At 62.8% G+C, this 221,834-nt stretch carries 216 protein-coding genes, 1 tRNA gene and 3 pseudogenes (1 of these 220 running past the window's edge); 113 read left to right on the top strand and 107 right to left on the bottom strand.

The features are described 5' to 3' along the window. A partial coding sequence (locus tag ACQZ5H_RS17970) for a TolC family protein (RefSeq protein ID WP_449098589.1) occupies window positions 1-681 on the bottom strand: 681 nt, incomplete at its 3' end. A 126-nt stretch (window positions 682-807) separates the two neighbouring features. After that, window positions 808-1,140 (bottom strand): hypothetical protein, encoded by a 333-nt coding sequence (locus ACQZ5H_RS17975; protein WP_112719055.1) that lies wholly within the window; start codon window positions 1,138-1,140, stop codon window positions 808-810. A gap of 215 nt (window positions 1,141-1,355) precedes the next feature. Here ACQZ5H_RS17975 and ACQZ5H_RS17980 point away from each other — a divergent pair, with 215 nt between their 5' ends. Beyond that, on the top strand, window positions 1,356-1,748 hold the full coding sequence (locus ACQZ5H_RS17980) for a hypothetical protein (protein WP_130277671.1): 393 nt from the start codon (window positions 1,356-1,358) through the stop codon (window positions 1,746-1,748). 4 nt (window positions 1,749-1,752) lie between these two features. Here the strand turns inward: ACQZ5H_RS17980 and ACQZ5H_RS17985 are convergent, their stop codons facing one another. Further along, window positions 1,753-2,628 carry a LysR family transcriptional regulator gene (locus ACQZ5H_RS17985; protein ID WP_449098590.1) on the bottom strand — a complete coding sequence of 292 codons (876 nt, stop codon included), beginning with the start codon at window positions 2,626-2,628 and terminating at the stop codon, window positions 1,753-1,755. A gap of 93 nt (window positions 2,629-2,721) precedes the next feature. Here ACQZ5H_RS17985 and ACQZ5H_RS17990 point away from each other — a divergent pair, with 93 nt between their 5' ends. The 3 genes from ACQZ5H_RS17990 (at window position 2,722) to ACQZ5H_RS18000 (ending at window position 3,773) form a co-directional block, all read left to right on the top strand. Next, window positions 2,722-2,934 (top strand): DUF1127 domain-containing protein, encoded by a 213-nt coding sequence (locus tag ACQZ5H_RS17990; RefSeq protein ID WP_449098591.1) that lies wholly within the window; start codon window positions 2,722-2,724, stop codon window positions 2,932-2,934. A gap of 82 nt (window positions 2,935-3,016) precedes the next feature. Further along, window positions 3,017-3,352, top strand: a complete 336-nt coding sequence (locus ACQZ5H_RS17995) for an ArsR/SmtB family transcription factor (RefSeq protein ID WP_449098592.1) — start codon at window positions 3,017-3,019, stop codon at window positions 3,350-3,352. Further along, complete coding sequence (locus ACQZ5H_RS18000; protein WP_449098593.1) at window positions 3,345-3,773, top strand: SRPBCC family protein; 429 nt, start codon at window positions 3,345-3,347, stop codon at window positions 3,771-3,773. The genes ACQZ5H_RS17995 and ACQZ5H_RS18000 overlap by 8 nt, the downstream gene beginning before the upstream one ends. 45 nt (window positions 3,774-3,818) lie before the next feature. On the opposite strand, the gene ACQZ5H_RS18005 is transcribed toward ACQZ5H_RS18000, so the two are convergent. Then, the gene (locus ACQZ5H_RS18005) at window positions 3,819-4,649 is read right to left on the bottom strand and encodes an SDR family oxidoreductase (RefSeq protein ID WP_449098594.1); all 831 of its coding nucleotides are present in this window, start codon (window positions 4,647-4,649) and stop codon (window positions 3,819-3,821) included. An 89-nt stretch (window positions 4,650-4,738) separates the two neighbouring features. On the opposite strand from ACQZ5H_RS18005, the gene ACQZ5H_RS18010 reads away from it, so the two are divergent. Next, window positions 4,739-5,641 carry an AraC family transcriptional regulator gene (locus tag ACQZ5H_RS18010; RefSeq protein ID WP_449098595.1) on the top strand — a complete coding sequence of 301 codons (903 nt, stop codon included), beginning with the start codon at window positions 4,739-4,741 and terminating at the stop codon, window positions 5,639-5,641. 2 nt (window positions 5,642-5,643) lie between these two features. On the opposite strand, the gene ACQZ5H_RS18015 is transcribed toward ACQZ5H_RS18010, so the two are convergent. From ACQZ5H_RS18015 to ACQZ5H_RS18030, 4 genes are all read right to left on the bottom strand, one after another. Then, window positions 5,644-7,014: an MFS transporter gene (locus ACQZ5H_RS18015; RefSeq protein ID WP_449098796.1), complete on the bottom strand. Its 1,371-nt coding sequence runs from the start codon at window positions 7,012-7,014 to the stop codon at window positions 5,644-5,646. A gap of 92 nt (window positions 7,015-7,106) precedes the next feature. Beyond that, window positions 7,107-8,123, bottom strand: a complete 1,017-nt coding sequence (locus ACQZ5H_RS18020) for an amidohydrolase family protein (protein ID WP_130277678.1) — start codon at window positions 8,121-8,123, stop codon at window positions 7,107-7,109. Window positions 8,124-8,157: 34 nt separating this feature from the next. After that, the gene (locus tag ACQZ5H_RS18025; RefSeq protein ID WP_130277679.1) at window positions 8,158-8,850 is read right to left on the bottom strand and encodes a class II aldolase/adducin family protein; all 693 of its coding nucleotides are present in this window, start codon (window positions 8,848-8,850) and stop codon (window positions 8,158-8,160) included. A gap of 85 nt (window positions 8,851-8,935) precedes the next feature. Then, complete coding sequence (locus ACQZ5H_RS18030) at window positions 8,936-9,925, bottom strand: ABC transporter substrate-binding protein (protein WP_449098596.1); 990 nt, start codon at window positions 9,923-9,925, stop codon at window positions 8,936-8,938. Between the two features lie 205 nt (window positions 9,926-10,130). Here ACQZ5H_RS18030 and ACQZ5H_RS18035 point away from each other — a divergent pair, with 205 nt between their 5' ends. Continuing rightward, window positions 10,131-11,741, top strand: a complete 1,611-nt coding sequence (locus tag ACQZ5H_RS18035) for an FAD-dependent monooxygenase (RefSeq protein WP_449098597.1) — start codon at window positions 10,131-10,133, stop codon at window positions 11,739-11,741. A gap of 29 nt (window positions 11,742-11,770) precedes the next feature. On the opposite strand, the gene ACQZ5H_RS18040 is transcribed toward ACQZ5H_RS18035, so the two are convergent. The 3 genes from ACQZ5H_RS18040 to ACQZ5H_RS18050 all read right to left on the bottom strand — a co-directional run bounded on the left by ACQZ5H_RS18040 (window position 11,771) and on the right by ACQZ5H_RS18050 (window position 13,874). After that, window positions 11,771-12,520: an IclR family transcriptional regulator gene (locus tag ACQZ5H_RS18040; RefSeq protein ID WP_449098598.1), complete on the bottom strand. Its 750-nt coding sequence runs from the start codon at window positions 12,518-12,520 to the stop codon at window positions 11,771-11,773. A gap of 202 nt (window positions 12,521-12,722) precedes the next feature. Beyond that, on the bottom strand, window positions 12,723-13,487 hold the full coding sequence (locus ACQZ5H_RS18045) for a class II aldolase/adducin family protein (protein WP_449098599.1): 765 nt from the start codon (window positions 13,485-13,487) through the stop codon (window positions 12,723-12,725). A gap of 69 nt (window positions 13,488-13,556) precedes the next feature. Then, window positions 13,557-13,874: a non-heme iron oxygenase ferredoxin subunit gene (locus tag ACQZ5H_RS18050; RefSeq protein WP_148195416.1), complete on the bottom strand. Its 318-nt coding sequence runs from the start codon at window positions 13,872-13,874 to the stop codon at window positions 13,557-13,559. Window positions 13,875-14,082: 208 nt separating this feature from the next. Between ACQZ5H_RS18050 and ACQZ5H_RS18055 the strand changes: the two genes are divergently transcribed. The 7 genes from ACQZ5H_RS18055 (at window position 14,083) to ACQZ5H_RS18085 (ending at window position 20,321) form a co-directional block, all read left to right on the top strand. Beyond that, entirely contained in the window at window positions 14,083-15,369 is a 1,287-nt protein-coding gene (locus ACQZ5H_RS18055) for an aromatic ring-hydroxylating dioxygenase subunit alpha (RefSeq protein WP_449098600.1), read from the top strand. Between the two features lie 15 nt (window positions 15,370-15,384). Continuing rightward, the gene (locus tag ACQZ5H_RS18060) at window positions 15,385-15,909 is read left to right on the top strand and encodes a hypothetical protein (protein ID WP_449098601.1); all 525 of its coding nucleotides are present in this window, start codon (window positions 15,385-15,387) and stop codon (window positions 15,907-15,909) included. 88 nt (window positions 15,910-15,997) lie between these two features. After that, window positions 15,998-16,822, top strand: coding sequence for an IclR family transcriptional regulator (locus tag ACQZ5H_RS18065; protein WP_449098602.1), 825 nt, complete (start codon window positions 15,998-16,000; stop codon window positions 16,820-16,822). A 13-nt stretch (window positions 16,823-16,835) separates the two neighbouring features. After that, window positions 16,836-17,846, top strand: a complete 1,011-nt coding sequence (locus tag ACQZ5H_RS18070) for an FAD-binding oxidoreductase (protein WP_449098603.1) — start codon at window positions 16,836-16,838, stop codon at window positions 17,844-17,846. A gap of 1 nt (window position 17,847) precedes the next feature. After that, window positions 17,848-18,780: a LysR family transcriptional regulator gene (locus ACQZ5H_RS18075; protein ID WP_449098604.1), complete on the top strand. Its 933-nt coding sequence runs from the start codon at window positions 17,848-17,850 to the stop codon at window positions 18,778-18,780. Between the two features lie 280 nt (window positions 18,781-19,060). Further along, window positions 19,061-19,990 carry an ABC transporter substrate-binding protein gene (locus tag ACQZ5H_RS18080; RefSeq protein WP_449098605.1) on the top strand — a complete coding sequence of 310 codons (930 nt, stop codon included), beginning with the start codon at window positions 19,061-19,063 and terminating at the stop codon, window positions 19,988-19,990. A gap of 127 nt (window positions 19,991-20,117) precedes the next feature. After that, window positions 20,118-20,321, top strand: a complete 204-nt coding sequence (locus tag ACQZ5H_RS18085; RefSeq protein WP_148195411.1) for a hypothetical protein — start codon at window positions 20,118-20,120, stop codon at window positions 20,319-20,321. A 77-nt stretch (window positions 20,322-20,398) separates the two neighbouring features. On the opposite strand, the gene ACQZ5H_RS18090 is transcribed toward ACQZ5H_RS18085, so the two are convergent. Continuing rightward, on the bottom strand, window positions 20,399-20,998 hold the full coding sequence (locus ACQZ5H_RS18090; protein WP_449098606.1) for a HupE/UreJ family protein: 600 nt from the start codon (window positions 20,996-20,998) through the stop codon (window positions 20,399-20,401). A gap of 213 nt (window positions 20,999-21,211) precedes the next feature. Here ACQZ5H_RS18090 and ACQZ5H_RS18095 point away from each other — a divergent pair, with 213 nt between their 5' ends. Beyond that, complete coding sequence (locus ACQZ5H_RS18095) at window positions 21,212-22,132, top strand: LysR family transcriptional regulator (RefSeq protein ID WP_449098607.1); 921 nt, start codon at window positions 21,212-21,214, stop codon at window positions 22,130-22,132. 3 nt (window positions 22,133-22,135) lie between these two features. Here the strand turns inward: ACQZ5H_RS18095 and ACQZ5H_RS18100 are convergent, their stop codons facing one another. Genes ACQZ5H_RS18100 through ACQZ5H_RS18110 form a run of 3 tightly spaced genes read right to left on the bottom strand, consistent with a single transcriptional unit; the run spans window position 22,136 to window position 24,803 of the window. Continuing rightward, window positions 22,136-22,981: an alpha/beta fold hydrolase gene (locus tag ACQZ5H_RS18100; RefSeq protein WP_449098608.1), complete on the bottom strand. Its 846-nt coding sequence runs from the start codon at window positions 22,979-22,981 to the stop codon at window positions 22,136-22,138. Between the two features lie 24 nt (window positions 22,982-23,005). Next, window positions 23,006-23,683: an RraA family protein gene (locus ACQZ5H_RS18105; protein WP_449098609.1), complete on the bottom strand. Its 678-nt coding sequence runs from the start codon at window positions 23,681-23,683 to the stop codon at window positions 23,006-23,008. Between the two features lie 10 nt (window positions 23,684-23,693). Beyond that, window positions 23,694-24,803, bottom strand: coding sequence for a zinc-dependent alcohol dehydrogenase (locus ACQZ5H_RS18110; protein ID WP_112540626.1), 1,110 nt, complete (start codon window positions 24,801-24,803; stop codon window positions 23,694-23,696). Between the two features lie 155 nt (window positions 24,804-24,958). On the opposite strand from ACQZ5H_RS18110, the gene ACQZ5H_RS18115 reads away from it, so the two are divergent. Further along, complete coding sequence (locus ACQZ5H_RS18115) at window positions 24,959-25,255, top strand: hypothetical protein (protein WP_449098610.1); 297 nt, start codon at window positions 24,959-24,961, stop codon at window positions 25,253-25,255. Between the two features lie 11 nt (window positions 25,256-25,266). Here ACQZ5H_RS18115 and ACQZ5H_RS18120 read toward each other — a convergent pair whose 3' ends face one another. The 4 genes from ACQZ5H_RS18120 to ACQZ5H_RS18135 all read right to left on the bottom strand — a co-directional run bounded on the left by ACQZ5H_RS18120 (window position 25,267) and on the right by ACQZ5H_RS18135 (window position 28,454). Next, window positions 25,267-26,307: an amidohydrolase family protein gene (locus ACQZ5H_RS18120; protein ID WP_449098611.1), complete on the bottom strand. Its 1,041-nt coding sequence runs from the start codon at window positions 26,305-26,307 to the stop codon at window positions 25,267-25,269. Window positions 26,308-26,354: 47 nt separating this feature from the next. Continuing rightward, window positions 26,355-27,224 (bottom strand): phosphate ABC transporter substrate-binding protein, encoded by an 870-nt coding sequence (locus ACQZ5H_RS18125; protein WP_449098612.1) that lies wholly within the window; start codon window positions 27,222-27,224, stop codon window positions 26,355-26,357. Between the two features lie 116 nt (window positions 27,225-27,340). After that, on the bottom strand, window positions 27,341-27,880 hold the full coding sequence (locus ACQZ5H_RS18130; protein ID WP_449098613.1) for a chromate transporter: 540 nt from the start codon (window positions 27,878-27,880) through the stop codon (window positions 27,341-27,343). Next, entirely contained in the window at window positions 27,873-28,454 is a 582-nt protein-coding gene (locus ACQZ5H_RS18135) for a chromate transporter (RefSeq protein ID WP_449098614.1), read from the bottom strand. The genes ACQZ5H_RS18130 and ACQZ5H_RS18135 overlap by 8 nt, the downstream gene beginning before the upstream one ends. 544 nt (window positions 28,455-28,998) lie before the next feature. On the opposite strand from ACQZ5H_RS18135, the gene ACQZ5H_RS18140 reads away from it, so the two are divergent. The 10 genes from ACQZ5H_RS18140 (at window position 28,999) to ACQZ5H_RS18185 (ending at window position 41,686) form a co-directional block, all read left to right on the top strand. Further along, window positions 28,999-30,510 carry a tripartite tricarboxylate transporter permease gene (locus ACQZ5H_RS18140; RefSeq protein ID WP_449098615.1) on the top strand — a complete coding sequence of 504 codons (1,512 nt, stop codon included), beginning with the start codon at window positions 28,999-29,001 and terminating at the stop codon, window positions 30,508-30,510. Beyond that, window positions 30,507-31,061, top strand: a complete 555-nt coding sequence (locus ACQZ5H_RS18145; protein ID WP_449098616.1) for a tripartite tricarboxylate transporter TctB family protein — start codon at window positions 30,507-30,509, stop codon at window positions 31,059-31,061. Before ACQZ5H_RS18140 ends, ACQZ5H_RS18145 begins: the two co-directional genes overlap by 4 nt. A gap of 62 nt (window positions 31,062-31,123) precedes the next feature. Then, window positions 31,124-32,125 (top strand): Bug family tripartite tricarboxylate transporter substrate binding protein, encoded by a 1,002-nt coding sequence (locus ACQZ5H_RS18150; RefSeq protein WP_449098617.1) that lies wholly within the window; start codon window positions 31,124-31,126, stop codon window positions 32,123-32,125. Window positions 32,126-32,168: 43 nt separating this feature from the next. Then, a complete protein-coding gene (locus tag ACQZ5H_RS18155) occupies window positions 32,169-33,167 on the top strand; it encodes a Bug family tripartite tricarboxylate transporter substrate binding protein (protein ID WP_449098618.1) in 999 nt (332 codons plus the stop codon). Between the two features lie 74 nt (window positions 33,168-33,241). Further along, on the top strand, window positions 33,242-35,035 hold the full coding sequence (locus tag ACQZ5H_RS18160) for a thiamine pyrophosphate-binding protein (protein WP_449098619.1): 1,794 nt from the start codon (window positions 33,242-33,244) through the stop codon (window positions 35,033-35,035). Between the two features lie 34 nt (window positions 35,036-35,069). Then, the gene (locus tag ACQZ5H_RS18165; RefSeq protein ID WP_449098620.1) at window positions 35,070-35,927 is read left to right on the top strand and encodes an NAD(P)-dependent oxidoreductase; all 858 of its coding nucleotides are present in this window, start codon (window positions 35,070-35,072) and stop codon (window positions 35,925-35,927) included. 118 nt (window positions 35,928-36,045) lie between these two features. Then, a complete protein-coding gene (locus ACQZ5H_RS18170; protein WP_449098621.1) occupies window positions 36,046-37,266 on the top strand; it encodes a hypothetical protein in 1,221 nt (406 codons plus the stop codon). Window positions 37,267-37,332: 66 nt separating this feature from the next. Beyond that, the gene (locus tag ACQZ5H_RS18175) at window positions 37,333-38,838 is read left to right on the top strand and encodes an ethanolamine ammonia-lyase reactivating factor EutA (protein WP_449098622.1); all 1,506 of its coding nucleotides are present in this window, start codon (window positions 37,333-37,335) and stop codon (window positions 38,836-38,838) included. A gap of 104 nt (window positions 38,839-38,942) precedes the next feature. Further along, window positions 38,943-40,181 (top strand): cupin domain-containing protein, encoded by a 1,239-nt coding sequence (locus tag ACQZ5H_RS18180; protein ID WP_449098623.1) that lies wholly within the window; start codon window positions 38,943-38,945, stop codon window positions 40,179-40,181. Window positions 40,182-40,183: 2 nt separating this feature from the next. After that, a complete protein-coding gene (locus tag ACQZ5H_RS18185; protein WP_449098624.1) occupies window positions 40,184-41,686 on the top strand; it encodes an ethanolamine ammonia-lyase reactivating factor EutA in 1,503 nt (500 codons plus the stop codon). 11 nt (window positions 41,687-41,697) lie between these two features. Here ACQZ5H_RS18185 and ACQZ5H_RS18190 read toward each other — a convergent pair whose 3' ends face one another. Next, window positions 41,698-42,678 (bottom strand): flagellin N-terminal helical domain-containing protein, encoded by a 981-nt coding sequence (locus tag ACQZ5H_RS18190; RefSeq protein WP_413710025.1) that lies wholly within the window; start codon window positions 42,676-42,678, stop codon window positions 41,698-41,700. A gap of 110 nt (window positions 42,679-42,788) precedes the next feature. Next, on the bottom strand, window positions 42,789-43,673 hold the full coding sequence (locus tag ACQZ5H_RS18195; protein ID WP_449098625.1) for a LysR substrate-binding domain-containing protein: 885 nt from the start codon (window positions 43,671-43,673) through the stop codon (window positions 42,789-42,791). A 183-nt stretch (window positions 43,674-43,856) separates the two neighbouring features. Here ACQZ5H_RS18195 and ACQZ5H_RS18200 point away from each other — a divergent pair, with 183 nt between their 5' ends. Then, the gene (locus ACQZ5H_RS18200) at window positions 43,857-44,633 is read left to right on the top strand and encodes a class I SAM-dependent methyltransferase (RefSeq protein ID WP_449098626.1); all 777 of its coding nucleotides are present in this window, start codon (window positions 43,857-43,859) and stop codon (window positions 44,631-44,633) included. A 4-nt stretch (window positions 44,634-44,637) separates the two neighbouring features. Here the strand turns inward: ACQZ5H_RS18200 and ACQZ5H_RS18205 are convergent, their stop codons facing one another. Next, window positions 44,638-45,141: a TetR/AcrR family transcriptional regulator gene (locus tag ACQZ5H_RS18205; protein WP_112719068.1), complete on the bottom strand. Its 504-nt coding sequence runs from the start codon at window positions 45,139-45,141 to the stop codon at window positions 44,638-44,640. A gap of 102 nt (window positions 45,142-45,243) precedes the next feature. Here ACQZ5H_RS18205 and ACQZ5H_RS18210 point away from each other — a divergent pair, with 102 nt between their 5' ends. The 9 genes and pseudogenes from ACQZ5H_RS18210 to ACQZ5H_RS18250 all read left to right on the top strand — a co-directional run bounded on the left by ACQZ5H_RS18210 (window position 45,244) and on the right by ACQZ5H_RS18250 (window position 50,398). Further along, window positions 45,244-46,011: an SDR family NAD(P)-dependent oxidoreductase gene (locus ACQZ5H_RS18210; protein ID WP_112719069.1), complete on the top strand. Its 768-nt coding sequence runs from the start codon at window positions 45,244-45,246 to the stop codon at window positions 46,009-46,011. 11 nt (window positions 46,012-46,022) lie between these two features. Further along, window positions 46,023-46,364 carry a carboxymuconolactone decarboxylase family protein gene (locus ACQZ5H_RS18215; RefSeq protein WP_130277686.1) on the top strand — a complete coding sequence of 114 codons (342 nt, stop codon included), beginning with the start codon at window positions 46,023-46,025 and terminating at the stop codon, window positions 46,362-46,364. A 52-nt stretch (window positions 46,365-46,416) separates the two neighbouring features. Next, a complete protein-coding gene (locus tag ACQZ5H_RS18220) occupies window positions 46,417-47,529 on the top strand; it encodes a flavin monoamine oxidase family protein (protein WP_449098627.1) in 1,113 nt (370 codons plus the stop codon). Between the two features lie 2 nt (window positions 47,530-47,531). Next, window positions 47,532-48,275 (top strand): annotated as a pseudogene (locus ACQZ5H_RS18225) (glucose 1-dehydrogenase). Between the two features lie 2 nt (window positions 48,276-48,277). After that, a complete protein-coding gene (locus tag ACQZ5H_RS18230; protein WP_449098628.1) occupies window positions 48,278-48,952 on the top strand; it encodes a cupin domain-containing protein in 675 nt (224 codons plus the stop codon). 310 nt (window positions 48,953-49,262) lie between these two features. Next, the gene (locus ACQZ5H_RS18235; protein WP_112719073.1) at window positions 49,263-49,472 is read left to right on the top strand and encodes a cold-shock protein; all 210 of its coding nucleotides are present in this window, start codon (window positions 49,263-49,265) and stop codon (window positions 49,470-49,472) included. A 110-nt stretch (window positions 49,473-49,582) separates the two neighbouring features. Then, complete coding sequence (locus tag ACQZ5H_RS18240) at window positions 49,583-49,873, top strand: cold-shock protein (RefSeq protein WP_449098629.1); 291 nt, start codon at window positions 49,583-49,585, stop codon at window positions 49,871-49,873. Between the two features lie 28 nt (window positions 49,874-49,901). Then, window positions 49,902-50,144 carry a 30S ribosomal protein S21 gene (rpsU, locus tag ACQZ5H_RS18245; RefSeq protein ID WP_112719075.1) on the top strand — a complete coding sequence of 81 codons (243 nt, stop codon included), beginning with the start codon at window positions 49,902-49,904 and terminating at the stop codon, window positions 50,142-50,144. 47 nt (window positions 50,145-50,191) lie between these two features. Next, complete coding sequence (locus tag ACQZ5H_RS18250; RefSeq protein ID WP_413710019.1) at window positions 50,192-50,398, top strand: hypothetical protein; 207 nt, start codon at window positions 50,192-50,194, stop codon at window positions 50,396-50,398. A 35-nt stretch (window positions 50,399-50,433) separates the two neighbouring features. Here ACQZ5H_RS18250 and ACQZ5H_RS18255 read toward each other — a convergent pair whose 3' ends face one another. Next, window positions 50,434-50,868 (bottom strand): hypothetical protein, encoded by a 435-nt coding sequence (locus tag ACQZ5H_RS18255; protein WP_449098630.1) that lies wholly within the window; start codon window positions 50,866-50,868, stop codon window positions 50,434-50,436. Window positions 50,869-51,255: 387 nt separating this feature from the next. Between ACQZ5H_RS18255 and ACQZ5H_RS18260 the strand changes: the two genes are divergently transcribed. The 3 genes from ACQZ5H_RS18260 (at window position 51,256) to ACQZ5H_RS18270 (ending at window position 52,899) form a co-directional block, all read left to right on the top strand. Beyond that, window positions 51,256-51,648: a FliM/FliN family flagellar motor switch protein gene (locus tag ACQZ5H_RS18260; RefSeq protein WP_203428256.1), complete on the top strand. Its 393-nt coding sequence runs from the start codon at window positions 51,256-51,258 to the stop codon at window positions 51,646-51,648. Window positions 51,649-51,752: 104 nt separating this feature from the next. Beyond that, window positions 51,753-51,941 (top strand): hypothetical protein, encoded by a 189-nt coding sequence (locus ACQZ5H_RS18265; RefSeq protein ID WP_112719079.1) that lies wholly within the window; start codon window positions 51,753-51,755, stop codon window positions 51,939-51,941. 196 nt (window positions 51,942-52,137) lie between these two features. After that, entirely contained in the window at window positions 52,138-52,899 is a 762-nt protein-coding gene (locus ACQZ5H_RS18270) for a hypothetical protein (RefSeq protein ID WP_449098631.1), read from the top strand. A gap of 23 nt (window positions 52,900-52,922) precedes the next feature. On the opposite strand, the gene ACQZ5H_RS18275 is transcribed toward ACQZ5H_RS18270, so the two are convergent. Next, window positions 52,923-54,032, bottom strand: coding sequence for a helix-turn-helix transcriptional regulator (locus ACQZ5H_RS18275; protein WP_449098632.1), 1,110 nt, complete (start codon window positions 54,030-54,032; stop codon window positions 52,923-52,925). A 254-nt stretch (window positions 54,033-54,286) separates the two neighbouring features. Between ACQZ5H_RS18275 and ACQZ5H_RS18280 the strand changes: the two genes are divergently transcribed. After that, window positions 54,287-54,502, top strand: coding sequence for a DUF6719 family protein (locus ACQZ5H_RS18280; RefSeq protein ID WP_112719081.1), 216 nt, complete (start codon window positions 54,287-54,289; stop codon window positions 54,500-54,502). A gap of 59 nt (window positions 54,503-54,561) precedes the next feature. Here ACQZ5H_RS18280 and ACQZ5H_RS18285 read toward each other — a convergent pair whose 3' ends face one another. Next, window positions 54,562-55,032, bottom strand: a complete 471-nt coding sequence (locus tag ACQZ5H_RS18285; protein ID WP_449098633.1) for a nucleoside deaminase — start codon at window positions 55,030-55,032, stop codon at window positions 54,562-54,564. Between the two features lie 248 nt (window positions 55,033-55,280). Here ACQZ5H_RS18285 and ACQZ5H_RS18290 point away from each other — a divergent pair, with 248 nt between their 5' ends. Continuing rightward, a complete protein-coding gene (locus ACQZ5H_RS18290) occupies window positions 55,281-58,496 on the top strand; it encodes a methyltransferase (protein ID WP_449098634.1) in 3,216 nt (1,071 codons plus the stop codon). An 88-nt stretch (window positions 58,497-58,584) separates the two neighbouring features. Here the strand turns inward: ACQZ5H_RS18290 and ACQZ5H_RS18295 are convergent, their stop codons facing one another. The 8 genes from ACQZ5H_RS18295 to xylF all read right to left on the bottom strand — a co-directional run bounded on the left by ACQZ5H_RS18295 (window position 58,585) and on the right by xylF (window position 67,201). Further along, window positions 58,585-59,643, bottom strand: coding sequence for an HD domain-containing phosphohydrolase (locus ACQZ5H_RS18295; RefSeq protein WP_449098635.1), 1,059 nt, complete (start codon window positions 59,641-59,643; stop codon window positions 58,585-58,587). 9 nt (window positions 59,644-59,652) lie between these two features. Further along, entirely contained in the window at window positions 59,653-61,848 is a 2,196-nt protein-coding gene (locus tag ACQZ5H_RS18300; RefSeq protein WP_449098636.1) for an ATP-binding protein, read from the bottom strand. Continuing rightward, on the bottom strand, window positions 61,848-62,348 hold the full coding sequence (locus ACQZ5H_RS18305) for a putative pterin-binding protein (RefSeq protein WP_203428261.1): 501 nt from the start codon (window positions 62,346-62,348) through the stop codon (window positions 61,848-61,850). Before ACQZ5H_RS18305 ends, ACQZ5H_RS18300 begins: the two co-directional genes overlap by 1 nt. A 347-nt stretch (window positions 62,349-62,695) precedes the next feature. Continuing rightward, a complete protein-coding gene (locus tag ACQZ5H_RS18310) occupies window positions 62,696-63,430 on the bottom strand; it encodes an autoinducer binding domain-containing protein (RefSeq protein WP_449098637.1) in 735 nt (244 codons plus the stop codon). A 118-nt stretch (window positions 63,431-63,548) separates the two neighbouring features. After that, window positions 63,549-63,625 (bottom strand) — tRNA-Arg (locus ACQZ5H_RS18315). A 179-nt stretch (window positions 63,626-63,804) separates the two neighbouring features. Then, window positions 63,805-64,587: an ATP-binding cassette domain-containing protein gene (locus ACQZ5H_RS18320; protein WP_112719503.1), complete on the bottom strand. Its 783-nt coding sequence runs from the start codon at window positions 64,585-64,587 to the stop codon at window positions 63,805-63,807. 14 nt (window positions 64,588-64,601) lie between these two features. After that, window positions 64,602-65,912 carry a sugar ABC transporter permease gene (locus ACQZ5H_RS18325; protein WP_112719502.1) on the bottom strand — a complete coding sequence of 437 codons (1,311 nt, stop codon included), beginning with the start codon at window positions 65,910-65,912 and terminating at the stop codon, window positions 64,602-64,604. Between the two features lie 248 nt (window positions 65,913-66,160). Then, on the bottom strand, window positions 66,161-67,201 hold the full coding sequence (gene xylF / locus ACQZ5H_RS18330; RefSeq protein ID WP_112719501.1) for a D-xylose ABC transporter substrate-binding protein: 1,041 nt from the start codon (window positions 67,199-67,201) through the stop codon (window positions 66,161-66,163). Between the two features lie 224 nt (window positions 67,202-67,425). Here xylF and ACQZ5H_RS18335 point away from each other — a divergent pair, with 224 nt between their 5' ends. Then, window positions 67,426-68,661, top strand: a complete 1,236-nt coding sequence (locus tag ACQZ5H_RS18335) for an ROK family transcriptional regulator (RefSeq protein WP_449098638.1) — start codon at window positions 67,426-67,428, stop codon at window positions 68,659-68,661. Here ACQZ5H_RS18335 and ACQZ5H_RS18340 read toward each other — a convergent pair. After that, the gene (locus tag ACQZ5H_RS18340) at window positions 68,658-69,398 is read right to left on the bottom strand and encodes a phosphotransferase family protein (protein WP_449098639.1); all 741 of its coding nucleotides are present in this window, start codon (window positions 69,396-69,398) and stop codon (window positions 68,658-68,660) included. The genes ACQZ5H_RS18335 and ACQZ5H_RS18340 overlap by 4 nt on opposite strands. A gap of 286 nt (window positions 69,399-69,684) precedes the next feature. Here ACQZ5H_RS18340 and ACQZ5H_RS18345 point away from each other — a divergent pair, with 286 nt between their 5' ends. The 6 genes from ACQZ5H_RS18345 to ACQZ5H_RS18370 all read left to right on the top strand — a co-directional run bounded on the left by ACQZ5H_RS18345 (window position 69,685) and on the right by ACQZ5H_RS18370 (window position 78,043). Next, the gene (locus tag ACQZ5H_RS18345) at window positions 69,685-71,094 is read left to right on the top strand and encodes a circularly permuted type 2 ATP-grasp protein (protein ID WP_413710011.1); all 1,410 of its coding nucleotides are present in this window, start codon (window positions 69,685-69,687) and stop codon (window positions 71,092-71,094) included. Continuing rightward, complete coding sequence (locus ACQZ5H_RS18350; RefSeq protein WP_449098640.1) at window positions 71,094-72,038, top strand: alpha-E domain-containing protein; 945 nt, start codon at window positions 71,094-71,096, stop codon at window positions 72,036-72,038. The genes ACQZ5H_RS18345 and ACQZ5H_RS18350 overlap by 1 nt, the downstream gene beginning before the upstream one ends. A 15-nt stretch (window positions 72,039-72,053) precedes the next feature. Beyond that, window positions 72,054-72,878 (top strand): transglutaminase family protein, encoded by an 825-nt coding sequence (locus ACQZ5H_RS18355; RefSeq protein WP_112719497.1) that lies wholly within the window; start codon window positions 72,054-72,056, stop codon window positions 72,876-72,878. A 385-nt stretch (window positions 72,879-73,263) separates the two neighbouring features. Further along, window positions 73,264-74,463 (top strand): reprolysin-like metallopeptidase, encoded by a 1,200-nt coding sequence (locus ACQZ5H_RS18360; RefSeq protein WP_449098641.1) that lies wholly within the window; start codon window positions 73,264-73,266, stop codon window positions 74,461-74,463. Window positions 74,464-74,480: 17 nt separating this feature from the next. After that, window positions 74,481-77,243 (top strand): adenylate/guanylate cyclase domain-containing protein, encoded by a 2,763-nt coding sequence (locus tag ACQZ5H_RS18365; protein ID WP_449098642.1) that lies wholly within the window; start codon window positions 74,481-74,483, stop codon window positions 77,241-77,243. Window positions 77,244-77,308: 65 nt separating this feature from the next. Beyond that, on the top strand, window positions 77,309-78,043 hold the full coding sequence (locus ACQZ5H_RS18370) for a TIGR02594 family protein (protein WP_449098643.1): 735 nt from the start codon (window positions 77,309-77,311) through the stop codon (window positions 78,041-78,043). 66 nt (window positions 78,044-78,109) lie between these two features. Here ACQZ5H_RS18370 and araD read toward each other — a convergent pair whose 3' ends face one another. The 6 genes from araD to chvE all read right to left on the bottom strand — a co-directional run bounded on the left by araD (window position 78,110) and on the right by chvE (window position 86,434). Continuing rightward, window positions 78,110-79,849 carry an L-arabinonate dehydratase gene (araD, locus tag ACQZ5H_RS18375; protein ID WP_130277706.1) on the bottom strand — a complete coding sequence of 580 codons (1,740 nt, stop codon included), beginning with the start codon at window positions 79,847-79,849 and terminating at the stop codon, window positions 78,110-78,112. Between the two features lie 63 nt (window positions 79,850-79,912). Next, window positions 79,913-81,346: an aldehyde dehydrogenase family protein gene (locus ACQZ5H_RS18380; protein WP_449098644.1), complete on the bottom strand. Its 1,434-nt coding sequence runs from the start codon at window positions 81,344-81,346 to the stop codon at window positions 79,913-79,915. 70 nt (window positions 81,347-81,416) lie between these two features. Continuing rightward, entirely contained in the window at window positions 81,417-82,412 is a 996-nt protein-coding gene (gene araD1 / locus ACQZ5H_RS18385; RefSeq protein WP_449098645.1) for an AraD1 family protein, read from the bottom strand. A 119-nt stretch (window positions 82,413-82,531) separates the two neighbouring features. Continuing rightward, on the bottom strand, window positions 82,532-83,737 hold the full coding sequence (mmsB, locus tag ACQZ5H_RS18390; RefSeq protein WP_112719490.1) for a multiple monosaccharide ABC transporter permease: 1,206 nt from the start codon (window positions 83,735-83,737) through the stop codon (window positions 82,532-82,534). Then, window positions 83,734-85,272, bottom strand: coding sequence for a multiple monosaccharide ABC transporter ATP-binding protein (mmsA, locus tag ACQZ5H_RS18395; RefSeq protein ID WP_112719489.1), 1,539 nt, complete (start codon window positions 85,270-85,272; stop codon window positions 83,734-83,736). Before mmsA ends, mmsB begins: the two co-directional genes overlap by 4 nt. 97 nt (window positions 85,273-85,369) lie before the next feature. Next, on the bottom strand, window positions 85,370-86,434 hold the full coding sequence (chvE, locus tag ACQZ5H_RS18400; protein WP_449098646.1) for a multiple monosaccharide ABC transporter substrate-binding protein: 1,065 nt from the start codon (window positions 86,432-86,434) through the stop codon (window positions 85,370-85,372). A gap of 273 nt (window positions 86,435-86,707) precedes the next feature. Here chvE and ACQZ5H_RS18405 point away from each other — a divergent pair, with 273 nt between their 5' ends. Both ACQZ5H_RS18405 and ACQZ5H_RS18410 read left to right on the top strand, forming a co-directional pair. Further along, a complete protein-coding gene (locus ACQZ5H_RS18405) occupies window positions 86,708-87,712 on the top strand; it encodes a LysR family transcriptional regulator (RefSeq protein ID WP_449098647.1) in 1,005 nt (334 codons plus the stop codon). A gap of 60 nt (window positions 87,713-87,772) precedes the next feature. Further along, the gene (locus ACQZ5H_RS18410; protein ID WP_449098648.1) at window positions 87,773-88,273 is read left to right on the top strand and encodes a hypothetical protein; all 501 of its coding nucleotides are present in this window, start codon (window positions 87,773-87,775) and stop codon (window positions 88,271-88,273) included. On the opposite strand, the gene ACQZ5H_RS18415 is transcribed toward ACQZ5H_RS18410, so the two are convergent. Next, the gene (locus ACQZ5H_RS18415) at window positions 88,274-88,519 is read right to left on the bottom strand and encodes a hypothetical protein (protein ID WP_449098649.1); all 246 of its coding nucleotides are present in this window, start codon (window positions 88,517-88,519) and stop codon (window positions 88,274-88,276) included. A gap of 153 nt (window positions 88,520-88,672) precedes the next feature. Between ACQZ5H_RS18415 and iolG the strand changes: the two genes are divergently transcribed. Beyond that, window positions 88,673-89,665 (top strand): inositol 2-dehydrogenase, encoded by a 993-nt coding sequence (gene iolG / locus ACQZ5H_RS18420; RefSeq protein ID WP_112719485.1) that lies wholly within the window; start codon window positions 88,673-88,675, stop codon window positions 89,663-89,665. A 169-nt stretch (window positions 89,666-89,834) separates the two neighbouring features. Then, window positions 89,835-90,725 carry a DMT family transporter gene (locus ACQZ5H_RS18425; RefSeq protein WP_449098650.1) on the top strand — a complete coding sequence of 297 codons (891 nt, stop codon included), beginning with the start codon at window positions 89,835-89,837 and terminating at the stop codon, window positions 90,723-90,725. On the opposite strand, the gene ACQZ5H_RS18430 is transcribed toward ACQZ5H_RS18425, so the two are convergent. Together ACQZ5H_RS18430 and ACQZ5H_RS18435 are read right to left on the bottom strand one after the other, a co-directional pair. Continuing rightward, window positions 90,726-92,510 carry a B12-binding domain-containing radical SAM protein gene (locus tag ACQZ5H_RS18430; protein ID WP_449098651.1) on the bottom strand — a complete coding sequence of 595 codons (1,785 nt, stop codon included), beginning with the start codon at window positions 92,508-92,510 and terminating at the stop codon, window positions 90,726-90,728. It lies immediately after the preceding gene. Window positions 92,511-92,780: 270 nt separating this feature from the next. After that, a complete protein-coding gene (locus ACQZ5H_RS18435) occupies window positions 92,781-94,454 on the bottom strand; it encodes a DEAD/DEAH box helicase (RefSeq protein ID WP_449098652.1) in 1,674 nt (557 codons plus the stop codon). A gap of 690 nt (window positions 94,455-95,144) precedes the next feature. Here ACQZ5H_RS18435 and ACQZ5H_RS18440 point away from each other — a divergent pair. Then, complete coding sequence (locus ACQZ5H_RS18440) at window positions 95,145-97,799, top strand: autotransporter family protein (protein WP_449098653.1); 2,655 nt, start codon at window positions 95,145-95,147, stop codon at window positions 97,797-97,799. A 148-nt stretch (window positions 97,800-97,947) separates the two neighbouring features. Continuing rightward, a complete protein-coding gene (gene dapB / locus ACQZ5H_RS18445; protein WP_449098654.1) occupies window positions 97,948-98,736 on the top strand; it encodes a 4-hydroxy-tetrahydrodipicolinate reductase in 789 nt (262 codons plus the stop codon). Between the two features lie 40 nt (window positions 98,737-98,776). On the opposite strand, the gene ACQZ5H_RS18450 is transcribed toward dapB, so the two are convergent. Together ACQZ5H_RS18450 and ACQZ5H_RS18455 are read right to left on the bottom strand one after the other, a co-directional pair. Further along, the gene (locus ACQZ5H_RS18450; protein ID WP_449098655.1) at window positions 98,777-100,567 is read right to left on the bottom strand and encodes an ABC transporter ATP-binding protein; all 1,791 of its coding nucleotides are present in this window, start codon (window positions 100,565-100,567) and stop codon (window positions 98,777-98,779) included. Window positions 100,568-100,929: 362 nt separating this feature from the next. Further along, window positions 100,930-101,601: a VIT1/CCC1 transporter family protein gene (locus ACQZ5H_RS18455; protein ID WP_203428352.1), complete on the bottom strand. Its 672-nt coding sequence runs from the start codon at window positions 101,599-101,601 to the stop codon at window positions 100,930-100,932. A gap of 146 nt (window positions 101,602-101,747) precedes the next feature. Here ACQZ5H_RS18455 and ACQZ5H_RS18460 point away from each other — a divergent pair, with 146 nt between their 5' ends. Further along, entirely contained in the window at window positions 101,748-102,149 is a 402-nt protein-coding gene (locus ACQZ5H_RS18460) for a GFA family protein (protein WP_449098656.1), read from the top strand. Window positions 102,150-102,192: 43 nt separating this feature from the next. On the opposite strand, the gene ACQZ5H_RS18465 is transcribed toward ACQZ5H_RS18460, so the two are convergent. Then, on the bottom strand, window positions 102,193-102,507 hold the full coding sequence (locus tag ACQZ5H_RS18465; RefSeq protein ID WP_112719476.1) for a hypothetical protein: 315 nt from the start codon (window positions 102,505-102,507) through the stop codon (window positions 102,193-102,195). A 322-nt stretch (window positions 102,508-102,829) separates the two neighbouring features. On the opposite strand from ACQZ5H_RS18465, the gene ACQZ5H_RS18470 reads away from it, so the two are divergent. Beyond that, window positions 102,830-106,216, top strand: a complete 3,387-nt coding sequence (locus tag ACQZ5H_RS18470) for a response regulator (protein WP_449098657.1) — start codon at window positions 102,830-102,832, stop codon at window positions 106,214-106,216. Here ACQZ5H_RS18470 and mnmD read toward each other — a convergent pair. Beyond that, the gene (gene mnmD / locus ACQZ5H_RS18475; protein ID WP_449098658.1) at window positions 106,211-106,930 is read right to left on the bottom strand and encodes a tRNA (5-methylaminomethyl-2-thiouridine)(34)-methyltransferase MnmD; all 720 of its coding nucleotides are present in this window, start codon (window positions 106,928-106,930) and stop codon (window positions 106,211-106,213) included. The genes ACQZ5H_RS18470 and mnmD overlap by 6 nt on opposite strands. On the opposite strand from mnmD, the gene ACQZ5H_RS18480 reads away from it, so the two are divergent. From ACQZ5H_RS18480 to ACQZ5H_RS18535, 12 genes are all read left to right on the top strand, one after another. After that, entirely contained in the window at window positions 106,929-108,104 is a 1,176-nt protein-coding gene (locus ACQZ5H_RS18480) for an NAD(P)/FAD-dependent oxidoreductase (protein WP_449098659.1), read from the top strand. The two genes, mnmD and ACQZ5H_RS18480, sit on opposite strands and share 2 nt — an antisense overlap. 115 nt (window positions 108,105-108,219) lie before the next feature. After that, on the top strand, window positions 108,220-108,927 hold the full coding sequence (locus ACQZ5H_RS18485; RefSeq protein ID WP_112719472.1) for a DUF1045 domain-containing protein: 708 nt from the start codon (window positions 108,220-108,222) through the stop codon (window positions 108,925-108,927). 47 nt (window positions 108,928-108,974) lie between these two features. Next, window positions 108,975-109,832, top strand: a complete 858-nt coding sequence (locus tag ACQZ5H_RS18490; RefSeq protein WP_112719471.1) for an AraC family transcriptional regulator — start codon at window positions 108,975-108,977, stop codon at window positions 109,830-109,832. 106 nt (window positions 109,833-109,938) lie between these two features. Further along, window positions 109,939-110,604, top strand: coding sequence for an AzlC family ABC transporter permease (locus ACQZ5H_RS18495; protein WP_130278535.1), 666 nt, complete (start codon window positions 109,939-109,941; stop codon window positions 110,602-110,604). Continuing rightward, complete coding sequence (locus tag ACQZ5H_RS18500) at window positions 110,601-110,906, top strand: AzlD domain-containing protein (protein ID WP_112719469.1); 306 nt, start codon at window positions 110,601-110,603, stop codon at window positions 110,904-110,906. The genes ACQZ5H_RS18495 and ACQZ5H_RS18500 overlap by 4 nt, the downstream gene beginning before the upstream one ends. 111 nt (window positions 110,907-111,017) lie before the next feature. Beyond that, the gene (gene puuE, locus ACQZ5H_RS18505) at window positions 111,018-111,941 is read left to right on the top strand and encodes an allantoinase PuuE (RefSeq protein ID WP_449098660.1); all 924 of its coding nucleotides are present in this window, start codon (window positions 111,018-111,020) and stop codon (window positions 111,939-111,941) included. Beyond that, the gene (gene uraD / locus ACQZ5H_RS18510; protein WP_112719467.1) at window positions 111,941-112,438 is read left to right on the top strand and encodes a 2-oxo-4-hydroxy-4-carboxy-5-ureidoimidazoline decarboxylase; all 498 of its coding nucleotides are present in this window, start codon (window positions 111,941-111,943) and stop codon (window positions 112,436-112,438) included. The genes puuE and uraD overlap by 1 nt, the downstream gene beginning before the upstream one ends. Window positions 112,439-112,503: 65 nt before the next feature. After that, window positions 112,504-112,794: a nucleotidyltransferase family protein gene (locus ACQZ5H_RS18515; protein WP_112719466.1), complete on the top strand. Its 291-nt coding sequence runs from the start codon at window positions 112,504-112,506 to the stop codon at window positions 112,792-112,794. Between the two features lie 32 nt (window positions 112,795-112,826). After that, the gene (locus tag ACQZ5H_RS18520) at window positions 112,827-113,153 is read left to right on the top strand and encodes a HepT-like ribonuclease domain-containing protein (protein ID WP_449098661.1); all 327 of its coding nucleotides are present in this window, start codon (window positions 112,827-112,829) and stop codon (window positions 113,151-113,153) included. A gap of 3 nt (window positions 113,154-113,156) precedes the next feature. Continuing rightward, a complete protein-coding gene (locus tag ACQZ5H_RS18525; RefSeq protein ID WP_449098662.1) occupies window positions 113,157-113,657 on the top strand; it encodes an ureidoglycolate lyase in 501 nt (166 codons plus the stop codon). After that, window positions 113,654-114,010: a hydroxyisourate hydrolase gene (uraH, locus tag ACQZ5H_RS18530; protein ID WP_449098663.1), complete on the top strand. Its 357-nt coding sequence runs from the start codon at window positions 113,654-113,656 to the stop codon at window positions 114,008-114,010. Before ACQZ5H_RS18525 ends, uraH begins: the two co-directional genes overlap by 4 nt. Window position 114,011: 1 nt before the next feature. Next, entirely contained in the window at window positions 114,012-114,749 is a 738-nt protein-coding gene (locus ACQZ5H_RS18535; protein ID WP_449098664.1) for a metallophosphoesterase family protein, read from the top strand. 2 nt (window positions 114,750-114,751) lie between these two features. On the opposite strand, the gene ACQZ5H_RS18540 is transcribed toward ACQZ5H_RS18535, so the two are convergent. The 4 genes from ACQZ5H_RS18540 to puuD form a co-directional block, all read right to left on the bottom strand. Beyond that, entirely contained in the window at window positions 114,752-115,888 is a 1,137-nt protein-coding gene (locus ACQZ5H_RS18540) for an alpha-hydroxy acid oxidase (RefSeq protein WP_449098665.1), read from the bottom strand. Window positions 115,889-116,057: 169 nt separating this feature from the next. Then, window positions 116,058-116,981 carry an adenylate/guanylate cyclase domain-containing protein gene (locus tag ACQZ5H_RS18545; protein WP_449098666.1) on the bottom strand — a complete coding sequence of 308 codons (924 nt, stop codon included), beginning with the start codon at window positions 116,979-116,981 and terminating at the stop codon, window positions 116,058-116,060. Between the two features lie 27 nt (window positions 116,982-117,008). After that, window positions 117,009-118,316 carry a guanine deaminase gene (gene guaD / locus ACQZ5H_RS18550; protein WP_449098667.1) on the bottom strand — a complete coding sequence of 436 codons (1,308 nt, stop codon included), beginning with the start codon at window positions 118,314-118,316 and terminating at the stop codon, window positions 117,009-117,011. Then, window positions 118,313-119,557 carry a urate hydroxylase PuuD gene (puuD, locus tag ACQZ5H_RS18555; RefSeq protein WP_112719455.1) on the bottom strand — a complete coding sequence of 415 codons (1,245 nt, stop codon included), beginning with the start codon at window positions 119,555-119,557 and terminating at the stop codon, window positions 118,313-118,315. The genes guaD and puuD overlap by 4 nt, the downstream gene beginning before the upstream one ends. A gap of 125 nt (window positions 119,558-119,682) precedes the next feature. Between puuD and ACQZ5H_RS18560 the strand changes: the two genes are divergently transcribed. Together ACQZ5H_RS18560 and ACQZ5H_RS18565 are read left to right on the top strand one after the other, a co-directional pair. Next, window positions 119,683-120,381: a Type 1 glutamine amidotransferase-like domain-containing protein gene (locus tag ACQZ5H_RS18560; RefSeq protein ID WP_449098668.1), complete on the top strand. Its 699-nt coding sequence runs from the start codon at window positions 119,683-119,685 to the stop codon at window positions 120,379-120,381. An 86-nt stretch (window positions 120,382-120,467) separates the two neighbouring features. Continuing rightward, entirely contained in the window at window positions 120,468-120,800 is a 333-nt protein-coding gene (locus tag ACQZ5H_RS18565) for a hypothetical protein (RefSeq protein WP_112719453.1), read from the top strand. On the opposite strand, the gene ACQZ5H_RS18570 is transcribed toward ACQZ5H_RS18565, so the two are convergent. Further along, window positions 120,794-121,699 carry a LysR substrate-binding domain-containing protein gene (locus tag ACQZ5H_RS18570; protein ID WP_449098669.1) on the bottom strand — a complete coding sequence of 302 codons (906 nt, stop codon included), beginning with the start codon at window positions 121,697-121,699 and terminating at the stop codon, window positions 120,794-120,796. The genes ACQZ5H_RS18565 and ACQZ5H_RS18570 overlap by 7 nt on opposite strands. 103 nt (window positions 121,700-121,802) lie before the next feature. Here ACQZ5H_RS18570 and ACQZ5H_RS18575 point away from each other — a divergent pair, with 103 nt between their 5' ends. Further along, entirely contained in the window at window positions 121,803-122,006 is a 204-nt protein-coding gene (locus ACQZ5H_RS18575) for a hypothetical protein (RefSeq protein WP_246777461.1), read from the top strand. Here ACQZ5H_RS18575 and xdhC read toward each other — a convergent pair. Together xdhC and xdhB are read right to left on the bottom strand one after the other, a co-directional pair. Next, the gene (gene xdhC / locus ACQZ5H_RS18580) at window positions 121,985-122,791 is read right to left on the bottom strand and encodes a xanthine dehydrogenase accessory protein XdhC (protein ID WP_449098670.1); all 807 of its coding nucleotides are present in this window, start codon (window positions 122,789-122,791) and stop codon (window positions 121,985-121,987) included. The two genes, ACQZ5H_RS18575 and xdhC, sit on opposite strands and share 22 nt — an antisense overlap. 259 nt (window positions 122,792-123,050) lie before the next feature. Beyond that, window positions 123,051-125,390: a xanthine dehydrogenase molybdopterin binding subunit gene (gene xdhB, locus ACQZ5H_RS18585; protein ID WP_449098671.1), complete on the bottom strand. Its 2,340-nt coding sequence runs from the start codon at window positions 125,388-125,390 to the stop codon at window positions 123,051-123,053. A 1-nt stretch (window position 125,391) separates the two neighbouring features. Here xdhB and ACQZ5H_RS18590 point away from each other — a divergent pair. Next, window positions 125,392-125,580 (top strand): annotated as a pseudogene (locus ACQZ5H_RS18590) (hypothetical protein); the annotation flags it as partial. Here ACQZ5H_RS18590 and xdhA read toward each other — a convergent pair. From xdhA to ACQZ5H_RS18620, 6 genes are all read right to left on the bottom strand, one after another. Further along, entirely contained in the window at window positions 125,571-127,037 is a 1,467-nt protein-coding gene (xdhA, locus tag ACQZ5H_RS18595) for a xanthine dehydrogenase small subunit (protein WP_449098672.1), read from the bottom strand. The pseudogene ACQZ5H_RS18590 and the gene xdhA sit on opposite strands and share 10 nt — an antisense overlap. Before the next feature lie 30 nt (window positions 127,038-127,067). Further along, window positions 127,068-127,844 carry a 3-hydroxybutyrate dehydrogenase gene (locus ACQZ5H_RS18600; RefSeq protein WP_449098673.1) on the bottom strand — a complete coding sequence of 259 codons (777 nt, stop codon included), beginning with the start codon at window positions 127,842-127,844 and terminating at the stop codon, window positions 127,068-127,070. 76 nt (window positions 127,845-127,920) lie between these two features. Beyond that, the gene (locus ACQZ5H_RS18605; protein ID WP_449098797.1) at window positions 127,921-128,931 is read right to left on the bottom strand and encodes an ABC transporter substrate-binding protein; all 1,011 of its coding nucleotides are present in this window, start codon (window positions 128,929-128,931) and stop codon (window positions 127,921-127,923) included. A 2-nt stretch (window positions 128,932-128,933) separates the two neighbouring features. Next, window positions 128,934-129,698 (bottom strand): ABC transporter ATP-binding protein, encoded by a 765-nt coding sequence (locus tag ACQZ5H_RS18610; RefSeq protein WP_449098674.1) that lies wholly within the window; start codon window positions 129,696-129,698, stop codon window positions 128,934-128,936. Continuing rightward, entirely contained in the window at window positions 129,695-130,483 is a 789-nt protein-coding gene (locus tag ACQZ5H_RS18615) for an ABC transporter permease (RefSeq protein ID WP_449098675.1), read from the bottom strand. The genes ACQZ5H_RS18610 and ACQZ5H_RS18615 overlap by 4 nt, the downstream gene beginning before the upstream one ends. Window positions 130,484-130,510: 27 nt before the next feature. After that, window positions 130,511-131,119, bottom strand: a complete 609-nt coding sequence (locus ACQZ5H_RS18620) for a YkoF family thiamine/hydroxymethylpyrimidine-binding protein (protein WP_449098676.1) — start codon at window positions 131,117-131,119, stop codon at window positions 130,511-130,513. Between the two features lie 243 nt (window positions 131,120-131,362). On the opposite strand from ACQZ5H_RS18620, the gene glpK reads away from it, so the two are divergent. Next, window positions 131,363-132,856: a glycerol kinase GlpK gene (gene glpK / locus ACQZ5H_RS18625; protein ID WP_449098677.1), complete on the top strand. Its 1,494-nt coding sequence runs from the start codon at window positions 131,363-131,365 to the stop codon at window positions 132,854-132,856. Here glpK and ACQZ5H_RS18630 read toward each other — a convergent pair whose 3' ends face one another. Continuing rightward, on the bottom strand, window positions 132,857-133,882 hold the full coding sequence (locus ACQZ5H_RS18630; protein WP_449098678.1) for an acyltransferase family protein: 1,026 nt from the start codon (window positions 133,880-133,882) through the stop codon (window positions 132,857-132,859). Window positions 133,883-134,050: 168 nt separating this feature from the next. On the opposite strand from ACQZ5H_RS18630, the gene ACQZ5H_RS18635 reads away from it, so the two are divergent. Together ACQZ5H_RS18635 and ACQZ5H_RS18640 are read left to right on the top strand one after the other, a co-directional pair. Beyond that, window positions 134,051-134,512, top strand: coding sequence for a nuclear transport factor 2 family protein (locus ACQZ5H_RS18635; RefSeq protein WP_130277752.1), 462 nt, complete (start codon window positions 134,051-134,053; stop codon window positions 134,510-134,512). Window positions 134,513-134,524: 12 nt separating this feature from the next. Then, the gene (locus ACQZ5H_RS18640) at window positions 134,525-135,082 is read left to right on the top strand and encodes a TetR/AcrR family transcriptional regulator (RefSeq protein WP_449098798.1); all 558 of its coding nucleotides are present in this window, start codon (window positions 134,525-134,527) and stop codon (window positions 135,080-135,082) included. Here ACQZ5H_RS18640 and ACQZ5H_RS18645 read toward each other — a convergent pair. Next, window positions 135,072-136,025 (bottom strand): hypothetical protein, encoded by a 954-nt coding sequence (locus ACQZ5H_RS18645; protein WP_449098679.1) that lies wholly within the window; start codon window positions 136,023-136,025, stop codon window positions 135,072-135,074. The genes ACQZ5H_RS18640 and ACQZ5H_RS18645 overlap by 11 nt on opposite strands. Window positions 136,026-136,228: 203 nt before the next feature. Between ACQZ5H_RS18645 and ACQZ5H_RS18650 the strand changes: the two genes are divergently transcribed. The 7 genes from ACQZ5H_RS18650 (at window position 136,229) to ACQZ5H_RS18680 (ending at window position 142,200) form a co-directional block, all read left to right on the top strand. Beyond that, window positions 136,229-136,603, top strand: a complete 375-nt coding sequence (locus ACQZ5H_RS18650) for a YciI family protein (protein ID WP_413709970.1) — start codon at window positions 136,229-136,231, stop codon at window positions 136,601-136,603. Next, window positions 136,600-137,859 (top strand): RNA polymerase sigma factor, encoded by a 1,260-nt coding sequence (locus ACQZ5H_RS18655; RefSeq protein WP_449098680.1) that lies wholly within the window; start codon window positions 136,600-136,602, stop codon window positions 137,857-137,859. Before ACQZ5H_RS18650 ends, ACQZ5H_RS18655 begins: the two co-directional genes overlap by 4 nt. A 103-nt stretch (window positions 137,860-137,962) precedes the next feature. Next, window positions 137,963-138,430, top strand: coding sequence for an SRPBCC family protein (locus ACQZ5H_RS18660; RefSeq protein ID WP_449098681.1), 468 nt, complete (start codon window positions 137,963-137,965; stop codon window positions 138,428-138,430). Between the two features lie 127 nt (window positions 138,431-138,557). Further along, window positions 138,558-138,809, top strand: a complete 252-nt coding sequence (locus tag ACQZ5H_RS18665) for a type II toxin-antitoxin system Phd/YefM family antitoxin (protein WP_449098682.1) — start codon at window positions 138,558-138,560, stop codon at window positions 138,807-138,809. A gap of 120 nt (window positions 138,810-138,929) precedes the next feature. Next, on the top strand, window positions 138,930-139,991 hold the full coding sequence (locus ACQZ5H_RS18670; protein ID WP_449098683.1) for an LLM class flavin-dependent oxidoreductase: 1,062 nt from the start codon (window positions 138,930-138,932) through the stop codon (window positions 139,989-139,991). Window positions 139,992-140,032: 41 nt separating this feature from the next. After that, on the top strand, window positions 140,033-140,791 hold the full coding sequence (gene map, locus ACQZ5H_RS18675; RefSeq protein ID WP_449098684.1) for a type I methionyl aminopeptidase: 759 nt from the start codon (window positions 140,033-140,035) through the stop codon (window positions 140,789-140,791). A gap of 164 nt (window positions 140,792-140,955) precedes the next feature. Beyond that, on the top strand, window positions 140,956-142,200 hold the full coding sequence (locus tag ACQZ5H_RS18680; RefSeq protein ID WP_449098685.1) for an acyltransferase family protein: 1,245 nt from the start codon (window positions 140,956-140,958) through the stop codon (window positions 142,198-142,200). Window positions 142,201-142,213: 13 nt separating this feature from the next. On the opposite strand, the gene ACQZ5H_RS18685 is transcribed toward ACQZ5H_RS18680, so the two are convergent. Then, window positions 142,214-142,801 carry a PadR family transcriptional regulator gene (locus tag ACQZ5H_RS18685; protein ID WP_203428387.1) on the bottom strand — a complete coding sequence of 196 codons (588 nt, stop codon included), beginning with the start codon at window positions 142,799-142,801 and terminating at the stop codon, window positions 142,214-142,216. 159 nt (window positions 142,802-142,960) lie between these two features. Between ACQZ5H_RS18685 and ACQZ5H_RS18690 the strand changes: the two genes are divergently transcribed. Both ACQZ5H_RS18690 and bacA read left to right on the top strand, forming a co-directional pair. Continuing rightward, window positions 142,961-144,142 carry a YbfB/YjiJ family MFS transporter gene (locus ACQZ5H_RS18690; protein ID WP_449098686.1) on the top strand — a complete coding sequence of 394 codons (1,182 nt, stop codon included), beginning with the start codon at window positions 142,961-142,963 and terminating at the stop codon, window positions 144,140-144,142. A 122-nt stretch (window positions 144,143-144,264) separates the two neighbouring features. Then, window positions 144,265-145,533 (top strand): bacteroid development protein BacA, encoded by a 1,269-nt coding sequence (bacA, locus tag ACQZ5H_RS18695; protein WP_112719430.1) that lies wholly within the window; start codon window positions 144,265-144,267, stop codon window positions 145,531-145,533. Window positions 145,534-145,608: 75 nt separating this feature from the next. Here bacA and ACQZ5H_RS18700 read toward each other — a convergent pair whose 3' ends face one another. Next, complete coding sequence (locus ACQZ5H_RS18700) at window positions 145,609-146,604, bottom strand: polysaccharide deacetylase (RefSeq protein ID WP_449098687.1); 996 nt, start codon at window positions 146,602-146,604, stop codon at window positions 145,609-145,611. A gap of 124 nt (window positions 146,605-146,728) precedes the next feature. On the opposite strand from ACQZ5H_RS18700, the gene ACQZ5H_RS18705 reads away from it, so the two are divergent. The 3 genes from ACQZ5H_RS18705 to der all read left to right on the top strand — a co-directional run bounded on the left by ACQZ5H_RS18705 (window position 146,729) and on the right by der (window position 149,537). Beyond that, window positions 146,729-147,325 (top strand): NnrU family protein, encoded by a 597-nt coding sequence (locus ACQZ5H_RS18705; RefSeq protein ID WP_449098688.1) that lies wholly within the window; start codon window positions 146,729-146,731, stop codon window positions 147,323-147,325. 100 nt (window positions 147,326-147,425) lie between these two features. Further along, window positions 147,426-148,103 (top strand): tetratricopeptide repeat protein, encoded by a 678-nt coding sequence (locus ACQZ5H_RS18710; protein WP_449098689.1) that lies wholly within the window; start codon window positions 147,426-147,428, stop codon window positions 148,101-148,103. Between the two features lie 15 nt (window positions 148,104-148,118). After that, complete coding sequence (gene der / locus ACQZ5H_RS18715) at window positions 148,119-149,537, top strand: ribosome biogenesis GTPase Der (protein WP_130277765.1); 1,419 nt, start codon at window positions 148,119-148,121, stop codon at window positions 149,535-149,537. A 58-nt stretch (window positions 149,538-149,595) separates the two neighbouring features. Here the strand turns inward: der and ACQZ5H_RS18720 are convergent, their stop codons facing one another. After that, a complete protein-coding gene (locus ACQZ5H_RS18720; protein ID WP_112719425.1) occupies window positions 149,596-150,033 on the bottom strand; it encodes a MarR family winged helix-turn-helix transcriptional regulator in 438 nt (145 codons plus the stop codon). Window positions 150,034-150,194: 161 nt separating this feature from the next. On the opposite strand from ACQZ5H_RS18720, the gene ACQZ5H_RS18725 reads away from it, so the two are divergent. Continuing rightward, a complete protein-coding gene (locus ACQZ5H_RS18725; protein ID WP_449098690.1) occupies window positions 150,195-151,208 on the top strand; it encodes an alpha/beta hydrolase in 1,014 nt (337 codons plus the stop codon). A 6-nt stretch (window positions 151,209-151,214) separates the two neighbouring features. Here ACQZ5H_RS18725 and ACQZ5H_RS18730 read toward each other — a convergent pair whose 3' ends face one another. The 8 genes from ACQZ5H_RS18730 to ACQZ5H_RS18765 all read right to left on the bottom strand — a co-directional run bounded on the left by ACQZ5H_RS18730 (window position 151,215) and on the right by ACQZ5H_RS18765 (window position 159,519). Beyond that, on the bottom strand, window positions 151,215-152,390 hold the full coding sequence (locus ACQZ5H_RS18730) for a glycosyltransferase family 4 protein (protein ID WP_112719423.1): 1,176 nt from the start codon (window positions 152,388-152,390) through the stop codon (window positions 151,215-151,217). A 132-nt stretch (window positions 152,391-152,522) separates the two neighbouring features. After that, window positions 152,523-153,434 (bottom strand): sugar kinase, encoded by a 912-nt coding sequence (locus ACQZ5H_RS18735; RefSeq protein WP_130277768.1) that lies wholly within the window; start codon window positions 153,432-153,434, stop codon window positions 152,523-152,525. A 145-nt stretch (window positions 153,435-153,579) separates the two neighbouring features. Next, window positions 153,580-153,921, bottom strand: coding sequence for a hypothetical protein (locus ACQZ5H_RS18740; protein WP_112719421.1), 342 nt, complete (start codon window positions 153,919-153,921; stop codon window positions 153,580-153,582). 149 nt (window positions 153,922-154,070) lie between these two features. Beyond that, window positions 154,071-155,054: an ABC transporter ATP-binding protein gene (locus ACQZ5H_RS18745; protein ID WP_199627274.1), complete on the bottom strand. Its 984-nt coding sequence runs from the start codon at window positions 155,052-155,054 to the stop codon at window positions 154,071-154,073. Beyond that, window positions 155,047-156,051, bottom strand: coding sequence for an ABC transporter ATP-binding protein (locus tag ACQZ5H_RS18750; RefSeq protein ID WP_112719419.1), 1,005 nt, complete (start codon window positions 156,049-156,051; stop codon window positions 155,047-155,049). Before ACQZ5H_RS18750 ends, ACQZ5H_RS18745 begins: the two co-directional genes overlap by 8 nt. A gap of 1 nt (window position 156,052) precedes the next feature. Beyond that, window positions 156,053-156,970, bottom strand: a complete 918-nt coding sequence (locus ACQZ5H_RS18755; protein WP_130277771.1) for an ABC transporter permease — start codon at window positions 156,968-156,970, stop codon at window positions 156,053-156,055. Next, complete coding sequence (locus ACQZ5H_RS18760) at window positions 156,967-157,890, bottom strand: ABC transporter permease subunit (protein WP_112719417.1); 924 nt, start codon at window positions 157,888-157,890, stop codon at window positions 156,967-156,969. The genes ACQZ5H_RS18755 and ACQZ5H_RS18760 overlap by 4 nt, the downstream gene beginning before the upstream one ends. A 48-nt stretch (window positions 157,891-157,938) precedes the next feature. Further along, a complete protein-coding gene (locus ACQZ5H_RS18765; protein WP_449098691.1) occupies window positions 157,939-159,519 on the bottom strand; it encodes a peptide ABC transporter substrate-binding protein in 1,581 nt (526 codons plus the stop codon). 267 nt (window positions 159,520-159,786) lie between these two features. On the opposite strand from ACQZ5H_RS18765, the gene bglA reads away from it, so the two are divergent. Then, on the top strand, window positions 159,787-161,427 hold the full coding sequence (gene bglA, locus ACQZ5H_RS18770) for a beta-galactosidase BglA (RefSeq protein WP_449098692.1): 1,641 nt from the start codon (window positions 159,787-159,789) through the stop codon (window positions 161,425-161,427). Here bglA and ACQZ5H_RS18775 read toward each other — a convergent pair whose 3' ends face one another. The 4 genes from ACQZ5H_RS18775 to ACQZ5H_RS18790 form a co-directional block, all read right to left on the bottom strand. Beyond that, on the bottom strand, window positions 161,428-161,676 hold the full coding sequence (locus ACQZ5H_RS18775; RefSeq protein WP_449098693.1) for a DUF2442 domain-containing protein: 249 nt from the start codon (window positions 161,674-161,676) through the stop codon (window positions 161,428-161,430). A 12-nt stretch (window positions 161,677-161,688) separates the two neighbouring features. Then, window positions 161,689-161,889, bottom strand: a complete 201-nt coding sequence (locus ACQZ5H_RS18780) for a hypothetical protein (protein ID WP_449098694.1) — start codon at window positions 161,887-161,889, stop codon at window positions 161,689-161,691. Window positions 161,890-161,945: 56 nt separating this feature from the next. Then, entirely contained in the window at window positions 161,946-163,643 is a 1,698-nt protein-coding gene (ade, locus tag ACQZ5H_RS18785; RefSeq protein WP_449098695.1) for an adenine deaminase, read from the bottom strand. A gap of 66 nt (window positions 163,644-163,709) precedes the next feature. Then, window positions 163,710-164,669: a threonine ammonia-lyase gene (locus ACQZ5H_RS18790; RefSeq protein ID WP_449098696.1), complete on the bottom strand. Its 960-nt coding sequence runs from the start codon at window positions 164,667-164,669 to the stop codon at window positions 163,710-163,712. 98 nt (window positions 164,670-164,767) lie between these two features. Here ACQZ5H_RS18790 and ACQZ5H_RS18795 point away from each other — a divergent pair, with 98 nt between their 5' ends. Further along, window positions 164,768-165,229: an Lrp/AsnC family transcriptional regulator gene (locus tag ACQZ5H_RS18795; RefSeq protein ID WP_130277778.1), complete on the top strand. Its 462-nt coding sequence runs from the start codon at window positions 164,768-164,770 to the stop codon at window positions 165,227-165,229. 98 nt (window positions 165,230-165,327) lie between these two features. Here ACQZ5H_RS18795 and ACQZ5H_RS18800 read toward each other — a convergent pair whose 3' ends face one another. After that, complete coding sequence (locus ACQZ5H_RS18800) at window positions 165,328-166,431, bottom strand: branched-chain amino acid ABC transporter substrate-binding protein (protein ID WP_449098697.1); 1,104 nt, start codon at window positions 166,429-166,431, stop codon at window positions 165,328-165,330. A 520-nt stretch (window positions 166,432-166,951) separates the two neighbouring features. On the opposite strand from ACQZ5H_RS18800, the gene ACQZ5H_RS18805 reads away from it, so the two are divergent. Next, window positions 166,952-167,902: an HD-GYP domain-containing protein gene (locus ACQZ5H_RS18805; protein WP_199627239.1), complete on the top strand. Its 951-nt coding sequence runs from the start codon at window positions 166,952-166,954 to the stop codon at window positions 167,900-167,902. Window positions 167,903-167,969: 67 nt separating this feature from the next. On the opposite strand, the gene aptA is transcribed toward ACQZ5H_RS18805, so the two are convergent. The 6 genes from aptA to ACQZ5H_RS18835 all read right to left on the bottom strand — a co-directional run bounded on the left by aptA (window position 167,970) and on the right by ACQZ5H_RS18835 (window position 173,750). Next, a complete protein-coding gene (gene aptA / locus ACQZ5H_RS18810; RefSeq protein WP_112719407.1) occupies window positions 167,970-169,295 on the bottom strand; it encodes an omega-aminotransferase AptA in 1,326 nt (441 codons plus the stop codon). Window positions 169,296-169,611: 316 nt separating this feature from the next. Further along, a complete protein-coding gene (locus ACQZ5H_RS18815; protein WP_112719406.1) occupies window positions 169,612-169,929 on the bottom strand; it encodes an ArsR/SmtB family transcription factor in 318 nt (105 codons plus the stop codon). Between the two features lie 106 nt (window positions 169,930-170,035). Next, on the bottom strand, window positions 170,036-170,791 hold the full coding sequence (locus ACQZ5H_RS18820) for a HugZ family pyridoxamine 5'-phosphate oxidase (protein WP_449098698.1): 756 nt from the start codon (window positions 170,789-170,791) through the stop codon (window positions 170,036-170,038). 32 nt (window positions 170,792-170,823) lie between these two features. Beyond that, window positions 170,824-171,876 carry a choline ABC transporter ATP-binding protein gene (gene choV, locus ACQZ5H_RS18825; RefSeq protein ID WP_199627237.1) on the bottom strand — a complete coding sequence of 351 codons (1,053 nt, stop codon included), beginning with the start codon at window positions 171,874-171,876 and terminating at the stop codon, window positions 170,824-170,826. Then, window positions 171,873-172,718: a choline ABC transporter permease subunit gene (gene choW / locus ACQZ5H_RS18830; RefSeq protein WP_112719403.1), complete on the bottom strand. Its 846-nt coding sequence runs from the start codon at window positions 172,716-172,718 to the stop codon at window positions 171,873-171,875. The genes choV and choW overlap by 4 nt, the downstream gene beginning before the upstream one ends. A gap of 75 nt (window positions 172,719-172,793) precedes the next feature. Beyond that, a complete protein-coding gene (locus ACQZ5H_RS18835) occupies window positions 172,794-173,750 on the bottom strand; it encodes a choline ABC transporter substrate-binding protein (protein ID WP_112719402.1) in 957 nt (318 codons plus the stop codon). Window positions 173,751-173,987: 237 nt separating this feature from the next. Between ACQZ5H_RS18835 and ACQZ5H_RS18840 the strand changes: the two genes are divergently transcribed. Together ACQZ5H_RS18840 and ACQZ5H_RS18845 are read left to right on the top strand one after the other, a co-directional pair. Then, window positions 173,988-174,590 carry a thymidine kinase gene (locus tag ACQZ5H_RS18840; protein ID WP_130277781.1) on the top strand — a complete coding sequence of 201 codons (603 nt, stop codon included), beginning with the start codon at window positions 173,988-173,990 and terminating at the stop codon, window positions 174,588-174,590. A 65-nt stretch (window positions 174,591-174,655) separates the two neighbouring features. Then, complete coding sequence (locus ACQZ5H_RS18845; protein ID WP_203428402.1) at window positions 174,656-175,729, top strand: hypothetical protein; 1,074 nt, start codon at window positions 174,656-174,658, stop codon at window positions 175,727-175,729. Here ACQZ5H_RS18845 and ACQZ5H_RS18850 read toward each other — a convergent pair. Beyond that, a complete protein-coding gene (locus ACQZ5H_RS18850) occupies window positions 175,726-176,607 on the bottom strand; it encodes a LysR family transcriptional regulator (RefSeq protein WP_449098699.1) in 882 nt (293 codons plus the stop codon). The genes ACQZ5H_RS18845 and ACQZ5H_RS18850 overlap by 4 nt on opposite strands. 95 nt (window positions 176,608-176,702) lie before the next feature. Between ACQZ5H_RS18850 and ACQZ5H_RS18855 the strand changes: the two genes are divergently transcribed. Continuing rightward, window positions 176,703-177,650: an AEC family transporter gene (locus ACQZ5H_RS18855; protein WP_449098799.1), complete on the top strand. Its 948-nt coding sequence runs from the start codon at window positions 176,703-176,705 to the stop codon at window positions 177,648-177,650. 6 nt (window positions 177,651-177,656) lie between these two features. Here ACQZ5H_RS18855 and ACQZ5H_RS18860 read toward each other — a convergent pair whose 3' ends face one another. Further along, window positions 177,657-178,637, bottom strand: a complete 981-nt coding sequence (locus ACQZ5H_RS18860) for an SDR family oxidoreductase (protein WP_449098700.1) — start codon at window positions 178,635-178,637, stop codon at window positions 177,657-177,659. Window positions 178,638-178,790: 153 nt separating this feature from the next. On the opposite strand from ACQZ5H_RS18860, the gene ACQZ5H_RS18865 reads away from it, so the two are divergent. Beyond that, window positions 178,791-179,420, top strand: a complete 630-nt coding sequence (locus ACQZ5H_RS18865; protein ID WP_449098701.1) for a GNAT family N-acetyltransferase — start codon at window positions 178,791-178,793, stop codon at window positions 179,418-179,420. A 4-nt stretch (window positions 179,421-179,424) separates the two neighbouring features. Here the strand turns inward: ACQZ5H_RS18865 and ACQZ5H_RS18870 are convergent, their stop codons facing one another. Continuing rightward, the gene (locus ACQZ5H_RS18870) at window positions 179,425-180,831 is read right to left on the bottom strand and encodes a DUF5939 domain-containing protein (protein ID WP_449098702.1); all 1,407 of its coding nucleotides are present in this window, start codon (window positions 180,829-180,831) and stop codon (window positions 179,425-179,427) included. A 213-nt stretch (window positions 180,832-181,044) separates the two neighbouring features. On the opposite strand from ACQZ5H_RS18870, the gene ACQZ5H_RS18875 reads away from it, so the two are divergent. Next, entirely contained in the window at window positions 181,045-182,190 is a 1,146-nt protein-coding gene (locus ACQZ5H_RS18875) for a DUF2333 family protein (protein WP_413709944.1), read from the top strand. Between the two features lie 7 nt (window positions 182,191-182,197). Here the strand turns inward: ACQZ5H_RS18875 and ACQZ5H_RS18880 are convergent, their stop codons facing one another. Together ACQZ5H_RS18880 and ACQZ5H_RS18885 are read right to left on the bottom strand one after the other, a co-directional pair. Continuing rightward, a complete protein-coding gene (locus tag ACQZ5H_RS18880; RefSeq protein WP_112719518.1) occupies window positions 182,198-182,641 on the bottom strand; it encodes a PAS domain-containing protein in 444 nt (147 codons plus the stop codon). A gap of 44 nt (window positions 182,642-182,685) precedes the next feature. After that, window positions 182,686-183,411 carry a helix-turn-helix transcriptional regulator gene (locus tag ACQZ5H_RS18885; protein WP_130277789.1) on the bottom strand — a complete coding sequence of 242 codons (726 nt, stop codon included), beginning with the start codon at window positions 183,409-183,411 and terminating at the stop codon, window positions 182,686-182,688. Window positions 183,412-183,783: 372 nt separating this feature from the next. Between ACQZ5H_RS18885 and ACQZ5H_RS18890 the strand changes: the two are divergent. Further along, window positions 183,784-184,767, top strand: a pseudogene (locus ACQZ5H_RS18890) (COG3904 family protein); the annotation flags it as partial. Between the two features lie 14 nt (window positions 184,768-184,781). On the opposite strand, the gene ACQZ5H_RS18895 reads toward ACQZ5H_RS18890, so the two are convergent. Continuing rightward, window positions 184,782-185,315 (bottom strand): TIGR00645 family protein, encoded by a 534-nt coding sequence (locus ACQZ5H_RS18895; protein ID WP_449098703.1) that lies wholly within the window; start codon window positions 185,313-185,315, stop codon window positions 184,782-184,784. Window positions 185,316-185,517: 202 nt separating this feature from the next. Between ACQZ5H_RS18895 and ACQZ5H_RS18900 the strand changes: the two genes are divergently transcribed. Continuing rightward, entirely contained in the window at window positions 185,518-187,194 is a 1,677-nt protein-coding gene (locus ACQZ5H_RS18900) for a formate--tetrahydrofolate ligase (RefSeq protein ID WP_449098704.1), read from the top strand. An 80-nt stretch (window positions 187,195-187,274) separates the two neighbouring features. On the opposite strand, the gene ACQZ5H_RS18905 is transcribed toward ACQZ5H_RS18900, so the two are convergent. Beyond that, a complete protein-coding gene (locus ACQZ5H_RS18905) occupies window positions 187,275-188,150 on the bottom strand; it encodes an extensin family protein (RefSeq protein ID WP_449098800.1) in 876 nt (291 codons plus the stop codon). Window positions 188,151-188,457: 307 nt separating this feature from the next. Here ACQZ5H_RS18905 and ACQZ5H_RS18910 point away from each other — a divergent pair, with 307 nt between their 5' ends. The 7 genes from ACQZ5H_RS18910 to ACQZ5H_RS18940 all read left to right on the top strand — a co-directional run bounded on the left by ACQZ5H_RS18910 (window position 188,458) and on the right by ACQZ5H_RS18940 (window position 197,642). After that, window positions 188,458-190,569 (top strand): TonB-dependent receptor domain-containing protein, encoded by a 2,112-nt coding sequence (locus tag ACQZ5H_RS18910; protein WP_449098705.1) that lies wholly within the window; start codon window positions 188,458-188,460, stop codon window positions 190,567-190,569. Between the two features lie 253 nt (window positions 190,570-190,822). Next, window positions 190,823-193,012, top strand: a complete 2,190-nt coding sequence (locus ACQZ5H_RS18915) for an anthranilate synthase (protein ID WP_449098706.1) — start codon at window positions 190,823-190,825, stop codon at window positions 193,010-193,012. 264 nt (window positions 193,013-193,276) lie between these two features. Further along, window positions 193,277-193,516, top strand: a complete 240-nt coding sequence (locus ACQZ5H_RS18920) for a hypothetical protein (RefSeq protein ID WP_199627201.1) — start codon at window positions 193,277-193,279, stop codon at window positions 193,514-193,516. A gap of 3 nt (window positions 193,517-193,519) precedes the next feature. Next, window positions 193,520-194,215: a DUF2161 domain-containing phosphodiesterase gene (locus ACQZ5H_RS18925; protein WP_449098707.1), complete on the top strand. Its 696-nt coding sequence runs from the start codon at window positions 193,520-193,522 to the stop codon at window positions 194,213-194,215. A 140-nt stretch (window positions 194,216-194,355) separates the two neighbouring features. Further along, window positions 194,356-194,814 (top strand): (2Fe-2S)-binding protein, encoded by a 459-nt coding sequence (locus tag ACQZ5H_RS18930; RefSeq protein WP_112719387.1) that lies wholly within the window; start codon window positions 194,356-194,358, stop codon window positions 194,812-194,814. Between the two features lie 3 nt (window positions 194,815-194,817). Continuing rightward, a complete protein-coding gene (locus ACQZ5H_RS18935; protein WP_449098708.1) occupies window positions 194,818-196,977 on the top strand; it encodes a molybdopterin cofactor-binding domain-containing protein in 2,160 nt (719 codons plus the stop codon). Window positions 196,978-196,988: 11 nt separating this feature from the next. Continuing rightward, on the top strand, window positions 196,989-197,642 hold the full coding sequence (locus ACQZ5H_RS18940; RefSeq protein WP_112719385.1) for an Isoquinoline 1-oxidoreductase subunit: 654 nt from the start codon (window positions 196,989-196,991) through the stop codon (window positions 197,640-197,642). A 21-nt stretch (window positions 197,643-197,663) separates the two neighbouring features. Here the strand turns inward: ACQZ5H_RS18940 and ACQZ5H_RS18945 are convergent, their stop codons facing one another. Next, window positions 197,664-198,344, bottom strand: coding sequence for a GNAT family N-acetyltransferase (locus tag ACQZ5H_RS18945; protein ID WP_449098709.1), 681 nt, complete (start codon window positions 198,342-198,344; stop codon window positions 197,664-197,666). Further along, a complete protein-coding gene (locus ACQZ5H_RS18950; protein WP_449098710.1) occupies window positions 198,344-198,832 on the bottom strand; it encodes a MarR family winged helix-turn-helix transcriptional regulator in 489 nt (162 codons plus the stop codon). The genes ACQZ5H_RS18945 and ACQZ5H_RS18950 overlap by 1 nt, the downstream gene beginning before the upstream one ends. A gap of 202 nt (window positions 198,833-199,034) precedes the next feature. On the opposite strand from ACQZ5H_RS18950, the gene emfA reads away from it, so the two are divergent. Then, window positions 199,035-199,949: a CDF family cation efflux transporter EmfA gene (gene emfA, locus ACQZ5H_RS18955; protein ID WP_130277797.1), complete on the top strand. Its 915-nt coding sequence runs from the start codon at window positions 199,035-199,037 to the stop codon at window positions 199,947-199,949. Continuing rightward, on the top strand, window positions 199,949-200,413 hold the full coding sequence (gene queF, locus ACQZ5H_RS18960; protein WP_112719382.1) for a preQ(1) synthase: 465 nt from the start codon (window positions 199,949-199,951) through the stop codon (window positions 200,411-200,413). The genes emfA and queF overlap by 1 nt, the downstream gene beginning before the upstream one ends. A 48-nt stretch (window positions 200,414-200,461) precedes the next feature. Here queF and ACQZ5H_RS18965 read toward each other — a convergent pair whose 3' ends face one another. Then, window positions 200,462-201,250, bottom strand: a complete 789-nt coding sequence (locus ACQZ5H_RS18965; RefSeq protein ID WP_449098711.1) for a DUF2076 domain-containing protein — start codon at window positions 201,248-201,250, stop codon at window positions 200,462-200,464. A gap of 99 nt (window positions 201,251-201,349) precedes the next feature. Further along, complete coding sequence (locus ACQZ5H_RS18970; RefSeq protein WP_449098712.1) at window positions 201,350-202,069, bottom strand: hypothetical protein; 720 nt, start codon at window positions 202,067-202,069, stop codon at window positions 201,350-201,352. Window positions 202,070-202,229: 160 nt separating this feature from the next. Here ACQZ5H_RS18970 and ACQZ5H_RS18975 point away from each other — a divergent pair, with 160 nt between their 5' ends. After that, on the top strand, window positions 202,230-202,814 hold the full coding sequence (locus ACQZ5H_RS18975) for an ATP-dependent Clp protease proteolytic subunit (RefSeq protein WP_112719379.1): 585 nt from the start codon (window positions 202,230-202,232) through the stop codon (window positions 202,812-202,814). Window positions 202,815-202,859: 45 nt separating this feature from the next. Here ACQZ5H_RS18975 and ACQZ5H_RS18980 read toward each other — a convergent pair whose 3' ends face one another. Further along, on the bottom strand, window positions 202,860-203,093 hold the full coding sequence (locus tag ACQZ5H_RS18980; protein ID WP_112719378.1) for a hypothetical protein: 234 nt from the start codon (window positions 203,091-203,093) through the stop codon (window positions 202,860-202,862). Window positions 203,094-203,409: 316 nt separating this feature from the next. On the opposite strand from ACQZ5H_RS18980, the gene ACQZ5H_RS18985 reads away from it, so the two are divergent. The 3 genes from ACQZ5H_RS18985 (at window position 203,410) to leuA (ending at window position 207,817) form a co-directional block, all read left to right on the top strand. Next, window positions 203,410-204,483 carry a hypothetical protein gene (locus ACQZ5H_RS18985; RefSeq protein ID WP_449098713.1) on the top strand — a complete coding sequence of 358 codons (1,074 nt, stop codon included), beginning with the start codon at window positions 203,410-203,412 and terminating at the stop codon, window positions 204,481-204,483. A gap of 93 nt (window positions 204,484-204,576) precedes the next feature. Beyond that, window positions 204,577-205,761, top strand: coding sequence for a benzoate/H(+) symporter BenE family transporter (locus tag ACQZ5H_RS18990; RefSeq protein WP_199627169.1), 1,185 nt, complete (start codon window positions 204,577-204,579; stop codon window positions 205,759-205,761). 340 nt (window positions 205,762-206,101) lie between these two features. Continuing rightward, the gene (leuA, locus tag ACQZ5H_RS18995; RefSeq protein ID WP_130277802.1) at window positions 206,102-207,817 is read left to right on the top strand and encodes a 2-isopropylmalate synthase; all 1,716 of its coding nucleotides are present in this window, start codon (window positions 206,102-206,104) and stop codon (window positions 207,815-207,817) included. Between the two features lie 54 nt (window positions 207,818-207,871). Here leuA and ACQZ5H_RS19000 read toward each other — a convergent pair whose 3' ends face one another. From ACQZ5H_RS19000 to ACQZ5H_RS19020, 5 genes are all read right to left on the bottom strand, one after another. Further along, window positions 207,872-208,516: a DUF3885 domain-containing protein gene (locus ACQZ5H_RS19000; RefSeq protein ID WP_449098714.1), complete on the bottom strand. Its 645-nt coding sequence runs from the start codon at window positions 208,514-208,516 to the stop codon at window positions 207,872-207,874. Window positions 208,517-208,580: 64 nt separating this feature from the next. Next, window positions 208,581-209,426, bottom strand: coding sequence for an anti-sigma factor family protein (locus ACQZ5H_RS19005; protein WP_112719372.1), 846 nt, complete (start codon window positions 209,424-209,426; stop codon window positions 208,581-208,583). Window positions 209,427-209,428: 2 nt separating this feature from the next. Then, the gene (locus ACQZ5H_RS19010) at window positions 209,429-209,938 is read right to left on the bottom strand and encodes an RNA polymerase sigma factor (protein ID WP_112719371.1); all 510 of its coding nucleotides are present in this window, start codon (window positions 209,936-209,938) and stop codon (window positions 209,429-209,431) included. A gap of 166 nt (window positions 209,939-210,104) precedes the next feature. Further along, on the bottom strand, window positions 210,105-210,665 hold the full coding sequence (locus ACQZ5H_RS19015) for a tetratricopeptide repeat protein (RefSeq protein WP_130277803.1): 561 nt from the start codon (window positions 210,663-210,665) through the stop codon (window positions 210,105-210,107). 133 nt (window positions 210,666-210,798) lie between these two features. Further along, window positions 210,799-211,707, bottom strand: a complete 909-nt coding sequence (locus ACQZ5H_RS19020; RefSeq protein ID WP_449098715.1) for a metallophosphoesterase family protein — start codon at window positions 211,705-211,707, stop codon at window positions 210,799-210,801. 71 nt (window positions 211,708-211,778) lie between these two features. Here ACQZ5H_RS19020 and ACQZ5H_RS19025 point away from each other — a divergent pair, with 71 nt between their 5' ends. Next, window positions 211,779-212,258, top strand: a complete 480-nt coding sequence (locus ACQZ5H_RS19025) for an NUDIX domain-containing protein (protein WP_449098716.1) — start codon at window positions 211,779-211,781, stop codon at window positions 212,256-212,258. Between the two features lie 3 nt (window positions 212,259-212,261). Here the strand turns inward: ACQZ5H_RS19025 and ACQZ5H_RS19030 are convergent, their stop codons facing one another. After that, window positions 212,262-213,251 carry a glutathione S-transferase family protein gene (locus ACQZ5H_RS19030; protein ID WP_449098717.1) on the bottom strand — a complete coding sequence of 330 codons (990 nt, stop codon included), beginning with the start codon at window positions 213,249-213,251 and terminating at the stop codon, window positions 212,262-212,264. A 280-nt stretch (window positions 213,252-213,531) separates the two neighbouring features. On the opposite strand from ACQZ5H_RS19030, the gene ACQZ5H_RS19035 reads away from it, so the two are divergent. Both ACQZ5H_RS19035 and ACQZ5H_RS19040 read left to right on the top strand, forming a co-directional pair. Next, window positions 213,532-214,032, top strand: a complete 501-nt coding sequence (locus tag ACQZ5H_RS19035; protein WP_130277806.1) for a GNAT family N-acetyltransferase — start codon at window positions 213,532-213,534, stop codon at window positions 214,030-214,032. Between the two features lie 68 nt (window positions 214,033-214,100). Next, window positions 214,101-215,414, top strand: a complete 1,314-nt coding sequence (locus ACQZ5H_RS19040) for an MFS transporter (protein ID WP_449098718.1) — start codon at window positions 214,101-214,103, stop codon at window positions 215,412-215,414. Here the strand turns inward: ACQZ5H_RS19040 and ACQZ5H_RS19045 are convergent. The 5 genes from ACQZ5H_RS19045 to ACQZ5H_RS19065 form a co-directional block, all read right to left on the bottom strand. Continuing rightward, entirely contained in the window at window positions 215,396-215,833 is a 438-nt protein-coding gene (locus ACQZ5H_RS19045; RefSeq protein WP_449098719.1) for a GNAT family N-acetyltransferase, read from the bottom strand. The genes ACQZ5H_RS19040 and ACQZ5H_RS19045 overlap by 19 nt on opposite strands. A 67-nt stretch (window positions 215,834-215,900) precedes the next feature. Beyond that, window positions 215,901-217,970, bottom strand: coding sequence for a hypothetical protein (locus ACQZ5H_RS19050; protein WP_449098720.1), 2,070 nt, complete (start codon window positions 217,968-217,970; stop codon window positions 215,901-215,903). Window position 217,971: 1 nt separating this feature from the next. After that, on the bottom strand, window positions 217,972-220,785 hold the full coding sequence (locus tag ACQZ5H_RS19055; protein ID WP_449098721.1) for a DUF4159 domain-containing protein: 2,814 nt from the start codon (window positions 220,783-220,785) through the stop codon (window positions 217,972-217,974). Then, entirely contained in the window at window positions 220,782-221,702 is a 921-nt protein-coding gene (locus ACQZ5H_RS19060; protein WP_112719362.1) for a DUF58 domain-containing protein, read from the bottom strand. Before ACQZ5H_RS19060 ends, ACQZ5H_RS19055 begins: the two co-directional genes overlap by 4 nt. A 20-nt stretch (window positions 221,703-221,722) precedes the next feature. Beyond that, a protein-coding gene (locus tag ACQZ5H_RS19065) for an AAA family ATPase (RefSeq protein WP_199627134.1) crosses the window boundary here: on the bottom strand, window positions 221,723-221,834 show its 3' end. The gene runs 899 nt beyond the window's last position; the window shows 112 of its 1,011 coding nt (coding positions 900-1,011); its start codon lies off the right edge, out of view — the gene reads right to left on this strand; its stop codon occupies window positions 221,723-221,725.

A 221,834-nucleotide genomic window follows, 5' to 3' on the forward strand; every position in this document is an offset into this window, starting at 1 on the left:
AACGCGGAAGCTGGTTTCGAGACCGGGGATTTCGGCCTGGGTCGCCTGGACCAGACCTTCGGCCTGGACGACGTCGAGGCGCGAGGCGGCACCGGCTTCCAGCTGGAACTTGGTGAGATCGAAGGTCTCGCGGCGAGACTTCAGATCGCCCTTGGAGAGTTCGATGCGCTCCTGGTAGTAGCGGGCGTCGATGTAGCTGTTGACCAGATCCTGGAGGAAGGTGAGCTTTGCGACGTCGGCGGTGGCGTAAGCCGAATCCAGCGAGGCCAGCGCGCTTTCCTTCGAGCGGCGGTATTCGCCGAACAGATCGAGCAGCCAGGAGACATTGGCTTCACCGGCCGTGGTGTTGGTGGCGCCGCGCGTGTTGCGCAGGTTGCCCATCTGGCCGCTGACGGTCTGTGAGGCACCGACGACGAGGCTCGGCAGGGCGCCGGCACCGGCAACGGTGACCTGAGCTTCAGCCGAATTGATGCGCTCGAGGGCCTGCAGCACGTCGAGGTTCTGGCCGATACCCTGGGAGACCAGCGAGTTCAGCTGCTGATCGCGGTAGGCCGTCCACCACTGGGCGGTCGCAACATCACCATTGCTCTTGACCCCGCCTTCGCCAAACTTCGCAGGAAGCGGCATTTCCGGCGGTACATGATCCGGGCCGCTGACGCAGCCGGCAAGTGCAACTGACATGGCGAGGCATGCTGCAACTCGCGCGATTATCGTCTGACGTATCAACGGCCCTCTCCGTGGTTATATCGACGATGCCTAATTATGGTTAACAGAGGATTGACGGCGTGCCGAGGCCCTCCGGCGGCACTAGAGCGCATTCTCCTCATGTTGGGCCAGCGGCGGCTGCGGGCGCAGCGTCTGCAGCGGCGTTTCGGCATTGGCGCCGGCCGGTGCGAAGCGGGTGGCGAGCATATCGGCGAGGTTAGCGGAGGCGGCATTGGCATCGCATTCCGTCGGTGCCGTGCAGGGAGCGCGAAGGCGGGAGGTCTTCTGCGTGCTCTTCGGCTCCTCCAGCCGGGCAATGCGGATCGACGGCTTTTCGGCCGGTTCCGACGCCGGTTCGAAGATCGGATAGATGACGATCCCCGTTACAAGACTGACAGCCACACACGCGGCGATATAGACAAGAACAAACCTCATGTTCCTATAACGGCAGCGGGGGTTTGCCATAGCAACCTGCCAATTAGGATTAGAAACGGCGCGCAAGCTTCAGCAAAACGGCGGCCGCGGCCCCGCATGCGGGGTAATTCCGACGGAATTCACCGTCTTCGGGAGAAAGGGCGAAACTTTCGGCGCTGCCGCGAGTTTCGAGCTTGAGCGGCCGTGCGTGGCGGCCGGAAAGACAGGAGGCGCATATGGCAGACAGATCACGGCCGGGGGCTCAGGCGAGCGAGGAAGACCTGCAGGCGCATATGGCCGAGATGGAAGCCGAGGCGATGGCCGACGATTTCATTCGCGACAATCCCGACGAGGAGGCGCTGGAAGCCGACCTGCAGAACCTGCAATACGAGCTCGAAGTTCTGCGTGCCCGGCTGGCCGTCATCAAGGAGCAGGCGGGCACCGTGGTGCGTGCCAATCTGGAATGGGCCGATCGCAGCGCTCACGACCAGCTCGGCGATTATCCGTGGCTGAAGCTTGCCGGGGCGATGGCCGGAACCTTCGTGTTCGGCCGCATGCTGCGTAACGCACCGGTTGCAGCGATCCTAGCGGCCGTTGTGCCGCTGGTTCTCTCGAAAGCGGAGAAATAGGCCCTCAGGCCTTGAACTCGCGCAGGCATTTGACGACTTCGCGCAGGCCGCGGGTCAGATGCTTGTCGCGGCGCATGACGATGCCGAGCTGGCGCACGAGGCGTGGCTTGACCGGGGATGTCGCGAGATAGCCGGCGCGGTCGCGGCGCAGCGCCAGCGACGGCAGGATCGACCAGCCGAGCCCGGCTGCCACCAGTTCCTTGATCGCCTCGACGCTGCCGAATTCCATGACCGGCTCCGCCTTGAGGCCGGCATCGGCAAACCAGCCATCCGTCGTCTCGCGGGTGTTGCCGCCGTCATAAAGCATCATCACCTTCTGCTGCAGGAAAGCCGCATCCGGGCCGCCTTCGGGCATGTCACTGCCGCGCGGCGCGACCGCGAGAAGCTCGTCCTCGTAGAAGGGCTCGACTTCCAGCGATCGGCCGGAGGCGGGGAGGGTGACGACGGCGAGATCGAGCGCGTTGGCCTCGATATCGCGCAGGATCTCGTCGGTATTGCCGATCTTCACGGTGATCTCCAGGCCGGACATCCGCTTCTTGGCGGCGGCGATTGCGCGCGGCAACAGGTGGATCGAGGCGGTGCCGCCGCTGCCGATCCTGACGCGCCCGGCCGCCCCGTCCTTATAAGGCGCCATCGCCTCCAGCGTCGCGGCGCATTCGCCGATGATGCGGCGGGCATGCGGGAGGAGCTCGGCGCCGGCGGGCGAGGGCTGGGCGCGGCGTCCGGCGCGTTCGATCAGGCGCACGCCGAGCCGCTGTTCCAGAAGCTTGATCTGCAGGCTGACGGCCGGCTGCGTCACGCCGGCGCGGTCGGCCGCGGCGGTAAAGCTGCCGAGTTCGACGACGCTGACGAAGGCGGCGAGCTGTTCCAGATTCAGCATCAGAAGATTTCCTTATGGATTGCATCAGAAGCATAAGCTTCTTTTCGTTTCCCCGCCAGCGCATGTTGTTTCCACAGACAACAGGAGAGTGACATGGCCGCAGAGATCGAAGACATCGCCGGGAGTTGGGAGCAGAAGAAGCCGAGGCTGCGGCTTGCGGCCCTGATCACCGCCTGCCGTGGCTGGATGGAGCGCAGGCGGACGCGCAATTCACTGTCCGAACTCACACCCGATGAGCTGCGCGATATCGGCATGACCAGAGAGGCGGCGCGGGCGGAGGTCGCCAAGTCCTGGTTCTGGCGCTGAGCTCTTGCCTCCCGCGAAAACATTCATCCATATGGTTGACTATCGATTCGAATTTTGTATATTCAACCATACGGGTGAATAAATGGACGACGACGCACTGTCACGTATTCTGAAGGCCGTGGGCGATACCACGCGGCGGCAGATCCTTACGCTCCTTGTTCAGGAGGGAGCGCTGAGAGTGACTTCGCTTGCCGCTCATTTCGACATGTCCCTGAATGCCGTCTCCAAGCATATCAAGGTCTTGGAGGAGGCGGGACTTGTAACCCGCCGGACTCTGGGCCGCGAGCATCTGATTGCCGCGGAGCTTGAACCGCTGAGGCTGACTGAGAGCTGGTTCGGGCAACTGAAGTCCATCTGGGACCTGCGCCTTGCGGCGCTGGAGACAATTCTCGTTTCAAGGGATGACGGACATGAGTGAACTGGAACTGACCATCAACCGCAGGATCGCAGCACCGCGCCAGACGGTCTTCAATGCCTGGCTTTCGCCGGAAACGCTGGCGCGCTTCATGCGCACGCCGAGCGGCGCGACCGATATCTCGAAAGTGTCGACCGATGCCGTCAAGGGCGGGCGCTTCTCGATCGTGATGAAGACGGCCGAGCGCGAGATCCCGCATGGCGGCACCTATCTGGAGATCGATCCGCATGCGCGGCTCGCCTTCACCTGGGAGTCGCCTTACTCGCTCGACGACAGCGTCGTCACCATCGATCTCGCCGAGGTCGATGCCAACACGACGGATATCACGCTGAAGCAGGTGAAGTTCCGCAGCGAGGAAGCCCGCGACGGCCACCGCGGCGGCTGGAATGCCATCCTCGACAATCTCCAGGGCATCATCGCCTGATGCTCATGGCCGCCGCGCCGATGACGCGCGGCGGCCGTGCTTTCCTTACTCCCCGCCCTGCGGGCTGAAGGTCTTGCGCATCGTCTCCGTGTACTGAGCGTCAGATGTCGTCCAGCGCAGGGCGGCGACCATCTTTGTATCGGGACCGGCGGGATAGCGCAGCTGGCCGCCATCATCGGTCGCGGCGGCGAAGATCGCTTCGGCCACTTCCTTCTCGGTGCAATAGGGCGTCGGGTAATTCGCCATCTTCCCGAAATAGGCCTGCGCATAGGCGGCATAGTCTTCAGGGATCAGGCCGTTCATGCGGTCGCCGCTATTGGCGGTGAAGCTCGTGGTCGGGGCATAGCCGGGCTCGACGAGCCGCGCCTTGATGCCGAAGGGTTCGAGCTCGTAGGCGAGCGATTCCGTGAAGCCTTCGACCGCCCATTTGCTGGCGCAGTAGACGGCGACCATCGGCATGGCGCCGATCCCGGCGCTGGAGGTGACGTTGATGATGACGCCGCCACCCTGTCTGCGCATCACCGGGATGATCGCCTGGCAGGCGGCGAAGACGCCGAAGCTGTTGGTCTCGAAGATTTCGCGCGTCATGCTGTCGGGCGTCGCCTCGAAGGCCGAGGCGAGGCCGATCCCGGCATTGTTGACGAAAACGTCGATCGCGCCGAAGGCCTCGATGCCGGAGGCGATTGCGGCGCGGATGCTTGCGGCGTCGGTGATATCCAGCGGCAGAAGCTTCAGCCGCCCCGTCGTATCCTTGAATGTGGCGCTCTCCGGCCGCCGCATCGTGGCCAGCACATTCCATCCCTTGTCGAGGAAGAATTCCGCGGCGGCTTTTCCGTATCCGGTCGAAGATCCGGTGATCATGATTGTCTTGGGCATGTGTAGCTCCTTTCGCTGGTGGGGAGCATAGACAAGCTGCGCGGACGATCTATAATCGAAACTCCGTGAAACGTTATTGATCGTCCAGTATGGATCCCTTCAGCGACCTCATCGGCCTGCTTCGTCCGCATGCCGCCGTCTCCAAGCCGATCACCGGGCGTGGCGCCTGGGGCGCGCGATATGACGCCTATGACGCACCGGGATTTGCCATCGTGCTGGAAGGCGGCTGCTTTCTGCAGTTCGAGGATGGCGAGCCGGTCAGGCTTTCGGCGGGCGATTTCATTCTCATTCCATCGACGCCGGCCTTTGCGCTGTTCAGCGATCCCAAGGCCGAGCGCATTCCGCGCGAGCCTACGGATCGGCCGGTGCGGCATGGCGAGGCTGAGGGCGAACCGGATTTTCGCATGCTCGGCGGCGGCTTCCGGATCGAGCCGGTCAATGCGGCGCTGCTGCTCGCCCTGCTGCCGGGGATCATCCACATCCGCGCCAATGAGGGCGAGGCGGACCGGCTGAAGCGGATTGTCGCGCTGATCATCGAGGAGAGCGTCGAGGACCGGCCGGGGCGGGACCCGGTGGTCGAGCGGCTGCTGGAGGTGATGCTGGTGGAGGCGCTTCGCTGGGGCGGGATGAATGGCGAGACGATGCCGTCAGGCATGTTGCGCTCGATGCGTGATCCATCGCTTGCGCGCGCCTTGCGGGCGATGCATGCGGATGTGCGGGAGCGCTGGACTGTCGAGGGGCTGGCGAAGCTTGCGGGCATGTCGCGATCGGCCTTTGCCGCCCGCTTTGCCGAAGCTCTCGGTGCGACGCCGATCGATTATCTGGCGCAGTGGCGCATGGCGCTTGCCCGCGATGCGCTGAGCCGCGGCGATATCAGCCTCGACCGGCTGGCCGGTGATATCGGCTATGACTCGGCGAGCGCCTTCAGTACCGCGTTTCGGCGTCACAACGGCTGTTCGCCGCGCGAGTTCGGGCGCTCCGCGGGGCGCTGAGATCAATCGGCGTGCCGTGTGCGGCGGCTGACGAGATCGTCGCCGGCCTGCGGCGGCAGACGCCAGAAGGTGATGACACTGGAGGCGGAGACCAGGCCGACGACGGCAAAGGCGATGTGGAAATCCGACAGCAGCAACCCGCCGCCATGCATGCTGCTGGTGATATCGAGTGAGGCACCGGCGACGGCGACGCCCATCGCCATCGAGACGCGCTGGGCGACCGCATTGATCGCCGTCGCCTGGCCGGTATCGGCCTCGTCGACATCGCCGAAGGACATGGCGCTGATGCCGGAGAAGGCCATCGAGCGGAGAATGCCGCCGACGAGCAGGCAGGCCATGATCACCCACATCGGCGTTCCCGGGTGAAACAGCGCGTTGATCCCGAGCAGCACGGCGGAGATGAAGGTGGTGACGATCAGGATGCGGCGGAAGCCGAAGAGCGCGAAGGTGCGCGCCGCGCCGAACTTCGAGCTCAGTGATCCCACAGCGGTGATGAAGGTCACCATGCCCGACTGGAAGGGCGTCAGGCCGAAGCCGAGCTGCAGCATCAGCGGCATCAGGAAGGGAAGGGCGCCAAGCCCCATGCGGAAATTCGAGGCGCCGACGATCGAGGCGCGGAAGATCGGATAGCGGAACATGCGCGGGTCGAGCAGCGGATGTTCGGTGCGTTTCGCGTGCCAGAGATAGGCGATGCCCATCAGGATGCCGATGGCGATCGGCGTATAGCCGTAATACATCGGCAGCGCCGGCAGGCTGACGACCGAAATGCCGAAGACGAAGGCGCTGAAGCCGATGCCGGAGAGGAAGAAGCCGGTGAAATCGAGCGGCTTCGGCTCACGCGGCTCGACCGGCGGCAACAGCCGGGCGACGAGGATGATGCCGGCAATGCCGATCGGCACGTTGATCCAGAAGATCCAGTGCCAGCTGAGATAGGTGGTGAAGAAGCCGCCGACAGGCGGGCCGAGGATCGGGCCGACGAGCGCGGGGATGGTGAGCCAGGCCAGCGCATCGACCAGCTGATGTTTCGGCGTGCCGCGCACCAGCAGCAGGCGGCTGACCGGCGTCATCATCGAGCCGCCGGCGCCCTGCACCAGCCGCCAGAAGACGAAGGCGCCGATCGAATCGGAAAAGGCGCAGCCGATCGAGCCGATCATGAAGACGCCGATGGCGATGCGGAAGATGTTCAGCGCCCCGAAACGATCCGACATCCAGCCACTGATCGGAATGAAGACGGCAAGCGCCACGAGATAGCTGGTGACGGCCAGTTTCAGCGCGATCGGCGATGTGCCGATATCGGCGGCGATTGCCGGCAGGCTGGTGGCGATGATCGTCGAATCCATCCGCTCCATGAAGAGTGCGATAGCGAGGATGATCGGCGTAAGGCGGGGCAAGGGCATGTCCGGTAAATGATGCGCGGCCGTTATAGGACGCATTGCGGCCGCGCACCAGTTCAACTTCTCGCGGGTTATCTGCCCTTCAGCCCGAACAGGGCCTCGGCATTGCGGAAGCAGATCTTTTCCATGTCTTCCTTGGGAAGATCGAGCGAATTCAGGATCTTCAGCGTGTCGCGGATGTAGCCCGGACCCTTTTCCGGGTCGAAGGGCGAATCCGAGGCGAAGAGGATGCGGTCGCTACCGTAGAACTCCAGGCCGCAGATCGTGGCTGCTTTCGAGCCGAAGACGGCGGTGTCGGCGTAGAAATCCTTGAAATAGTCGAGCGGACGCTTCTTCAGGCGTTTCAGCACCAGCGTCAGGTCCTCGTCCGTCGTGCGCTTGCCGAGCTGGTCCCAGCCCGGGCCGACGCGTCCCTCGAAATAGGGAACCATAGCGCCCATGTGGTGTGCGAGAACCTTCAAGTCAGGCAGGCGGTCCATGAAGCCGGAGAACACCAGGCGGGCCATGGCGGCGCTGGTCTCGTAAGGCCAGCCGAAGGTCCACCAGATCTCGTATTTCGATTTGTCCTCGGTGGCGTAGTCGGTCATCGAGGCGTTGCGCGAGGGATGCAGCAGCACCGGCTTGTTGTGCTTGGCGGCGACCTCGAAGATCGGGAAGAAGCGCTCCTCGTCGAGCGGCGCGCCGTTGACGTTGGTGTGGATCTGCAAGCCGTTGGCGCCGAGTTCGGTAAAGGCGCGCTCGGCTTCGCGAACGGCGGCCTCAGGGGCATTCATCGGCAGGGCGGCGACGAAGCCGGCGAAGCGCTCCGGATATTTCTCGACGAGTTCGGCCTGGCCGTCATTGGCGATCCGGGCAAATTCGGTCGCGAGTTCCGGGCCGCCCATCGCTTCCAGCGGCGGCATGCCGAGCGAGATGATCTGCCGGTAGTCAGGAAACTCGTCCATGACGCGGAAGCGGGTTTCGAGATCGTAGATGCAGGGCACGCCCTGCATGCGGCGGCCGATATCCTTGCCGGCGCCGTCGAGCTTCTGGATACGGTCCCAGAGCGCCTTCGGGAAGAAATGGTTGAACGCATCGATATAATACATCGGACTCCTCCTAAGTCGTATGTGAATGGCCGCCTTAGCCGCGCTTCAGGCGGCGGACGAGATAGGCGAAGGTCGCCTTGAACATCTCGTCGCGGAACATGTGCTTGCGCTTGGCCTTGATATCCTCAGGCTTGCCGAGCGCCTTGGCGCCGCCGGCAGCCTCGACCCACAGCTGCATCATGCAGGCATTCTCCAGCGACAGCGCCAGATAGATCGCCTGCTCGATGGTGGGGGCGGCGGTGACGATGCCGTGGTTCTGCAACAGCATCGCGCCATGCTCGCCGAGACAGGCGGCAACGGCCTTGCCGCGCTCGGCGGTGGTGATCAGCTCCGTGGTTTCGGAAAAGACCGGCAGGCCCTCGGCGAAGATCGAGCCCGGATGGCCGACCGGCTGCAGCGGCTTGCCGAGCGCCGAGAAGGCAGTGGCATAGGGCGCGTGGGTATGGACGACGGCGTTCAGATCCGGCCGGGCGCGCAGCACCTCGGAATGGATATAGACCTCGTTGTGGCGGCCGAACTCGCCGTCCACCTTCTCGCCGTCGAGATCGACGGTGATGATGTTGTCGAGGGTGATCTCCTCAAGGCCGAATTTCGACGGCTTCATGTAGAAGCGGTCGGGTTGCTCGGGGACGCGGATCGAGACGTGACCGCGCGTCCAGTCGCCCTGGCCGGCAGCTTCCAGAATGCGGCCAGCCTCGATCATCCGCTGCTTCAGGTCTTCATGCATCGTCTTGTTCTCCGAGGAATTGTCACACCGGATGCCGGTGCCGGACCAGGCCGGTTCGAATGCGGCGCCGCTGCCGTCGCAGGCGCTACACACGGTGTTTGTCGCCGCGCTTGCGGCCCTGCGATATGTCGAGGAAGAGCTCGGACGGTGTGACCTTGCGGTCGATCAGGCCCTGTTGGTGGGCATAGCCGATCACCGTTTCCAGCGTTTTGGCGTTCTGCCCGTCGAGGCCGTAGGCCCAGGGATCGTCGCCCATGATCGCCTGCTGCTCTTCCCAGGCCTCGCGATACCAGGCGAGCGGCACGATGCGCGGGTTTTCCATGCGCTTCATGGCAATCTGCTTGGCTTCCTCGAAAGCGAGGTAGAGATTGATCGGCACCCAGGGATGACGCTCGACGATTTCAGGCCGGATGCCCATCACATGCATGATCGGGAAGATGCCGGTGCGCTCGTAATAGGCGATCTCTTCGGCCTTGTAGTCAGGAAACAGGCGGCCGACACGCGGGTCGCGCTTCTTGATCGGGGCGATCAGATCGGGATGCAGGAGCGCGTCGATCTCGCCGTCGACAAGCATCTGCTCGATCGATTTTTCCTCGCCGATCTTGTGCAGCTTCAGGCCCGAGGGAAGCTTGTAGTCGACGTCCTCGTCGAGCTCCGAATACCACTCGATCGACTGGTGCGGCACGCCATATTCGCTTTCCAGCAGGCCGCGCAGCCAGAGCGATGCAGTGACCAGATAGCTTTTGACGCCGACCTTGCGGCCGATCAGGTCCTTCGGCTCGCGGATGCCCGCCGCCGTATTGGTGAAGATGAAGCCGTGGCGGAAGCGGCGGTGCAGGAAGACCGGGATCGCCTCGAAGGGCAGGCCGCGGGTCTTTGCCGCCATGTAGGACGACAGCGAGACCTCGGCGACGTCGAATTCGCCATTGCGCAGGAAGCGCCAGTGGCGGGTGGTGGAATCCATCTCGGTCAGGATCGTCAGGTCGATCCCGTCGGGTTTCACCACTCCCTCTTTCAGGGCGCGGATGATCTCGTAGTCACCGCAAGCGAGCGTGAGCTCCACCTTCTTCGTCACTGAACTCCTCCCAGAGCCGCCCGGCCAAAACCTGCCGCGCCGTCATTTAAGGCTACCATGCACAGAACAGCAATCGCCTGTCTAGTCATTTTTCAAATTATCCTGCATTATGGGATTTTTTAAGTTTTGAATTGACGCCGGTTTGGAACTCGCGATAAATGGACCCGATGCTGCCGGGTTGGAGGGCGGCAAAGGGATGGAGCGCATGGAACAGACGGATGTCCTCATTGTCGGCGCGGGCCCGGTCGGGCTGACGCTTGCTATCGACCTCGGGCAGAAAGGCGTGCGCTGCACGCTGATCGAAAAGAAGGAGGCGCCGGAATTCCTGCCGAAGATGGAGCGCTGCAACGCGCGCACCATGGAAATCTTCCGCCGCATGGGCCTGTCGCAGAAGATCCGTAAGGCGGGTCTGGATGCCGCCGTGCCGATGGACGTCTATGTCGTTCTCGCGATGAACGAGCCGCCGCTGCTCAGGCTGCCTTACCCCTCCGTCAACGAGGCGCTGGAGGAGATCGGCAAGTCCGAGGATGCCAGCCAGCCGCTCGAGGCCTATCAGCTGATCTCGCAATATACGCTGGAGCCGCTGTTGAAATCGGTGGCGGAAGAGCTGCCGACGGTCACCGTGCGTTACGGCACGGAATTCCTGTCGCTGGAGCAGGACGAAGGCGGCGTCACGGCGCGCACGACGACGAAGAATGGCGATGTCACCTATCGCGCCAAATATGTCGTCGGTTGCGATGGCGGGGCGAGCCCCGTGCGCAAGCAGCTCGGCATCAAGCTGCGCGGCGAGGGCAATCTCCTGCATCTGCGCCAGGCGCTCTACTATTCCGAAGAGCTCTATAACCGTATTCCGATCGGCGACGGTCCCGGCCGCGGGCGGCATTATCACGTAGCTGACGGGCAGGCGACCTTTCTCATCATGCAGGATTCGACCAAACACTGGACGCTGCATGCCGTCGTCGAGAAGGACGAGGACATGGCGGCTCAGTTCGAGAAGGCGGTGGGTGCGCCTGTCGATTACCAGATGCTCTATGTCGGGCAGTGGAAGCAGAACCTGCTGCTTGCCGACAATTACGGTTCGGGCCGCGTCTTCCTTGCCGGTGATGCCGCGCATCTGGTCATTCCGACCGGCGGTCTCGGCATGAACACCGGCGTCGGCGATGCCGTCGATCTCGGCTGGAAGCTGGCGGCCACGCTGCAGGGCTGGGGCGGGCCGAACCTGTTGCGCTCCTACGAAATCGAACGCCGCCAGGTCGGTGACCGCAATGTCGGGGCGTCGCGCTATGCCTCGCTCGGCCGCCGCAAGTGGCGCTCGCAATATCGGCCCGATATCCGCGACGAGACGCCTGCGGGGCAGGCGACGCGTGACAATCTCACCCGGATTGCCGATGTCGAGCAGCGCAAGACCAACGAGATGATCGGCGCCGAGCTCGGCTACCGCTATGTGGGCTCGCCCGTGATCACCGACGAGCCGGGCGGTCCCGAGCATCTTTTCCGCGAATATCACGCGACGACCTGGCCGGGCGCGCGCCTGCCGCATCTCTGGCTTGGCGAGAACGATCCGGTGCAGGACCGGATCGGCGCCGGCTACACGATGCTGCGGCTCGGCGGCAATGCGATCGATACGTCAGGGATCGAAGCGGCCTTCAAGGCGAGGGGTGTTCCCTACCAGACGCTCGACATCGCCTCGCAGCGTGCCCGCGACATCTATGGCTACGATCTGGTGCTCGTCCGTCCCGACATGCATGTCGTCTGGCGCGGCAAGGCGGCGCCTGAAGATGCGGAAGCGCTGGCGGCGATGGTCACCGGGCACTGAGAAGGATCAGTGCCGGACGCTGAAAGAGATCAGCTGCGCGCCAGCGTCTTCGAGAGGACGCCGGCGCAGAACACCACCTGTTCGGCCACATCCTCGATGGTCTTTGCCTGCATATGCGTGTCGCGCAGCGTTAGGCTCAGGCTGCCGATGATCTCCGAGCGGCCGTCGAAGACGGGGGCGGCAACGCCGGTGACGCCGGGTGTCACGTCGCCGCTGGTGCTGACCCAGCCGCGCTCGCGGTGCTGGCGGAACTTCGCCTTCACCTCGGGCAGCGTGGCGCCGAAGCCGGCCTGCTGGAATTCGTCCTGGGCGAGGCCGTAATATTTCCGGAGCTGATGATCGGGCAGGTAATCGAGGATGGCGATCGAGGCGGCGCCATGCAGTAGCGAGCGGCGGCGGCCGCGGTCGTAATTGCTGTGCACGGCTTCGGTGCCGATCTCCTGATGGACGCAGAGCACTTCGAACTTGTAGCGGCGGCAGAGCAGGGCGACTGCCTTGAAGCGGGCCGCGAGCTCTTCCATCATCGGGCGCGCGGCGCGGATCAACACGTCGCCGGTGCGGATCTTGTAGTCGAGCTCGACGATGCGCGGGCCGAGCATGTAGCCGACACCCGGAAGCGAGGTCAGCAGGCCGGCATCGGTGAGGATCTTCAGGTAGCGGTAGAGGGTCGAGCGCGTATAGCCGAGCTTGTCGCACAGTTCCTCGAAGGTCAGCGCGACGGCGTCCTCGCCTGCATCGAAGAGGTCGAGCAGGCCGATCATCTTTTCCGGGCTGCTCAAGCTGGCATCTCCGCCCATGCGCGTTCTGATAGGCGTCCTGCGCCAGTGGCAAACCAGTCTTTCGGCAAATCGAATCCCGCCTCGGCACCATCCCCAAGTGCTTCATTATAAAGCGATGATTGGGCGGCAGGCAACGGCAGTGCGGACCGGAGCGCGACCCAACGCCCCAGTCCGCTGCCCCCAGCCGTGACTGGCGACTGGTTCAGGCCGCCTTATTCCAGTCTTCGGGGAAGAGGCCGTCGCGGATGGCGCCGCCGGCGTAGTATTTCCAGAGCTTGCGGATGTGATGGCCGCGGCGGAAGGAGTGGGCGAAGGATTCCATCTCCTCTTCCGTCAGCGGCTTGACCTTGCCGAGAGTCGCGGCTCGATAGGCGGCTTCGGCATTCTCGACCAGGTGTACGGCGTCGATATAGACGCCGCGGACGGTCTCGGCGGTGACGATCTGGCCATGGGCGCGGATCTGCATCGCATGACAATCGCCGAGCGTCGCGACGATGCCGCGGCCGCGCTCCGGTGTGTCGACATGGGCCGGATCGGAATGAACGGGAATGCCGTTGCGCCAGCGGATCGCGTGGTTCTTCACCGGCGGCAGCGGTACGTCCTCGACCAGCGTGAAGACATTGGTGACGTCGTGATGGAAATGAGCGACGGAGTTCACGTCGGGGCGTGATCTATAAATCTCACAATGAAGGAAAACTTCAGATGGAGGCCGGGAACCTTCCGGCCCGGATATCACCTTGCCGTCGAGATCGCAGACGAACAGATCCTTGGGCGCGACATCGGCGCGGCTCTTGTCCTGCGGCTGGATCAGAAACGTCGTTCCGCCGGGCAGTCGGGCGCTGACATGGCCGCTATATTCGAGAATTTTCATGCTGTTCAGCAGGCGCGTCGCCATCGAGACATCATGGCGCAGCCGGGTTTCCGACAGATCGGAATGCTGTTCGTCCGCATGTTTGTGAGATTGCATGACCGGTTCCTCCCGTTATTAAATTAATCCCACATTATACGACTTTTTATGATCCGCAAGCCGCGCCGATCAGACTTCAATCAGCACGTCGTTGTTTTCGACGACGACCTTGTAGGTCTTGATCGGCACCATGCAGGGCGGGGCGACGACTTCGCCGGTGCGGATGTCGAACTGGCCGTTATGGAAGTCGCATTCGATGTGGTAGCCGTCGAGATAGCCCTCCGCCAGCGAGCCCGGGCCGTGCGTACAGAGGTCGTCGGTCACGTAGAACGTGCCGTTCACATTGTAGACGGCGAGCGTCAGATCGCCTTCCTCGACGCGGATCGCGCTGTCCCAATCCACATCATCGGTCGAACACAGCCTTATCCGGGAACCCACTTCCGACATTCGCATCTCCTCCCTTGTCCTGCGCAGCGCTTGACGAGCGTGCAATCAGCATGTAGCGTTTAAAACGAAACGATGTTCTGTATAACGGAACACTCGCTAAAAATACCCGATCCGCCGTGAAGGTCAACCCGCAAATCCGATCGGCCGGAGGAAACACAGGTGACGCGGCGTAATGGCCCGCCACGGATGCACTCGAGGAGGAGTTGTCATGCTGAGGAAAGAACAGAACGACCTATTGACCCAGACGGATCTGGGCACGCCGATGGGCGAGATGTTCCGCTGTTACTGGATCCCGGCGCTGCTGGCCGAGGAGCTGCCGGACAATGACTGTGCGCCTGTTCGTATCAAGCTGCTCGGCGAGCGCCTGCTCGCTTTCCGCGACAGCGAGGGACGCTACGGCCTGATCGACGAATTCTGCGCCCACCGCGGCGTTTCGCTGTGGTTCGGCCGCAACGAGCAGGGCGGTCTCCGCTGCCCCTATCATGGCTGGAAATACGACAATACCGGACAGTGCATCGAGGTGCCCTCGGAGCCGAAAGAAAGCGGCTATTGCGGCAAGATCAAGCTGAAGTCCTATCCGCTGATCAAGATCGGCGACATTCTCTGGACCTATATGGGCCCGGCCGACAAGCAGCCGCCGCATCCGGAATGGGAATTCGCGCTGGTTCCGGCCGAGCAGACCTTCACCTCCAAGCGCTGGCAGGAATGCAACTGGCTGCAGGCGATGGAAGGTGGCATCGATTCCAGCCACGTTTCCTGGCTCCATAGCGGCAGCCTGAATTCCGACCCGCTGTTCAAGGGCGCACGCGGCAACAAGTACAATATGTCGGATGCCCGCCCGTTCTTCGAAGTCACCGACATGGATGGCGGCCTCTATATCGGTGCGCGCCGCAATGCCGAAGAGGGCCATTATTACTGGCGCATCACCCCCTGGGTCATGCCGTCCTTTACCATGGTTCCGCCGCGCGGCGATCATCCGGTGCACGGCCATTTCTGGATCCCGATCGACGACGAGAACTGCTGGGCCTGGAGCTTCGACTATCATCCGGTCCGTGCACTGACGACCGGAGAGCGCGATGCGATGAAGGCCGGCAAGGGCATCCATGTCGCCTATGTTCCCGGCACCTACCGTCCGGCTGCAAACAAGGACAACGACTACCTGATGGACCGCGAGGCGCAGCGCAAGGGCACCACCTATTCCGGCGTCGAAGGCATCGCCATGCAGGATGCGTCGCTGCAGGAAAGCATGGGTCCGATCGTCGACCGCTCCAAGGAAAACCTGGTTTCGACCGACAACGGCATCATCATGGCGCGTCACCGGCTGATGCGTGCGGCGCGGGCGCTGAAGGACAAGGGCGTGACGCCGCCCGGCGTCGATCCGACACATCATCGCGTCCGCTCGGCGGCCATCGTGCTGCCTGCGGACAAGGCCTATACCGACATCGCCGACGAGGCGCTGACGGTGATTGCGGGCAAGGCGCAGACCAGCGTCTGACGGGGAGAGCACGCCATGTATCTCGGATTGAGCGAAAGTGCCCGCGCGACGACAGCGGAAGAGGCGCGTTTCCGGATCAACTATCCGAATTCGCGGCCGCGCAAGTCGCGCATCATCGCCCTCGACAAGAGCGCCGGGGGCACGCTGGAGCAGCTCGCGGCCGGCTATGCCGGCGGCGAGGCGCATTTCCTGCGCTACATCGAGGCGAAGCCGGCATCGGATTCCCTGAAAATGCTGCCGGTCGATGCGGTGCTCGAAGACCTCGCGGGTAAGCGGGTGTCGCTCACCGATGAAGTCGCCGATGCCGATGTCGTCGTCATGCTGACGACGGCAGGCGCTTCGGCGGAGGCCGCCGAGGTCATCGGCAATGCCTGCTTCGTGCGCTCCAAGATGACGACCGGTCTCGTCGTCAGCTCGGCCGATGTGCCGGCGCTCGAACTGGGGCGGACGCTGACGGCGATGCGGCCCTTCGCGGCCATGCTCGTCGTGTCGAACGGCGACGAATATGTCGGGGAAATGCTGAGCGCATTGAGGGTCTGAGAATGCTTCAAGGCGTGGCGTGAGTATTTGCAGGAGCTGTGTTATGGACGATCCCTTACTCCTTGCAAAAAGACGGAAAACGCACGCCATGAATGCATCTGTGAAGGAAACGGCACGCACCAAAAAGGCCGGACCGGCCACGCGCAACCGCCTGTCGTCGGTGACGACCGCGATCCGCCTTTTGAAAGCATTTTCGGAGGACGAGGTTGAGATTGGCGTCAGCGCGCTGGCCCAGAAGCTGAAGGTGGCGAAGAGCACGGTTCACCGTCTGGCCGTGACGCTGGTGGCGGAAGGCCTGCTGGAGCAGAACCCGGAAACCGAGCGTTACCGTCTCGGTGTCGGCCTCTTCGGTCTCGGTACGCTGGTGCGCCGCCGCATGAACCTGTCGAACGAGGCGCGTCCTTACCTCTTCGACCTCAGAAAGCATACGGGCGAGACGATCATTCTCGGCATCCCGACGGATACCGAAGTCATGCATGTCTACGACCTGGAGAGCCCGCAGGCGGTCGGCATCAAGTCCGATCTCGGTGCGCGCAAGCCGGCGCATTGCACGGCTGTCGGACGGGCGATCTTCGCCTTCGCGCCGGAGGAGACGATCGAGCGGGTGCTCTCGGGTCCGCTCGCGAAGCGCACGTCGCATACGATCACCGATCCCGCGCGGGTGCGCGAGATCCTGGCCGAAGTCCGCCAGCGCGGCTTTGCCATCGAGGATGAGGAAAGCGAACCCGGCATCCGGGCGATCGCCGCCCCCGTCCGGGATTCCACCGGTGCCGTCGTCGGCGCCGTCGGCGTGGCGGGTCCGTCTCTGCGGCTCTCGCTCGAAGCCATAGAAAAATTCGCGCCACCGCTGTTGGAGACGGTGGCCACGATCTCGTCCCGTCTCGGTCATGGAGCGGGTTACAGACATAGATGATGAGGAGGAACGCATGACCGTGATGACATTGAGCGGGACCGATACGAAATGGTCCTGCGCCGACGGTGACACGATCATGCGATCCGCCATTCGCGCCGGTCTTGGGTTCCCTTATGAATGCAATGTCGGCTCCTGCGGCAATTGCCGCTTCGATCTTCTCGAAGGGGAGATCGAGGAGCTGAGGCCGGATGCGCCGGGCCTCAGCGACCGCGACCGCCAGCGCGGCCGCCGTCTTGGCTGCCAGGCGCGGCCGCTCACCGACTGTCTGGTCAAGCTGCGGCTAATGCCGCAATATGAGAGCAGCCACCTGCCCGTGAAGCAGGGCGCTGTGCTCACCGATATCCGCGACATCACTCACGACATCCGGGAGTTCCGCTTCCGCCTCGATACGCCGACGGCTTTTCTGTCCGGCCAATATGCGCTGCTGACGCTGGATGGCGTGGAGGGTAGCCGCGCCTATTCAATGGCAAACCGGGGTGACCAGCCTGACGAATGGCATTTCCAGGTGCGCAAGGTGCCCAATGGCGCGGCCACCTCTATGCTCTTTGACCAGTTGAAACCTGGCGAGCGGATCGGCATCGACGGTCCCTATGGCATGGCCTATCTGCGCGAGGATTCGCCGCGTGACATCATCTGTCTCGCAGGCGGTTCCGGCTTGTCGCCGATGATCTCGGTGACGCGCACCGCGGCGGTTTCGCCTGATCTTGCCGGGCGGCGGATCGACTTCATCTATGGCGGCCGCGAGGCGCGCGACATCTGCGGCCGGGAGATGCTGGAAGCGCTTCCGGGCTTCGGCAGCACGCTGCATTATCATCCCGTCGTTTCGGGCATGCCTGCCGAGGATGACGGCTGGGATGGCTATCGCGGCTTCGTTCACGAGGTTGCCGCCAAGCTCTTTGCCGAGCGGCTGCCGGAATGTGAGATCTATTTCGCCGGTCCGCCGATGATGGGCCAGGCCATCCAGAAGATGCTCATCGACCTTGGTGTCCCGCAGGGCCAGGTCCATTTCGACCAGTTCTACTAAGATGAAGCTCCGTCAGCTCGCATATTTCGTCAAGGTTGTCGAAGTCGGCAACATCACGCGCGCCGCCGAACAGCTGAACCTTGCCCAGACGGCGCTCGGCATCCAGATCCGCAATCTCGAGGATTCCCTGCAGATCCAGTTGCTCGACCGCCATTCGCGCGGCGTCAGCGCCACGCCCGCCGGCATGCTGCTCTATGAGCGGGCGCTGGAAATCCTGCAGCGCATCGAGGAGACGCGGCGCGACCTGATCTCGCTCGGCGGCGAGAAGGTGCCGGTACGTCTCGGGGCCACGCCATCGATCCTGAAGCTGATCGGCACCGATCTGCTGGTTGCCGCCAACGAGCAGCTGCCGGGCATCGCGCTGCATGTCGTCGAAGAGCTCAGCTTCGTGCTGACCGACGCGCTGGAGCGCGGCGAGCTTGATTATGTGCTCGCCTATGACATCGAGGACAGTCCGGGGCTGCGCCGCATCGCGCTGATGGAGGAAGACCTGCTGCTGATCTCGGCGCCCGACGGAAAGGATGCGGAGCAGGACGTTTCCTTCCGCCATGCCGTTGCCGGCGATCTGGCGCTGGTTTCCAACCGCGACATCATCTGGCGGCGGGTGCACGAGACGGCGTCGCGCCTCTCTGTCGACGTCAAGATCACCTATCAGGTGCAGTCGATGGAGGCGATCAAGGCGCTGATCTCGCATGGCGTCGCCCAGAGCATCATGCCCTATGGTATCGTCTCGGAAGAGATCGAGGCGGGCGAGCTGATCGCCCGGCGCATTGAGCGGCCGGATGTGAAGCTGACGCTGTTCCTCGCCCATGCCTCCCACAAGGGGCTGGCCGACGAGCGGCTGTTCCACGCCTTCATCTACAACATGGTCGATCGTCTCGCCGCCGAGATCGGTCCCTATGCTCATCCGATCGATCGTATCGTCGAGGACTGACCAGCGATTTTCGTATGAGCTGGACAATATGATTTATCTTGGACATTTGCCCGAGCGGGCCTGATGATCGCGTGAGATTATGAGAGGGCGGCTTCCGGAAAGGAGAATTCCGGCGGCTGAGCGGATCGCTGATTGTCGTTAGATGTCAGCGGCTTGGCAGGAGGATGCCAGGTTTTGATTCAAGTCCGGCGCCAAGTCCTGCTGTTGGGGAGTGAGAATTCTGACATCGTCGCTTCGTTTGTCCTTCGGTTGCTGGAATTATGACCGCACGCGCGCCCTGATGGACCGTACCGTGGTGCCTGACGGCATCGATCTCGTCTATCTGAACATGCCGGTCGAAGAGACCTTCTTCCGCATGCTGCGCCACAAGGAGTTCGACATCGCCGAGATGTCGCTCTCGTCCTATGTGCTTTCGCATTTCACCGACGCGCAGCCTTTCGTCGCCATTCCGGTCTTCCCGTCGCGCTATTTCCGACATTCGTCGATCTATGTGAATGCCGAGGCCGGCATCCGCAATCCGTCCGACCTCTCGGGAAAGCGGGTCGGCAGTCCGGAATATCAGATGACGGCGCCGGTCTGGATCCGCGGCATTCTCTCGGACGAATACGGCGTTCGCGTCGATGACGTGACGCATTATACCGGCGGCGAGGAGCAGCCTAACCGGCCGGAAAAGCTGCCGCTCAACCTGCCGTCCTATATCAACGTCAAGCGCATCGGCCCGCAGCAGACCCTGTCGGCGATGATCAGGGAAGGGGAGATCGACGCGCTGTTCACCGCCCGCAAGCCGTCCTCCTATGACGGTTGCCGGGTCAGACGGCTGTTCGAGGATTTCGTGCAGGTCGAGCGTGACTATTTCCGCAAGACGGAAATCTTCCCGATCATGCATACGATCGTCATCCGCCGGGAAATCTACGAGGCGCATCGCTGGATCGCGCAATCGCTGTACAAGGCTTTCGCCGAAGCGCAGGCGAAGATCTACCGCGATCTCGAGGAGACGGCGGCGCTGAAGGTCATGCTTCCCTGGCTCAATGCTCATGTGGAAGAGGCCCGCCGCATCATGGGCGACGACTACTGGAGCTACGGCTTCAAGCAGAACCGCCAGACGCTCGATACCTTCCTGCGCTATTCGCACGAGCAGGGGCTGTCGAAGCGGCGGCTGCAGCCCGAAGATATCTTCGTGCCGGAGACGATGGAAAACTTCGTCATCTGACACGGTCTCTCAATTAGAGAACGAAGTTCCGATATGCGGAATCTGTATGGCTGCCCTGTGCTACCAGGTCTTTCCGGATTGGTGCTGTCAAGTTATATGCAGCGCACAATAGACGGAGACGACAGACATGACCGCCACCACGTATCGCAGCATGCCCCGCACGGACTGGGTCCGCAGCGCTTTCGGCGGACTGTTCGAAACGATGAGCCTGGTCAGCGCCGCGCATGAATGCTCGATGGCCCGCCGCGAGCGCCGCGCGCCGAATACCGCGGCGCTCCACACGCTCGGCATCGACGAGACGGCTTTCAAGCGCACCTACAAGCGCCGCTGATTTCACGCTGACTGCCTGAATCAAAAAGGGCTGCGATCCCTCGGGGATCGCAGCCCTTTTTCGTTTCCGATGAAGGATCAGATGAGGCCGGTCAGGATGCCGACGCCGGCGATCGTGGCGAGGCCGCCAGCGATGCGGGTTGCCAGGAAGCCGGTGCGCTCGCCGCCGCGGCCGATGGCAAAGCCGAGACCGAGACCTGCGATGTGGAGCAGGGCGGTCGCCATCATGAAGCCTGCGGCATAGGCGAGGCCGGCTGCATTTTCAGGCATTTCCGAGCCGTGGGCATGGCCATGGAAGATCGCGAAAAAGCCGACGACGGCCATTGCGGCGGCGACCGGAGCCTTGATGTTGAGCGCGACGACGGCGCCGAGGACGACGACAGAAAGGGCAATGCCGAGTTCGACGAAGGGCAAGTTGATGCCGGCCATGCCGAGCGCGCCGCCGGCGGCCATGACGAGAACGAAGGTGGCGGGCAGGAGCCAGGTTGCGCGGCCGCCGAGCTGGAAGGCGAGAACGCCGACCATGACCATGGCCAGGATATGATCGAGGCCGGTCATCGGGTGAGCAAAGCCGTGGCTGAGGCCGGCGGCTTCACCGATCGCCGGATGGGCGTAAGCGGCAGCCGGTACGGCGGCGGCGATCAAGGCCAGCAGCCCGCTCTTCAGTGATTGTCTCATGTCATTTCCCTCCTGGGTTCGGCGTTGGCGGCGCGTTTCGATGGGGCAAAGTCGCCAACATGTGATGATAAAGCAAGGGGTCGTTTGCCGTAGATCCGTCCTCCGCGACGCGGAAAACGACACACCCGCATGACACCGACGCTATGCCTTGAATGCACCGAAGTAAATTTTAATCTCTTTACACTGCCGTTAAGTTTTTTTATCGTCATTCTCATGAAAAATATAAGCTTTCGTCAGCTGAGATCGCTTCTTGCCATCGAGTCGCATGGCAAGATCGTCGAGGCTGCGAAAGTGCTCGGGCTGACCGCTCCGGCAGTCACGCTGCAGCTGAAACAGCTGGAGGCGGAAGCCGGCGTCCAGCTCTTCGAGCGCATGGCGCACGGCATGTATCCGACCGAGGCGGGTAGGGCCGTTCTATCGGCGGCCCGCGATATCGAAGACCGGCTGCAGCTTCTCGTCGACGAGATCAATGCCTTCAAGGGCGTCAAGCGCGGCCGCATTCTCGTCGGCGCGGTGTCGACCGTGCGCTATTTCGCCAAGCAGATGCAGACGGCCTTTGCCAACGAGTTTCCCGATATCGATCTCGAACTGGTCATCGACCGGCGGACCGAGACGATCGAGCGGCTGAAGAACAGGGCGATCGACATCGCGCTGGTCGGCCGGCCGCCGCGGGATATCTCGGTGCGGGCAGCGATCTTCGGCGAGCATACGCTTGTCGTCGTCGCGCCGCCGCATCATCCGCTGGTCGGCAAGCATGGGATTTCGAAGGCCGATATCGCCAGCGAGCATTTCATCGTCCGCGGCTCCGGTTCCAGCACGCGCATCTGGTTCGAGCGCTTCATGGCCGAAATCCCGGGCCGGGCTGCAGGACCGAATACCGAGATGGAACCGGTCGAGGATATCAAGCGGGCCGTCATGGCCGATACCGGGCTCGCGTTTCTCGCCGCGCACAGCGTTGCCGAGGAAGTGCGGGCGGGCAAGCTTGCGATCCTCGATGTCGAGGGATTGCCGATCCGGCGGCAATGGTTTGCCGTCAGCCGGACCGACCGGGCGATGACGCCGGTGATGAGCGCCTTCCAGGATTTCCTGACCCGACACAGCGGGGAGTTCCTCCCGGAAGCGCTTCCATCCTGAGGATTATGCCTTCAGAAAGTCGATCACCCGCTTATTTGTATTCTCAGCGGTCAGCTGCGGCACCGGGATATCCCAGTAGTCAGAGCCCGGAATGCATTCCTGCAGATAGCGGGCGGCCGATGTCGCGTGCGAGAAGTCGGCGCCGGGGATGATCAGCGTCTTGATATCGAGACGGACGAGATCTTCCGGTTCGGCGCCCGGCGAGGTGTCGCGGTCGATCAGGCCGCGCGGCATACCGGCTACGATCGCCTTGTAGTGATCGACATCGAGCGCGGCGTAGCGTCTGGCGAATTCTTCGTCATGGCGCAGGACCGAGATCCAGGGGCCGCCGCGCGGATCGGCGCCGAAGGCCTTGTTGCTTTCCTTCGAGAGCGCAACGACGGCTTCCAGTCCATTCTGCTGCACGAAGGCCAGATGTTCGGCGAAGCGCTGATGCCCGGTCATGCGGTAGCGGGCGCCGCCGACCGGCCAGAACAGCACCATCTTGTCGACGCGCTCGGGCGCCTGGGTCGCCACCGCCATGGCGACGCTGCAGCCCATGCAGCCGCCCATGATATGGGCCTTCTCAATGCCGAGATGATCGAGCAGGCCGGTCGCCTGCTTGACGTAATCGCCCCAGGTGACGCGCTCGACGCGGCCGCCCGACTGGCCGGTTTCGCGGCGGTCGAAGACGATGCAGGTGAAATGCGAGGGGAGGTGCTCCAGAAACTGGGTCACCACATAGATGCCCTGCGTGCGCCACTTCTCGATCGTCGCGTCGAAGCCTCCCGGCGAGAACATCAGGAGCGGCGGTCCGTTGCCGATCACTTCGTAGCGCGTGCTGATGCCGTCGATGACTGCGGTTGCCATGAATATTCCACCCCCCCGTTCTGATCAGAGACCTTCGCAGCCGAGCTTGCGAAGGCTTTCGTCGACCCAGAGCTTCGGGTCCAGTTTGCCGGCAAGCGTGTTGGCGACGGTCCGGGCTTCCGCCTCGTTCTTGGCCTTCGCTTGCGTATAGATCTCCTCCGTCGTGCCGTAGGGCACGCAGAGAAGGCCGTCGTCGTCGCCGATCATGAGATCGCCGGGATTGATGACCATGCCGCCGAAGGCGATCGGGACGTTGATCTCGCCCGGGCCGTCCTTATAGGGGCCGCGATGGGTGATGCCGGCGGCAAAGACCGGGAACGTGCCGGCCTTGATCCAGCCGTAGTCGCGCACCGCGCCGTTGATGACGACTCCGGTCACGCCGATCTGCATGGCATGCGACAGCATCATCTCGCCGACCAGTGCGTTGGTGAGGTCACCGCCGGCATCGACGACGATGACGTCGCCGGGGCCGGCCATCAGCAGCGCCTTGTGGATCATCAGATTGTCGCCGGGGCGGGTCTTCACGGTGAAGGCGGCGCCCGACATCTGGCCCGAGGCGTGCATCGGGCGAAGGCCGGGGCCGCCCGCCGTCATGCGCGACATCACATCGCTGACATTGGCGACCGGGATGGTCCGGAACTTGTCGATGGTGGCCAGATCGACCTTTTGGGTGCGCTCGGCAATTCTGAAACCGATGGTCATGAGGCTCTCCTTATTCCCAGGGCATCAGCGATGCGTGGATGACGTCGGGTACACCTTTGCCGCCGACCGACTCGATGGCAAGCGCCGCATCCTTGAGGCCGAACTTGTGGGTGGTGATCTTTTCCAGCGGGAAGCGGTTGGAGGCAATCTGCTCCAGCGCCAGCTCGCAGGCCCGGTAGCTGTGGCCGCGGGCACTCTTGATGGTGATCGCCTTGGTCGTGACCTTCTCCAGCGGGAAGTTCGGGAATTCCTTCATCTCGCCCTGGACGAGGATGGTGCCCGCCTTTCTGACCAGCGCCTCGACGCCGAGCAGGATGGGGATCGTTCCGGCACCCGCGGTACAGTCGAGCGAGATGTCGACGCCCTTGCCGCCGGTGATCTCCATGATGCGGGCGAGCGGGTCTTCCTTCTGCACGTCGATGACGTAATCGGCGCCGAGCTGCTTGGCGACTTCGAGGCGGGCGGTGTCCTTCGTCGTGCCGGTGACGATGATCAGCGAGGCACCGGCCTGCTTGCAGATGACCGTCTGCGACAGGCCCTGCTGGCCAGGCCCCTGGATCAGCACGGTCGAGTTATAGCCGACATTGCTGTCGAAGAGCGACCATTCCACGCCGTTCGCCATCGGGGTGACCAGACCGGCGAGCTCCGGCGTCACGCCCTTGGGAACGCGGTGAACGACGGCATTCCAGGGCAGATAGACATATTGTGCGAAGCCGCCCCAGAGATGCGGTGCGCGCTCGGCCGAGGTGTAGCCGTAGCGGATGCTTTCCGGGTTGTTGCGCCAGTCGGTGTTTTCGCAATGACGATACTGGCCCTGATGGCACCACTGGCACTTGCCGCACATGACATAGTGCTCGACGAAGACGAGGTCGCCTTCCTTGAAGCCCTTGCGGCGGGTGAATTCGCGGCCGGCCTTGGCGATATAGCCGATATTCTCGTGGCCCATGATGGTCGGAGCATTGTTCGGCGGCGTCTTGAAGAGCTTGACGTCGGTGCCGCAGATGCCGGCCACTTCCATCTTCAGAAGCGCTGCGTCCTCGGGGACGTCAGGCATCGGAAATTCGCGGAAATCCATGATGCTCGGTCCGGTGCGGACCGCGGCGAGAACCTTCTCAGTCATGCTTCACTCCCTTGAGGCGGGCAGGCGGCGCGCGGCGGAAGAGCCGCGCTGTCAGCCCGCAGTTTCGACAAACCATTTTGACAAGCGGCGCCGGAGCGCCCTATGTTGAGAACACGACGACGCCCGTCCGGCGTCGCAAAACCCAGCCGGAAACCATGCTGAAGACCGCCCGCCGCAACGCCGGAAAGATCGATGCCGTCCGCCGCATCAAGGACTGGACGCGCGAGCGTTTCAGCCTCGCCGACGACGTCGCGGTGATGGTTGCGGAGGTCGAATGCGGCCTGCCGGGCTGCCCGCCGATTGAGACGATCGTGACCTTCTGGACGGCGCCGGAGGTGCGGCACGCCTTCAAGGCTTTCAAGCCGGTGGCCGAGGTGACGGTCGATGACCTGCCGCCCTACTGGATGAAGAACGCAATCATCACCGAAAGCGGCGATCTTTCCTGCTGCTGAGCCTGCCGCCGTCATAGCGTCAGACCGGGGCGGCCGCGGCGCGACAGCTGCGCGTCGAGGCGCGGATAGACGTGGCGGGCATTGCCCTCGAAAATCTTGTAGCGGCTGAGTTCGTCGAGCTCTTCGAGCTTGTCGATGTAGCGCTTCGTATCGTCGTAGTGATGGCCGGTCTCCGGATCGATGCCCTTGACGGCGCCGAGCATTTCGGAGGCGAAGAGGATATTGTCGACCGGGATCACCTTCTGCATCAGCTCGATGCCAGGATAGTGATAGACGCAGGTATCGAAGAAGACGTTCTTCAGGAGATGCTCCGAGAGCAGCGGCTTCTTCATCTCCTGCGCCAGGCCACGATAGCGCCCCCAATGGAAGGGCACCGCGCCGCCGCCATGCGGGATGACGAATTTCAGGGTCGGGAAATCCTTGAAAAGATCGCCCTGCAGCAGCTGCATGAAGGCTGTCGTGTCGCCGTTGATGTAATGCGCGCCGGTGTGGTGGAAGCAGGCGTTGCAGGATGAGGAGACGTGGATCATGGCGGGCACGTCGAGATCGCAGAGCGCCTCGTAGAGCGGATACCACTGCCTGTCGGTCAGCGGCGGATCGGTCCAGTAGCCGCCGGAGGGATCGGGGTTCAGATTGACGCCGACGAAATCGAGCTCCTCAACGATGCGCTTCAGTTCGGAAATACAGTTCTTCGGCGGTGCGCCCGGATGCTGCGGCAGCTGGCCGACGGCGGCGAAATTGTCCGGCAGCAGCTTGCAGATGCGGTGGATCAGGTCGTTGGACATCGACGACCACTGTATGCTGGTCGCCTCTGTGCCGACGTGATGGGCCATGCCGGCGGCGCGCGGCGAGAAAATCGTCAGGTCGCTGCCGCGATCTTTCTGCAGCTTCAGCTGCGGGGCGACGGATTCGCGCAGCATGTCGTCGGATATGCCGAGATCAGTGCTGGTGGGGCGGCGCATGGCATCGGCAAGACCCGCCAGCTGCTTGTCGCGGAACTGGTGAAGCGCCTGCGGCTCCGTCGTATAATGTCCGTGAATATCGATGATCATGGGGCAATCCTCCTTGCGCCATTCAGGTGGGCGATGATCCGGCGTCCTCAGATGCGGACGAACAGTTCATCGACCTCGTAGCGCCGTGGCGTGATCCGCTGGTCGGCGGAGTAGTCGAAAGCAAGCTGCAGCGAGCGGCGGTTTTCCTCGAGCCCATAGGCCGGCGGCGGTGTCGCGCCATCTTCGGCGATCGAGACGCGCCGGGCTTCCTCGAAGAGTTCCATCAGTTCGCCGGCCAGCCATCTGTGTTCGGCGAGCAGCTCGTTGCGAACCGTCAGGACGTGGTTGATCGGGACGATGCCGGTGCGGGCGATCCAGGCTTCGGCAGCCTTGTCGCCATCGGGAACGACGGTGCGGATGCCGGAGGGATCGACGGTGCGCTCACCCATGATGGCCGAGAGCTCGCCGGATATCATCAGGTCGCGCAGGCCTGTGGGCTTGGTGTTGCGCACGGTGTTTTCAGGGTCGGCATATTCGCTGAGATGGGCGTCTTCCATCGTCAGCCAGGTGATGCTGTTCAGATCGACGCCGTAATCGTCCTTGACGATGCCGCGCACCCAGACGCCCGATGTCTGCGCATAGGCGCGCACGCCGACCGTCGTGCCGTTCAGGTCCTTCGGCTCGCGGATATCGGAATCGACGGGACAGACGAGATTGGCGTGGGGCAGGCGGCTCCAGAGCGGAATGGCGATGCCGGTCAGCGGCTTCGCATAGTGGTGCGCCAGGAGATGGGTGACGACGGCGAGTTCGGAAACGTCGAGCTCATCGCCGCGAACCATGGCCCTGAACCCCTTGGGCAGCGGCTCGTAGTCGCGAAAATCGAAAGCGATGCGGGACGACGAGACGCGGCCATCGGTGAGCGGCTTGACATGGGCGTGCTTCCCGAGCGCCGTGCGCAGCTGCAATCTTTCCGGCATCGAGCCCTCCCAAGCTGAATGTTCTTTTATGTGGAACGATGTTCCTATTTAAAGATAATACCGGAAATGCCTGCCGGTCAATTCCGCTGCAGGCGATTTTTCGGGAAGGGGTGTTCTCAGGCGTAGCCGCCGAGGCTCAGCAGGTAATATCCGGCAGCCGATGCGGCGAGGATCGGGTAGGGGCCGACCTTGGTGAAGAGCAGCAGGCCGATCGCGGCAGCGACCGTGCCGGCCTCGATCCAGTTCAGATGCGCCGATTGCGCCACGGTATAGCCGCCGGCGAAGATCAGCCCGGCCGCGACCGGTGCCAGACCGCGCTCGGCGGCGATAATCCAGGGCGAGGCGCGGTGCCTGTGCCAGATGCTGCCGCAGACGCAGACCAGCAGCGAGGAGGGCAGGAAGATCGCCAGCGTCGCCACCAGCGCGCCGACGAGGCCGTCCAGATGCCAGCCGATGAGAGCGAGAATCAGCGTGCCGGGGCCGGGGGCGGCGCGCGAGATGGCGTAGAAATCGGTGAAGGCGCGCGGCGTCAGCATGCCGAGCACGTCGACCGTCTGGTGCTGCAGCCCGGCGATGATCGACTGGCCGCCGCCGAAGGAGACGAGCGACAAGGGTATGCAGAGCAGCACCAGATTGAGGAGCTTGGCGTCATCCATGCTTCTTCTCCTTGACGAAGAAGGCAGCGACGATGCTGAGTGGAATGCTGACGGCGACGACGGGCACCAGCGGCCAGCGCAACACGCCGACGGTGACGAAGACGGTGACGGCAATCAGGATCGGCACCGCATGACGGCGCAGCCGCTTGCCGGTCTTGATCCCCATGGTCAGCGACGAGGCGATGCCGACGCAAGCAAGGCCGCGCAGCACGGTGTGCGCCGCCTCATAGCCGTTGATCTGCTCGTAGAAGAAACTCATGACCAGGATGACGGTGAAGGCCGGGGCGAGCATGCCGGTGAAGGCGAGCGCCGCTCCCGTCCAGCCTCTCAGCTTCAGGCCGATATAGACCGCGAGATTGACCGGATTGGCGCCGGGCAGGATCTGGGCAATGGTCAGCGTCTTCAGGAAATTGTCCTCGTCCAGCCAGCCGCGCCGCTCGACGATCTCCCGGTGGGTCCAGCCGGAGACGCCGCCGCCGAAGGACGAGGCGCCCAAGCGCAAGAACGAGATCAGCAGATCGGAGAGCGGTACCTTCTCCTGCCTGCGCAGTTGTGCTTCGACCGGCTGGTCCAATTTCGCCTCCCTGAGATCGGCCGCCGGACGATGAGTCCGCTGCAGCGTGAGCCAAGGATGCGCCGTGCCTTGCGGCGGAGTCCACGCCATTTCGGCTTAGGAAGACGTTAAGGAAAACTTATCGCGATCAGCGTTCGCGACGCGTTTCCGCAGGCGTTTGAGGCTATTAGGCGGTGACCATCGCGTCATTGCCGGGCCATCGCCCAGTCCAGCAAAAAATCGCTACACGGCGGCATGATCTGCTGTTTCAATTCGTGAAAATAAGCGAAAATTGCAGATATTCTGTATTTATATCAATGGTTTAATTTACGTTCCGCTAAACGGAACATCGTACCCCAATACGGAATGCCTCTTGCCAGCCAGCAAGAAAAGTGATGGACTACACATAAATTTTTGCTTTGGACAAAGTTTCGGCCAGGGGTCCTAATGATCCTCAGAGGCCGGGTCTTTGAGGCGCCGGGTAAGGATAAACCGCACCAAGGGGGAGTGTGCGGCGAGCAGCGGAAAGCTTCACGTTTCCGCTGACGGGAGGAGTTAAACTGCAATGATTGAGACTATGTTCGGGGCGCTGTTCAACCTCGTTAGCTCGCCCCATATCATGGGCCTGATGCTGATCGCCGTGGTCTTCGGACTGCTGGTCGGCGTCACTCCCGGTATCGGCGGCAAACTGTCGATCGCCATGGCCATCCCCTTCGTCTACGGCATGGATATGGTGGCAGGCGCTGTCTTCCTTCTCACCATGCACGCCGTCAACGGCACCAGCGGCCAGATCTCCAGCATCATGTTCGGCATCCCCGGCGACGGCGATGACGCGGCAACGACGCTGGACGGCTATCCTCTTGCCAAACAGGGGCAGGCGGCCCGCGCTCTCGGCGCCAGTATCACGGCATCGGGTGTGGGCGGCATTATCGGCGCCGTGGTCTTCGCGATCATGATCCCGATCCTCGAGCCCGTCATCCTGATGTTCAGCCCGGCGGAGTTCTTCCTGATCGCGCTGCTCGGCATCAGCTTCATCGCCTTCCTTTCGAGCGGCAGCCGCATCGTCAAGGGCCTGATCGTCGGCTTCTACGGCCTGATGCTGTCGACCGTCGGCATGGACCCGATCACCGGCACGCCACGTTATTCCGGCGACTTCCTGTTCCTCTGGGACGGCGTCAGCCTGGTCACCGCCGTGCTTGCGATGTTCGCGGTACCGGAAATGATCTCGCTCAGCACCAAGGGCGGCTCGATCTCGGCCGTGCCGATGGATACGGGCTTCTCCTATCGCCAGCTGTTGTCCGGCGTTCGCGAAGTGCCCCGCCACTGGTGGCTGGTTCTCAGAACCTCGGTCATCGGCGCCGTGATCGGCATGATCCCGGGTCTCGGCGGTTCGACCGCAGCCTGGCTCTGCTACGGCCATGCCGTCCAGAGCTCCAAGCATCCGGAGCGTTTCGGCAAGGGTGCGATCGAAGGCGTGATTGCGCCGGAGACCGCCAGCAACGGCAAAGAAGGCGGTTCGCTGCTGCCGACGCTGTTCTTCGGCATCCCCGGTTCGTCCGGCATGGCCGTCCTGCTCGGCGCCTTCCTGATCCTCGGCATCCAGCCGGGCGCGCTGATGGTCACCAAGCATCTCGACCTCGTCTGGACGCTGATCTGGGCTCTGGTCGTCGGCAACCTGATCGCCGTCTCGATGCTGCTCGTCATCTGTCGCTGGGTTGCGGTTCTGACCTTCATCAACGGCCGCATGCTGGTTCCTTTCATCCTGGTCTTCGTCACACTCGGCTGCTTCGTCAGCGACTTCCAGTGGCAGAATCTGATCGTCCTCGTGATCTTCAGTGCCATCGGCTACGGCTTCCTGCGTGCCGACTGGCCGCGTGCGCCCTTTGTCATCGGCCTGGTGCTCGGCGGCAAGGCTGAAGCCTCGCTCAATCAGGCGCTGCAGCTCTGGGGCTACAGCTTCTTCCTGCGGCCGCTGTCGCTGGTGCTGATCGCTATGATCGTCTCGCTGATGGCCTACGCCCTCTACCGTAACTTCCGCCCGGCAGCGCGCCGGCACAACGTGGAGGTCAGCCCATGACCTTGAGAACGATCAGCTTCAGCACCGCGCTGACCTTCGTGATGCTCGTCATCTTCTCGTCTATGGTGGCAATGTCCTTCGATTACCCGGCCAAGGCGCGCTTCATGCCGCTGGTCGTCGGCATACCCGGCATCGTGCTCTGTCTGGTACAGCTGGCGATCGACCTGTTCCGGTCGCCCTCGGCAAGCACGCCGGCCGCCGCATCGGTCGGCCAGTCGATCGCCGCCGCCAGCGTTCCCGAGGGTACGCAGCCGGAAGAGGAACTGCCGGAATTCGGCCCGCATACGGCCAAGCAGGAAATGGTGATGTGGAGCTACTTCGTGAGCTTCGTCGCCGGGATCGTGCTCTTCGGCTTCTATGTCAGCGTTCCCGTCATGCTGCTCACCTTCCTTCGCCGACAGGGCGAGGCAAGCTGGAAGCTGGCCATCGCCCTATCGATCGCCGCGCCGCTGGCTCTCTATCTGATGTTCGGGCGCCTGCTCGGGATCGAACTGCATCCGGGCTTCGTCACCCGCTGGGTCATCCACGCGCTGGGGATGGGGTCGGTCTGACGGTCGTCCGTTCTTTATCGCCGGGGCCGCGAGGAGGCGGCCTCCATGGGGGAGGGGAATGAATGTTTGAGAAGGCATGTTTGGCCGGGGTGGCCGGAACTCTGATGGTGGCGCTGCCGGTTCTTCCGGCCGCTGCCGAAGAGGGCAAGGATTTCTTCGACGGCAAGACGATCACCTATATCGTCGCCACCGCACCGGGCGGCGTCTACGACACCAACGGACGGCTCGTCGCGCAGTATATGCAGAAGTACCTGCCAGGCTCGACCTTCGTGGTCCAGAACATGCCGGGCGCCGGCCACCTGATCGGCACCAACTATCTCTACGGTTCCGACCCTGACGGCCTGACGCTCGGGACTTTCAATACCGGCCTGATCTACGGCCAGCTCGGCGGCGATCCGAACATCAAGTTCGATCTCACCAAGATGTCCTGGATCGGCAAGGTCGCCTCGGATCCGCGCGTCATCCTGGTGACCAAGGCTTCGGGCATCGAAAGCTTCGAGCAGCTCCGCAATCTGAAGGAGCCGATCAAGTTTGCCACCGCCGGAACCGGCAGCGCCTCGATGATCGAGGCAACGATGTTTGCCAAGGCGCTGAAGCTGCCGATCCAGGTGGTCTCCGGCTATAACGGCAATGAGGACGAGCTCGCGATGCGCCGCGGCGAAGTCCAGGGCGTCATTGGTTCGCGCTCGGAGTTCCAGTCCTTCGTCGATGAGGGAGCCGGTCGCTTCATCGCCCAGGTCGGCGGCGAGGATAGCGATGTGCCGCAGCTTTCGTCGATGATCGACGATCCGCAGGGCAAGCGCGTCGTCGATCTGATCGCGGCGCAGGCCCGCATCTCGCGGCTTTCTGCCGGACCGGCCGGTATCCCAGAAGATCGCCTGCAGGCGCTGCGCGATGCCTATGCATCGGCGACGTCCGATCCTGAATTTCTGACGCGCGCCGAGGCGCTGGAACTGCCCGTTACGCCCGAAGTCGGCGAGACGGTGGCGGCTTCCGTCGGCCGGGCGCTCGATCAGCCGCCTGAAATCGTCGAGTTCGTTCGCGAGACCATCAAGCGGGACTAACTAGCTGCTGCATACAAAACTCACTGGGAGGAGAGACATGAACATGCATTCACTTCGTATGGCGGCCCTTGGCGCCGCTGCAATGGCCGTCTTCGGCGCCGGCACTGCCGCCGCACAGGAAGGTCCGGATTTCTACAAGGGCAAGACGGTCAACTATATCGTCGCGACCGCGCCTGGCGGCGGCTATGACACCAACGGCCGTCTCGTCGCGCAGTTCATGCAGAAGCATCTGCCGGGCTCGACCTTCGTCGTCCAGAACATGCCGGGTGCGGGCCACCTGATCGGCGCCAACTTCATCTATGCGTCGGATCCCGACGGCCTGACCTTCGGTACCTTCAACACCGGCCTGATCTACGGCCAGCTCGCCGGCAATCCGGGCATCAAGTTCGATCTCGGCCAGATGTCCTGGATCGGCAAGGTATCGTCCGATCCGCGCGTCATCGTCGTGTCCAAGGACTCCGGCATCAACAGCTACGAGGACCTAGCCAATCTGAAGGAGCCGATCAAGTTCGCTTCGGCCGGTGTCGGCTCGGCTTCGACGATCGAAACAACCATGCTGGTCAAGGCGCTCGGCCTGAAGATCGAGGTTGTCTCCGGCTATAACGGCAGTGACGACCAGCTCGCCATGCGCCGCGGCGAAGTGCAGGGCATCATCGGCTCGCGCTCGACGTTCCAGCCCTTCGTCGATGCCGGCAACGGCAAGCTGATCGCGCAGATCGGCGGTTCGGAAACCGACATTCCGCAGCTCGCCTCGCTCGTCAACAATGACGATGCCAAGCGCGTCATTGCGCTCGTGGAATCGCAGAGCGATATCTCGCGTCTTTCCGCAGGTCCCTCCGGCATTCCGGAAGACCGTTTGAAGGCGCTGCGCGATGCCTATCAGGCTGCGACCTCCGATCCTGAGTTCCTCGCCAAGGCCAAGGAAATCGGCGTGCCTGTCGATCCGAAGATCGGCGACGACGTCGGCAATCTGGTCAAGGGCGCGATGAACCAGACGCCTGAAGTCATCAGCTTCCTGAAGGAATCGCTGAAGGAAGATTGATCGTCTCCATACGAAGGCGGGGCGGCTATCGGCCGCCCGCCATTTTCCACTATGGATCGGAAGGCTGGGACAGCATGGACAACAAGGTGACGAACGCCGCTCTGGATCAGGCGGCGAAGAAAGACGGCGTACCTTCGGCCTGGCAGTCCGATATTATCGCGGACCTGATCAAGCAGTACGGCTTTCCCTTCATCACGCTCAATCCGGGCGCCAGCTATCGCGGCCTGCATGACTCGCTCGTCAATCACAACGGCAACAATCCGCCGATGCTGGTATGCCAGCATGAGAAGATCGCCGTGCAGATCGCCCATGGTTACGCCAAGGCGACGGGCGAACCGCTCGCCGTCATCGTCCATAATGTCGTCGGTCTCCTGCATTCCACCATGGGCGTCTATTACGCCTATACCGACCGCGCTCCGGTCTTCCTGATCGGCGCCACCGGCCCGATGGACGAAGGCAAGCGCCGTCCGCGTGTCGACTGGGCTCACACCGCCAATGTCCAGGGCAACCAGGTGCGCGACTATGTGAAATGGGATTATCAGCCGGGTGGCATCGACGGCGTCGTCGACAGTTTCGCCCGTGCCTATTCGATCATGATGACCGAGCCGCGCGGGCCGATCTACATGTGCTATGACGCAGCCCTTCAGGAAGCGCCGCTGGAGGCGCCGATCGCGCTGCCTTCGCCGAAATCCGCCAAGGTGCCGAGCCGCATCGCGCCGGATCCGAAGGCTTTAGAAGAGGCTGCCGACAGGCTGGTGTCGGCTGAATGGCCGGTGCTGCTGCCGCAATTCGTCGGCCGCGACAAGAACGGTTACAGCGACATGGTCGGCCTTGCCGAAGCGCTCGGCGCGCCTGTCGTCGATACGCAATGGCGCCTGAATTTTCCGACTGAACACCCGCTCGACATGCGCATGAACAAGGACGTGTTCAAGCAGGCGGACCTGATCACGCTGCTCGACTGCCGCGACTGGGAACGCCCGACGCATGTCAACGACCGTATCAACCGCACGCTGAAGCCACTGTTCCCGAAGGGCTGCGACTGGCTGGATATCGGCTTTGCGGATATCGAGATTTCCAAATGGGCGACTGATTACCAGCGCTTCCCGGAGACGGCGCAGAAAGTGCTGGCAGATACGGCACTCGCCATTCCGTCGCTGACGACGCTGATCAAGGATCGCGTCAAGGATAATGGCGCGCTTGCCAAACGCATCGCCGAGCGTGCGGCCGCCGTCGGCGAGATGCACAAGGCGCAGCGCGCCAAGTGGCGCGAGGAGTCGCGCGACGGCTGGGATTCCAAGCCCGTGTCGCTCGCCCGTCTCGCCTGCGAGGTCTGGGACAAGATCCAGCATGAAGACTGGGTACTGACGACCAATGCCTTCGAGGACTGGGCGCTGAAGCTCTGGGATTTCGACAAGCCCTATCGCTGGCCGGGCAAGGCGCTCGGCACCGGCACGCAGATCGGCATGGCGACCGGCATCGCGCTCGCCCACAAGGGCACCGGCCGTCTCGTTGTCGACTGCCAGACGGATGGTGACCTGATGTTCGATGTCGGGGCTCTCTGGTTCGCCGCCAAGCACAAGGTGCCGTTCCTCTGCGTCATGCATAACAACCGCGCCTATTACAACGATTGGGAGCACCAGATCACCGTCGCCCGCCAGCGCGGGACGCCGGAGGAGCGCGCCTATATCGGCATGGATCTCTTCGATCCGGCTCCGGATTTCGCAACGCTCGCGCGCGGTCTCGGCTGGTACGCCGAAGGGCCGATCGAGGATGCGGAGGATATCGGCGCGGCACTCGAACGGGCGATCGCCAAGGTCAAGAGCGGCGTTCCCGCGCTGATCGACGTGGTGACACAGCACGAAGGATAAGCGCTTTTGGCGCAGCAGGCATGAGGAGGCAGGCATGAAGGTTGCAGTGGTCGGTACGGGAGAGATGGGGCTTGCGATGGCAGGCCACATGCTCGACGGCGGACATGAGGTTTCGGGCTTCGACGTGAGCGCCGAGCGTCTTGCTGCGGCCGCCGAGAAGGGCATCAAGGCCGCCGGCAGCCTTGGCAATCTTTCCGATGCCGAGGTCTTCATCCTTGTCGTCGCCACTGACCAGCAGGTGATCGACGTCTGCGAAACGCTGTCCGAAACTGCGGCCAGGGGATCGGTCATCGCCGTTGCCGCGACGATCAGCCCGGAGACGATGCTGCAGCTCGGCCCGAAGCTGAAGGACAGGGGCATCGGCCTCGTCGATGCGCCCGTCGTCTATGGCGCATCGGGTGCGCGTTCCGGCACGCTGCTTTCGCTCTGCGGCGGCAGCGAGGAAGATGTCGAGCGCATCCGGCCGGTGATGATGTGCTACAGCCGCGATGTCGTGCGTGTCGGCCCGCTCGGATCCGGCCAGATCGCCAAGTCGTGCAACAATCTGCTGCACTGGGTCCATTGCGTCGCCAATTACGAGACGCTGCTCATCGCCAAGCGCTACGGCATCGACGCGCAGCGGATGCGCGAGATCCTGCTGCAATGCCCGGGCACCAACGGCACGCTGGCGCGCTGGGATTCGACGCGCTTCACCTGGCAGGAAAAGGATATGGATGTGACGCTGGAGCTCGCCCAGAAGGCCGGGCTGATGCTGCCGCTCGCCGGCCAGGTCGACCAGATCATCAAGTCGCTGAAGGCCGACGACGTGAAGGGTCTGCTTTACGGCGAAGAGGCGAACTATCTCGGCAGGACAGTCAGGGCGATGTCGCCGGCCGAAGGAGGCGTTGCCTGACGTCATCGAATTGCGCCCGCGCATGCGCCCGGACCCCCTCCGCAAATGCGCCGAACCGCCGCTCCGTTAAATGACGGCTCCAGCGGCGAAACAGAAACAAGACATCGAAAGTGAGACCATGTCCGTCAGTCAGAACCCAACCGTCGCCGATCCCGTCGCAGTGAAGGATCCGGGCAATTCGAAATTCCTGGTCGATCCCTATGGTGACTGGGCGAAGGGCGAGGGGATCCCGATCCATTTCGATCTCGGCCACGATCTCCTGGCGCTCGAAACCGGCGCTTGGGACCGTTACGACGCACGCGGCTGTTTTGCCCATACGCATGGCATGGGCGACTTCATGGCGAACTATGTCATCGAAGTGCTGCCGGGCAAGAAGACGCGGCCGGTCAAGCATCTCTACGAGGCCTTCTTCTATGTGCTGTCGGGCTACGGCTCGACGACCGTCTGGTTGCCGGGTGGCGAGACGCGGACCTTCGAATGGGGTCCGAAAGCGCTGTTCGCCATCCCGCTGAACTGCCAGTACCAGTTCCACAACGGCTCCGGCCAGGAAACGGTGCGGCTCTCCTGCACCAACCATGCGCCGCTGACGATCAACCTCTACCATAATCTGAAATTCGTCTTCGAAAACGACTTCGATTTCGAGGACCGCACCGGCGGCGCCAAGCACTTCGAAGGTGAAGGCGTTCTCTACAGCTACGGCGCGGAATCGGCCCGCAAGGTGCAGAATGTCTGGGAAACCAACTTCGTCCACGACCTGACGAGCTTCAAGCTTTACGAGTTCGACGGCCGCGGCAAGGGTTCGCTCAACGTCAACTTCGTGCTCGCCGACGGCACCATGCATTCGCATGTCTCGCAGATGCCGGTCGGGCGCTACAAGAAGGCGCATCGCCATGCGGCCGGAACGCACGTTCATGCCGTCGACGGCGAGGGCTATTCGCTGATGTGGTACGAAGGGGAATCCGAGTTCAAGGAAATCCCGTGGCGCCACGGCTACATGTATACGCCGCCCTTCTGGATGTACCACCAGCACTTCAATACCTGCGATCAGCCGGCGCGCTACGTTGCCTGCTCGCTCGGCAGCCGCCGCTATCCGTTCATCTCGCTGCGCCGCAAGAGTGCGGAAGGCGGCGGGGCGACATCGGTCAAGGATGGCGGACGTCAGATCGAGTACGAGGATCAGGATCCGCGCGTCCATCGCAAGTTCCTCGAGGAGCTCGAGAAGACCGGCGTGCCCTCGGCCATGGGTGACATCTTCGACGAGGCGGCTATCATGGCGCTCGACAAGGAAAGCCTGACCGGCGTCATCAAGACCCCGATCCTTGCCGGACCGGCGAGCTGATAGTGAGGCCGGCCGGTGGCTTGCCACCGGCTTCCTCGCGCAGGACATGCACAGGGAATAGAGTAAGTGCACGATCTCGATTTTGATCATGAACATGGCGATCTCTCGGAAGACGAGCGCCGGGCGATTTCCGACTGGCTGTGGCAGCAGGAAACCGTCGAGCTTCTGACCGTCGGCATCGATATCGGCAGCTCGACCTCGCATCTGCTCTTTGCCCGCGTCGTCATGCGCCGCGAGACGGAGGAGCTCTCCAGCCGCTTCCAGGTGATCGACCGCCAGGTGGTCTGGCGTTCGCCGATCCTGCTGACACCGTTTCTGCCTGACGGCACGATCGATGCGCATGAGCTCCGGCATTTCTTCGCCCATTGCTACGAGGATGCGGGCTACAAGCGCAGCCATATCGATACCGGCGCGGTGATCCTGACCGGCGAGGCGATCAAGCGGAAGAATGCGCGGGCGATCGACGAGATCTTCGCCAGCGAATCCGGCCGCTTCGTCTGCGCTACCGCCGGCCACAAGCTGGAATGCATGCTGGCGGCCCATGGTTCGGGCGCGACGGAACTTTCGAAGAAGCGCAATGCCTGCGGGCTGCATGTCGATATCGGCGGCGGCACCACCAAGCTGGCGCTGATCAGCAAGGGCGAGATCATCGATGTCGCGGCCTTCGCCGTCGGCGGGCGGCTCGTCGCGCAGGACAAGACGGGCGCCTGGACCCGCGTCGATGAATCGGCCTCGATCGTTGCCGCCGAGCTTGGCCTTGCGACCGATCCTGAGACGCTGGCAAACCCGGAGGTGCGCCAGGCGATCGCCCGGCGGCTGGCGTCCGCCGCCGTCGACCAGATCGTCGGCGCGCCGCTCGATGCGCTCGGTGAGAAACTACAGCTGACCGAGCCGCTGGATCGCAGTTTCCGGCCTGATTACGTGACGTTCTCCGGCGGCGTCTCCGAATATATCTTCGAGTATGAAACGGCTGATCACGGCGATATCGCGCAGATGCTCGCCAAGGAAATCATCTCGCAGCTGACGCCGCGCATCGACATGCCAATCGTCGATGCCGGACAACGCATCCGCGCCACCGTCATCGGCGCCTCGCAATTCACCGTGCAGGTGAGCGGCAAGACGATGTACCGCACCGGCGACCGCGGCCTGCCGTCGCACAATATTCCGGTCGTCCATCTCGGCCATGCCGTCCCTGAGCATGTCGATGCCGAGGCGATCGCCAGGGCTTTCGCTTCGGGTGCCGAACGCCGCGACAGCGACCTCGCCGCGCCGATCGCGCTTGCCTTCACCTTTGCCGGTCTGCCCGATTATCCGCGGCTGCTCGAGCTCGCCAAGGCGATCAAGATGTTTGCCGCACCAAACGGGCATCGTGACGAGTTGCTGGTGCTGGTCATCGACGGCGATATCGGTCAGACGCTCGGCCGCATCCTCGATCGCGAGCTGAAGATCGGCCCGCAGCTGATCTCGATCGATGGCGTGCAGCTGAAGGAACTCGACTTCGTCGATCTCGGCGAATTCATCAATCCGCCGGGCGTCGTGCCTGTCGTGATCAAGTCGCTTTTGTTTTCGTAACGGACCGCCGTTCCTCCTTGATTTGAAGGGCGGGCGGATGTACGTTGAGTTTAAATTGGAACGATGTTCCGTATAAAGGAACATCTGATCGGGAGGAGAAACCCATGCATCAGGATCCCCTTGGCGGCGGCACAGGCACGCATTGGCACGAGCCGGCAGGCACGAAGAAGGCCGGCTTCGGCGAGTTCAAGAAGCAGCCGACCCCCTATGACCAGTTCATGGAAGAAGAGGGCATTCCTGTTTTCCGCGATCTCGGCATCTCCAACGTCAAGAACCTGCCGCTGAAGCCCTGGAAGCGGACCGGCGGCCGCGGCACCTATATCCAGCTTTACGGCACCGAGACCAAGTGGGGCTGTCACCTTGTCGAGGTGCCTGCGGCCGGCGAGCTCAACCCGGAAAAGCACATGTACGAGGAAATCTACCTCGTCGTGGAAGGCCGCGGCTCGACCGAGGTGTGGCTTGAGGGCGAGGGCAAGAAGCATGTGTTCGAATGGCAGGAAGGATCGATGTTTTCGATCCCGATGAATGCCTGGCACCGCATCGTCAACGCCACCAACAGCCCGGCGCTGCTGCTCGGCGGCACGACGGCGCCTGTCGTCGTCAATGCCATCCAGAATTTCGACGCCGTCTACAACAACCCCTTCGTCTTCCGCGACCGCTTCTCGGGCGCCGACGACTTCTACAAGTATCGCGAAGAGATCGAGCCGGATCCGGTGCGCGGCCTGGCGATGCGCCGCACCAACTTCCTGCCGGACGCCGTCAATTGCGACCTGCCGCTCGATAACCGCCGGTCGGTCGGCTATCGCCGCGTCGAGCCGTTCATGACCAACAACAATTTCTACTACTGGATCGGCCAGCATGAGAACGGCCGCTATTCCAAGGCGCATGCCCATACGTCCGCGGCAATCCTGATCTGCCTGAAGGGCGAGGGCTATACCTATACCTGGCCGGAAGAGTGCGGCGTCAATCCGTGGGCGAACGGTCATGCCGACCGCGTCCGCCGTCTGGACTACGGTCCCTACGGCATGGTGACGGCGGCTCCGGGTGGCGCACGCTGGTACCACCAGCATTTCAGCGTCTCCAAGGACGACTTCCGCCTGACGGCCTGGTTCGGCCCGCACAATCCGGGCCGCGATCCCGGCGCGCCCGGCGAGAAGCACATCGACTACACGGCGATCGACGTCAACGAAGGCGGCACGGCCATTCCGTACTGGATGGAAGACCCGTATATCCGCAAGGAATATGAGGCGCTTCTGAAGAAAAATGGCGTCGAGGTTCGCATGAAGCCGGAATGGTATGACAAGCCTGCCGACACGACGACGAAGAAATCGACCGTCGTCTGATCATGGCTGACGACGAAGAAGAACAGGGCGGCCGGATATTCTTTTCGAATGTCGGCCGCAGCATGGAGCTCGAGGACGAGATCGTGCTCGTCAGCGTCGGTATCGATATCGGCTCCTCGACCTCGCATCTCGCCTTTTCCCGCATCGTGCTGGAAAGGCTCGACACCCGCTACATGGTGGTCGAGCGCACGCTGCTGCACCAGTCGGACGTGCTGCTGACGCCCTATAGCGGCGACGACGAGATCGATGCCGAGGCGCTCGGCGCCTTCTTCGCCGACCAGTACAAGCAGGCGGGCATCACGCCTGAGGATATCGATACCGGCGCGCTGATCCTGACCGGCGTTGCCGTCCGGCGCAGCAATGCCCGGGCGATCGGCACGCTGTTTTCCGAGGAGACCGGCAAGTTCGTGGTGGTCAGCGCCGGGGACGGGCTGGAGACGACGCTTGCCGCCTTCGGCTCCGGCGCCGTGGCGCTTTCCGGGCGCAGCGGCGAGAGCGTGCTCAACGTCGATATCGGCGGCGGCACCTCGAAACTCGCCTTCTGCTCGGCGGGCACGATCCGGCACATCGCGGCGATCGATATCGGCGCCCGCATCGTCGCTTTCGACGAGAACCGCAGGATCACCCGCGTCGAGGAGGCCGGCCGCTATTTCGGCCGCAAGGCCGGCGTCGACGTGGCGCTCGGCGTCACGCTGAGTGAAGCCGATGCGCGCAAGCTGGCATCGGCGATGGTCGAGCAGCTGTTCGAAGCGATGCAGGGTGGCGATATCAGCAGCGAGACCGCCGGTCTCCACCGCCTGCCGCCGCTGCCATCCGTCCTGCCCGATGTCGTCACCGTCTCCGGCGGTGTCTCGGAGTTTCTTTATGCCGAAAAGCCGGAAGGTTTCAGCGATCTCGGACCGCTGCTGGCCGAGATCCTGCGTGAGCGGCTGGAGCTCTGGTCGCCGCGGCTCGAAAAGCCGGAGCAGGGCATCCGCGCCACCGTCGTCGGCGCCTCGCAATATACGGTGCAGGTCAGCGGCAGCACGATCTTCGTCCATCCGCTGCAGCTGCTGCCGGTGCGTAACATCCCGGTCATCAAGCCGGCGATCGACTTTGGCGACAAGATCGATCCGGCGGAGGTCGCGGCCCGCATCGCGGAATCCCTGTCGCGTCTCGATCTCGGCAGCGGCGAAAGCCCGGTCGCGGTCTGCTACGACTGGGACGGTTCTGCCAGCTACCGCCGCCTCGACGGCTTCTGCCGTGGCGTCATCGAGGGCTTGGCACCGGTGCTCGCCAACGGCCACCCGCTGATCCTCGTCGGCAACGGCGATGTCGGCGGCCTCGTCGGCATGCATTGCAAGCTGGAGGCCGGCATTTCCTCGCTCGTCTCGATCGATGGCATCAAGCTCGACGAGTTCGACTTCATCGATATCGGCGCCATGCTGGAGACGTCAGGCGCGGTGCCCGTCGTCATCAAGTCGCTGGTGTTCCCCGACAAGAAGCTCGGCGGCGGGCAGGGCTAGGCCGATCCGGATCAGTTCCTGAACAGGCTCAGCAGGTTCTGCGGGGCGCTGTTGGCGATGGACAGCGACTGGATCGCCAGTTGCTGCTGCGTCTGCTGCGCCGTCAGTTTCGAGGACTCGTCTTCCATATCGGCATCGACCAGCCGGCCGACGCCGCTGTCGACGGAGTCGGAGAGATCGTGGGCGAAATCCATCGACATCTCGACGCCCTTGCTGAGCGAGCCGATGGTCGAGGCCACCGCCGTCATCTGCTTGGTCATGCCTTCCACCGTCGCCAGCATGTCGTCGAGCTCGTCATCCGTCGTCGAATTGTCGATGGCGATATCGACGGCCGTTGCCGGGGCGGTGGCGCCCTTCAGCATGACGTAATTCTTGGCCGAGCCGACCTCGACTGCAAAGGCTTCGGTCGAGAGGATGCCGTATTCGCCCGAGCCGCCGTTATCGACGAAATACTGGACGTCGGTGGAAGTCCGGGGTGCTGGCGTATTGATCGGATAGGAGACCGTTCCGACCCTGACGGTGCCGTCGCTGTTGCGGATGAAATAGGCCGGAATGCTTTTGTCGGCGGAGTCGGCGCCGGTGTTCCACGAGAGCCAGTTCTGGCCGTTGAACGAGGCGGAATCGGATGTCGACTGCAGCTGCTGCTTCAGTTGCGTCAGGTCTTCGTTGATCTTCGTCTTGTCGACGCCGTCTTCGTAGGCGGCGACCAGCTTGGCCTTCACTTCCGACATCAGGTCGATCGACGAAGCGATCGCCGTGTAGGTCGTATCGAGAACCGCACCGCTGAGGCCGAGGGCGTCCTGAACCGCCGACAGAGCCTTGCTGTCGGAGCGCATCGTCGTCGCGATCGCCCAATAGGCGGCGTTATCGGAGGCCTTTTCGATGCGAAGGCCGGTGGAGACGTGCTGCTGCGTTCCTGAAAGCGAGGCGTTCACAGAGCGCAGGGATTGGAGCGCAGCAATAGCCGCGTTGTTCGTGATGATCGACGACATCCGAAACCCGTAGAAATGAATTGTGGGGGAGGGAGATGCGTCATGCACCGGAGTGCGGTTCTTATCAGTTTGTTATGCTTAACAGTTGGTTACCGCTGCAATTTCAGATTTCACACCTGGCGCTGCGGCGCCGGATTCGTCGAGACGAAGTCCTCGGCTTCGGCACGCAGCCATTCGCAGAAGATCACCGATTTGCGGTTCCGCCTGGCGCGGCGGAGCGCCACATATTCGTGGCCGCTGTCGATGAAGCCGAAGGGGGCGGCGAGCCTGTTGTCGCGGATATCGCCGGTGACATAGGGCCAGGGCGCAACACAGACGCCGAGGCCGGCGCCGGCCGCTTCCAGCATGAAATAGAAATGCTCGTATTCGACGCGCGGGCCGCCCTCGATGGCGATGCCGGAGCGGGTGAGCCAGTCGCCCCAGGCGCGAAGCCTGGTCTTGGTGTGCAGGACGGGCAGGCCGCTGACCGTGGAGGCGAGCGATGGGGCGACGACGGGGCCGGTCTGCTCCGGAAAGAGCGGGATGACATCGGCGCCGTCGGGCCAGGGGGCGGTGCCGACGCGGATCGCCACATCGAAGCCGTCGCGGGAGAAATCGACCGGGCGGGACGAAGCGGTCAGCCGCACGTCGATATCAGGATGTTCGGCCTGGAAGCGATAAAGCCGCGGGATCAGCCAGCGCATGGTGAAGGTGCCGGGGCAGGAGACGTCGAGCGCGCCGTCGGCGGTATCGGCAACCGAGCGCACCGACATGTCGATCTGGTCGAAGGCGGCGACGAGGCCGGGCAGTAGCGCCTGGCCCGCTTCCGTCAGGCGCAGCCGGTTCTTCGGTCCCTCGAAGAGCGAGACGCCGAGAACCTCCTCGAGATGCTGGATCTGGCGACTGATGGCGCTGTGGGTGACGTTCAGCTCGTCGGCCGCAAGCGTCATGCGCCCGTGGCGGCCGGCTGCTTCGAAGGCGCGAAGGGCGTTGAGGGAGGGAAGGCGTCTTGCCATGTCACACTTCCGCTATGTGCGTTTTGGGAACAAACTCTGTTCGAGCTTATCGGTTTTCAGGCTGGAGATTATGGTGTTTTCTCTGGTCGCAACATTAAGGCAAAGCCGCAAAGCGCACAACAGCTCCGAAATGCCACGGCATTCGGGGAGGGCGAAGCTTTGCCCACCAAGGGATTTGAAAGCATGAGCAACAGACATACGGATGGAAGTGCCGGCGACGCCAATTACGGCGTGATCGGCACCAACTACACACAATACCGCCAGCCGGATCCGCATATTGCCGCCTTCATCTGGAGCGCGCTCGGCGATGCCAGGACGGTGCTGAATGTCGGCGCCGGTGCTGGTTCCTACGAGCCGACGGACCGGGTGGTGACGGCGGTCGAGCCGTCGGCCTCGATGCGGGCGCAGCGCCCGGCCCATCTTCCGGTCGCGATCGATGCGGTGGCGGAAAAGCTGCCCTTCGACGACAAGAGTTTCGACGCCAGCATGACGACCTTCTCGGTCCATCAATGGTCGGATCTGAAGGCGGGTCTTGCGGAGATGCGCCGTGTCACGCGCGGGCCGGTCGCGGTGCTGAGCTGCGATCCGGACGAGCTGCATCGCTCGTGGCTGCAGGACTATGCGCCGGAGATGATTGCCGTCGAAGCCAGCCGTTACCCGTCGCTGGCGTCGATCTCAGAAGCGCTCGGCGGCACAGTCGAGATCCGGCCGGTGCCGATCCCGCTGCATTGCACCGATGGTTTCAGCGAAGGCTATTACGGCCGCCCGGAGCGGCTGCTCGATCCCGGCGCGCGCCGTGCGAATTCCGCCTGGAGCTTCGTCGATCCTTCCATCGGCGAGCGTTTCGTCGAGGAGCTCGGCCGTGATCTGAAGGATGGCAGCTGGGACAAGCGGTACGGCGCGTTGCGCACGCAGCCCTTCTTCGAGGGGTCGCTGCGGCTGATCGTTTCCATGCCCTAAAGACCTAGGCGAGTTCCTTCGTCGCGTCGTCGAAGGAGCTCGCATCGCCGAGCGCTGACGACATCAGCATGGCGCCTTCGAGGGTGGCGAGCACCTTCAGCGCTTCCTCGCGCGTCATGCCCGACGCCATCAACCTTTCGATGCCGACTTCGAAGAAGCGTTTCGCTTCCGCCGCAACCTCATCCGGCAGATCGCGCGAGGCAGCGCCCAGCGCGCCGCAGAGGCACATGCGGCCATCTTCGGCAAAGGAACGCTGGAAGACGCGGCGCCAGGCGGCGACCGTATTCAGGCCCGACGACTTTTCCGCCTCGACAGCATCGCCGAACCGGTCCGTGTAGCGATGAGCGACAGCGGCGGCCAGTGCCTCCTTGGTGGGGAAATGGTAGTGGACGCTGGCGCTCTTGATGCCGACTTCGGCGGCAATCTCGCGGAAACTGAATCCGTTATAGCCGCCCTGTCTGATCATGCGCTCTGCGGCGTCCATGATTGCCTGCACTTTTTCCGACATTGTCACCTTCTCTCTATCTATTGATAGATAGGTCTTGAAATCTGTTAAAGCAAGCGCTAAGTGGTGTTGCCTATCTACTGATAGATAGATAAGGAGATAATCATGCGCTTTGAAGGTAAAGTAGTCGCGATCACTGGCGGCGGTTCGGGAATTGGCAAGGAAGTGGCGGCCCGCTTCGTCGCCGAGGGGGCTTCGGTCGCCATCAACGGCCGCGATCTCGCCAAGCTGCAGGCTGCAGCCAAGGAAATCGATCCTTCCGGTAAGAAGGTCATCGTTTCGGCCGGTGACATCGCCAATCCGGCAACGGGCGCAGCCCTGGTCGACGCCGCCGTCAAGGCATTCGGCACGCTCGACATCCTCGTCAACAATGCCGGCGTCTTCAATCCGAAGCCGTTCCTCGACCTCACCGAAGGCGATTACGACTGGTATCTGGACACGATCCTGAAGGGCAAGTTCTTCACCGCGCAGGCTGCTGCCAAGGTGATGAAGGACAAGGGCGGCGTCATCGTTCAGACCGGCTCGATGTGGGCGATCCAGGCGATCGGCGCCACGCCGTCGGCTGCCTATTCGGCTGCCAATGCCGGCGTTCACGCCATGGTTCGCAACCTAGCGATCGAGCTTGCACCTTATAACATCCGCATCAACGCGGTTGCTCCGGCTGTCGTCGAAACTCCGGTCTATAACACCTTCCTGTCTGCAGAGCAGGTCAAGGAAGTGCTGCCGACCTTCGATGCCTTCCATCCGCTCGGCCGCAACGGCCAGCCGAAGGATGTCGCCGAGGCGATCCTCTTCCTCGCTTCCGAGCAGGCTTCGTGGATCACCGGCACGGTTCTCCCGGTTGATGGCGGCGTCACCGCCGGCCGCCAGTAAGGATGATGCAGATGATGGATTGGAACGGATATCGCGACGAACTGCTCGGCCGCGTCGGTGAACTCGGCAAGCTGACGCCGGATACGCTGCGTGGCGTGGTCTCGCTCGATCGCGCCGGCGAAAAGGCAAACCACCTCGGCCCGAAGATGCGCGAACTGATCGCGCTCGCCGTTGCCGTCACCACCCGCTGCGACGGCTGCATTGCCGTTCACGGCAAGGCGGCGATCGAGCACGGCGCGACCGAGGAAGAGATCGCCGAGGCGCTCGGCGTCGCGATCGCGCTCAATGCCGGTGCCGCTCTGACCTATTCCGCCCGGGTTCTCGACGCCGTCGCGGCCCTTCCGAACAAGTGACATCGAGGGGCCGGCCGCAATGCCGGCCCCTTTTCAACCTTCAGGAATGACAATGCAGACATCTGTTGCGATCATCGGCGGCGGCCTTGCCGGACTTCATGCCGCAAGGCTGCTTCACGCAGCCAATATCGATTTCCTGCTGTTCGAAGCCCGCGACCGGCTGGGCGGGCGGATCTTCTCCGTCGACGAGACGGGCAGCGTTTCGGCCGACGGCTTCGATCTCGGCCCTTCCTGGTTCTGGCCGCAGATGCAGCCGGCCATCGGCGCGCTTGTCGCCGAGCTCGAGCTGCCGGCCTTCGCGCAGGCGAGCGACGGCGACGTGGTGTTCGAGCGCATGTCGCGCGAGCCGGTGCAGCGTTACCAGGGCTACCGGCAGGAGCCGCAATCGATGCGGCTGACCGGCGGCACCAATGCGCTGGTGCGGGCGCTGACGGCGGAACTGCCGGAAAATTGCATCTTCCTGAGCCGCAAGGTCACTGCCGCCGCGCTTGGCGCCGATGGCGTGACGCTAACGGTTTCGAATTCTACCGGCGGGCAGGAGAGTGTTCAGGCCGGGCATGTGATCTTTGCCCTGCCGCCGCGTCTGCTCGAAGCCACCGTTTCCTTCTCGCCGCCGGTTTCGACCGCCATCGCCTCGCGCTGGCGCCAGACGGCGACCTGGATGGCGCCGCATGCGAAATTCTTCGCGCTTTACGACCGCCCATTCTGGCGCCAGGAAGGCCTGTCGGGAACGGCGCAGAGCATGGTCGGGCCGCTGGTCGAGATCCATGACGCGACGACCGCGACAGGCTCCGCCGCTCTCTTCGGCTTCCTCGGCGTCGGCGCGGATGAGCGCCAGTCTATCGGCGAAGACCTGCTGACGCATGCCTGCGTCCAGCAGCTCGGCCGCCTGTTCGGCGAAAAGGCGCTGCAGCCGCGGGCAACGCTGTTCAAGGATTGGGCTGCCGATCCGGCGACCGCCACGAAGGCCGACCGCACCGGCGGCGCCCATCCGTCGCCCGACCGCAGGCCCTGGGTGGATGGCGCCTGGCAGCCTTTCATCTCGCTTGCCGGAAGCGAAACCAGCCAGACGGATCCCGGCTATCTCTCGGGCGCGGTCGACGCGGCTGAGCGCACCGTTTCTGCAATCATCGGATCGCGGCGCGACGCCGCGAACAGGAGGTAACCATGCTGACAGGAAAGACTGCACTGATCACCGGCGGCTCCAGCGGCATCGGCCTTGCGGCGGCGCGCCGCCTGATCGCCGATGGCGCCCGTGTCGCCATATCGGGCACCGACGAGGCCAAGCTCGAACAGGCGCTGCGTGAGCTCGGCGGCTAGACCGTGGCGATCCGCGCCGACGTGCGCTCGCTTGCCGACCTGAAGGCGATGGCGAAGCAGGCGGCCGACGCCTTCGGCACAATCGACATTCTCTTCGCCAATGCCGGTGTCGCCTATGGCACGCCGATTGCGACGACCGAGGAGGAAGCCTTCGACCGGCTGATGGACATCAACGTCAAGGGCGTGTTCTTCACCGTGCAGAGCGTGCTGCCCGTCATGGCCGACGGCGGTTCGATCATTCTCAACACGTCGTGGCTGAACAAGGTGGGCACGCCGGGGCGCGCCGCGCTCTCGGCCTCGAAGGCAGCTGTCCGCTCCTTTGCCCGCACGCTCTCGGCCGAACTCGCCGAGCGCAAGATCCGCGTCAACTGCGTCAGCCCCGGGCCGACCGATACGCCGATCCATCACAGCGCTGGGCAGACAGCCGACGACTACAAGGCCTATACCGAGCGGGTCGGCGCCCGCGTGCCGGCCGGGCGCATGGGGCGCCCGGAGGAGATCGCGGCCGCGGTGGCGTTTCTCGCCAGCGACGACGCGAGCTTCATGCTCGGAACCGAAATACTTCTCGATGGCGGATTGGCGGAGCTTTGACCATGCGTATCAATGACGACCTGACGAAACCTGTAACCGTGCATTCGGCCGCACTCGACTGGATCCCGAGCCCGGCGCCCGGCGTCGACCGCAAGATGCTGTTCCGCATCGGCGAGGAGAAGGCGCGCGCCACCTCGATCGTCCGCTATGCCGCGGGCAGTGCCTTTCCGCCGCATACCCATACCGGCGGCGAGGAATTCGTGGTGCTCGACGGCATCTTCCAGGACGAGCATGGCGACTATCCGGCCGGATCCTACATCCGCAACCCGCCGGGCACCTCGCATATGCCGGCCTCGGCAGGCGGCTGCTCGATCTTCGTGCGGCTCTGGCAATTCCGCGCCGAAGACCGCGACCAGACGGTGCGCCGCCCGGGCGAAGGCCGCAAGGATACGCCGCGCCCCGGCGCCGAGAGCGCTCTCATCCTCTTCGACGACGGCCGCGAGCAGGTGCGCCTTGAAGAGTGGCGGGCAGGGGCGGCTGTGACCGTCGACAATGCCGAAGGCTTGGAATTCCTGGTGCTGAAGGGGGCGCTGACTGTCGATGGCGAGCGGCTGGAACGCCTCGCCTGGGGCCGCCTTCCGGCCGGCACGGCGCTTGCCGCAGAAGCCGGCGCCGATGGCGCGCAGCTCTGGATGAAGCGCGGGCCGCTCATGCATGCGGATGTCTGCGCGTTTTGATTGCAATCCGATGGTCCCGGGTGCTGCCCGGGACCGGGCGGGCGATAGAAGTCTGTTTTATCGCTGCTGCCCTTCCGGAAATGAAATCGAACGAAAACAACGAATTACGGGATAGAATTTTAAGCGGCGGCAAGTTTCTTGGGTCTTGCCGTTGCCAAATATTAAATTGCCATTATATTGGCGTTATCGACCATTGCTTGTGACGTCGTCCGAGAGCGCTTTCGCCTCTTCAGATTTCCCTCCAAATAATCGATCTCATTCCGCAGGGTATCGCGGGAAAAACACACGGTTGCTTTGAAAGGAAATCGTTATGAATACAGGTACAGTCAAGTGGTTCAACGCCACCAAGGGTTTCGGCTTCATTCAGCCTGACAACGGCGGCGCCGATGTTTTCGTCCATATTTCTGCAGTTGAACGCGCAGGCATGCGCTCGCTCGCAGACGGACAGAAGATCAGCTACGAAATCGTGCAGGACCGCCGCTCGGGTAAGAGCTCGGCAGATAACCTGCAGGCTGCATAATTTGTCAGCGCCTCGCGCGACCACGGATGTACTGGCGCGCTGAGACGATGACGGAGGAAGGTCGGGAGCAGTCCCGGCCTTTTGTTTTTTCACTTCATTCGGAGAATGGCATGGCAACCCGCCGCTATCAGCCGGGCGATAACATTGTCCTGAAGCCGGGGATATTCGCCGGTGGGCAGGCCTTTGGCGCCGGGCGCATCGTCTCCGTCCTGCCTGCCGCGCAGGGCCTCGTTCATTACCGTGTCAGGTTCCAGAACGAGAATTACGAGCGGAGCATCCGCCAGGACGATATCGACGTTCTGGCCTCGCCATCGTCGCTTCCCCCTGTTGAAACACAGGCCAGGGCGGAAGCCGCGACATCAAGCTGGATCAACGCGAATGCGATCCGGATCAGGAAATAACGGCCTTAAGGCCGATTAAGGAGACGTCTTGCAGGTACTCGTCCGCGATAACAACGTCGATCAGGCTCTTCGTGTGCTCAAGAAGAAGATGCAGCGCGAAGGCATCTTCCGCGAAATGAAGGCGCGCAGCGCCTATGAAAAGCCGTCCGAAAAGCGCGCCCGCGAGAAGGGCGAAGCCGTTCGCCGCGTCCGCAAGCTCGCCCGCAAGCAGGCGCAGCGCGAAGGCCTGCTGCCCGGCCCGAAGAAGAAAGTCGTGGCTCGCAGCCGCTGACATCAGTCAGCGTTCCGGCACTGGCGTTCCGCCGAAAGGGAGGAAGCATGAGCAAGACGAAAGACAATCTCTTCAAGCCCGAGAAGCTTTCGGCGCAGGCCAAGGCCGAGCAGACAAACTCGATGGCCAAGGAAATCATGGCCAGCGAGCTCCTCGACCGGCAGAAGAAAACGGAACGGCTGCGGGCGCTGCGACTGGCGCAGCCCGCGCCCGAAGAGCCGGCCAAGAAGGCGCGCGGCGCCAAGAAGGCCTAGGTCTCAGCGTCCCAAATGGCGCTTACGCGCAATGATCAGGCGGCCGTCTCCGGCTGCCTGATGCGCGCCTCTATGGCGCGGCCCGAATGGCCGCGCAGCTTCTCCAATGTCGTCATCGGGAAGGTAATCTCTGAAAGCGCCCGGATGAAGCTCGTCTCCTCGGGCTTCGAGAAGCGGACGAAGAGGCTGCCTTCCTGCGCGCGCACGCGGGCGCAGGTCAGGAAGATCTCGAACTTTCCAAGACAGAGATAGAAGTGATCGGTCAGCAGCTCGATATTGCGCGCCTGCAGCACGGCTGCGGTCTCGCTGATGCTGACGATGCGCACCTGATGGGCGGCAAAGGACTTCACGCCTTTGACCGGGCAGAGCGCCCGGGCGACGAGATTGACCCTGGTATAGACCGGCTCGGGATTATCCCCGGCGAAGGCCAGCCGCGACAGGTAATTGCGGTGAGTGCTGGAGCTCAACATGAAATGGCTGCTGAAAAGAAATTAACGAATTCTTAACCATGTAGCTCCCGTCCCGCGAAAAGGCAACGCGCAATGCGTGTGGCGCCTCGCAAAGATGTTGATGGCATTTGGTGTGGCTGGCGCGCCTCGCAATCACCAAGTGAGTCGGGCAGAGATTCGCGCGGCCGGAACCGTCAGGGCATAGCCGGCGATGCCGGATCGGCGCCTCCGGCCCTCATTCTGTTTCGATATGGCAAGCTTCCGGGCGGTTCATTGTGGACCGCAACCATCTGTTAACGCTGATGTCTGGCGGAAAATCGTTTTTGGCTGCGGCGCGCCATCCGCCCGTCCTAAAATCATCGCGTGCCGAACGGCCGACCGGACGCGTTTTCCTTAAGATGGTGCTTTATGTCTAATATTTCCGATGATTTGCCGCCGTTTGGCGAGGCTCCCGCCGATGGCGGAGCGGAGAAGAACGATCCCGTTACGGAGCGGTTGCGTCAACATGAGGCAAACCTGCTGTTCTCGGCGGTGCCGCCCGAGGTTCTCGCGGCTGCCGGTCCCGATCTCAGGAAGAAGGTCGACGATATCCCTGTCGAGATCGAGGTGGTGATCGGCCGTGCCAGGGTTTCCGTTGCCGAACTGATGCGGGTCGATCCCGGCCACAGTTTCCGGCTCGACAGCCGCTTCGGCGGCCCGGTCGAACTTCTCGTCAACGGCCGGCTGATCGGCCACGGAGAGATCGTCGCCGATGCCGACGACAATGTCATCGGCGTGCGGATGATCCGCATCGCCGGCTGATTTTCATTTCGCATGGGGGCGAAGGAATGGGCCATGAGGCCTGGAATGCATGCCGGACGGGATAGCGGGGGCATCCGGCAAGAAGGAGGCTGCAAGGAGACATCATGACGATGAGAGCCTGCATTATGACTGAAAGCCATCTGAAGACGGTGCTGGAAATGCTGCGCGACAAGCCGGAGCTGTTTTCGGCGAAATCGCTGATCGAGGCGGCATTGGCGGAGGTGGAGACCGTAAGGCAGAACCAGGCTGCGGTGTTTCGCCGGGCCGGAAGCCGGAGGATGCGAATGGGGTGAGGGCGAGGACCGCATGGCGGCGCGGGGCGCGCGATCGCGCTCCGCCCTGCCTGTAAACCAGGCGTAAACCTTAGCCGAAGCGCAGCTCTGCCGATCTGCACCACCCCGGACCTTGGGCCGATGTGCGGCGTCCCGGCCGGCGCTAACCTCCGCTCGACTCGAACAAAGGTTCGACGCGAGATTCAGGAGGATCACCATGCGCATTCGAATTCTGGCATCCGTTGCCGCTCTTTCCCTGGCCGTGGGGGCGAGCTCTGCCGGCATGATCGGCTTCGATACCGTCGCCTTCGCCAAGGGCGGCGGCAATGGAGGTGGTAATGGTGGCGGCCATGGCGGCGGCAACGGTAACGGCGGCGGCAATGGCAATGGCAATGGTGGAGGCAATAGCGGCAGCCACGGAAACAGCGGCTCGCACGGCGCGTCGTCGCAGAGCGGCTCGAAAGGCAAGTCGCAGGCGGCCAAGAGCAAGGGCGTGACCGACGACACCGACGCGACCGAAGATACGGACGTTGCCGGAACCAAGCCGGCAACGGCCTCCCAGCTTGCCGGCCTGAACTCGCTGAAGCGCAGCTACAAGGGCTATCTGCACACTGCGGACCCGAAGATGAAGGCGATCGCCGCCTATGCCACGGCCTATGCGCAATATGAACTCGACAACGGCACATTCCCGGCCGCCGACGACCCCGAACTCGGCGACGCCGCCCTCGAAGCAGCGCTCGCCTCGGCAACCAAGACCGGCACGGTCACCCCTGCCGCGCTCGACAAGGCCAAGACGATCCTCGGCGTCGGAGAGGCCGACGGCAAGATCGACCAGATCCGGGGAACGCTGGAGAAGACCGAGGTGGTGACACCGACGGACCCGGCGGCGCCAGCCGATCCGGTGACGGATCCGGTGGTGGTGGCGGATCCGGTAACGCCGGCTGAGCCGGTGGTCGAGCCGGTTGTGACCGCGCAGTAAGGTTCTTCAGGCGAGGGCGGCCTTCAGCTTCCGAGCAGAAGCGCCGCCAGCGCCACCTGCGAATTGACCCCGAGCTTGGAATAGATGCTGCGCAGGTGGGTGCGGACCGTCTCGTAATGCATCTGGCAGGCTGTCGCGACTTCGCGTGGGGTGTTACCGGAGGCGACGCTGAGCGCCACCTTTATCTCGGTGACGGTCAGCTTCGACGTTTCCATCAGGGCGCTGCGCCTGTCCTTCAGCGGCGCGGCGACCATCGGCTCGGCAATGATCGCGACGGTCGGTCCCTCCATGAAATCGGTGAAGGCGCTGGACTGAATCCGCACCATGGTCAGCCGGTAACTGCTGTCTGCGCCATCCGCCTGGACGATCGCCGTATAGGGCTCGCACTGCCCGTCGTTCCGGGACGCCAGGCGCTCGAAGGCGGCTGCTGATTTCTGGCAGCGGATATCGAGCCGCCCGCCGGTCGTCATGTGAAGCGGAAAACCGGCGGCAAGGATTTGCGCCGCCGTGTTGTTCGACCAGCGCAATCTCTTCCTTTCCGAGACATAGAACAGCCCGGCGCCGATACTGTCGAACAGGGTCTTCAGCGATTGATTGTCGGGGGCGAAAAGATCGCGCTTGCGGATGAAATCGAAGGCACGTCTGAGATGCGGTGCGAGCACGGTGTAGCGCTCGGCCGCTTCCCTGTTGCGCTCGGGATCGGCCGATGACGTCGCAGTCGAGAGGATGAAGGTGCGGGCCTTCTCGCGAATGATCGAGACGCCGATGCTAGTTTCGCAACCGGCCTGCCGCTTGAGCCAGTCGTTGTAGAATTCGGTCCTCACCAGATTGTTGCGCGTGAAGATTTCGTCGCCGCACAGGCCGCGGCCGACCGGGACAAGCCCCATGCGCGGAATCCAGGGATTTACCGATGCGAAGTGGCTGCTGAACGTCTCGACCTCGCCCGCCGAGAAACCCGACATATAGGGCACATGGGCAACCGGGGAGGCGAGGTCGTGATAATGCAGCGCGGCCTTGCCATCCGGCGAAGTCTTGGCCACCGCATCGAGAAAATCCTGCCAGCCGCATTCGCCGAACAGGCTTGCGTAAATCATGTCGATCAACTGAACGGATACGTCGGCGGACTGCTGCATTTCCCATCCCGGATCAAGAAAAGAACACGCCTCGGTTGTCGCAGATCGCAAGGCTGTTGAACAGTCCTCCTAAAGGCGATGCTCATATGTCCGCCCGGGCAGCAGGCGCGACAGCCGCAGGAGGCGGTTTCTCTATACTCCAGGTGGAGCATGCCGGGCGGGGGAAGGGGTTGTAAATCCTGAGACGGGCGGGGTTGACGGCCGGACATCGGATCCGGCTGCGGTTCCCGCCGACCATCGGGAAAGGGGACAACATGAAACTCAGATATCTGCTGACGGTTCTTCTGGCCGTCGGGCTGGCCAGCTGCCAGACAATCCTGAAGCAGGAGCCCGCAAAGGGCACGCTGGCGACCGGCAAGAAGGTCCTTGTCGACGACGGCACCTGCCCGGCCGGACAGGTGAAGCAGGTGACCGGCTCGACGCCCGGAAATCCGCGCATCAAGGAATGCGTGCCGATGCCGCAGGGCTGAGCGCGGCGAACTAAACGCGGGGAGGTCCGGCGGGCCGGATTTCCCCGCTGCGTCGAGGATCAGATCTTGCCCAGATGCTTCGGCCAGAATGCCTGATGAACGGCGGCCGCTTCTTCCTCGATATGCGGGCCGATCACCGTGACAACACGCGCGCCGGTTTCCAGGATCGCCCGGCTTGGTACATCGAGGCCGATCCCGGCAATCTCGCCGAGCCGCGCTTCAGAGCAGGCGAAGACCATCCGGGCGATACCCGACCAGTAGATCGCGCCCGAACACATGGCGCAGGGTTCAGTGCTTGTATAAAGCGTGCAATCGGCGAGCGCCTCGGCGTTATAGTGCTGCGCTGCCAGCTTGATCAGGTTCAGCTCGGCATGATTGGTCATGTCGCGGCCGGTGAAGACGCTGTTCTCGGCCCTGAGGATGACCTTGCCATCCTTGACCAGCAACGAGCCGAACGGCTCGTCCCCATTTGTCACCGCGGATTTCGACAGCGCGATCGCCTCGCGCAAAAACGGCTCATGATCTTCCATCAGGCAGTCCCCCAAAGGCTGAAGCCGGCCGATCTTAGCGCGGATCGATGAGTTCTCGAAACGCCGGTGTCTGTCTCACGCAACCTAAGCGCAACAGGCAGGCGCAAGCTAATCTCCGTACCAACTATGCCCCAAGTGGCGGATCTCCCGAAAACGGGTGCCGAGTCGATAGAGGCTGGCATCCGATCGTGCGGGCGGCGCCTTCGTAGAGTGCGTCAGGTTCAATTCGATAAAGCAGGGCTGGTTGAATGAAGATGGAGTTTATGTCGTCCTATGAATACAGCCAGGACGAGAATGTGTGGCGCCGCCCGGGCAATAGCCGGCCTTTTTCCTATTCCGATGGCGATGAAATAGAGGCGCGTCTTTACAATACCATCCGCAATGCGCGCGACCGGTCGATCTTCTCGTCCGAGATCCAGAATGCGGTAAGTGACTGGGCCTCGCTCTATCATCTGAGCTCCGAGCGCGCCAATCTGCTGCGCCCGATAATGAAGCACATTCAGGGCCCGGTTCTGGAGATCGGAGCCGGTTGCGGCGCCGTCACCCGCTTCTTGGGCGAATCCGGTCTTGAGGTGGTCGCGCTCGAAGGCAGCCCCCGCCGGGCCTCGATTGCCGCCGAGCGCTGCCGCGGTCTCGACAATGTCAGCGTCGTCGTCGATCCCTTCCAGGATTTTGCCTCGGACCGCAAATTCAAGACCGTGACGCTGATCGGCGTCCTGGAATATGCCCGCGTCTTCTTCTCGAAGGAGCAGGGGCGCGATCCCGTCGATCTCATGCTCGAACATGCGGCCCGCTATCTCGAGCCCAATGGCGTGTTGATCGTCGCCATCGAAAACCAGCTCGGCCTGAAATATTTCGCCGGTTTCCCGGAAGATCATCTCGGCGAGCCGATGCTCGGCATCGAAGATCGCTACATGTCGCGCGGCGTCGTCACCTTCGGCAAGGCGGAGCTCGGCAAGCGCATCGGCCGCGCCGGTTTCAAGCATCAGGAATGGTGGTATCCCTATCCGGATTACAAGCTGCCGGTTTCCGTTCTCAGGGACGATGCCTTCGTTGCCGATATGCCGGCGGATTTCTCCGGCCTCATCAGCGCGGCAGGCAAGGCCGACGCGCAGACGCCGGCGGTCAAGACATTCACGACGGATTTTGCCTGGAGCGCGGTGGTCCGCAACGGTCTGGCCGGCGAACTGGCGAACTCGTTTCTAGTCGTCTCCTCTGCCAGCGAAATCGCCGAAGATGGCGTCTTCGGCTATCACTACGGCCTGCCGCGGGCGCCGCAATACCGCACGGTCGTCGAGTTCGGCAAGGACGGCGAGGGCTATTATGGCGATCGCAAGAGGCTGCTGGCCGAGGGCGGGGCGCCTGCCGATGCCAGGTTCGCGGTCCAGCTGAAGCGCGAGCCGCTGATTGCCGGACGGCGGTGGAAGGACGAGCTGCAATATATCGTCGGGCGCAACAACTGGCCGCTGTCAGACCTCGAAAGCTGGACGCAGGTCTGGTGGGATGCGGTGAAGGAAGAGGCGGGCCTGGCGCGCAATGCGCGGCTGAATGCGAGCGCGCCGGTCTCCGGGGCCTTGCTGGATGCCACGCCCCGCAACATGATGTTCGATGGCGAGGCGATCCGCTTCGTCAATCTCGGATGGGTTGCGGGCGAGACGATCGAGCTCGGCTATCTGCTGTTCCGCGGCCTCTATGATGCCCTCTCGGCGCTGACCTTCTGCGAGAAGCCGCAGCCTGCGCTGAAGATGGATATCCGCCAGTTCCTGGCGATCGCCACGCGCGCCGCCGGCATGCCGCTGTCGGACGACAGCTTCGTCGGGTACCTCGCGCTGGAAGAAGCCTTCCAGGCGGAAATAACAGGCCGCCGCGTCAAGCTGGATGCCGCCGCACTCCTCGGCAAGGTCATCCCGCCGCGGCAAAACGCCTACGATCTCCTCCGAAACGGCGGCAGCATCATCGAGGCGAAGGACCGGGAAATCGCAAGGTTGCTGGCGCTCGTCGATGCGCAGCGGGCAGTACCCCTCGGCGGCGTACAGATTGCGCAGCCCGGCAAATCGGCCAAGGTCGCCTATTCGATCGCGGTCGACAATCATCCGAAATTCGTGTTCCAGGCCTATTACTGCGCCAAGTCGCTCGTCGAGTTTGCCGGTGCCAAGCCTGCCGATATCCATGTGCAGTTCACGCCGAGCGTTTCGGACGATCTGGTGCTGATCTTCTCGGAAAAGGGATATCGCACGCATCGCCTCGAAGCCTTCGGCGACAAGAAATACTGCAACAAGATCTCGCAGCTCGATCCGTTCGGCCAGGAGGATTTCGACTATCTCGTGCTGCTCGACGCCGACACGATGGCGCTCGGCGATCTCTCGGAGCTCGCGACCGGAACGGCGCTGAAGGCGAAGGTCGTCGATACGCCCAATCCGCCGATCCCGGTTCTGCTCGAAGTGGCCCGTGCCGCACAGCTGCAGTCGGTCGGCCCGAAGCTGCCGGCCGATAACGGCACGGACGAAACCTTCCGGGGCAATTGCAACGGCGGCGTCTATGTCATTCCGAAGCCGCTTCTTGCTACCGTCCGGACCGAGTGGCGCAAATGGGCGCTGTGGCTGCTTGCCAACCCGGAACCGCTGCAGCGCGCCGGCCGGTCGGAAAATGTCGATCAGGTGGCGATGTGGCTGACGATCACCGCCGGCAACCTTGCCTACGAGCCCCTGAGCTCGAACTACAATTACTACGGCCACGTTCCCGGCCACCACGGCTATGCCGAGCCCGGCAAGCCGATCAGGATCCTGCATTATCACGAGCACTGCGTGAACGATCAGGGCCTGCTCTCGCCGCGCTGCGACATGAACCCGGTGGTGCATGACGCCTTCACCAAGGCGAACACGCTGATCCGCGCCGAATTCCGCAACGACCTGTTCTGGAACCTTCGCTACAAGGTCAATCCGCAGCGCGGCTCCGGCGTCGGCTCGCGCGGCGAAAACCTGATCTACAAGCGCAAGCTGCTGATCGACAACGGCGTCGAACAGCTCGGCAGCGTTCTCGATATCGGCTCGGGCGATCTTGAGGTGGTCAAGGCGCTCGATATCAAGACCTATCTCGGCCTCGACCGCTCGCAGGAGGCGATCGATATCGCCAAGGCGTCTAAGCCGGAATGGGGCTTCCAGGTCTTCGACCTCAAGCGCCATGCCGACACCGTCCCGCTGCACGACGTGGTGATCTGCATGGAAGTGCTGATCCACCAGGGTGACCCGGAGGTCTACCGCGCACTCGTCGAATTCGCCGCATCGCGCACCGCCAAGCGCCTGATCATCTCCGGCTACGAAGTGCGCCACGGCCACGTCGACAGCAACTACCTCGTCTTCTTCCACGAGCGCCTCTCGGAGACGCTGCGGAAGACCGGCCGTTTCAGGACGATCGAGCTCGCCGGGAACCACACGGATGTGGCGGTGTTCCGGTGTGATGTTTGAGGTTTGGTGAGGGATGAGATGGAAGCGGCGCCGGGAGTAGGGCGCCGTTTTTGATTTTGCGCGGAGCAAATGCTCGCCGGAGCAGGCGTCAGGCCGTCATCTGAAAGACGGACGAACTATCCTGCAACGCCTCACGGGCGGCTAGAATGGCGGGCAGCGCCTCTTCAAAGGCGCGAACGCATTGCGGATCGAACTGCGTGCCTGATTTCTCGCGGATATGGTCGACGGCCTGGCTCACCGGCCATGCTTCCTTGTAGGGCCGTGCGGATGTCAGCGCATCGAAATTGTCGGCGACAGCCACGATCCGTCCCGATATCGGAATTTCGCGGCCGGCGAGGCGGCGCGGATAGCCTTGACCGTCCCACCTTTCGTGATGGCTTGCGGCGATGGTTGCGGCCAGTTGGAGAAGGCTGGATTTTGACTCGCGCAGGATGTCGCAGCCGAGAAGCGTGTGCTTCTGCATGGCCGCGAACTCTTGTTCTGTGAGCTTACCCTTTTTCAACAGAACCGCATCCGGGATGCCGACCTTGCCGATATCGTGCATGGGGGCAGCAAGGCGGATGTCGGAGCATTCTTCGGCAGGAAGGCCGAGCGCGCGGGCGATGAGCTGCGAATATTCGCCGACGCGCTTCGTGTGAAGACCTGTCTCTGCATCCTTGAAGCTGGCCGCGATCGAAAGGCGATCAATGATCTCCTCCTCGCGCTCACGGATTTCGCAGGTTGCCTTCTCGACCTCTTCGCGCAGCCATTCCGCCTTGTCGGCCAGCTTGTTGCGCGCATCGACAAGGGCGATGAGGTTTTTCATTCGCGCCTGGAATTCGAGCGGGTTGACCGGCTTGTTCAGGAAATCGATCGAACCGGCATCGAGACAGGCCATGCGGGTCGCCATGTCGGTATCGGCAGTGATCATGACCACCGGCTTGCCCTTGTAGCGCTCGAACATCTCGATCTCGCGCAACAGCTCAACGCCGTTGTAGCCCGGCATCTGATAGTCGATCACCGCGATATCGTATTCCAGCTTCGGCATTGCTGCGAGGACATCGGAAGGGTCCAGAAACGGTACCGGTTCGCAGGATGGAAGCTTCGCAACCAGTTTTGTCAGCAGCATAAGATTGGTTTGATTGTCGTCGACAAGAAGGATCCGCATCATTGCTCCTTATGCGGCATAGGATTGCCGCCGTGTGTCCACCGCCCGCTTGATGTCGAGCAGCTCATTCGTATCAACTGGGACTTCCCGCAGCCGCTGGGCACGGTCGGCGATGTCCTGAAGGCCGACATTGCTGGCTGCGCCTTTCAGGCTGTGAAGCATCCGGTCCAGAGACCTGGCATCGCCATCCTTCAGTGCGAGCGACAGTTCGCCGAGAATGCAAGCCGCATCCGAAAAGAAGCTGTCCAGAAGTTCGGCAAAGCCGTCTTCTCCGAGGACATCCGTCAGCTCTTTCTGCCGCAGGTTGATGTCGCTCGCATCGTCCACGGGGGGACGCAGCGCCGCCACGTCGCCCGTCTTCTGTTGCGCGATCACCGCGGCAAGCTGTGCCAGTGTCAGCGGCTTTGATTGAAAGTCCGACATCCCGGCTTCCACGCAGAGGCGGCGATCGTCATCAGACGCATTCGCCGTCATGGCGACAATCGGAACGGTGCAGGCCGGAGCGCTCATCTGCCTGATCTGCAGCGTCGCTTCGATCCCGTCCATGTTCGGCATCTGCATATCCATCAGCACGAGATCGAATGCCTGTTCCGACATTGCCTTCACGGCTTCGAGGCCATCGTTTGCAACGACGAAATCCTGGTGCAGATGGCGAAGAAATCCGGCGGCGACCTGCTGGTTGACGGCGTTATCCTCGACAAGCAGAACCCGCAGGCGTGGCAGATCATCGATGCCGATGCTGCATGACCGGCTGGCGGTCGCCCGTTCCGGGCCCCGGGCGACCGGTTCTGCGGGGATTTCGAACCAGAAGGTGCTGCCTTCATTGCGGACGCTCGTGACCCCTATGGTGCCGCCCAAAGCGTCGATGATCTCCTTGCAGATCGTCAGGCCGAGGCCGGTTCCCCCGTATTTCCGGCCGATTGTCGCATCGACCTGGGAGAATGGCTTGAAGAGCTTTTCCTGTCCTGCCGCATCGATGCCGATTCCTGTATCGCTGACAGCGAGCCGGATCACCGGTGCGCCATCCGCCATGCCCTTGGTCATCTTGAGGACGACGGCGCCGCCGGAGGTAAACTTGACCGCGTTGCTGAGCAGATTGAGCACGACCTGACGAATGCGCGTGGCATCGGTCACGATCAAGTCCGCTTCGTCGAAATCGTCGATGTCGGCAACAAGCGTATCGCCGTTTTCGGCAGCGCGATCCTGCATCATCTCAACTGCGCTCGTAATCACCTCGACAATGTTTGCCGGTGCCAGACTGACATCGATGCGGCCGCTTTCCATCTTGGCGAAATCAAGGATCTCGTTCAGGATCTCAAGCAGGGCTTCGCCAGACCGGCGGATCGTCTGCACGCCGGCTTTGGTTCGTTCCAGAAGGCCGCCAAGCTCCAGCAGTTCGGCAGTGCCGAGAATCGCATTCAGCGGCGTGCGGACTTCATGGCCCATGGTCGCCATGAACTGCGATTTGGCGCGATTGCCGGCTTCAGCGCTGGAATAGGCCTCACGCAGCTCCCGCACCAATCCCTCGAAAACAAGGCCTGCCGAGCGAACCGACTTGAGCTGGCGCCGAAGGCTGAACACGAGAAAGCCGACACTGGCGGCAAGCACCACGGTCAGCCCGCCTGTCTTGAGCTGCAGCATTTGCAGCGCGTCTCGTGCCTCGGCACGGTCGGTGCTCACCTTGTTGTTGACCTGGGTGAGCAGCGCTTCCGTGTTCTTCACAAGCGGCGCCATGTCGTCGGCAAAATGCTGGAGCCGGTCCCTGTCGACGTCGGCTCCTTTTGCCAGCGCGTCGAACCATGACGCTTCGGACATGACCAGCGGCTCGATTTTCTTGACGATCTCCTCAAGTTGAGGGTCCTCTGAAAGCCGCAGGTCAAAATTCGCCCGCTTCAGGATGCTCATGCGCGAGTATAGAATGTCGTATCGGGTGGAAAGCGCCTTGGCGGCTTTCAACGAAAAGTCGCCGGTTGCAAGCATGATGTCCGCTTCCTCATTCAGGCGGCGTGCTTCCCGGTCGAGCTGATAGACCGACCAGAGCGCGTTCTCGCGCACGCCATCCTGAAGAGCTTCGTATCGTTGATAGATACCCGACATCAGATAGATGAGCCCGATCAAAAGAACGGTCGCGAAGGCCTGGAGCAGTGCCGTCGCCTTGCTGACCTTCCTGATCACGTCACCGTTTGCGCGGGCGCCGTCGGGCATCACTTCACCTCGATCGCCTTGATCTGCCACACTGAACGCGAGAAGTATTTCTCGTTATAGAGCGAGCCGTCCTTGTCGAAGGGATAGACCAGGAAGACGGGCCCCTTGTCACGAACTGACATGACCTGGCCGTCCATGCGCGTCGCCAGCATCGTGTCGAGCTTCGTGGCATCGTCAAAAGGTACGTCCGCAGCGTAGTCGTTCAGCGCCACCAGCTTGAGATCGGAGCCATGCGCACCTGCGGCGTCGAGGACTGCGCGGAAAAGCGGCCCCGAGAATTCGACCTTGCCGGTTGTCCAGGGCGTCTCCATGCTGCCCGAGCGGCCTTGCAGCGCCTCTAGCATCTGCAGGTCGAACTGCGCGGTACCATCGACATTGGGATGATCGAGCTTTCCGGTGATCGTCAGGATGACATCCCCCTTGGGAGCATCCAGCGCGAATGAAGGCATAGGAAGGAGGGCGACGGCGGCGAATGCCACCGAAGTGAGAAGCTGACGCATGTAAACACCTTGAAAAATCAGCGGCTTTTGGCGCTGGATGTCACGACGGCATGCCTGAAAGGCGGCGTCCGATGGCTGCAACCCGCGCGATGCGTAGCAGGACATAGCCGACATCATGTCGGCCTAGGCAGTGATGCCCGGACACCCCAAAACTAGGGGTCATTCCCTCACATTTCGTAAATCTGATAAAGCAAAGTCTAAACAGGACCCCATTTCTGGGGTGCGAAGGAAAAACATCGTTAAGAATAGGCTCAGCCTTAAGGTGAACGAAAAGTGTGAGCGCCGGATAGCGCTCTTCCACGCGGGCCGTGCGGACCGTTTGGCAGCCTATGAATTGCGGAAATGCCTCAGGCAATAAGGCGGCGCCGGATCGCTTCGGCAATGGCCTGCGTCCTGTTGGCGGCACCGAGCTTCTTGGCGGCAGACTTTATATAGCTGTTGACGGTCTCCAGCTGATAACCGGTCGCCCTGCCGATGCCTTCACTCGTCAAGCCAAGGCTCGCCTGAGACAGGCATGCCATCTCTCCCTTGGAAAGACGCATCTGCTCTGCGGCATAGCGCTCCATCAATGGCTTGGTAAATGCCGTATGGACCGCTTCGGAGACGAATTCGAGAAAACCGAGCTCGTCGTCATCGAAGGGCGTCTGGCGCGTGTAGCCGACGGCTCCGTATACGGTGTCATCGCGGAAAATCGGTACGATCGTGCGATTGTGCACGCCGAACGTCCGCTGCAGGTAAAGAAGCCGTTGCGGGACCTCGCAATGCGCGTAGACCTCGCTCTCGACGACCACCTTTGTCGATGACTTTGCCGCAAGCACAAAGGGATCGATCTGCGGGATCTTGTCGCCCATATATGCCTCGATGAAGGCCGGCGGCAAATCGGTATCGATGGAGAACCCCTGTCCGAAGCGATAGTGATCCACATCGAGACCGGAGATGAAAATGAAGTCGAAGGGAACGGCCTTGCGCAGCCTGTCTATCGTGTCGTTCTGGCCGAAATACCGATGCTTGGGGACCGACCTCAGATCGATATAGTCGTCCAGCGCATCTGGCGAGAGAACGGAGAGGGCGCTCACGGGCATTGCGAAGCACTCGATAGTTGCGGGGTCGATCCCAGTTATGGCTTTTGAGTATTAACTGAAGCTTAACAACAGATTTGGCGGACGTGTGTCCGCGGGAGTCGGAAGTTTCTGGAAGATATGGCGCACCCGACAGGATTCGAACCTGTGACCTTTGGAATCGGAATCCAACACTCTATCCAGCTGAGCTACGGGTGCATGCCGTGGCGGTTTGAATCGCCTGTCCGATGTGGTGGTTCTTAGCCTAGCTTTCGGCGCTCTTCAATCGCCAAATAGCGAATTAGCGAAATCGGTGGCAATGGCTGGTGGTGTCACCGGAATTCGGATGAAAAGCCCGCCGTTGTCTGGAGCGGCGGGCTTTCCGTTGTCGTGATGCCTCAGACCTGCATGGCGCCGGGGCCTGGGATGGCTTTCGGCGGCACCTTGCCGAGGATGATCATGCCGAGCACTTCGTCCTTGGTAACGTCCTCGGTGCGGGCGTGGCCCACCACCTGGCCGTTCTTCATCACCGAGACGCGATCGGCGAGGTCGAAGACGTCGTGGATGTCGTGGCTGATCAGGAAGATGCCGATGCCTTCCTTCTTCAGCTGCTTAATCAGCTCGCCGACCTGCGCCGTTTCCTGGGGGCCGAGGGCGGCCGTCGGCTCGTCCATGATCAGGATGCGGGCGTTGAACAGGATGGCGCGGGCGATCGCCACCGACTGGCGCTGACCGCCCGAAAGCGCTTTCACCGGCTCCTTGAAGCGGCGGAAGTTGGGGTTGAGGCGCCCCATCACCTCGCGGGCCGAGGCCTCCATGGCGACGTCGTCCAGCGTGCCCCACTTGGTGCGGATTTCGCGGCCGAGATAGAGGTTTGCGGCGGCGTCGACATTATCGGCGACGGCGAGCGTCTGGTAGATCGTCTCGATGCCGTATTTCTTGGCATCGCGCGGATTGCGGATGTCGACAGGTTCGCCATTGATCAGGATCTCGCCGCTGTCGCGCTTATAGGCGCCGGAAAGAATCTTGATCAGCGTCGACTTGCCGGCGCCGTTATGGCCGAGAAGGGCGACAACTTCGCCGGGGTAGAGATCGACGGAGGCATTGTCGACCGCGTGAATACCGCCGAAGGAGATCGAGATATTCTTGAGTTCCACAAGGGGAGTGCGTTGTTCAGTCATGGATCGTACTCCTCTTACTTGGCACGCGAGCGATAGACCGTGTCGAGCCAGACGGCAACGACGAGGACGGCTCCGACCACAACGTTCTGGATGGGGGTATCCACATTGGCGAGGCCCATGCCCGACTGCAGCGATTGCATGACGAGCGCGCCGAGCATGGCGCCGGCGATCGTGCCGGTACCGCCTGCGAGCGACGTGCCGCCGATGACGGCTGCGGCGATCGTGTAGAGCTCGTAGGTCGTGCCCTGCGAGTTGGCGGCCGCGTTGAGGCGGGCGGTCGAGATCGCCGCGGCGACGGCTGCGAGGAAGCCCATCAGCGCGAAGATCTTGACGGTGACCCAGCGGGTCTTGATGCCGGCAAGTTCGGCCGCCTCCGGGTTGCCACCGATGGCGAAGACATAGCGGCCGAAGCGCAGGCGGGTGGCGATAAAGGTCATGACGATGCCGACGAGAACGGCGATCAGCACCGGTACGGCGATGCCGTAGGAGATGAACAGACCGGTTTCGGGCCAGGCGATGGCGTTGGCCTCGGCATATTTCTTGGCGATGGCGACCGGCCAGTAATAGATGGTCGAGACCCAGATGGCGCCGAGCACGAGAGCGCAGCCGAGCACGGCCAGGAAATATTCGGCCCAGAGCGGACGGCGCGGGAAGTTGAAGCGCTTGCGCTGGTGGCGCGAGCCGATGATGCCGAGAACGATCAGCACGCAGGCGACGAGCCCGATGATCCAGCTCCACGTGGCGCCGACGGCGCCCTCAGCGCCACCGCCCATGATGCGGAAGGTGGTGTCGAGCGGCGCGACCGTCTGGCCCGAGGTAACGTACCAGGCAAGGCCGCGCCAGGCGAGGAAGCCGCCGAGCGTGACGATGAAGGAGGGCACGCCCATGAAGGCGATGATGACGCCCTGGAAGAGGCCGATCAGCGTGCCGGCGATGAGGCCGGCGGCAAGGGTGATCACCCAGGTCCAGGAATTGTCGAAGCCGAGATATTGCGGCAGGAATTTTGCCTGGACGACGCCCATGATCATGGCGACGAGGCCGAGCATCGAGCCGATCGACAGGTCGATGTTGCGAGTGACGATGACGAGCACCATGCCCGTCGCGAGAACCGCGATCTCGGTCGTCTGGACCGAGAGGTTCCAGAGGTTGCGGGGGGTGAGGAACAGCCCGCCGGTATAGAGGTGGAAGCCGATCCAGATGACCAGCAGCGCCGCGACCATGCCGAGCAGACGGGTGTCGATCTCGGTGGCGCGCAGGAAGCGCGTGAAAGCGTTAGCGTCAGCCGTGCGCGGGTTGCTGGATGACGATTGGGTGAGGTCTGCCATGGGTTTGCCGTTTCCCCCATTGTTTGGGCGCAGGCCGGATGCCCGAAAAATCCGGTTTGCTGCCCTGTTCTTCAAATCGATCATCGCGAGGCTTCCGAAATAGGCGTTCAAGGCACGGCGCTATTTTGGCAGGGAATGAAAAGCGTTCGCGGTGCTGGCGAGGCGGAGAGCCGTGTTCTTTTGCTCATCCGCATCCGGCGCCGCAGCGTGGCCGCTGCGGCGCCGGCATGTCGGTTGCCCGTCGAGGATTAGTCGCAGGCCTTGACGCTGCCGGCCTTGACGCCCTGGCAAGCTTCAGCCTTGGAGATCCAGCCGGCGTCGATGACGACGTTCAGGTTTTCCTTGGTGATGGCGAGCGGCTTCAGGAAGATCGACTGCATCTTCACCTTCTTCGGACCGCCGTCGAAGGTGGTGACGCCGTCGACCTTGTCCATGGTAGTGCCGCCTGCGAGCTGCAGGGCGATTTCAGCAGCGCGCTTGCCGAGTTCACGCGAGTCCTTCCAGACGGAAACCGTCTGGGTGCCGAGCGCGATGCGGTTCAGAGCGGCCTTGTCGGCGTCCTGGCCGGAAACCGGAACGGAGCCAGCCATGCCCTGTGCGTCGAGAGCAGCCACTGCGCCGCCAGCCGTACCGTCGTTGGAAGCAACGACTGCGTCGACCTTGTTGTTGTTGGCGGTCAGGAACTGTTCCATGTTGCGCTGCGCGTTCTGCGGCAGCCAGCCGTCGGTATAGGCTTCGCCGACATTCTTGATCTTGCCGGCGTCGATTGCAGCCTTCAGAACTTCCATCTGGCCCGAGAAGAGGAAGTCAGCATTCGGGTCGGAAGACGAGCCCTTGATGAAGACGTAGTTGCCTTCCGGCTTGACCTTGAAGACGCCTTCAGCCTGGAGGCGGCCGACTTCCTTGTTGTCGAAGGTGATGTAGAAGGCAGCAGGATTTTCGATCAGGCGGTCGTAGCCGACGACCGGAATGCCTTCAGCCGCAGCCTTTTCGATGGCCGGGCCGATTGCGTCGGAGTCCTGAGCCAGAACGATGAGGGCGTTTGCGCCCTGCGAGATCAGCGATTCGACGTCGGTCAGCTGCTTGGCGGCCGAAGACTGCGCGTCAGCGGAGATGTACTTCGCGCCAGCGGCTTCGAGTGCCTTCTTGATTGCGGCTTCGTCGGTCTTCCAACGCTCTTCCTGGAAGTTCGACCAGGACACGCCAACGACGAGGTCGGCGGCCATTGCAGCCGTCTGCATGGAAACGAGGATGGCGGCGCCCGCCATCAGCTTCATAATAGATTTCATAACTATCCTCCCAAGTGATGAGCGGCCAGCCCCAGCCAGTGGTTTCCTCCGGCCGCCGCGGATCGCTGTCCAGAAAACTAATTATTTTCTCGACAGTCGAGAAATTTAGTGTCAGAGATTTTTTCAACTGTCAACAGGCCACTACCGGCAGAATCGTCCGACACTCAGAAGTTGTTGGAGATGGCTTGTGAAACGAGGGCGGAAGCGGGGGAAGGGCGGCATTCATGCTGGCCAAATCGAGCACAGAGTCTGTGCGGCAAAGGAATAGCGGGCTTGTTCTCGCGGCCCTTCGCCGCCACGGCGCGCTCGCGCATACCGAGATTTCCGATTATACGCAGCTCTCCTCCGCCACCGTCTCGGCGATCACCGCCGATCTTGAAAAATCCGAGATCATCGAGCGCTCCGAACAGCAGGCGGCGAGCGGGCGCGGGCGTCCGCGCGTGCTGTTTCGCCCGCGCCGCGACTGCGGCTATCTGATCGTCGTCATCATCTCATCGGACGCCGTGCAATATTCGCTGGTCGATTATGCCGGCAAGCTGATCGACCGGTTCAGCGAGGGGCGCTCGCACGATCCGGCGGGGGCGCCCGCCTTCGCCGCTGCGGTCAAGGAGGGGCTGGAGCGCATCCTGCAGCGCTCGCGCATTTCGCAGGAGCGGGTGCTGTTGATCTCGATCAGCAGCAAGGGGCTCGTCAATGCCGCCGAACCCGTGCTGCTCTGGTCGCCGATCTTCGGCACGGACCGGATCGATTTCGAATCGCTGCTGCGGCCGGAATGGCAGGCGCGCGTCATTCTCGACAATGAAACGCTGCTGGTCGCCGCCGCACTCGGCGCCCATGAGGAGAATGTGAAGGGCGCCGATTTCCGCTCGCTTGCGGCGCTGTCGCTCGGCCACAGCATCGGGCTCGGCATCGTCCGGCGCGGCGCGAATGGCGGCCACGAGACCTCGGCGCCGAATTTCGGCCATATGCTGCACACGCCGAATGGCGGGCTTTGTCGATGCGGGACAAAGGGATGCATCGAGGCCTATGCGGGCTTCTATGCGATCCTCAGAACCGCTTTCGAAGTGCCGCTCGATACCATCCCTGCCAAATTCGTCCCCGTCAGCGAACTCGACAAGATTGCGGCCCGCGCCCGCCAGGGTCACCGCATGTCTGCCTTCGCCTTCCGCCAGGCGGGGCTGGCGCTCGGCAACGGGTTGTCGCGCATGCTCAGCATGACCGAACGCATGCCGGTGGCGATCACCGGTCCCGGCACGCGCTATTACGATCTGCTGCGGCAGGGGATCGAGGAGGGGCTCGGCCAATCGCATCTGGTGCGCCTGGAGGGCATGCCGGAACTGCGCGTCGTCGCCGACGAGCAGAACCTCGTCTTCGAGGGACACCTGAACCGGGCGCTGGCGCTGCTCGACGAGGATATTCTCGGTGGCGGCAGCCAGGTGGGGCTGGAGCGTTCGGCCTAAGCGCTGCCGCTGCCCGCAAGCAGCAGAAGCTGATCGCTTTCCCTGTCGACACCTTCCGTGAGACGTGCTGCGGCAATGAGCGGCAGCCATGCGAGTATCTCACCGGCAGGATGGCCGCTCTGACTGGCATAGGTTTCAAGATAGATGTCGGCCGCCTCCGGCACGGCATGCAGCATCAGCAGATAACTGCGGCAGGCGTCGGCGAGCGGATCTCCGCAGCAGGCATCGAGCCAGTCGAGGATGATCGCCTGGTCCCCGGCGCCGTGGATATTCCACGGATGGAAATCGCCATGGCAGACGCGGTCCTGTTCTGAACGAGCCGCAAGCTGCCGCAGCAGTGTTTCCCGCAGCGCGCTTCCAATCTCCGGTGCCTTCCGGATGTTCGCGGTCAGTCTGTCTTTTAGCGATGCTAGCCCGGTCCCCGGCACGGCGTGCAGGCGAAGTTGCAGCTGCACCATTTCCGCCAGGACCGGCTGAAGGCCCTCCGTCTTGATCCGGGTGCCAAAGGATGCGCCCGGTGCGCGGTCCATCACGATACCCCAGCGCCCGTCATGTCTGCCGGCAGCATAGACATGGGGTGCGGGGAGGCCGAGGCGTTCGACGACCGCGAGATTTGCGGCCTCGCGAAAGGCGGGCGCTTTTACGCCCGGCGATTTGTAGAGCTTCAGGGCGAGGGCGCCATAAGCATGGACGTCGGCTTCCTTGCCTGATCCCAATAAGGCGCCAATCTCGTTCATGTCCGGCTCCGGATCGTTCCTCTCCATTCAAGCATAAACGCAAATTCTTTGCTGCTGCCGCGAATTGAATCGGGCGCCAGGGCGTAAAATCATCAATTGCTTATATTTTGTGCTGGCCCTGGCGATTGAAACTTTCGCGCTTCGTGCCATCCTTGCTTAAATGCCCAGTTTTTCGGCGCTTTTCGGCGTTGCAGACGATTTTACAAATCTTCCCTGCGAACTGTGCATGGTTCTTGCATTGCTATTTGCGTTGTATTCAAATGAACAAAAAAGGGGAGCCACACCTTTGGCATTTGATGAAATGATCACCGGGGGCGAAAGTCCGCGTCAGCCATACGAGAAATATTTCGAGTGGTACAATGCCCAGGACAGGGCGCATCTGATTGGAAAATCCCGCGACGCGGAAAACATCTTCCGAAAAACCGGCATCACCTTCGCGGTCTACGGGCATGCCGACTCCTCCGAAAAGCTCATCCCCTTCGACATTATCCCGCGCATCATCTCCGGCCGTGAGTGGCGCAAGCTCGCCCAGGGCATCGAGCAGCGCGTCATCGCGCTCAACGCCTTCCTCGACGATATCTACCACAAGCAGGAGATCATCCGGGCAGGGCGCATTCCGCGCGAGCTGATCGAGAACAACGTCGCCTTCCTCTCGGAAATGATCGGCTTCCGGCCGCCGGGCGGCGTCTATACCCATATTGTCGGCACCGACATCGTGCGCACCGGCGAAGACCAGTTCTACGTGCTCGAGGACAATGCCCGCACCCCTTCCGGCGTCTCCTACATGCTGGAGAACCGGGAAACGATGATGCAGATGTTCCCGGAGCTGTTCCACGAGAACAAGGTGCAGCGCGTCGAGGATTATCCCTATCTGCTGCGTCAGTCGCTGGCTTCGCTTGCGCCTCCCGGCTGCAAGGGCAAGCCGCGTGTCGCCGTCCTGACGCCGGGTATCTACAACTCCGCCTATTACGAGCATTCGTTCCTGGCCGATACGATGGGCGTCGAGCTCGTCGAGGGTTCGGATCTGCGCGTCATCGACGGCAAGGTGAAGATGCGCACCACCCGCGGCTACGAGGCGATCGACGTTCTCTACCGCCGCGTCGACGACGATTTCCTCGATCCGCTGACCTTCCGTCCGGATTCGGCGCTCGGCATACCGGGGATCATGGACGTCTATCGCTCGGGCAATATCACCATCGCCAACGCGCCGGGCACCGGCATCTGCGACGACAAGGCGATCTATTCCTACATGCCCGAGATCGTCGAGTTCTATACCGGCCGCAAGTCGATCCTCGAGAACGTGCCGACCTGGCGCTGTTCGGAACCGTCGAGCCTGAAATATGTGCTCGAGCATATCGAGGAGCTCGTCATCAAGGAGGTGCACGGCTCCGGTGGCTACGGCATGCTGGTGGGGCCGACGGCCTCCAAGAAGGAGAGGGCGGATTTCGCCGAGAAGCTGAAGGCGCGGCCGAACAATTATATCGCCCAGCCGACGCTGTCGCTCTCGACCGTGCCGATCCTCGTCAACAAGGGGATTGCGCCGCGCCATGTCGACCTGCGCCCCTATGTGCTGGTTTCCGACAAGGTACAGATCATTCCGGGCGGGCTGACCCGCGTGGCGCTGAAGCAGGGCTCGCTGGTGGTCAATTCCAGCCAGGGCGGCGGCACCAAAGACACCTGGGTATTGGAGGACTGATGCTCGGAAGAACTGCGAACGGACTCTACTGGATGTTCCGTTATATCGAGCGCGCCGAAAACATCGCGCGTCTCGTCGATGCCGGCCTGCGCATGTCGCTGACACGCAGCGGGACGGGGGACGATAACTGGGATGGCGTGCTGCAGAGCGCCGGCGTGCGCGAGGCCTATGACGAGGGCCATCAGAAGCTGACGAGCGCCGATGCGATCGACTACCTGCTGCGCGATCTCTCCAACCCGTCGAGCGTCATGTCCTGCATCGACAACGGCCGTAACAATGCCCGCATGGTGCGCACGGCGCTGACGCGCGAGACCTGGGAAGCGACCAACGAGTGCTGGATCGAGCTGAAGGCGCTGCTTTCGAAGCGGCTGAAGGCGGCGGAGCTGCCTGAGGTCATTGACGTCATCAAGCGGCGGGCGGGGCTGATCCGCGGCGCCTTCCACGGCTCGATGCTGCGCAACGAGCTCTACAACTTCGCCCGCATCGGCACCTTCATCGAACGCGCCGACAACACGGCGCGTATTCTCGACGTGAAATATTACGTGCTGCTGCCATCGGTCTCGCAGGTCGGATCGTCGGTCGATAACGTGCAGTGGGAATCGATCCTGCGCTCGGTATCGGCGCACCGTTCCTACAGCTGGGCCTATGACGACGAGTACCGGGCGGCGAATATCGCCGACTTCCTGATCCTCAACGGCCAGATGCCGCGCTCGCTTGCCTATTGCTACGAGAAGATCGTCAGCAATCTCGGCTATATCTCGCGCAGCTATGGCGGCGAGCGGCTTTCGGCGCATGACACGGCGGATGCGATCCGCGCCTCGCTGCATGCGCGGGCGATCAAGGACGTGATCGATCTGGGGCTGCACGAATTCCTGGAGGAATTCGTCAACCGCAACAACACGCTCAGCGTCGAAATCACCAACGGCTACCGGTTCTACGTATAAGCGGCGGATGAAGAGATGAGATTGAAGATCAGCCACATCACCGAATACCGCTATGACGAGCCGGCGCAGTTTTCGCTGCAGCGCCTGCGCCTGACGCCGCCGAGCGGTTTCGGCCAGGTGGTTGCCAACTGGTCGCTGCATGTCGAGGGTGCGACGCCCGAGGTCGAGTATGACGACCAGTTCGGCAATCACGTCAATCTCGTCTCGCTGGAAGGCGAGCAGCAGGTGACGCGCATCGTCGCGGAAGGGGAGGTCGAGACCGAGGACCGCAACGGCGTCACCGGTCCGCATACCGGCTTCTGCCCGCTCTGGCTCTTCCTGCGCGACACGCCGCGCACCAAGCCCGGCAAGCTGATCAAGGAGCTCATCAAGACCGTCAGCGGCGACAACGATCTCGCCCGCATGCACGCGCTCATGGCGGCGATCCACGAGACCGTCGATTACAAGCCGGGTACCAGCGACACGGAGACCACCGCCGAGCAGGCGATGGAGAAGAAAAGTGGGGTCTGCCAGGACCACGCCCATATCTTCGTCTCCGCTGCCCGCGCCATGCAGATCCCGGCGCGCTATGTCTCGGGCTATCTGATGATGGAAGAGAAGGTTGACCAGGCGGCAACACATGCTTGGGGCGAGGCGCATATCCCCGGCCTCGGCTGGGTCGGCTTCGATCCCGCCAACAAGATTTGCCCCGACGCTCGCTACGTCCGCACCGCCTCCGGTCTGTGCTATCGCGACGCCGCACCCGTCTCGGGAATGCGCATCGGCACGCCGGGCGAGAAGCTTTCGGTGGTGGTGAAGGTCGAAGATCAGGGGCAGGCACAGAGCCAAAGCCAGAGCTGATGTCACACGGATAGCGATCAAAATATATTAATCGCAATATAGTCTAATGTAATATCGCGCACCTGTGCTACAATCAACCTAGGAATGCAGTGGGCAACTGACCATGGGGAGAGTATCCATGTCAGCAATGCAGGCCTTTGCCGATCAATATTCTGAAAATCCGCAGAAGATCTGTGCGGGTGCTTTGCGCGCATGTGCCATGCCTGTCCGGGTCTTTGACCGAAGTTGTCGGCCCGACGGCATCGCGGATAGCGGCGGGACTGACCGGCCGCGCTAATCACAGTGCCAACATGCGATAATTCAACGGCTTGATCTTGCCGTTCCTGAAATGCGTGTCCGGTTTTTCAGCCGGTTGCCACGCCTGTTTCATCTGGGGGATCGCACCATGTTTGAGCGGAAAATCGTACAGATCATTGCATTCATGCTGGTTGCCGGCACTGCCGGATATGCGCAGGCGCAGAGCTTCGTGCGGCTGCTGCCGGAGGCGACCACACTCAGCGCCGAGGAAAACAACGAGCTGAAGGCGATCAAATCGCTGCCGACGACGGAATGGGCAAGGCTCGCTGAGGTTGATCCGGAACAGCTGAAAAAGGGCGGCGACGTTACCTTCGATCTCGGCGAGGGCCGGTCGCTTTCGCTGAGCGGCAACGACAAGGTCGCGGCCACGGCGCGCGATTTCGTCTGGTCGGGCGAAGAGAACGCGGCGAACCGCAGCAATGCGGAAAGTCCTGCCAATGCCGTCGTCACCGTCGACGGCAACGAGGTCTCGGCGACGATCCGGACCAATGAAGAGCTCTACAGCATCGAGCCGATCGGCGGCGGCGCGCATGTGATGATCAAGGTCGCCACCGATCGATTGCCGCCCGATCATACGGAGCGGCGGCTGCAGCGTCGCGGCGAGAAGCGCGAGATGCCGGGCCGCGAATTGCGCAGGGCCGACAGGGCGGTGGCGACGATCCGCGTGCTGGTTTTCTTCACGCCGAAGGCGAAGGCGCAGATCAGCAATATCGCGCTGTTTGCCAAGCAGGCGGTCAACGAGACGAACACCGCTTTTGCCAAGTCCTCGGTGAATGTCAGGGTCGAATTGGCCGATGCGCAGGTCGTGCAATATACCGAGACCGGCTCGCAGAAGCGGGACACGGCCCGCCTGACGGCGCGGCGGGACGGCTATATGGACGGCATCCATGCGATACGGGACCGGACCAAGGCTGATCTCGTGCTCCTAATCACCACCGACAGAGGCGAATGCGGCTGGTCGCAGCAGGTCTATGCCAATGCGGCCTCGGCCTTTGCATCGAACTATTTCGACTGTTCGATCAAGAACCTCTCGTTTGCCCATGAGATCGGCCACCTGCTCGGCGCCTGCCACAATGTCGAGGACAGCAGCGGCTGCCCGTTCGCCTATGGTCATGGCTACCGGAACGAGCCGCAGCGCAAGCAGAGCGTCATGGCCTATCCATGCCGGCGCGTCACCTGCGTGCGGCAGCCGCAATGGTCGCGTCCGCCGGACTGGGGCAATGCGCGCCGCGCCGATGTGGTCCGGCTGCTGAATGCGACGGCCGGCCGGGCCGCGGCATTCCGCTAGAGACGGAAGGATGGGCAATGGCGTTTGAAATGTCGCCACAGCAACCGGCGGGCAGCCCGCTGACATCAGGCGTGCTTGTGTTCTTGCTGACGGATGTCGAGGGATCGACCTATCGCTGGGAGGAATTCCCTGATGCGATGGGGGAGGCGCTTGAGCGGCATGACGCGATCCTGCGCGAGGCAATCCTTTCGCATGGCGGCCACGTGTTCAAGACGGTCGGCGATTCATTCCATGCCGTCTTTTCCGCGCCGGCCGCCGCCGTCTCTGCCGCCCTCCAGGCGCAGCGGGCGCTGAATGCGCAGGATTTCGGGGCGATCGAAGGCATGAATGTGCGCATGGCCGTGCATGCCGGACCGGTCGAGGTGCGCGGCGAGGATTGCTTCGGTCCCGGCATCAATCGCGCCTCGCGGCTGCTGCTCGTCGCCTATGGCGGGCAGGTGCTGGTGTCGGGCACCGTTGCCGACCTGTTGCAGGGGAGATTGCCCGAAGGGTCCAACCTTTTCGATCTCGGCCGTCACCGTTTCCGGGACTTGCAGGAGCCGGAGCAGGTCTTCCAGCTGGTTGCCGACGGCATCAGCGAGGCCTTTCCGCCGCTGCGCTCGCTCGGCGCCCGGGCTGATCGCCTGCCGCGGCCGCTGACATCGTTGATCGGGCGTGAGGCGGAGGCCGCCGAGCTGATCGGCCGGCTGGAGCGGGCGAGGCTGCTGACGCTGATCGGGTCCGGCGGGGCGGGCAAGACGCGGCTTGCGATCGATCTCGGCGCGCGGCTGGTGGAAGCCTATCCCGATGGCGTCTGGTTCGTGGAGCTTGGGCGGCTCGAGGATCCGCAGCTGGTGGCCGAGCAGATCTGCGGGACGATCGGCGTCGCCGTCCAGCATAACCGCACGGCCGTTGCGAGCGCCGTCGGCTTCATGCGCGAAAAGCAGGCGCTGCTGATCATCGACAATTGCGAGCATCTCGTCGATGCCTCGGCGGATGCTGTCGACGCCATCCTCTCCGGCTGTCCCTCGATGTCGGTCCTCGCGACATCGCGGGAGCCGTTGGGTGTCTCGGGCGAAAACCTGTTTCGCGTTCCAAGCCTCGCCGTGCCGCCACCGGAAGGGAGCACGGTCGACGAGGCGATGGCGTTTCCCTCCGTGCGGCTGTTCGTCGAACGCGCCGCGGCGGCTGCCGGAGACTTCGTGCTGACGGAGGCCAATCTGGAGGCGGTGATCAGCATCTGTCATCAGGTGGATGGCATTCCGCTGGCGATCGAGCTTGCGGTACCCAGGCTTCGGATCATGCGCCCGGAGGCGCTGGCGGCGGGCCTGCGCGACCGGTTTCACTCGCTGGCGCAGGGAACGCGCGGAGCGCCGCCGCGCCACCGCACACTGCAGACCCTGTTCGAGTGGAGCTACAATCTGCTCAGCGAGCAGGAGCAGACGCTGCTGCGGCGTCTCTCTGTTTTCGTCGGCGGATGGACGGTGGAATCGGCGGCGGCGGTCGTTTCCGGCGATCCGATCGATGACGACGATGTGCTGCAGCTCATCACCTCGCTTGCCGACAAGTCCCTCGTCGCTGCCGATTTCTCGACGGAGAACACCCGCTATTCGCTGCTGGAAACCACTCGCCAATATGCTTTCGCAAAGCTCTTCGAACTCGGCGAGAGGGGACGCCGGCGCCGGCTTGCCGAGTACATGACGCAATTCTACGCGCAGGCGAGCCGCGTCTGGCCGTCCATGCCAACCGAGCCATGGATGACGTCCTATCAGTCGGAGATCGACAATCTGCGCGCCTCGCTGGAATGGGCCTTCGGGCCGGAAGGCGACGCCGATATCGGCCGGGAACTGACAAGCGTCAGCCTGCGGATATGGGACGAGCTTTCGCTGCTGCCGGAGCGTGAGCGATGGTTTTCGCTCTCCGTCGGTTCGCTGCCCGACGACACCGCGGAGGATGTCGCGGCACGGCTGTGGCTCGGGCGGACATCCGTCAGTTCGCATGGCGACAAGTCGACATTCGATGCTGCGATCAAGGCGGCCGCGCATTTCCGCAATCTTGGTGATCAGCTGGGCTCGGGCGAGGCGCTGGCGCGGGCAGGGGCGGCGCTGCTGACGCCCAGCCAGCGTGAGGAAGCGCTGAGCTATCTCCAGGAAGCGCTGGAGCTGCTCGCGACTCTGCCGCCGACGAAGCCTCTTGCTGCCTGTCTGCGGTCGCGCGCGGTGGCGGCCTATTTCGAAGGTCATTTTGCCGAGGCGCGTACGTTGATCGACCGTTCCTCCGTGGTGGCCCGCCTGCTGGGCGACACGCAGGGCATTGTCAATGCGATGATCGCGCTTGCCGAGCTCGAGTTCGCCGAGGGTCATGTCGCGGCGGCGATCAGCACTGCGCGCCAGATGATCGATCACGAGGATTGCAACAGGCGCCAGCTGGCGCTCGGTTTCGGCAATCTGACGGCCTATCTGCTGGCTTCCGATCGGCTGCCGGAGGCGCGGCTCACGGCATTCAACGGGCTCCTGAAGGCGCGCTCGCTCGGCTGGCCGGCGGCGATCACGCGCATGGTCGAGCATCTGGCGCTGATCGTCGGCATCGAGGGCGATCTCGACCGCGCCGCGGTGCTGCTCGGCTATAGCGAGCATTTCTATGTGCTGGATACAGCAAGCCGGGAGATCACCGAGAGGGTCGGCTACGAGCGGCTCTGCGCCATCCTGGAAACCATGGCTCCGATCCGGCTGACGGAGCTCAAGGCGGAGGGGGCGGCACTGCCGGAGGCCGAGGTGGTGGAGTTTGCATTGAAATCCTAGGACCGGCCGGCATGCAGCCCGGCCTGACCTGACTGTCGCGTTCGATCACGGAGGGAGGGCTTGTGATGATCAACAGACGGGAATTCCTTGTCGCAGCGACCTGCGCGGTATCGATCGGCGGCAACGTCTTTGCTGCCGATATGCTGGCAGAGGCGCCTACGAATGCAGGTCCGAGAGTCTACGGCGCCGATTTCACCGGGCCGCTGCCGTCCAGCCTTTACCTGCGCGGCCGCTTGCCGCCGTCAGGCTCCGAGGAGGCGACGGCACGACGGATCATCAACGCCGCGCCGCGCTCGACGCCGCTTGCGGTCATGCGCTACTTCGCCAATCTTCGCGACGTCAACCGGGACGGCGAGGCCTATAATGCGGGATGGGCGAGCCGCTGGAACCCTGTCATCGTCGAGTTCTACCGTGCCACCGATGACGACCATAACGGCGACCGGACGCCGTGGTGTGCGGCCTTTCTGAACTGGTGCCTGGAGCGCTGCGGCTATGACGGCGGCACGCGCAGCACGGTCTCCGGCAGTTTCCGCAAGGCGGGCGGGCTGACGCGCAGCCCTTCGGTCGGCGACGTCGTCGTCTTCAAGCGGGGCAACACAGGCTGCCGCGGCCATGTTGCCCTCTATCTCGGCCGGAGCGGTAGCAATTACCGGGTCATCGGCGGCAATCAGACCGATATTCACGGTCATTCCTCGATCAATATCCGTGATGTGCCTTTCCCCGGTTCCGGGCTGGCGCTCCATTCCTTTCACCGGATTTCGGCCTTCCGTCCGGCGGTGTCGCCGCGGCCGAGCTGCTGATCACAACACCCACGAAAGCAAAAAGGCGACCCAAGGGCCGCCTTTCGCATTCGAGTTTCGCACTTCTCAGTGGCTGTCCTTGCCCACTGCGCTACCGCGACATCCCTTGAGGAAGTCGAGGTCAGCGCCGGTATCGGCGCCCTGGACGTGCTGCTGGTGCAGCCAGGCGTAGCCGGAGGTCGGCAGGTCGTGGTGCGGCTTCCATTCGGCAAGGCGCTTTGCCAGTTCCTCTTCGGAGATGTCGAGGTGCAGGCGGCGGTTCGGAACGTCGAGCTCGATGAAGTCGCCGTTCTTCACCACAGCCAGCGGACCGCCGACAGCGGCTTCCGGCGAGGTGTGGAGGACGACGGTGCCATAGGCGGTGCCGGACATGCGGGCATCCGAGATGCGCACCATGTCGGTGATGCCCTTCTTGAGTACCTTCGGCGGCAGACCCATGTTGCCGACTTCGGCCATACCAGGATAGCCCTTCGGACCACAGTTCTTCATGACCATGACGCAGGTCTCGTCGATGTCGAGATTGTCGTCGTTGATCTTCGCCTTGTAGTCGTCGATGTCTTCGAAGACGACGGCGCGGCCGCGGTGGACCATCAGATGCGGGGAGGCGGCCGACGGCTTCAGGACGGCGCCCTTCGGAGCGAGGTTGCCGCGAACGACGACGATGCCGCCGGATTGCGTCAGGGCCTTTTCAGCCGGGAGGATGACATCCTCGTTCCAGTTGACGACGTCCTTGACCTCGTCCCAGACGCTCTCGCCGGATACGGTCAGCGCATCCTTGTGCAGGAGGCCGGCTTCGCCGAGACGCTTCAGCACGACGGGCAGGCCGCCGGCATAGAAGAACTCTTCCATCAGATACTTGCCAGACGGCATCAGGTTGACGATCGTCGGAACGTCGCGGCCGCAACGGTCCCAGTCGTCGAGCGTCAGGTCGATGCCGACGCGGCCGGCCATAGCGAGAAGATGGATAACGGCATTGGTCGAGCCGCCGATCGCCGCGTTGGTGCGGATGGCGTTTTCGAAGGCCTGCTTGGTCATGATGTCGGAGGGCTTCAGGTCGTCCTTGACCATCTGCACGATGCGGCGGCCGGTCAGCTGCGCCATCACCTTGCGGCGGCTATCGACGCCCGGGATCGCGGCATTGCCGGAGAGAGCCATGCCGAGCGCTTCGGCCATGGAGGCCATGGTCGAGGCGGTGCCCATCGTGTTGCAGGTGCCCGACGAACGGCTCATCGAGGCCTCGGCCTCAAGGAATTCGGCCTGCGTCATCTCGCCGGCCTTCACCATTTCGGAGAACTTCCAGAGATGCGTGCCGGAGCCGACGCGCTCGCCGCGGAAATAGCCGTTCAGCATCGGACCGCCGGTGACGACGATCGAGGGCAGGTCGACGGAAGCCGCGCCCATGATCAGCGACGGCGTGGTCTTGTCACAGCCGACGAGCAGCACGCAGCCGTCCATCGGCTGGCCGCGGATCGCTTCTTCGACGGCGAGTGCCGCGAGGTTGCGGTACATCATCGCCGTCGGGCGGAAGGTGTTTTCGGAGGCCGAGAACACCGGCACTTCCATCGGGAAGCCGCCGGCTTCCCAGACGCCGGCCTTCACCTTTTCGGCGAGTTCGCGCAGATGGCCGTTGCACGGCGTCATGTCGGACCAGGTGTTGAGGATGCCGATGACCGGGCGTCCGTCGAACAGGTCGTGGGGATGTCCCTGGTTCTTCATCCAGCCGCGGTGATAGATCACGTCACGGCTGGTGCCGCCGTACCATTCCTGCGACCGCAGCTTGCGGGGCCATTCCGCTTTCTTGAACATTGTCTCTTGCCTTTTGAGGAATGCCGAGCCGCCCTCGCGACGGCCCGGATCACCAGTTGGTCGTCAAGCCAGCGTGTAGCTGGTCTTGACCGTTGTGTAGAATTCGGCGGCGTACTTGCCCTGCTCGCGCGGGCCGTAGGACGAGCCCTTGCGGCCGCCGAAGGGAACGTGGAAGTCGACGCCTGCGGTCGGCAGGTTGACCATCACCATGCCGGCTTCGGCATTGCGCTTGAAATGCGTCGCATGCTTGAGGCTGGTGGTGGCGATGCCGGAGGACAGGCCGAAGGGCGTGTCGTTGGCGGTTGCCAGCGCTTCTTCGTAATCCTTGACGCGGATGACCGAGACGACCGGGCCGAAGATCTCTTCGCGCGAAATGCGCATCTGGTTGGTGGCTTCGGTGAAGAGCGTCGGCTGCAGGTAGAAGCCGGGGGTGTCGCGGGTCAAGAGCTCGCCGCCGAAGGCGAGCTTGGCGCCTTCCTTCTTACCGATCTCGATATAGTCGGTGTCGGTCTTCAGCTGGCGCTCGTCGACGACGGGGCCGATATGGGTGCCGGCCTTCATCGCGTTGTCGACGACGACGGTCTTCAGCTTTTCGGTCAGCGCCGCGACGAACTTGTCGTGGATGCCTTCGGTGACGATCAGGCGCGACGACGCCGTGCAGCGCTGGCCGGTGGAGAAGAAGCCGGAGTTTGCGGCAGCTTCGACGGCGACGGTGAGGTCGGCGTCATCGAGGACGACCATCGGGTTCTTGCCGCCCATTTCCAGCTGGAACTTGCGATTATGCTCGATGGAGGAGGTGGCGACGCGCTTGCCCGTGCCGGTGGAACCGGTGAAGGTGATGCCGGCGATATCAGGGCTGTCGAGCATGGCCTGGCCGACGACCGAGCCCTTGCCCATGACGAGGTTCAGAACGCCCTTCGGCAGACCGGCGCGGTGCAGGATATCGACGATCGCCCAGGAGCAGCCCGGAACCAGTTCGGCCGGCTTGAAGACGATGGTGTTGCCGTAGCAGAGCGCAGGCGCGATCTTCCAGGCCGGGATGGCGATCGGGAAGTTCCAGGGGGTGATGATGCCGATGACACCGAGCGGGTCACGGGTGATCTCGACGCCGATATTTGGGCGCACCGACGGCATCGTTTCACCGGCAAGACGGAGCGCTTCGCCTGCGAAGAATTCGAAGATCTGCGAGGCGCGGATGGTTTCGCCGATGGCTTCCGGAAGCGTCTTGCCTTCTTCGCGGGCCAGCAGAGCGCCGAGCTCGTCCTTGCGGGCCATGATCTCGTCGCCGGCCTTCTTCAGGATGACGTGACGTTCCCAGATGCCGGAACGTGACCAGGCCGGGAAGGCGGCCTTGGCGGCGGCGATGGCGTTCTTGGTGTCTTCGGCGGAGCCATCGGCATAGAGGCCGACGACTTCGTTGGTATCCGACGGATTGATGTTCTTCGTCGCATTGGTGCCGACCCATTCGCCGGCGATCAGGTTCTGATAAATGGTCATGGGCCTGGAAGCCTCCTCTACCTTTTACAAATTTTTTGCTCCGGCCGTCTGGCGGCCGGATGAAGTGAAATTAGAGCTGCTTGACGACGATTTCTTCTTCGGCGTCGATCTTCAGCGGATTGCGCAGCGCCAGGCCGAAGTCCGCGACTTCGATTTCGAAGACGTCGCCTTCCTCGGTCTTGATGCCATCGGCGAAGGACAGTGTCGCGGTGCCGAACATGTGGACATGGACGTCGCCGGGCACGCGGAACAGGCCGTACTTGAAATGGTGGTATTCGAGGTTGGCGAAGGTGTGCGACATGTTCGCTTCACCGGACAGGAAGGGCTTTTCGAAGATCACCTTGCCGGCGCGCTTGATGCGCGAGGTGCCGCGGATATCCTCGGGGGCTGCGCCGATGCGGATTTCCGGGCCGAAGCTTGCGGGGCGAAGCTTGGAATGGGCGAGGTAGAGATAGTTGATCCGCTCGGTGACGTGATCGGAGAATTCGTTCGACAGTGCAAAGCCGATGCGGAACGGCGAACCGTCTTCGGCGATGACATAGATGCCGGCCATCTCGGGTTCTTCACCGCCGTCGAGCGCGAAGGAGGGGGAGACGAGGGGGGCGCCGGGAGCTGCCGCACCGTAACCGTTGCCCTTGTAGAACCACTCGGGCTGGACGCCCTTTTCGCCGGCCTTCGGCTTGCCGTTCTCAAGACCCATCTTGAACATCTTCATCGAGTCCGTGAGGGTTTCCTCGGCGGCTTCGGTGGTCTTCTTGTGCATGCTGTCGCGGGTGGCGGCAGAGCCGAGATGCGTCAGGCCGGTGCCGGTCAGGTGCAGGTGGGCTGCATCGGGATGAGTGATCGGCGGCAGGAAGCTGCCGTCCGCATATGCCTTTTCGAGATCGACGGCGTCGCCGTAGCCGTGCGCCTCGATGACCGAGACGAGGGACTTGCCCTTGTTTGCTGCTTCCATGGCGAGCGCATAGACGCTGCCTGCATTCTTCACGGCCTTCGCTGCACCGCCCGGCTCGCGCACGGCGACGATGATCTCTCCGTTCGAACCCTTGATCTGCGAAATAAGCACGGTCTTCATCCTCTTTGGGTAGCTGCGGATAATGCTCCGCCTCTCCGGCTCCAGAGGGAGCCGGAATTATTCGTTTTCATGACTGCGAATGCGAATGCATGGAGCTGGCGCCGAAGCGCTCAGCCCTTGTTCTTGTTATAGACGTCGAAGAAGACGGCGGCCAAAAGGACTGCGCCCTTGACCATCTGCTGGTAGTCGATGCCGAGGCCGATGATCGACATGCCGTTGTTCATGACGCCCATGATGAAGGCGCCGATGACTGCGCCGGTGATCTTGCCGACGCCGCCGGAAGCCGATGCACCGCCGATGAAGCAGGCGGCGATGACGTCCAGTTCGAAGCCGACACCGGCCTTCGGGGTTGCCGAGTTGAGGCGCAGCGCGACGATGATGCCGGCGAGACCTGCAAGCGCGCCCATGTTGACGAAAGTGTAGAAGCTCAGGCGTTCGGTATTGATACCGGAGAGCTTCGTGGCCTTCTCGTTGCCGCCCATGGCGTAAACGCGGCGGCCGATGGTCGTGCGGCGGGTGACGAAGGTGTAGATCGCGATCAGCACCAGCATGACGACGAGAACGTTCGGCAGACCGCGATAGGTCGACAGCTGCCAGCCGAGTGCCAGGATCGCGAGCGTGATGATGGCGTTCTGGGCGATGAAGAAGCCGAAGGGCTCGACATCGATGCCGTGGCTTTCATTGACCTTGCGGCGGCGCCAGGCGAGGTAGAAGAGAACGGCCGGGATGATCAGCGTCAGGACGAGCGAGGTCGACTGGACCGGGATGCCGGCGATGTCGATCATGTCGCCCGGCAGGAAGCCGGTGCTGATGACCTGGAATTCCTTGGGGAAGGGGCCGATGTTCTTGCCGCCGAGAACCGTCAGCGTCAGGCCGCGGAAGACGAGCATGCCCGCAAGCGTCACGATGAAGGACGGGATGCGGTGATAGGCGATGAAGTAGCCCTGCGCCGCGCCGATCAGCGCGCCGACGAGGATACAGATCACGCCGGCCAGCCAGAAGTTCACCCCGAGCGACACCGTCAGGATCGCCGCTATCGCGCCGACAAGGGCGACGATCGAGCCGACCGACAGGTCGATGTGCCCCGCCACGATGACCAGCAGCATGCCGAGCGCCATGATGACGATGAACGAGTTCTGGAGAACGAGGTTGGTCAGATTGACCGGGCGGAACAGGATGCCGCCGGTGTAGATCTGAAAGAACAGCATGATGGCGACGAGCGCGATCAGCATGCCGTATTCGCGGATGTTGCTACGGATGTAGTCAACAACGGAAACGACGTTGCTTTCCTCGGTTGTTGGGTTGACCGGAGTCATTGTTTCTTCTCCCCTGAGCGCATGATAGCGCGCATGATGGTTTCCTGGCTCGCTTCTCCCTTCGGCAGTTCCGCGACGATCCGTCCTTCGTTCATGACGTAGATGCGGTCGCACGTACCGAGAAGCTCGGGCATTTCCGATGAGATCATCAGAACGCCTTTGCCGTCGGCGGCAAGCTGGTTGATGATAGTATAGATTTCATATTTCGCACCCACATCGATACCGCGGGTCGGCTCGTCCAGGATCAAAACATCGGGATCGGAGAACAGCCACTTGGAGAGGACAACCTTCTGCTGGTTGCCGCCCGAGAGATTGACCGTTTCCTGGAAGATGCCCGACGAGCGGATGCGCAGCTTCGACCGGTAATCGGTCGCGACCCTGCTTTCCTTGATGTCGTCGATGATCGTGTTGTTGGAGATGCCTGCGAGATTGGCAAGCGAGGTGTTGTGCAGGATGCTGTCGTTCAGCACCAGACCCAGATGCTTGCGGTCCTCGGTGACGTAGGCGAGCCCGGCATCTATCGCCTTGCGGACGGTGCTGACATCGACAGACTTGCCGTGCATCAGCACGTCGCCGGTGATCTTGTGGCCGTAGGCCTTGCCGAAGACGCTCATGGCGAACTCGGTACGGCCGGCACCCATCAGGCCGGCGATGCCGACGACTTCGCCCTTGCGGACGGTGACGTTGATGTCGTGCAGCACCTGGCGGTCGCGGTGATGCTGGTGATATGCGTTCCAGTTCTTCACTTCGAGAATGGTTTCGCCGATCGGCACCGAGCGCGGCGGATAGCGGTCTTCGAGATCGCGGCCCACCATGTTGCGGATGATGATGTCTTCGCTGATCTCGTCCGCGTGACAGTCGAGCGTCTTGACGGTCATGCCGTCGCGCAGGACCGTGATCTGGTCGGCGACTTTGCGGATCTCGTTCAGCTTGTGCGAAATGATGATCGAGGTGATGCCCTGATTGCGGAACTCGATCAGCAGATTGAGAAGCGCGTCGGAGTCGCTTTCGTTCAGCGATGCGGTCGGCTCGTCGAGGATGAGCAGCTTGACGCTCTTCGACAGCGCCTTGGCGATTTCGACGAGCTGCTGCTTGCCGACGCCGATGTCGGTGACCAGCGTATCAGGGGATTCGCGCAGGCCCACCTTGGCGAGCAGCTGGCGCGTACGATTGAAGGTTTCCTGCCAGCTGATGACGCCGTTCTTGGCGTTCTCGTTGCCGAGGAAGATGTTTTCGCCGATCGAGAGCAGCGGCACGAGGGCCAGCTCCTGATGGATGATGACGATGCCGATCTCTTCGGAGTCCTTCAGGACCTTGAAGTTGCGGACGTCGCCTTCGTAGACGATCTCGCCGTCGTAGCTTCCGGCCGGGTAAACGCCGGAGAGAACTTTCATGAGGGTCGACTTGCCGGCCCCGTTTTCGCCCACCAATGCGTGGATCTCACCCTGGCGAACCTTAAGGTTCACATTCTCGAGCGCTTTGACACCCGGGAACGTCTTGGTGATGTTCCGCATTTCGAGGATTGTATTGTCCATAGTCAAAAATCCAGCGCCGTGACCTGAAAACCGTCAGGCGATCATAGAATCGAAGACCGGAACCCGCAATAAAGCGGGTTCCGGCCGACTTCTGAAATTACTTCAGCTGGTCTTCTTTGTAGTAACCGCTGTCGATCAGGACGGTCTTGTAGTTGTCCTTGGTGACAGCTACCGGCTTCAGCAGGTAGGACGGAACGACCTTGACGCCGTTGTCGTAGGTCTTGGTGTCGTTCACTTCCGGCTCCTTGCCAGACATGACGGCATCAACCATGGCGACGGTGACCTTAGCGAGTTCGCGGGTATCCTTGAAGATCGAGGAATACTGCTCGCCAGCGATGATCGACTTGATCGACGGAACTTCCGAGTCCTGGCCGGAAACGACCGGGAGCGGCTGGTCCGGGGTGCCGTAGCCAACGCCCTTCAGCGACGAAATGATGCCGATGGAGAGACCGTCGTAAGGCGACAGAACAGCGTCGACCTTAGCGTCGGTGTAGTTAGCCGAGAGCAGGTTGTCCATGCGAGCCTGGGCCGTTGCCGGGTCCCAACGCAGCGTGCCGACCTTGTCCATGCCGGTCTGGCCGGACTTTACGACGAGCTTGCCAGAGTCGATGTAAGGCTGGAGAACCGACATCGCGCCGTCATAGAAGAAGAAGGCGTTGTTGTCGTCCGGCGAACCGCCGAAGAGTTCGATGTTGAACGGGCCCTTGCCGTCCTTGAGGCCGAGCTTGTCGACGATCGTGCCAGCCTGGAGAACGCCAACCTGGAAGTTGTCGAACGTTGCGTAGTAGTCAACGTTGCCGGAGTCGCGGATCAGGCGGTCATAAGCGATGACCTTGATGCCGGCGTCGTGAGCCTTCTGGAGAACGTCCGAGAGGGTCGTGCCGTCGATCGAAGCAATAACGAGAACCTTGGCACCCTTGGTGACCATGTTTTCGATCTGCGAAAGCTGGTTCGGAATGTCGTCGTCAGCGTACTGGAGGTCGGTCTGGTAGCCGGCGTCCGTGAGCTGCTTGACGATGTTGTTGCCGTCGTCGATCCAGCGAGCCGAGGACTTGGTCGGCATTGCGATGCCAACGAGACCCTTGTCGGCGGCGATTGCCGGTACAACGAACGAAGCGACGCCGAAGGCAGCCGCAGCCATCAATGAGATAATGGATTTCATTTCTCTCTCCCTTGTTAATAGATCGGCGGACGAAAAATCGCCCACCACGAAACTGTGGCAGGTTCCGTAGATTGGATAGTTACTTCAGATGGTGAGAAACGAAGTAGGTCTCCTCCACGATCTCACACGTGTTGAGTGCCAACCAGCACACGGCGGCAAACTCGTACGGAATCCTATAACTGTCAAATAGAATAAGTGGTAAAGTGCATAACAAATTTGGTATATCGTTAAAAAGTATTACTTTTGATGGAAGGCGGAGGGGAGGCCGCAACCATGACGATCATCTCCGAGCCTATTCCGATGGATTACGTCGATATCCACAGCGACAATTTTGCCGATGACGCCTTTCTTCGTGCGGGTTTGAAGCTGAATCACCTGCGCATGATTGTCGCAATCGAAGATAGCGGCCAGATTTCGGCCGCCGCCGAGACGCTCGCCATCTCGCAGCCCGCCGCATCGCGAATGCTGTCCGAAATGGAATCAATCGTGAAGACGCCGCTATACGAGCGGGTGGCGCGCGGCGTGGTGCTGACGACCTTCGGAGAAGCACTCGCAAAGCGTGCGCGAAAGATCCTTCTGGAGCTGCGCGAAGCCGGCCGCGAGATCGCCGAATTGAAGAGCGGGAAGGGCGGCTCGGTGTTCATCGGCGCGGTGACGGCGCCGGCCATGAGTCTCGTCGTTCCGGCGATCGACAAGGTGCGCAAGAGCTTCCCCGGCATCGAGGTCAACATCCAGGTAGAGACCAGCAACGTGCTGGCGCGCGAACTGCTGGCCGCCCGGCACGACTTCATCATCAGCCGCATCCCCGACGATCTCAATCCGCGGCTTTTCGAAGTGCGGGAGATCGGCGTCGAGAAGGCTTGTCTCATCGTGCGTAGCGGCCACCCGCTACTCAAGGGCGGACCGAGCAGCCTTTCCGATTTGCGCGACTACGACTGGGTCTTCCAGCCGCCGGGTACGCTGCTGCGCCGTACTGTCGAGGATATCTTCCTCGGCGCCGGTGTTCCGGTGCCCGGCAATATCGTCAACACCTCGTCGCTGCTTTTGACCTGCGCGATCATCTGCAAGACGGATGCGATCGCGCCTGTTGCCGTCGATGTGGCGCAATTCCTGTCGAGCCAGAGCTCGGAGGCTTCGGATGTCCGCATGCTGCCGACGGAATTCGAGATCAACGTCAAGCCCTACAGTCTGATCACCGCCAGAGAGCGGGCGATGCCGCCGAGCGCGCGGCTGCTCTACGACCTGATCCTGGAGGAGGCGCTCGCAGTTTCGAGCTAGCCGCAAGCCCGGCGCCATCTTGGCGTTGGAGACTGCGCGCCTTCGAAACAGGAAGGCAGCATGCTGTTCGGACAATCGGTGTTCCAGTCGGTTCTGGAACGGCTGAAGGCGGAAGAGGGCGGGGATGACGACGAGGCTGGCGATCAGCCCGTGGTTCATCGCGTCCATGGTTTCTCGACCGGCCTTGCCTTCGACGTGATGGAAGGGGTGTCGGCCGCCGGGCAGAAGCCGGGCCAGGCCTATTTCGACAATCTGGAATTCGAGGCGCCGCCACCGGCGCCTGAAGCCGCCGTCGTCGAGCCGGAGCCAGAACCTGTACCGGAGCCAGAGCCGGAACCCGTCATGCCCGAACATCTGTCGCGCACCGCGCCGGCCGACATTGCGGCGGAGCTGGCGATCTCGGCGGCGGATACCGTGCAGTCGCTCGGCGAGAAGCGCCGCGCCTTTGCCAAGCTCAATCATCCCGACCGCGTAGCGCCGCAATTCCGCGACAACGCGACGCGGCGCATGACTTTGGCGAATCTGCTGATCGACGAGGCGGTACGGCGTCTCAGCCGCTGATCACTCCGGATCCTTGTCTTCTTCGGCAGGCTCGGCAACGGGCGGCTTCTCTTCGGCAGGTTGCTGCGGCTTGAAGGTCCAGAACAGCATATAGAAGGCGTAGACGCCTGCGGCACCCGACAGCACGCCCCAGAAGGGATCGCCGCCGAAAAATTCGAGCACTGCCCAGCCAAGGCAAACGGCAACGATAAGTGCGCGTACCCAGGCATTGCGGTAGGCGGGATGGCTCGGATCAATCAGCTGCATGGTTCCCCCGGTCATAATTCGATCACTTGTCTTTAGGATGGATTTCACAAATGTGAAAGAGTGGCGGGCTTGACGGCTCGCGTAGAAAATGGAATGAAAATTCCAGAAATATTGCAATTCGGTCCATTTGTTCCGAATCCTAGGGAGGTTCTCATGACTGTCAGATTTGGTCTTCTCGGCGCCGGCCGTATCGGCAAGGTTCACGCCAAGGCGGTGACCGGCGATGCCAACGCCAAGCTCGTTGCCGTTGCCGATGCATTCCCGCAGGCGGCCGATGCGATCGCTTCCGCCTATGGCTGCGAAGTGCGCACGATCGAGGCGATCGAGGCCGCCAAGGATATCGACGCCGTCGTCATCTGCACGCCGACCGACACCCATGCCGACCTGATCGAGCGCTTTGCGCGCGCCGGCAAGGCGATCTTCTGCGAGAAGCCTGTCGATCTCGACGTCGATCGCGTCCGCGCCTGCATCAAGGTCGTCAACGAAACCAATGCCAAGCTGATGGTCGGCTTCAACCGCCGCTTCGACCCGCATTTCATGGCCGTGCGCAAGGCGATCGACGACGGCCGCATCGGCGATGTCGAGATGGTGACGATCACCTCGCGCGATCCGGGCGCTCCGCCTGTCGATTACATCAAGCGTTCCGGCGGCATCTTCCGCGACATGACCATCCATGACTTCGACATGGCGCGCTTCCTGCTCGGCGAAGAGCCGGTCTCGGTCTTCGCGACGGCTGCCGTGCTCGTCGACAAGGCGATCGGCGAGGCCGGCGACTATGACAGCGTTTCCGTTCTGCTGCAGACCAAGTCCGGCAAGCAGGCGATGATCTCCAACTCGCGCCGCGCCACCTATGGCTACGACCAGCGCATCGAAGTGCATGGCTCGAAGGGTCTCGTCTCGGCCGAGAACCAGCGCCCGGTTTCGATCGAAGTCGCAAACGGCGACGGCTATACCCGCCCGCCGCTGCACGACTTCTTCATGACCCGCTACACGGAAGCCTATGCCAACGAGATCGCCAGCTTCATCGCTGCGATCGAGAAGGGCGCCAAGATCACCCCGTCGGGCGCCGATGGCCTCGCGGCGCTGGCGCTCGCCGACGCTGCCGTGCAGTCCGTCAAGGAAGGCAAGCTCATCAAGATTGGCTGACGGCCTTCTCCCGACCGAAAGCCACAATGAGATGGCCGGGCAATCGCCCGGCCATTTCGTTTTCGGGGATCAGCGAAACTTGAATTTAGCTTCAACGTTTCGCCTTTGACGCGGCGGGGCGGGGAGGCTATCAGCCAACGATATTTTCGCTCTTGCCCCGAGCCGCATCATGACCCTCGACCGCTTCGCTCCCGCCATCTTCGTGCTTCTCTGGTCGACCGGTTGGGTCGTGGCGAAATATGCGGCAATGCATTCAGAGCCGTTCACGTTTCTCGCCATCCGCTACACCTTCTCGGCGCTGGCTTTCCTGGCGCTCTGTCTGGCGCTGAAGGCGAAATGGCCAGACCGGGCGACGGTCTGGCGGGCTGTTTATTCCGGGTTCTTCCTGCACGGCTTCTATCTTGCCGCCATCTGGTGGGCGATTGCCAATGGCGTGCCGGCCGGTATCTCGGGCGTCATTGCCGCGATGCAGCCGCTGCTGACGGCGATGGCCGCGCCTTTCCTGATCGGCGAGCGGCTGCAGCCGACACAGAAGCTCGGGCTGGCGCTCGGCTTCTTCGGGATCATCATTGCGGTGTCGCCGAAGCTTCTCGAGCCGGCGACGGCCGATCTCATGCATGCGGCGGTGCCGCTGACGATCAACCTGATCGGCATGGCATCGGTGACCTACGGCACGATCTATCAGAAGAAGCATCTGCACAGCGGCGACCTGAAGGCGATCGCGACGCTGCAATATCTCGGTGCGCTCGCCATCACCGTGCCGCTGGCGCTTGCCTTCGAGAACCTGCATTTCGACGGCACCATCGAGGCTTTCGCCGCACTCGCCTGGTCGGTGATCGGCCTGTCGATGGGCGGTATCGGGCTGCTGCTCTATTTGATCCGCCGCGGCCAGGTATCGCGGGCGGCGTCGCTGATCTACCTGATGCCGCCGACGGTGGCGATCGAGGCCTTCATCGCCTTCGGCGAACCGCTGACGCTGCCGCTCATCCTCGGCACGGTTGTCGTCGTGACGGGCGTCTATCTGACGAATCGCAAGAGTGTTCAGGCGATCGAGGCCTGATCACTCGGCTGCGGGCGCTGTGTGCGTCAGCTTGGCGATCTTGCGGACGTGGTTGACGGCCGCGGTGCCGCCTGCGGTCTTGGTGAAGAGATCGAGCTTTTCTTCGTCGTCTTCTCCAACAGGGGTCAGCGCCTGGTCCATGTAGGTCTTCGAGGCCGGATCCCGGGCGATCTTGAAGGCGGCATAGCTCATCTTCACGATGACGCTTGCGAGTTTCATGTGCTTGCTGAAGGTTTCCCAGGCAAAGCGCGGCCAGAAGAGCAGGGGATGAACCGGCTTCAGCCCCGGGCGCAGTTCCGACGGGTGCTTGAGGCGGAGCAGGCCGCTCTGCAGCGGATGGACGTTTTCGAGCGGCACGGTCGTCGCGAAGGAGACGAGAACCTTGACGAGGCTGGCGAGCGGAACGCCGGTCGCGACAGCGCGGCGCAGCAGCGTCTTCACATGCTCGGGCGAATAATAGAGCGACCAGGCCTCGCGATAGACGCTTTCCCACTCTTCGCGGCTCATCTTTTCATGCGCGGTGCAGACATGCTCGACGTCGTAGACGTTGAGGTCCTTCTCCATTTCGACGCCCTTGCGCCAGAGGGTCTGGTGATCCTCGGAGCCCGGCAGCGGGGTGAGCACGAAGAACTCGATGACATCGAGGGGAAGCTCGTGCTGGATGATCTGGATATCGCGGCGGATGCTCTCCGGCGTATCGGCGGGGAAGCCGAGGATGTAGCCGGCGAGCGTCATGATGCCCTGCGCCTTCCAGGCGAGCAGCATCTTGCGGTATTCGGTGATCTTGTTCTGGTTCTTCTTGGCGGCCGTCAGATTGTCCGGATTGACGTTTTCGAGGCCGATGAAGACGCGGGTGACGCCGGCGCGCTTCGATTTCTCGATGAAGTTCGGAATCTTGTGGCAGAGGGTATCGACCTGGATCATCAGGCCGAGCGGAATGCCGTCCTTTTCCCTGAGTTCGATCAGCCGGTCGAAGATCGCTTCCCAGTCGCGGTTACGGGCGAAGTTGTCGTCGGTGATGAAGAACTTGTGGATGCCCTGCGCCCAGTTCATCCGCACCAGCTTCTCGATGTCATCGGCAGAACGGAAGCGCGACTTGCGGCCCTGGACATTGATGATGGTGCAGAAGGAGCACTGATAGGGACAACCGCGGCCGGCATCGAAGCTGCTGGAGAGGCCGAGCGTATGCTGGATGTTTTCCTTGCGCAGGAAGGGCACCGGCGTGCCGCCGATGCCCGGCAGGTCGTTCATGAAATTGTAGATGGGCTCCAGCTGGCCGTAGGCGGCGTCCTGCAGCACCTTGTCCAGGCGTCCCTCGGCTTCGCCGGCGAACATCGAGATGCCCATCTCGCGGCAGGCATCGAGCTCAACGGCCTTACCGTCGAGCATCGACAGGCAGCCCGACACATGGAAACCGCCCATCGACACCGGAATGTTTGCGGCGCGGAAGGGGCGGGCGATATCCAGCGCACGGGGATACTGGTTCGACTGCACGCCGATCAGGCCGACCATGCCGAAATTGCCGTGCCGGGCAAGCTGCGCCAGAAGCTCGGGAATGTTGACGCGGGTATTGGTCTCGTCGATCACCTTGATATCGATGCCGACACCGGGGCCGAGCACTTCGCGTTCGGCGCAGTCGGCGGCGATGCCATAGAGTGCTGCCAGCGAATTGGACGGGATCATCGCCCGCCACCAGCGGATCACGTAGCCATCGTCGTCGTAATGCGACGGCTTGATCAGAATCAGCTGGAAGCGCTTGGCGCTGGAATTTTGAGGCAATGGCACGGGCAGTCTCTCTTGATCAATGGGAGCTTGAAATGGAATGCACGTAATCGTCTCCAGCCGCCTCTCAGACGCTGGCTTTCAAACAAATCTGCTCTGATCGACGATAGACCCCGGCGTCTCGCAATGCAGATTGCAATTTCGTTCGCATATGGCTGCCGGGCCGCGGCTGTTCAAGGCCGCCGGTCCGGAAGTATTCCGTCACCGTGGTTCTAAAACAAAAAGAGGCCGGATGATACCGGCCTCTTTCTGAATTCAGTGTTCAGACCTGTCTCAGGCCTGTTCGCGGCGCTGGCCGCCACCATTGCGGGGACCCTTGCGGCGCATGCCGCCGGAGCCGTCCTTGCGCTCGCCATGGGCCTGCTGGCCCTCGCCATGCTTGCGGCCGGGACGGCCGTTGCCGTTGCGGGCAGCGCCGGGATGATGGCGATTGTGGTTTTCGCCACCGGCATGGTTCGGGCGCTGCGGCTTCTTGGCCGTGCGGAAATCCGAGGTCGATGCGAGATCGTTGTCGGGGCCGGCATCCGGGGTCGCTTCGCCACGGCGCTGGCCGCGGAAGTCCTCGTTGCGCTGCTTCTGGCGCTCGGGACGGGGACGGCGCTCGCGGCGCTCTTCGCCACCGGCGCGGACTTCGCCGCCTTCACCTTCGCGGCGCGGACGCTGCGGACGGTTGCCGCGGCCTTCGCCGCCGTTACGGTTTTCGCTGCGGCCTTCGCCGGAACGGCCCTCACCACCACCACGACGCTCGCCGCCGCGATTGCGGTTGTTGCCATTGCCGTTGCCGTTTCCACGGCGCGGGGCAGCGCGCATGTCGGCCGGAGCTTCGCCGCTGGCAACGGCGATGCTGATGTTCATCAGCTTTTCGATGTCGCGGAGCAGGCGGGCTTCATCCGGCGCGCAGAAGGCGATCGCGATGCCGTCACGGCCGGCACGTGCGGTACGGCCGATGCGGTGGACATAGGCTTCGGCAACTTCCGGCAGGTCGTAGTTGTAGACATGGCTGACGGCCGGGATGTCGATGCCGCGGGCGGCGACGTCGGTGGCGATCAGCGTCTTGATATCGCCGTCCTTGAAGGCCTTGAGGGCGCGCTCGCGCTGGCCCTGGCTTTTGTTGCCGTGGATCGAGGCGACCGAGTAGCCGACGGAATCGAGATGCTTCATCAGCTTCTCGGCGCCGTGCTTGGTGCGCAGGAAGACGATGGCGCGGCCATCGGGGTTCTGCGTCAGCGACTTCTTCAGGAGGTCGGTCTTGTCGTTCTTGCCGTTGACGAAGTGGACATACTGCTCGACCTTGTCGGCAGCCTTGCCCGGAGGCGTGACTTCGACGGTGACGGGATCGGTCAGGAAGTCGGCAGCGAGATCGGCGATCGCCTTCGGCATGGTGGCCGAAAACAGCATGGTCTGGCGCTTCTTCGGCACCATCTTGGCGATCTTGCGCAGATCGTGGACGAAGCCGAGGTCGAGCATCTGGTCGGCTTCATCGAGCACCAGGTAGCGCACGGCGGTGAGGCCGATGGCGCGGCGGGCGACGAGGTCGAGCAGGCGGCCGGGGGTGGCGACCAGAATGTCGGTACCCTTTTCGAGCTGCAGCTGCTGCTTGTTGATCGATACGCCGCCGACGACGACGTTGATGCGCAGATGCGACTTGCGCAGGAAGTTCTTCAGGTTGACGGCGATCTGGTTCACCAGTTCGCGGGTCGGCGCCAGGATCAGCGTGCGGGTGGTGCGGTTATCCGGGCGGCGTTCTTCATGGATGAGCTTCTCGATGAGCGGCAGGCCGAAAGCGGCCGTCTTGCCGGTGCCGGTCTGCGCAAGGCCGATCAGGTCGCGGCCCTGGATGAGCAGCGGGATTGCCTTTTCCTGGATGGGGGTCGGCGTTTCGATGCCGAGCTGGAAAAGAGTGGCGACAACCGGCTTGGAGACACCAAGCGATTCAAAAGTGGTCAAGTCATAACCTTTTCAGGGCGCGCCAAAAGCAAACCACCGGAGCGCCCTATGCGGTCCGGTGTCGTTCTGGCGTCAAGAACCCCGCGTGAAGTGGGAACTTGTCTTGTTGGAAAAAGCTTTCCAGCGCTTCTGCCGCGTCTTGGGTGCGGTCTCTTCGAAATGCGCTTTGCCCCTTCTTCCTGCTCCTATTTGCTGGCAGGGGCACGCTCACGCGGCGGCCGGAAGGTGAAAGCTGGGCTGCATTTGGTCTAGTTCGCGCCGAAAGTCAAGGGGATGGGCCGCATGGCTGCCTTGCGCTTTGCCGGGAGCGACGGAGCAGGCGGCGATGTCAGCCGATTTTCGGGCCCCGCGACTGTGATCTGCGGAGCGTCGCCGGCTTCAACCAATCGGTGCACTTCATGCCGTCCGGTCCTTGCTGCGTGTGGCGGCGGCGGCGCCTTCCGGCGCTTGGATGCGACATGTGGTTTTTCTAATATGGTTCGGAAGATTACCAATGTCTTAACGCATTGATTTACAAAAGTTTCATAGTCGAAAGTTCTGTTGCTGCGCCGCAACATCGTGTCGTTTTTTGAAAAATGTTTGTCGCTTTGCAACCTAATGGTTGCTTGCCGGATCGGCCGAACGCGGGCAGGGGGAGCGTATTCAAGACGTGTAAGTGTTCATATTAGAATCAACTTTATGGAGATATTCGTGAGCGCCACCTCCGGCATCAGGTTTTTCGAAAAGCAGACTCTTCTCGCAGGCGTGAGCTTTGCTGCACTACTTCTCGGTAGCTGTCTCGCATCCCCGGCTCTCGGGGCTGAGTATCTGGTCAGCAACGAAACAGAGTTGCGTAACGCCATCACGGCGGCAAATGCCGATGGCGATGCGACCGCGACGATCAAGCTCACTCAGAGCTTCGCGGTGGGGACGGGCGTCTTGCCGACGCCTTCCAAGCCGATGACCGTCGATACGCAGGGCTTTACCCTGACGGGTAACGGCTCGCCAGGGGAGGCGGCGCTATCGTTTACGAATACCGCCGGTAACACCTTGACGGTTGTCGGAAGCGTTACTGGGGGCGCTGGCGCTGCCGGCGCGACCGGAGGCAACGGGCTTTATGCAAGATCACAGGCCGTGCTTTCCTCTATCGTCAATAGCGGGACAATTACCGGTGGCGCTGGCGGGACCGGGGGCGGCTTCGGCGGCAGAGGCGCGGCCGTATTGGACACGGTGTTTGTCAATAACGGCACGGTTCGCGGCGGGCAGGGAACTGGTGCCATCGGTGGCAGCGGCATAGAGATGTCACGCGGCTCCGTATTGACGAATAATGACCTCATCGAGGGCGGGTCGGGCACGTCTGGCGGCGCCGGGATCTATCTGGTCGGACCTGCTGCCGGCAACAACAGCATCGTAAACAACGGAACCATCCGTGGTGGTGCCGGTACGGTCAACGACATCAACAGCTCCGCTATTGTCATCCGTACCACAGGCAACGTGATTACCAACAAGGGCCTGATCGAGGGCGGCACAGGCGGGATAGCCATTGCCGCGATGAACGGCACGCTCGATATCAACGTCGTCAACAGCGGTGCCATCAAGGCTGGTACGGGGCAGACGGATGCGATCGGCTGGACGGTCGCGCCGACGTCGGGCGCGCTCACACTGGAACTCCAGAAGGGCTACGACATCGAGGGCGATGTCGTCGCAAACGCGACGGGAACCGCAGACGCGCTGCGCCTTGGCGGCACGGGCAACGAGACCTTCCATATCGACGAGATTGGCGCCGCCGCGCAGTATCAGAATTTCGATACGTTCGAGAAAACCGGCACCAGCACGTGGCTGCTCGACGGCGTCGGCACGGCCACGACGGACTGGACCGTCTCCGACGGCACGCTGCTGATCGGCGACGACGCGACCGACAGCGTCACCGGCGACATCACCAACCTTGCGACGCTTGGCGGCAGCGGCACGATCTTCGGCAATGTGACGAATTCGGGGACCATCGTGGCCGGCAGCGGTGCCGTGGGCGCGCTGACGATCTCGGGCGACTATACCGGCAATAACGGCGTGCTCGATATCCAGTCTGTGCTCGGCGGCGATACGTCGGCGACCAGCCAGCTCGTCGTCACAGGCAATACGGCAGGGACGACCACCGTGCGGGTGACGAATGCAGGAGGTGCCGGGGCGCAGACGGTCGAGGGCATCAAGATCATCGATGTCGGCGGCACATCGGCCGGTACTTTCTCGCTGCAGGGCGACTATGTCTATAACGGCGATCAGGCCGTCGTCGGCGGCGCCTATGCCTACCGGCTCTATCAGAACGGGATCGCCACACCTGCCGATGGCGACTGGTATCTGCGCTCCGTGCTGATTGCGACATCGACGGCGCCGCTCTATCAGGCGGGCGTGCCGATCTACGAGGTCTATCCGCAGATGCTGCAGCAGCTGAACGCCATCGGCACGCTGCAGCAGCGCGTCGGTGACCGCTACTGGGAGACCGGCAGCGATCCGGTCGCCGCAAACGGGCCGGATGGCGTGTGGATGCGCACCGAGGGCATGTATGGCCGCGTCGATCCGGCCTCCAGCACCAGCGGCGCCACCTATGATTACGATCTCTGGAAGGCCGAAGGCGGCGTCGACGGCGAGCTCTATCAGAGCGACAAGGGCCTGCTGATCGGCGGGCTGACGGCGCATTTCGGCACGATCACCGGCGATGTCAGCTCGATCTACGGTGACGGCAAGATCGAGACGATGGGCCAGGGCGTCGGCGCGACGCTTACCTGGTATGGCGCGGATGGCTTCTATGCCGATGCGCAGGGGCAGTTCACCCTCTACGACACGACGCTGAAATCCGATCTCACCAATGCCGACCTGAAGGGCGGCAATAGCGGCTTCGGATCGACGCTCAGCATCGAGGCGGGGCGGCGCTTTGCCTCGGCCGGTTCGTGGTCGATCACGCCGCAGGCGCAGCTCATCTATTCGTCGATCGATTTCGACGATTTCCATGATGCCTTCGGCGCGCCGGTTTCGCTCGATCGCGGCGACAGCCTGAATGGTCGCGCCGGTATTGCCTTCGATCGCGACGAGAGCTGGGAGAAAGCCGACGGCAAGACGGTTCATGCCAAGCTCTACGGCTCTGCAAACCTTTACTACGAGTTCCTGCAGGGAACGGCGGTCGATGTCGCGGGCCTGCGCTTCAAGACGGAAAACGACCGGCTCTCGGCCGGTGTGACGCTCGGCGGCTCCTATAGCTGGAACGACGAGCGCACCTCCGTCTACGGCGAAGCGACCGCCCGTTCCTCGCTCGAGAATGTCGGCAGCAGCTATGCGCTGAGCGGCACTGCCGGTATCCGCGTGAAGTGGTAAGCGATCAGAACGCCCGGTCCGCGCCGCGGGCCGGGCGCTTTGGCTAACCGTCTTCATCGTGACGGTAGGCAAGGCTGCCGTTTTGCCATATCGCAGGGTTCGAAGCGCGCCGGCGCTTCGGTTTGCCCCTATGCGGATGGAGATGCCCGTGACCTTGCCTGTCAAAATTGCCGTCAGCGGCGCCCGGGGTCATATGGGCCGCGCCATTCTTTCCGCGCTTGCAGATGATCCTGCCTTCACCCACGTCTGCAGCATCGGCCGGACCGGCGGCGACGGGCTTGTCGATCGCTCGGTGGCCATCGAGGCGGCGGACGTGATCCTCGATTTCTCCACGGCATCGGCGGCGGCCGAACTGGCCGAACTCTGCGCGGAGAGAAATGGGCCGGCGCTGGTGATCGGGGCGACGGGCTTCGAGTCGGATGAGCTTGAACGGATCAACAGGGCGGCCAGCAAGGTCGCGATCGTCTGCTCCGGCAATTTTTCGATCGGCGTCAACATGCTGGTCGGCCTCGTCGCGCAGGTCGCGGGCACATTGCCCGCTGAAACCTGGGACATCGAAATCCTCGAGGCCCATCACCGCCGCAAGGTCGATGCGCCATCCGGCACGGCGCTGATGCTCGGCGAAGCCGCCGCCGATGGCCGCGGTGTGGCGCTCTCATCCGTCGAGCGGCGCAGCCGCGACGGCATGACCGGCGAACGCCCGGCCGGTGAAATCGGCTTTTCGGTGATCCGCGGCGGCGGCATCGTCGGCGAGCATAGCGTCATGTTTGCAGCCGGAGAGGAAGTGCTGACGCTGTCGCATTCGGCGCTCGACCGCGGCATGTTCGCCCGCGGCATGTTCGCCCGCGGCGCACTCGCTGCCGCCCGCTGGGTCATGGGGCGGACGCCGGGCGAATACGACATGCAGGATGTCCTGGGTTTGACGCGGAAATCCTGAGGGGTCGAAGCACCGGAGGCTGTGCTCCGGTGCTTCGGGTTCATGCCACCAGGCCCTTGGTGAGCTCCAGCGCCTGCCGCTCGAACAGCCGGCGGTAGATGCCGTTGTTCAGGCGGACGAGCGATTGGTGGTCGCCTTCCTCGACGATCCTGCCCTTGTCGAAGACGAGCAGGCGGTCGAGTGCCCTGACGGTCGACAGGCGATGCGCGATCACCAGCGTCGTGCGTCCCTCCATCAGGCGTTCCATCGCCTGCTGGATCTGCACTTCGCTCTCGCTGTCGAGGCTGGACGTCGCCTCGTCGAGGATCAGCACGGGCGCATCCGCAAGGAAGGCACGGGCGATGGCGACGCGCTGGCGCTCGCCGCCCGACAGCTTGACGCCGCGCTCGCCCACCATCGTCTCATAGCCTTTGGGAAGGCTCATGATGAAGTGATGGGCGCTTGCCTGTCTCGCTGCGTCCTCGATCTCGCGTCTCGATGCCTCCGGCCGGCCATAGGCGATGTTTTCGGCCAGCGTCCGGTGGAACAGGATCGGCTCCTGCTGGACGATGGCGATCTGGCCGCGCAGGCTCGACTGCGTCACCTTTGCGATATCCTGCCCGTCGATCCGGATCGAGCCGGAGTTGACGTCATAGAGGCGCTGGATGAGCTTGACGAAGGTCGTCTTGCCCGAGCCCGAATGACCGACCAGGCCGACGCGTTCGCCGGGCTTGATAGCGACGGAAAAGTCGTCATAGAGTGGCGTCGGATGGGCGCCGTACTGGAAGGTGACGCGATCGAAGATGATCTCGCCCTTGCCGATGGCGATCGCCCTGGCGCCCGGCCTGTCCTCGATGCCGAGCGGCGTCTTGTCGAGCAGCACCAGCTCTTCCATGTCGTTGACGGCGCGTTGCAGGTTGCGGATATCCTGCCCGACCGAGCGCAGATATCCCTGCAGCACGAAGAACATCGCCAGCACGAAGGTGATGTCGCCCGGCGTCGCCAGACCCTTCTGCCACATGATGAGGCCGGTGCCGAGGATGCCTGCCTGCATCGAGACCATCATGAAGCCCTGAATCGTGCCGTTCAGCGTGCCGCGCCGCCAGGTCCGCCGCGTGCGGCTGTCCCATTTGGCGAGAACGTGGCTCAGGCGCTCTTCCTCGCGGTCTTCGGCGCCGAAGGCCTTGACCACCGAGTTGCAGCTGATCGCATCGGCAAGCGCGCCGCCGAGCTTGGTATCCCAGGCATTGGCGAGCTTGGCCGCAGGCGAGACATAGCCCATCGAAAGCACGACGGTGACGCCGATATAGATCAGCGATCCCGCCGCCACGATGAGGCCCATGACCGGCCAGTAGCTGCCGAGGACGATGCTGGCGCCGGCAAGCATGACGACCGACGGCAGGAGTGCGACCAGCAACAGGTCGTTCAGCGCGTCGAGCGCCCACATGCCGCGGGTGATCTTGCGCACCGTCGAGCCGGCAAAGCTGTTGGCATGCCAGTCGGTGGAGAAACGCTGCACCTTGTGGAAGCCGCTATTGGCGACATCGGCCATTATGCGCAGCGTCAGGCGGATGATGCCGTTGAAGATGAACCAGCGCAGCATGACGCTGGTGAAGCCGAGCGCTGCGACGACGACGAAGGCGCGGATTGCGCCATCGGCCGCATTGCCGCCGGCGATCGCATCGACGATCCGGCCGGAGAAGACCGGCACCAGGACTTCGGCGAGCGTGCTGGCGATGACCAGCAGGATAATGCTGCCGACGAGGGCAGGGCGATGCGTCCATTGACGAAAAACAAAGCCGAGCACGTTGCGATAAGCATCGGCACGGAAGTCGAGCTTCTTGCGAGTCATTTTAACCAGTCCGGCGCCATATCGAGGGCAGCCGGCCCCAAAATCGAGAGTTAATAGACACAGCCGGAACGGGAGACGAAATAACCCCGGCAGATCGGTGGCGCTGTGAAAGACGTTAAAACCGCTTGCCGCGTGCCCTGGGCGGGCCGCGAATTGGAATGACCTAGTGTCGGATCATTCCGGACGGGAGGGTTTCGATGAATACTGATGTCATGCAACGCCTCCTCTGTTTGATCTGCAGCGATGGAGATTTTGTACCGGACAAATCCGGTCTTGCCAACCGGATCTTTTCTACTTTGCAGAGAATGATGCAGGGACGACACACCATCGAGGCGCGAGTGCCACATTCAAAGGGGTGCGTATTAGCCGCCGAGCGCGACGGCGATCAGCACGAGCACGAGGCCTAGACCGGTCATCGTCAGCCCGGCATAGAGCGGTCTGCCACCGGAAAAACTTGCCCAAGCATAGCCGGTGATGAAGAGCAGCGCGATCAGCACGAGGTTGCTGACGCGCAGCGCCAGTTCGGCGTCGGCGATCAGGAAGAAGGGGATCACGGCGGGGATGGCGGTTGCGAAAACCAGGATGCCGATCCCGGTGGCGGCGAGGATATCGTTTCTCGTCAGCAATGCCTTTCGCGGCTCGGCGCGGGCGGTCAGCGCCAGGAGCGAGCGGTAGAGGGCTTCGGCATCGGCGGTCTTTCCCGAGAACGGGGTGTCCTCGATCGGAAATTCCTCGGCAAGCACGGCAAGCGCCGTCGCCTCGCTGCGTGCGGCCTTGATATGCCGGAAGAGACGCAGGCGCCGGCTCTTGTAGAAACTGGTGCCGAGCACGAACAGGACGGCATCGATGATCGCCCAGGCGGCGTTGCAGCCGAGCGTCGCGACGACGAGATCGCGCACCTCGATGCCTTCCTCATGCATGACGAGCCGGGAGCCGACGGTCCAGGTCAGTGCCATGATCAGTCCGAAGAGCACCTCGCCGAGCGCGTCGCCGGGATCGAGCGCGTCGAATATGGAGCGGATCGGCGACGTCATCGAATGGCCCTCCCATGCGGCAAGGCCGCAAGAGACGACTATGATCGAGGCGGGCCGCGGGCTCATTGAGCCGGATCAAGGCTGATTGCGGTTGCCGGTCCATTCCGGCAGGATGGCGCATCGACTGCGAAGGAGGAGATCACGTGATGATGATCGGCTCATGTCATTGCGGCAAGGCGCACTGGACGCTGGAAGGCGATCCGGGATCGATCACCGCCTGCAACTGCACGCTCTGCCGCCGGTACGGCACGCTCTGGGCCTATGATTATGAAGGCGAGCGGGTGGCGGTCAGCGGGCCGACGGCGTCCTATACGCGCTCGGGAAGGGACGAGTCGCCGCTGGAGATCCTGTTCTGCCCTGCCTGCGCCTGCGTTCTCGCCTGGCGCGGTCTGGTGCTGGAACCGGATGGACGGCGGCGGATGGCGGTCAATGTCAGGCTTGCGCCGCCGGAGGCCGTGGAAGATCTGGCGATCGACCATTTCGACGGGCTGGTGACCTTCACCGATCTGCCGTCGACGGGGCGCTGCGTGCGCGATCTCTGGTTCTAGGGAAAAGACGGCGCCGCCGGGAGGAAGCGGCGCCGCAAGTCACTCAGCGTCTGCAGACCTCGGCGCGGAAGGGCTGGCCCCAGCGGTCATAGCGCCATTCCGTGTGGCAATAGCGGGGCGCGTAATAAGCCGGATAGGCCGGGTAGGCCCGCGGCGGCGGGTAGTAGGCATAGGGGCCGGGATAATAGGGGCGCGAGGCAATTGCGCCGCCGACCACGCCGCCAACGACGCCTCCGGCAACACCGCCCCAGAAGGCGTCGCCGCCGCGGGCATTGGCTGTTCCGGTGGTGGCGAAGGTGGCGCCGGCAAAGGTCAGCGCAATCAGGCCCGCCGCCATGGTCTTATGAAGAACGGACATGTCGAATTCCTTTCATGGACAAGGCTTGTCTTGAAGCCATGGTCAGAATCCGCCCCGATCGCGGCGCGTTGATGGTCGCACAAGCGCTTGCGGAATTAAATTTTCGTCATGATTGCCGGGGTTTTGCCGCATTCTTGCGAGGGCGAAAGCGCAAATGAACGCAAGGGGATGAGGCCCGCCGCTGCCGTTCTGATTCAACTTTAAGGCCGCTTTCGGCGCCTGCCGCTCGCGCTCTAAGATTTTATGGTTAAAAGCTTGTTAAGCGACTTGGCATTATGGTTGCAGACGTGAATATTTCATTCACAGCGGGAGTGGACGCTTTTTGACATCGGCAGGCAACCTTCTGGAACTGGCATGCAGCCGGATCGCGGATCTGGATACGCCAGCCTATGTGAAGAACAGCGAGCTTCGCTATGTCGCTGTGAATGCCGCCTATGCGCATTTTTTCGGTCTCGATATTTCCGATTTCATCGGCCGCCGCAGCCGCGAGGTTCTCGACCGGCCGGAAGAGGACGAGCGTGAGGACAAGGAGCGCCGGGCGCTGGTCTTCGGCACCGAGGAAAGCGCGATCTGCTTCGACCGGTCGGCCACAAGTCACGAGCGGGTGCAGATCGAAAGCTTCATGCCATCTGAAGAGCGGGCCTATGTGCTCGGCGTTTTCGAGAAGCGGGCGCAGCTGCGCCGTCCTGTCGCCTCCGGTCCGGATCAGACGCTGCTTGCCGATTTCGAGCGGGTGCGTTCGGCGATCGAAAAGCTCGACCACCCCGTCGGCATCTTCGCCGATGACGGGCGGCCGCTCGCCGTCAATGCGGCCTACCGCGGCGGCTCCAGGCATGTCGCCGAGACCGGCTGGCACAAGAGCGTTGCCGAGCTCGATCTGCTGCGCACGATCATGGAAGATCTGCCGGTCGCGGCCTTCGCGCGCGACGAGCAGCATCGCCTCGTCTATGCCAACCAATATTATGAGACCTTCACCGGTCACGACCGCGCCAAGGTGCTGGGGCTGACCGAGCACGAAATGTTCGGCGAAGACGGCGGCGGCGCCATCTACGAAGAAAACTGCCTGGCGCTGAAGAACGGCTCGCTGACTGAGGTCGAGGGCAAGCTGCCGAGCACGGACGGCAAGTCCTATCCGATCCTGTCGCGCGTCAACCGCGTGCAGACGCCCGACGGCAAGCTCTATGTCGTCGGTTCCTTCTCCGATATCTCGCCGCTGAAAGAGCGCGAGGCGGAGCTCATCCAATCGCAGCAGCATGCCGAAGTGCTGCACCGGGATATCGAGAGCATCCTGCGCTCGCTGCCGGTCGGCGTGCTGATCCTCGATAACAAGCTCGATATCCTCTACGTCAACGACGAGTTCTACCTGATCAGCGATCTGCCGATCGAGGACCGTTTCGACGGGCGGCCGTTCATGGACGTGATCCGCCGCAATCACGCGCTCGGGCGCTACGGCTACACTCAGACGCCGGAAGAAATCCTGGAATCGCGGCGCCATCACTTCTCGACCGCCGACGATCCGGAGCCGGTGGAGCTCAACTGGTCGGGCGGCAAGTCGATCATCTTCGACAGCCGCCGCATTTCCGACGACCGTATCCTGCTGACCTATTCCGATATCAGCGCCATCCGCCAGCGCGAGCAGGAAGTTCATGACGCCAAAGCGGCGATCGAGACGCTTGGCGAATTGATGCGCGATGCGACGCGGGCGATGCCGCAGGGGCTGGCGATCGTTCAGGACGGCATCATCCAGCTTTCCAATGATGCGCTCTCCGGCGTCTTGCAGATCCCGCCGGAATATCTGGCCGCCGGGCGCGGCTGGATCGACCTCTTCAATTTCTGCGCCGAGCGCGGTGACTTCAATGGCGCCGCGGCCGATACGCTGCATTACTGGCGCAGCAGCATCGCCACGCGCCAGCCGATTACTACCGTCTTCCACATTTCCGGCGAGCGCTGGGTCAATATGGAAGCGACGATCAGCGAGCGCGGCCACTGGATCGCTCTCTTCACCGACGTCACCGAGATGAAGCAGCGCGAGGGCGAGCTGGAGCGGCTGCTGTCGCGCGCCGAGGCTGCCGACCGCGCCAAGTCCGAATTCCTCGCTAATATGAGCCACGAGATCCGCACGCCGATGAACGGCGTTCTCGGCATGGCCGAGCTGATGGCGAAGACCGATCTCGATGCGCGGCAGAAGACCTTCATCGACATCATCGTCAAGTCCGGCAATGCGCTGCTGACGATCATCAACGACATCCTCGATTTCTCGAAGATCGATGCGGGGCAGATGAAGCTGCGCAGGGCGGCCTTCGATATGGTCGAGGCGGTCGAGGATGTGGCGACGCTCTTGTCGTCGCCGGCGGCCGAGAAGGACCTGGAGCTGCTCGTTCGCGCCGATCCAAACCTGCCTGCAGCCGTGATCGGCGATGCCGGGCGTTTCCGGCAGATCGTCACCAACCTCGTCGGCAATGCCGTCAAGTTCACCGAGAAGGGCCATGTCTTCGTCGATATCGGGTTCCGCCAGGGATCGGACGGGGAGATCATGGTCGAGCTCAGGATCGAGGATACCGGTATCGGCATCCCGACCGACAAGCTGCAATCGGTGTTCGACAAGTTCTCACAGGTCGATTCCTCCTCGACGCGGCGTCACGAGGGAACGGGCCTTGGGCTGGCGATCACCGCCGGTCTCGTCGATCTCTTCGGCGGCTATATCCATGCCGAGAGTGAACCGGGGCGCGGGACCGTCTTCACCGTCAACCTGCCGTTCGCGGTGGCGGCGGCCAAGCTCGATCCGAAGCCGCTGCCGGTCAATGTGCGCGGCGCGCGCATCCTCGTCATCGACGACAACGAGGTGAACCGCAGCATTCTCAGCGAACAGCTGACGCTCTGGGGTTTCGACGGCGTGGCGGCGGAAAGCGGCGCGACGGGGATCGCCATTCTGGAGGCGGCGCATCAGGTGGGCGTCGAGGTCGATGCCTTGGTGCTCGACTATCACATGCCGCAGATGAACGGCGCCGAAGTGGCGCGCAAGTTGCGCGCCGACCGGCGTTTCGAAAACCTGCCGATCATCTTCCTGACCTCGATGGATATATCGGGTTCGGAAAAGGAATTCGCGGCGCTGAACGGCCAGGCGCATCTGATGAAGCCGGCGCGCGCCAACCTGCTGCGCGGCACGATCGTCGAGGTCGTCAGGGCCAAGCGCGTCAAGCAGGCGTCCGAAGCCGAGCTTGCGCGGCTGCAGGCCGAGCTCGCCGCCAAGGCGCCGGAGCCGGAAGAGGCCGAGCCCGAAATCGAGACGCCGCGCCGCAAGGCCGATTTCATCGACGTGCTGGTGGCCGAGGACAACGAGGTCAACCAGATCGTCTTCACGCAGATCCTGCAGGGCACGGGCCTGAGCTTCCTCGTCGTCAACAACGGCCAGGAGGCGGTCAATGCCTGGGAAGCGCATTCGCCGCGGATCATCATGATGGATGTATCGATGCCCGTGATGAACGGTCACGACGCGACACGGGCGATCCGCTCGCGCGAGCGCGGGCAGGGGCACCGCGTGCCGATCATCGGCGTCACCGCGCATGCGCTGGAAAGCGACCGCGAGCTCTGCCTCGATGCCGGCATGGACGACTACATGTCGAAGCCGATCAGCCCCGAGCTGCTGGAAGAGAAGATCCAGCTGTGGCTCGGCAAGAGCGAGCCGCTGCCGGGCCGCTCCGGCCTATAGGACCTTCGGGCCGCAGAGCATTTCGCGCTTTCCCGCAAAGCCCTTTCGCCGCTCGACGGCAAAGCCTGCCGCAACGAGATTGCGCCGGACGAAGCCGGCCGCGGCATAGGTGGCGAAGCTGCCGCCGGGAACGGTCTTCTCGCAGACGAGTCGCATCAGCTCTTCCGACCACATGTCGCCGTTGCGCGACGGGGCGAAGCCATCGAGATACCAGGCGTCGAAGCGCGGCTCGGCGGCCCTGACGCCATCGAGTGCCGCGCCGCAGACGACGCTGAGACGGGTCTGCGGATCGAGATCGAGGCTGATGATGCCTTGCGGGTTATCGGGCCAGGCGGCGGTCAGGCCGTCGCGCTCGGTATCGATCTCCGGCCAGTGCGACAGAGCGCGGGCAATCTCGTCGCGCTGCATCGGATAGAGCTCGAAGGAGATGAAATGCAGGTGCTGGCCATTCCTGCGGTGCAGCTTCCACTGTCGCCAGGTCTCGGCGAAGTTCAGGCCGGTGCCGAAGCCGAGCTCGCCGATCTGGAAACTGTCCCTTTCCGCCCAGCGTTCCGGCAGGCCGTTGCCGGAAAGGAAGACGTGGCCGCATTCGAGCCGGCCGTCGGTCTGGCAATAAAAGTGATCGCCAAAGGCCTGCGAATAGGGCATATCGCCGTCTCGCCATTCGAGCGGCTGGCTGTTGCTGCCAATCTGATCGGGATCGATATCTGTCATGCCACAAGCCGATAGTCCGGCTCTTCTCTCCGGTCAATCCGCCGATCTCTTGATCGCCGGCGGCGGCATCATGGGCCTGTGGGCGGCGGTATATGCCGAGCGGCTGGGCATCGACACGCTGCTGATCGATGCCGGGCGGATCGGCGGGGGCGCCAGCGGCGGCCTGCTGGGCGCGCTGATGCCGCATATGCCGGACAAGTGGAATGCCAAGAAGCAGTTCCAGTTCGATGCGCTGCTCAGCCTCGAAACCGAGATCGCGGCACTGGAAGCCGCCACCGGCCTTTCCGCAGGCTACCGCCGCTCCGGCCGGATCATTCCGCTGCCGAAGCCGCATCTGAAGACGATCGCGCTCCGGCATTCGGCCGATGCCGAGGTCAACTGGAACCAGCAGGGCCGGGCGTTTCACTGGCATGTTTCCGATCAACCCGCCGTCACCGGCTGGATCGACCCGGCTGCGGGCGACAGCGGTTTCGTGCACGACACGCTGGCGGCCCGCGTTGCGCCGCGAGCGCTGGTCTCGGCGCTCAGGGCGTTTCTCGATCGGGCGCGGCACGTGCGGATCGCAGAGATGGCGGCGCTTGGCTCGCTGGATGTGGAGGCAGGTACTGCCGAGATCGATGGCGATCGAGTGAGTTTCGGTCACTGCATCATCGCGGCCGGGCATGCATCGTTTCCGATCCTGCAGCGCTTCAATCCGGGTTTGCTGCAACCACTGGGCCAGCCGGTGAAGGGGCAGGCGGCACTGCTGAAAGCCGATATTGATCCGGCTCTTCCCGTCATCTTCCGCGACGGTCTCTATATCGTGGCGCATGAAGGCGGGCATGTCGCGATCGGCAGCACCAGCGAGAACAGCTTTGCCGATCCCCATGGCACCGATGACCAGCTGGAACCGTTGATTGCGGCTGCGCGCGAAATGGCGCCGGCGTTGGCGGATGCGCCTGTCGTCGAGCGCTGGGCAGGGCTGCGGCCGAAGGCGATCGATCGCGATCCGATGGTGGGGCGCCATCCCGATCATCCCCGGCTCCATGCGCTGACGGGTGGTTTCAAGGTGAGTTTCGGGCTCGCCCACCGGCTGGCGGAATGCGTCACTGGCGAAATTGCCGGTCAGCCCGCGGGGTTCGACCTGCCGGATAGTTTCGCGCTTTCCAGCCATATCACGGCCGCTTCACGCTAAACGTGAATTAGTCCAAAGCTTATTTCGTTATTCTGTCATGCAAATCACCTATCTGCTAGCGCATCGACGGTGCCGGATTCGGCCGTGCACTGCACTCTCAGATGGAGGAAATCGCATGCGTTATGCCATTTGCTTCACGCCTTCGCCGAGCGATCCGCTCAGCCATGTGGCGGCCAATTGGCTTGGCCGTAACGTCTTTTCGGGCGAGATGCTGGAGCCGCCGGCCGTTCGCGGTCTCGGCATTCACGAAATTGCCTTCCACACGGCAGTGCCGCGCCGCTATGGATTTCATGGCGTCCTCAAGGCGCCGTTCCACCTTTCCGCGGATGTTTCGGAAGCGCAACTCCTGCGGGAGTTGATGCGGTTCTCCGGCACGATCCAGCCTTTCAGCGTTCCGCGCATCGAGGTGGCCCGGCTCGGCAATTACTACAGCCTAGTGCCGACGCTGCCCTGCGAGAATGTGCGCTATCTGGCATCTTCCATCGTCCAGCATTTCGATCGCTTTCGCGCGCCTCTGTCGGAAGCCGATATCGAGCGCAGCGATCCCGATGGCCTGTCGGCGGCGCAATTCGCCAATCTGCACCGCTGGGGCAACCCTTACGTGATGGACGAGTTCCGTTTCCACATGCCGGTCACCGGCCCGGTCAACTGTGTCGACATGCCCCGCATCGAGCAGGCGCTGCGGTCGATCTTCGAGCCGGTGCTGAACGATCCGATCCAGATTTCCAACATCGCGCTGATGATGGAAGAGGGGATGGGCGGTCCCTTCCGCGTGCATTCGCTGCATCCGATGGGCAAGGTCAGCGCCCGCAAGATCGCCTGATCACTTTTGTTCAAGAAGCCGGCGCGGATTGATGCTATATCCGCGCGATGCAGAATATCTCGCAGGAACAGGCAACCGATGCCATGCCGCTTGCCGGCGCGGAGACGACGCGCTTCTGGCGCGACCGCCGTTTCGGCGGCATGGAATGCCTGAGCGCGACCTTCCTGACCCACGAATTCGCGCCGCATGCGCATGATACGTTCAGCATCGGCGCCATCGAGAGCGGCAGCCAGATCGCCACGATCCGCGGCACGCGCGAGGCATCCGGCCCCGGCGACCTCTATCTGATCAATCCCGGCGAGACGCATGACGGGGCGCCGACCGAGGGCGGATACCGCTACCGGATGATCTATCCTGACATGGCGCTGTTCCGGGAAGTCCTCGAAGATGTGACCGGCAAGAGCTTTCAGGGTACGCCGGCCTTCGGCAAGCAGATCCTGCACGATCCGAAGCTCGCTGCCGCTTTTCAGCAGGCGCATGAAATTCTCGAAATCGGCAGCGGGGCGCTGGAGAGCAGCCAGGCGATGTTCCAGGTTCTCGACGCTATGTTCCGCCAGCATGGCAGCTCGATCATCGTGCCCGTCGATACCAAGGAACGGTCGGCGGTGCGCCGGGCGCGCGATTACCTGATGGAGAACTACGCGACCGATATCGGGCTCGAGGAGCTCGCAGGCGTTGCCGGTCTCAGCCGCGCGCATCTGATCCGCGCCTTCCGCAAGGAATTCCACATCACGCCGCATGCCTTCCTCACCGACATCCGGGTGCGGATCGCGCGGCGCAAGCTGCAGGCGGGCGAGCAGCCGGCCGAGATCGCGCTCGAATGCGGCTTTGCCGATCAGGCGCATTTCACCCGCCACTTCAAGGCGCGCACCGGGATAACGCCCGGCCAGTACCGCGCCCGATAATCACTTTCGTTCAAGACGCCGCTTCGGCGCGGCTCTATGACCTCCGCAGCAAGCGGAGTTTTTGAACGTGAACAAGAATGAATTCTGGGCGGAATTTTCCGGCGGCATGCGGGCAATCGCGCCGCTGATCGCCGCCGTCATCCCGATCGGGCTGGTCTTCGGCGCGGTGGCCGCCACCAAGGGGCTTTCGCCCGTCGAGACCGGGCTGATGAGCGCGCTGGTGTTTGCCGGCGGCTCGCAATTCGTGGCGATGGATATCTGGACGCATCCGGCCTCCTGGGCGGGGCTGGGTTTTGCGGCATTGCTCGTCAATATCCGCCATGTGCTGATGGGTGCTTCGATCGGCACCAAGATGCAGGCCTTTCCGCCGCGCGCCCGCTATCTCTCCGTGCTGTTCCTTGCCGACGAGATCTGGGCGATGGCGGAGTTCCGCGCCGGTGTGGCGCGGCTGACGCCCGCTTGGTTTGCCGGGCTCGCGACACCCTTCTATCTCGCCTGGGTAATCTCGGGACTGGCGGGCGCCACGCTTGGTGCGTTCCTTGGCGATCCCGTCACGCTCGGCCTCGACTTTGCCTTTCCCGCCGTCTTCATCGTGCTGGTCATGGGCTTCTGGAAGGGTCCCGAGACCGGCGCCGTGCTGCTCGCCAGCGGTGCGGCCGCCGTGCTCACCCAGCATTTCATTCCCGGTGTCTGGTATATCGCCGCCGGTGCTCTCGCCGGTCTGGTCACCGCTCTCTTCAGCGGCAAGCGCCGCATCGAGGTAACGCCATGACGCTCGATCTTTCCACACTGCTCGCGATCCTCGCGATGGCGGCGGCAACCATCCTGACGCGCATCAGCGGTCTCATCCTCATTCGCCATGTTTCGCTCGAAGGCAGCAGGCGCAAGGCGATCGAATCGATTCCGCCGGCGGTTCTGATGGCGGTGGTGGCGCCGACCGCCTTTGCGACCGGTATCGCCGAGACCATCGCCTGCGCGGTGACCGCGCTCGCAGCACTGCGGCTGCCGATGCTGGCGGCGGTGGCATCGGGCGTCGTCTGCGTGGCGATCCTCAGGGCGATCGGCCTCAGCTGAGCGATTTCGTGAGAGACTTTCGCGATTTCCGTGAAAGTCTCTTGCACATTTCCGGCTCGACTTTCGCTCTCCGGGTGCTACCGTTTCGCCTGTCTTCGAGAAGGTGATTTGATGGCATTCGATACATATCCGCGCGATCTCGTCGGCTACGGCCGCAGCACACCCGATCCGAAATGGCCCGGCGGCGCCCATGTCGCCGTGCAATTCGTCATCAATTACGAAGAGGGCGGCGAGAGCTCGATCCTCGACGGCGACCCGGCCTCGGAGAACCTGCTTTCGGAGATCGTCGGTGCCCAGCCCTGGCCCGGCCAGCGCAATCTCAACATGGAATCGATCTACGAATATGGCTCGCGCGCCGGCTTCTGGCGGCTGTGGCGGATGTTTACCGATCTCAAGATGCAGGCGACCGTCTATGGCGTGACGCTCGCCATGGCCCGCAATCCGGAAGCCGTTGCAGCGATGAAGGAAGCCGGCTGGGAGATCGCCAGCCACGGCTATCGCTGGCTGGAATACAAGGATTTCCCCGAGGATCTGGAGCGGAAGCACATTCTCGAAGCCGTGCGCCTGCATACCGAACTGACCGGCGAGCGGCCCTACGGCATGTACCAGGGCAAGCCATCCGACAACACGCTGCGGCTGGTGCAGGAAGAGGGCGGTTTCCTTTATTCGTCGGACTCCTACGCCGATGATCTGCCCTATTGGTCAAAGGGCGTGGACGGCAAACCCTTCCTGATCATTCCCTATACGCTCGAAACCAACGACATGCGTTTCGCCACACCGCAGGGCTTCAATTCCGGCGACCAGTTCTTTGCCTATCTCAAAGACGCTTTCGACACGCTCTATGAGGAAGGCAAGGAGGGCAGCCCGAAGATGATGTCCGTCGGCCTTCATTGCCGCCTCGTGGGCCGTCCCGGCCGTGCCGCGGCGCTGAAGCGTTTCATGGAATATGTGCTGGGTCACGAGAAGGTCTGGGTGCCGCAGCGTATCGAGATCGCCAGGCACTGGCATGAGCATCACAAGCCGGAGACGATCTGATGAGCGGGCGGGAGGAATTTGTCACCCGCTTCGGCGGCGTCTTCGAGCATTCGCCGTTCATCGCCGAACGCGCCTATGACGACGGTTTCATCCATGGCGAGCTGACGGCCGATCGCGTTCATACGCCGATGGTGGCGGTCTTCCGTGCGGCGAGCGAAGACGAACGCCTCGGCGTGCTGCGCGCTCACCCCGATCTGGCGGGACGTCTGGCGATATCAGGCGAGCTCACCGAAGACAGCAGACAAGAGCAGGCGGGGGCCGGGCTCGACCGGCTGAGCGCCGAAGAGCACAAGCGCTTCACCGAGCTTAACGACCGCTACACCGAGAAATTCGGCTTTCCCTTCATCATCGCGGTCAAGGGCCTGAACAAAGACGATATTCTCGCAGCTTTCGAGAAGCGCATCGATAACAGCCGCGAGGACGAGTTTTCAACGGCGGCCGGGCAGGTCGAGAAGATCGCGCTTCTGCGCCTGTCGTCCATGCTTCCGGAGCGCTGAATGGCGGGGAATTCTTTCCTCATTCTTCCGGCTCGCCTATAGTCTGCCACGCAGGAGATGTTGCCATGAAGCCATCGGAAGTGCTGGAGAAGAACAGGCAGGCGATCCGCGACGCGACGAAGCGTTTCAACGCGGCCAACCCGCGCGTCTTCGGCTCGGTGGCCCGCGGCGAAGACCGAGCCGACAGCGATCTCGATATTCTTGTCGATGCGCTGCCGGGAACGACGCTGTTCGATCTCGGCGGGCTGCTGGAGGAGCTGCAGGATATGCTCGGGGTCAAGGTGGATCTGGTGACCCCCGGCGGGCTGCCCGACAAGATCAAGGCGCGCGTTCTCTCGGAAGCGTCTGCCATATGAGCAATGAGCGGCTTCTCGAGCATATCGATCGCATGCAGGCGGCAGCGCAGACGGCGTTCGATCTGACTGAAGGGATGGGCGAGGCGCAGTTTCTCGGTGACATCAGAACACAGCTTGCCGTGACGATGTCGCTGGTCCTTGTCGGCGAGGCGGCGGCGCGGATATCGGCGATCGAGCCCGGATTTCCGCAAAGCCATCCTGAAATTCCGTGGACGCGGATCAAGGGCATGCGCAACCTGATCGTCCATGACTACTACAAGGCGGAACTGCCAGTGATCTGGCAGACCGCAAGAACGGCCTTGCCCGACCTCGTGACCCAACTTGAAAACATTCGCCACTGGCGGATCCAAGGCGAATGACAGATGCCTGAATTCCTCGATATCCACCCCCTCACCAAAGCCGCCTTCGCGCCCTTCGGCGATGTGATCGAAACCCATCCGGAAACGATGCGCTACATCAATGGCGGCACGACGGAGCGGTTCCACGCACTCGCCTCCGCGGAAGCTGCGGGCGAGGGCGCCCGCGTGATCATCAATCTCTTCCGCGGCCAGCCGCGTGCCTTTCCCTACGAGGTCGGGATGATGGAGCGCCATCCTTTCGGCAGCCAGAGTTTCTCGCCGATCTCCGGAAAGCCGTTTCTGGTCGTCGTTTCCGAGGATGAGGACGGCAAACCCGGCAGGCCGCAGGTGTTCCTGGCGCGGGGCGACCAGGGCGTCAATTACCGGCGCAATGTCTGGCATCATCCGCTGATGTCGCTTGGCGAGCCGTGCACTTTCCTCGTCGTCGACCGCGACGGGACCGAAAACAATCTGGAAGAATTCTTCTTCGACGAGCCCTTCATCATCAGAGAGCCAGCCCTATGACCGGACTGACCACCCATGTCCTCGACACCGCGCTCGGCACGCCTGCCAAGGGGCTGCGGATCGATCTCTATTCGGTCGAGGGCGACATTCGCAAACATCTGAAGACCGTCGAGACCAATTCGGACGGCCGCGTCGATGGCGGGCCGATCCTGATCGGCGATGCCTTCAAGGTGGGCACTTACGAGCTGCTTTTCCATGCGGGAGATTACCTGCGCGCCGCAGGCACGGCGCTGCCGCACCCGGCCTTTCTCGATCTCGTGCCGATCCGCTTCGGTATCGCCGATACGACGGCGCATTATCACGTGCCGCTGCTGATCTCGCCCTATGGCTATTCCACGTACCGGGGCAGCTGAGATGCGGTTTGCTGCGATCGCCGATATCCACGGCAATGCGCTGGCGCTGGAGGCGGTGCTTGCCGATATCGCCGCACAGGGGATCACCGACATCGTCAATCTCGGCGACTGCTTCAGCGGGCCGCTGGAGGCGGGCAAGACCGCGGACCGGCTGCTCGCGCTGAACCTACCGACGGTGCGCGGCAACCACGACCGCTACCTGACCGAGTTTTCACCCGAGCATATGCAGACGTCCGACGAGGCGGCCTATCACGATCTCAGTCCACGCCATCTCGACTGGCTGCGGACGCTGCCCGCCGAGCTCGTCTATCGCGGCGAGGCCTATCTCTGCCACGCAACGCCCGGAAACGACAATCTCTACTGGACCGAAACCATCGCCGCCGATGGCCGCGTTTGTCTGAAGGCGCAGGCCGAAATCGAAGCGCTCGCCGAAGGCATCACACAGCCGCTGATCCTCTGCGGCCACACGCATTTGCCGCGGATCATCGCGCTCTCCGGCGGCCGCCTGCTCGTCAATCCTGGAAGCGTCGGCTGCCCGGCCTATGACGACGATCAGCCCTATTTCCACAAGGTCGAGAACGGCCATCCGATGGCAAGCTACGCCATTCTTGAAAAGAGCGCCGATCGCTGGACCGCCCATTTCCGCACCGTCGCCTATGACCATATGGCGATGTCGGAGCTCGCAAGAGCAAACGGCCGCCCGGAATGGGCGGCCGGATTGGCGAAGGGGCGGCTGTAAGGTCAGGCGGCAATCACCGACGCATCCACATCCCGGATGTCCCGCTTGCCGCAGAGCGCCATGGTCGTGTCCATCTCCTTGCGGAGGATTTCCAGTGCCACCGTCACGCCTTCCTTGCCCATGGCGCCGAGGCCGTAGAGGAAGGGGCGGCCGATATAGGTGCCTTTGGCGCCGAGGGCCACGGCCTTCAGCACGTCCTGGCCGGAGCGGATGCCGCCGTCGAGATGGATCTCGATCCTGTGGCCGACGGCGTCAGCGATGGCGGGGAGCATGCTGATCGAGGAGGGGGCGCCGTCGAGCTGGCGGCCGCCGTGGTTGGAGACGATGATGGCGTCGGCGCCGGTCTCGGCGGCGAGTTTTGCATCCTCGACGTCGTTGATGCCCTTGATGATCAGCGGGCCGCCCCACTTTTCCTTGATCCAGGCGACATCGGACCAGGAGAGCCGCGGATCGAACTGTTCGTGCGTCCAGATGGAGATCGAGGAGAGATCGGTAACGTTTTTGGCGTGGCCGATGATGTTGCCGAAGGTGCGGCGCTTCGTCTGCAGCATGTCGAGGCACCAGAGCGGGCGCGTTGCCATCTGCCAGATGTGTTTCGGTGTGAATTTCGGCGGGGCGGAGAGGCCGTTGCGCAGGTCCTTGTGGCGCTGGCCGAGGATCTGTAGGTCGGCGGTCAGCACCAGCGCCGAGCATTTCGCCGCCTTGGCGCGGTTGATCAGGTCGAGGACGAAATCCTTGTCCTTCATCACGTAAAGCTGGAACCAGAAGGGCTTCGTCGTCACCGAGGCGACATCCTCGATCGAGCAGATGCTCATGGTGGAGAGCGTGAAGGGGACGCCGAATTCTTCCGCCGCGCGCGCCGCCAGCATCTCGCCATCGGCATGCTGCATGCCGGTCATGCCCGTCGGGGCCAGCGCCACGGGCATCGATACCTTCTGGCCGATCATCTCGCTTTCCAGCGAGCGGTTGGTCATGTCGACCAGGACGCGCTGGCGGAGCTTGATCTTCGCGAAGTCGCTTTCGTTGGCCCGGTAGGTGCTTTCCGTCCAGGCGCCGGAGTCCGCATAATCGAAGAACATCTTCGGGACGCGGCGGCGGGCGAGCGTCTTCAGGTCGGCGATGGTGAGCGGCTTGGACATGAGATCGGCATCCTCCGGAAGTCTATCGAAGACGTATCACACTCGCGGCCCATCGCCAGCAGAATCATGTGCTTAAAGGGCGAGATCCGCTCTATACGGCGGGTTGACCATCGACCATTTCAGAAGCGCGTGGGGCAGAGCGGCTGGCCTGGCATCCGTCGGCTGCGGCTCAGCTTCGCATCACCCAGCGGATTGCGCCGATCACCGCGAAGGCCATCAGCGGCCAGATCGCCCAGAAGGTGCCGTGCCAGGAGAGCAGGTTGATGGCGATGAGCCCTAGGCCGATGACGGCGAGGCCGGCGAGCTGCGGGTCGATGCGGTTCTGCAGGCGGGCGATCGTCATGGCGGAGACGAAGGCGAGGACGAGGATCGGCCAGACGGCCCAAAGGTTGCCTTCCCAGGTGAGCGCGTTGATGAGGGCAAAAAAAGCTGCGGCAATCGCGAAGATACCGAGGAGTTTTCGGGCTCGTGATGGCGAAGCCAACGGCCGCTGATCCGGGCGGCCGGGGGACGGAGCAGCAGCCGTTTGCGGGGCGGATTGCGCGATCGGCTGCACATGCGGGGGATGAGTTTCACCGATGCGGATTGCGTAGCTCGGGATCGCTTCGGAGACGTTCTTGACGGTGAGTGGCCCCAGGAAATCGAAGCCGACGGGCACCTTGTTGCGCACCTGGTCGTAGACGGTGCTGGAGATGACGATGCCGCCCGCGGGTGCCGAGGCTTGCAGGCGGGCGGCGATGTTGACGCCGTCGCCGTAGATATCGGAGCCATCGGCGATGACGTCGCCGAGATTGATGCCGATGCGGAAGAGCATCTGCCCGGCGGCGGGTTTGGCGTCGTTGAAGGCAGCGAGCTCGGTCTGGACGTCCACGGCGGCGCGCACTGCCTCGACGACGCTCGGGAATTCGGCGATCAGGCCGTCGCCCCAGGTGTTGACGACGCGGCCGCCATGGGCGGTGATCAGGCCGGACATGGCATCGCGGTAGCGCTTCAGCGTCGCCAGCGTGCCTTCCTCGTCGAGGCCCATCAGGCGCGTATAATCCTGCACATCGGCAGAGAAGATGGTCGTCAACTTGCGCTGCGTTTCGCTCATGCTTCCCCCGATTTCGCAGGCGCTATGTCAGAGCGCCGCCTTCATCGCGTTGCCCGCGACATATGTCTCCACGATCGATCTGTCGTCGCCCATCGTCTGCAGCAGGAAGAGCTCTTCCGCCAAGGTTTTGACCACATCCATCTTCAGCGCCATGGCCGGCGTTGCCGCGGCGTTGAGGACGACGATGTCGGCGTCGGTGCCGGTTTCCAGCGTGCCGATATTGTCTGCGAGAGACAGGGCTTCGGCATTGCCCAATGTCATATGGTAATAGCTGTCCAGCGGATTCAAGCGCTCGCCGAGAAGTTGCTGGATCTTGTAGGCCTCGTCCATCGTGCGCAGCATCGAATAGCTGGAGCCGCCGCCGATATCGGTGGCGACGCCGATCCTGACCGGCTTCTCGCGGCGCGACAGCGCCTTCAGCGGGAAGAGGCCGGATCCCAGGAAGAGGTTCGATGTCGGGCAGTGGACGGCGATCGATCCGGCTTCGCTCATAGCATCGGCTTCGCGGTCGGAGAGATGGATGCAGTGACCGAAGAGCGTCTTCTTTCCGAGCAACCCGTAGCGGGCGTAGATATCGGTGTAGTCGACGGCTTCAGGATAGAGCTCGCAAGTATAGCGGATCTCGTCGTGGTTTTCCGAGAGATGCGTCTGGATATGCAGGTCCGGGAACTCGCGGGCGAGCGTTGCCGCCGCCTCCATCTGGGCGGGCGTCGAGGTGATGGCGAAGCGCGGGGTGATGGCGACGTGGTTGCGGCCCTTGCCATGCCATTCGGCGATGACGGCGCGGGTCTCGTCGTAGCCCATCTCGGGCGTATCGAGCAGGCCCTGCGGCGCGTTGCGGTCCATCATCACCTTGCCGCCGACCATGCACATGTTGCGACGCATGGCTTCGGCGAAATAGGCGTCGGCGGAGGTCTTGTGCACCGAGCAATAGGCAACGGCGGTCGTCGTGCCGTGGCGGATCAGCTCGTCGTAGAAATGCGTGGCGATCTTCTTCGCATGCGCGGTTTCGACGAAGCGGCATTCCTCGGGGAAAGTATAGGTGTTCAGCCATTCCAGCAGGTTGGCGGCATAGGAGGCGATCACCTGCATCTGCGGAAAATGCAGATGGGTGTCGATGAAACCGGGCATGATGAGATGCGGGCGATGGTCGATCTCTTCCGTGCCTTCGGGCGCGCTTGCCTTCACGTCGGCATAGTTGCCGCTGCCGGCGATCTTGCCGCCGTCGAGCAGCAGGGCGCCGTCGGTCTCGTAGAGATAGCTGTCGGTATCCGTCAGGCTTTGCGGGGCGCGCTTGAACGAGAGCAGGCGCCCGCGCAGAAGTTTCACTGTCATTGCTGTTTGCCTTCGACTGCGCTTTCATACCAGGCGACGAGCAGCTTGCGCTCATCGGGCGTGATGTCGGTCACGTTGCCCGGGGGCATCGCATGGCTCCGTCCTGCCTGTATATAGATTTCGCGGGCGTGGGCGGCAATTTCCGCATCGTTTTCGAGGATGACATTCTTCGGCGGGCGCGCCAGGCCCTCATAGACGGGCTCTGCCGCATGGCACATCGAACAGCGCGTGCCGACCAGCTGCTTGACGGCGGGGAAATGCGCGTCGCCGGCAAATTGCTGGAAGGCAGGGGCGACGGCCGCCGCATCGGCATCCTTCTCGCCGGTCAGCACCTTCGGTACGGTCGACAGCCACATGATCAGGATGAACAGGATGACGGTGGCGATCCAGGTCCAGGTCGGGCGGCCCTTGCGGGCATGCGTGGTGTTGAACCAGTGGCGGATGGTGACGCCCATCAGGAAGACGAGTGCGGCGATAACCCAGTTGAAGGCGGTGCCGAAGGCCAGCGGATAATGGTTCGACAGCATGAAGAAGATGACGGGCAGCGTCAGGTAGTTGTTGTGCAGCGAGCGCTGCTTGGCGATCTGCCCGTATTTCGGATCCGGCGTGCGCCCGGCGATCAGGTCGGCAACAACGATCTTCTGGTTGGGGATGATGATCATGAAGACGTTGGCCGACATGATCGTCGCCGTGAAGGCGCCGAGATGCAGGAAGGCGGCGCGGCCGGTGAAGACCTGCGTATAGCCCCAGGCCATGAAGACCAGCACGGCATAGAGCACCACCATCAGGCCCCAGGTGTTCTTGCCGAGCGGCGACTTGCAGAGCAGGTCATAGACCAGCCAGCCGCCGGCGAGCGAGGCAAGTGAAATCAGGATCGCCGTCGAGGGGCCGATATCCAGCACATGGCGGTCGATGAGGAAGAGATCGGCGCCGCCATAATAGACGATGCAGAGCATCAGGAAGCCGGAGAGCCAGGTGAAATAGCTCTCGTATTTGAACCAGGTCAGGTGCTCCGGCATCTGGGCGGGCGCCACCAGATATTTCTGGATGTGATAGAAGCCGCCGCCATGGACCTGCCATTCCTCGCCATAGGCGCCGACGGGCAGATGCGGCCGCTTCACGAGGCCGAGATCGAGCGCGATGAAATAGAAGGACGAGCCGATCCAGGCAATCGCGGTGACGACGTGGAACCAGCGCGCCGCAAAGGCCAGCCATTCCCACGCTATGGCATATTCGTACATTCGGTTCCCCTGTCTTCTCGACTCGTCACATTGCAGAATGTTGGTGCATGAGGGAAGGGGGAAGTTCGCTTCCCATCGGGCGGCGAATGGCCGATAGTTCGGGCACCAGGAGAGGGAGAACAACGATGATCCTTGTGCTCTACAGCGATCAGGTGATTGCCGAGAATGCGCCGATGGACCGGCGGCTGGCCGAGATCGTGCGTCAGCGCGGCGAGCACATCGGCTACATCTCGTCGGGCCCCGATCCCGACCGCAGTTTCTTCAAAGAGAAAGCCGCCTATTACAGGGAGCACGGCCTGACGCTCGATCCCTTCATCGATCTCGACGCCGTGGTGCCTAAAGATCTCGAACGTCTATTCTCCTGCAACGCCATCCACCTCTCCGGCGGCCATACCGGCCATTTCCTGCAGCGGCTGCACAATGCCAACGTCTTCGAACGTCTGCGGTCGTGGGCGCTCGACGACGGCATCCTGATCGGCACCAGCGCCGGGGCGATCCTGATGACGCCGACGATCGCCGTCGATGCCTTCTTCCTGGGACAGCAGCCTTCCGACATCACCGATGGCGAGGCGCTCGATCTCGTGCCCTTCGAGTATTTTCCGCATCTGAACGAGGACGAAAGCTTTCTTCCCAAGCTGCTGCGCTACAGCGCCACGATCAGCCACCCGGTCGTCGCCTGCCGGGACGGTGAGGGGCTGATCGTTCATAGCGACGGCGTGGAGATCTTCGGCAAGCCGCTGATGATCTTTCAGGGATCCGCCGATGTCATCAGCCTGGAAAGGCTCGATGCTTTGATGGTGGCCGCACGCCGTCTTGAAATGTGACGGCTTCGTTACACCTTAATTCGAGGGCTGCCGTGATGCGGTGAGATGCGCGTTGCGGCGGGGCATGCATCGATGGAGATGTGCCCATGCGAAGCATATTGGCATGCGTAATGATTGCCTTTGCCTCCGGTGCTCTGGCGCATGATGCGCCTTCCGGATGGTCCTATGATCCATTCTGTTGCAATGGCGACAGCCAGACCGGCGATTGCCAGATGATCCCGTCAAAGAGCGTCACGGTGACGCCGAACGGTTACCGGGTGACGCTGGTGCCGGGCGACCACCGGCTCGTGACACGCTACCACGTTTTCCTGCTGCCGCTGACCAAGGCGATGCATTCCGGCGACGGCGATTATCACCTCTGCCTGTTTCCGAACGAGGATACGCCGCGCTGCTTCTATGCGCCCGAAATGGGCTATTGAGCCGGCAGCTTGCTGCCGTGCATCTCGGTCATGATCCAGTTCCGGAAGGCCTTGATCTTCGGGACGTTGCGGCGGTTTTCCGGGTAGGCCAGCCAATAGCCGCGGCCATCGCTGCATTGCAGCTCGAAGGGGCGGATCAGCTTGCCGCTGGCAAGCTCGTCCGGGTAGAAATCCGGCGTCAGGATGGCGACGCCCTGACCGGCGACGGCGGCTGAGGCTTCATAGGCCTGGGCGCCGTAGAAGCTCGTCGCCCGTGTCTTCAGGTTCGATGTCGGAACGCCTGCCGCTTCCAGCCACTGGTGCCACCAGGGGTCGGTGGTGTCGAAGATCCTGAGCTTCAGGAGATCGGCCGGTTGGTGGACGCCGCCGATGGTTTCGGCGAGGGCCGGGCTCAGCATCGGCGTGAAATAGACATCCATCAGCTTCTCGGCGCGCAGGCCCGGCCATTCGCCGGTGCCCGAGCGGATGCCGATGTCGAAGGCCTCGCGGCCGAGATCGACCAGCGTATCGGAGGTGTTGATGCGCACCGCGACATTCGGATGGTCGAGCTGGAAGAGGCCGACGCGGCGCGCCAGCCATTGCGAGGCGAAGGTGGCGAGACAGGTGATCTGCAGCGTCACTTCGGTTTCGCCGCGCGCTTCAGCCATCGCGAGCTGCAGCATCTCGAAGGCCTCGGTGACCTGCGGCGCCAGTCTCTCGGCTGTCTCCGTCAGACTGATCTGCCGCGGGCGGCGCAGGAACAGCGGCTCGCCGACATTCTCTTCCAGCAGCTTCACCTGATAGCTGACGGCCGTCTGGGTCATGCCGAGCTCCTCGCCGGCCTTGGTGAAACTGCCATGCCGGGCAACGGCCTCGAAGACGCGCAGCGCATTCAGCGGGAACTGTTTCGACAGCTTCATGGATAAGCTCTCTTTATGCATGGAGATGATCGTTCGATTGGAATTGCAGCATTTCCAGGCGCAGACTGCAAGTCATACCATCAACTGAATGAAGGTGATTGTCATGAAGGACTCAACGATCGAACGCAGTGAGCTGCACAATGAGCTGCCAGCGCGCGCACTTGTCTCCCGTTTCCGGGCATGGGTCTACCGCACGTTCGTCTACTCCTCGCGGCTCGACGTCGACACCATGCCCGACCGTGTCAGGCGCGATCTGGGGTTCCTGGATGGCCGGGAGCCGCGCGATTATTTCGAGCGCTGGCCATAAGCAGCCAGCGCCGCCAGAATCTCGGCGGCGGTCATGGCGGCGATCACCTCCGGGCGCTTGTCGCGCACGGCAGAGCCGCCGATCGGCAGGGTGAGACGGGCGAGTGACGCCTTCTCGCCGCCTTCGCGCGAAAGCCAGCTTGAGAAGGTGGCGCGCTTGGTCGCCGAGCCAATCATGCCGGTATAGGCGAGGTCCGTTCGCGCCAGCGCTTCGCGGGCAATCAGGAAATCGAGGGCGTGGTCGTGGGTCAGGATGGCGATCGCGGAGCCCGCGGGGATTTCCGCGATAAGGGCTTCCGGCATCGCCGTCAGTTTCGTCGCGGTTTCGGCAGGCAGGTTTGCCAGTTCTTCCTGGCGGGTCTCGATGACGGTGACCGCAAGCGGCAGCGGGGCGAGTGCCACGGCGAGGGCGCGGCCGACATGGCCGGCGCCGAAGAGATAGACGGCGGGGCGGTGTTCGGCTTCGCCGATATGCCTTGCTTCAAGTTCGTTCAGAACGTCATCCGTCACCCGACGAAAGCGCAGCTGCGTGCGGCCGCCGCAGCATTGGCCGATTTCGGGGCCGAGCGGGATGTCCATCGTCTCGGTGCCGCTATTTTCCAGCAGGTTGCGGGCGTTTTCGATCGCCAGATATTCGAACTGGCCGCCGCCGATCGTGCCCCAGATGGCGGTGGGCGAGACCAGCATGAAGGTGCCGGTCTCGCGCGGGGTGGAGCCCTGGGTGCCGGTGATCTCGATGAGGATGGTGGTGGGGTGGGTGGTGAGGAAGGTGTGGAAGTCGGTCATTGGTTGACCGATAGGTTTGTGGGTGGGTTACCCCCCTCTGTCCTGCCGGACTGCCGGGGGCGAGCCACTCGTCTCGCCCCGCTCTTCGAGCCCCCCACAAGGGGGGAGAACGGCAAGAAGCACGGGTTTCCCCAAACAATGGATGTCAGAGTATTGCTGTGGCGCGAGCGGATGCGCCCAGCCGATCTCCCCCCTTGTGGGGGAGATGCCCGGCAGGGCAGAGGGGGGTAGGCCACGAACGCAGAGCCCCCACTCATCCTCAAACCAGCTTCATCCGCTCGACAGCCATCAACACCCGCTCCGGGGTCGCCGGCGCATCCAGGCGAGGGCAGACCCTGTAATCCGCCACACTCGCCACCGCCATCGACAGCGCCTCAAGCACCGAGATCGCCAGCATGAACGGCGGTTCGCCGACGGCCTTGGAGCGGCCTATCGTCGCCTCCTTGTTTTCCGACCATTCGGCCAGCTTGACGTTGAAGACCTTCGGGCGGTCGGAGGCGAGCGGGATCTTGTAGGTGGAGGGGGCGTGGGTGCGCAGGCGCCCCTTGTCGTCCCACCAGAGCTCTTCCGTCGTCAGCCAGCCCATGCCCTGCACGAAGGCGCCCTCGACCTGGCCGATATCGATCGCCGGGTTCAGCGAACGGCCGACATCGTGGAGGATGTCGGTGCGGTCGATCAGATATTCGCCGGTCAGCGTATCGATCGTCACCTCAGTGCAGGAGGCGCCATAGGCGAAGTAGTAGAAGGGCGTGCCGCGGCCGGCGGCGCGGTCCCAGTGGATTTTCGGGGTCTTGTAGAAACCAGCGGCCGAAAGCTGGACGCGGGCGAAATAGGCCTGCTTGACGAAATCCGGGAAGGGGATCTCGGTCTCGCCGACGCGCACGCGGTTCGGCAGGAAGATGACCTCGGCGGGATCGACGCTCCATTTCTCGGCAGCAAAGGCGACGAGGCGCTCCTTTAGCTGCCGGGCGGCGTCATAGGCGGCCATGCCGTTTAGGTCGGAGCCGGAGGAGGCGGCCGTCGCCGAGGTGTTCGGCACCTTGCCCGTCGTCGTCGCGGTGATCTTCACGCGGTCGATATCGACCTGGAAGCTGTCGGCCAAGACCTGCGCCACCTTGGTATAGAGGCCCTGGCCCATCTCGGTGCCGCCATGGTTCAGGTGGATCGAGCCGTCTTGGTAGATATGGACGAGCGCGCCTGCCTGGTTGAAGGCGGTCATGGTGAAGGAGATGCCGAACTTCACCGGCGTCAGCGCGATGCCCTTGCGGATGTAGCGGCTGTCGCGATTGAAGCTGATGATGGCGTTGCGGCGGGCCTGATAGTCAGCACTCTCCTCGAGTTCGCCGACGATGCGCTCCAGGATACTGTCTTCGACCTCCTGGTGATAGGGCGTCAGCGTGCGGCCGGAGCCTGGCTGGCCGTAGAAATTCAGCTTGCGGATTTCGAGCGGATCCTTGCCGGTGGCATAGGCGATCTCTTCGATGAAGCGTTCAGCGCCGAGCATGCCCTGCGGGCCGCCGAAACCGCGGAAGGCGGTGTTGGAGACGGTGTGCGTCTTCAGCGGCTTAGATTGCAGATGCACATGCGGATAGAAATAGCTGGAATCGGCATGGAAGAGGGCGCGGTCGGTGACCGGGCCGGAGAGATCGGAGGAGAAGCCGCAGCGCGCCGCATAGGTGGCGTCGACGGCATGGATGCGGCCTTCGTCGTCGAAGCCGAGTTCGTAATCGACGAGGAAGTCGTGGCGCTTGCCGGTCGCCGTCATGTCCTCGTCGCGGTCCGGGCGGAATTTGACGGCGCGCTTCAGCTTCTTGGCGGCGATGGCGGCGAGTGCGGCAAACTGGTTGCCCTGGGTTTCCTTGCCGCCGAAGCCGCCGCCCATGCGGCGCACGTTCACGGTGACGGCGTTGGAGGGGATGTTGAGCACATGGCCGACGATATGCTGGATCTCGCTCGGGTGCTGCGTCGAGGACCAGACGGTGACCTCGTCGTCCTCTCCGGGGATCGCCATGGCGATATGGCCCTCGAGATAGAAGTGCTCCTGGCCGCCGATGCGCATCTGGCCGCGCAGCCGGTGCGTCGCATTGTCCATCTCGGCCTTCGCCTCGCCGCGCTTTAGCGTCATAGGCGTGATGACCAGCGGACTGCCATTCTCCAGCGCGCCGTCGATATCGCTCCAGTGCGGCAGATCACGATATTCGATCTTCGCCTTGCGGGCGGCATGGCGGGCGGCCTCGCGGGTTTCGGCGATGACGGCGAAGATCGGCTGGCCGTGGAACTCGACCTTGGTTTCGGCAAGCAGCGGCTCGTCATGGCTGCCGTTCGAGGAGACGTCGTTGACGCCGGGCACGTCCTTGCCGGTGAAGACGAGGACGACGCCGGGGTGGCGGCGGACTTCGGAGAGATCCATGCTCAGGATATCGGCATGCGCCCGGTCCGAAGTGCCGAGAGCGCCGTGCAGCAGGCCTGCGGGTTCGGGAATATCGTCGATATAATCGGCGCTTCCGGTGACATGCTTATGCGCTGAATCATGTTTCAGCGACCCATGCATCGGGCCGGAGATCATGGCTTTTGGATTTTCGAAGGTGGATTTATCCATGATGAGACTCCGCCGCACAGGTCGGTGCGCGTGGCCCCCTCATCCGCCCTTCGGGCACCTTCTCCCCGCTGGGGAGAAGGGGGAACGAGACGGCGCCCCACATCCCTTCTCCCCTCGGGGAGAAGGTGCCCGAAGGGCGGATGAGGGGGCTGCTTGCGCAAACCGTCATGAGATCAACCATCACGCCACCCCCTCGAACCGCTTGAGCTCCACCGGCGTCCCCACCGTCTCCAGATAAAACCGCGTCAGCAGGTTCCGCGCCGTCAGCTGGCGGTACTCCGCCGTGGCGCGCCAGTCGGAGAGCGGCTGAAAATCCGCGTCGAAGGTGTCGCGGGCGGCGTCGATGGTGGCTTCGGTCCAGGGCTTGCCGAGCAGGTCGGATTCGACGGTGCGGGCGCGCTTGGGGATGCCGGCCATGCCGCCGAAGGCGATGCGGATGTCGTGGACGTCGCCGTTGTCGTCGAGCGTCAGGTAGAAGGCGCCGAGAACGGCGGTGATGTCCTCGTCGCGGCGCTTGGTGATCTTGTAGACGGCAAAATGCGTGCCCTCGGCCGGGTAGGGAACGAAGACGCTCTCGACGAATTCGCCGGCTTTGCGGTCCTGTCTGCCATAGGCGATGAAATAGTCTTCGAGCCGCAGCATGCGGGTGCCTGATGCCGAGCGCAGCTTCACGGTGGCGCCGAGCGCGATCAGCGGCGGCGGGCTGTCGCCGATCGGCGAGCCGTTGGCGATGTTGCCGCCGATCGTGCCCATGTTGCGTACCTGCTCGCCGCCGATGCGGTTGATCAGGCCGGCAAGGGCAGGCACCTTCTTGGCGAGGACTTCGAAGGCCTTGGTGTAGGTGACGCCGGCGCCGAAGGTCACGCCGCCCTCGGTCACCTTGATCGCCTGCAGTTCGCTGAGGTGATTGATGAAGACGACGGGGGTGAGTGACCGCATCTGCTTTGTCACCCAGAGGCCGACATCGGTGGAACCGGCGACGATGGTTGCCGTGGGTTCTTCGGCGAGAATGCGGGCCAGTCCCTCGACGGAGCCGGGGATAACAAGCTTGCCGGCGTCGGAGGTAATGGCGATCGTCTCGCGTGGCTGCAGCGCCCAGAGGCGGGCGACGATATCGGAGCGGGTCTTTTCAAGCGGGTCGAAGAGCGTGCTCGGCCGGGCCCTGGCGATGGCTTCCGCCGCCTTGACGATCGGCTCGTAGCCCGTACACCGACAGAGATTGCCCTGCAGCGCCTTTTCGATCTGCGGGCGGCCGGGCTTTTCGCTGGACAGCCAGAGGCCATAGAGGGACATCACGAAACCCGGCGTGCAGAAGCCGCATTGCGATCCGTGGAAATCGACCATCGCCTGCTGCACCGGATGAAGTGTGCCATCCTTGGCGGCCAGATGCTCGACGGTCACGACATGGGTGCCGTTCAGCGAGCCCACGAAGCGGATGCAGGCATTGACGGATTCATAGGCGAGCTTGCCGTCGACGAGGCGGCCGATCAGCACCGTGCAGGCGCCGCAATCGCCTTCGGCGCATCCTTCCTTCGTGCCGGTCAGCCGGCGCCTCAAACGCAGAAAATCGAGAAGCGTTTCGGTCGGCCGGACATCTCTGAGCGTGATGTCCTCGCCATTGAGGATGAAGCGGATGGCGTCGTTCATGATGTTCCTTATTCTTGTTTTTCTAAATGGTTATGCCGCAGTCCAGCCCCCGTCAATCGAGATATGCGTGCCGGTCACCTGACGGGCATCGTCGCTTGCGAGGTAGAGCGCCAGCGCGCCGATCTCCTCGGCCTTGACGAATTCATGCGTCGGCTGCGCCTTCAGGATCACCTCGGTCTTCACCTGCTCCTCGGTCATGCCGCGGGCCTTGGCCGTATCCGGGATCTGCTTTTCGACCAGCGGCGTCAGCACGTAGCCGGGGCAGATGGCGTTGACGGTCACGCCCGACTCAGCGAGCTCGAGTGCGGCCGTTTTCGTCAGTCCTAATATACCATGTTTCGCCGCCACGTAGGCGGATTTGAACGGCGAGGCGACGAGGCCGTGGGCGGAGGCGATATTGATGATGCGGCCATGCTTCTTCGCCTTCATGTGCGGAATGGCCGATCGCATCGTATGGAAGGAGCTCGAGAGATTGATGGCGATGATCTGGTCCCACTTGTCGATGGGGAAGTCCTCGATCTTCTCGACATGCTGGATGCCGGCATTGTTGACGAGGACGTCGACCGTTCCGAAGGTTTTCGCCGCCGTCTCGATCAGGTCGGCGATCTCGGCAGGCTTCGTCATGTCGGCCGGATGATAGAGGGCGCTTCCCTCTGAAAGTGATTCAAGCCGCTCGGTGATCGCCTTGATTTCTTCGGCTTTTCCGAAGCCGTTGATGACGACGTTGTCGCCCTTGCCGGCAAAGGCGGTGGCGATCGCCAGGCCGATGCCGCTGGTGGAGCCGGTGACGACGATGGTTCTTTTCATAAGCGCTTCTCCTTGGTCCGGGTTGGACCAAGGTTATGCGCAAAGCCTTGCGGCTGACAATCGCCGAATGGCGTTCTCAGCTTCCGGCGAGAAGCGTCGTGGTGAAGGCGGCGGAAAAATCCGGGCGCGTGGTCAGCACCTTGCCATCGGCATCCTTCAGAATGCCAGCGTCGAACAGGTAATCGCCGATCGCTTTCATCTTCGCCGGGTCGATGGCACCGGCCTTGCCGGGGGCGGTGCGCAGATAGCCGTCGGAGGCTAGCGTTTTCAGCGATGCCTTGACGAGGTCCGGATTGGTGAGCGCGCCGTCCGTTCCCTTGATCAGGATATCGGCTGCTTCATCCGGATGATCGGCGGCGAATTCATAGCCGCGTCGCGTCGCCTGCATGAAGGCGCGGGCGAAATCGGGTTTCTCAGAGAGATAGGCGCTGCTGGTGCCGAGAATGGCCGTATGCTCATCGGGCACGCCGTAATCGGCATAGACGAAGGCGCGCTGGGCCTTCGTCTCAAGCTCGGCCTGAACGCCTTCCCAGGTATAGACCTCAAGCGTGAAATCGACAGCGCCATTGTCGAGCGCCTGATAGGCGGAAGTGCCGAGCGTCACGGTCTCGAACTCGCCCTTGCCGCCTGCGTTCCTGATCATCGAGCCGAGCAGGGCATTTTCCCAGGCGCTGCCGAAGCCGCCATAGGTCTTGCCGTCGAGATCCTTCGGGGTCTTGATGTCGGTGCGGTCCCCTTTGAAGACAACGCGGCCGGTTTCCTTCTGGACGATCGCGAAAGTGCCGACGAGATCGGCGCCGGCGGCGCGTTGCGTCATCAGGCCGATCGAGCCGAGCACGCCGAAATCGGCGACGCGGCTGGCGACGAGGGTCGCGGCAGAGGTGTCGGTATAGGGGAGAATGTCGACGTCGATGCCGGCTTCGCGGTAGAAATTCTTCTCGCGGACGACGTAGAGGCCGATGTGATTGGTATTCGGCGTCCAGTCGAGGGCGACCGAGACCTTGGGGCTTGCGGCGCGGGCGGCGAGCGGCGCTGCGGTCAGGGCGAGAATGCCTGCAAGCGCCGTGCGGCGGCTGATGATCGGCATGGTCATGGTTCGGCTTCTCCTTCGAAGAGCTTTGCGAGAATGCGGTTTTCGATTGCGATGATCTCGGCCTGATGCCTGCCGGGTTCCGTTCGCGGCCGGGGCAGGCCGACCTCGATTTCGAGGGTGACGCGGGCAGGGCGGGGCGAGAAGACGTAGATGCGGTCGGAGAGCAGCACGGCCTCGCGCACATCATGGGTGATCAGGATCACCGAGAGGCCGCGGCGGGCAGAGAGCGCTTCGAGGAAACGCTGCATCTTCAGCCGCGTCAGCGCATCGAGGGCGCCGAAGGGTTCGTCGAGCAGCAGGATCGGGCGTTGCTGGACCACTGTGCGCAGCAGGGCGGCGCGCTGGCGCATGCCGCCGGAGAGTTCATGCGGCCAGCTGTTTTCGAAACCGGCGAGGCCGAATTCCGCGAGCAGCGGCTCGATCTGGCACCTAGCCTCGCGGCGGGGCATGCCGGAGATTTCAAGGCCGAGTGCGGCATTGTCGATCAGCCGCCGCCAGGGCATCAGCGCGTCGCGTTGCGGCATGAATGCGAAGGGGCGTTCGGCGGCAGAGAGCGGCTGGCCGTTCATGCGAATGCTGCCGCCGGATGCTGCGGCGCTGCCGGTCAACAGGCGGAAGAGCGTTGATTTGCCGGAGCCGGAAGGGCCGAGGACGGAGATGAATTCGCCCTGTTTCAGGTGCAGCGAGATGCCGGCGAGCACATCGATATTGCCGAGGGAGCAGCTGAGGTTTTCGATATCGAGGAGGGGCGCGCTGCTCATTCCAGGTCATCCCCGTTTGCCCGGTGCCAGGGCATGGCGAGGCGCTCGGCGAGGACAGCGAGCGAGAACAGCAAGAGCGTGAGCAGCGCGCTGACGAGAACGGCGGCCAGCACCAGATCGGCGCGGAAATTGTTCTTGGCATTGAGGATATAGATACCGAGCCCGCGGGCCGCACCGGCATATTCGGCAAAGATGGCGCCGACGACGGCATAGGTGATCGATATCCTGAGACCGGCGAAGAAATAGGGCAATGATGACGGCAAGCGGGCGGCGCGGAAGCGCTTCCAGCGCGAAGCGCCCATGGTGGTCAGCAGTTCCTCGATCTCCGGCTCTGTCGCCGCATAGCCGCGTGTGAGCGCCACCAGCATCGGAAAGAAGGTGACGAGGGCGACCAGCAGGATCTTCGGCAGCAGGCCGAAGCCGAACCAGAGGACGATCAAGGGCGCGATGGCGACAAGCGGCAGCGTCTGGCTGATGACGAAAGCAGGCATCAGCGCCGAGCGCAGGCGCGGCACGAAATCGATGAGCACCGAGAAGACGAAGGCGATGAGAAGGGAGGCGGCGAAACCCGCCAGGGTCGCCTGCAATGTCGGCCAGCTGTTTGCCAGCAGCGCGGCACGTTCGGCAAAGGCCTGGGCGAGGACACGCGAGGGTGCGGGCAGCGTCGCGGGCGGGAGGCCCGCGATGCGCACATAGCTTTCCCAGGCGGCGAGCACGGCGCCGACGGACAGGATGGCGGGAAGGAAACGGGCGGCAAGGCCCGGCAACCGGAAAGATCTCGGCATCGGCAGGATCCTGACGTGACGCTGGGATCAGACGGCGGAGGGGCTGTTGGCCGATATGGTCAGATCGATCGTCACATGGCCGTTCGGCGGCCCGAAGCGGACGAAGGCTTCGTGGATCGTCGCGAAGACCGCACCGGCATCGCCCTTGACGCGGGTGCAGAAATTCTTCGAGCGGTCGAAGACGCCCGAATTTTTCAGGAAGTCGATGCAGCCGTAGATCTCTTCCATGTGATCGCCGGTGCCCATGACATAGAGCGAGAACTGCGCGGCGGCATGACGGCCGGTGACCGGCGCGGAAGCGACCGCTTCGAGAGCCGACGCCTTGCGCTCGGCAAGCGGCAGGACCGGACCCGTCAGGGCTTCGGTGTGGCACATGGGATCATCGGGCTCGCCGGGGCAGCCGCGGGAGATGGTGGCGCGCAGCACCGCGTGGATGCCGTCTGCCGAGCCTGCGACATAGAGATCGCGCATGGCGGCGAAGACGATATCGGGCGTGCCAACGATCAGCGTCGAGATGTCGTCGGTCTCGATCCTGAGCTTTTCGCGATAGGGATCAAGTGCCGGAAGGGCAGACAGGATGACGTCGACGAAACGGTCGGTCATCGGGTAAAGGGAAATTTGTGCGCCAGAAAACATCGCTCGCCTCGCTCCGCTGGTATTATCCAGATCAGCTTTAGAGTTTGAGGCCATGCCAGCCGCATCTCAGCCCCGGCTATACGGAGCACCCCTGTCGTTGGCGCCTTTTAAACATGCGCTGCGCGGCTTGTAAAGCGGTGATCTGACGACGGGCAAAATTGCGCTCGGCTTTCTTTTCCCTTTCGTTTCTGCCTCTTAAATGATCTATCTGAAAGCATCAGAGCTTCATGGGAGGGGGCAGGGATGAGCGGGTATGTTCTGGCGATCGATCAGGGCACGACATCGACGCGGGCGATCGTGTTCGATGGCGAGATGAAGATCGCGGGCGTGGGCCAGAAGGAGTTCACGCAGATCTATCCGCGCTCGGGATGGGTGGAACATGACCCGGAGGAAATCTGGGATTCCGTCGTCTCGACGATCCAGATGGCGCTGCGCGAAGCCAAGGTGAAGGCGACCGACATTGCCGCACTGGGGATCACCAACCAGCGCGAGACGGTCGTCGTCTGGGAGCGGGAAACCGGCAAGCCGATCCAGAATGCCATCGTCTGGCAGGACCGGCGTACCGCGAGCTACTGTGAGAACCTGAAGCGTCAGGACCTCGAGAAGATCTTCACCAGGAAGACCGGCCTGATCCTCGATCCGTACTTTTCCGGCACCAAGCTCTCCTGGATGCTCGCCAATGTGAAGGGTGCGCGGGCGCGAGCCGCCAAGGGCGAGCTCTGCTTCGGTACGATCGACACGTTCCTGATCTGGCGGCTGACCGGCGGCAAGAGTTTCGTCACCGACGCGACCAATGCCTCGCGCACGCTGATGTACAACATCGCCGAGAACGAATGGGACAAGGACCTGCTGGAAATCCTGCGTGTCCCCGCGGCGATGCTGCCGGAGGTGAAGGACTGCTCGGCGGATTTCGGCATCGTCGAGAAATCGATCCTCGGCGCCGAGATCCCGATCCTGGGCGTTGCCGGCGACCAGCAGGCGGCGACGATCGGCCAGGCCTGCTTCGAGCCCGGCATGCTGAAATCCACCTATGGCACCGGTTGCTTCGCGCTCTTGAATACCGGCTCGGACATGGTGCGCTCGAGGAACCGGCTGTTGACGACGATCGCCTACCGGCTGGATGGCGAGACGACCTATGCCTTGGAAGGATCGATCTTCATCGCCGGAGCGGCCGTCCAGTGGCTGCGCGACGGTCTCGGCATCATCGACACGGCCGGCGAGACTGGCAAGCTCGCCGAAAGTGCCGATCCTTCGCAGGAGGTCTATCTGGTGCCGGCTTTCACCGGTCTCGGTGCTCCGCACTGGGACCCGAAGGCGCGCGGGGCGATCTTCGGCCTGACGCGCGACAGCGGCCCGGCAGAATTCGCCCGCGCTGCGCTGGAAGCCGTCTGCTACCAGACCCGCGATCTGCTCGATGCGATGCAGAAGGACTGGAAGAACGGCAGCGACGACACGGTACTGCGCGTCGATGGCGGCATGGTCGCCTCCGACTGGACGATGCAGCGTCTCTCCGACCTGCTCGACGCGCCCGTCGACCGGCCGGTGATCCTGGAGACGACGGCGCTGGGGGCTGCCTGGCTTGCCGGCAGCCGGGCCGGTGTGTGGCCGGATCGCAAGAGTTTCTCGGCCAAGTGGAAGCGCAACAAGCGCTTCGAGCCCGACATGGATGAGAAGACCCGTTCCGCCAAGCTCAAGGGATGGAAGAATGCGGTGAAGCGGACGCTGAGCGATGCCTGATCAGGCGGCTGCCACCGCTCGCTCGCGCCTGACGGGCGGGCTGTAGAGCCAGCTGGCGCCCGAGCGGTCGGCGGTTGCCTTGATTGCCAGCGACAGCGTGATGGCGGTGACGCAGATCAGCGGTGCCGCGAGATAGCCGATCGATGGTGAGGGCTCGACCAGGGTGGCGATCAGGCCGGCTATGCCCGCGACAATCATCACATGGGTGACGTAGACCGGCAGCGTGTTGCGGCCGAAATAGGAAAAGACGTCGCGCAGCGCCTTCAGCCGCGACATCAGCACGGCCATGCCGCACAGCCAGGAGAGACCTGCGATCGACGAGGCGAAGGCCCAGAGGCCGGGCTCGATCGGCTGCAGGTGGCTGCGCAGCGCCAGCAGCAGGATGAAGGCGGAAAAGCCACCGGCCGCAAAGGGGAGAGGGCGCTCGGTCAGCGTTTCGGCGATCAGCCTGCCGTACCAGCAGCCGAAGGCGAAGAAGACGAAATATTGCAGCACATTGCGGTGGGTGAAGAGCTCGATCGGCAGATAGCCGCCGAAGGTGAGGATCGAGAGAACGGTGCCGACGGCGATGACCGGGATGCGCGGCGCCGAGGAGAGCAGCTTGGTGACGGTCATGAAGATCGCTAACGCCCAGATGAACCAGATGCCGGTATTCGGCGCCCACCACATTTCGATGAGCTGGTAGGGATCCGACCCTTCCGAGGGCACGAGGCCGTTGGCGTGGACATAGCGGAAATAAAGCCAGCGCGCCGTGCTCCAAACGCCGAACAGCCAGACGAATGTCCAGATCTTCTTTCTCAGAAAATCCGGCCATGTGGCCCGCATCGCCGAAGCGGCGAGGAAACCCGACACCGAGAAGAACAGCGGCATGCGGATCGGCGCCATGATGTTGCTGATCTTGGTGTAGAGGGCCGGGGCCATCTCGTGGAAGTTCAGATAGAGCAGGGTGTGGTAGACGACCACGAGGATGATCGAGAGGCCCTTGGCGATATCCAGCCATTCGATGCGGGTCTTCTGCTGGTGCATGGTTTCCCCTTCCGATTGTGCGCTGCGGCAGGAACAAACCGTCCAATTGCGTCAGAAACGTGGGCGCGACGTCATTCTTCCATGCGTGCGCGAATGCCGCAGGCGCGTCCCTTGCTTCTTCTGTACTGATCGGTACAATGCATTCCTATTGGTACAGGAGATATGACAATGACTGCACTTATCCCCCCATTCACGCTTGAAACCGCCACCCAGAAGGTCCGCCTTGCCGAGGACGGCTGGAACAGCCGCAACCCGGAAAAGGTGTCGCTCGCATATACGCCCGACAGCGCCTGGAGAAACCGCGCAGAGTTCGTCAACGGCCGGCCGGAGATCGTTGCCTTCCTGAGCCGCAAGTGGGCCAAGGAGCTGGATTACCGGCTGATCAAGGAGCTCTGGGCGTTCCGCGAAAACCGCATCGCCGTTCGCTATGCCTATGAATGGCACGACGACAGCGGCAACTGGTTCCGCTCTTATGGCAACGAGAACTGGGAATATGATGCCGATGGCTTGATGCAGCGCCGTTTCGCCTGCATCAACGACATGCCGATCAAGGAATCGGACCGCAAGTTCCACTGGCCGCTCGGCCGCCGTCCGGATGACCATCCGGGGCTGTCAGAGCTCGGCCTCTAAGGACGCAAGGCTCTGAAAACCGTCTACGAACGCCGCGATGTCGTGCCCCTGCTTGCCGAGATCTTCCGGGAACTCGGCTATGAGGGCGCGACGCTCAGCCGGATCACCGAACGCACCGGGATCGGCAAGGGCAGCCTCTATCATTTCTTCCCGGGCGGGAAGGAAGAGATGGCGGCTGCCGTACTCTCCGAGGTCGATCGCTGGTTCGAGGATTTCATATACGAGCCGCTGCGCAGCGATGAACCTTCAGTGGCGATCGAAGCGATGTGGCGCGGCGTCGACGATTACTTCCGCTCCGGTGGGCGCATCTGCCTCGTCGGCGCCTTTGCGCTCGATGGCACGCGGGAGCGTTTCAGCGAGGCGATCAACGGCTATTTCCGGCGGTGGGTGGATGCGCTGGCCAGCGCTCTCGTGCGCAGCGGGGTAGAGCAGGGTACTGCACAGCAGGAGGCGGAGGCTGCGGTTCTCGGCATCCAGGGCGCGCTGGTCCTTTCGCGCGCCCTCGACGATCATGATGTCTTCCGCCGGGCGATTGCCGGGATGAAGACGAGGCTTTCGGCTATTTCTTGAGCCAGGGGCTCTTCGTGCTCCAGAAGATGACGCTTGCGCCGAGATAATCATCGGCAAACGCGGTGAATTCTTCCTTGGTGAAGGGCTTCTTGGTCTGCGGGTTCCTGTAGGTCAGCGTCGGCTCCTGCACGGCCATGCCGACATAGGCGAGCTTGCCCTTGTACTGGTTGAAGAACGGATAGGAGTTCTTCATCTGCGCCTTGCGGTTCGGCACGATATCCGGGCCGCCGAGGCCGATATTGTTCTTCGCCGCAAAGTCGAACAGACGGCTCATGTATTTGTGGTCGTTTTCCCATTCGCAGGGCCAGAAGTTGACATACTGGACGACCATCGACTTTGAGAACGCCTTGCGCGCAAAGCCGAGATTTTCCATCTCGCCGGCGAAATAGGCATCGCAGGAGAAATCCTTCGGCTCGTTCTTCGGGTCGAGATCGATCGAGGTCTCCGGCAGGTTGATGCCATAGACGCGGCCATCGAACTTGGCGGCAAGCGCCGAGATCAGCGCCTGGTAGCGCTCCCGCACCGCCGGGTTCCACTGCTGCGCCACCCAGCCGGAGCCGATGCCCTTGTTCTCACCGGGATTGTCGAACTGGGGCGCGAGGCCGCCGCCATATTCGGCGCTTTCGAGCATGTAGTCGGGGATGTTGCGGGCCTTGGGGCTGAAGAAGCGGTCCTGTACCTGGATGAACAGCTTCTTGTTCAGGCTCTCGGCAATCGCCAAATCCTTCTCGATCGGCGAGAAGTCGTACTCGCCTTTGCCCTTTTCCAGCATCTTCCAGTTATAGACCACCTGGGCGCCGCCGATATCGGCGCGCGACAGCAGGTCCTTGAGGCCGTCGAGCTCACCGGCGCCGGTATAGATGAAATTCTGGGGCGCTGCGGAGGCGGCAGTGGCTGCGCCGGCAAATGCGGCAGCCAGGAACAGGCTTTTGAAAAGATGCATGTTTCGTCCTGAAATATGAAGTTGGAAATCCAGCCGCGCGAGAAATCGGAGCCGAAGGTGGCAACTCGATGGCGAAGAGCGGAGCGGCCGATACAATCCCCAATGCTAATTTTGCCCCACGGCTCATTTGTGAAGCGTAATTTTTTGCTGCGCCCTGTCGGATGGCGGGTTACTCCTTCGTCATTGAGGAAGAGGAGTAACAGATGCTTTATGCGATCCTTTGCTATGCCAACGAAGAAACCGTCTTCTCCTGGTCGAAGGAGGAGGAGGATGCCGTCATGGCCAAGCTCTACGCCGTGCAGGAGCCGCTCGCCAGATCCGGCAAGCTCGGCCCGACCGGGCGGCTGATGCCGACGACCTCGGCCACGACGCTGCGCAAGGGCAAGGAAGAGCCACTGGTGCTCGACGGCCCGTTTGCCGAGACCAAGGAAGCGCTGCTCGGCTTCTACTGCATCGATTTCGACACGCTGGACGAGGCGATTGCCTTCGCCAAGGAGCTGTCGGCCGTCAATCCGGGTTCGACCTCTTACGAGATCCGCCCCTTCTACGTGTTCCATCCGGGAGATAAAGCCACATGACCGACATTGCCTGGATCGACGTGACGCTGGCTTCTGCCCGGCCGAAGGCGCTGGGCGCGCTGCTTCGCTATTTCCGCGATCTCGATATCGCGGAAGAGGCCTTTCAGGAGGCCTGCCTGCGCGCCATCCGCACCTGGCCGGACAAGGGCCCGCCACGCGATCCGACGGCATGGCTGATCTTCGTCGGCCGCAACAGCGGCATCGATGCGGTGCGCAAGCAGAAGAAGACACAGGCGCTGCCGGAGGAGGAACTGATTTCCGATAGAGAGGATGCCGAGAGCGATATCGCCGACCGGCTGGATGAATCCAACTACCGCGACGACATCCTGCGCCTGCTGTTCATCTGCTGCCATCCGGATCTGCCGGCGACGCAACAGATCGCGCTCGCCCTGCGCATCGTCTCGGGCCTTACCGTGCAGCAGATCGCCAAGGCGTTTCTCGTCGGCGAAAGCGCCATGGAGCAGCGCATCACTCGCGCCAAGGCGCGTGTCGCCAAGGCCGGCGTGCCCTTCGAGACGCCGGGGCCGGAGGAAAGGGCGGAGCGGCTGACCATCGTCTCGACGATGATCTATCTGGTCTTCAACGAGGGTTATTCGCAGGGCGACCCGAAACGCGATGCGGCCGCCTTCGCCGACGAGGCGATCCGTCTCGGGCGGCTGATGCTGCGGATCTTTCCGGCCGAACCGGAGATCATGGGCCTGCTGGCGCTGATGCTGCTGCAGATCTCGCGCCGCGATGCGCGCTTCGACGGCAATGGCGAGCTGGTCCTTCTCGAGGATCAGGATCGGACCCGCTGGAACCACGCGCTGATCAACGAGGCGCTGAACCTGCTCGACAAGGCGATCCGTCACCGCCAGCCGGGACCGTATCAGCTGCAGGCGGCGATCGCCGCCATCCATTCCCGCGCCAAGCGCGCCGAGGATACCGATTGGGAAGAGATCGAGATCCTCTACCGGGTGCTGGAGCGGGTGCAGCCATCGCCGGTCATCACGCTCAACCGCGCCGTTGCCGTCTCGAAGCTCAAGGGGCCGGAGGAGGCCTTGGCGCTGGTCGATACGCTCGCCGAAAAGCTCGACGGCTATTTCTATTTCCATGGACTGCGCGGCGGATTGCTGAAGCAGATGGGCGAGGTGCGCCGCGCCCGCGAATCCTTCGACCGGGCGATCGCGCTCGCCAACTCGGCGGCGGAAGCGGCCCATATCCGCCTGCAGCTCGACAAGCTGCAGAACGAGCAGGCGATGCCCGCCCTCAGATAATGTCCGGAAAAATCATCAGGCGATGTCGGAACGGAGGATGCTGCGGCGTCCTTGTAACAGCCTGAGGATAAACAGGTTTCGCTTCAACAGGAGGAATGCCGAAATGACCGCCACGACGCAACACGAACTGGTTCTCGTCCGCGAAATGGATGTGCCGCGCGAGAAGATCTACAAGGCCTGGACCGACGAGAATTCGATCAAGGAATGGTTCGTTCCGCGGCCCTGGACGATCGCCGAAGCCAAGCTTGATGTGCGCCCGGGCGGCTCCAGCTACATCGTCATGCAGGACCCCGACGGCAACAAGTACCCGAATTCCGGCGTCTATCTGGAGCTCGTCGAAAACGAGAAGATCGTGTTCACCGATGCCTATACCAGTGCCTGGGTGCCATCCGAAAAGCCGTTCTTCACCGGCATCATCCTGCTCGAAGATTTGGGCAACGGCCGCACCAGATACACCGCCAAGGCACTGCACTGGCGTGCCGAGGACAAGGAAGCGCACGAGAAGATGGGTTTTCACGAAGGCTGGGGCACGGTCGCCGGACAGCTTGAGGAGTACCTGAAGCGCGGCTGACGCACTTCAAGCGGGCGCTGAAGCGGCTTCGATTCCGATTCCGCCGGCGCCCGCAAGCCGTTGAATTTGGATTCGGATTGATGGATGGTGATGCGCATAGCAACATACCGAAATCGAGGTGATTGTTATGGCGATGATGACCAGCCGGGAATTCAATCGGAACGCCAGCCGCACCCGAAAAGCCGCGGCGAGCGGGCCTGTATTCATCACCGATCGCGGCAAGCCTTCGCATGTGCTGCTGACGATCGAGGAGTACCGCAAGCTTGGCGGCAAAGGCCCCGGTATTGCCGATCTCCTACAGATGCCCGGAGCCGGCGAGATCGAATTCGATCCGCCAACGATCCAAGAATTCGGTATGAAGCCCGTCGATTTGTCCTGAGGCGGCAACCCGTCACCTAACCCACCCATCAACTTTATCGAACGATCCGTTCCAGAATTTCCGTTTGCCCGGGGGCTTGCCGATCCTTATCTGAGAGGCAAGTTCAATAGGATGCCGATGATGGAACTGGGCCTTTATACTTTCGCCGACGTCAATCCCAATCCGGGCCGCAGCAAGGGCGCGGAAGGGGCGGAGCGGTTGAAGCATCTGATCGAGGAAATCGAGCTGGCCGATCAGGTCGGCCTCGATGTCTTCGGGCTTGGCGAACATCACCGCCCTGATTATGCAGCCTCGGTTCCGGCCATGGCGCTTGCCGCAGCGGCGGTGAAGACGAAGAACATCCGGCTGACGAGTGCCGTCACCGTCCTGTCGTCCGATGATCCGGTTCGCGTCTTCCAGCAATTTGCAACGCTCGATCTCATCTCGAACGGCCGTGCGGAAATCATGGCCGGGCGCGGCTCGTTCATCGAGTCCTTCCCGCTGTTCGGCTACAATCTCGAAGATTACGACCAGCTGTTCGAAGAGAAGCTCGATCTCCTGATGGCGCTGCGCGAGGGCGAAGTGGTCAACTGGAAGGGCGAGCTGCGGGCGCCGATCAATGGCCGCGGCGTCTACCCGCGCCCGCTGCAGGATCCGCTGCCGCTGTGGATCGCCGTCGGCGGCACGCCGCAATCGGTGGCGCGGGCCGGTGCGATGGGCCTGCCGGTGGCGCTGGCGATCATCGGCGGGGAATATCCGCGTTTTGCGCCGCTCCTTGAGCTCTATCGCGAGGCAGCGCGCCGGGCAGGACAGGATGCGTCGAAGCTGAAGACCAGCATCAACGTACACGGCTTCATTGCCGATACGACGGAAGCGGCCGCCGACCAGTTCTACGGGCCGCAGGCCGAAGTGATGAACCGCATTGGCCGCGAGCGCGGCTGGGGACCGACGAACCGGGCGCATTTCGACATGGCGCGCGGGCCGACCGGCAATCTCTTCCTCGGCGATCCGGAACTGGTAGCCGAGAAGATCGTTGCGGCTCACAAGGTCTTCAACAACGACCGCTTCCTGCTGCAGATGGCGATCGGCCTGATGCCGCACGACCAGATCATGCGCGGCATCGAGCTTTACGGCACGAAAGTCGCGCCGCTTGTCAGAAAGGCATTGACTGGGGCGGGCGAAGGGGCGAAAGCCACGGCCTGAACCCGCAAGGCCAGCCGCCTTGGCGGCAGCCGGGATGAACGATGGTAATCGAGAACGACGACGAACTGGAAAAGCTGAAGGAAATCGGACGGATCTGCGCCAACGCGATCCAGGTGATGTCTGCAGCGCTGGAGCCGGGGATCACCACCCTCGAGCTCGATCAGATCGGCCGCAAGGTGCTTGAGGATGCCGGTGCCCGCTCGGCGCCGGAATTCTGCTACCAGTTTCCGGGTGCGACCTGCATCAGCGTCAACGAGGAAATCGCCCACGGCATTCCCGGTCCGCGGGTGATCCGCCCCGGCGATCTCGTCAATATCGATGTCTCCGCCGAGAAGAACGGCTTCTTTGCCGATACCGGCGCCTCCTTCACCGTGCCGCCCATCAAGCCGAAGATCGAGCGGCTCTGCCGCGATGGGAAGCGGGCGCTGTTCGTCGGTCTCAACCAGATCAAGGCGGGCGAGCCGCTCGCCAAGATCGGCAATGCCGTCGGCGCCTTTGCGGCGAAGAACCGATATACGCTGGTTGCCAATCTGGCGAGCCACGGCGTCGGCCGTTCGCTTCATGAGGAACCTGGCGAGCTTTCGACCTGGCCGGACCCCTCCGAAAAGCGGATCATGACCGAAGGCCTGGTCTTCACCGTCGAACCCTTCCTGTCGCTCGGCGCCACCTGGGCCGAAGGCGGCGACGATGCCTGGACGCTCTATGCCGATCCCCAGGCGCCGACCGTGCAGTACGAACACACCGTCGTTGCGACGCGCAATGGGCCGCTGATCCTGACGCTGCCGGATCTGGCAGCTTAAGAGCTTCATCCTTTCGGCGGCCGAGCTCCGCCTCTACCCGTCCTTTCGTCCGAATATCCGGCGGCCTACCGCCTATGGCCAGTTAGCGGGCGCAGCAATTCCGGGTTACCGCTTGGTATCCGGCTCCATTCTCTTGTCCGCCGGTCTTCATGGAGGTCGGCGGAATGCTCGAGAGGGATGGCAGCAGTGCCAAGGCGATGCAGCACAATTACCGGCCGGATATCGACGGATTGCGGGCGGTTGCGGTTCTCTCCGTGGTGATCTTCCATGCCTTTCCGACCTGGCTGCCCGGCGGGCTCGTCGGCGTCGATATCTTCTTCGTCATTTCCGGCTATCTGATCAGCGGCCATATCCTGCAACAGCTGCACGACAACAAGTTTTCGATCTTCGATTTCTACAGCCGCCGCATCAGGCGCATCTTTCCGGCGCTGATCCTGGTGCTGCTCTTCTGTCTGGCGGTCGGCGCGGTGGCGCTCTCGGCGGCCGATAACAGGGAGCTCGGCGAGCATGTTGCCGGTGGGGCGGGCTTCGTTGCCAATCTGCTCTTCTGGTTCGAAGTCGGCAGCACCAAGGATGGCGGCATTTCCAATCCCCTTCTGCATCTCTGGTCGCTCGGCGTCGAGGAGCAGTTCTACATCGTCTGGCCGCTCGCTGCCTGGATCGCCTGGCGGCGCGGCATGAGCGTCATCAAGACGATCGCGGCGGTGGCGCTGGTGTCGATGATCTTCAATCTCGTCATCGTCTATATCGACCGGACGACGGCCTTTTATCTGCCGGTGACGCGCTTCTGGGAGCTGCTGGCCGGTGCTGCGCTCGCCGAGCTGGAGCGCTCCCACGGCGGGCTGTCGCGGCCGGCGGCAAACCTTGCGGCAATCGCCGGTATCGTGCTGCTGGTGCTGAGCTTTGCGCTGATCCGGGAAAAGCAGGCCTTTCCGGGTATCATCGCGGCGGCGCCGGTTCTCGGTGCGGTGCTCGTCATCGCGGCGGGGCGGACGGCGGCACTCAAGACCCTGATCTTCAGCAACCGGATTGCCGTTGCGATCGGGCTGATCAGCTATCCGCTCTATCTCTGGCACTGGCCGCTTCTCTCCTTCGGCTACATCATCGGCCACGACACGCCGGCCAAGGAGGTGCGTTTCGGATTGCTGGCGGCGAGCGTGGTGCTGGCGGGGCTGACCTATATGATCATCGAGAAGCCGATCCGCTTCGGGCGCTTCCGGAAATCGGCGGTGGCCGTGCCGTTGTTTGCGATCATGACCTTCATAGGCGCGGCAGGCTATTGGGTATCGGAGCAGGCGCAGCACGGGTTGCCGCGCAATGTGGCGCAGGTGGGTGTTCCGGTCGCCGAAAATACCGCGCCTCCGCAAAAGGAAAGCCGCCACGTGACACGTGACGGCCGTTCGCTCTGACGATTGCGCGGTATCAGATCTGGGGCTTGCCGCCCTGCAGGATTTCCATCGCGGCGCGCTCCAGGATGCCGGAGATACGGGCGGCTTCCTCAGCCGACCAGGGATGGCGCATGCGCAGCGCCGAGCGCAGCAGCTGGCGGGCGGCGCGCACGTCGCGGTCGTCGCGCATGAATTCCTCGTCTTCCTCTTCGCGGCGGCGGCCGTGCTGTTCGGGATCGAACATGCGGTTGACGAAGGCCATCTTCTCGCCGACGCGTTCGAGCTTGCTGAAAATGCCGTCGATCATGGCGCGGTTCTCCTCGACCTTGCGCTTGCCGCTTTCGGTGATCTTGTAGAGTTTCTTGGTGCCCTCGGCCTCGACTTCGGTCAGGCCGGTTTCTTCCAGATAGGTCAGCGCCGGATAGATGACGCCCGGGCTCGGCACGTAGAAGCCGCCGGAGCGCTCTTCCAGAACCTTGATCAGTTCGTAGCCGTGGCGCGGCTGTTCGTTCAGCAATGCCAGAAGCACGATCTGCAGATCGCCGGCCGAAAACTTCCGGCCCATTCCCATGCGGATCGCGTCGCCGAACATGCCGCCGCCACCGCCTCTAAAGCCTCTCATAGCTTCTTCCTTTCATCGTTAATCATATCGAATGCTATGTCGTAAAACATATATCGTAAGATATTACGTTTCAAGAGGAGCCCAAGAATTTCCGGAATTGAACCGATCCATCAGAATTTCTTGTTTGCGGTGCAGCAGGGGGCGGGCGATAAGCGCATCATGTTGGCACGCAATGAGAATGAGCCAGTCAGTCTGGTCCGCACGGCCCTTGCCGGTATGATCGCCATGGCCGCTGCCATGGGCTTCGGGCGCTTCTCCTACACACCGATCCTGCCGGGCATGATGAGCGGCGTTCCGCTCTCGGCCTCCGATGCCGGGTTCATCGCCTCGGCGAATTTCGTCGGCTATCTCGCAGGCGCCGTGCTGGCTGCCTATGGCTGGGCGGCCGGGCGGGAGAGGGCGGTGGCGCTTGCGGCACTCGCCGCCAACGCGCTCCTTCTCGCGGCGATGGCGGCGACCACATCCGTTCCCGTCTTTGCGGTGATCCGCTTCCTCGCCGGGCTCGCAAGCGCCTTTTCGATGGTCTTCACCTCGTCGATCGTGCTGAGCCATGGCGCGGCGGCCGGCAACGACCATGTCCAGTCGGCGCATTTCGGTGGACCGGGCGCAGGTATCGCGCTGTCGTCGCTGATGGTGCTGCTGATCGGCATCGCCTTTCCCGATGCGGGCGGCTGGCGGGCGGACTGGATCGGCGGCGCGCTGTTTTCGGCACTCGGTCTTGCCGCAGCCTGGGCTTTGCTGCCGGCGGGACCCGCAGCGGCGGCGCGCAAGGGGCCGGAACCGGCCATCGCCTGGACGCCGCCGATGCTGCTCGTGACGCTCTCCTACGGCATCTTCGGCTTCGGCTACGTCATCACCGCCACCTTCCTCGTGGCGATCGCCCGCATGGATGCGGCGGGCGCTTTCGTCGAGTTCCTCTGCTGGTTCATTGCGGGCGTGACCGCCGCGGTGGCGCTCTTTGGCTGGAAGCCGTTCGTGCGCGTTCTCGGGCTCGGCGGCGTCTATGTCGCGGCTGTTGTCATCGAGGTTGCCGGTGTGCTCGCGACCGTCATGCTGCCGCATTCGCTGGCGCCGCTGATCGGTGGAGCACTGTTCGGCGCCACCTTCCTGGCGATCACCGCCTACGGCCTGCAGATCGGCCGCAAGCTTTCGCCGGAAAGCCCCCGGCGCGTCATGGCGCTGATGACGGCGGCCTTCGGTCTCGGCCAGATCGTCGGGCCGCTGATCGCGGGCTGGGTGGCTGAGGGGACAGGAAGCTTCACGCTGCCCACCTATATTGCCGCCGCCGCCCTCGGCATTTGCGCGCTCCTCGTGCTGCCGGTCATCAAGAAACTGGGATAAGCCGTTACAAATACGTAAGAATGGCCCCCGGCCATTGCTGCCTTCTTCGAACTGCCTTAATTTCCCGCACAATCAGTGCTGTCAAAGCAAATGCCGACTCTGTTCAAGAAAGCCGCGCAAACGTGTTCGTCTCCTATTTCCCGAAGCCGAAACTCTTCTTCACATCCGCTATTGTTTGGGCGCTGATCGGCGTTCTTCTCTGGTATTTCGGAGGCTCCAGCCTCGGCGCAGCAATAGGCCTTCCGCCGCTGCCAGCGGGGGAGGAGGCGGTGATCGGCGTTTCCGTCTTCTGGTCGAAGCCGTTCCTTTGGTTCTACATCTATTACGTCGCCTTCGTTGCCATTTTCGCGGGTTTCTGGTTCACCTACAGCCCGCATCGCTGGCAGATGTGGTCGGTGCTCGGTTCGGCGCTGATCATCTTCAACACCTATTTCTCCGTGCAGGTCAGCGTGGCGATCAATGCCTGGTATGGGCCGTTCTACGACATGATCCAGCGGGCACTGGCGCGGCAAGAGCCGATCCCTACAGCGGCTGACCTCTATTGGGGCATGACGGGCTTTGCCGGTATCGCCTTCGTCGCCATCACCGTCGGCGTGCTGAACCTGTTCTTCGTCAGCCACTACATCTTCCGCTGGCGCACGGCGATGAACGAATTCTACATGTCCTACTGGCCGAAGCTGCGGCATATCGAAGGTGCTTCGCAGCGTGTTCAGGAAGATACGATGCGCTTTTCGACCACGGTCGAAAGCCTCGGCGTCAACCTCGTCAGCTCGATCATGACTCTGATCGCGTTCCTGCCGGTGCTCTTCAAGTTCTCCAGCACGGTCACTGAACTGCCGATCATCGGTGAGGTGCCGCATGCGCTTGTCTGGGCGGCGATATGCTGGTCTCTGTTCGGCACGGTGTTTCTGGCTGCTGTCGGTATCAAACTGCCGGGCCTCGAATTCCGCAACCAGCGCGTCGAAGCGGCCTACCGTAAGGAGCTCGTCTATGGCGAGGACCATGATGAACGAGCCGATCCGATCACCGTGGCGCAGCTCTTCGCAAACGTCCGGCGCAACTATTTCCGCCTCTATTTCCACTACATGTATTTCAATGTTGCCCGCATTTTCTATCTGCAGGCAGACAACCTGTTCGGCACCTTCGTTCTCGTGCCATCGATCGTGGCGGGCAAGCTGACGCTCGGCGTCATGAGCCAGATCCAGAACGTCTTCGGCCAGGTGCGGGAATCGTTCCAGTATCTCGTCAATTCGTGGACGACGATTGTCGAGCTGCTTTCGATCTACAAGCGTCTTCGCACGTTTGAATCGGCCATCGACGGCGAACCGCTGCCGAGCATCGATCAGCGGTATCTGGACCGTGAGGCGGGGGTCGTCCACCAAGACGGCTGACGCCGGGTCATCAGAATCAAAAGCGCCGCTGTGGGAACCGCAGCGGCGCTTTTTTGTGAAAGGTGATCTGGAAGCTTAGAGCGCCGAATTATCCTGCGCCTTCAGCTTGCCCCTGGCCTCGATCATCGGGATCGCCTCCGAATAGCTGACGCAGGCCACATCCGCCCGGTGGCAGACGTCGCTGACCAGCCGGTCGAGCGCCCGCCAGTAGGCGCCGCCGTTCATTTCGACGAAGTGGAAGCCGAGCTGGAGGGGGATGCGGTCGCCCGCATATTGCTTGTCGAAGGCTTCCTTGAAAGCGGCGTAGGAGCGCTCTTCGAAGGTCTTGCTGTCGGCGGCGTCTTCCTGGCCCTTGGAGTGGCGCACGAAGAGATTGTAGTCCATGCCGATGATCGGCCGGTCCTTGGGGCCCTCGGGGATCAGCGGCAGGCCGAAGCGGATGACGCCGTCTTCGACGACGGGCATGGCCGGTCCCTTGGTGACGAGGCTGGCGTCATAGGTGAAGCCGGCCTTTTTCTCCGCGGCGATCATGTCGCTGCCTTCGCTGGCCGAAAGGTAGGGCGCGCGAAAACCCTTGATGCCGTGGTCGACGAGATCCTGCCAGCCATCGGGCTCGGCGAGGCCGACGCCCTTCCAGGCATTCTTCAGCGTTGCCTTGAAAGTCGTATATTCTTCCGTCCAGTCGGCGCTGCTCCACTGGCGGCCGTCGAAATGGCCGCAGGCATGGCTTGAGATATCGTGCCCCTCGAGATGGGCGTGCCAGATATTGCCGAGGCGTTCGCGGATCTCGTCGTCGCTCTGGGCGAAGCCGACATTGGATTTTCCGCGTTTCTGATGAGGCGCTTGATAGGCTTTCTTCGCATCCTGATTCATCAGGAAGGTGCAGGAGAGGAAATAGGTGAAATGCGCGCCGTTCTTGGCCGCCATCTCGCGGCTCTTCTGCCAGAGCGCGTTGTCATGGGCGCCGTCGAAGGAAATGATGACGAGCTGCTTCGGCTGGTCGGCCGCCGAGGCGGCAGCGGGCAGGGCAACGGAAAGGGCGAGACAGGCAGAGGAAATGGAACGAAACATGGGCACCGCGACAATTTGTTTGCGGCTTTCCTGTTACAGAATTGCGGCGAAGCTGCGGTCTCGCTGGCATTTTTCCCGCCCAGCCGGTATCGAACATTGTTAGTTATCGATCAGGAATATCATCATGGCTTTGCTTGCCTTAAGTCTTGTTCTCTTTCTCGGCCTTCATCTTATCCGCGTCGTGGTGCCAGGCTTCCGGCTGGCGATGATCGACAAGTTCGGCAAGCCGGTCTGGATCGCCTTCCATTCGATCGCCAGCATCCTGACGCTCGTCTTCGTTGCCTATGCCTTCGCCGCCGCGCGCAGCGAGCCGATCGGCATGCTCTACAATCCGCCTGCCGGCATGGCGCATCTGACGGTGACGCTGATGCTGATCGCCGTCATCTGTTTCGTCGCCGGCTTCCTGCCGGCGGGCCATATCCGATCAAAGGCCAAGCACCCGGTGGTGCTTTCGGTGAAGATCTGGGCGCTGGCGCATCTCTTCTCGAACGGCGAGGCCTATTCGGTGCTGCTGTTCGCCGCTTTCCTCGCCTGGGGCGTCATCCTGCGCATCTCGCTGAATCGCCGTCTGCGCCGCGGCGAGATCACGCTGCCGGTCTTCGTTTCGGCGAAATACGACCTCTATGCCGTCGTCATCGGCGTCATCGTCTGGGCGTTGATGATCTGGCGCGTGCATGAATGGCTGATCGGCGTCGCGCCGCTGCCGATGCTTGCTTCCTGAGGAATCTCAGATATCCCCCTTACATCGGCCGCAAAATGGAGTAGAAGGCCCAACAATATGCGAAAACGCATGAATTGGGCTTTCCCTGCCGGAGACGAGAATGGCATTCAACGACGACAGCTTCATTCGTGAAGTCAATGAGGAACTGCGTTCCGACCAGATGAAGGGCGCATGGCGCCGCTTTGGCCGCTACCTGATTGCGCTCGCCGTCCTGATCGTTCTCGGCACCGTCGGCTACAAGGTCTACCAGTACTGGGACGACAATGCGTCTTCCAGCACCGGCGACCAGTTCCTGGCGGCGATGAAGCTCGCCGACGAGAACAAGAATGACGAGGCGCTGGCCGCTCTCGACAAGCTGGAGAAGGAAGGCCATGGCGCCTATCCGGTTCTCGCCCGCATGCGCGCAGCCACCGTGCTCGCCGCCAAGGGCGACAATGCCGGTGCCGCTTTCCAGACGATCGGCAAGGACCAGTCGGTTCCGGAAGCCGTCCGCAACGCTGCCAAGCTGCGCGCCGGCTGGATGCTGATCGATACCGGCACCTATGACCAGGTCGTTGCCGAGCTGGAAGAGATGGCGATCCCCGCCAACGCCTTCCGCCATTCGGCCCGCGAAGCGCTCGGCATTGCCGCCTACAAGGCCGGGAATATGGCGCAGGCCCGCACCTGGTTCACCCAGATCACCGAAGATGCCGCGAGCCCGCGCAATGTTGCCAACCGCGCGCAGATGATGCTTGATAACATCACTGCGTCTGGCAAGGCGCCTGCCGCACAGGGCTGAGTTTAAGGAAACCTGATGAGCTTTACGGTCGCCATCGTCGGTCGCCCGAATGTCGGCAAGTCGACGCTTTTCAACCGCCTGGTTGGGAAGAAGCTGGCGCTTGTCGATGACACGCCAGGCGTTACCCGCGACCGCCGTCCGGGCGACGCGCGGCTGATGGGTCTCAATTTCACGATCATCGATACCGCCGGTCTCGAAGAGGCCGACGAGGAGAGCCTGCAGGGCCGCATGCGCGCGCAGACGGAAGCAGCGATCGACGAGGCGGATCTTTCACTCTTCGTCGTCGATGCCAAGACCGGCCTGACGCCCGTCGACAAGGACCTGGCGGAGATGCTGCGCCGTCGCGGCAAGCCGGTCGTACTCGTCGCCAACAAGTCCGAAGCGCGCGGTTCCGATGGTGGCTTCTATGATGCCTTCACGCTCGGCCTCGGCGAACCGACGCCGATCTCGGCCGAACACGGGCAGGGCATGCTCGATCTGCGCGACGCCATCGTCGAGGCGATCGGCAAGGACCGCGCCTATCCGCCGAAGGAAGACGTTGCCGAAACCAATGTCGACATCCGCCACGAGCTGGAAGAAGACGAGGATTACGAGCCGGAATACGACGACACGAAGCCGCTGCGGGTGGCGATCGTCGGCCGTCCGAATGCCGGCAAGTCGACCCTGATCAACCGCTTCCTCGGCGAAGACCGTCTCCTGACCGGGCCGGAAGCGGGCATCACCCGCGATTCCATCTCGGTCGAGTGGGACTGGCGCGGCCGCACCATCAAGATGTTCGATACGGCGGGCATGCGCCGCAAGGCGAAGGTTATCGAGAAGCTCGAGAAGCTTTCGGTTGCCGATACGCTGCGGGCCATCCGCTTTGCCGAACTTGTCGTCATCGTCTTCGATGCGACGATCCCCTTCGAGAAGCAGGACCTGCACATCGTCGATCTGGTGCTGCGCGAGGGACGCGCTGCCGTTCTCGCCTTCAACAAGTGGGACATGATCGAGGACCAGCAGGCCGTGCTTGCCGATCTGCGCGAAAAGACCGACCGGCTGCTGCCGCAGGCCCGCGGCATCCGCGCCGTGCCGATCTCCGGCCAGACCGGCCGCGGCCTCGACAAGCTGATGCAGTCGATCATCGACACCGACAAGGTGTGGAACAAGCGCATCTCGACCGCCAAGCTCAACCGCTGGCTCGAGCAGCAGCAGGTCCAGCATCCGCCGCCCGCCGTCTCCGGCCGCCGCCTGAAGCTCAAGTACATGACGCAGGTCAAGGCCCGCCCGCCGGCCTTCATGATCTCCTGCACGCGCTCCGACGCCCTGCCGGAATCCTACACGCGCTACCTGATCAACAGCCTGCGCGTCGACTTCGACATGCCGAGCGTGCCGATCCGCATCCACTACCGCGAGAAGGAAAACCCCTTCGAGGGGAAGAAGCGGCGGACGTAGGGTCCGCCGTCAGAATTGCAGCACGCAGCCTTTCACCGGGCTGCGGCTTCGCTCGCCGTCAGGCCGCACTCTTGTTCAGTGCATCCCTCAGCGCAATGATCTCGGCCCGTAGCCGTTTCAGCTGATCGAATTCGCTGCCGGTCGCATCGACGATGCAGTTCGGCACCGTTGCCGCCTTGGTTTTCAAGGCCTTGCCCTCATCGCTGAGCCTGATGACGACGACGCGTTCGTCTTCCTTGCTGCGCTCGCGGCGGATGAGGCCGGCGGCTTCCAGGCGCTTCAACAGCGGCGTCAGCGTGCTCGATTCCAGAAACAGCTTGTCGCCGATGCCGCCGACGGTCTGGCCGTCTTCTTCCCATAGCGCCACCATGACGAGATATTGCGGGTAGGTGAGGCCGAGCTCGTCGAGCAGGGGCTTATAGACGCGGTTCATCGCGTGGTTTGCCGTGTACATGGCAAAGCAGATGAAATTTTCGAGTTTCAGGTCGTCACTCATGTGGGCATCTCCAGAACCGGATGAATTTATATCGCGCGATAACTAATCGCAAGCGCTTATTTCGCATGCCGGCTATGCGTCAATTTTGATTGTGAGATAAATAATCGTGCGCGATATAAAAACCGTGTTCACGACGAACCGCAACCGAAGAGGACAAGACGATGTCGACCATCAAGACCGCACTTTCCGCAGCAACCATCCTGGCAGCCACGACGCTCGGCGCCGCTGCCGACCCGGTTCTGGAACCGGCGACCCAGAAGTTCATCGATGCGCTGGCTGGTTCCAAGCCGATCTACACACTCTCGCCGGCCGATGCCCGCAACGTGCTGGCCGGCGCTCAGAAAGGTGACGTCAAGAAGCTCGCGGCACAGGAAGAGAACCTGACGATCAAGGCTGGTCCGACCGGCGAGATCAAGCTGCGTATCGTGCGTCCTGCCCATGCCAAGGGCACGCTGCCTGTCGTGATGTATTTCCACGGCGGCGGCTGGGTGCTCGGCGACGCGGATACGCATGACCGGCTGGTCCGCGAGATTGCCAATGGCGCCGATGCCGCTGTTGTCTTCGTCGATTACGAGCGGTCGCCCGAGGCCCGCTATCCCATCGCCATCGAGCAGGCCTATGCGGCGACCAAATATGTCGCCGAGCATGCCAAGCAGTTCAAGGTTGATGCCAGCCGCCTGGCAGTCGCAGGTGACAGCGTCGGCGGCAACATGACGGCTGCGGTGACGCTGATGGCCAAGGAACGCGGTGGCCCCGCCATCGATCAGCAGGTGATGTTCTATCCGGTGACCGACGCCAATTTCGAGACCGGCTCCTACAACCAGTTCGCCAATGGTCCGTGGCTCACCAAGGATGCGATGAAGTGGTTCTGGAACGCCTACCTGCCTGATGAAGCCAAGCGCAAGGAGCCGACCGCTTCGCCGCTACAGGCTTCGCTCGAGCAGCTGAACGGCCTGCCGCCGGCACTGATCATCACCGATGAGAACGACGTGCTGCGCGACGAGGGCGAGGCCTATGGCCGCAAGCTCAGCCAGGCAGGCGTCAGGGTCACGTCGGTCCGCTTCAACGGGACCATCCATGACTTCGTACTGCTGAACGCCATCAGCGAAACACCCGCGGTGCGCGGTGCGATCAAGCTTGCCAGCGATACGCTGCGGGCAGCGCTGCACCAGTAAGCGGCATCAGGCGCCAGATTTCATCGGGCCGGCGGCATCGCCGGCCTTTCTGCGTGGTAGCGTCTTGGCATATTGCCAGGCGCGCTTCCATTTCGGGGCGATGACGCCGTTGGCGGCGCGGATGTTGTTGATGAACTGCTGTGTCGCCGCTTCCCAGGAATAGGTGAGCGCCAGTTCGCGGGCCTTGTCACGCGAGGCGGAAAGGGCCGCAAGGCACGCGGCGCGCAGGTCCTCGTCCAATGCGCCGACTTCGCCTTCGTCTCCGATGATGTCGAGCGGACCGGTGACCGGGTAAGCCGCGACCGGAACGCCGGATGCCAGCGCCTCGAGGATCGTGTTGCCGAAGGTATCGGTCAGCGACGGGAAGACGAAGACGTCGGCCTGGGCGTAGATATCGGCCAGTTCAGTGCCGAATTTCAAACCGGTGAAGAGCACGTCGGGATAGCGCTTGGAAAGCTCGGCGCGCGCCGGGCCATCACCGACGACGACCTTTGAGCCGGGGAGATCGAGATCGAGGAAGGCTGGGAGGTTCTTTTCGAGTGCGACGCGGCCGACGGTCATGAAGACGGGGCGCTGCAGACCGAAGGGCTTTTCCTCGAGTTCGGCCGGATGGAACTGCGAGGCGTCGATGCCGCGGCTCCAGGGCATCAGGTTACGGATGCCTTTTTCCGAGAGTTCGCGCGCCAGGCTCGGCGTCGCCACCATGCAACCGGCGCCGGAATTGTGGAACCATTTGACGAAGGCATAGAGCCAGCTCTTCGGCAACGGCAGGCGGGCCGAGACATATTCCGGGAAGCGGGTGTGATAGCTGGTGGAGAAGGGCATGCGGTTCTTCAGGCACCAGCGCCGCGCCGTCAGCCCGAGCGGGCCTTCAGTGGCGATGTGGACGTAGGATGGCTTGTGTTTTTCGATCTCGCGGGCGACGCGGCGGTAGCTGGTGATCGACAGGCGGATCTCGGGATAGGTCGGGCAGGGAATGCTGTTGAACCGCTCCGGCGTCACCATCGAGACATCGACGCCCATCCGGGCGAGCTCGCGATTGGTGTTCTCGATTGAGCGCACGACGCCATTGACCTGCGGATGCCAGGCATCGGTGACGATGACAAGCCGCTCAGGCACCGCGCCCGGGGCGGCATTCGCCCAGCTCTCGCCGGTCAGGCTCTTCGAAGGATGTTGAAGCATATCCCGTTTCCATCCAGGCCGCCGGCTTCGGCGGACACGACCCCAGGCGGGGACAGCAAGCCGATTCCCGCGTGCCTCCTATTTTGAGGCTTCTCCGTGATGGATTTATTACAGGGCTGTGGACGTGCTCTCTCAGAGCCCGAGCTTGTCCTTCGGCACCAGTGCGCCGTGCTCGCTGACGACGCGGGCGGCGACTTTGGCGGCGAACCGGGCGCTTTGTTCGGCGTCTCTGGTTTCCAGGTACTTGGCCAGGAAGGAGCCGTTGAAGCTGTCGCCGGCGCTGGTCGTGTCGACGACGGTCTCGACCTTTTCGGCGGGCACGAGCGAGCGATTGCCTTCGAAATCGAGGGTCGCGCCGTCGGCGCCGTTCTTGACGACGATGTTGGGAGCGCCGAGGGCGCGGTAGCGCTGGATCGTCGCCTCGATCGAATCGTCGCCGAAATGCGAGGCCTCGTCGTCGAAGCTCGGCATCACCAGCGTCGAGGAGCGGGCGCCCTCGCTGATGACGGTATGCATCACGTCATAGCTCGACCAGAGGCGCGGGCGGATGTTCGGGTCGAAGACCACGAATTTTCCGGCGGCCTTGGCGCGGCGGGTTTCGGCGAGCAGGGTGTCGACGTCCTCGCGCGGCAGGATGGCAAGCGTGATGCCGGAGAAATAGACGACATCGGAGGCTTCGACCGCCTCTCGCAGATAATCGGGATCGGCGGCGAGCTGCTTGGCGGCGGAGCTGTCGCGCCAGTAGCTGAAGGAGCGCTCGCCGTTCCTGAGGTTGATCATGTAGAGGCCGGGCGCCTTGCCCTTGATGCGGCGGATATAGGAGGTGCCGATGCCGTGACTGTCGAAAAAGGCGGCCATCTCGTCGGACATGGCGTCATCGCCGAGTGCGGTGAAATAATCGACGGTCCAGGAGGAGGGCATGCAGGCGCGGGCATACCAGGCGGTGTTCAGCGTATCGCCGGCAAAGCCTTTTCTCAGCAGGCCGTCACCAGCCTGCGACAGCTCCACCATGCATTCACCGATCGAAAGAAAGCGTCCGCTCAAATCAGCCTCCCGGAAATCTCAAGCGTCTGCTGCTTACGCGCAGCGGACCGGGGTGGCAAGCCATCCCTGGGGTGGCAAGCGCACAGAACGCGCAAACGGCCCGCTTTGAGCGGGCCGTCCGTATTCTCTCGCATCTTCTCGGGGCTTAGCCGATTTCCGGGCAACCGCGGCGGTTGGCGAAGGTGATGCGGTCCGGGCCGCCGCGCGTCCAGCCGCGGACGGTGACGCTGCGATCGGTGACGCGGACCACTTCGGCGCGGCGGAAGCCGGCGTCGCGGGCGGCGTAGACGGCCTCGCGCGGGCTGCAGCCGCGGCGGAAATCGCGGTCGCCATAGCGGTCGCGATCCCTGTCACGGTCGTAGATGCGCACACCATCGGGGCCGATGCGGAACTGGACGTCCTGCGCCTGCGCAAAGCTGACGGGCAGCGCGACGCTGCCGAGGGTGAGAGCCAGCGCCAGGCCGGCATTGGAGATGAGTTTCAGCATGTTTTCCTCCATTTCGGAGCCCTACCAAGACCCGGAACATGTCGTTTTACGGAGGAGGAACTGCCCCGGAGCGAAAATTGTTCCGCTCCGGGGCATGCACTGGAGCATGCCGCGTGTTGCGCGCAGCAGCCGCCAGGGCGGACGCGATATCAGCGATCCATGTGGTAGCAGGCGGCCGTCTGGTTCGGCCGGACCTGCTCTGTCGGCGGCATTTCCGTGCGACAGATGTCGGTCGCCTTCCAGCAGCGGGGCGAGAAGACGCAGCCCTTCGGCGGGTTCAGCGGCGAGGGCGGATCGCCCTGCAGCAGGATGCGCTTGCGCTGGCGGGCGAGCTTCGGATCCGGGATCGGGGCCGCCGAGAACAGCGCCTGCGTATAGGGATGCGCCGGGTTTTCGAAGACCGTGGCGCAATCGCCGGCTTCGACCACCTTGCCGAGATAGAGGACCAGCACGTCATCCGAGATCAGGCGCACGACCGAGAGGTCGTGGCTGATGAAGATCAGCGTCAGGCCGAACTCCTTGCGCAGCTTGCGCAGGAGCGTGATGACCTGGCCCTGGATCGAGACATCGAGGGCCGAGACCGGCTCGTCGCAGATGATCAGCTTCGGCTTGGTGACGACGGCGCGGGCAATGCCGATACGCTGCGCCTGGCCGCCCGAAAACTCGTGCGGGTAGCGGTTGATCATTTCCGGCACGAGGCCGACGGCACTCATGATCTCGCGGACGCGCTCCAGGCGCTGGGCCTTGGAGAGCTTCGGCTCGAACACGGTCAGCGGTTCGGCGATGATATCGCCCACCGTCATGCGCGGATCGAGCGAGGCGATCGGATCCTGGAAGATGATCTGCATGTCGCGGCGTGCGGCGCGCATTTCTTCTTCGGAGAGATCGAGCAGGTTGCGGCCCTGCCAGAGGATGCGGCCCTTCTGGGAGGTCAGCAGGCGCAGGATCGAGCGGCCGAGCGTGGACTTGCCACAACCGGATTCGCCGACGATGCCGAGCGTGCGGCCTTCCTTGAGGTCGAAGCTCACATTGTTGACTGCCGTCAGCATGACCGGCGGCTTGAAGAAGCCCTTGGCGGGCAGTTCGAACTGGGTCGTCAGGTTTTCGACCCGAAGCAGGGAACGGTCAGCCATGGATCATCAGCTCCTCGCGGCGCGGGAAGGGGTGGAAGCAGGCGGCGCAATGGCGCGGCGCCAGCGTTTCGAGCGACGGCGGCCGGTCGATGCAATCGTCCTGGACCTGTGAACAGCGCGGCGAGAAATTGCAGCCCTTCGGCAGGTGCTGCAGGTTCGGCGGCCGGCCGGGGATGACGACGAGATCGTCGACATCCTGATCCGGACGCGGGATCGAGGCGTGCAGTGCTGCGGTATAGGGATGCGCCGGGTTTTCGAAGAGTTCGTCGACCGGGGCTTCCTCGACGATGCGGCCGGCATACATGACGGCGACGCGATCGGCGAGGCCGGCAACGACGCCGAGGTCGTGGGTGATCATCACCAGCGCCGTATTCATCTCCGAGGTCAGATCGTTGAAGAGATCGAGGATCTGCGCCTGGATGGTGACGTCGAGCGCCGTCGTCGGCTCGTCGGCAATCAGGAGCTTCGGCTTGGTCAGCAGCGCCATGGCGATGACGATGCGCTGGCGCATGCCGCCGGAGAGCTCGTGCGGATAGAGGTTGAAGCGCCTCGTCGGATCAGGAATGCCGACACGCTTCAGCATATCGAGCGCTTCGGCTGAGGCCGCGCGCGCCGTGTAGCCGCGGTGAACTTCAAGCTGTTCCGTCAGTTGCCGGGAAATCCTCAGAGACGGATTCAAGGCGGTCATCGGGTCCTGGAAGACCATCGCCATGTCCTTGCCGCGGACATGGTCGAGCTCCTTCGGCTTCAGCGCCAGGACGTCCTTGCCCTCGAGCAGGGCCTGGCCGGTGGTGCGGCCGTTCTTGGCGAGCAGGCCCATGACGCCGAGGAAGGTCTGGCTCTTGCCGGAACCGGATTCGCCGACGATCGCGACGCGTTCGCCACGCTTGATCGTCAGGTTCATGCCGGAGACGGCCTTCACCTGGCCATCCGGGGTCTCGAAGGTGATCGAATAGTCTTTCAGTTCGAGAAGGGTTTCTTGTGGTTGCTGGGACATGTCAGCGATCCTTCGGGTCGAACGCATCGCGCAGGCCATCGCCGATGAACAGCAGGCTGAGCAGCAGGGCGACGAGGAAGCAGGCCGGGAAGATCAACAGCCATGGCATGCTTTCCATGGCATCTGTGCCTTCCGCAATCAGCGTGCCAAGCGAGGTCAGCGGCTCCTGAACGCCGAAGCCGAGATAGGAGAGGAAGCTCTCCGTGGCGATGATTTCGGGGACGGTGAGTGCCGCGAAGATCACGACAGGGCCGATCAGGTTCGGGATGATGTGCTTGATGATGATCTTGAGCGGCCGCTGGCCGGAGGCACGTGCGGCCTCGATGAACTCGCGGTGCTTGATCGACAGCGTCTGGCCGCGGACGATACGGGCCATGGTCAGCCATTCGAGCGCGCCGATCGCTGCAAAGAGCAGGTAGACGTTGCGGCCGAAGATGACCATCAGCAGGATGACGAAGAGGATGTAGGGGAAGGCGTACATGATGTCGACGAAGCGCATCATGATCGAATCCAGCCTGCCGCCGATATAGCCGGAGATGGCGCCGTAGAGCACGCCGATGACGACGGAGACCAGCGTGGCGGTGAAGGCGACGGCAAGCGAGATGCGGGTGCCGTAGAGCACGCGTGCCAGCAAGTCGCGGCCATTCGGGTCGGTGCCGAAATAGTGGCCGGTTTCGAAGGACGGCGGGATGCGGAAAGCTGCCCAATCCGGATCCTCGTAGTTGTAGGGAATGAACCAGGGCCCGGCGAAGGCGACGAGGATCAGGAGGACGAGGACGACGATCGAGACGACCGCGGCCTTGTTGCGCGACAGGCGGCGCAACGCATCCCTGGTGAGCGAGCGCCCCTCGGGCGCAAGGCCTTCGGCCTCCAGCAGCTCGGCTGCCAGCAATTCGCGTTTGGCAGGATTGAGGATCATCGGTTTCTCACTTTCGGATCGAGCCACGCATAGGCGATGTCGACGAGAAGGTTCAAAAAGACGATCAGCACCATGTAGAAGATGACCGTGCCGAGAACCATGCCGTAGTCGCGATTGAGCGCTGCGTTGATGAAATAGCGGCCGATGCCGGGCAGTCCGAAGACGCTTTCGACAACCAGCGAGCCGGTGAGAAGATAACTGGCCGCCGGGCCGAGATAGGAGACGACGGGCATCATGGCGGGCTTCAGCGCATGGCGCATGATCGTCAGGCGCGGGCCGATGCCCTTGGCCTTGGCGGTGCGGATATAGTTCTGGCCCATCACCTCGATCATCGAACCGCGGGTGATGCGCGAGATGCGCCCAGCATGCGGCAGCGCCAGCACGACGACGGGCAGGACGAGGAATTTCAGCGAGCCGTCACCCCAGCCGCCGACCGGCAGCCAGGCGAGATGGATGCCGAAGACCAGCTGCAGGATCGGCGCGATCAGAAAGTTCGGCAGAACGACGCCTACCAGGATCAGGGCGCCCAGAATGTAGTCCGGCGTCTTGTTCTGATAGAGCGCCCCAAGACAGCCGACGAAGACGCCGACGATAATGGCGACGAGGAAGGCAGCGGTGCCGATGGTGAAGGTATAGGGCAGGCCGATCATGATCTGCTGCGCGACGGTGAAGTCTTCGCTGGCAAATGACGGGCCGAGGTCGCCTCTCAGGAGGTCGCCCACATAGATGAGGTATTGCTGAACCAGCGGCTTATCCAGATTGTAGTGGACGGCCAGGTTCTTCAGGATCACCGGCGGCAATGGCCTTTCGCCATCGAAGGGGCCGCCGGGGGCAAGGCGCAAAACGAAAAAACAGGCTGTGACGGCGATCCACAGGACGGGGATCGTCGACAGCAATCGACGGAGTGCATATTTGATCATGATCGTGAACCGGCCCCTTCCGCAAAGCGCGGAAGGGGCCGTTTTCCCTTATTCTTTCATCGACAGCCAGCGGGTGCGGTGGATGTCCTGGACGTTATCGACGAAGCCCTCGATCTTGGGCGAAACGACGTTCTTGGAAACGTAATAGTAGATCGGCAGCGCGGCGGAATCATCCAGCGCGATCTGCTCGGCCTTCTTGAACATTTCGGCACGCTTGGTGAGATCGGTCTGGGCGTTGCCGTCCTTGATCAGCTTGTCGTATTCCGGGTTCGACCAGCGGCCGTAGTTCATCTGGACGCCCGTGACGAGCAGGTTCAGGAAGTTGTCCGGATCGTTATAGTCGGCGAGCCAGCCGGCACGGCCGATCTGCACTTCGCCGCGCTGCAGCTGGTCGTAATGGACCTTGGTTTCGGCATTGACGAGCTCGACATTGACGCCCAGCGGCTTCCACATGGAGGCGATCGCGACGGCGATGCGCTTGTGGTTGTCGTTGGTGTTGTACTTGAGCTCGGCGGTCAGCGGATGATCCGGGCCGAAGCCTGCTTCCTTGAGCAGCTTCTTGGCTTCTTCGACCTTGTCCTTATAGGGCATATCCTTCCAGGACACGTAGGCCGGATCGCCGTAATTCGCCGTGCCCGGCGGGACCCAGGAATAGGCCGGCAGTTCGCCGGTGCCGAGGATCTGCGGGCCGATGACCTCGCGGTTGATCGCCATGGACAGAGCCTGGCGGACGCGCTTGTCGCTGAAGGGCGGCTTCTGCGAATTGATGACGTAATAGTAGAGGCCGGAGAACGGGGCGACATGCGCCTGGCCCGGCAGGTTCTTCTTCATCCACTCATACTGGTCGGTCGGGAAGTCCGTGAGGATGTCGAATTCGCCGGCGCGGTAGCGCTTCAGCGCGGCTTCCTGGTCTTCGAGAACGAAGAACTTGGCGCCATCGATCTTCAGGTCCTTGGCACCGTAATACTGGTCGTTCTTGACGGTGGTGACGTGCGAACCCGGAACCCATTCGGTCGGCTTGTAGGGGCCGTTGGTGACGATGTTGCCGATCTTCACCCAGTCGGCGCCCTTGGCTTCCACCACATGCTTCGGCAGCGGATAGGCCGTGTAGTGCATCAGCGCGTTGATGAAGTAGGGGGTCGGGTTTTCGAGGGTGATCTCGAGGGTCTTGTCGTCGATTGCCTTGACGCCGAGCTGGTTGAGATCGGTGATCTCGCCCTTGTTGATCTTTTCGGCGTTCTTGATGGTGAACTGCAGGTAGGCGTAGTCGGCGGCGTTCTTCGGGTCGACGAGGCGCTGGAAGGCGAAGACGAAGTCTCCGGCCGTTACCGGCTGGCCATCGGACCACTTGATGCCGTCACGAAGCTTGAAGGTGTAGACCTTGCCGTCGTCGGAGACTTTCCAGCTTTCGGCCTGGCCGGGAATCGGATTGTCCTTGGCGTCTTCGGTCACGAGACCTTCGAAAATGTCGCCGGCGATACGGTTTTCCCAGTCGCCGGAGAGTTTCTGCGGGTCGAGCGACGTCGGGTCGCCGCCGTTATGGATGTTGATCGTGGCCGCGTGGGCCGAGAAAGCCAGCAATGTGCCAAACATTGCGGAGGCTAGAATTTTTTTCGTTATATGCTTCATGGTTGGGCCACCTTTCCAGGCTTTGTCGCCTGTTTTTAGTCATTTGTTCCCGGTTTTGACCTGTTACGTGCAGGTCAACGCGCACCTTATCGCAAAGGTTTGGCGTTGCAACCCCCCTTGCAGAGGGGTCGCTAAGGGTGTGGACAAGCCTATATGCGGCGCGAATTTGCCTTTCCGCGTCCACCCCAGAATAGGCTGTTAACGCAGTTGTTTTTTGTTTTCACGGCTTTAGTCTGTCTGCAATCAGACTATTCGGAGAAGGCATTCATGGCAGGCAGGACGGCGGACTGGTGGCGGGGCGCGGCAATCTATCAGGTCTATCCACGCTCTTTTCAGGATACGAATGGCGATGGTCTCGGTGACCTCAAGGGGATAACCCGCCGCCTGCCGCATATTGCCAGCCTCGGCGTCGACGCGATCTGGCTGTCGCCCTTCTTCAAGTCGCCGATGGCCGATATGGGCTACGACGTCTCGGATTATTGCGATGTCGATCCGATCTTCGGGACGCTCGAGGATTTCGACGAGATGATGAAGGCGGCGCATGCGTTGGGCCTGAAGATCATCATCGACCAGGTGATCTCGCACACATCCGACCAGCATCCGTGGTTCATCGAGAGCCGGGCAAGCCGCAACAATCCGAAATCCGACTGGTATGTCTGGGCCGATCCGAAGCGCGACGGCACGGCGCCGAACAACTGGCTGTCGATCTTCGGCGGCCCGGGCTGGGAATGGGACGGCGTGCGCCGCCAGTACTATCAGCACAACTTCCTGACCTCGCAGCCCGACCTCAATTTCCACAACAAGGAGGTTCAGGACGCGGTGCTGAAGACGGTGAAATTCTGGCTCGACCGTGGCGTCGACGGTTTTCGCCTCGATACGGTCAACTATTACTTCTGCGACAAGCTGTTGCGCGACAACCCTGCGCACGAGCCGGACGAGAGCGACGCCGGGCTCGATGCGCCCGACAGCAACCCCTACGGCATGCAGAATCACCTCTACGACAAGACGCAGCCGGAGAATATCGACTTCCTGAAGCGCTTCCGGGCGCTGCTCGACCAATATGAGGACCGCACGACGGTGGGCGAAGTGGGCGATGGCGCCCGTTCGCTGAAGACGGTGGCCGCCTATGTCAGCGGCGGCGACAAGCTGCACATGTGCTACACGTTCGACCTGCTCGGGCCGGATTTCACCGCCACGCATATCCGCAATTGCGTCGACACCTTCCAGCGGATGGTGAAGGACGGCTGGGTCTGCTGGGCCTTCTCCAACCACGACGTCAACCGCCATGTCAGCCGCTTCGCCAAGACGGAGGCCGAGCGTCCCGTCATCGCCAAGCTGGCGATTTCCGTTCTGGCGGCGCTGCGCGGTTCGATCTGCCTCTACCAGGGCGAGGAACTCGGCCTTCCCGAGGCGGAACTCGCCTTCGAGGACCTGCGCGACCCCTACGGCATCCGCTTCTGGCCGGCCTTCAAGGGCCGCGACGGATGCCGCACGCCGATGCCCTGGGAAGCCGCCAAGGCGCATGCCGGCTTCACCTCGGGTGAGAAAAGCTGGCTGCCGGTGCCTTATGAGCAGGCAGCGCTGTCGGTCGATGCGCAACAGGCGGACAGCAGTTCGGTTCTGACGCATTACCGCCAGACGCTCGAATTCCGCAAAGAGCATCCCGTCCTCATCGACGGCGATATGGACTTCATCGGCACCAACCAAGACCTCCTGGCCTTCACCCGCCAGAAGGGCGAGGAGAAACTGCTTTTCGTCTTCAACCTGACGCGCGAGGCGGCGGAGTTCAAACTGCCTGCGGGTGTGAAGGTCGCCGGTGCGGTCGCCGTGCCGGGGTTGAAGGGTGAGGTGTCGGGTGGGGCGATCAAGCTTGCGCCGCTCAGCGGCTATTGCGGGGCTCTTGCCTGATCAGGCGGCGGACGGGCGTTTGATCGTCTGGTCTCCGCGGCCGGTGATCAGCCCTTCGATCGAAATGTCCTCGTCGAGTTCATCCCAATGGAGGCCCATCGGGCTGATCTCGACAGCGGCGCGCTGTGCGGCAGTTGCCGATAGCAGGCGCGGAAACCAGGCGAGCGGCACGCCGAGCGTGCGGCCGTCGTCGAGCGCGACCCACATGGTGTGCTCGTCAAAATGGACGGTAGTCGCTGAAATGCTCATGCTGTGAGCCTTCTATGGCCGATTGGTCTTCCGTGATTGTAGCTCTGCAAGTGCCTCTTGAGCAAAGCGATCAAGTCTGCCGCATCTCGCATCTGCTTCGATCTGATCATCCCAGCGCTCAGCCTTTAGCGCTTCAAGCCATTTCGAGAATGCGTCGAACTTTCCCTGATCTAGCGCCAGCACGGCCTTTTTGATCTGTTCGAGGCTTCTCACGGTTCACCTTTATCTGCTTTCAGCAAGGCTGTTCTGCTGCGCATCGCCAAGTTAACTCACCCAATCAGCATGAACCGATCGACATCCACCATCCCCTTATCCGAAATCTTCAGGTGCGGGATCACTGGGAGCGGCAGGAAAGCGACCTGGAGGAAGGGCTCTTCGAGAGTCGTTCCAAGGGCATAGGCCGCTTTTCTCAAGTGATGCAGCGTATCGCGGACGCTCTCATAGGGCTCGAGGCTCATCAGGCCGGCGACGGGGAGCGGGATTTCGCCGGTCACCTTGCCGTCCTCGACGACGACGAAGCCGCCCTTGATTTCGCCGAGGCGGTTTGCCGCAAGCGCCATGTCGTCCTCGTTGACTCCGACGACGCAGATATTGTGGCTGTCATGACCGACGGTGGAGGCGATTGCGCCCTTCTTAAGCCCGAAGCCCTGGACGAAGCCGTTGGCGTGGTTGCCGTTCTTGCCGTGGCGCTCGATGACGGCGACCTTGATGATGTCGTTTGCGAGATCGAGGTCGGTCTGGTTGCCCTTGACCGGCAAGCGGTAGCGGCGGTGTTCGGTGATGATCTTGCCGGGCATGACGCCGATGACCGGCGTTTCGCCTTCGGCGACCGGGACACCGAAATGCATGGCCTGGACGGGGCGCGCCTTGACGCTGTCGAGGCCGACAGGGGCGACCGGCTTGCGGGTGGCGAACAGCGCGTCGGTGACGCGCCGGCCGGCGGCGAAGACCATCTCGGCCTTGCAGCTTTCGAGGCTGTCGATGACCACGAGATCGGCGCGCCAGCCGGGCGCCACGAGGCCGCGGTCGCGGAGACCGAAGGCGCGGGCGGCGGAGATCGAGGCGGCGCGGTAGACGGCGAGGGGCTCGACGCCGTTGGCGATCGCCGTGCGGATCATGTAGTCGAGATGGCCCTGTTCGGCGATATCGAGCGGATTGCGGTCGTCGGTGCAGAGCGCAAGATAGGGCGAGAGACGCTCGGTAATGATTGGCAGCAGGGCGTGGAGATCCTTCGAAACCGAGCCTTCGCGCACCAGGATATGCATGCCCTTGCGAATCTTTTCCAGCGCTTCCCCGGCGGTGGTGCATTCATGCTCGGTGCGGATGCCGGCTGAGAGATAGCCGTTGAGATTGGTGCCGCTCAGCAGCGGTGCGTGGCCATCGATATGGCCGCCCTGGAACGCTTCGAGCTTGGCGAGGCAGACCGGGTCCTTGTGGATGACGCCCGGGAAATTCATGAATTCGGCGAGGCCGATGACCTTCGGGTGGCCGCGGAAGGGCAGGAGCTTTTCGATCGGCAGATCGGCGCCCGCGGTTTCCAGATGGGTCGCGGGCACGCAGGAGGAGAGCTGGACGCGGATGTCCATGATCGTCTTGAGCGCGGAATCCAGGAAGAAGCGGATGCCATCCTCGCCGATGACATTGGCGATCTCGTGCGGATCGCAGATCACCGTCGTGACGCCGTAGGGCAGGACGCAGCGGTCGAATTCATGCGGGGTGACGAGCGAGGATTCGATGTGCAGGTGCGTGTCGATGAAACCGGGGACGACGATCTTGCCGGAGATGTCGATCTCCTCGACGCCCTGATAATCGGCGCAGGTGCCGACGATCCGGTCGCCGGAGATGGCGATGTCGGAGGCGACGAGTTCGCCGGTGACGAGATCGAAGAAGCGGCCGCCCTTCAGGACGATGTCCGCCGGGATGCGGCCGGTGCCCTGGTCGATCATCGTTTCGAGACGTTTGGTCATGGCGGCTTCCTCGTACTGAATCGGTTGCCTAGCCTAAACGTTCTCCGGCGCGACGGGGAGAGGCGTTCACGCGATGTCGGCCCTGACATTGGCGCCGCAGAGAATGGTGGCGACGGTGACGCCTTCGAGCGCCTTGCCATGCCGGATGAGGCCGGCGAGACCGGCGGCGCCGGCCTCCTCGACGACGAGGCCGTAGTGCAGGCGGCAGAAGTCGCGTGCCGCGGTGATATCGGCTTCGCTGACCTCCCAGACGTCGTCGACGGTCGCCTTCATGCAGTCGAGCGCATAGGGCACGCATTCGCGCACGGCGATGCCGTCGGCGGCGGTTGCTGCCGTTTCGGTCGAGACGGGACGGCCGGTTTCCCAGGAGCGTTTCATCGCCGGAGCATTCGAGGCGACGATGCCGATGACCTTGCATTCCGGTGCATACGCCCTGATCCAGGTGCCGACGCCCGTCAGAAGCGCGCCGTTGCCGAGCGGCACGACGATGGCATCGAGGCGGACGGCGCTTCGGGCGAGCTGTTCGGTGACCTCCAGCGCGATGGTGCCGGCGCCCTCGGCGATCGTCCGCAACGCGCCGTCCTCGACGAAGGGGCAGTCATGCTCCTCAGCGCAACGGCGGGCGGCGGCCTTGGCGGCGTCGAAATCCGCTCCCTCCAGCCGCACTTCGGCGCCGAGCTTTCGCATCGCGTCGACCTTGCCGGGATTGGCGGTCGTGGCGGAGAAGATGACGACGCGGCGGCCTTGTGTCCGCCCGGCATAGGCGAGGCCCTGACCGAAATTTCCGGCCGAGGCGGAGACGATCGGCGTGTCGCCCGGCGGCTCGTTGTGCAGCCACCAGCTGGCGCCGCGGCCCTTGAAGGATCGGATCGGATTGAGCGTCTCGACCTTGGCGAAGAGCCGGAGGCCGAGGGCGGCGTTGGCGCTTTGCTGCTCGATCAGCGGACTGTTGAGGAAAACGGGATCGATCGCCTTGGATGCGGCGAGAATACCATCGGCGGAGGGGTGTTGCTGGCTGTTCGTCATGCGATAAGGATGCCAGTGAAAACTTGCGGATAATCCCGTATTGTCTTCATTGAGCAGGAATATTTACTGATTTTCGAGATTTTACGGGAATTTATATCATGGCGCTGACCAAGGCGGATCGCGAGATCCTCAAGCTGATGCAGCAGGATGCGACGATCACGCTGGCGGCGCTGTCCGAGCGCGTCGGACTTTCGCAATCCTCGACGCAGCGGCGGCTGCAGAAACTCCGGGACGACAAGGTGATCCTCCGCGACGTCTCCGTCGTTGATCCCAAGGCGATCGGCTCGGCGGTGTCGATGCTGGTCGAGGTGGAGCTGGAGCGCGACCGGCCGGAACTGCTGCAGCCATTCATGCGCTGGATCGCCGAGACGCCGGAAGTGCAGGAAGCCTGGTGCACATCCGGGCGGGGCGATTATACGCTGGTGATCCTGGCGCAGTCGGTGGAGCATTTCGATGTGCTGGCCGACCGGATGATGGAGCTCAACCGCAACATCCGCAAGTTCACGACGAGCGTCGTCCTGAAGACGCTGAAGCGGACGCTTGCCGTGCATATCGACTAGGGCCGGCTCAGCCTGAACCGAATGCCGATTGCTCTTGGCTGCAAACAGAAAGGGCGCCTTGCGGCGCCCAATCCTTCGGTCTCTCGCTTGTGAAAAGCTTATTCGACCGGAACGGCCTTGCCGGCTTCCCACTTGTAGAGCTCGAAGCTCTTCGAGGAGAGGTCGCCGGTTTCGCCGTAAGTCAGCTTGCCGATGGCGGTCGGGATCGCTTCGCCGCCCTTGAGGGCGGTTGCGACGGCTTCCGCGTCTTCGGCGCTCTTGGCCTTTTCGATGCCGGCCTTGATGACTTCGACAGCGGCGTAGGCGTTCAGCGTGAAGGCTTCGGCCGGGATGTTCTTGGCGGCCAGCGCTGCGGCTGCTGCCTTGGAATCCGGGCTCTTCGTCGCGTCGGAGGCGTTGGTGAAGATCGTGCCGGCAGCGGCTTCCGTACCGATGTTCCAGAATTCGCTGTTCGACAGGCCGTCACCGCCGATGATCGTCGCCTTGACCGAGAGGTCGGCGAGCTGGCGGGCGAGCAGGCCGCCTTCCGGGTGGTAGCCGCCGAAATAGACGACCTCGACCTTTTCGGCCTTCAGGCGGGTGGTGAGCGCCGAGAAGTCCTTGTCGCCGGGGGTGACGGCGTCGTCGATGACTTCCTTGACACCGCCGGCATTCAGCGTTGCCTTGAAGTTGTCGGCGAGGCCCTTACCGTAGGCGCCCTTGTCGTTGATGATGGCGATACGCTTGTCCTTGAAATGCTTCAGGGCGTATTCGGCAGCAACGGCAGCCTGCTGGTCGTCACGGCCGCAGGTGCGCAAGACGTTGGTGAGGCCGCGCTTGGTGAGGTCCGGCGACGTTGCCGTCGGGGTGACCATCAGCACGCCGTTTTCTGCGAGCACGTCGGAAGCCGGGATGGCAACGCCCGAGGTAACCGGGCCGACGACGTACTTGATGCCTTCGCCGACCAACTGGTTGGCGGCGGAAACGCCCTGCTTCGGTTCGCCGGCGTCGTCAGCGGTCTTCAGGATGACCTTCTCGCCGAGGATGCCGCCGTTCTTGTTGATTTCGTCAACGGCGGTCTGCGCGCCGTTCTTCACCTGATCGCCGTAGGCGGCAACCGGGCCGGTCAGCGGGGCGATGAGGCCGATGGTGATATCGGCATGGGCAAGCGGTGCAAAAGCCAGCGATGCGAGCATCGCGCCAGTCAAAGTCTTCAGACTCATTTTTCGTTCTCCTTGGGTTGGGCTTTCGGCCCGCGTGACTGCCGCGACATCGAAACCGGTGCGTACAACAACCCTTTTGAGTTGCGCCAAGACGGCGGCTTCGGTGCGGTCAATGCGCCCGTCCGGTCATCTTTGACTTCAGCAGGCGCACGGCGATTTTCTAGGAATTCTCGCTTGATTTCGCAAGGAAATAACAAAACCACAGGCAAAATTGTTCTGGATTGCGCTGTGGGGACCGCCTTCGGCGCCATTTTCTTAAAAAATCACCGAATTTTTCTGATCGTTAGCCAGTATCTACCTTTGGCTATGTAGTCGCAACGATTTAATCCGAGAGTTGCAAATAATGCTTGGACTATACAAAGAATAACTACTGAATCTTTGTGTCTGAGAATATTCGTAAAATAGAACCGATTAACATTTGCATGCTATGAAGGTTGTAGAGGGGTGGCCGATCGCGAGTGTGTCTCAAGAATAAACTCCGGCCGGCAAGTGTAACCGTGCGTTGGGAATAAGCGTCTGAATGCTAAAGCGCATTGAAGCGAACCAGGTCAGGCCTGGGATGTTTATCGAGGCTGTCGAAGGGAGCTGGAACGACCCGTTGCTCGGGCGTCACCGGTTTCTCGTCAGACGCGAATCCGATGCCCAGCGGTTGCGCGGCAGCGGCGCTGCCGGCGTGGTCATCAATACAGCCAAGGGTGTAGATACCAACGGCTTGCGCTCCAACGTGCCCGCCTATGCATCCGAGGACCCGCGTGCCGTCGAGGCGCAGACCAAGGCCGCCCGCGAAACCATCCAGAAATCCGCCGAGCAGCTGGAAGATGTGTTCAGCAGGGTGCAGGGCGGGGCGGGCGTCGCGCTCGACGATATCGCGCCTGTCATCTCCGGGCTTTCAACGTCGCTCGACGACAATCCGGCGATCTTCCTCAGCGTCACCCGGCTGAAGTCGAAGGACGAGACGACCTTCCTGCACTCGCTGTCCGTCAGCGCCCTGATGATCCATTTTGCCCGCTATCTTGATTTCGACGAGGAAACGGTGCGCGTTCTCGGCATCGGCGGGCTGCTGCACGATGTCGGCAAGCTTGAGATTCCGCAGGAGATCCTTTCCAAGGAAGGCAAGCTCGACGACGAGGAGATGAAGCTGATCCGCAGCCATCCCGAGCTCGGCCACGCCATCCTGCAGCGGCAGGCGGGGATGCCAGAGATCGTCCTCGACGTCTGCCTCAACCACCATGAGCGGATCGACGGCCGCGGATATCCGAACATGCTGCCGGGATCGAAGCTCAGCATCTATGCGCGGCTGGCGGCGATCTGCGACGTCTATGACGCGATCACCTCGATCCGGCCGTACAAGCAGCCCTGGTCGCCTGCCGAGGCGCTGAAATGGATGCTCGGCCGCGAGGGCCATTTCGACACCAAGCTGCTGAAGCGCTTCGCGCTCTGCCTGTCGGTGTCCTCGGCGCCAAAAGCCTGAGACCGAGAAACGAAAAAGGCCCGCCGGAGATCAGCTCCGGCGGGCCTTTTCGTTTGTCTGGTGACGATCAGATGTTGTTCTGCAGGATTTCGCGCAGCTTGCCGAACAGCTCGTCGATATGGTGCTTCTCGATGATCAGCGGCGGCGACAGCGCGATGATGTCGCCGGTGGTGCGGATCAGCAGGCCCTTCTCGTAAGCCTTCAGGAAGGCGGTGAAGGCGCGCTTGGTGGGCTCGCCGGCGATTGGGTCGAGCTCGATGGCGCCGATCAGGCCGGTGTTTCTGATGTCGATGACATTCGGGCAGTCCTTCAGCGAATGAAGGGCATCCGCCCAGTAGTCGGAAAGCTCGGCGGCGCGCGTCAGCAGGCCTTCTTCCTTGTAGGTATCGAGCGTCGCGAGTGCGGCGGCAGACGCGATCGGGTTGCCCGAATAGGTGTAGCCGTGGAAGAACTCGATCATGTGCTCGGGGCCGTTCATGAAGGCATCATGAATTTCCGAGGTGACGAAGACGGCGCCCATCGGAATGACGCCGTTGGTCAGGCCCTTGGCGGTGGTGATCATGTCGGGCTTGACGTCGTAATACTGGGCGGCGAACGGAGCGCCGAGGCGGCCGAAACCGGTGATGACTTCGTCGAAGATCAACAGGATGCCGTGCTTGGTGCAGATCTCGCGCAGCTTCTGCAGGTAACCCTTCGGCGGGATGAGAACGCCGGTGGAGCCTGCGACCGGCTCGACGATGACGGCAGCGATGGTCGAGGCGTCATGCAGGGTGACGATGCGTTCCAGTTCGCTGGCGATATCGCCGCCATGCTCGGGTTCGCCACGTGTGAAGTTGTTCTTGCCGGGCTGATGCGTGTGCGGCATGTGGTCGACGCCGGTCAGCAGCGTGCCGAACATCTTGCGGTTAGAGACGATGCCGCCGACGGAGATGCCGCCGAAATTGACGCCGTGATAGCCGCGCTCGCGGCCGATCAGGCGGAAGCGCGAGCCGTTGCCCTTCACGCGGTGATAGGCAAGCGCCACCTTGAGGGCGGTCTCGACCGATTCAGAACCCGAATTGGTGTAGAGAACGTGGTTCATGCCCTCAGGCGCGATATCGACCAGGCGGTTGGCCAGTTCGAAGGCCTTGGGGTGGCCGAGCTGGAAGGCCGGGGCGTAGTCGAGCTCGCCCGCCTGTTCGCGGATCGCTTCGGTGATCTTCGGGCGGCAGTGGCCGGCATTGACGCACCAGAGGCCGGCGGTGCCGTCGAGCACCTGGCGGCCGTCATGGGTGGTGTAATACATGTCCTTGGCGCCGACGAACATGCGCGGCTCCTTCTTGAACTGGCGGTTTGCCGTAAACGGCATCCAGAAGGCGCGAAGGTCGTTCGGGGTATTGAGGCGATTGGACATGCTGTTCTCCTGGCCGCGAGGCCCGTTCCCCGGGCTTGAGCCCGTATTTTTACCGTTCGGTCAAACTATCAGCGCGCATCGGGGCGTCAAGCCACCGCGCGCGTCTGCGACCAGAGTTTACCGCTCATTGCTACGCGCTTCGGCGGCGGAGGGAAATACCGCCAGGACGGTATCATCAGGAACGAAAAAACCGGCAGATTGGGAAATCTGCCGGTCAAAGGAGTAGGGTTGACGTGCTGAAATACTGCGCCCGGTCCATTCCGGATTTATTCCATCGGCGGACCGGTTTTTGGCCAACGTTATGTCGGCGTGATCGTCAAGCCGCGGAACGGCTCCGGTTCTGGACAGCGTAGATGTCTTCGAGCGTTGCGAGGATCTTCATGACCGGCTCGGAATTGCTCGAGTAATAGATGGTCTGCGCGTCGCGGCGGGTCTTGACCAGCTTCTGGGCACGAAGCTTGGAGAGATGCTGAGACAGGGCGGACTGGCTGAGGCCAACCTGCGTTGCGAGAACGCCGACTGGAACTTCACCCTTCACGAGGCTCACGAGGATGAGCAGTCGCTTGGGGTTTGCCATTGCTGACAGAAGCGCGGCCGCCACATTAGCATGATCTGACAAGTCAGTAGTTTCCATTATTCCAATCTTCCTAATGCGAATTTTTCCGTATAGGCGCAGGGCGTTAGACGGGGTTTTGGCGGACGCCCGAAAAGTAGCAATTGGGCATGAAGATTGTATATACCTAAATTTCGGGTATCGAGTATGCTATTTTAGATATGTGTGGAATAATTTCCCCGGGATTTGTGACGGGCTCTTCAAATTCACAACGTGACAAGTAATCGCCCGAAATCACGTCAAAACCAGCACTATCCACACCACAAACCCTCAAAGTCCCGTCAATTTTGCCCTTGAAACGGGTTTCAAGCGCCCTAAGCAGGTCCGGATGGTTGTCTACTAAATCTCGCACTATGTCGTCGGCCCTGGCCGCCACCGCATCGTTTGCCGGGGAGAGAATCGTCAGGTCCGAACCCTCCAGAATATAGGCCCGTCCGAAGCCGCCGTTGAGGCTGGCGGACTGTGGAAGCAGCCGGAAAAACCGGAAGTCGGGGAAGTCGATATAGAGCTTGGCCTTGGCATGGCGGTTGAGGAAACGTGTCCTGATGCGCTCGTGCAGCGGGGTGCCGCGCTCGACGCTTTCGGCAAGGCACTGGGTCGTCAGCCGTGCGTAAGCCAGCGGATCGCCCTTGCCGGGTTCACCCGTCAGCAGCGAGGCGCGGGGATCGTTCTCCAGCGCCTTGGTGTGGGTGGAGAGCGCCGAGACGAGGATAACAGGGACGCCATCGATATCGGTGCCGAGAAGCACGCGGCTGGCGAACGGAAAGCCGGTCGCTGGATCGAGAACGGCGAGGCCGGCATAGCGGGCGGAGCGCAGAAGCGTACGGGCAAGCGTGCGAGCCTGCCCGTCGGTTTCTCGCAATACGGAAGCTTGATCTTTCATGTCCACTTTTCTGGCGGAAGCGGACGGAAGGATCAAGCCTGTTCTTTGCGCCGGTGGCGGGTGAGGCCGCTGACGATATCCTGCGCCGAAATCGTGCCGACGATCGCGCCGTTATCGACGACGCCGATACTGCCGGGCTGGCGGGCGAGCGCGTCGAGAATATCGACGAGCGGCGTTGCCGGCTTTGCCGTTGCGCTGACGGTGCTGCCGGCGGCGGACTGGCCGAGACCGGGCTGCATGACGTCCTGCGCCGTCAGCATGTTGATCGGGTTCATGTTCTGCACGAAATCCGCGACATACTGGTCGGCCGGGTTCTTGACGATCTCCTGCGGCGTGCCGCACTGGATGATGCGGCCGCCTTCCATGATGGCAATGCGGTTACCGATGCGGAAGGCTTCGTCGAGGTCGTGGCTGACGAAGAGGATGGTCTTCTTCAGCCGGCGCTGGAATTCGAGGAGCTCGTCCTGCAGGCGGGTGCGGATCAACGGGTCGAGGGCCGAGAACGGCTCGTCCATCAACAGGATCGGTGCGCCGGTCGCAAAGGCGCGGGCAAGGCCGACGCGCTGCTGCATGCCGCCCGAGAGCTCGTTGACCTTGCGGTTTGCCCATTTCGTCAGGTTGACGAGTTCGAGCTGCTCGTCGACGCGCTTCTTGCGCTCGGCATCCGGCATGCCCGCCAGTTCGAGGCCGAAGCCGACATTGTCGGCGACGGTGCGCCAGGGCAGGAGGGCGAACTGCTGGAAGACCATCGAGACGGTGTGCATGCGCAGGTCGCGCAGACCCTTGGCATTGCACTTGTAGGGATCGACGGTGCCGGTCGCCGTGGAGACGCTGACGGAACCGCGCACCACCGGCGCCAGACCGTTGACGGCGCGCAGCAGCGTCGATTTGCCGGAACCGGAAAGACCCATCAGGACGAGAATCTCGCCTTCCTGGATCTCGAGCGAGGCGTCGGCGACGCCGAGGACGAGGCCGGTGGCGGCGCCGATCTCGTCGCGGGTCTTGCCCTGATCGACCATCTGCAGGGCGGTTTCCGGCTTGTCGCCGAAAATGATGCTGACATTATCGAAACGAACAGCGGTCATGCGCCGTCTCCTTCACCCGTTACGCGGAACATGCGGTCGAGGATGATCGCCAGGATGACGATGCAGAGACCGGCTTCGAAGCCCTTGGCGACGTTGACGGTGTTCAGCGCGCGCACGACCGGCACGCCGAGACCATCGGCACCGACAAGCGCGGCGATGACCACCATCGACAGCGACAGCATGATGGTTTGCGTCAGACCGGCCATGATCTGCGGCGTGGCGAAGGGCAGTTCCACCTTGCGCAGCACCTGCATCGGCGTGGCGCCGAAGGATTCGGCGGCTTCGACCAGCGAGGGCGGGGTGGAGATGATGCCGAGGCGGGTGAGGCGGATCGGCGCCGGGATCGCGAAGATCACGGTGGCGATCAGGCCCGGAACCATGCCGAGGCCGAAGAGGATGAGCGCCGGGATCAGGTAGACGAAGGTCGGGATCGTCTGCATCAGGTCGAGGATCGGCCGCAGTACGGAATAGACCCAGGCACGGCGGGCAGCGGCGATGCCGAGCGGAATGCCGACCAGCATGGAGACGAAGGTGGAGGCGAGTACGAGTGCCAGCGTTTCCGTCGTTTCCTTCCAGTAGCCCTGGTTGGCGATCAGCAGCAGCCCAAGACAGGTGAAGACCGCGACGATGACCGACCGGCGGATCCAGTAGGCAATGCCTGCGATCGCGAGGATCACGATCAGCGGATGCGGCGCCTGCAGCACGAAGAGCATGCCATCGATGACATGCGAGAGGATGAAGGCGAGTTGGTTGAAGAACCAGTCGGCATTGGTCGTGAGCCAATCCACGAAGGATTTGGCCCAGGCGCCAATCGGAATTTTAAAGTCAGTGATCCAGTTCAAGGGCTCGCCTATCCAAAAAAGGTGCGGAAATCAGATACGAAGGGGCAGGGCGGCGAACCGCCCTGCATCTGCCAATCAGAGACCGAGGCTCTTCTTGACGGCGGGCAGGCCATCGGCGCTGCCATCACGCGTCTTGACGCCTGCGAGCCACGGATCGAGCGCCGACGGGTTGGCCTTCAGCCATTCCGTTGCTGCCTTTTCCGGTTCTTCGCCGTCGTTCATGATCTTGCCCATGATCTGGTTTTCCATCTCGAGCGAGAAGACCATGTTCTTGATCAGGGTGCCGGTGTTCGGGCATTCGCCGAAATAGCCTGCACGGACGTTGGTGAACACCTTGGCGCCGCCGAAATCCGGACCGAAGACGTCGTCGCCGCCGGTCAGGTAGGTCAGCTTGAAGTTGGTGTTCATCGGGTGCGGTTCCCAGCCGAGGAAGACGACCGGCTTGCCGGCCTTCTCGGCGCGGGCGACCTGCGCCAGCATGCCCTGTTCGGAAGACTCGACGACTTCCATGCCCTTCATGCCGAAGGTGTCCTTGTCGATCATGTCGATGACGAGGCGGTTGCCGTCATTGCCCGGTTCGATGCCGTAGATCTTGCCGTCCAGGTCATCCTTGTGGGCTGCGATGTCCTTGAAATCCTTGATGCCGAGTTCGGCACCCTTGGCATTGGTCGCCAGCGTGTACTTGGCGCCGACCAGGTTCGGACCGTAGGATTCGACCGACTTGTCGTCGAGGAAGGGACGGACGTCCTTTTCCTGGGTCGGCATCCAGTTGCCAAGGAACACGTCGATGTCCTTGTTCTTCAGCGACTGGTAGGTGACCGGTACCGAAAGGACGGTGGTCTTCGGCTCATAGCCGAGGCCCTTCAATACGACGGAGGCGGTTGCGGTGGTTGCGGTAATATCCGTCCAGCCTACGTCCGAAAAACGGACGGTGGAGCAGCTGTCAGGGTCTGCGGCAAATGCGGCTGTCGCTACGGAAAGAGCGGCGACGGCGGTGGCTGTAATCAGTTTGGATGCGCTTGTCGTTCTCATTTATATAGACTCCCAGTCTTACGTCCCCAAGCCAACCATCAATAGCTGACATTTACAAGCAACCTCAGTGCATTTGCGGCGGTTTGGCATACTCGATTGCGACGTGGCGCAATTTTCCGTGAGGGCCGGGAAATCAAGGATTCCGGCCGTTTCAGCCGCGCGATTTCCTGTGATTATCAGCGCTGCGGTCTTTTCTTTCGCGATTCGAGCTTTCAAAAGCGGAGGACGGAGAAAACCATGGCCAAACTCTACTTCAATTACTCGACGATGAACGCCGGCAAGACGACGATGCTGCTGCAGGCCTCCTACAATTACCAGGAGCGCGGCATGCGGACGGTTCTGCTGATCGCCGCCTTTGACGAGCGTACCGGCAAGGGCATCATCGGCTCGCGCATCGGGCTGGAAGCCGAGGCCATCCCGTTCGAGGCGGAGACGGACCTCCTGCGTCTCGTCAAGGGTCTCTCCGGAGAGGGCGAGCCGATCGCCTGCATCTTCGTCGACGAGGCGCATTTCATGACGCGCGATCACGTCTGGCAGCTGGCCCGCATCGTCGATCGTCTCGGCATTCCTGTGATGGTCTATGGTCTGAGGACCGATTTTCAGGGCAAGCTGTTTCCGGCATCGGAAGAGCTGCTGGCGATCTCCGACGAGATGCGCGAAGTGCGCACCATCTGCCATTGCGGCCGCAAGGCGACGATGGTGGTGCGGCTCGATGCCGAGGGCAAGGTGCTGCACGAGGGCGCGCAGATCGATGTCGGCGGCAACGAAAAATATGTCTCCCTCTGCCGTAGGCACTGGGACGACGAGATGAACGGGCGCTTCGTCGCCGAGGCCATCTAAAAGGGCGGATTTTCATCGGGCTTCCGACCGGCTAGCTTGAGGCCAACGATTCCCGGGAGAAACTGGTGCGCAAGGCTCCACCATTCGACAGCCTATTGGAGAGTGCCGCGGCGCTGGCCGGCGAGCTGCGCGACGAGGCCGCCGGCTGCGCCGCCTTCATCGCCGATTTCGCCCGCAACGAGGCGCAATCGGGCGATGAGGAGTTTCTGACGGAAAACCAGCGCTTCCAGAGCGCCGGTGCGAAGCGGCAGGCGCTCGACGGTCTGCTCGGTGAGCTCGCGGCCGAGCTCGACCGCCTTTCCGATGAGGTTTCCGAGGATCTCGACAGTTTTCGCGGGCTGACGCAGCGCGAGCGGCTGACCGGCTGGTTTTCGCGTCAGCGCATGTGGCGCCAGCACAGCCAGCGGGTCAGCGAGGCGCCCGTCGTCGAGCGGCTGCTCGATCTCTTCGCCAAGAGCGATGCGCTTTCCGGTCTGGTTTCGGCCCATCGGGGCTTCGCCGCCGAATGCCACAAGGCGGCCGAGAGCGGCGTGGTCGACATCATCGAACACCGGCGCCGCCTGGTGGATGCGATCGATATCGCCCGGATGCGGATGAAGGAGCTGAATGCCAAGGCGCTGACGACGCAGGGGCGCATCGGCGTCTATGGCGGCAAGGCGGATTGGGAGCGGCTGGAAGAGGAGCGCCGAGCGCTGAAGGCCGAGGCGGAGCGGATTTCCAGCGAGGAGCAGGTGATGCGCGACGAGAGCCATCGCCGCGAACGCTTCATCACCATGTTCCAGATCTTCGTCGATGCGCTGAACGGCCAGATCGCGCTCTGCAACGTGCTGACGCGCAAGCTGATGGTCGATACCGAGGAGCGGCTGGTGCTCTATCGTGCCCAGGTCGATACCGACCGGCCAGGCGCCAAGGCTAAGATCAGCCAGACGATCTTTCCGCATATCGCCGCACCGATCTCGCTCTTCGAGCGGGGGATGCTGGTGCCGCAGGATATCGAGCAGCGCAAGAATGCCGCCGATCTCGCCTTCGAGAAGAAGTTCTCCGCCTTTGCACCCGCCGTCAGCATCGAGCACGATACGCCGCTGATCGATCTGACGAAGAAGCTGCCGCGGCTGCGATTGCGGTTTGGGCGTTCCTAAACGCGGAAATGCGATCCGGCGATCTCGAAGAGCTCTGACACGGCTGGATTCTTCGTGGCGATCGGGGCGCAGAGCACCACATCGAACTCCGGCGGGTTTTGCAGCGGCCGCGAGACGATCGCCTCGCCGAGATCGCTGCAGAGGGATTGCGGGATCAGCCCGACACCCAGACCTTCGCCGACGAGGCGGATGATCGTGTGCTGCAGCCGCGGTTCGAAGGCGAAATGCGGGACGGTGCCGCCGGTGGCGCAGAAGATCCCGATTGCCGAGCGCAGCGTCGGTGCGACCGAGGCGGGGGCTGCGATCAGCCGCTCGCCCTCCAGCCTTTCCGGCCTGATGACATCAGCCTCCGCCAGCGGATGATCGGCGCGGGCGATGAGCCGCAGCCTGTCGCGGGCGAGAAGCTGCGTGCGCAGATGCGGCGCGTAGGGCGTGCCAAAGGTCACGGCGGCATCGAGCCTGCCTTCGACCAGCATCTCGTCGATGTCGGTCGGGATGCGCTCTTCGAGGATCAGCCGGACATCGGGCCGCGCCTCGGAATGGAGCCGCACCAGCGCCGGAACGATGCTGTGGGCGGCATGCATCATGAAGCCGAGCTTCAGCTCGCCCTTGATACCGCTCGCCACCAGCTGCACGTCGCGGCAGGCGGCATCGAAGCTCGCGAGCACGGTGCGGCAGTCCTTCAGGAAGTGTTTCCCGGCCGAGGTCAGCGTCACATTGCGGGAATTGCGATCGAACAGTTTGGCGCCGAGCGCCGTCTCGATCGCCGAGATCTGGCGGCTGAAGGGCGGCTGGGTCATGTTCATCCGCGCCGCCGCTTGGCCGAAATGCAGGGTCTCGGCCAGCGCCACGAAATAGCGCATGTGGCGCGTATCCATTCGATACCTCCAGAGTATTAATGAGCGATCCAATCGGCATTGGAATATATCGATCGGCGGGCGTATCGACAATCTCGGATCTATCGAGTGCCGAGATGCTGACGAACCTGCTTATCGTATTGCCGATTTTCGCCCTGATTTTTGCCGGCTGGGTGGCCCGCAAGGCGGGGGCTCTCGGGCCGAACGCTACCCGCGAGGTCAACCGTCTCGTCGTCTATCTGGCGCTTCCGGCGCTGCTCTTTGACATCATGGCGAATGCGAAGCCTGCGGAAATCTGGCAGCCCGGTTTCATCGCCGCATTCACGCTCGGCTGCGCCGCGATCTTCGGCGGGACGCTGTGGTGGCGGATGGCGAAGGGGCGGCACCTTGCCGATGCGGCGATCGATGCTCTGAATGCCAGTTACGCCAATACCGGCTTCGTCGGCTTTCCGCTCATTCTGTCGCTGATGGGCGATACCGGCATGGGGCCGACTCTGATCGCGACCATCCTGACGGTCTGCGTGCTCTTCGCGCTGGCGATCGTGCTGATCGAAGGCGGGCTGCAATCGGAAACCCGCCGCCGCGACATCGCCTTCAAGACCTTCCTGTCGCTGTCGAAGAACCCGCTATTGGTGGCGCCGGTGCTCGGCGCGCTGGTGATGATTTCGGGCTTGCCGCTGCCGGCGCCGGTTCATGCCTTCCTGAAGCTGCTCGGGGGCGCCGCGTCTCCCTGCGCGCTGATTGCGCTCGGGCTGTTCCTGGCGGGAACGCAGGCGGGCAACGCGAGCGGCCGGCTGTCGACGGCGGGCATCCTCGTCGGGCTGAAGCTCATCGCCCAGCCTGTCGTGACCTGGGTGATCGCCGGGCCGGTGCTGCAGCTTCCAGCGATTGCCACGCATACGGCGGTGCTGCTCGCTGCGCTGCCGACCGGCACCGGGCCGTTCATGCTCGCCGAATTCTATAACCGCGAGGCGAGCCTGACGGGCAGGGTGGTTCTCGCCTCCACGGTTCTCTCGGTCGTGACGATTTCCGTGCTGCTCGCCGTCAGCGGCACAGGCGTCTAGCTGCGGTCAGCCGAGCGCGCTTTGTGCGGCGCAGATCCGGTCGATCAGCGCATCGAGCTCGCCCTTCGGCGGACGGTTCTTCGCCAGACGCTGCTTCAGGTGCATGATCGGTTCGGCCAGGATCGCATCCAGGCTTTCGGCGCAGGTGAAATCGCCCGCGACGCGCTTGACCTTCGAATTGTCGAAGATTGCCGTCCAGGCCTTGTCGCCGGTCAGCGGGCCGATCCAGTCGGGATTGTACTTGACCAGCGTGTCGGTCGGCACATGGACGATTTTGGCCTCGACGCCGAGGAGGCGGGCGATGGCCTTCTGGATATCGTTCCAGATATGGGCGCGATCGGAGGTGATATGGAAGATGTCGTTGAGCGCCGCCTGCTTGCCGAACAGGCCGACGAAGGGCACGGCGAAATCCACCGAGCGGGTCAGCGTCCAGGGTGTGTGGCCGTCTCCGGCTACGATGGTCGGCTCGCCGTCCAGCATGCGCCGCGCCATGACATCGCTGTCGCCCATCATGATCGGCAGGCCGGTACGAACCGTGTGACTGGGGCGGACGATCGTCCAGGCGAGATTGGTCGATTTCTTCAGCAGCTCCTCGCAGGCGATCTTCGCCTGGCTATAGGGCCAGTAGGGATTGATCGCCGGCGTCTCCTCGGTGATCACGTAGTGCCGGGCCGGCTTTTCGTAGACCGACGCTGACGAGATGAAGATGTACTGGCCGCAATTGCCGGAGAAGATCTCGATATCCCTGGCGATCTGATCCGGCGTGAAGGCGATGAACTGGCAGACGACGTCGTATTTGGCCTTGGCGAGATCGGCATAGGCGGCCGAGCCGAGTTCACCTGTTATCGAGGCCACGCCGGATGGCAGCGGGTCGCCCCGGAGGCCGCGGTTGAAGACGCTGACCTTGTGGCCCTGCGCGACCGCGCGCTCGACGCAGGGATAGGAAATCTGGCCGGTACCGCCGATGAAAAGCACGTTCAAAGCCATGTTGGGGACCTCGGTTTTCTCGGAAATGATGGCCGCATTTCATAGCCTGAAACAGAGCGAGCGTCTCCCTCAATACCATGGGGCGTTGCAAAAATCGGCCAAGCCGCTATTGCCTCGATAGGGAATTCTGCGGGCTGCCAGGTTAGGGTGACGATGGAAACGAACGAGACGGTGAGTGCTTCAAACCCGGTTTTGCCGATCGGCTATTCGCTGGTTCCCAAGGGCAAGCTCGCCAATGCCGTCACCTGCCTGGAGATGCGGGAAAGGCCGGCTGGCGCGCCTTCAGGCGAACGGCCGGACCTGTCGCTCGAGCGGATGAGCGTTCCTGACATTGCCACCTATCGCCAGCTCTTCCGGGCGATCGGCGAAGAGTGGATGTGGGTGTCGCGGCTGGTCATGAGCGACGAGGAGCTCACCGCAACCCTCGGCGATCCCAAGATCGAGGTCCACGTTCTCTTCTCTGGCGGCAAGCCCTCCGGCATGCTGGAACTCGATTTCCGGCAGGCGGGGGAGTGCGAACTCGTCTTCTTCGGCGTGACCAACGACATGATCGGCACAGGCGCCGGCCGGCATCTGATGAACCAGGTCCTGTCGATCGCCTGGGCGCATCCGATCGAACGGCTGTGGCTCCATACCTGCCATTTCGACCACCCGAACGCGCTGACCTTCTACCGCCGCTCCGGCTTCACGCCCTACGCCTTCATGGTCGAGGTCGCCGACGACCCACGCGTCACCGGCGTCCTGCCGCGCAACGTGGCACCGCATATCCCGATCATCGAGTAAGGCCTCACGGCAGTGCGAAGATGCGGACCTCGCGGCCGATGCCGTGGATTTCCTCCATGCGCGATACCGAGGTGATGCCGCGCTGGCGCAGGATTTCGGAGACTTCTTCGTTGCCGACGATCGCCTCGGTCGTCAGGATGACGTGCGGGTCGGCGAGACCCTGGACGCGGGAGGCGATATTGACGGTCTGGCCGAAATAATCCTGGCGGTCGTTGAGGCTGACGGCGAGGCAGGGGCCTTCGTGGATGCCGATCTTCAACAGCAGGTCCTCGCTGCCGCGTTCGGCATTCAGGCGCAGCATCGCCTCGCGCATCCTGAGCGCTGCCGCAACCGCGCGGTCGGGGCTCGGGAAGGTGGCCATGACCGCGTCGCCGATGGTCTTGACGACGGCGCCGGCTTCCATTGCGACGATCTCCTGCAGCACCCTGAAATGCGCCCGCACCAGATCGAAGGCGGCGAGATCGCCGACGCGTTCGTAGAGCGCCGTCGAGCCGCGCAGATCGGTGAACAGGAAGGTCAGGCTGGTGATCTGCAGGCGCTGATCGACATCCAGCGTATCGGTCCGGTAGATATCGCGAAAACTCTGGTTGGTGAGCAGCCGCTTGGCGGTCAGGAACGGACGGCGGTTGCCCAATATGTCGTGCAGGTCGTCATTGGCGATGCAGACATTCGGCAGGACGCGGCGGTCGCTATGGTTTTCGAGCGTCAGCCGCAGCAGGCCGGGGCGCAGTGTCAGCGTCTCGTTGGTGGCGTGCGCCTGGCTGATGACCATCGACAGGTTCTGCCGTTCGCCGGTCGGCTCCCCCTGGACATCGATGAACTGCGCCGAATGCGTCACTGCGTCGAAGATGATGACGAATTGCTGCGGCAGCTGCACCGAGACGAAGGCCTTTTCACCGGGATCGAGCTCGATGATCTCAAGCAGGATGCGGCCGAAGCGCTCTTCGAGATCGTCGGGCAGATCGACGCCGGAACTGAAGAAGACCTGCCGGTAATATTCGAGCGGCGGCAGCCGGTCCGGGTCATGGGCGGCGATGCGGCGCACCCGCGGATTGACGGTGAAGGTGACCTCGACCATCTCGTCGAGCGTCGGCTCGTAGCCGGCGGCGCAGAGAGCGCAATGATAGCTGTCGCGATCGACCGCCTTCAGCGTCGCGCCGGTATCGAGAACGCCGCCGCATCCCGGGCAGAGCACGTTCCAGGTCATCTCGAAGGCGCCGATGCGGGCGGCATGCAGGAAGGCGGCGATGGTCTTTTCCGGATCGAGACCATGGGCGTCTGCGAAAGCCAGCGCATTGATGCGGTTGAGATCGCGGTCGGAGCCGTCGCGGACGGTTTTTTCGATGCACTCCGCCGTCTGCGGGTCCGCCGCATGTCCAAGATTGGCAAAAAGCACGTCCACTTCGCTCATCAGGCAAGCCTCTGCACGAAAGACCACGGCGGACGACGCCAGTAGGGAGGCGGATTATATCACGGGAGCGGGCCAGTCGAAAACTTGGCCGTTTGGGTGCTGCCCTCGCCACCGGGCATTGCGGCGGGCGAAGCAAATTTCTCTTGCTCTTGTTGTGCTCGTTCCGGCAAGCACTTATGTGGATGGGGAAAATCTGCGCAAGGGGAGACGGCAATGCTCGACCGGATTACCGGTTTCTTCAGGTCCATCGGAAGCGCCATCGGCCGCGGCTTCAGCGTTCTTGCCGCCGGCATCCTCTGGCCGTTCATGGCGGCGCATGGCTGGTACCAGCGGCGCACCTGGCTTGTCCGCCTGCCGGTGATCGCTGTCATCGCGCTGTTTGCGGTGCTCTACGGCTATTTCGTCTGGCAGACGCAGGTCTGGAGCGGCTTCAACCCGAATTTCGTCGACCAGTACCGCTTCTCGGAGCGCAAGGTTGCCGCCGGTCAGGAAATCCCGGCCGATGCGTCCGCTGCCGCAGCGACGACGACGGCTGCGGCGCCGAAGACCTGCCAGCGTTCGGCGATCGTCGATGTGACCGCCGATCTGATCGATTCCAACGTCAACCAGAATGCCTGGATCTCCTCCATGCTGCTCTATCGCATGGGGCTTTTCGGCATGGACTGGGATCACACGCCCTTCCTCGACAACAAGGCTTCGTTCCAGCGCGGCGTCAATCAGGCGGTGCGCCGCACCTCGGCGGAGCTCGTCGATACGCTGGGGCGCGTGCGTGGCACATCGGGGATCAACAGCGATCTTCAGGATGCCCGCGGCTATCTGCAATATGACGAGTACAGCTGGTATTTCGGCCTCGACCCGTTCGGCCCGAAGACGCCGACGCCGAGCTACTATCGCACCGCGATCGAGAAGCTGCGCAAGTTCAACACCGATCTCGCAGGCTGCAACGCCGTCTTCGACGGCCGCGCCGACAACCTGCTGCAGTTCGTCGACCGCATCGCCAACGACCTCGGCGGCACGTCGGATATCCTGGCCGAGCGCTCCGAGAACCACAATTTCGGCTGGTTCGACACGCGCGCCGACGACCGCTTCTGGTTCGCCTATGGCCAGCTCTACGGCTATTACGCGATCCTGACGGCGGCGCGCGCGGACTTCTCTCAGGTGGTGGCCGAGCGCAACCTCGGCGCCCTGTTCGGCGGCACGACCAAGCAATTCCAGGCGGCGCTGCGCATCCAGCCGGCGATCATTTCGAACGGCCGCGAAGATGGCTGGATCATGCCGAGCCATCTGGCGACGATGGGCTTCTATATGTTGAGGGTGCGCTCGAACCTGGTCGAGATGCGCGCGGTGCTGGGGCGCTGACGGCGCCTCAGGCGCCGTTGTCCTCGAAGCCGACGACGCGCAGTTGCTCGACGAATTCGTAGGTGATGCCGACGATCTCCTCGTCGCGGAACTTGCCGACCGAGCGCACCATCTTATAGCCGCCGAGACCGTTTTCGACGCGGTAGGCGTAATGGAAGCCTGCCTTGTGCAGGCTCGCCTGCTCGAATGTTTCGGCGATCAGGACGCGGTCTTCGGGGTGAATGCGCGACAGGATTTCGACGAGATTGGCGGGGCCCGCCGTGAAAGGCATGCGGAAGATCGCAAAGATGTCTTCGCTGGCAAAGAAATGCCCGGTTTCCACCTCGATGCGCCAGAAGCCGAAATTTCGGTAGGCCGCGACCATCTGCACGATCTCTAGATCGGTAATGCCGATATGATCGCGGGTCTGCTTTTCCTTGCCGTCTGCCGGCTGTTCAAATCGAAGAGGCACGTTCCCTCCCATTGAGGTTTGCGCGCTGATTCTCTTCTGATTTCTCAGCTGATCAGCTTCAGGCGAATGGCTTTAGCTACCAACTGGGTCCGATTGACGCAATCGAGTTTTTTGATCGCGTTGGTCATGTAGGCGTTCACGGTGTGGTCGGAGAGAGCGAGGATCTGGCCGATCTCGACGGAGGTCTTGCCCTGCGCCGTCCAGCGCACGACTTCGAGCTCGCGGGCCGACAGCGCGTTATAGGCATTGTCCTCGTTGCGGCGCACGGCGTTATAGGCATCGAGCGCATGCAGCATGATCATCGACAGCTCGTTGATCTCGTTCTGCGCGAAGGGCGCCCGCTCGCCGCCGAACCAGAAGACCAGGCGATGGCCATCCACAGCATTGATGGGGAAAGCGATGCCGGTTGGCATGTTGTAGGCGAGGACGAGGCTGCGCAGCTCCGACGGAAAGCTGAGGCCCTGCATCGTTTCAGCCATGTTCCAGTGCTGGGGCACGGCCGATTCGCGCAGCTTCGGCACGAACGGGCAGCTGCGCAGCATGTGCGAGCGGTCGAATTCGCGGATGAAGGAGGCGGGCAGGGAGCTTTCGATGATCAGGGACTTGAGGAGCAGGTCTTCGGCCGAAGGGGTATGAAACAAGGTGGTTTGCGAGAGGCCGAAGGCGCCCGCGATCCTGTGCAGCGCGTGGACAAACAAGACGCGCGTTCGGGCGGCCGCCAGTTCACCTGTCAGCAGCGATTGCCGTTCTGAGGTAGTCATGTAAGACATAATGCGCCTCGATCACCCGAATGTTACCGCTAACACATACGTAAAACTGAGCGGGATGCTAGCCACAATTCGCAGATGCCATGCTGATTAATTTACAGTGTTAAAAATTAATCACACCAACACCCTTAATGGTTGTATAATGTATTATTAAGGTAGCGAATGCGGAAGGTTTACTTGTCTTATTACTGAAGCAATCAAGTTTCCCCTCCGTGTTGTGAGGGTAAGAATCACTGGTGAAACCTGTTTCAAGTGAAGTTTTATTCCTGCCTTGCGGGCCTTGGCGGGATATTCCGGCTGTTCATCGCGATGCCGCTTGCTGCACGAAATCCGCCTTGCTAGCGTTTGCAAATCCAAACCGGAGACGGCCGACCCGTGCGCAACGCCATCCTTTTCGTCGTCAAACAGCTGTTGATTTTCTCGCTCGTCTTCGCCTTCCAGCCGGTGCTTTCGGCCGGCAGCGAGGCGTGGGCGGCAAAGCCGAAGCAGACAAGGCCGGAGACGCAGGCGAAGAAGCCTGCGCAGCCGGCGATGAGCTTCATCCTGGTGCGCAGCGCCGACTGCACGGATGACTGTCCCGAATGGATTTCGGCCGAAGGGCTGATCACCCAGGCGACGCCGGGGCGGCTGAAGAAATTTCTGAAAACGCTCGGCGACAAGAAGGTGCCGATCGTCTTTCACTCCGAAGGCGGGGAGGTGAATGCCGCCTATGCGATGGGCCGGATGATCCGCAAGGGCGGGTTCGAGACGGCTGTCGGCGGCACGCGGCTCGAGGGATGCCCGCTGACCGACATGCGCTGTAAGGCGTCGATCGCCAAGAAGGGGCCATCGACCGGCCGCAGCTATTCCGGCGGCGCTTATTGCGTCTCCGCCTGTCCGCTGGCGCTGGCGGGCGGCACCTCGCGCGTCGCCTCGCAATGGGCCTATATCGGCGTCCACCAGTTCACGACGATCTACAGCAAGGTGACGGTGTCCTACCGCATCGAGTACCGGATGGTGAACGGCCGCAAGCAGGAAGTTTCCCGCCAGGAGATCGGCCGCAAGAATGCCGGGCAGAGCAAGTCCACCAAGCTTGGCAAGCAGGCCGAGGCGGTGCTGTCCGCCTATCTCACCGAAATGGGTGTCAGCCACGATCTGATCGAGCGGATCCTGAGCGCCTCGCCGGAGACGCTCAGGCTTCTGCCCTCCGTCGAGGCGATGAAGCTCGGGCTGCTGACCGACATGCTGGCATCGAACGAAAGCCCGGGGATCCCGCTCTGCCGGGCGGATGATCCGGCAAGTGCGCGCTGCCACCGGCATGCGGATGCGCCGGTTGCCGAGCCTGCCACGCCACCGGCGCAGCCGGTTGCGGCCGCACCCGTTGCCTCAGGCGGCTAGTCCTTGTCCTTCAGGTCGTTCTTCTTCGTCGAGCTCATCAACTTCTCGAGGAAGCCGAGCATGACGGCGGAGACGACGAAGGCGATATGGATCAGCGTCAGCCACATGATCTTGCCGTCTTCGTACTGATCGACATTCAGGAAGACCTGCAGCAGGTGGATCGAGGATATGGCGACGATCGAGGAGGCGACCTTGATCTTCAGGCTGCCGGAATCGAGCTTGCCGAGGAACGAGACCTCGTTTTCGGCATCGTTTTCCGCCTCGTCGAAGCGGCTTACGAAATTCTCGTAGCCAGAGATCATCACCATGACGATGAGGCTCGCGACCAGCGCCGCATCGATGAGGCCGAGCATGGCGAGGATCATCTCGTCCTCGCCGAGCGTGAAGACGCCACCTGCGACCTTGATGAACTTGTAGCAGAAGGACACCGCATAGACGGCGAGCGAGGCCACGAGGCCGAGATAGAAGACGACCAGCAGCCAGCGGCTGGAAAGGATGATGCGCTCGACGAGAAGTTCGAGTGATTTCATTTTGAGGTGCCCCCGCACGCAGAAAAGATGAGGCCGACATAGCCTATCCCCATGTGCCGCATCAAGGATGAAAGGCCGTTTCCGGCGGCAGGCGCAGCGCCGATTGTCGTGGAACGGCGTGAAAAGCGGCATGCGGGGTCTTGTTTCCGACGCGGGCTTGGCGGCATGGTCGGACAATAACACCATTCCGAGGAACATCCCCGTGGCCATCAAATCCGACATCGAAATCGCCCGCGCGGCAGAGAAGAAACCGATCTTCGAAATCGGCGCCAAGCTCGGCATTCCCGACCAGGATCTGGTGCCTTACGGCCACGACAAGGCGAAGATCAGCGCCGGCTTCATCGCCGCCCAGGCCGACAAGCCGGATGGTAAGCTGATCCTGGTGACCGCCATCAACCCGACACCGGCGGGCGAGGGGAAGACGACGACCACCGTCGGCCTCGGCGACGGGCTGAACCGCATCGGCAAGAAGGCGATCGTCTGCATCCGCGAGGCCTCGCTCGGCCCCTGCTTCGGCGTCAAGGGCGGGGCGGCCGGCGGCGGCTATGCCCAGGTCGTGCCGATGGAAGACATCAACCTGCATTTCACCGGCGATTTCCACGCGATCACCTCGGCGCACAATCTGCTGGCGGCGATGATCGACAACCATATCTATTGGGGCAACGAACTCGATATCGACATCCGCCGCATCACTTGGCGGCGGGTGATGGATATGAACGACCGGGCGCTGCGCTCCATGGTCAGCTCGCTCGGCGGCGTCGCCAACGGCTTTCCGCGCGAGGGCGGCTTCGACATTACCGTCGCCTCCGAAGTCATGGCGATCCTCTGCCTTGCCTCTGATCTCAAGGATCTGGAAACGCGCCTTGGCAACATCATCGTCGCCTATCGTCGCGACAAGACGCCTGTCTATGCCCGCGACCTGAAGGCGGATGGCGCCATGGCGGTGCTGCTGAAGGACGCGATGCAGCCGAACCTGGTGCAGACGCTGGAGAACAATCCGGCCTTCGTGCATGGCGGCCCGTTCGCCAACATCGCCCATGGCTGCAACTCCGTCGTCGCCACCAAGACGGCACTGAAGCTCGGCGATTACGTGGTGACCGAGGCGGGCTTCGGCGCAGATCTGGGTGCCGAGAAATTCTTCGACATCAAGTGCCGCAAGGCCGGGCTGAAGCCGGCGGCCGCCGTGATCGTCGCGACCGTCCGGGCGCTGAAGATGAATGGCGGGGTGAAGAAGGAAGACCTTGGCGCCGAGAATGTCGCGGCACTGGTGAAGGGCTGCGCCAATCTCGGCCGGCATGTCTCGAATGTCCGCAAGTTCGGCGTTCCCGTTGTCGTCGCCATCAATCACTTCGTCTCGGATACCGAGGCCGAGATCGCCGCCGTCAAGGAATATGTCGCCCGCCTCGGCGCCGAAGCCATTCTCTGCCGCCACTGGGCGGAGGGTTCAGCGGGGATCGAGGAGCTCGCCCACAAGGTTGTCGAGCTTGCCGATTCCGGCCAGGCGAAATTCCAGCCGCTTTATGGCGACGACCTGCCGCTGCTCGAAAAGATCGAGATCGTTGCCTCGAAGATCTACCACGCCGGCGAAGTGACCGCCGATAAGGCGGTGCGCGACCAGCTCGCCGCCTGGGAAGAGCAGGGCTACCGCAATCTCCCTGTCTGCATGGCGAAGACGCAATATTCCTTCTCGACCGACCCCAACCTGCGCGGCGCGCCGGAAGGGCATATCGTGCCGGTGCGCGAAGTGCGCCTGTCGGCCGGCGCCGGCTTCGTCGTCGTCATCACCGGCGAGATCATGACCATGCCGGGTCTTCCGAAATCACCTTCGGCTGAGCGGATCTTCCTGAACGAGCAGGGGTATATCGAGGGGTTGTTCTAAGGGGCAGCTTCGGAAACTGAATCAGGTGGTTCAGTTTCCGATTCACTCTCCCACGCTAAGGCTCTGAGCGAGCTGCTTTTTCAGTGACAATAGCGGTATCCGCCCTTCCTCTCCAGCACATCGAGATGGAAATGGGTTTCGTGGGCGGCGTCGCTTTCGGGGTCGAGCACGGTCGAGAAATAGAGGCAGCCTGAGGCACTGACGGTGCGCTGGAAGGCGCCTGTCAGCGTCGAATCCTCGCGGCGCGGTTTGACGGCGATGTCCTCGCCCTTTTCGAAGCTGAAGCTTGCGACGTCGATGGCGTTGCCGCGGGCGTGTTCGGAGATCTTGCCGGTCTCGGCGCTGTTGCGCAGGCGGCAGATATAGGCCGAGGCCTGGTTGATCGTGGTAATGCGGCCCTGGTCCCTGGCGGCAACGGCGGCGGCCGGGATCACGCTTTCCTTCATCCAGTGGGCGAGCGCCCGGGCCGTCGGGCAGCGCAGCGTCGCCTCGGGCTTCACCTTGATGCCGGGGAGCGCTTCCGACAGCACGATCGGCTTGTCGATGCCGCAGCCATTGCCGTCGTCGATGCGCGGGATTTCCTTGAAGACCACGCCGAGGCTCTGCAATTCCTTGATGCAATCGGCATGATCGGCATCGCTTTCGGGCTCGATCGTCAGATGCTGCTCCTCCAGCGTCTCCGCCTTCGGCGCTTCGGGCTTTTCGTCCGACGGCTTTGTCCCGGCGGGGGCGGTTTCGTCCGGCTTGGCTGTTTCGGGCTTTGTGGGCTCAGGCTTGGATTCGGGCTTGGGCTCCGCTTCCTTCGGCTCTTCGGGTTTCGGCTGCGGAATGGGAGCGGGGGCTTGCGGCGTCTCGGTCTGCGGCGCTGCCGGTTCTGCGGCTTGCGGCTTGTCTTCCGGCACCGGCCCGGTACGGGGGAGCGTGGCGCCCGAGAGCATAAAAACGGCAAGGCTCATGGCGGCGATTGCGGAAGCGATTTTCACATGCCCATCCCACGTTGCTGTTAGCGGCGAGAGGGACAACGCAAACGCGCTGATTTCGTTGCAATTTCGCAACGGCGGCAGCGATCGTTAAAACATGATCATTTTATTCAAGATAATTTGCCGCGATATATTGACACAAATAGTCATGTTTTTTATTGCGGCAAAAAGAAGGCGGATTTTTGGGGTCCGTCTCAATCTGAAAAACGCCTAGCCAGCCCCTCGATCGCCCCGCGAACCGACCAGCCAGCCCGGTACTTCATCACATTAGAGGGTTGGTTTTATGGTTGTCCGCAATTCGCGTTCGCTGCTGCTTGCTTGCACGGCGATGGCTCTTCTTTCTCATTCTTCGGTCAGCTTCGCGCAGAGTGCCACGCCTGCGGAGCAGCAGTCCGATGATCAGCAGGCGAAGGAAGGGGAGACGTTCCTGTCTCCGATCATCGTCAAGGGCAGCCGCAAGGCGGCATCTGATCCCTATGATACCGCGGGTCCTTCCAGCACCGTTACAGCTGACCAGATCGATCTTCAGTCTGGGCAGGAAACCGACGATCTGTTGCGCGGCGTTCCCGGCACCTCGACGGCAAACAATCCTCAGAACCCGGGCGTTGCAGTCAATATCCGCGGCTTCGAAGGCTCCGGCCGTGTCAACATGATGATCGACGGTGTTCGCCAGAACTTCCGCTTCACCGGACATGAAGCGCAGGGCCTGACCTATGTCGATCCCGCATTCCTCGCAGGCATCGATATCACGCGCGGCGCGGTCAACGGTGTCGGCGGCGGCGGCCTGGTCGGCTCCGTCAATTTCCAAACCTACAATGTCGACGACCTTATCGAGGGCGACAAGAGTTACGGCGGCATCGTTTCCGCAACCACTGGCGACAACGGCATGGGTTGGTCGGAGTCGGCAGTGGGTGCCTACAGGTTCAACGATGTCTTCGCCGTGGTCGGCGGCATCAGTAAGAGCGACCCGAAGAACTTCGATAATGGTGACGGTGTCGAGGTGCCGTTCACCGAAGAGGATCTGATTTCAGGATTGCTCAAGGCCGAAATCACGCCAAACGCCGAAAATACCATTCGCCTTGGCGGCCTTACCTATGACAACGACTTCTTTGCGAACTCGTATTACCAGAACCTGAAGAACAAGACGTTCAGCGCGACCTACGAGTACAAGCCCGGCGACAACGACCTCATCGATTTCAAGACGGGCTTTTACTATAACCGTCTGAAGATGACTTACGATACGAACGCGACCGGCGGCGGATCTGCAGCGGGACGCGAGATTACCGATACCGGCATCGGCTTCGACGTCTCGAATACCTCGAAATTCGATCTTGGCGATATCTCCGTATCCTCGAACTACGGCGTCGAATATTTTCACGACGATTATGACGTGAAGAATAGCACGGCGCAGCCGGCCGGCGGCGTCAACGGCAGCGGCAAGAACGGCACGCTCGGTGTCTTCAACAGCACGACCTTTACCTACGGAATTGCAGATTTGACGCTTGGCCTTCGCTACGATCACTTTGATCTCAGCGGATCGGGTGCGGTTACGGCGCTCAACCCGCTCGGCATGCCGGCTGGCCCCTACAGTGTCGATCGCTCGGACGGCAGGCTGGATCCGAGCGTTACGCTCGCCGTCAATGCCACCGACTGGCTGCAGCCCTACGTGACATATGCCGAAACCATGCGTGCACCGACGATCAACGAAACCTTTGTGGGTGGCGATCACCCCGGTGGCTTCATGGCGTTTTTCCCGAACCCGTTCCTGGAGCCGGAAGTCTCGAAGGGCTGGGAAATTGGCGCGAACATCAAAGTCGATGGACTGTTTGATTCCGGCGATAGCTTCCGCTTCAAGGCGAACTATTTCTACGACCGGGTCGACAACTACATCACGGCTGCATTCACGCCGATGGGGGGTGTCTACTTCGTCAATAATCCCGGTACATCCACCGTGCAGGGTATCGAAATCCAGGCTGGTTATGACGCCGGCTTTGTCTTCGGCGATTTGTCCTATACGCACACCGATACGGACCTGCCGTCCCAGGTCAACGGCTTCGGCGTCCAGTCCTATCTGCCTGACGACATCTTCACCGCAACGCTTGGCGCACGCTTCCTGGAAGATCAGCGCCTGACTGTCGGCACGCGCCTCTACGCGGCCAGCCGCGCGAATATCGGCGACGTCAACGTGGCGGCGGGTGCGAGCCCTTACAAGCCTGGCTACGGCCTCGTCGATCTCTTCGCGAACTATAAGTTCGAGAAGGGCTTCGAAGTGACCGCCAGCGTTACGAACGTCTTCGACAAGGCCTATACGCCGGCATCTAGCACGATTGCAGGCAGTGCCGTCGAGACCGGCCGCGGACGTACCTTCATGCTGACGGCCAAGGCCAAATTCTGATCGATGCTTCGCGGAAAGGGCGGCCGACAGGCCGCCCTTTTTCATTCCACATTCGCCTCTTGCGCTCTCCCTCATCTCACGCTAACAATTTCGCCCATGAACACGTCTAAGAACATTGCAGTTTGGTGGTGGGCTCGCTGAGGCGGCCTCGACCAATCGTGTCTTCAGACGACGAGTGAGCCGCCCGAAACTTCGAGGCGGCTTTTTTGTTTTATGGCCGCCTTTCGTCCGGGCCCGATAACGGAGTGGAACTATGGTTACGATCCTTCGGGATGATGGTGCGGAAATCTACGAGACCAAGGGTGGCATCTCCGTCACCCGGCAGCGGCGGCCGATCCCCTATGCCGATGCCGTCGTCTCCTATGTCGAGAAGCTCGATGAGCGCCGCGGTGCCGTCTTCTCGTCCAACTACGAATATCCGGGCCGGTACACGCGTTGGGATACCGCCGTCGTCGATCCGCCGCTTGGTATTTCCTCCTTCGGCCGCGATGTCTGGATCGAAGCCTATAACGAGCGCGGCGAAGTGCTGCTCGGCTTCGTCACCGAGCGTCTGAAGACGGTGCGCGAGCTGGAGCTCGGCGCCTCCACCGCACGGCGCCTCGATCTCAAGGTCAGGCTGCCCGACCGGGTGTTCACCGAGGAAGAGCGCTCGAAGATGCCGACGGTGTTCACCGTGCTGCGCGCCGTCACCGATCTCTTCTATTCGCAGGCCGATGCCAGCCTCGGCCTCTACGGCGCCTTCGGCTACGACCTTGCCTTTCAGTTCGATGCGATCGACCTGAAGCTGAAGCGCCCCGACGACCAGCGCGACATGGTGCTCTACCTGCCGGACGAAATTCTCGTCGTCGACAATTACTCCGCCAAGGCCTGGGTCGATCGCTACGACTTTGCCAAGGACGGTGTCTCGACCGAGGGCAAGCAGGGCGATATCGCCTCCGAACCCTTCGTCCGCACCGATGCCATTCCGCCGAAGAGCGATCACCGCCCCGGCGAATATTCGGAGCTCGTCGTCAAGGCGAAGGAAAGCTTCCGCCGCGGCGATCTGTTCGAGGTCGTGCCCGGCCAGAAGTTCATGGAGCGCTGCGACAGCAAGCCGTCCGACATTTCCAAGCGGCTGAAGGCGATCAATCCGTCGCCCTATTCCTTTTTCATCAATCTCGGAAACCAGGAATATCTGGTCGGCGCTTCGCCTGAGATGTTCGTGCGCGTTTCCGGGCGCCGCATCGAGACCTGCCCGATCTCGGGCACGATCAAGCGCGGCGACGATCCGATCGCCGATAGCGAACAGATCTTGAAGCTTTTGAATTCCAAGAAGGACGAGTCCGAGCTGACGATGTGCTCCGACGTCGACCGCAACGACAAGAGCCGCGTTTGCGAGCCGGGTTCGGTCAAGGTCATCGGCCGCCGTCAGATCGAGATGTATTCGCGCCTGATCCACACGGTCGATCACATCGAGGGTCGCCTGCGCGATGACATGGATGCCTTCGACGGCTTCCTCAGCCACGCCTGGGCCGTGACCGTTACCGGTGCGCCGAAGCTGTGGGCGATGCGCTTCATCGAAAGCCATGAGAAGAGCCCGCGCGCCTGGTATGGCGGGGCGATCGGCATGGTCGGCTTCAATGGCGACATGAACACAGGTCTGACGCTGCGCACGGTGCGCATCAAGGACGGGATCGCCGAGGTACGGGCAGGGGCAACGCTGCTCAACGATTCCATCCCCGAGGAAGAAGAAGCCGAAACCGAACTGAAGGCCTCCGCCATGCTTTCCGCCATTCGCGATGCCAAGGCCGGCAATTCCGGCAAGGTGAGCCGCGACGTCGCTGCCGTCGGCAAGGGCGTCAACATCCTGCTCATCGACCACGAGGACAGCTTCGTGCACACGCTGGCGAATTACTTCCGCCAGACGGGTGCCACGGTCTCGACCGTGCGCACGCCGGTGCCGGAGGAAATCTTCGACCGGCTGAACCCGGATCTCGTCGTGCTGTCGCCGGGACCCGGCAATCCGAAGGATTTCGACTGCAAGGCGACGATCAAGAAGGCGCGCGCCCGCAACCTGCCGATTTTCGGCGTCTGCCTCGGTCTGCAGGCGCTTGCCGAAGCCTATGGCGGCGAGCTGCGGCATCTGGCGCTGCCGATGCACGGCAAGCCGTCGCGCATCCGCGTGCTGGAGCCTGGCATCGTCTTCTCGGGCCTCTCCAAAGAGGTCACCGTCGGCCGCTACCACTCGATCTTCGCCGATCCCTCGACCCTGCCGCGTGATTTCATGATCACCGCGGAAAGCGAGGACGGCACGATCATGGGCATCGAGCATACGAAGGAACCGATCGCCGCTGTGCAGTTCCACCCGGAATCGATCATGACGCTAGGCGGCGATGCCGGCATGCGGATGATCGAGAATGTGGTGGCGCATCTGGCGCGGAAGGCGAAGACGAAGGCTGCTTGATTTTTGAGGCGTTATGCCTCGCAAGCCCCCCTCTGGCCTGCCGGCCATCTCCCCCACAGGTGGGGAGATTGGCTGGGCTTGGCCGCTCGCTCCATCCTCAATGTTTGGCGAAACGTCGCCACTGGCTGATCTCCCCCCTTGTGGGGGAGATGCCCGGCAGGGCAGAGGGGGGTGTCACACCCTCGACGCCGACCACCGCACTCCACCATTGACATCTCCCCGCAAATCGGAACATTTCACGAACAATAAATGAGGAATGTCGCCGTGGCCAATGCTGAAAAGTTTATCGTGCTCCCGTATCGCAAGAACCGGGGAAATCTGGTGCCGGGCGAGATGCGGCAGGCGTCGAATGCGGTGAGCGCGGAGAAGATCGCGAGCTCGATGGCGTCGCGTTTTGTTGGCGTGGCCGCCTATGCGGTGATCGTCGATGAGGAATCCGGTGACATGTCGTCGCCGCGGCTGCTGGCGCGCCATGGCGAGATCGCCGATCTCAATCCCGCGTAACCGATGGAAACCTCGCTCTATCTTCCGGTCAAAGCCTTCCTCGAGGCGGCAGGCTATGCCGTCAAGGGCGAGATCGGCGGCTGTGATCTCGTCGGGCTGAGCGAGGGCGATCCGACGGTGGTGGTCGTCTGCGAGCTGAAGCTCAGCTTCAATCTGGAGCTCGTGCTGCAGGCGGTGGACCGGGCGGCGATGAGCGACGAGGTGTGGATTGCCGCGCGGGTCTCCGCCAAGGGGCGGGGGCGCGAGGCGGACAAGCGATACCGCGATCTCTGCCGCAGGCTGGGGATCGGCATGCTCGGCGTTTCCGATACCGGCGAAGTCAGCGTCATCGTGTCATCGATATCACCGATGCCGCGGACCAATCCGAAGCGGCGGTCGCGGCTGGTGCGCGAGCATCAGCGCCGCCGCGGCGATCCCGTGCTCGGCGGCAGCACGCGCGTGCCGCAGATGACCGCCTATCGCCAGCAGGCGCTGATCTGCGCCGCAGCACTCCAGCAGGGACTGGCGCGGCCGCGGGACATGAAGGTGCAGGCGCCGGATGCCGGGAAGATTCTGCTCGGCAATGTCTATGGCTGGTTCGAGCGGCTGGACAAGGGCGTCTATGCGCTGACGCCAGCGGGTGCCGAGGCGCTGCTACGCTGGCCGCAGACTGTGGTCTTTGCTGCCGATAGCGCTGAGGCGCCCTCGGAAGGCGCGTGACCTCAGGCGCCCGGGGCGCCGCTTTTATCATTTCTTGCCATGGCCGAGGATTTGCGTCGCCCTAGCTTATCCGTCGTGAACAAAGCTGCGATGCTCGCTGGGGCCGCAATGGGTCCAGCCAAATTCCCCGAGGCTCGACCATGGTTACTTTCACGCTCAATGGACAGACGAAGACTTTCGACGGTGATCCGGATACGCCGCTCCTGTGGGTCATCCGCGATTTCGAAAAGCTGACAGGCACGAAATATGGCTGCGGGGTTGCCCAATGCGGCGCCTGCACCGTGCATATGGATGGCTTCACCCGCCGTTCCTGCATCACCCCGATCTCGACCGTCGACGGATCGGAGATCTTCACGATCGAGGGTGTCGAGGGCAAGGAGGCCGATGCGGTGAAGGCTGCCTGGGTCAAGATCGACGTGCCGCAATGCGGATACTGTCAATCCGGCCAGATCATGTCGGCCGTCTCGCTGCTGCAGAACATCCCCAAACCGACCGACGAGGATATCGACGGCGCGATGGCCGGGAATATCTGTCGATGCGCCACCTACCACCGGATCCGCGCGGCCATTCACAATGCCGCCCAGTCGATGGAGGGTTGAGCCATGACCATTCAGGAGATTGCAACGACACGCCGCGGCTTTCTTGCCGGTACCGGCGGCCTAGTGATCGGCTTTGCGCTGATGCCGAAGACCTCGGCCTTTGCCGCCGAGAAGGGTGTGCAGGCGGGCGGCGCCGACGCGCTGGTGACGCTGAACACCTTCGTCAGGATCGGTACCGACGACACGGTGACGATCCTCTCCAAACATATCGAATTCGGGCAGGGGCCTTTCACGGGTCTCGCGACGCTGGTTGCCGAAGAACTCGATGCCGATTGGGGGCAGATGCGCGCGGTGCATTCGCCGGCCGACGACAAGGTCTATGCGAACCTCGCCTTCGGCCTTCAGGGAACCGGCGGGTCGTCGTCGATCGCCAATTCCTACGAACAGTTCCGGCAGGCGGGCGCCACCGCCCGCGCCATGCTGGTTGCCGCGGCGGCCGACGAATGGAAGGTGCCGGCCGGAGAAATCACGGTCGAGAAAGGCCGGGTCAAGCATGCGGCCTCCGGCAAGGACAGCGGCTTTGGCGCGCTGGCGACGAAGGCCGCGGGCATCAAGCCGCCGGCCGACGTCAAGCTCAAGGATCCCTCGAAGTTCTCGCTGATCGGCCAGGAGCTGCCGAAGCTCGATACGGTGTCGAAGACCAACGGGCAGGCGCGCTATACGCTGGATATCGTGCCGGACAATCTGCTCGTTGCCGTCGTCGCCCATCCGAACCATTTCGGCGCGGCGGTGAAATCCTTCGACGATAGCGAGACCCGCAAGGTCAAGGGCGTCGTCGACGTCAAGCAGTTGCCGCAGGGTGTCGCCGTCTATGCCGACAACACCTTTGCGGCGCTGAAGGGCCGGTCGGTGCTGAAGGTCGATTGGGATCTGTCGAAGGCAGAGACGCGTTCCAGCGACCAGCTTTCGGCCGATTATGCCAAGGCGCTCGGCGAGAAGGGGATCACCGCATCGGAGAAAGGCGACGTCGAAAAAGCCTTCACCGATACCGGGCTGAAGACGCTGGAGGCGCAGATCATCTTCCCGTTCCTGGCGCATGCGCCGATGGAGCCGCTCGATGCCGTCTTCATCAAAGCGTCGGACGGCAGCCTCGATGTCTATAACGGGGCGCAGTTCCCCGGCATGGACAAGGCGACGGCGGCCAAGATCACCGGCATCGATCCGGCAAAGGTGCGGCTGAACACGCAGATCACCGGCGGCAGCTTCGGGCGCAAGGCGCAGTTCGGCTCGCCCTATATGCAGGAGGCGGCGTCGGTGTTTGCCGCGACCGACCAGTCGCGGCCGGTCAAGCATATGTGGACGCGCGAGGACGATATTCGCGGCGGCTATTACCGGCCGATGTATCTCCACAAGATGCGCGGTGCCATCAATGCCGATGGCCGGATCGTTGCCTGGGACCAGGCGATCGTCGGGCAGTCGATCATGGGCAAGGCCGATCTCGATAGCACCTCGGTCGAGGGCGCTTCGGACCTGCCTTATGACGTGCCGAACCTCAGGGTGGTCTCGCATAATGTGAAGCTCGAGGTCCCGCCGCTCTGGTGGCGGTCGGTCGGTCATACGCATACCGGTTTTGCCGTCGAGACCTTTCTCGACGAGCTCTTCCAGATGGTCGGCAAGGATCCCGTGGAAGGGCGGCTCGAGCAGCTGACGGAGGACCCGCGCTATGCCGGTGTGCTGAAGAAGGCGGCGGAGCTTGCCGATTGGGGCGGGAAGGTCCCCGAGGGACGGCAGCGCGGCGTTGCCGTGGTCAAGAGCTTCAATACCTATGTCGGCCAGGTGGTGGAGGTTTCAGCCGGTGCCGATGGGGCGCCGCGGGTGCACAAGGTCTGGTGCGCGGTCGATTGCGGGGTGGCGATCAATCCGAATGTCATCAAGGCGCAGATGGAAGGCGGCATCGGCTATGGGCTCGGTGCGGTGCTCTTCGATGCGGTGACATTGGGTGAGGGCGGCGCGATCATGCAGTCGAACTTCCACGATTACCGCTCGATCCGCATCAACGAGATGCCGGATGTGGAGGTCGCCGTCATCAAATCCGGCGAACCACCGACAGGGGTGGGAGAGCCGGGCGTGCCACCGGTCGGGCCGGCGACGGCCAATGCCTGGCGGCGGCTCACCGGTGCGCCGGTGCGCAGCCTGCCGATCGTTGCCGTGGCGACGAGCTGAGGGAGGCCGGTATGACAAGCAGACTGGCACTCGCCTGCATGGCAGGCGGTCTCTCCCTTCTTGCGGCCTTGCCCGTATCGTTCATGGCGCTGGCGCAGACGGCGCCTGAAACCGACAAGACGACCCTGAAGCCGGTCGCCTCCTTCGCATCGATCGCCGATCAAAAGGCGCGGTCGGTGGCGCTGTTCGAAGAGGCGGGTAAGGTGATCGAGCATCCGCGATGTCTGAACTGTCATCCGGCGGGCGATCGGCCGCTGCAGACGATGGCGATGCATCCGCACCAGCCGCCGGTGACGCGCGGCGATGGCGGCATGGGCGTTCCGGGCATGATGTGCAACACCTGCCACGGGCCGGAGAATGCAGCGATCGTCGGCCAGTCGCCGACGCTGAAGAGCATTCCCGGCAATCCCGCCTGGCATCTGGCGCCGATCGAGATGGCCTGGGTCGGCAAGTCGCTCGGCGAGATCTGTCAGCAGCTGAAGGACCCGAAGCGCAATGGCGGCCGCGACCTTTCGAAGATCGTCGAGCACATGTCGCATGACAGCCTCGTTGGCTGGGGCTGGAATCCGGGCGACGGGCGCGAGCCGGCACCGGGAACGCAGGCCGAGTTCGGCGAGCTGATCAAGGCCTGGGTCGATACCGGCGCGGCCTGCCCGGCAGGCTGACCGCGAGCCTTCAGGCGCCGGTCATAGCCGGCGCTTGATAATCCTAAGGTTCAGCTCCCAGCGCTGTTCGAAGCCGAGCGCCTTGTAAAGCGCGATCGCGCCGCTGTTAATGGCGTTGACGTGGAGATAGGTCGTCGCGCCGCTCGCGGCGATCTGGCCGGCGACATAGCGGAACATCAGCTTGCCCAGGCCCTTGCCCTGGAAGTCCGGATGAGTGCAGAGGCCGCTGAGTTCGGTGAAGCCGGTCTGGCGCAGCCGCTGGCCGCCCATGGCGATCAGCCGGCCGTCTTCCTTGATGCCCCAGAAGGCGCCGAGCTTCTGTGCGCCGAGCGTGAAGGGGCCGGGCTTGGTCAGCTGGGCAAGCGCCAGCATCTCGGCGGCATCGGCTTCGGTCAATCTCACGATGCGGGGATCGGAGATTTCCGCATGCGGTGTGTCGCCGATCATCTGCACGAGTGTGGCTTCGCCGACGATGTCGAAACCATCGGGGATGATGATCGTCTCGGGCTCGACCAGCGCCATCACCTCGCCGGCGGCGGCGAGTTTCGCCAAGGCTTCCAGGCTGTCGCTGCTATTATCGCTGGCGGCGGCGAAAGGCACGATCGATGGCGGGTAGCGCCGCGCGAGCGCGCCGCCTTCGGCCAGTGCGGCATGTTCCGTCTGCAGCGCGTTCCAGATCGGGCGATCAAGGATATGGGGCATTATTTCGTCTCCTTGGCCGGAGCGCGGCGGATGAGGGGGGCCGCGGCGAGGCCGTCTTCAATGGCAGAGAGTTGATCGAGGATCGGGCCGTCGAGGCTGCCGCAAAGATCGGTGACTGCGGCGGCGATGCGCGGCCAGATTTCGGCGCGCGAGAGATCGATGAGTTCTTGGCCGCGTGGTGTCAGCGAGACGAGCTTGCGGCGCTGGTCGCTGGCCGAAGGTTCGATGGCGACAAGCTCGAGTTCCAAAAGCTGGCCGACGGTGCGCGTGGCGCCCGGCTGGGTGATGCCGACCGACTGGGCGAGCTCGCCGATCGTCAGCGGTCCGCCGCGATCGATCGCGGCGAGGAATGGATATTGCCCGGCCTGGATGCCGAGGCCCGCCTCGTCGATGAACTGCTGGGTATCGGCCTGCAGCCGCTCGCCGATACGGCGCAGCCTGCTGCCGAGCGTCAGGAATCCCGAGGTCCGCACGATGTCTTCGATCACTGTCGGCTCCATTTGTATGCAAAGTTATATAACGTGTTATGTAAATTTCGTCAAACGGGATTTGCGGCTTTTGACCTTTGACAAACCGGCCGGCTTGAACCATATGGACCGCATTGGCCGCCTGCGCGATTTTCGCGCGGGCGGTTTTGCGTTTGAATGGGCTATGTGCTGCAATTCATTCGCATCCGCAGAGGGATAAGCGATGAACGAACAAGGTAACCTGACCGTCCGCCGGCTGGCATTCTGGGGCATTCCGATGTCGCTCGGGGTCATGGGATTGAAGCTGGTCGCCTGGTGGGTGACGGGCTCCGTGGCGCTGCTCTCCGATGGACTGGAATCCTTCGTCAACGTCGTGGCGGCCTTCATCGCCTTCTTCGTGATCCGCTATGCGCAGAAACCCGCCGACCACGACCACCCGTTCGGCCACCACAAGGCCGAATATCTCTCGGCGGTCACGGAGGGCGTGCTGATCGTCGTCGCCGCCCTGTTGATCGTCAAGGAATCCGTCGGCTATCTCGCCGAGCCGAAGATGCTGGAAGCGCCGGCGCTGGGTTTGGCCATCAACTTCGCGGCGGGCGTCATCAATTTCGTCTGGGCGCGGCTGTTGATCCGCGTCGGCCGGCAGTATCGCTCGGCGGCGCTGACCGCCGATGGCCAGCATATCATGTCGGATGTCGTCACCTCGGTCGGCGTACTCGCCGGCCTGCTTCTGGCACTGGCGACCGGTTATCCGATCTTCGACCCGGTGCTCGCCATCCTCGTCGCCATCAACATTCTCTATCAGGGCTACAAGGTGATCTCGCATTCGATCGGCGGCCTGATGGACCATGCGGCGGAGCCCGAGGAGGAAGAAGCGATCAAGCAGGCGATCGCCACGCATGCGCAGGGCTCTCTCGGCGTGCACGACCTGAAGACGCGCCGGGCCGGCGCTGTGACCTTTGTGGACTTTCACATGGTCGTTCCGGCTGATATGTCGGTGCGCGAAGCCCACGATATCTGCGACCGCCTTGAAGATGCCATCCGCGCGGTGCATCCGGGCGCCAGCATTGCCATTCACGTGGAGCCGGAGGGCGAAAAGGCCCATGGGCTGCGCGTCAAAGTCATAAAGGAAGCATGATGCCTGAAACCGATGTCTCCAGCCTGTCCATGCTGGGTCACCAGACGGAGACAGCGAAGTCTCCCGAGGAAGCCGTTCTCGAAAAGGTGCCGTCCAACCAGGCGGGCACCGATTTTGTCGTGCGTTTCACCGCGCCGGAATTCACCTCGCTCTGCCCGATGACCGGCCAGCCGGATTTCGCCCACATCGTCATCGACTACATCCCCAATGAGTGGCTGGTGGAATCGAAGTCGCTGAAGCTCTTCCTGCATTCCTTCCGCAATCACGGGGCCTTCCACGAGGACTGCTCGATCTATATCGCCAAGCGGATCGTCGAACTGCTCGACCCCAAGTGGCTGCGCATCGGCGCCTACTGGTATCCGCGCGGCGGCATCCCGATCGACGTCTTCTGGCAGACCGGCAAGCCGCCGGAGAATGTCTGGCTGCCGGATCAGGGTGTGGCGACCTATCGCGGCCGCGGCTGATGGGACGTTGAGGCGAGGGCGGTGACGCCCTCGCTTTTTTGTTAGCGGCTAGACGTCGAAGCTGCCGTCGCCGGACTGGTCGTTTCCGTCGTCATAATCGTTATTGTCGTCGTCATTGCTGTAGTCGGCCTGCTGGACATTGTTGTTGCTGTCGTCATCGCGGTCGGCCACCGTATCGTTCTGCGGGTTCTGGTCGCCGTAGTAATTGTTGATGACCGTCTCTTCCGTCGGTGCCGGCGTATTGCCGAACGGGCTGGCGCCAAAGGGCGAGCCCCAGCCGAGCGAGGACATGTGATTTCCGAAAATGCCGCTCAGCGAGTTGGCAAGCAGCACGCCGCCTGCGACACCTGCGGCCGTGCCAAGCGCACCGCGCAGGAAGCTGCCGCCTGCCGATGGGCCCGACGGCTGCGGGTTCCACGGGCCGGACGGCTGCTGCTGTTGCGGGCGCATCGGGCGGACGTTGTCGTCATAGTCGCGGTCCTGATAGCTCTGGCGCGGCGCGTTGCCCCAGGGGTCGGAGGGCTGGGCGGCCTGCTGGGTCTGGCCGCTGCCGAAGATCGAGCTCAGGAAGCCACCGCCCTGTTCGGCCTGGCGGTGCTCGCTCTCGCCGGCTTCGAGCTGGCGGACGCGCTCTTCGAGTTCCTGGATATGCTTCGAGGCCGCCTCCAGGCCCTTTTCCTGCACGATGACGGCCTGGGCGAGGTAGTAGGTCGTGTAGGGCTGTTCGCGCACGCCCTGTTCGATGAGGGCTTCGGCATCGCGGTCGCGCGGGGTGGCGGATGCGGTGCGTACCCGGTCAAAAAGGGTGGTCAGCAGTTGGCGTTCTTCCGGTGACATGACTGTCTCCCTTGCTCCTGTGGCATTCGTGCCTGCGTGAGGATGAGGTAGGAAGCGATTCAGGCTTTTCAAAGCCTTGGCAACTTACATTTCGGTAAGCTAGTCGCGTGCCCAGATGCGCAGGGAGCCGAGCGCCGTAAAGCCCGATGCCAGCGCGTTCTCGAGATCGTCGCCGCTCTCATAGCCGACGATCGGCTCGCCGGGGAAAAGCCGCCGCGCCTCGCGCACCAGCCCCGCCAGGACCGGTCCGTGCTTTCCCTTGACGGCAAAGACATTGGAATGACCGGTGACATCGGCCTGATGATTGAGGATGGCGCCGCCCTGCAGCGCCTTGCCAGAATAGGCAGCGAGGAAGGCAATCTGCGGGGTGTGGAGCAGCGGCTCGCCGAAGACGGGCGCGGCCTGCGGTTCGCCGCCTGCCCAGGCTTTCTCCCAGTCGGCGAGCTCCTCGGCGGTTTCGATCCGCTTCCACGTCAGGCCGCCGTCTTCCTCATCGAAATCGTCATCGGCGTCGATACCGATCCACTCGGCCTCGAACAGCACGCTGAAACCCTGCGGCGCCAGATCGAGGGTGCAATAGCTGTCCTTGATGCCCCAGCCGCCGGACCGCGAGCGGGTGAGCACGGCGATCGCCTCTTCCTGTTCGGCCGCACTCTCGGCACCGGTCAGCGTGATCGCGTCGGGATAGAAGGGCGGGGTGCCCTGGCGGTGGAGCCAGAGGGTGCGGGTGAACTCGCCGCTCTGACCCTGCGCGGCGCAGACGGCGTCGCACCAGAGCGCGTTGTTTTTGATCGCCCGATGAAGCAAAAGCGATGTCATCTTTTCCTCCCGCCTGGGGATAGCAGCATAATGCTGACAGATCCGGCGTTTGTCATAAGAATATCTTCACCCGTTCCGTGGCTTGTCTTTTTCCCGCATTGTTTTACGCATTGAGTCACACTATGTCCGGGAAACCCGAATGAAGCCGAGAGAGGTTCGAATGAACGACGAAGAACAAGAAGACAAGACCAAGGAACTGTCTTTGGGGAAGGACGCAGAGGCTAACCTCTTCAAATCGCGTTCGATCTTCATCTACGGCCCGATCACCATGGAGCTCGGTCAGAAGGTCTGCTCGCAGCTCGTGGCGCTTGCCGCAGCCAGCGACGAAGACATCCGCATCTACGTGAGCTCGCCTGGCGGCCACGTCGAGTCGGGCGATTCGATCCACGACATGATCAAGTTCATCAAGCCGAAGGTCTGGATGATCGGTACGGGCTGGGTCGCTTCGGCCGGCGCGCTCATCTATGTCGCGGCTCCGAAGGAACAGCGCCTTTGCCTGCCGAACACCCGCTTCCTGCTGCACCAGCCCTCCGGCGGCACGCGCGGCATGGCGTCCGATATCGAGATCCAGGCTCGCGAAATCATCAAGATGAACGAGCGCCTGAACAAGATCTTCTCCGTCGCCACCGGCCAGCCGGTCGACAAGATCGCCAAGGATACGGATCGCGACTACTGGCTCTCGGCCGAAGAGGCCAAGGATTACGGCCTGGTATCGCGCATCATCACCTCGCAGAGCGAGATCTGATTTTCAACGGGGCGCTCGCGCCCCGTTTTCCTTTCCGTTGGGCGGTCAGTTCGCCGGCTTCCAGCGCTCTTCGATGATTTCCTGCGCCAGCTCGAAGATGCCTTCCTCGTCATCTCCGGCATTGTCGCCGAGTAGCGCGATCGCTGCGTCGTAGACGGCGTTCTCCTCGTCGTCCGAAATGAGTTTCTTTTCGTTCAAAGTCTTGATCAGCGATGCGAGAATGGCGGCCGAAGAAAGGCCCACTGCTGCTCTGCTGATATCATCGGGATCGTCCGACATTCATTCACCTGGATTTTTGTGTTCTTCCCACCGCAACTAAATTAGGCTTTTTTGCTCGCATAGCAAGCATTTGCCACATCCTTGCTCGACCGGGCGTGTTCGTTGTCGGCAAACGCCAAATCGCCTCTGCGGGGGATGGCCGCGCATCCGGCTGCGGCAAAACCAATCCCACACCACATTCCATCCCTGATTGCGCAACCTGAGCGCAAGTTTTGCGCATGCTTGGCGCGGCATGATTGCCGTATTGCCCGTGTATGCATTTCAGCGTGAGGTTTTGGGCCGGTCACCGGCAGACGAATTTTCGGGGGAAGATTCCATGACGAATACGAGCAGTGTTACGACAGGTTTCGCGCTTCTGTGGCGCATGCCGGACAGGGTTCCACAGCCGCCGGACTTCGACAAGATGCACTCAGCAGCGACTGGATCGTCGAGTACCAAATCCGCAGACGAAACCAAGGTGACATCGGCAGACCTTCGCAATGCGGCGGATCGCTGGCAGGCGACCGCGATCCGCATCCTGATCGGCGGGGCGACCGATGACTCGATTTCGGCCGCAGCCAATAGCGTCGTCGATGCTGGGGCAGGCGACGACGCGGTGACTGTCGGAGAGAAGAGCTTCGTCGATGGCGGCGCCGGTGACGACACGATCGGCGCATGGTCCGACAGCGTCATCTATGGCGGAGAGGGCGATGACGAGATCGATGCCTGGAGCGGCAGCGAGATCGACGGTGGCGCTGGCAACGACACGATCAAGGCATGGAGCGACAGCCGCGTGTTCGGTGGCGCGGGTGACGACATGATCGAAGCAGGAGGTGGTGGGGGCTATGTCGATGGTGGCGATGGCAATGATGATATCCGGGCGGTGTCCGGAACCGTCAGCGGCGGAAATGGCAATGACGTCATCAGTGTTTTCTCCGACGGACGCGTCGATGGCGGGGAGGGCGACGATGTAATCGACGCGTGGTCGGACAGCTACGTCGATGGTGGCTTGGGGGACGACACGATTGTAGTTCATTCCGGCAGTGTCGCTGTCGGCGGCAAAGGAAATGATACGATTGCCGTTGGAGGTGATGCAACAGTGCGGTTTGCCGCCGGTGATGGCCAAGACACTGTTTGGGCGGTCGGCAGCGCCAGCATCGAGTTCGGGGAAGGACTGAGTGCCGACAAGATGCGCGTCGAGCACAAGGATGGCAAAACCGTTATATCCTTCGACGGTCATCCGGATGACAGCGTGACGATCCAGGGCTTGTACAAAACCGCCACCATCAGCTTCGCCGATGGCTCGTCGCAGCAGATCGAGCAGCCCGTCGATCTTGAAGCCCAGGCGGCGCTCATCGCGCGGTTCAACGCGAACAAGGACAAGCCGCTTCCGTCATTCGCGACCAGATAGCAGCGGGCGAACGGCTGCCGGGCCGCATGCACTTGCCTGCGGCCCGTTCTCCATGCTCCATGCGGTATTCGTTTCACGCCCCCGAGTCCCGCGATGCTCAAAGATTTCTCCGTTCAAAGCCTGTTCATGGGCGTGCTCGCGGCTTTCGCGGGCTTTGCCAGTTCTTTTGCCGTCGTGTTGCACGGGTTGCAGGCGGTGGGCGCCACGGAGGCGCAGGCGGCTTCGGGATTGATGGCGCTTTCGCTCGGGCTTGGGATCTGCGCCATTGTGCTCAGCTTCACGACGCGGCTGCCGGTCAGCATGGCCTGGTCGACGCCGGGGGCGGCATTGCTCGCCAGCACAGGGATCGTCGAGGGCGGCTTCAACGCGGCTGTCGGCGCCTTTATCGTCTGCGCGCTGCTGATCGTCGTTGCCGGCCTGTTCAAGCCGCTCGGCCGGGCAGTCGCCGCCATTCCGGCGCCGCTTGCCAATGCGATGCTTTCGGGCGTGCTGATCGGGCTCTGCTTTGCGCCGGTGAAGGCTGTGGGTTTCAATCCGTGGCTGGGGCTGCCGATCGTGCTGACCTGGATGGTGGTCGGCGCCTTCAAGCGGCTCCTGGCGGTGCCGGCGGCACTTGTGGCCTTCGGGCTGGTCGTGGCCTTCGGTGTCGATATTCCCGACGGGGCAGGGGCGGCCGTCGGCCGGGCGTTGTTGCCGACCGTCGAGTTCGTCACGCCCGTCTTCAATCTCCCGGCCTTCATTTCGATCGCGCTGCCGCTCTTCATCGTCACCATGGCGTCGCAGAACATTCCCGGCATCGCGGTCATGAAGGTCAACGGCTATGAGCCGAAGCCCGGGCCGCTGTTTGCAGTATCAGGCGTCTTTTCGCTGTTCGCGGCGCCGTTCGGCGGCCATGCGGTCAATCTGGCGGCGATTACGGCGGCGATGTGTGCCGGGCCGGATGCGCATCCCGATCCGGCGCGCCGCTACTGGGCGGTGCTGGTCTGCGGCATCTGCTACCTTATCCTCGGGCCGCTCGCGGGTGCGGTGACGACCGCGGTGGCGCTGGCGCCGCCGATCCTGATCCAGGCGGTGGCCGGTCTGGCACTGGTAGGCGCCTTCTCGAGCTCGGCCATGTCTGCCTTCCAGGCGCCCGAGACGCGGGAAGCGGCGGCGATCACCTTCCTGGTCACGGCGTCGGGCGTTTCCTTCGGTGGCATTTCCGGCGCCTTCTGGGGGCTGCTTGCCGGTGGATTGATGATGGCGCTGCAGCAACTGGTGAAGGCGTCGAAGCGATAGAAGCCGGAAAGGATTGGAGAGGGGGTTGCCAGTTTTTGGTCCCGCGGATATAAGCCCGAGCATGAAGACGACAGGCGCAATGATTTCTGGCACGATTGCACGCGGGCGTATCGCCCTGCGCGACAATACGCGCGCGCTCACCTCGCTTCTTCTCCTCGGCCTTACGCGCGGTTGCCGGGTCCGTTGAGGAGCGCCCGGCGGCCGAAAAGCCCCGCAGGCCAACGCTCCTCGCGACTAATCCCAAAGAACTAAGATTGACCGAAATGAGGTCCGCGGTTGCTGTCGCCAATCCATTCGTGATGGTCTAAGACGCAAATTGCCGGGCTGAGGAGAGAAGACGATGGACTCTAAGACTCAAACTCCCGCAAAAGGCATGCAGTCGGCCGGCGTGAAGTATCGCCCCTATCCGCAGGTGAATATTCCCGATCGTACCTGGCCGACGAAGACGCTGACCAAGGCGCCGATCTGGTGCTCCGTCGACTTGCGCGACGGCAACCAGGCGCTGGTCGATCCGATGGGCCACGACCGCAAGGCCCGCATGTTCCAGCTGTTGCTGGACATGGGCTTCAAGGAAATCGAGATCGGTTTCCCCTCAGCCTCGCAGACCGATTTCGACTTTGCCCGCTGGTGCGTCGAAGAGGGCAATGTGCCTGACGACGTGTCGCTGCAGGTTCTCGTCCAATGCCGCCCCGAATTGATCACCCGCACGTTCGAAGCGCTGCAGGGCGCCAACAAGCCGATCGTGCATTTCTACAATTCCACCAGCGAGCTGCAGCGCCGCGTGGTGTTTGCCAAGGATGTCCACGGCATCAAGCAGATCGCCGTCGATGCCGCCAAGATGATTTCCGACATGGCGGCCAAGGCCGGTGGCGGCTACCGCTTCGAATATTCGCCGGAGAGCTTCACCGGCACGGAGCTCGACGTGGCGCTGGAAATCTGCAACGCCGTCATCGCCGAGATGAAGCCGACGCCTGACAACAAGCTGATCATCAACCTGCCGTCGACCGTCGAGATGGCGACGCCGAACATCTATGCCGACCAGATCGAGTGGATGTGCCGCAACCTCGACAACCGCGAGAACCTGATCATCTCGCTGCATCCGCATAACGACCGCGGCACCGGTATCGCCGCTGCCGAGCTGGCGTTGCTGGCCGGTGCCGACCGCGTCGAAGGCACGCTGTTCGGCAATGGCGAGCGCACCGGAAATGTCGACGTCGTGACGATGGCACTGAACATGTTTACGCAGGGCATCGATCCCGAGCTCGACTGCTCGGATATTGTGCGCATGAAGGACGTCTTCGAATATTCGAACCAGATGCCGATCGGCGAGCGTCATCCTTACGTCGGTGAGCTGGTCTACACGGCCTTCTCCGGCTCGCACCAGGATGCGATCAACAAGGGCATGAAGGCGATCAAGGTCGCCAATCACCCGGTCTGGGAAGTGCCGTACCTGCCGATCGACCCGCAGGATGTCGGCCGTTCCTACGAGGCGATCATCCGCATCAACTCGCAGTCGGGGAAGGGCGGCATCGCCTATATCCTGCAGCAGGACTACGGCATCAACCTGCCGCGCAACCTGCAGGTCGAGTTCCGCGAAGACATCCAGCGGATCACCGATGAAGAAGGCAAGGAACTCCCCTCGAAGCGCATCTACGAGCGCTTCATCGAGCGCTACGTGACGCAGCCGACCGGCCGCATCAAGTTCGTCGATCACCACACTTTCGCGCATATCGACCGCAAGGGCGTGCGCGTCGTGGCGGCCGAGATCACCGATAACGGCGTGACCAAGCATATCGAAGGCCACGGCAACGGCCCGATCGACGGCTTCATCAACGCGCTCTCGGCCTATCTCGGTATCGAAATGTCGGTGCAGGACTATTCCGAGCACTCGCTGCAGAACGGCTCGAACGCCGCCGCGATCTCCTATGTCGAGACGGCCTATCCGGGCGGCAAGCTGTTCGGCGCCGGCATCAGCACCAACATCGTCGGCGCATCGCTCGAAGCGATCGTCTCGGCGGCAAACCGCGTGCTCGAAGTGAAGGCCGGAAAGCACTGAACAAAGCAAAGGGCGCGGCGGAGAGATCCGCTGCGCCCTTGATGTCTAAGACCGTCAGCTTAAAGCCTGCGAGAAAGTCGCGTCGATTTTTAAGCGGTCGTACTCCAGCAGCCAATGGCCGTATCGCTCGTAGAGAGCCTGCAAGGGCGCGCGGTCGATGGCGATAATATCCGCCCCCCGATCATCGTAGGCCAGCATTGCAATGCCGCGTTCTAGGTCGACGATATAGATCTCGGTCAATGATCGAGGTTTGGGCGATACGGGCAACTCTCTCGCGATGCTTGCCCAAAGAAGAATGTCGATCTGGCCCGGCTCGTTTCGAAAGTCTGCGACATGCCAGTATCGGTATCGGTCGCTCTGTTCATCGTCGGGGCTGCCTTTTTCGGCGGGGCCAAAATCAGCCTTGAAGCCCATTTCTCTGAGCGTTCGAAATGAGGCCGTCGATTTCGATGTCCGCCGCTCGCCCTCGTAGTAGCTGACGACAGCGGTGAGCTTCTCCGAGTCCGCAAATGCGGCACTGGCCAGCTCGCGGGCGCGATCGATCGCCTGCAGGAAACAGAGCGGTTCTTCCCGAATGCCTTCGGCCAGTTCAAAACGCAATGCGAATTGTGCCTGATAAAACAGCGCGTGCGGAAATTCGCTCCAGCCAAACACTCGGGAGATGCGCTCGGTCGGCAGCAGGCCAAGGCTTGAGTTCATAGGCGCGCCCCGTCGATGTTTTACGGAAGGGTCTTACTGATCGTTTGGGCCAGGCGACGCGAATCTAGATCGTGGCGGCGATTTCCATGGCGATCTGGCTGAGCGATGCTTCGGCCGATGGGCCGACCAGGACGTAGGCGGTGCCGGCATTGTGCCAGGTTACCAGGCCGATCTCGTCCTTGATCGTTTCCTTGAAATCTTCGGTTTCCGGCTGCTGCGTGTCCTTGCGGAAGTAGATGGTGATCAGGTCGCCATCGGCGCTGGAATAGACGAGCTGCCCGGTTGGCTTGCCGTCGCCGAGCACGACGCGGGCGCCCTGGAAGGTCCAGCCGTCATTGCTGAGATCGGGAACGCGGAAGGCGACGCCGACGGTCGAGGTGAGCCAGCTGGAAATCTCTTCGGCCTGCGACGCCGGCACTTCGACCAGATGGCGGGGCTGGCGGATGATCATGCGCTGGTAGCCGGCGATGTCGGCCAGCCAGTCCTTGCTGCGGCCGCTGTCGTCGGCAATGTGCTGGTCGTCCGAGGGTGTCGGATCGCCGGGGCCGATGCCGACCAGATAGCCGATGCCGCAACCGGCAACGAACAGGAGAATGGCGGCGGCCAGAGACTTGCGCCCCGACGGCGCGAACTTGAAGGCCGGACGGGTGGCGCGCGGGGCGAGGGGCGCCTTCGGTGGCTGCACGCTCTTGATCGAGCGCACCAGCGCCAGCGGCACGGGTTCCTTCAGCACGTCGTCGAGGCGGCGGCGGCCGAAATCGGCGCCGTGACGCAGCTTGTCATAAAGCCTACGGGCGCCTTCGTCACTGGCGATGCGCTCTTCCAGCTCATGCTTCTCCTCCGGCGTCGTCTCGCCGTCGAGGAGGGCAGTCAGCTGGGCATCGAGCGGCAGTTTCTTGAAATCCGGCAAGGTCAGTACCTGTGGTGAAAATCGTCGGCGAGGCTGGCGAAATGCAGCCTGGCGGCGGCAAGCTGCGCGGAGACGCCGGTTGCCGGAATACCCATGATATCGGCGGTCTGCTCGTAGCTGTGGCCTTCGACCACGGTCAGCAGGAAGATGCTCGCCAGGCCTTCCGGCATCTCTGCCAGCATACGGTGGATGAGATCGGTATCGGTGACCGTGGCACGCTCGCGGGCGGCTTCACGGATATCGGTGACGTTGCCCTTGGGGGCTGCCGTGCGGGCGCGCCGCTTGCGGCCGTCCTCGTTCCACAGCTGGCGGGCGAGGGTGTAGACCCAGCTTTCCAGCCTGCCTTCGCCGTTCCACTGATGGCTCTTGGCGACGGCGCGCTGGCAGACGGTCTGGACCAGTTCGTCGGCGCTCGCCGTATCGCCCGTCAGCGCAATCGCAAAGCGGCGCAACCGAGGCAGCAGGCCTACAAGGTCGCGTCTGATGTCGATGGTCGTTACGGGCTGACGCATAATCTCATTTCATGAACATGTCCGGAGCGAAGCATCCGGTGCGGGTCGTATTTTTATATCGCGTATGTGACCTTTATGAAACAAGTTTGACGCGCTCCGCAACAGGAAGAGCGGCTAAGCGGCAGTTTCCCAAAGGTTTTCTGCCGCTCATCACGTTCAGTTGTTTTCAATAGGTCCGGTAACCGTTCAGGCTTTGCAGCAGAGCGCGGTAGGCCCAGGTGTTTTCGCCGCCGCGATCGCGAATCTCGACGAGCTGAACCTTGGCGCCCTGCACGTCTCCTTGTTCCACCAAAGCCTGGCCCATGTATGACCGGGCGAGAATATAATTCTCGTCGGCCTGCAGCGCCTTGCGATAATAGGACATGCCGAGTTCGAAGCGGCCGGCCTTGCGGTTGGAATAGCCGAGATAGTTGAGGATGCGCGGATCGTTCTGGTTCCTGGCGAGGTTGAGGATGTTGATGGCATTCTCATACTGGCCGGCATAGGCGAATTCGCGGGCGAATTGGTAGAGTTCGTCGTCGTTGAAGCTCTGCTTCTTGGCGTCGACACATTCCTTCTTCTGCTTGTCCCAGACCTTGCCGTCGGCGCATTTGGTCGTCGTCTCGGTCTTCGGCGGCGGCTTGGTTTCGTCGCTCTCGTCGCCGACCGCGAAGGCCGGTGCGGCAAGCGCGGCGGCAAGGCCGAAGGCGAGGGTGAGGCGGCAGATACGGTTGGCGGCGATGCGCATGGCGGGCTCCCTGGTCGGCGTCGATGGCGGGATTGTACGCCTCGATTTGGAAATACCAAGGGCAGGATCGCCGGATCGGCAAAATCCTCAGAAAGCGATTCAACAAGCGGCGAAACTGATTCCGCTCTTGCTGCTAAAGCTTGAAAATATCGACGCTTTCGGGCGATACGCCATCGCCGCGATCGTTGAGGCTGAAGCGCTCGCCCCTCAGCTCCCAGGCGCCGGGCGAACCGTCGATCGAGAAGAGATTGTAGGCGGCCCGCGGCTTCATGCCGCCGGGTCCCTGTGAGGCGGACGCGATGCCGACGACGGGCACTGGGCCGGTCTGGCCCTTCAGCCAGTAGAGCGTGTTCAGATGGGTGTGACCGTGCAGCACGAGCTCGGCGCCGCCGCTGGTGACGACGGCGGCGAAGCGGCGGATGCCGATCATTCGCTTGTGGAAAGACGTGGCGCCGCGGATCGGCGGATGGTGGATCATCACCACGCGGAAGAGGCCGGCCTCACCGGCAGCGCGCAGCATGTTGACCGCCTCGCGGGCCTGGCGCTGGCCGAAGAAGCCACTGGCGGCAAAAGGCGGGGTGGCGACAGCCGTCGAGCAGCCGACGATCGCGACTTTGCCGCGGATGCGCAGATAGGGGAAGATGTGGCGGTCTTCCTCCCATTGTGGCGGCGCCAGATCGCCGCGGACGTAATCGTACCAGGCGCGCATCGATTTCTCGTAGGCACCGGGCACATAGGCATCGTGATTGCCGGGGACGATCGAGGTTTCCTCGGGTTCGCCGAGCTCGCGAAGCCAGGCGGCGGCCGAGCGGATCTCGAGGCCGCTTGCGAGATTGACGAGGTCGCCGGTGACGGCGAGATGATCGGCCTCGCGGGCGCGGATGTCATCCAGAAGCAGGTCGAGCGTTCCGCCGAAAAGATGCTTGCGCCGGTTGCGGTGCCAGTTCACAAAGCCGGTGATGCGCTTCGAGAAGAGCTCGCGGATCGAAAGACGGGGAAGTGGGCCGAGGTGAATATCGGAGATATGCGCGAGCTTGAACATGCTACGACACATAGACCAGGATATTTACAATTCAAACACATCCGCTTGAACGAAATAGTGAAAACGGAACGATGGCGAGCAACGAGATCAGGTCCTGGCAATCGAAAATTCTGATGCGGGTCGTCCACGTCTATTTCGCCGCGACGCGGGGAATGACGATGGGCGTGAGGGCTGCGTGCTTCGATCCGTCGGGCCGCGTCTTCCTCGTGCGCCACAGCTATGTGCCGGGCTGGCATATGCCGGGCGGCGGCATCGAGCGGCGGGAGACCTCGCATGATGCGCTGGTCAAGGAACTGCGGGAAGAGGGGAACCTGCGGATCATCGGCGAGCCGCAGCTCTTTCAGGTCTATCTGAATACATCGGCGAGCCGCCGCGACCATGTGGTCTTCTACCGCGCCGATGTCGAGCAGACGGCGCCGCGCAAGCCGGATGCGGAGATCGTCGAGAGCGGCTTCTTTGCGCTCGACGCGCTGCCCGAAGGCACCACCGAGGCGACGAAACGCCGCCTCCGGGAGCTGAGCGGCGAGGAACCCGCCGCCCATTACTGGTGATCCTCAGGCGGCAGCCGCCAGCTTGGCGCGGCCATGCGGCCGGTCGAGATCCAGATCGGGGCCGACGGGGACGACGCCGGTCGGGTTGATCGTCTTGTGGCTGCGGTAATAATGCTCCTTGATGTGGCGCATATTCACCGTCTCCTTGACGCCTGGCGTCTGGTAGAGATCGCGCAGGTAGGCCGACAGGTTCGGGTAGTCGTCGATGCGGCGGATGTTGCACTTGAAGTGGCCGACATAGACGGGGTCGAAGCGCACTAGCGTCGTGAACAGCCGCCAGTCGGCTTCGGTCACCCGGTCGCCAAGGAGATAGCGGCCCTTGCCGAGGCGCTCTTCCAGGGCGTCCAGCGTGCCGAACAGCTTGACGACATTCTGCTCGTAGGCTTCCTGCGTCGTCGCAAAGCCCGCCTTATAGACGCCGTTGTTGACGGTGTCGTAGACCAGCGCGTTGATTTCATCGATCCCGGGAGCGAGGTTTTCAGGGTAGAAATCCTGGGTCGAGCCAGTTAGGTGGTCGAAGGCGCTGTTGAACATGCGGATGATCTCGGACGATTCGTTGTTGACGATCGTGCCGGTCTGCTTGTCCCAGAGGACGGGAACGGTGACGCGGCCAGAATAGGTCGGATCGGCCTTCACGTAGATTTCCCAGAGCGCCTTGGCGCCGAACAGATGGTCGCCGGTGGCGCCGTCGCTGATCTTGAACTCCCAGCCGTTCTCGACCATCAGCGGATCGACGACGGAGACGGAGATCAGGTCTTCCAGCTTCTTCAGCTTGCGGAAGATCAGCGTGCGGTGCGCCCACGGACAGGCGAGCGACACATAGAGATGATAGCGCCCGGCCTCGGCCTTGAAGCCACCGGTGCCGGAGGGACCGGCCTCGCCATCCTTCGTCACCCAGTTGCGGAACTGCGAGGCGGCGCGCTTGAAATGCCCCTTGCTTTCCTTGGTATCGTACCAGACGTCATGCCAGACGCCTTCCACCAGCATGCCCATTGTGCGTTTCCTTCGAATTGGTCTCGTTGACGCAAAGATATCGCAGCCGCGCGCGCTTTGCAGTGGGCAAAGATTGAACAGTGCGTCACAGCGATTTTTGCCCCGCCGCATTTTGCGTTGGACGGCGGAAATTTTTCCTGCTATCGGCCATTTCACATTTTTCTGCGGAACCCGATTTGATGTACGCAATCAGAAGCCTGCGACGACGCTGAAGCTCCCGAACGCCTGAAGGGCGTGTTCGAGAACCCATGCTGTCTGTCTATCCGGTTTCTGTCTCATCATGCACAAGCACGATCTGGTCTACCTCACTGAGGATGCGTCTCACGACGCCGCTATCGAACTCATCAACGAAGAAGCATTTGGTCCGGGCCGTCATACCCGCGCTGCCGCTCGTATTCGCGAGCAGGGGCCGCATGACCGCTCGCTCTCCTTCATCTGCGCCGATGACGGCGAGACGATCGCCTCGGTGCGGATGACGCCGGTGCAGGCGGGCAGCGTCAAGGCGCATCTGCTCGGGCCGCTTGCCGTGCGGCCGTCGCACAAGAGCCGGGGGATCGGGCGCGAACTGGTGCGGATCGCTGTCGAGGCCGCCAAGCGCAGGGGGTCGGAGGCGATCATTCTGGTTGGCGACCCGCCCTATTACTGCCAACTCGGGTTCGAACGGGTCGCCCACAACGCGCTCAACTTCCCGGGTCCGGTCGATCCGGCGCGTGTTCTCGTCGTGCCGGTCAGCGACGACGCTCATCAGCGTCTCAAGGGCTCAATTAGCTGGCGTAAATAGAGCTTATCGTCTATCAAACCCCTGATTTCCTTGGGACTCGCCAGGGGCTGCGCGATGGGGGACGGCGAATGAGCGGCATTTCCATGGACGAGGCGCTCGATCGCGCCGGAACGGGAGCGTTCCAGAAGCGGTTGATGGGCATATTCGGCCTCGTCTGGGCTGCCGATGCCATGCAGGTGCTTGCCGTCGGCTTTACCGCCGCATCGATTGCCGCGACATTCCAGCTGACCGTGGCGCAGGCGCTGCAGACGGGAACGCTCTTCTTTCTGGGCATGCTGATCGGCGCCATGGTGTTCGGCCGGCTGGCCGATCGCTGGGGGCGGCGCTATGTGCTGATCCTGACCGTTGCCTGCGACGCGCTGTTCGGTCTGCTGTCGATCTTTGCGCCCGATTTTACCAGCTTGCTGATCCTACGCTTCCTGACCGGCATGGCGGTCGGCGGCACGCTGCCGGTCGACTACGCGATGATGGCCGAATTCCTGCCATCGAAGAACCGCGGGCGCTGGCTGGTCATGCTCGAAGGCTTCTGGGCGGTGGGCACGCTGATCGTGGCGCTCGCGGCCTGGGCGGCGAGTGTTGCGGGCGTGGCCGATGCCTGGCGCTATATCTTTGCGGTGACGGCGGTGCCGGCGATCCTGGGCGTCGCGTTGCGCTTCTTCGTGCCGGAATCGCCGCTTTACCTGTTGCGTTCCGGCCGGGCGGCCGATGCCAAGGCAATCGTCAACCGGATGCTGGAAGCCCACGGCAAGCCGCCGCTGGCCGCCGGCGAGGAGATCGTTGCCGCGCCGCATGCGGCTTCCGAGGGGTTGTTCTCACCGCCGCTTCGCCGCCGCAGCGTGATGATCCTGGCGATCTGGTTCCTCGTCTCCGTTTCCTATTACGGCGTCTTCACCTGGATGCCGGCGCGGTTGGCGGGCGATGGCTTCGGCTTCGTGCGCGGCTATGGTTTCCTGGTCTTCGTGGCACTGGCGCAGATCCCTGGCTATGCGCTTGCGGCTTACGGCGTCGAGAGTTGGGGCAGGCGGCCGACGCTGATCGCCTTCTGCCTGTTGTCGGCGGCGGGTTGCCTGCTGTTCGTGCTGTCGCCCGATGACGTGTTGATCGGCGCTTCGCTGCTGCTCATGAGCTTTGCGCTGCTCGGCACCTGGGGTGCGCTCTATGCCTATACGCCGGAGCTCTATCCAACCGGGTCGCGCGCGACCGGCATGGGGGCGGCGGGCGCGATGGCGCGCCTCGGCGGACTGGTGGCGCCGTCGGTGATGACCTTCGTGGTGTCGCTGGGGCTCGGCGTGGCGATCGGGCTCTTTGCCGGGTTGCTGGTCATTGCCGCCGTTGCGGCGCTGGCCATCGATACGGAGACGCGTCAGGCCTCGCTTGGCTGAAAGCGCTTCTTCAGCCAGGTGAATGTGTGGCCGCCGGCGAATTCGCCGAGTGAGCCGATCGTCTCATAGCCATAGCGCCGGTAGACGCCGAGGGCATCAGGGCTCATCGTATCGATGAAGGCGCCGATGCAGCCGCGGCGTTTGGCTTCGTCTTCCGCCATCTGCAGCAGCGTTCCGGCCATGCCCTTGCCGCGCATCTCCTCGGGAATGAAGAGCATCTCGATATAGAGCCAGTCGCGGGCGGTATAACCGACGAGGCCGCCATTGATCTCGCCGTCGTCGCCGCGCAGCCGGATCGCCAGCTTCTCGCGGCCGCTCTCGCCGAAGCGGGCGACGTTATAGGCGATCAGCGGGTCGGCGATCTTCTTGCGGTCCTTCTTGGAGAGAACCTTGGTGACCTTCAGCTTCTGCTGGGCCATGGCTGAACCTTTTGGCGGCGATCTCTATCGCCTGCCGATATCAGAGTCGTCCGTTCGACAAAATGGCTCAGCGTCCTTCGCGCCACCACATGGCGCCGAAGGCGAGCAGGAGCACGCCGACACCGGCGAAACCGGCAAAGAGCGGCAGCGTGTTGATACCCTTCAGCACCGTCTCGTTGGTGAGCTTGATCTGCATGCGCTCGTTGTCGGCGACGCGGATCTGGCCGCGGACGGGGAGAACCGGTGGCACTTCGATCGCGCCATTGGCATCCGAAACACGGGCGTCAAGGCCGCGGGTCTTGTCGGTGATCGGCTTCAGGACATCGCTGGTCGAGACCATCGCCTTGAATTCCGGCGCATCGACGGCGCCGACATGGACGAGGGTGGTGAGGTCGCCGTTGCGGATTTCGAAGAGGCCGATCTCGTCCATCTTCTTCTCGGCCTTGTAGAGGCCGGGCTCGGACTGGGCGAGCGGCAGGTCTTCGGTCTTGCCGGAGGGGTAGCGCACGGTGGCCGGGCCGGGATCGCCGCCGATCGTCTGGCGGGTGATCTCAAGCGTGCGGCCCTGGGCGCGGGCAGTTAGCGCCTCTTCTTCCAGTGCCGGTTCCTTCATCAGCCAGTGGGCGATGCGGCGATAGAGCGACACATGCGGTCCGCCGCCTTCGAAGCCGCGGGCCCAGAGCCAGCCCTGATCGGACAAGAGCATGGCGACGCGGCCCTGGCCGGCGCGGTTCAGCACCAGCAGCGGATTATTATCGGCGCCGACCATGACCGTCTGGCCCTGCGGTTGCTCGACACCGACGGAGCGGAACCAGCGGCCCCAATGCGGAGGCTCGTCGGCCGAGCCATCGAGGCCACGGGTGACCGGATGCTTGCGGCCCTCGTCGGAGAGGCGCGGATAGAAGGCCTTCTCGATCATCTGGCCGGTGGGTGCTGCCGGCAGGACCGACTGCAGCGGCGTCAGCGCGATCGAATCCTGACCGGCATGTTCGGGACCGGCAGCGATCAAGAGCGCACCACCGTTTTCAACATATTGGGCGATGTAGTCGTAATAGAGGATCGGCAGCACGCCGCGGTGCTGATAGCGATCGAAGATGATGAGGTCGAAGTCCTTGATCTTGTCGACGAAGAGCTCGCGGGTCGGGAAGGCGATCAGCGACAGCTCGTTGATCGGCGTGCCGTCCTGCTTTTCCGGCGGGCGCAGAATGGTGAAATGCACCAGATCGACCGAGGCGTCCGATTTCAACAGATTGCGCCAGGCGCGCTCGCCCGCATGCGGCTCGCCGGAGACGAGAAGGACGCGCAGGTTCTCGCGGATGCCGTCGATGACGTGGACGGCGCGGTTGTTGGCTTCCGTCACTTCGCCGGGCAGGGCCGCAACGGCGAATTCCAGCACATTGCTGCCGCCGCGCGGGACGCGGAAGGAGAAGGGCGTATCCTGGCCGGGTGTCGCCTGCAGCGTGGCAATCTCGTCGCCATTCAGCTTGACGGTGACGGTTGCCGTACCGCCCGGGCTCGGGCCGTCGTCGAAGACGCGCAACACGAGCTGCTGCTCTTCATTGACGATGCCGAAGCGTGGCGCCTTGATGACCTCGATGCGGCGGTCGAATTCGTTCGGCTTGCCGGTGATCAGGCCATGGATCGGCGCGTCGAAGCCGAGCGCCTGATTGACGCCGGGGACGTCGTGAACCTCGCCATCGGTCAGCATGATCGCGCCGCCGATACGGGCGGGCGGCACGTCGGCGACGGCGGCGGACAGCGCGTTGAAGAGGCGGGTCGAGGGGGCGTCGGAATCCTCCGGCTCGGTCGCCTCGACATAGCGCGGCTCGATATTCGGGAAGCGCGACAGCCGGTCCTTCAGCTGAGCCAGCGCATCGTCGGTCATCTTGATGCGTTCGGGCGTCTGCTGGCTCTGGCTGCGGTCGACGATGACGGGGACGACAGTCGACAGCGGCTCGCGGTCTTCCTGCATCAATAGCGGATTGGCAAGCGCCGCGAGCAGGGCGATGGCAGCGACCGTGCGGATCCAGGCGCCGCGCACGCCGCGCCATATGGCGAAGACGGCGACGATGGCGACGACGACGGCGAGCACAGCAAGGATCGGCCAGGGAATGAAGGGTGCGAAATCCAGCGTCATGTCACTGCCCCAGACGTTCGAGGAGGGCGGGGACGTGGACCTGGTCGGTCTTGTAGTTGCCGGTCAGCATATACATCATGATGTTGACCCCGGCGCGGTAGGCATATTCGCGCTGCGCCTCATCCGGCGGCACGGTCGGCAGCATCGGCGTGCCGTTCTCGTCGACCGCCCAGGCGCCGGCAAAGTCGTTGCCGGTGATCAGGATCGGCGAGACGCCGTCGGCAGAAGCTGCGGATTTCGGGTCGCTGGCGCGATTGTCCTGGCGTGCCTCGATCCAGAGCGGGCTGCCGGCATAGCGGCCAGGGAAGCTCGACAAGAGATAGAAGGACTTCGTCAGGACGTGATCCGAGGGGACGGGTTCCAGCGGCGGAATGTCGAGATTGGCGAGGATCTGTTGCAGACGTTCGCCATTGGCGCTCTGGGCGCCACCGGAATTGTCGAGTGCCGAGAACTGGTCGCGGGTATCGAAAAGCACGGTGCCGCCGGCGCGCATATAGGCGTCGATGCGGTTGATCGCAGCGGTCGATGGCATCGGCGCCGATGCCGAGATCGGCCAGTAGATGATCGGGTAGAAAGCGAGCTCGTCCTTGGTGATGTCGAGGCCGACGGGCGGGGCCGGCTCCAGCGTCGTGCGGTAGGTCAGGAACTCGGTGAGGCCCTCGAGGCCGCGCTCGGAGATATTGTCGACATCCTGTTCGCCGGTGACGACATAGGCGAGGTGGGTGTTGTCGAGCCGCTGGAGGATCTGATCGTCGCCGGGCTTGGAATCGTCGGCGCGCAGGTCGTGCGGGGCGATGAACAGGCCGGCGGCGATAGCAATCGCGATCAGGGCGGCGCTGCGCGCTGCCGGGCGAAGGCGCGAGAAGGCGCCGCTCATGAACATGACGATCAGACTGTCGGCGAGCAGCAGCAGGAAGGCGATCAGGAAGAGCGACGGCTTGGCGGACCATGTCTCGCCGCCGATCAGACCGGCGCGCACGACGGTGACGCCGGCGGTGTCGAGCGGCTTCAGCTCGGCATTATCAGGCAATACATTCAACGCGGTAAAGCCATCTTCTGAACCATAGAGTCCGGGCGGATTGTCGAAATTCGAGACCGGGGCGGCCTTGGCATTCGGGATCAGCGGGCGGGCGGTACCGGTTTCGGTCGTCAGCACGCCCTTGGCCGTCAGCAGCCGGAAGGGCGGCAGGGCTTCGGCGGTCGATGCCGCACCGGCTTCAGAGGTGACGCCGCCGGAGCGCGAGAGCTGGACGATACGGCGCAGCATCTCGACGAAATTGCCGGAGATCGGCAGGTTCGACCATGTGGCTTCGGCGCTGACATGGAAGAGCACGATGCGGCCGGCATTGATCGGCTTGGTGGTGACGAGCGGCGTGCCGTCTGCAAGGCTTGCCCAGGTGCGTTCGGCAAGGTCAGGCGTCGGCTCGGCGAGAACCTGGCGTTTGATCGTCACATCGGTCGGCTTCGCCATGCCGGCGAAGGGGCCGAAATTCGGGAAATCGGCGAGCGGCTGCGGTTCGGCCCAGGAGAGGGCGCCGCCGAGGGCGCGTTCGCCCTGCCGAAGGATCACCGGAACCAGCGGATCGTCGGCCGGGGCAGCAGCGAGGCGCGGACCGGCGAAGCGGATCAGCGTCCCGCCATTGGCGATCCAGCGCTGCATCGGCTCGTATGTCTCCTGCGGCAGGCGGCCGATATCGGCCATGATGATCACCGAAGGGTTCTGCGACAGGAGATCGGGGATCGAGGTGGCGAGATCGGGCGAGTTCGGCTCGATCAGGTCGGCATAGGGCTGCAGGGCGCGCTGGATGTAATAGAGCGGCGACAGGAGCGGCTGGAACTCGTCGCGCGCCTCGCCCGAGAGCAGCACGACGCGGCGGCGCTTGAAGCCGTCGTCGAGCAGATGGACGGAGCCGGCGGTCGCATGAGCATCGATGCTGACGCGGGCGAAATCGTTGCGCATCTCGAAGGGTGCGGCGATCGAGCCGATCGATGTCGACTGTCCCGGCTGGAAGGAGACGGAACCGGCGGCAATGGCGCGGCCCTGCGCATCCTGCGCCGTCAGCGGCAGTTGCGCCGCACTTGACGTGTCGAGGCGCGTGGCGGTGACGGTCATCGCATCGGCGGCGTTGCTGGCGCCGGTGATGGCGATCGTCTGTTCGGCATCGCCCTCGATCAGCCGCAGTTCGGCGGGCTGCAGATTGGCGAGATCGCGAACGGTCGTTTCATTGTCCTTCGCAGCAGCGCCATCGGCGAGGAAGGCGAGCGTGCCGGGCTTGGTGCCGTTCAGCGCTGCGCGGAGAGCCTCGAAGGCGCGCTGGCGATCGGGAACAAGGGGCTTCGGCTCGGCGGCCTGCAGCTTGTCGCGGGCGGCGGCCGCACTTCCGGGCACGGCGTCGTTGGTCGGATCGGCGGTGAAGGCGATGGCGACGGGGCTGCCGGCGGCATCGGCATCGTCGATCAGCGCTTCGGCGGTCTGGACGCGGCGTTCCCAGTCGGGCGCGGTCGCCCAGCCATTGTCGACGAAGAGGACGAGCGGGCCACCAGCGACCAGCGAATTGGTGCGCGGATTGAAGACCGGGTCGGCGATCGCCAGGATGACGGCGGCGGCAAGCAGCATGCGCAGCAGCGTCAGCCACCAGGGGCTCTGTGCCGGAGTTTCCTCGCGCTTCAGCACACTGGCGAGGATCTTCAGCGGCGGGAAGACCTCGGTCTTCGGGCGCGGCGGCGTCAGCCGCAGCAGCCACCAGATGACGGGAAGGGCGACGAGGGCGCCGAGGATTGCGGGATAGGCGAAAGCGAAGGGAAGGGCGTTCACAGCTGCCCCCCATGCGTTGCCTTGGCCGGCATGCCGGAGAGATACATGTGAACCGCGACCAGCGCTTCCGAGGCCAGATGGTCGGTCCTGTGCGTCACGAAGGTCCAGCCGAGATGGCGCAGCGACTGGCCGAGATTGTCGCGGCGGGCGAGATAGGCGCGGGTATAGGCCTCGCGGATATTCTCGGCGCGGCCGGAAACGAGCTTCGAGCCGGTCTCGGGATCGCTGAATTCGGTTCGGCCGCTATAGGGGAAGACCTCTTCGGCGGGATCGGCCACCTCGACGACATGGCCGCGCAGGCCACGGCGGGCAAGCGGCGTCAGGCGCGCCATCACGGCGTCGGCCTCATCGAGGAAATCGCCGATCAGCACCAGATCGCTCCAGCCGCGGATCATCGCCACTTCCGGCAGGCCGCCGGTCAGCTGCGAGTGCATCAGCGCCGTTGCCAGCCGCTCGGCGGCATTGCGGGCCGAAACGGGTTCCATGACGCCGGGGCATCCGATGCGTTCGCCGGAGCGCGCGAGGATTTCGGCGAGCGCCAGCATGATGACGAGCGCCCGGCTTTCCTTGGAGACGTTACCGAGGGTCGACTTGTACATCATCGACGGCGACATGTCGGCCCAGAGCCAGATCGTGTGGGCGGCTTCCCATTCGCGTTCGCGGATATAGGTGTGGTCGTCGCGGGCGGAGCGGCGCCAGTCGATGCGCGACAGGCTTTCGCCTTCGGTATAGGGACGGAACTGCCAGAAATTCTCGCCGATGCCGCGCTTGCGGCGGCCGTGCCAGCCGGCGATCACGGTGTTGGCGATCCGCTTGGCCTCGACCAGGCAATCCGGCACCAGCGAGGCGCGCTGCCTTGCTCGTGCAAGCGCATCGCTGCCGGGTGTCGGATTGACGATCTGTCCGATAGAGGCCACGCGTTGCTTATCCCTGTCTCTTATCCACGGGCCTGCTTGACCAGACCGGCAATGACATCACGCACCGACATGCCTTCGGCACGGGCGGCGAATGTCAGCGCCATGCGGTGTTCCAGCACGGGCTCGGCCAGA

This window comes from Rhizobium sp. 21-4511-3d (genome assembly GCF_053522545.1).

Bases quoted from the DNA above. Each gene is read 5' to 3' on its own strand.
- ACQZ5H_RS17975 (WP_112719055.1), bottom strand. From the start codon at position 1,140: ATGAGGTTTGTTCTTGTCTATATCGCCGCGTGTGTGGCTGTCAGTCTT.
- ACQZ5H_RS17980 (WP_130277671.1), top strand. From the start codon at position 1,356: ATGGCAGACAGATCACGGCCGGGGGCTCAGGCGAGCGAGGAAGACCTG.
- ACQZ5H_RS17985 (WP_449098590.1), bottom strand. From the start codon at position 2,628: ATGCTGAATCTGGAACAGCTCGCCGCCTTCGTCAGCGTCGTCGAACTC.
- ACQZ5H_RS17990 (WP_449098591.1), top strand. From the start codon at position 2,722: ATGGCCGCAGAGATCGAAGACATCGCCGGGAGTTGGGAGCAGAAGAAG.
- ACQZ5H_RS17995 (WP_449098592.1), top strand. From the start codon at position 3,017: ATGGACGACGACGCACTGTCACGTATTCTGAAGGCCGTGGGCGATACC.
- ACQZ5H_RS18000 (WP_449098593.1), top strand. From the start codon at position 3,345: ATGAGTGAACTGGAACTGACCATCAACCGCAGGATCGCAGCACCGCGC.
- ACQZ5H_RS18005 (WP_449098594.1), bottom strand. From the start codon at position 4,649: ATGCCCAAGACAATCATGATCACCGGATCTTCGACCGGATACGGAAAA.
- ACQZ5H_RS18010 (WP_449098595.1), top strand. From the start codon at position 4,739: ATGGATCCCTTCAGCGACCTCATCGGCCTGCTTCGTCCGCATGCCGCC.
- ACQZ5H_RS18020 (WP_130277678.1), bottom strand. From the start codon at position 8,123: ATGTATTATATCGATGCGTTCAACCATTTCTTCCCGAAGGCGCTCTGG.
- ACQZ5H_RS18025 (WP_130277679.1), bottom strand. From the start codon at position 8,850: ATGCATGAAGACCTGAAGCAGCGGATGATCGAGGCTGGCCGCATTCTG.
- ACQZ5H_RS18035 (WP_449098597.1), top strand. From the start codon at position 10,131: ATGGAACAGACGGATGTCCTCATTGTCGGCGCGGGCCCGGTCGGGCTG.
- ACQZ5H_RS18045 (WP_449098599.1), bottom strand. From the start codon at position 13,487: ATGCAATCTCACAAACATGCGGACGAACAGCATTCCGATCTGTCGGAA.
- ACQZ5H_RS18050 (WP_148195416.1), bottom strand. From the start codon at position 13,874: ATGTCGGAAGTGGGTTCCCGGATAAGGCTGTGTTCGACCGATGATGTG.
- ACQZ5H_RS18055 (WP_449098600.1), top strand. From the start codon at position 14,083: ATGCTGAGGAAAGAACAGAACGACCTATTGACCCAGACGGATCTGGGC.
- ACQZ5H_RS18060 (WP_449098601.1), top strand. From the start codon at position 15,385: ATGTATCTCGGATTGAGCGAAAGTGCCCGCGCGACGACAGCGGAAGAG.
- ACQZ5H_RS18065 (WP_449098602.1), top strand. From the start codon at position 15,998: ATGAATGCATCTGTGAAGGAAACGGCACGCACCAAAAAGGCCGGACCG.
- ACQZ5H_RS18070 (WP_449098603.1), top strand. From the start codon at position 16,836: ATGACCGTGATGACATTGAGCGGGACCGATACGAAATGGTCCTGCGCC.
- ACQZ5H_RS18075 (WP_449098604.1), top strand. From the start codon at position 17,848: ATGAAGCTCCGTCAGCTCGCATATTTCGTCAAGGTTGTCGAAGTCGGC.
- ACQZ5H_RS18080 (WP_449098605.1), top strand. From the start codon at position 19,061: ATGGACCGTACCGTGGTGCCTGACGGCATCGATCTCGTCTATCTGAAC.
- ACQZ5H_RS18085 (WP_148195411.1), top strand. From the start codon at position 20,118: ATGACCGCCACCACGTATCGCAGCATGCCCCGCACGGACTGGGTCCGC.
- ACQZ5H_RS18090 (WP_449098606.1), bottom strand. From the start codon at position 20,998: ATGAGACAATCACTGAAGAGCGGGCTGCTGGCCTTGATCGCCGCCGCC.
- ACQZ5H_RS18095 (WP_449098607.1), top strand. From the start codon at position 21,212: ATGAAAAATATAAGCTTTCGTCAGCTGAGATCGCTTCTTGCCATCGAG.
- ACQZ5H_RS18100 (WP_449098608.1), bottom strand. From the start codon at position 22,981: ATGGCAACCGCAGTCATCGACGGCATCAGCACGCGCTACGAAGTGATC.
- ACQZ5H_RS18105 (WP_449098609.1), bottom strand. From the start codon at position 23,683: ATGACCATCGGTTTCAGAATTGCCGAGCGCACCCAAAAGGTCGATCTG.
- ACQZ5H_RS18110 (WP_112540626.1), bottom strand. From the start codon at position 24,803: ATGACTGAGAAGGTTCTCGCCGCGGTCCGCACCGGACCGAGCATCATG.
- ACQZ5H_RS18115 (WP_449098610.1), top strand. From the start codon at position 24,959: ATGCTGAAGACCGCCCGCCGCAACGCCGGAAAGATCGATGCCGTCCGC.
- ACQZ5H_RS18120 (WP_449098611.1), bottom strand. From the start codon at position 26,307: ATGATCATCGATATTCACGGACATTATACGACGGAGCCGCAGGCGCTT.
- ACQZ5H_RS18125 (WP_449098612.1), bottom strand. From the start codon at position 27,224: ATGCCGGAAAGATTGCAGCTGCGCACGGCGCTCGGGAAGCACGCCCAT.
- ACQZ5H_RS18130 (WP_449098613.1), bottom strand. From the start codon at position 27,880: ATGGATGACGCCAAGCTCCTCAATCTGGTGCTGCTCTGCATACCCTTG.
- ACQZ5H_RS18140 (WP_449098615.1), top strand. From the start codon at position 28,999: ATGATTGAGACTATGTTCGGGGCGCTGTTCAACCTCGTTAGCTCGCCC.
- ACQZ5H_RS18145 (WP_449098616.1), top strand. From the start codon at position 30,507: ATGACCTTGAGAACGATCAGCTTCAGCACCGCGCTGACCTTCGTGATG.
- ACQZ5H_RS18150 (WP_449098617.1), top strand. From the start codon at position 31,124: ATGTTTGAGAAGGCATGTTTGGCCGGGGTGGCCGGAACTCTGATGGTG.
- ACQZ5H_RS18155 (WP_449098618.1), top strand. From the start codon at position 32,169: ATGCATTCACTTCGTATGGCGGCCCTTGGCGCCGCTGCAATGGCCGTC.
- ACQZ5H_RS18160 (WP_449098619.1), top strand. From the start codon at position 33,242: ATGGACAACAAGGTGACGAACGCCGCTCTGGATCAGGCGGCGAAGAAA.
- ACQZ5H_RS18165 (WP_449098620.1), top strand. From the start codon at position 35,070: ATGAAGGTTGCAGTGGTCGGTACGGGAGAGATGGGGCTTGCGATGGCA.
- ACQZ5H_RS18170 (WP_449098621.1), top strand. From the start codon at position 36,046: ATGTCCGTCAGTCAGAACCCAACCGTCGCCGATCCCGTCGCAGTGAAG.
- ACQZ5H_RS18180 (WP_449098623.1), top strand. From the start codon at position 38,943: ATGCATCAGGATCCCCTTGGCGGCGGCACAGGCACGCATTGGCACGAG.
- ACQZ5H_RS18185 (WP_449098624.1), top strand. From the start codon at position 40,184: ATGGCTGACGACGAAGAAGAACAGGGCGGCCGGATATTCTTTTCGAAT.
- ACQZ5H_RS18190 (WP_413710025.1), bottom strand. From the start codon at position 42,678: ATGTCGTCGATCATCACGAACAACGCGGCTATTGCTGCGCTCCAATCC.
- ACQZ5H_RS18195 (WP_449098625.1), bottom strand. From the start codon at position 43,673: ATGGCAAGACGCCTTCCCTCCCTCAACGCCCTTCGCGCCTTCGAAGCA.
- ACQZ5H_RS18200 (WP_449098626.1), top strand. From the start codon at position 43,857: ATGAGCAACAGACATACGGATGGAAGTGCCGGCGACGCCAATTACGGC.
- ACQZ5H_RS18205 (WP_112719068.1), bottom strand. From the start codon at position 45,141: ATGTCGGAAAAAGTGCAGGCAATCATGGACGCCGCAGAGCGCATGATC.
- ACQZ5H_RS18210 (WP_112719069.1), top strand. From the start codon at position 45,244: ATGCGCTTTGAAGGTAAAGTAGTCGCGATCACTGGCGGCGGTTCGGGA.
- ACQZ5H_RS18215 (WP_130277686.1), top strand. From the start codon at position 46,023: ATGATGGATTGGAACGGATATCGCGACGAACTGCTCGGCCGCGTCGGT.
- ACQZ5H_RS18220 (WP_449098627.1), top strand. From the start codon at position 46,417: ATGCAGACATCTGTTGCGATCATCGGCGGCGGCCTTGCCGGACTTCAT.
- ACQZ5H_RS18230 (WP_449098628.1), top strand. From the start codon at position 48,278: ATGCGTATCAATGACGACCTGACGAAACCTGTAACCGTGCATTCGGCC.
- ACQZ5H_RS18235 (WP_112719073.1), top strand. From the start codon at position 49,263: ATGAATACAGGTACAGTCAAGTGGTTCAACGCCACCAAGGGTTTCGGC.
- ACQZ5H_RS18240 (WP_449098629.1), top strand. From the start codon at position 49,583: ATGGCAACCCGCCGCTATCAGCCGGGCGATAACATTGTCCTGAAGCCG.
- ACQZ5H_RS18250 (WP_413710019.1), top strand. From the start codon at position 50,192: ATGAGCAAGACGAAAGACAATCTCTTCAAGCCCGAGAAGCTTTCGGCG.
- ACQZ5H_RS18255 (WP_449098630.1), bottom strand. From the start codon at position 50,868: ATGTTGAGCTCCAGCACTCACCGCAATTACCTGTCGCGGCTGGCCTTC.
- ACQZ5H_RS18260 (WP_203428256.1), top strand. From the start codon at position 51,256: ATGTCTAATATTTCCGATGATTTGCCGCCGTTTGGCGAGGCTCCCGCC.
- ACQZ5H_RS18265 (WP_112719079.1), top strand. From the start codon at position 51,753: ATGACGATGAGAGCCTGCATTATGACTGAAAGCCATCTGAAGACGGTG.
- ACQZ5H_RS18270 (WP_449098631.1), top strand. From the start codon at position 52,138: ATGCGCATTCGAATTCTGGCATCCGTTGCCGCTCTTTCCCTGGCCGTG.
- ACQZ5H_RS18275 (WP_449098632.1), bottom strand. From the start codon at position 54,032: ATGCAGCAGTCCGCCGACGTATCCGTTCAGTTGATCGACATGATTTAC.
- ACQZ5H_RS18280 (WP_112719081.1), top strand. From the start codon at position 54,287: ATGAAACTCAGATATCTGCTGACGGTTCTTCTGGCCGTCGGGCTGGCC.
- ACQZ5H_RS18285 (WP_449098633.1), bottom strand. From the start codon at position 55,032: ATGGAAGATCATGAGCCGTTTTTGCGCGAGGCGATCGCGCTGTCGAAA.
- ACQZ5H_RS18290 (WP_449098634.1), top strand. From the start codon at position 55,281: ATGAAGATGGAGTTTATGTCGTCCTATGAATACAGCCAGGACGAGAAT.
- ACQZ5H_RS18295 (WP_449098635.1), bottom strand. From the start codon at position 59,643: ATGCGGATCCTTCTTGTCGACGACAATCAAACCAATCTTATGCTGCTG.
- ACQZ5H_RS18300 (WP_449098636.1), bottom strand. From the start codon at position 61,848: ATGCCCGACGGCGCCCGCGCAAACGGTGACGTGATCAGGAAGGTCAGC.
- ACQZ5H_RS18305 (WP_203428261.1), bottom strand. From the start codon at position 62,348: ATGCGTCAGCTTCTCACTTCGGTGGCATTCGCCGCCGTCGCCCTCCTT.
- ACQZ5H_RS18310 (WP_449098637.1), bottom strand. From the start codon at position 63,430: ATGCCCGTGAGCGCCCTCTCCGTTCTCTCGCCAGATGCGCTGGACGAC.
- ACQZ5H_RS18320 (WP_112719503.1), bottom strand. From the start codon at position 64,587: ATGACTGAACAACGCACTCCCCTTGTGGAACTCAAGAATATCTCGATC.
- ACQZ5H_RS18325 (WP_112719502.1), bottom strand. From the start codon at position 65,912: ATGGCAGACCTCACCCAATCGTCATCCAGCAACCCGCGCACGGCTGAC.
- xylF (WP_112719501.1), bottom strand. From the start codon at position 67,201: ATGAAATCTATTATGAAGCTGATGGCGGGCGCCGCCATCCTCGTTTCC.
- ACQZ5H_RS18335 (WP_449098638.1), top strand. From the start codon at position 67,426: ATGCTGGCCAAATCGAGCACAGAGTCTGTGCGGCAAAGGAATAGCGGG.
- ACQZ5H_RS18340 (WP_449098639.1), bottom strand. From the start codon at position 69,398: ATGAACGAGATTGGCGCCTTATTGGGATCAGGCAAGGAAGCCGACGTC.
- ACQZ5H_RS18350 (WP_449098640.1), top strand. From the start codon at position 71,094: ATGCTCGGAAGAACTGCGAACGGACTCTACTGGATGTTCCGTTATATC.
- ACQZ5H_RS18355 (WP_112719497.1), top strand. From the start codon at position 72,054: ATGAGATTGAAGATCAGCCACATCACCGAATACCGCTATGACGAGCCG.
- ACQZ5H_RS18360 (WP_449098641.1), top strand. From the start codon at position 73,264: ATGTTTGAGCGGAAAATCGTACAGATCATTGCATTCATGCTGGTTGCC.
- ACQZ5H_RS18365 (WP_449098642.1), top strand. From the start codon at position 74,481: ATGGCGTTTGAAATGTCGCCACAGCAACCGGCGGGCAGCCCGCTGACA.
- ACQZ5H_RS18370 (WP_449098643.1), top strand. From the start codon at position 77,309: ATGATCAACAGACGGGAATTCCTTGTCGCAGCGACCTGCGCGGTATCG.
- araD (WP_130277706.1), bottom strand. From the start codon at position 79,849: ATGTTCAAGAAAGCGGAATGGCCCCGCAAGCTGCGGTCGCAGGAATGG.
- ACQZ5H_RS18380 (WP_449098644.1), bottom strand. From the start codon at position 81,346: ATGACCATTTATCAGAACCTGATCGCCGGCGAATGGGTCGGCACCAAT.
- mmsB (WP_112719490.1), bottom strand. From the start codon at position 83,737: ATGACTCCGGTCAACCCAACAACCGAGGAAAGCAACGTCGTTTCCGTT.
- mmsA (WP_112719489.1), bottom strand. From the start codon at position 85,272: ATGGACAATACAATCCTCGAAATGCGGAACATCACCAAGACGTTCCCG.
- chvE (WP_449098646.1), bottom strand. From the start codon at position 86,434: ATGAAATCCATTATCTCATTGATGGCTGCGGCTGCCTTCGGCGTCGCT.
- ACQZ5H_RS18405 (WP_449098647.1), top strand. From the start codon at position 86,708: ATGACGATCATCTCCGAGCCTATTCCGATGGATTACGTCGATATCCAC.
- ACQZ5H_RS18410 (WP_449098648.1), top strand. From the start codon at position 87,773: ATGCTGTTCGGACAATCGGTGTTCCAGTCGGTTCTGGAACGGCTGAAG.
- ACQZ5H_RS18415 (WP_449098649.1), bottom strand. From the start codon at position 88,519: ATGCAGCTGATTGATCCGAGCCATCCCGCCTACCGCAATGCCTGGGTA.
- iolG (WP_112719485.1), top strand. From the start codon at position 88,673: ATGACTGTCAGATTTGGTCTTCTCGGCGCCGGCCGTATCGGCAAGGTT.
- ACQZ5H_RS18425 (WP_449098650.1), top strand. From the start codon at position 89,835: ATGACCCTCGACCGCTTCGCTCCCGCCATCTTCGTGCTTCTCTGGTCG.
- ACQZ5H_RS18450 (WP_449098655.1), bottom strand. From the start codon at position 100,567: ATGACTCGCAAGAAGCTCGACTTCCGTGCCGATGCTTATCGCAACGTG.
- ACQZ5H_RS18455 (WP_203428352.1), bottom strand. From the start codon at position 101,601: ATGACGTCGCCGATCCGCTCCATATTCGACGCGCTCGATCCCGGCGAC.
- ACQZ5H_RS18460 (WP_449098656.1), top strand. From the start codon at position 101,748: ATGATGATCGGCTCATGTCATTGCGGCAAGGCGCACTGGACGCTGGAA.
- ACQZ5H_RS18465 (WP_112719476.1), bottom strand. From the start codon at position 102,507: ATGTCCGTTCTTCATAAGACCATGGCGGCGGGCCTGATTGCGCTGACC.
- ACQZ5H_RS18480 (WP_449098659.1), top strand. From the start codon at position 106,929: ATGCCACAAGCCGATAGTCCGGCTCTTCTCTCCGGTCAATCCGCCGAT.
- mnmD (WP_449098658.1), bottom strand. From the start codon at position 106,930: ATGACAGATATCGATCCCGATCAGATTGGCAGCAACAGCCAGCCGCTC.
- ACQZ5H_RS18485 (WP_112719472.1), top strand. From the start codon at position 108,220: ATGCGTTATGCCATTTGCTTCACGCCTTCGCCGAGCGATCCGCTCAGC.
- ACQZ5H_RS18490 (WP_112719471.1), top strand. From the start codon at position 108,975: ATGCAGAATATCTCGCAGGAACAGGCAACCGATGCCATGCCGCTTGCC.
- ACQZ5H_RS18495 (WP_130278535.1), top strand. From the start codon at position 109,939: ATGCGGGCAATCGCGCCGCTGATCGCCGCCGTCATCCCGATCGGGCTG.
- ACQZ5H_RS18500 (WP_112719469.1), top strand. From the start codon at position 110,601: ATGACGCTCGATCTTTCCACACTGCTCGCGATCCTCGCGATGGCGGCG.
- puuE (WP_449098660.1), top strand. From the start codon at position 111,018: ATGGCATTCGATACATATCCGCGCGATCTCGTCGGCTACGGCCGCAGC.
- uraD (WP_112719467.1), top strand. From the start codon at position 111,941: ATGAGCGGGCGGGAGGAATTTGTCACCCGCTTCGGCGGCGTCTTCGAG.
- ACQZ5H_RS18515 (WP_112719466.1), top strand. From the start codon at position 112,504: ATGAAGCCATCGGAAGTGCTGGAGAAGAACAGGCAGGCGATCCGCGAC.
- ACQZ5H_RS18520 (WP_449098661.1), top strand. From the start codon at position 112,827: ATGCAGGCGGCAGCGCAGACGGCGTTCGATCTGACTGAAGGGATGGGC.
- ACQZ5H_RS18525 (WP_449098662.1), top strand. From the start codon at position 113,157: ATGCCTGAATTCCTCGATATCCACCCCCTCACCAAAGCCGCCTTCGCG.
- uraH (WP_449098663.1), top strand. From the start codon at position 113,654: ATGACCGGACTGACCACCCATGTCCTCGACACCGCGCTCGGCACGCCT.
- ACQZ5H_RS18535 (WP_449098664.1), top strand. From the start codon at position 114,012: ATGCGGTTTGCTGCGATCGCCGATATCCACGGCAATGCGCTGGCGCTG.
- ACQZ5H_RS18540 (WP_449098665.1), bottom strand. From the start codon at position 115,888: ATGTCCAAGCCGCTCACCATCGCCGACCTGAAGACGCTCGCCCGCCGC.
- ACQZ5H_RS18545 (WP_449098666.1), bottom strand. From the start codon at position 116,981: ATGAGCGAAACGCAGCGCAAGTTGACGACCATCTTCTCTGCCGATGTG.
- guaD (WP_449098667.1), bottom strand. From the start codon at position 118,316: ATGACAGTGAAACTTCTGCGCGGGCGCCTGCTCTCGTTCAAGCGCGCC.
- puuD (WP_112719455.1), bottom strand. From the start codon at position 119,557: ATGTACGAATATGCCATAGCGTGGGAATGGCTGGCCTTTGCGGCGCGC.
- ACQZ5H_RS18560 (WP_449098668.1), top strand. From the start codon at position 119,683: ATGATCCTTGTGCTCTACAGCGATCAGGTGATTGCCGAGAATGCGCCG.
- ACQZ5H_RS18565 (WP_112719453.1), top strand. From the start codon at position 120,468: ATGCGAAGCATATTGGCATGCGTAATGATTGCCTTTGCCTCCGGTGCT.
- ACQZ5H_RS18570 (WP_449098669.1), bottom strand. From the start codon at position 121,699: ATGAAGCTGTCGAAACAGTTCCCGCTGAATGCGCTGCGCGTCTTCGAG.
- ACQZ5H_RS18575 (WP_246777461.1), top strand. From the start codon at position 121,803: ATGAAGGACTCAACGATCGAACGCAGTGAGCTGCACAATGAGCTGCCA.
- xdhC (WP_449098670.1), bottom strand. From the start codon at position 122,791: ATGACCGACTTCCACACCTTCCTCACCACCCACCCCACCACCATCCTC.
- xdhB (WP_449098671.1), bottom strand. From the start codon at position 125,390: ATGGATAAATCCACCTTCGAAAATCCAAAAGCCATGATCTCCGGCCCG.
- xdhA (WP_449098672.1), bottom strand. From the start codon at position 127,037: ATGAACGACGCCATCCGCTTCATCCTCAATGGCGAGGACATCACGCTC.
- ACQZ5H_RS18600 (WP_449098673.1), bottom strand. From the start codon at position 127,844: ATGAAAAGAACCATCGTCGTCACCGGCTCCACCAGCGGCATCGGCCTG.
- ACQZ5H_RS18605 (WP_449098797.1), bottom strand. From the start codon at position 128,931: ATGCCGATCATCAGCCGCCGCACGGCGCTTGCAGGCATTCTCGCCCTG.
- ACQZ5H_RS18610 (WP_449098674.1), bottom strand. From the start codon at position 129,698: ATGAGCAGCGCGCCCCTCCTCGATATCGAAAACCTCAGCTGCTCCCTC.
- ACQZ5H_RS18615 (WP_449098675.1), bottom strand. From the start codon at position 130,483: ATGCCGAGATCTTTCCGGTTGCCGGGCCTTGCCGCCCGTTTCCTTCCC.
- ACQZ5H_RS18620 (WP_449098676.1), bottom strand. From the start codon at position 131,119: ATGTTTTCTGGCGCACAAATTTCCCTTTACCCGATGACCGACCGTTTC.
- glpK (WP_449098677.1), top strand. From the start codon at position 131,363: ATGAGCGGGTATGTTCTGGCGATCGATCAGGGCACGACATCGACGCGG.
- ACQZ5H_RS18630 (WP_449098678.1), bottom strand. From the start codon at position 133,882: ATGCACCAGCAGAAGACCCGCATCGAATGGCTGGATATCGCCAAGGGC.
- ACQZ5H_RS18635 (WP_130277752.1), top strand. From the start codon at position 134,051: ATGACTGCACTTATCCCCCCATTCACGCTTGAAACCGCCACCCAGAAG.
- ACQZ5H_RS18645 (WP_449098679.1), bottom strand. From the start codon at position 136,025: ATGCATCTTTTCAAAAGCCTGTTCCTGGCTGCCGCATTTGCCGGCGCA.
- ACQZ5H_RS18650 (WP_413709970.1), top strand. From the start codon at position 136,229: ATGCTTTATGCGATCCTTTGCTATGCCAACGAAGAAACCGTCTTCTCC.
- ACQZ5H_RS18655 (WP_449098680.1), top strand. From the start codon at position 136,600: ATGACCGACATTGCCTGGATCGACGTGACGCTGGCTTCTGCCCGGCCG.
- ACQZ5H_RS18660 (WP_449098681.1), top strand. From the start codon at position 137,963: ATGACCGCCACGACGCAACACGAACTGGTTCTCGTCCGCGAAATGGAT.
- ACQZ5H_RS18665 (WP_449098682.1), top strand. From the start codon at position 138,558: ATGGCGATGATGACCAGCCGGGAATTCAATCGGAACGCCAGCCGCACC.
- ACQZ5H_RS18670 (WP_449098683.1), top strand. From the start codon at position 138,930: ATGGAACTGGGCCTTTATACTTTCGCCGACGTCAATCCCAATCCGGGC.
- map (WP_449098684.1), top strand. From the start codon at position 140,033: ATGGTAATCGAGAACGACGACGAACTGGAAAAGCTGAAGGAAATCGGA.
- ACQZ5H_RS18680 (WP_449098685.1), top strand. From the start codon at position 140,956: ATGCTCGAGAGGGATGGCAGCAGTGCCAAGGCGATGCAGCACAATTAC.
- ACQZ5H_RS18685 (WP_203428387.1), bottom strand. From the start codon at position 142,801: ATGAGAGGCTTTAGAGGCGGTGGCGGCGGCATGTTCGGCGACGCGATC.
- ACQZ5H_RS18690 (WP_449098686.1), top strand. From the start codon at position 142,961: ATGTTGGCACGCAATGAGAATGAGCCAGTCAGTCTGGTCCGCACGGCC.
- ACQZ5H_RS18700 (WP_449098687.1), bottom strand. From the start codon at position 146,604: ATGTTTCGTTCCATTTCCTCTGCCTGTCTCGCCCTTTCCGTTGCCCTG.
- ACQZ5H_RS18705 (WP_449098688.1), top strand. From the start codon at position 146,729: ATGGCTTTGCTTGCCTTAAGTCTTGTTCTCTTTCTCGGCCTTCATCTT.
- ACQZ5H_RS18710 (WP_449098689.1), top strand. From the start codon at position 147,426: ATGGCATTCAACGACGACAGCTTCATTCGTGAAGTCAATGAGGAACTG.
- der (WP_130277765.1), top strand. From the start codon at position 148,119: ATGAGCTTTACGGTCGCCATCGTCGGTCGCCCGAATGTCGGCAAGTCG.
- ACQZ5H_RS18720 (WP_112719425.1), bottom strand. From the start codon at position 150,033: ATGAGTGACGACCTGAAACTCGAAAATTTCATCTGCTTTGCCATGTAC.
- ACQZ5H_RS18725 (WP_449098690.1), top strand. From the start codon at position 150,195: ATGTCGACCATCAAGACCGCACTTTCCGCAGCAACCATCCTGGCAGCC.
- ACQZ5H_RS18730 (WP_112719423.1), bottom strand. From the start codon at position 152,390: ATGCTTCAACATCCTTCGAAGAGCCTGACCGGCGAGAGCTGGGCGAAT.
- ACQZ5H_RS18740 (WP_112719421.1), bottom strand. From the start codon at position 153,921: ATGCTGAAACTCATCTCCAATGCCGGCCTGGCGCTGGCTCTCACCCTC.
- ACQZ5H_RS18745 (WP_199627274.1), bottom strand. From the start codon at position 155,054: ATGGCTGACCGTTCCCTGCTTCGGGTCGAAAACCTGACGACCCAGTTC.
- ACQZ5H_RS18750 (WP_112719419.1), bottom strand. From the start codon at position 156,051: ATGTCCCAGCAACCACAAGAAACCCTTCTCGAACTGAAAGACTATTCG.
- ACQZ5H_RS18755 (WP_130277771.1), bottom strand. From the start codon at position 156,970: ATGATCCTCAATCCTGCCAAACGCGAATTGCTGGCAGCCGAGCTGCTG.
- ACQZ5H_RS18760 (WP_112719417.1), bottom strand. From the start codon at position 157,890: ATGATCAAATATGCACTCCGTCGATTGCTGTCGACGATCCCCGTCCTG.
- ACQZ5H_RS18765 (WP_449098691.1), bottom strand. From the start codon at position 159,519: ATGAAGCATATAACGAAAAAAATTCTAGCCTCCGCAATGTTTGGCACA.
- bglA (WP_449098692.1), top strand. From the start codon at position 159,787: ATGGCAGGCAGGACGGCGGACTGGTGGCGGGGCGCGGCAATCTATCAG.
- ACQZ5H_RS18775 (WP_449098693.1), bottom strand. From the start codon at position 161,676: ATGAGCATTTCAGCGACTACCGTCCATTTTGACGAGCACACCATGTGG.
- ade (WP_449098695.1), bottom strand. From the start codon at position 163,643: ATGACCAAACGTCTCGAAACGATGATCGACCAGGGCACCGGCCGCATC.
- ACQZ5H_RS18790 (WP_449098696.1), bottom strand. From the start codon at position 164,669: ATGACGAACAGCCAGCAACACCCCTCCGCCGATGGTATTCTCGCCGCA.
- ACQZ5H_RS18795 (WP_130277778.1), top strand. From the start codon at position 164,768: ATGGCGCTGACCAAGGCGGATCGCGAGATCCTCAAGCTGATGCAGCAG.
- ACQZ5H_RS18800 (WP_449098697.1), bottom strand. From the start codon at position 166,431: ATGAGTCTGAAGACTTTGACTGGCGCGATGCTCGCATCGCTGGCTTTT.
- ACQZ5H_RS18805 (WP_199627239.1), top strand. From the start codon at position 166,952: ATGCTAAAGCGCATTGAAGCGAACCAGGTCAGGCCTGGGATGTTTATC.
- aptA (WP_112719407.1), bottom strand. From the start codon at position 169,295: ATGTCCAATCGCCTCAATACCCCGAACGACCTTCGCGCCTTCTGGATG.
- ACQZ5H_RS18815 (WP_112719406.1), bottom strand. From the start codon at position 169,929: ATGGAAACTACTGACTTGTCAGATCATGCTAATGTGGCGGCCGCGCTT.
- ACQZ5H_RS18820 (WP_449098698.1), bottom strand. From the start codon at position 170,791: ATGAAAGATCAAGCTTCCGTATTGCGAGAAACCGACGGGCAGGCTCGC.
- choV (WP_199627237.1), bottom strand. From the start codon at position 171,876: ATGACCGCTGTTCGTTTCGATAATGTCAGCATCATTTTCGGCGACAAG.
- ACQZ5H_RS18835 (WP_112719402.1), bottom strand. From the start codon at position 173,750: ATGAGAACGACAAGCGCATCCAAACTGATTACAGCCACCGCCGTCGCC.
- ACQZ5H_RS18840 (WP_130277781.1), top strand. From the start codon at position 173,988: ATGGCCAAACTCTACTTCAATTACTCGACGATGAACGCCGGCAAGACG.
- ACQZ5H_RS18850 (WP_449098699.1), bottom strand. From the start codon at position 176,607: ATGGATACGCGCCACATGCGCTATTTCGTGGCGCTGGCCGAGACCCTG.
- ACQZ5H_RS18855 (WP_449098799.1), top strand. From the start codon at position 176,703: ATGCTGACGAACCTGCTTATCGTATTGCCGATTTTCGCCCTGATTTTT.
- ACQZ5H_RS18860 (WP_449098700.1), bottom strand. From the start codon at position 178,637: ATGGCTTTGAACGTGCTTTTCATCGGCGGTACCGGCCAGATTTCCTAT.
- ACQZ5H_RS18865 (WP_449098701.1), top strand. From the start codon at position 178,791: ATGGAAACGAACGAGACGGTGAGTGCTTCAAACCCGGTTTTGCCGATC.
- ACQZ5H_RS18870 (WP_449098702.1), bottom strand. From the start codon at position 180,831: ATGAGCGAAGTGGACGTGCTTTTTGCCAATCTTGGACATGCGGCGGAC.
- ACQZ5H_RS18875 (WP_413709944.1), top strand. From the start codon at position 181,045: ATGCTCGACCGGATTACCGGTTTCTTCAGGTCCATCGGAAGCGCCATC.
- ACQZ5H_RS18885 (WP_130277789.1), bottom strand. From the start codon at position 183,411: ATGTCTTACATGACTACCTCAGAACGGCAATCGCTGCTGACAGGTGAA.
- ACQZ5H_RS18895 (WP_449098703.1), bottom strand. From the start codon at position 185,315: ATGAAATCACTCGAACTTCTCGTCGAGCGCATCATCCTTTCCAGCCGC.
- ACQZ5H_RS18905 (WP_449098800.1), bottom strand. From the start codon at position 188,150: ATGAGCCTTGCCGTTTTTATGCTCTCGGGCGCCACGCTCCCCCGTACC.
- ACQZ5H_RS18910 (WP_449098705.1), top strand. From the start codon at position 188,458: ATGGTTGTCCGCAATTCGCGTTCGCTGCTGCTTGCTTGCACGGCGATG.
- ACQZ5H_RS18915 (WP_449098706.1), top strand. From the start codon at position 190,823: ATGGTTACGATCCTTCGGGATGATGGTGCGGAAATCTACGAGACCAAG.
- ACQZ5H_RS18925 (WP_449098707.1), top strand. From the start codon at position 193,520: ATGGAAACCTCGCTCTATCTTCCGGTCAAAGCCTTCCTCGAGGCGGCA.
- ACQZ5H_RS18930 (WP_112719387.1), top strand. From the start codon at position 194,356: ATGGTTACTTTCACGCTCAATGGACAGACGAAGACTTTCGACGGTGAT.
- ACQZ5H_RS18935 (WP_449098708.1), top strand. From the start codon at position 194,818: ATGACCATTCAGGAGATTGCAACGACACGCCGCGGCTTTCTTGCCGGT.
- ACQZ5H_RS18940 (WP_112719385.1), top strand. From the start codon at position 196,989: ATGACAAGCAGACTGGCACTCGCCTGCATGGCAGGCGGTCTCTCCCTT.
- ACQZ5H_RS18945 (WP_449098709.1), bottom strand. From the start codon at position 198,344: ATGCCCCATATCCTTGATCGCCCGATCTGGAACGCGCTGCAGACGGAA.
- emfA (WP_130277797.1), top strand. From the start codon at position 199,035: ATGAACGAACAAGGTAACCTGACCGTCCGCCGGCTGGCATTCTGGGGC.
- queF (WP_112719382.1), top strand. From the start codon at position 199,949: ATGCCTGAAACCGATGTCTCCAGCCTGTCCATGCTGGGTCACCAGACG.
- ACQZ5H_RS18965 (WP_449098711.1), bottom strand. From the start codon at position 201,250: ATGTCACCGGAAGAACGCCAACTGCTGACCACCCTTTTTGACCGGGTA.
- ACQZ5H_RS18970 (WP_449098712.1), bottom strand. From the start codon at position 202,069: ATGACATCGCTTTTGCTTCATCGGGCGATCAAAAACAACGCGCTCTGG.
- ACQZ5H_RS18975 (WP_112719379.1), top strand. From the start codon at position 202,230: ATGAACGACGAAGAACAAGAAGACAAGACCAAGGAACTGTCTTTGGGG.
- ACQZ5H_RS18980 (WP_112719378.1), bottom strand. From the start codon at position 203,093: ATGTCGGACGATCCCGATGATATCAGCAGAGCAGCAGTGGGCCTTTCT.
- ACQZ5H_RS18985 (WP_449098713.1), top strand. From the start codon at position 203,410: ATGACGAATACGAGCAGTGTTACGACAGGTTTCGCGCTTCTGTGGCGC.
- ACQZ5H_RS18990 (WP_199627169.1), top strand. From the start codon at position 204,577: ATGCTCAAAGATTTCTCCGTTCAAAGCCTGTTCATGGGCGTGCTCGCG.
- leuA (WP_130277802.1), top strand. From the start codon at position 206,102: ATGGACTCTAAGACTCAAACTCCCGCAAAAGGCATGCAGTCGGCCGGC.
- ACQZ5H_RS19000 (WP_449098714.1), bottom strand. From the start codon at position 208,516: ATGAACTCAAGCCTTGGCCTGCTGCCGACCGAGCGCATCTCCCGAGTG.
- ACQZ5H_RS19010 (WP_112719371.1), bottom strand. From the start codon at position 209,938: ATGCGTCAGCCCGTAACGACCATCGACATCAGACGCGACCTTGTAGGC.
- ACQZ5H_RS19015 (WP_130277803.1), bottom strand. From the start codon at position 210,665: ATGCGCATCGCCGCCAACCGTATCTGCCGCCTCACCCTCGCCTTCGGC.
- ACQZ5H_RS19020 (WP_449098715.1), bottom strand. From the start codon at position 211,707: ATGTTCAAGCTCGCGCATATCTCCGATATTCACCTCGGCCCACTTCCC.
- ACQZ5H_RS19025 (WP_449098716.1), top strand. From the start codon at position 211,779: ATGGCGAGCAACGAGATCAGGTCCTGGCAATCGAAAATTCTGATGCGG.
- ACQZ5H_RS19030 (WP_449098717.1), bottom strand. From the start codon at position 213,251: ATGGGCATGCTGGTGGAAGGCGTCTGGCATGACGTCTGGTACGATACC.
- ACQZ5H_RS19035 (WP_130277806.1), top strand. From the start codon at position 213,532: ATGCACAAGCACGATCTGGTCTACCTCACTGAGGATGCGTCTCACGAC.
- ACQZ5H_RS19040 (WP_449098718.1), top strand. From the start codon at position 214,101: ATGAGCGGCATTTCCATGGACGAGGCGCTCGATCGCGCCGGAACGGGA.
- ACQZ5H_RS19045 (WP_449098719.1), bottom strand. From the start codon at position 215,833: ATGGCCCAGCAGAAGCTGAAGGTCACCAAGGTTCTCTCCAAGAAGGAC.
- ACQZ5H_RS19050 (WP_449098720.1), bottom strand. From the start codon at position 217,970: ATGACGCTGGATTTCGCACCCTTCATTCCCTGGCCGATCCTTGCTGTG.